We start from the raw sequence: 229,768 nt of genomic DNA on the forward strand, positions 1-229,768 counted from the left end.
CGCCGTGGGCGCGTCCTATCCACACCCTGTGGGCGCCCATCGCTCACCTGGGCCCAACGGACTACGCGCCCGTGGACATCCGTCAACTGGGCTCTGACTCGGCTTGCGTGCCGCGCTCGATGGGTGGGCCATCGACGGCGCAGTAGTAGTGGCGATCCGTCGCGCTCTCCGGGCACGCCGTTTCTCCGGATTCCAGCCGGTTGCGAATCAGAGCGGCGGCGAGGAGTCCGCCCGCGCCCACCATGACGGCGCAGATCACGATCGCGGTCCGGAAACCGTCGGCGAACACCGCGGGGTCCCGATAGCTCGTCCCCGACATGCCCGCCGCGAGCGGGAGCACCGCCACCGCGAGCAGGCCCGCCCCACGGGAGAGGGCGTTGTTCACGGCGGAGGCGATGCCGCTGTGACGCTCGGGAACCCCGGCGAGCACCGTCGCCGTGAGTGGTGCGACGGTCAGCGTCAGACCGACACCGAAGACCACCACCGCGGGCAGCACCGTCGTCAGGTAGGCCGCGTTCGTGTCCAGACGCAGGAAGAGCAGCATGCCGCCCGCCATCACCAGCGGTCCGAGACTCATCGGCAGGCGCGGTCCGATCAACTCGGCGAGGTGTCCGGCCCTGGCGGAGAACACCAGCATCAGACCGGTCACCGGCAGCAGGGCGGCGCCGGCCGCGAGGGCCGAGTACCCCGCGACCTGCTGCAGGTAGAGCACGACCAGGAACATCATCCCGCTCAGCGCCGCGTAGACCGCCAGCGTGACGACGTTCGCCGCCGTGAACTGCCGATTGCGGAAGAGGGACAGCGGAAGCATCGGAAAGCGAATCTTGGCCTGCACCAACACGAACACGCACAGGGCGACGACGCCGGCGACGAGCAGCGACACCTCCCCAACGCCGAACCCGTGCTCGCCCGCACTGATCATCGACCAGGAGAGGCAGCCCAGCCCCGCGGCGACCAACGCCGCTCCGGCGACGTCGAAGCGCGGGGGCGCCTCGGGGTCACGCGTCTCGGGTACGTGCCGAGCCGCCACCGCCACCACGATCACCGCCAGCGGAAGGTTCATGAAGAAGATCCACCGCCACGAGAGGGCGTCGATCAGCCATCCCCCCACCAGGGGCCCCATCGCCGTGGCGATGCCGGACAGGCCCGACCAGGCCCCGATGGCGCGCGCCCGGTCCCGCCGTACGAACGTCGCCTGCAGGATGGCGAGACTCCCCGGGGTCAGGAGCGCGCCGCCGATTCCCTGCAGTCCGCGGGCCGCCGACAGGAACTCCACCGTGGGGGCGATCCCGCACAACAGCGACGCGAGCGCGAACCAGATCACCCCCAGTTGGAACAGGCGGCGCCGCCCGAAGCGGTCCGCGAGCGAGCCACCGAGGGGGATCAGCGCGGCCAGCGTGAGTGTGTAGGCGTTGAGCACCCACTGCAGGCCGGAGATCTCGGCGTTCAGGTCCCGTCCCATGGCGGGAAGCGCGACGTTCACCGTGGAGGCGTCCATGAACGCCAGCCCGGAGCCCGTGACGGTCGCCAGGAGCACCCACCGGGCCCGTGGCGTCCCCCATTCGATCTGCGGATCCGCGCTCTGCGCCGACACGATCTCTCCCCTCCGCAAGGACGTGGTGAGCACCGGTGGCGTCCGGAGCACACACCCCCGGCCTCTCCGGACAGGCGTGCGGCGGCCCCGCTGCACCTTGGAATGCTAGCCCCGCTCCGCCGTTCCACCCCGGAGTAACACGGCCCGCTCGTCGGGCCTGGGCGCGATTGACCGCGTCGAGGCGGATGGGGGCGCACCCCCCACACGTTCGACGCGGCCGAATCCCGATGGGGGTGGAGAAATCATGGTGGGGGAGATCGGGGGTGGGGGAGAGGAGGGCGGCGGGTGGGAATCGCGGTGGGGTGGGCGCGGTTGTGATGAGGAGCGGTGTCGCGGCCCACCGGCGTGACGCCAGGCATGACCCCGTGGAGAAGGAAAGGTCGAGACCGTGACCGTACCCCTGTCGATTCTGGACCTCGCGCACGTCAATGAGGGGATGACCGTGCGGGACAGTCTCGACGCGAGCGTCGCCCTGGCGAGGACGGCGGAAGCGTCGGGGTACCGGCGTGTCTGGTACGCCGAGCACCACAACATGGCGACCATCGCGTCCTCCGCCACCAGTGTGCTGATCGCGCACATCGCCGCCCACACCGAGCGGATCCGGCTGGGCTCCGGCGGCGTCATGCTCCCCAACCACTCGCCGCTCACCATCGCCGAGCAGTTCGGAACCCTGGAGACACTGCACCCCGGACGGATCGACCTGGGGCTGGGGCGCGCGCCTGGCAGCGACCGCAACACGATGCGCGCGCTACGTCGTGACGTGACCTCCGCGGACGCCTTCCCCAACGACGTGGTGGAGCTTCAGGGCTACCTGACCGGCCACTCCAAGATCATCGGTGTGGACGCGATCCCCGGCAAGGACACCAACGTCCCGCTCTACATCCTGGGTTCGTCGTTGTTCGGGGCGCAGCTCGCCGCGAAACTCGGCCTGCCCTACTCGTTCGCGTCGCACTTCGCCCCCGCCGCCCTGGAACAGGCCGTCGCCGTCTATCGGGCGGAGTTCCAGCCCTCCGAGTGGTTGAGCGAGCCCTACGTGATCGCGGGGGTGAACGTCGCGGTCGCCAAGACCTCCGCGGAGGCCCAGGAGCAGCTCCACGTGGCGCGGCGGCGGATGGCCGCCCAGCTCCTCGGACGGGGGCGAACCCTCACCCCGGAGGAGGCAGAGGCCGCGTTGGAGTCTCCCGCGGGACAGCACGTCGCGCAGATGGCGGTCTACACCGGCGCCGGCGCCCCGGAGGAGGTGGTCGAGTACCTCGACTGGTTCGCCGGCCACTCCCGGGCGGACGAGCTGATCGTGGTACACCAGACCGGCACCCTGGAGGCCCGACTCCGTTCGGTCGAGCTCCTCGCGGAGGCGGCCGGACTCCCTCAGTGACGACTACGACCTGACGGCCCGGGCCGACCTCCCGCCAGGGCCACGGCGCCCAGTCTGGCGGGTGGCCGACTGACCAGTAGTTCTCCGGCCGGCGCTGGTGCCGGTGGAGTCCGCCGACACCAGCGCACCGCCCGGTCGGTTCCGTCAGCCCCCCGCGACCGACGGGAGCACCCGCACCTCGGTTCCGTCGGGGACCGGGGTGTCGAGGCCCTGGAGCGCGCGGCACTCGTCGGCGTCGACGAAGACGTTGACGAAGCGACGCAGCGCTCCGCGCTCGTCCCGGATCCGCCGGTCCAAGCGCGGGTGGGCGCGGGCGACCTCGTCCAGTACGGAGCGCAGCGGTACCCGTGGTTCGGAGAACGACACCGCGACGCGCGCCGCGCCGTCGGCGTCGCGCCGCAGTGACTGCGGAAGGATCACGTCGGTTCGCACCTCCTACACCTCCACGGCCCGAACGCACAACACGTCCGGCAGGTGCTGGGCCACCGTCGTCCAGGACGTGTCGCCGTCGACGAGTGAGAACACGTCGCCGGAGCGGGTGCCGAAGTAGAAGCCAGGAGTGGAGGCGCCGTCGGTGCAGGCGGCGTCGCGCAGCACGATGCTGTAGTACGGGTCCGTCGGGAGCCCGTCGGTGATCGCATGCCACGAGGCCCCACCGTCGTCGGTGCGGTGCGCCTGCAGATGGTTGTGCGGCGGGAGGTGTACTCCCTGACTGACGACGGAGAAGTTGAACGCGGTCGCGGGTGTGTGTGGATGGGTGACCATGGCGAACCCGAAGTCGCTGGGCAGCCCGTCCGCGATCGACGTCCACCCGGCCGCCGGGTCGGACGTGCGGTACACCCCATGGTGGTTCTGCAGGTAGAAGTCGCCGGCCGCGTCGACCGCGATCTTGTGGACACACTGGCCGTACTCCGGGTACTGCTGGTCCTCCGGGAAGAACCCCGCGCTGATGCCGGCGTTGGCGGGCTGCCACGAGACGCCGTCGTCGCGGGACTGGTACACGCCGCCGGTGGACATGGCGACGGTCATGCTCCGCGGGTCGGTCCCGGCGGCCGATATCCGACCGGGGATCACCGTGTGCAGGCACGCCCCACCGGCGCCGGGGAACCAGTTCGCGCGGTGGGGGTGGTCCCACAGGCCGCGGACGAGTTGGAAGCTCTCGCCGCCGTCGCTGGAGCGGAACAGCGCGTGCGGCTCCACGCCGGCGTACACGGTGTTCGGGTCGTCACCGAAGGCGAACTGCCAGGTGCGGATCAGGGACGTCGGTGTCCTCCGGGAACGCGATCGGTGCCTGTTCGGGTTCGCGCCACGTGCGGCCGAGATCGTCGCTGGACCACACGCTCGGTCCGAAGTGGCTGCCCTCCGCCCCGACCAGGACGCGCCCGGAGTGCGGATTGACGCCCACCGCGTAGACGGCGGAGACCGACGCCCACCCCTCGTCGTCGATCGTGAGTGGTTCGGACAGCCGCCAGGAGCGCCGGTCCTCGCTCGTCGCGGTGAAGATCCCTTTGCGGGTGCCGATGAGCAGTAAATATGCCATGACTGTTCCTCCCAGTGAGCAGTGACGTACCCACTGTCCTGCACATTGATGACACGGCGTGGGAAGACACAGCACCGGAGGTCCGTGGTCGGGCGATCGGTGGGTGAGGAGGTGGTCACGGAACGAGTGTGGGGGCGACGGCCATGCCGTCGCCCCTGGGCTTGCGATGTCGTGTCGGCGACTCACCCTGAGGCGACGTCCCGCCGGGAGATCCCCCAGAAGCCCACGGCCATGAGCGCGGCGGCGATGCCGCTGAGCCACAGCAGGGGCGCGACGGAGAGGTCGCCGTCCGTCGCGTTGGACACCTGGACGAACGGGGAGACGTCCATCGCCTCCTCGGGCAGGTCGAAGAGGCCCGCGAACATCGCGACGAAGAAGAAGTAGGCGTAGGGCACCCACGCCAGCGCGACGAACCGCGGAAGGACCCCGTGGAGCGCGAAGGTGAGTCCCGCGAGCACCGCGAGGGCGGGGACATAGGCCAGCATCTCCCCGGTCGCGTTGGCGATGTGGGAGCTCTCGTCGGACTGCGCCGCGGCGGCGAGGCCCGTCCCGAAACCGGTCACGACCAGGATGGCGACGCTTCCCACGACCGATACGGCGAGGTGGCTGCCCGCCCACCGCCACCGCGCCACCGCCGCGGCGAGGAGCGGTTCCGCCCGGCCGGCGGTCTCCTCTCCCCGGGCACGAAGTACGGCCTGGATGGTGAACGCGGCGATGATCAGGGATATGAACCCGAGGTAGAACCGCAGTACCTCCTCCGCGGCTCCGGTGCCCGAGCCGAACATCTCCTGGAACACCTCCATGTCGGCGAGCTCCTCACCCTCCTCGACGAGGACCGCGCCGAGTGGCACCGCCGCCGCGAGCACGATGGCGGTCCAGGCGATGGCCGACCCCCGGTGCAGCCGGACCGCGAGCGCGAGCGGGGACCGCAGGAACCGCGACGCGGCCGCACGGCCCCGACGGGGGCGGAGCAGCGCCGCGCCGAAGTCCCGGCGCGCGTTGAGCACGAACGCGATCAGGGCGAGGATGAGGGCGAGCCCCACCAGGGCGAACGCGGGCCACCATTCCTCACCGGCGTAGGGGCGCATGCCCTGGCTCCAGGCGACCGGTGACCACCATCGGAGGTCGCTGTCCTGGATGTCGCCGATCGCGCGGACGAGGAAGGTGAGTCCGAAGACCGCGCCGGCGAGCCCGGCCGCCGTGCGGCCGAACTCCGAGACCTGGGCGCAGACGGCCGCGACTCCCGCGACGACGACGCCCAGCAGGGCGAGGGACGCCCCGAACGCCAGGGACCCCTCCCAAGCGAGATCCATTCCCCCCAACCCAAGCGTGATCAGCGCGCCGGTCAGGAGGTTCGCGGCGACGACCACGATGAACGCGGCGGCGAGGGGCGCCGCTCGGCCGACGACGCCGGAGCGCACCAGCTCCCCACGGCCGCTCTCCTCCTCGGCCCGGGTGTAGCGGACGAGAAGGAACAGGCTCATCAGCGCGAAGAGCACGATCATGGTCGCGCTCAACTCGTTGACGAGGAGCGGGCCGATGTCGTTCGGAGTCGCGTTCTCGACCCCGTAGCCCGGGCTGGTGAACACGACGCCGACCGGATTGCCGGTGACGACGGCGATGCGCAGGTCGATGTCGGTCTGTGTCGGGTACAGGTCGGAGAACGCGGGAGCGGTCCCGGTGACCGTCGCGGTGAGGGCGATGATCCACACCGGGATCCGGACCCGGTCGCGCCGCAGGATCAGACGCACCAGCGACCCGGTGCCGGCGAGAGGGGAGCGTGCGCCGACCGGCGCGTCGGCGCTCCTCGGCGACGTGCGGGTGGCGGCGCTCATCGGGACTCCTCCGGACCACCGGCGGGTGCGGCGGCCTCGTAGTGACGCAGGAAGAGCTGTTCCAGGGTGGGCGGATGGCTGGTGAGCGCGCGGATCCCGAAGCCCATCAGGTGCCGGATCGCCGGGTCGAGGTGTTCCCCGTCGACGTCGAACCGTACGGAGGTCTCGCCGTCCTGTTTCAGGTCGTGCACGCCCTGGAGCTCGCTGGTCCCGGTCACGGGGCGTTCCGTCTCGGCGATGACCGTGGTGCGGGTGAGGTGGCGGAGGTCCCGAAGCGTCCCGGACTCCACGGTGCGACCCGCGCGGATGATGCTCACCCGGTCACACAGGGCCTCCACCTGGGCGAGGATGTGGCTGGACAGGAGGACGGTGCGTCCGTCGCCGCTCTGTTCGCGGATGCACTCCTGGAACTGCTCCTCCATGAGGGGGTCCAGTCCGGAGGTGGGCTCGTCCAGGACGAGGAGATCACCGCGGGAGGCGAGGGCGGCGACGATGGCGACCTTCTGCCGGTTCCCCTTGGAGTAGGTTCGGGCCTTCTTACGGGGGTCGAGTTCGAACCGCTCGAGCAGTTCCTTGCGGCGTTTGGGGTCCGCGCCGCCGTTGAGTCGACTGAGCAGGTCGATGCACTCGCCGCCAGAGAGTCCCGGCCAGAGGGTGACGTCACCGGGGACGTAGGCGAGGCGCCGGTGCAGCGTGACGGCGTCCCGCCACGGGTCACCTCCGAGGAGGGACGCCTGTCCGCTGTCCGCCCGCAGCAGCCCGAGGAGGACGCGGATCGTCGTGGTCTTCCCGGCTCCGTTGGGGCCGAGGAAACCGTGCACTTCCCCTTGCTCGACCGTGAGGTCGAGTCCATCCAGGGCACGGACGTGCCCGTAGCTCTTGGTCAGCCCGCTGACCGAAATCGCAGAGATCATGGGCTCAACATACATGAATTTCACAAATGTGTGAAGTGTAGAAAATCAATGATGACTGTAAATTGGATAGAGTCGTGCGGGAGACATGGAGGTGTCCTTGAGCAGCGATGGCCAGGAGTCGGCGGAGAGCGCGACCAACGCCGCCGACGACGCAGTGCTGCGGGCCGTGGAGCGCTTCGCGATGATGATGGAGGAGATGGGCCTGCAGCGGATGCCGGCCCGCATCTTCGCGTTCGCGCTGATCGACGACTCCGACCGCTACACCGCCGCCGAGTTCGCCGAGGCCCTGCGCGTCAGCCCCGCCGCCGTGTCCGGGGCGGTGCGAACCCTCGTCCTCATGGGGCTCCTCGGCAAGGAGCGCGAACCCGGCTCGCGCAGCGACCAGTACCGGATCTACGACGACGACATCTGGCGCGCCATCACCATGAACATGCTCCCCCTGCTGGACCGGGCGGCCCAGGGTATCGACGAGTCGATGGAGGCACTGGCCGGACACGAGCCCGGCGCCCGGCGCCTGCGGGAGAGCCAGGAGTACTTCCGGTTCATGGCGGCGGAGTTCCCCTCCCTGGTCGACCGGTGGCACGCCCATCGCGAACGGATGTTCGGACCGGACTCCACGACGCCGGGATCCTGAGCCCACGGCGCCACGACGGGTCCGCCGCGTAGGCGGGCGCCCCAGGCACGTCGCGGGAATCCCACCGACGTTGACCGCGTGACCAGGTGGGCCACGGCGCCCGGTCGGCCGGGTCCTCGGGGTCGCCGACGCGTCGTGCGGCCCCGTCGTCGGGTGGGTCACGACGGACAGTAGTCTGTGCCGGGGTGATTCGCACCCTTTGTCGCCGCATGGTCTGTCGGCGTTGTTCGTCCTGGTCTCGTGGTGTCACGACCACCGCATCCCGGGGACCGGTGATCCCCCGTAGGTCGGATTCAGGGGTTCCCCTACATCGAAAGTTCAGGTCCCGGGGTCGTTCTGGGCCCTCCAAAGTTGGCCCGGATTTCGGTCCATAGGGGGGCGCCCGCGACATGTCTCGTTGGAGACCATGAGGAACGCTGCACCGGATTGTGCCGAAAACGTCCACGCGAACAGGAGGAATGGACGGATGACACTCATACCCCGCACCAGAGAGGTGGCACGGTGGAACGGCTAGCGAAGATCAGCCTGGCTAACCGGATGCTGGCCGCGCTCCTGACCGTCGTGGTTGTCGTCTTCGGTGTCATCGCCACCATGGCGATGCGCGTGGAGCTGTTCCCCTCGATGGACGCTCCCGGTGCCGGTGTGATGGTGACCTACCCAGGCGCCTCCCCCGAGGTCATGGAGAGCGAGGTCACCCAGCCGATCGAGGACGCGATCGACGGCCTGGACAGCCTCGAGGACCTCACCTCGGAGTCCAGCAACGGCTTCGCCTTCGTCACCGCCTTCTTCGACCTCAACAGCGACGTCGACGAGGTCGTCGACGAGGTCCGCTCGAGCGTCAACGGGGTCCAGGCCAGCCTGCCCAGCGACGCCGAGGTCGAGGTCATGGACTTCAGCGGGGGCGACGAGGCCAACATGGTCATGGCCCTCTCCGCCGCCTCCAGCGAGGACACCGACACCCTCTCGTCCAACCTCAACGACTACGTCGTCCCCGAGATCGAGGCCCTGTCCGGCGTGGACCGGGTCGAGGTGTTCGGTGAGCGCCAGGAGATCCTGCGGATCGACCCGGACGAGGACGACCTCGAGGACGAAGGCCTGTCGACCGCCGACATCTCGCAGGCGCTACAGGACAGCGGCCTCGTCATCCCCGGCGGCACCCTGACCGAGGGCGACCGCTCGCTGTCCGTCAACGTCGGTTCCGCGTTCTCCTCGCTGGACGACGTCGAGGACCTGTACATGATGCCCCAGGGGGGTGCGGCCCCCGAGATGGAGGCCATGCCGCCCGGCGCCCCCGCGCCCGCGGAGCCCGAAGCGGTGCGCCTCGGCGACGTCGCCGACGTCTCCTGGGGAAGCGCCGACGAGCAGACGATCAGCCGCGGAAACGGTGCCGACGCGCTGGGCATGATGGTCTACAAGGACACCGAGGCGAACATCGTCGAGGTCTCCCACACGGTGCGCGACGCCATGCCCGACCTGGCCGACGAGCTGGGCACCGGCGGCGACCTCTTCGTCACCGTGGACACGGCACCCTTCGTCGAGGACTCCATCGACGGCCTCATCGAGAAGGGCCTGGCCGGCCTCGGCATCGTGATCCTGCTGATCCTGGCCTTCCTGCTCTCGGTGCGCACCACGATCGTGACCGCGGTGTCCATCCCGCTGTCCCTGCTGATCGCGATGATCGCGCTGTGGCAGAGCGGCCACACCCTCAACATGCTCACCCTCGCCGGCCTCACCGTGGCGATCGGCCGGGTGGTGGACGACTCCATTGTCGTCCTGGAGAACATCAAGCGGCACCTGTCCTACGGCGGGGAACGGATCCCGGCGATCCTGACCGCCGTGCGCGAGGTGGCCGGGGCCATCACGTCGGCCACGCTGGCGACCGCGGCGGTCTTCCTGCCGATCGCGTTCCTCGGCGGCATGATCTCGATCTTCTTCCAGCCCTTCGGGCTGACGGTCGCGATCGCGCTGCTGGCGTCCCTCCTGGTCTCGCTCACGATCATCCCGGTGCTCGCGTACTGGTTCGTCCGCAGCAGCGAGGTCCCCGAGGAGGAGCGCGAGCGTCTCCGCCAGAAGGAGGAGGAGAAGGAGCGGCGTTCCTGGCTTCAGCGCTCCTACATCCCCGTCCTGCGCGCCGCCACCAAGCGCGGCGAGAGCGGCTGGAAGACGTGGCGGCGTTGGGCCGTCGTCGGGGCCGGTGTCGTCATCCTCGTCGCGACCTTCGCCATGTCGGGGTCCCTGCGCTTCGTCCTGCTCGAGGACGACGGCCAGGACCAGGTGATGATCAACCAGGAGCTGCCGGCCGGCACCTCCCTGAGCGCCACCGACGACCAGGCCCGCGAGGTCGAGGCACTGCTCGAGGACTTCGACGGTGTCGAGGCCTACGAGACCACCGTGGGCAACGACGGGTTCTCCGGCGGGACGAACACCGCGGCGTACTACGTCACGCTGGACCCGGACCTCGACGTCGACGAGACCCGCGAGGAACTCGAGAACGAGATCGGCGACCTCCCGAGCGACGCCGGTGAACTCACCGTCGGCTCCCTGATGGGCATGGGGGCGGCCGGGGCCGAAGGTGACCCGACGGCGGACGTGCGGCTGCTCTCCGAGGATTCCGCCGCGCTGGAGGAGGCCGCCGACGACGTCTCCGCGGTGTTGGAGGACATCGACGGGGTCACCGAGGTCACCAGTGACCTGACCGAGGAAGAGCCCGGCATCGAGATCACGCCGATCGCCGACGAGGCGGCGGAGCACGGGCTCGACGAGCAGCAGATCGCGATGGCCGCGCAGTCCGCCTTCGACGGGTTGGAGGCCGGCGCGGTCCAGGTGGGCGGCAGTGAGCGCTCAGTCGTCATCGACACCGGGGACGCCCCGGAGACCCTGGACGAGCTGCGGGAGTACGAGATCCCGTCCGCGGCCGGCATGGTCGAGTTGGGCGACGTCGCCGACGTCGAGGAGGTCGAGCGCCCCACCCAGATCGTCCGCAGTGACGGCGAGCGCAGCATCACGGTGAGTGCCACGGTCGCCGGTGACGCCGACCTGCAGGCCGTCAGCATGGAGGTCATGGACGAGGTCGAGGACATGACCCTCCCCACGGGGGTCAGCACCGACCTCGGTGGTGACGCTGACGAGCTCAACGAGGTCATGACGGACATGGGGATCGCTCTCCTGACGTCCATCGCCCTGGTCTTCGTGATCATGGTGGCGACGTTCCGGAGCGTCGCCCAGCCGCTCGTGCTGCTGATCTCGGTGCCGTTCGCCGCGACCGGTGCGCTGGCCGCGCTGCTCCTGACGGACACGCCGATGGGCCTGCCGGCCATGATCGGTCTGCTGATGCTGGTCGGGATCGTGGTCACCAACGCCATCGTCCTCATCGACCTGATCAACCAGTACCGGCGTGAGGGCATGTCCCTGCAGGACGCGGTGATCGAGGGTGGTCGCCAGCGGGTTCGGCCCATCCTGATGACGGCTCTGGCCACCGTCGGCGCGCTGGTGCCGATGGCCCTCGGCCTGGGAACGGGCAGCGTCTTCATCGCCCAGTCCCTCGCCATGGTCGTGATCGGCGGTCTGGTCAGCTCCACGCTGCTCACCCTGCTCATCCTCCCGGCGATGTACATGAGCCTCGAGGAGGGCAAGGAGCGGCGGGCCATGCGCCGCGCCGCGCGCCGGGAACGGCGGGCGGAGAGGCGCGCCACCGCGGGTGGCGACGGCGCCTCGCACGGCGGCTACGGTGAGCCGGGCAGTGACCTGGGTGACAACCGTGGGGGCGACACCGATGGCGGTGGCTCCGACGGGGGCGGCTCCGGCGGGGGAGACCCGCGGGAGGACGGCCCGGAACCGACCGGACCGCGTGCGGATGAGCTGGAGCCTTCCACGAGCGACCGGTAGATAATCCCTGGTCAACAGGGCAGGGGCGACCGCGCAACCTCCTGGCGCGGTCGCCCCGCTTTGTCCGGCATGGTTCACTCGTACCAGAGCTGTCAACACGGTAAGGTCGTGTTCTCTCCCAGTCTCCTCCGCAGCGAAGCGGTGTGTTAGAGAGGCCTTTTCGTGTCAGCGTCGGAACTGCTCCGCATGGTGTGTCCCTTGGCTCGCAAGCACGTCGAGATGTGGGGTGGAGGCCTGCTGCTGGTGGGCGCACTCGTGCTCGCCGTGCTCAATCTCGGCGTCTGGGGCAACCTCGCGGCCCTCGCGGTGGGGATCGGCGGCGCGTTCCTCGTCTGGCACGCCTCCCGGTACAAGGCACCCGTGCTCGAGGTCGACGCGGTCGAGTTCCGCTACCGGCGCGGACGCTACGTGGTGCGGATCCCGTTCCGCGAGGTGGGCTCGTACTACATCGTCGACGGCCGCGCCCCCTCGCTCGGCATCTGTGGGCCGTCGGGCCAACCCCGGATCTTCCCCTCCGTCGAGGGGCGTCGTGCCCGCCGCCCCTACCTTCCGCTGACCGGCTCCACGTCGCGGGCGAAGGTCGAGGAGTTCATGAGCGTGGCCGGGATCCCGGAGCGACAGCAGGCCCTCACCGTCGACTGAGGCGCCCCACCGCGGGCGCACCGCTTTGGCGGCCCGCCTCGGCGGCCCGGCCCCGCACACGACGAAGGGACCGCCCCGGTGTGGGACGGTCCCCGCGTTCACAAGCGATCCTCCGGACGCAGGTGGCCCTGTGGGCGTGCCGGCGTCACCGGAGGGCGGGAGGCGGTCTAGAACTCCAGCCCCTCAGCGTCGTCGCCGAGGGTGCGCTCCAGAACCTCGGGGTTGTCCGCCAGCCACTGGCGGGCGCCCTCCTGCGGGTCGTCCTCGTACTCGTCGAGGGTCATGTACTCGAGGTCGCCGAGCTCTTCGTCGTTGAGCTCGAAGTTGTCGAGCCAGTTACGGAAGTGGGGGAAGTCCTCGCTGAAGCCCTCCCGCGCCACGGGGTCGGTGGTCTCGGCCTCGCCCATCATGCCGCGCGGGTCCTCGAGGTCCTTGAGGTCGTACTGGGCGTAGGCGATGTGCGGCCGCCACAGGGTGACGACGATCGGCTCCTCCGCGGAGTAGGCGGAGTCCAGCTCGGCGAGCATCGCGGCGGTGGAGGACTCGACCTGCTCGTAGTCGTCGAGGCAGTAGCCGGGGATGGCGTGGTCCTCGGTGGTGCGGAAGAGTCCGGAGCCGGCCTCGATCCCGACGATGCGGTTGTCGAACAGCTCGGCGTTCTCGCGGAGGTCATCGATCGTGTTGATGTCCTCCATGTACTCCGGCACCGACAGCGTCAGCCGCGCGTTGTCGTACCACGGGGTGAAGTGCTCCATGTTGTCGCCGTGCTCCTCCCAGTAGTCGCCATGCGTCTGGGGAAGCCACATGTCGACGTAGAGGTCCAGGTCGCCGTTGGCGAGACCCTGGTAGACGGGGGCGATGTCGAGCTCGGTGATCTCCGGCTCGTAGCCCTTCTCCTCGAGGATCACGTACCACATGTTCGTGACCGCGATGGCCTCCTCCCAAGGGACGAGGGCCAGGTTGATCTCCTTCTGGTCCTCACCCTCCGGTTCGACCGGGTCGGTGAACGGCGCGTCGAGGTCACCCGCGTCGGGCGGTGCGACGTCGGTCTCACACTCGCTGGCGGCCGTGTCGTCGTTCTCGCCGCCGTCGTCGGTCAGGTCACCGTCGCCGCCACAGGCCGACAGCATCAGTACGGAACTCAGACCAGCGGCGAAGATGCCAAGGCGTCGATCCAACACGTGCATTCCTCATTTCCTCAATCCCGACCCACCGAAGGGGTGAATCGCGAAGGGCCGCCCCAGGCGTGGGACGGCCCTTCGTGTTACTGCTGTGTCCGCGTCACCTCAGGTACGCGCCGCGGACCGGTCGTGGGACGGTCTAGAACTCCAGGCCGTCCGCGTCGTCGCCGAGGGTGCGGTCCAGGAACTCCTGGTTCTCCGCGAGCCACTGGCGGGCGCCCTCCTGCGGGTCGTCCTCGTACTCGTCGAGGGTCATGTACTCGAGGTCGCCGAGCTCCTCGTCACTCATCTCGAAGTTGTCGAGCCAGTTACGGAAGTGCGGGTAGTCCTCGCTGAAGCCGTCACGCGCGACGGTGTCGATCGTCTCCGCGCCGCCCATCATGCCGCGCGGGTCCTCGAGGTCCTTGAGGTCGTACTGGGCGTAGGCGATGTGCGGCCGCCACAGGGTGACGACGATCGGGTCCTCGGCCTGGTACGCGGTGTCCAGCTCGGCGAGCATCGCCGCGGTCGAGGACTCGACCAGCTCGTAGTCGTCGTCGAGGCAGTAGCCCGGCATGGCGTAGTCCTGCGTGGTGCGGAACAGGCCGGAACCGGACTCGATACCCACGATGCGACCGTCGAACATGTCGGCGTTCTCGCGGAGGTCGTCGATGGAGTTGACGTCCTCGACGTACTCCGGCACCGTCAGCGTGAGGACGGCGTTGTCGTACCAGGGGCCGATGTGCTCCAGGCTGTCGCCGTAGTCCTCCCAGTAGTCCACGTGGGTCTGGGGCAGCCACAGGTCGAAGAACACGTCCAGGTCGCCGTTCTCGAGGCCCTGGAAGACCGGGGCGACGTCGAGGTCGGTGATCTCCGGCTCGTAGCCCTTCTCCTCGAGGATCACGTACCACATGTTCGTGACCGCGATGCCCTCTTCCCACGGGATGAGGCCCATGTTGATGGACGTCTCGTCCTCACCCTCCGGTTCGACCGGGTCGGCGAGGGCCGCCTCGACGTCGCCCGCCTCCGGCGGGTCGACGTTCGGTTCACATTCGCTGGCGGCTTCGTCGTTCTCGCCGCCGTCGTCGGTCAGGTCACCGTCGCCGCCACAGGCGGACAGCATCAGCACGGAGCTCAGCCCCGCGGCGAAGATGCCAAGGCGTCGATCCAGCATGCGCACTTCCTATCTTTGTTTGGGCGAGCACCGTACGGGGCGGTGGCTCGTTCGGTCGTGGTCGCGTCGGAGATGTCGAATCGTCACGCCGCGGCCCCTTCCGCTCGGGCTCGGGGGGACTTCTTGGTCACGGCGGCGGTGAGGCGGTCGAGCAGGATCGCGAGGACGACCACCGCGATACCGGCCTCGAAGCCCAGAGCGCCGTCGTTGCGGGAGATCCCCTGGTACACCTGGCTACCGAGACCGCCCGCGCCCACCATTCCGGCGATGACCACCATCGAGAGGCTGAGCATGATGACCTGGTTCACGCCGGCCATGATGGTCGGCATGGCCAGTGGGAGCTGGATGCCGGTCAGGATCTTGCGCTGCGGGGCACCGAAGGCCTCACCAGCCTCCACCAGTTCCTTGTCGATCTGCCGGATTCCCAGCTCCGTGAGGCGAACCCCGGGCGGCATCGCGAAGACCACGGTGGCCACGACACCGGGGACCGACCCGATGGAGAAGAAGAAGATCGCCGGGATCAGGTAGACGAACTGAGGCATCGTCTGCATCAGGTCGAGGATCGGCTTGACGATCTTGCTGACCATCGGCTTGTACGCCGCGAGGACACCGATCGGGATCGCGATGATGACCGCGATGAGGCTGGCCACCAGGACGAGCGACAGCGAGGCCATCGCGTTGTCCCACTGCTGCACCGCCGCGACGATGAACAGCGCGATCGCGGAGAACACGGCGAGCCCCCAGCCCGCGACCACCAGGGCCAGGGCGCTGAGCAGCAGCAACATCAGCAGCGCGCGCGGGTCGTCGACCAGAATGGGGAAGACCAACCAGCCGAGGATGATGGTGGCGAGCCAGCCACCGGTGATGACCAGGCTGTTGCGCCACTCCCGGGCCCGCAGTTGGCCGCGGTGGAGTACGAGCAGTACCACCGTGGCGATGAGCAGTGCGAACGGGATGACGAAGTACGCCTCCACGTGCGACTGGTTGAACAGGCTCATCGCCCAAAGGAACAGGAACGGCGGCAGACTGTTGATGATCAGGTTGCCGAGTTCGAACAGCGCCTGGCCGAGGTAGAGCACCACGCCCGCGACGATGACGCCGATGGCGGGCCCCCGCCACGTCCGCAGCAGCGGAACCAGCAGGAGCAACACCGCGATCAGGGTGAGCTGGCCAGCCCCCGGGGTCGACGAAGAAGTCCTCCAACGTCGAGACCGACCAGGAGACGCCGGTCCGGACGCCGTCGAAGAACCAGCCGAAGGTGCTACGCAGCCAGTTGTTGAATGCTTCGAATCCCGCACCGATGGGGAACCGGGGCGGAAAGTCGATGAGTGCGCTCGCGCTCATCACTTGTCATCCTCCTCGGTCGTGGTGTGGGTGGCGTCGGCCTTGGCGCCGTCCTCGGCACCGTCGGTCTCGACGGCGACCTCGGTCGCCTCCATCGGGGCGGCCACGAGCGTCGCGGCGTCGGGAGTGGTCTCGACGTCCTCGGGAGTGAGGGCCGCGAGAAGGGTGACGCGCGGGATCACGCCCACGAGCCGCTCGTTCTCGTCCACGACCGCCAGGGGATAGGGGCTCTCGGCGGCCTGGTGGAACAGGTCGGCGACGGCCGTGTCCGGGTGGACACGTTCGACGTCGGTGTGCACCAGGGAGTCGAGGCTGGTGACGCCCTTACGGACGGCCTCACCGATGGCACCCTGCAGGACGACGCCGACCAGCTTGCGGTCGCGCTGCACCACATAGGCGGCGGCTGTCTGGTTCTCCCGCATGGTGCGCAACGCGGCTCGTGGGCCGCTCTTGGGCGCGACCACCGGGATCGGCGGCTCCATGACCGAGGCCGCGGTCAACACCCGGGTCCGGTCGACGTCCTCGACGAAGTTCGCGACGTAGTCGTTCGCGGGGTCGTTGAGGATCTCCTCGGCCGTGCCGATCTGGGCGACCCGCCCGTCGCGCAGCACACAGATCCGGTCGCCCAGCCGCATCGCCTCGTTGAGGTCGTGCGTGATGAAGACGATCGTCTTGCCCAGCGTGTTCTGGAGTTCCAGGAGCTGGGTCTGCATGTCGCGGCGGATGAGCGGGTCAAGCGCGCTGAACGCCTCGTCCATCAGGATGATGTCGGTGTCGGCGGCGAGAGCGCGGGCGAGACCGACGCGCTGCTGCATGCCGCCGGAGAGCTGGTCGGGGTAGTGGTTCTCCCACCCCTCCAGGCCAACCAGGGCGAGCGCCTCAGTGCCCCGCTCCAAGGCCTCAGCCTTGGGCACATCGCGGATCTCGAGGCTGTAGGATGCGTTCTCCACGACAGTGCGGTGGGGGAACAGCGCGAAGTGCTGGAAGACCATGCTGACCTTCTCACTTCGCACCGCACGGAGCTCGCGTGGGGCAAGAGTGGTGATGTCGACACCGTCGATCTCAACGTGGCCGGACGTCTGGTCCAGCAACCCGTTGAGCATGCGGATCAGGGTTGACTTCCCCGACCCGGACAGGCCCATGACGACGAAGATCTCACCCGCCTTGACGTCGAACGAGACGTCGATGACGGCCGCGGTGACGTCAAGATCGCTGATCGTGTCCCGATGTCGCCCGTCGGAAAGGAGTTCAACGGCCTTGTTGGCGCGTTTGCCAAAGACCTTGTATAAGTTCTGAGCACGTACTGCTGGCACGGTCTCCTCTTCGAGTCTGATCCGGAGGGCAGGGGCCGTAGCGCCGCACGTGCCGCTCCACTATCGCTGTTTACGATTGCCGCCGAGGCAGCGTCTCGGCGGATAGTTACTCTGCGTAGGTGCTCCCTGCGCTTCCGTGGGATGGTGCGAATCGAGTAGCAACCATATCGGCGCAGGTGTGAACGTGCCTCTCCAGCGATAACGGCGCCATAACACGGATACCCGTATCTTGATCGCAAGTAACGGTGTGCTCCCGAGAAACGCACCATCCGTCGGCTAATAATGTGATTTGCACCACATGTGTTGACCTATGGGCTGATTCTCATAGTTCGAGCCTGGGAAACACTTGCCAGGTCGCTGACGTTTCTGGGTGCGTCGAGGGGCTCTGACCGGCGCCTTCCGGGGGGTCCCACGATCACCGGATCGGCCTTGTGGGCCTTGGGTAGAGTCAAGACGTGGCAAGTTCTCGACTACGTGCGGTCCTACTGGTCCTTCTGCTGGCCGCCGTCATGTGGGTCGTCCACCTGGTGAACTGGCTGTCCGGCAGTGCGCTCACCATGCGCCATGGCATCTACCCCAGAGCCACCGACGGCCTCACCGGAATCCTGACCGCCCCCTTCCTCCACGGCGACTTCGCCCACCTGATGGCGAACTCGGTTCCGCTACTGGTGCTGGGGGCCCTGGTCGCCTTCAGCGGGTTGGGTCGTTTCCTCGGCGCGTCACTGATCATCATCCTGGTGAGCGGAGCCGGCGTGTGGCTGCTCGGCCCCACCGCGGTACCCACGGTCGGGGCGAGCGGGCTCGTCTTCGGGTACTTCGGCTATCTGGTGCTGCGGGGGCTGGTCGAACGCAAACCCCTCGACCTCGCGATCATGGTCGGCGTCGTCATCCTCTACGGCACACTCATCTTCGGTGTGCTGCCCGGCGACGAGGGCATCTCCTGGCAGGCACACCTGTTCGGCTTCATCGGTGGTCTCGGGGCGGCGTGGGCGCTGCCCAAACGCACCCCCGCCGTCCAGCCGAGTCCCGGCTACGGGAGCTACGGCCGCTACTGAGCCTCGGTGACGGCGGAGCGGCTGAAGTTCAGGTAGGACCGGGACGGTGTCGGGCCCCGCTGGTTCTGGTAGCGCGAACCGTAGCGCGCCGAGCCATAGGGGTGCTCCGTGGGCGAGGACAGGCGGAACAGGCACAGTTGACCCACCCGCATGCCCGGCCACAGTTTGATCGGCAACGTGGCCACGTTGGACAGCTCGAGAGTGACGTGCCCGGAGAACCCGGGGTCGATGAACCCCGCCGTCGAGTGCGTGAGCAGCCCCAGCCGCCCCAGCGAGCTCTTCCCCTCCAACCGGCTCGCGATGTCCACCGGCAGGGTCACGACCTCGAAGGTGGACGCCAGCACGAACTCACCCGGATGCAGGATGAACGGCTCGTCCGGGGCCACCTCGATCATGCGCGTCAGGTCCGGCTGCTCCACCGACGGATCGATGTGTGGGTACTTGTGGTTCTCGAACACCCGGAAGTAGCGGTCCAGCCGCACATCGATGCTGGACGGCTGAACCAGCCCCGCATCGAACGGCGACACCTGCACACGCCCGGCATCGATCTCGGCACGAATGTCACGGTCAGAAAGAAGCACGTCCTGAAACTACCGCGAACTCGGTACCGTCGACTCCCACTCTCCGCTAAGATGGTCCACGCCGAGGGGGTAACGCCCTCTTGACCGCGCGGATGTAGTTCAATGGCAGAACTTCAGCTTCCCAAGCTGATAACGCGGGTTCGATTCCCGTCATCCGCTCCACGCAGTAGAAGGCCAGGCCACCCCGGACATCCCAGAGACCTGGCCCTTGTCGTTTCCGGACCCGTCACACACCCGCGTGTCCGCGGCAACTGATTGACTTCGATCCCGGTTCGTTGAGGTCTCCCTCCCGGAGACGAGACTGAGAGACAGCGAAGTCCCTTGGCCCATGGCGACACGGTCGACGAGGTGTCCCGGTCCCGTGCGGAACTCGCGTGGCATCGGCGAGAGTACGGCGACCTCGACGACGACACCTTGGACAGTTGGGACGCCTTGGTGGGGACCCTTCGCCACCGGCGGTTCGCGGACGCCACCACCGAGTGCCGGACCGTGGTGCGTCTGAGCAGCGCGTTCTGGGGACCACTGGGGACCAGAGCACGCGCAAACACGGGGGCGGCGTTTCGTGTTCGCCGAACTCCTGCGCGCGCGGAGCATGCTCGTCGAGGCGGCGGCAGAGCTCGAGGGGGTGAGGGTCGTTGACTCGCGGCTCCCCGCGCTGGGGCCGGTCGGTGGTGGGCCGTACCGGCGGCGTTGACCCTCGGGCTTGCAAAACTTTAGGCTCAGTAACTGCAATGTTTCGATAAATTATCGAAATTTTCGGAACTGAGTTGGGAGCCCCCCGATGCCCGAGATTCGTTCCGCTTCCTTTCGTAGTGGTGCCGCCGCGCTGGTGGTGCCGTTGACGCTCGCGGTTGTCGCCTGGGCGCCGCATGGGGCGTACGCCTCGGTGGACGAGACCCGGAACCAGCAGGACACGTTGCGCGACGCGGCGCCCGAGGGGTTGGTGATTGGAACCGCCGCCGCTGGTGGTGGGCACCACGCGGACCAGGACTACCCCGATCCCTTCACGCATGACCAGGAGCTGCGCGCCATCATGCCGGTGGAGTTCAGCTCGTTGTCGCCGGAGAACCAGATGAAGTGGGACCACCTGCGGCCCGGTCCCGACAGCTTCGACTTCGAGGCGGCGGACGCGATCGTCGCCTTCGCCGGTGCGGCGAACCAGGACGTACGCGGTCATACGCTGCTGTGGCACAGCCAGAACCCCGACTGGGTGGAGCAGGGCGACCACTCGCCGGACGAACTACGCGAGATCCTGCGGGACCACATCACTGCCGTCGTCTCCCGATACGCGGGGCAGATCGACCAGTGGGACGTCGCCAACGAGATCTTCGACGAGTCCGGCGCCCTGCGCACGCAGGAGAACATCTGGATTCGGGAGCTCGGACCGGGGATCGTCGCCGACGCGTTCCGGTGGGCCCACGAGGCCGACCCGTCGGCGCGGCTGTTCCTCAACGACTACAACGTGGATGGCGTCAACGCGAAGTCCGACGCGTATTACCAGTTGGCACAGGACCTCCTGGCCGACGGAGTTCCTGTGCACGGCTTCGGCACTCAGGCGCACCTGAGTCTGCAGTACGGCTTCCCGAACGACCTTGAGCAGAACCTGCGGCGTTTCGCAGACCTCGGTCTCTCCACGGCGATAACCGAACTCGACGTGCGCATGCCGCTGGCGGACGGTCAGGAGCCAACGGAGGAACAGTTGGCACAACAGGCCGAGTACTACCAGTCGGCGTTGGAGGCCTGCCTCGCCGTCAGCACGTGCGACTCGTTCACGGTGTGGGGCGTCACCGACCAGTACTCGTGGGTCCCCCACACTTTCGAGGGTGAGGGCGCCGCGACCATCATGACCGACGACTACACGCCCAAGCCCGCCTACTACGCACTGCTGGAGACCCTCCGCGACGCCTGACCCACGGAGGTGAGGGCGTGGTTGGGGATGCGCCCCAACCGCGCCCCTCGGCGTTCACGGCTTGCGCGCGACGCCGCCGTGCTCCATGAAGCGTCGGTCCTTGGCGGCGGCGCCGAGGTGCTGGGCGATCGCCGGGTCGACGGGATTGAGCGGGGGTTGGTGCGGGTCGGGGCGCCACTGGCCGATGTCGACGAAGCCTGGGGCGACGGGCTCGAGGCCACGCAGGAAGTGGCGCACCTGGTCGGGGGTGCGCGTCTTCCAGGGCATTCCGCGGTCGGTGGCGAACGCGCTCATTTCCGCGGCGGTCTCCTCGTCTGGTGACGCGATCTGGGTCAGAGCGACGTAACTCCCCGATGGAAGAGCGTCGATGTAGGCGCGGACCATGGCGTCGGCGTCGGCGTCGTCCGGAATCGAATGCGGGACGGACAGGAACAGCACGGCCACCGGTTGGCTGAAGTCGAGGAGGTGCTGGGTGTCCTCGTGGTTGAGAACCGCGTCCGTCGTGGTCATGTCGGCGGCGATGAACGCCGTCGACTTGTCGTCGGCGAGCAGGGCGCGGCCGTGGGCGAGCACGATGGGGTCATTGTCGACGTAGACGACGCGTGCGTCCGGCTGGAACCGCTGGGCGACCTCGTGCACGTTCTGTTGGGCGGGGAGCCCGCTGCCGAGGTCAAGGAACTGACGGATCCCCGCCTCTTGGGCTAGGAAGCGCACCGCACGGTAGAGGAACAGCCGGTTCTCCCGCGCGACGTCGAGGATCTCGGGAAAGTCGTTCAGTCCGGTTCGGGCGAACTCCCGGTCCACCGCGAAGTTGTCCTTTCCGCCCAGTCCGTAGTCATAGACACGGGCGGGGGTGGGCCGGTCGGTGGGGATATCCGGGGGGGGGAGGCGTGGGGTCCAGACATGGGGGGCTCCGGGGGGGGGGCGTTCTCTGGTGCGTCCGTCGGTCACCCTAGACGGGAGGCGGCCAAGATCACCATGCGGAAAGTCCGCTTTGGCGCCGGTTTCGTGCACAGGACAGCCCCTCTCCGGTGCCGCGCGACGATCATCCGAGCCTGTAGGCGCGCTCCAGGAGGGACCGGGTCGCCAGGCCGGTGGGGAGGGTTCCGAAGGTGGCGGGTGGTGCCTCGGCGAGGCGCGACGCGCAGAAGGCGTCGGCGACCACGGTGGGGGCGTGGCGGACCAGGAGGGAACCCTGGAGCACCGTCGCCATGAGGCCCACGACGCGGCGCGCTCGGTACTCGGCGTCCCGTGGGTCGCCCAGTTCGGTGCGTAGCCGGGCGACGGCGGCGTCCAGACGCGGGTCACCACCAGCGGCATGGCCCACCTCGGTGAAGTAGGCGTCCACACACTCCGGTTCGCGGGCCATGGCGCGCAACACGTCCAGTGCCGCGACGTTCCCAGACCCCTCCCAGATCGAGGACAGCGGGGACTCGCGGAACAACCGCGGCATGCCCGACTCCTCCACGTAGCCGTTCCCGCCGAGGCACTCCAGCGCTTCGGCGGTGTGGGCCGGGGCCCGCTTGCACACCCAGTACTTCGACACGGCGAGACCGAGTCGCCGGAAGAGGGCCTCACCCGCGTCCCCGGCCGTCGCCCGGTCCACCGCGCTGGCCAGCCGCAGCCCGACAGTCACGGCCGCCTCCGCCTCGATCGCGAGGTCGGCCAGCACGTTCTCCATCAACGGCTGGTCGACGAGTCGGGTGCCGAAGGCGCTGCGGTGCGTGGCGTGGTGCGCGGCTCGCGACGCCGCCTGGCGCATCGTGGCGGCGGAGCTGAGCAGACAGTCCAGCCGGGTGGCGTTGACCATCTGGATGATCGTGGCCACCCCACGCCCTTCCTCTCCGACCAGCCACCCTCGGGCGCCCTCGTACTCGATCTCGGCGGAGGCGTTGGAACGGTTCCCCAACTTGTCCTTCAGCCGTTGCAGCCGGATCGGGTTGCGGGTGTCGTCGGGGAGGACCCGGGGGAGCAGGAAGCAGGAGAGGCCGCCCGGGGCCTGGGCGAGGGTGAGGAACAGGTCGGACATCGGGGCGGAGGTGAACCACTTGTGGCCGACGAGGGTGTGGGTGCCGTCCCCCGCGGGCGTCGCGGTCGTGGTGTTGGCCCGTACGTCGGACCCGCCCTGTTTCTCGGTCATCGACATCCCGGCGATCAACCCCCGCTTGGTGCTGGGTTCGCGGAGACCGAAGTCGTAGACGTCGGACGTGAGCAGCGGTTCGTAGCGTTCCGCGAGCTCCGGGCTGGTGCGCAGGGCGGGAACCGCCGCGTAGGTCATGGAGATGGGGCACAGGTGACCGGGGTCGGTCTGCGCCCACACGTACAACTTGGCGGCGCGTGCCACGTGGACGCCGGGCCGATCGTCGCGCCACGGCGCCGCGTGCACTCCGGCCCTGACGGCGGTGGTCATGAGGTCGTGCCAGTGCGGGTGGAACTCGACCTCGTCGATCCGGTGACCGTACCGGTCGTGGGTGTGGAGCACGGGTGGTGACTCGTCCACCAGCCGGGACCAACGCTGCACCTCCTCGGTGCCGGCACGCCGGCCCAGCGTTCGCAGCTCGTCCTCGGCCCACCCGGCCCCCGCGCGGCGTAGCCCCTCAACCAGGGGTGGGTCGGCAGCGACGTCGTGGTCGACGAGCGGTGGCGGCTGGTTGGTGATCGCGTGCGTGGTCGACATCGTGTTTCCCTTCACTGTGGAGGGTGTGTCGGCGCGAACCGGGTGGCCGCCCCTCGCGAGAGTGATCCAGTGAGAGGCCGGTGGATGGGGGCGGAGTGGCGTCGCCGCGTCGGCCGTGGAGCGGAAAGGACGGATGATGGCTGACTACGGACGAGAGGTCCAGTTCGGCGTGTTCCCCTCGCCCAAGGCGGACTCGTTCGACCGGATCATGGAGATCGCGTCGATGGCCGACCGGGGGCTTGACCTGATCGGGATCCAAGACCATCCCTACCAACGCCGTTTCCTGGACACGTGGTCGCTCATGGCGACGATACTCGCCCGCACGCACCAGGTACACGTGTTCCCGGACGTGGCGAGCCTGCCGCTACGTCCGCCGGCCGTGATGGCGAAGGCGGCGGCGAGCATGGACGTCATGTCCAACGGTCGGTTCGAGCTCGGCTTGGGGGCGGGTTCGTTCTGGGAGGCCATCGGCGCGATGGGGGGACCCCAACGTTCCGGGGCCGAGGCCGCCTCCGCGCTGGAGGAGGCGGTGCGGGTGATCCGGCTCATGTGGTCGCAGGAGCGGTCGGTGCGTTTCGACGGCACGCACTACCAGTTGAACGGGGTGCGGCCTGGGCCGGCCCCCGTGCATCCCATCGGTATCTGGCTGGGGGTGTTCGGGCCGCGGATGCTGCGCCTGTTGGGGCGCGAGGCCGATGGCTGGGTCCCGTCGTCCAGCTATGTGCCGCCGGCGGTGCTGCCCGACAAGCACGTGCGCATCGACGACGCCGCCGCCGACGCCGGGCGGGACCCGGCCACGATCCGCCGTGTCTACAACGTCATGGGGACCATCACGGAGGGCGCGTCCCGCGGCTTCCTGGAGGGACCCGTGGACCAGTGGGTCGAGGAGTTGACCGAGCTGGTGGTCGAGTACGGCATGGACACGTTCCTCCTCGCCGCCGAGGCCGACGACCCGTTCCAGATCCGCGTGTTCAGTGAGGAGGTGGCTCCTGCGGTCCGGTCAGCCGTCGCGGACGCACGGCGAACCTGACATTGAGTTCACTTGGCTCAACAAATTTGATATCAGGGGTTGCGTGTGGCGGGGCGAGTGCGCATGCTGGCCCCATGGATGACGTGATTCGCGACTACGCGTTGTTGGCCCTACGGGCGGAGCGCGCCGCGCGCGCGGTGGACGGGAGCCAGGTCGCCTTGGTGTACCGAGGGCCGGCGGAGTGGTCGCACCAGGTGCGCGACGAACCGGAGCCCGACGTGCGGCAGCTCCGTGACGCCGCGGAGGACCTCCTCGCCCGGACGCGCGACCTCACCGGACGGCGGGGTGTGTGGCTGCGGGAGCAGGTCGGCGGTCTGTACACCACCGTCCGGTCGTTGGCGGGGGAGCACCTGACCCTGGAGGAGCAGGTGCGGACCGGCCTCGGACTCGAGCCGGAGTGGATCCCCGACGAGCGATTCGAGGAGGCCTACGAGCTGCTCGACGAGGGCCTGCCCCGCGGCGGGGGTTCACTGTTGGACCGCGTGAACGCATGGACCGCGGCACACTCGATCCCCGCGTCGGAGTCACACCGGGTCGTCGGCCTCGTCGAGCGGGCGTGCCAGGAGACGCAGCGGCGTACCCGCCGGTTGATCGACCTTCCGGACGATATCGAAGTGGACTGCCAGTTCCTGCCCGGGCCGTTCCGCGGACTGCACCACGGCGGACCCCGGGGAACGATCTACGTGGACGGAGACCAGCCGTTCAACGTCGCAGACCTGTTCTACACGGTCGCCCACGAGGGCTTCCCCGGCCACATCGCCGAGTTCATGCTCCGCGAGTCCCACCTGCCGGACCGGCCCGAGGCCCACGTCCGGATGATGCCCGCCCCCGCCTTCGTCATCAGTGAGGGCCTCGGTCTCCACGCGCAGAGCCTCGTCTTCCCCGGAGACGAGGCGCAGCGCTGGCTGGTGGACAATGTCGACGAGGTCCGGCCGGACGGCAGTGACCACGCCAAGATCCACCGCGCCCGCACCATCCTCTGGGGCGCGTGGGCGAACGCGTCACTCCTCAAGGCACGTGGCGCCGACGACAGCGAGCTGCGCGACTACCTCGCCACCCACGCCCTCGTTGACGACGCCGCGCTCACCGTCGCCGCCGCCTATCTCGGGCCCTACATCTTCGCCTACTACAACGGCTGGCGTCTCCTGGAGCCCCACGTCGCCGACCCCATGTTCGTGCGACGCCTACTCACCGACCAGGTCACACTGGCGGAGCTGACCGAAGCGGAGGCTGGCGTCCAACAGGAATAACGTCGCGCGGCGCGTTACGTCCAGGCGGGAACCCGCCGGTGGCGACCGGGGACCATCGCGTGGGGCGCACCCGGATGAGTGACTTCCCCTGCCGACGCATCGCGGCACGGTACTCGTCCCAGTCCGGGTGCTCGCCGGAGATACAGCGGAAGTACTCGACGAGCGGCTCCACCGCCTCCTCGCCGTGGAGTACCTCGGCGTCGCCGTCGATCTGGACCCAGGGGCCGTCGAAGTCGTCGGAGAGGACGACGACCGACACCCGGGGGTTCCGCGCCGCGTTCACCGTCTTCGCGCGGTCGGGGTAGGTGGACACGACGACGCGTCCGTCGGTGTCCACGCCGCAGACCACGGGTGAGGCCTGCGGGGTCCCGTCGGACCGGGTGGTGATGAGGACGGCGCGGTGCCGGGTGCGGGCGAACTCCAGGAGAACGTCCAGGTCCACGGCCGTGTTCGTCGCGATTTTCGGAGCCATCCGGCCAGCGTAGCCCGGGTCCGAGTCGGCGACGCGGTCGGCGTTCCACTCTGTCTTCCGGCCGATGTGCCCACGTCACAGCGTGGCTACCGTGTGTTTCCCCCTGGTGCGAAGGAGTGTGTGGATGCGCGGCGTGGTGCTGGGTGTGGCGGGAGGGTTGGCACTGTTGATGGTGCCGGCGACCGCGATGGCCGACGTGGCGGACGAACCGACCGAGGACGTTACGTGGGTGGACTGTGATGACGAATCCGTCCCGGACGTCATGGAGTGCGCGTCCGTCGAGGTGCCGCTCGACTGGTCCGAGCCGGACGGCGAGACTTTGGTGCTGGACGTCTCCCGTGCCCCGGCTACCGGCGAGGCGGAACGCACCGTGTTCTTCCTGCCCGGAGGCCCCGGGGGAAGTGGGCTCGTGCGCCTGAGCGCCAGTATCGATCACATCGCTGACCTGCGGGAGCGAGTGGACGTCGTGACATGGGACCCGCGTGGTTCCGAGGGATCGCGCGGCAACATCCACTGGCCAGACCTGGCGGCCTGCCTCGAGGGCCCGACGATGACCGCCGCGCCACGCGACGAAGACGAGTTCGCCCAGCTCACGGCGGAGAACATCGCCGCGTTCGAAGACTGCCACGCGAGCGCGCCGAAGCTGGTGGAGAACATGGACTCCGTCAGCCACGCGCGTGATCTGGACGCCGTTCGTGAAGCGGTCGGCGCGACGGAGATGAACGCACTGGCGAACTCCTACGGCGGAGTGGTGGCCGTCAGCTACGCCCGCACCTTCCCCGACCGGGTCCGCACCATGTTCCTCGACAGTGCCGTGGACCACGTGTTCTCGTTCGAGGAAGAACAGAACGCCGACTATCCCAACCTGGAACGGCAGTTCGGGGCCTACCAGGACTGGTGCGCCGAGGACGATAGCTGCGCGTTGCACGGTGAGGACGTGGAGGCCCGGTGGCAGGCCCTCGTCGCCGCCGCGGACGAGGAGCCCATTCCCGTCCAGGACGCGCCGGAGGAGAGCATGTCCGGCACCGCGCTCAAGCAGGTCGCGGCGACGTACACCATCAACGAGTTCCTGTGGCCGGAGCTTGGCGAGGCGGTGCTCCGGGCGGAGGAGGGCGACGCTTCGGGGTTCGTCATGGGAGAGGCCAGGCCGGTGATGATGACCGCCCTCGCCGCGACGGAGTGCCCGGACGGTACTGGGTCCCTGGACGACTACTCGAGTTACCGGGCCGCGATGGACCGGGCGCAGGAGCTGTCCCCCAACTTCGCTGGAGTCCGGGAAGCACGCGCCTTGGGATGCCTCGGTTGGCCGTTCCCGGTGTCCAATCCGCCCGCCCCGCTGCCAGGTGACGAGTTGCCGCCACTCCTGGGCGGCGCGCCGTTGTGGGAGCGTCCCGGAATCCGCGCGACCGTCGACCAGGTTCCCGGCTCGCGTCTGGTCACCGTGGAGGAGATGGACGCCCACGGCCTCTACATCAACTACGGCAACAGTTGTGTGATCGGGCACGTGAACCGGTACCTCGTCGACGCGGAACTGCCCGGCGCCGACGTCGAGTGCCCAATGGAGGAACGCCCCGAGGGCGCGTGACCCCTGAGGAGCGCCGGGCGGCGCATCGGAGGTGGGTGTCGTCGACCCCGCTGGAGCGGGTCGACGCGCACCCCGCCGGTTGGATGCGCCGTAATCCCGGTGGGGGGTAGTCATCATCGCCGGCGTGGCGGGGGTCGGCCACGGCACCGTGGAAGTCGAGGTCGGGCTCGTGCCAGAAGTGAGGTGGGGCGAGGGTCGTCGTCGGGGTGGACGAACTCGCCGCCCCACCCCCCAGACTCGCTGGGTCGCCGGCCCCGTCGGGGTTGTAGGGCACCCGTGGGATCCGGGGTCATGGGTTCGATTGTCGCCACGACAGGCGGTGCGCACAATGGGTCACCTTGTGGCTGCGGTAGTCTGGCGTCCTCTCTTTACCTCCTTGTCCAACAGGAATCACCCTTGGGGTGGTTTGTGTCCGTATGCAATGAGTGCGGGGTTCGTGTGGAGCGGGGCGTTCGTCTGCTGGTGTCCATGGGGAGTGTCGCGATCCTCGTGTCGTCCTGCGCGGGAGGTGCGGAGGAGCAGCCCTCTACTCCGTCTCCCGAGGCGGCGGAACAGACCGATCGCGATGTCGAGCCCGAAGAGCTGCTCGCGGAGATGTCGCTGGAGGAGAAGGTCGGCCAACTGTTCGTGCCCTACACCTACGGGGAGAGCGCGACGACCGAGAACGCGGCGGACGTGTCCGCGAACCAGGCGGCCTACGGTGTGGACAACGCGGCGGAGTTGATCGAGACCTACAACGTCGGAGGGATCATCTACTTCGACTGGTCCGGGAACTTCGCGTCCGGCTCTCCGGAACAGGTGGCGTCCCTGTCCAACGGGTTGCAGGACGCCGCGCTCTCCCAGCCGAACGGCATCCCGCTGATCATCTCGGTGGACCAGGAGGGCGGTCCGGTCACGCGGATCGGTGAGCCCGTCACCCAGTTCCCCGACGCCGCCACGCTCGGCGCCACCGAGGACACCGCCCTGGCGGAGGAGGCCGCCGCCGTGGGCGCGCGGGAACTCCGCGCCATGGGCATCAACCAGAACTACGCCCCCGTCGGCGACGTCCAGATCACCGACGACAACCCCGCGATCGACCAACGCTCGTTCGGCGACGACCCCGGCCTCGTCGCCGAGATGACCGCCGCGCAGGTCCGCGGAATCCAGGGCGAGAACGTCGCGGCGTCGGTGAAGCACTTCCCTGGCCACGGCAACACCGACGTCGACAGTCACTTCGGTGTTCCGGTCGTCGACCATGACCGTTCCCAGTGGGAGGAACTGGACGCGCCCCCGTTCACCGCCGCGATCGACGAGGAGGTGGACTCGGTGCTCGTCGGGCATCTCGTCTACCCCGAGCTCGACTCGACGGAGACCCCGGCCACGCTCTCCGAGCCGATCATCAGTGGCATGCTGCGGGACGAGATGGGGTTCGACGGGGTCGTCGTCACCGACGCGCTGGACATGGAGGGGGTCCGTGAGTCCTACTCCGACGACGAGGTGGCGGTCCTCGCCATCCAGGCCGGTGTCGACCAGCTCCTCCAGCCTCCTTCGGGGGAGTTCGTCACCCAGTACGAAGCGGTGCTCGACGCCGTGGCCGAGGGTGAGCTGACCGAGGAACGCGTCGACGAGTCCGTGCTGCGGATCCTCACCCTGAAGAAGGAACTCGGCCTTTTCGAGGACCCCTTCGCCGACGAGGCGGCGGTGTCGGACGTGGTGGGCATTCCCGAACACCAGGATGTCGCCGACCGTGCCGCCGGAACCGGCAACCCGGGCTGACCGCCGAGGGACGGGGCGTCCATGGAAGGGGCACCGCGCGCCCGGGGCGTCGTGCCGGGGCAGGCGGGAGACACGGGAGCCGAGTAACCGGCGTAAAGCCAATGCGCCCCGGTCCGTGCCCTCCGGGTACCAGGGCGATGCGGCGTGGGCCCGCCGGCCCGGGTGGACGAGACAGGGCCTTGCCACACACAGTCAGGGCGTCACTTCCGAAGAACCCTCACCCCGGGAGCGGGTCCGAGCGCGATCCACTCAGCCGAGGTCGGAGTAGGCGACGGCGAGGTGGGCCACGGCTTCGGTGAGGGCGGTGGGGGTGGTGGCGGCGTAGCCGAGGACGAGACCGGGCGGCCCTGGCTCCTGTCGGTGCCACGAGAGCGGCTGCACCTTCACGCCACGACGCAGCGCGGAGGCCGCGAGCTGGGTGTCGTCGATAGCGGCGTCCAGGGTGATGGTGAGGTGCAGACCGGCGGCCGCTCCGTGGACACGGGCGGCGGGCAGGTGGGTGCCCAGTGCCGCCAGTGTCGCGTTGCGACGGCGCCGGTGTTGGGTCCGCAGGAAACGCAGGTGCCGTTCCATGTCGCCGTTGTCCATGAGCTCTGCCAGGACGAGCTGGGGCAGCACCGCGTTGCCGAGGTCGGCGAAGCGTTTGGCGTCGACCAGGGCGGAGTGCAGCCTCGGGGGTGGCACCAGCCAGCCGATACGGAGCGCGGGCGCGAGCAGCTTGGAGACGCTTGCCAGGTAGCAGACCTGATGGGGGGCCAGTGAGCGTAGGGCGGGGACGGGGGCCCGGTCGTAGCGGTGCTCGGCGTCGTAGTCGTCCTCCACGACGAGCCCTCCGGCGTTCGACCACTCCAGGAGTTCGCGTCGTCTCGCGCCGCTGAGCACGACGCCCATCGGGAACTGGTGCGCGGGAGTGACGACGGCCGTGGAGACCGCGCTGTCGCGCAGTTGGTCCACCTGGACCCCGTGCGCGTCCACCGGGATCGGAACGGGACGCATCCCGTGGTGGCGCAGATGTTCCCGCAGGCCCATCGAGCCGGGGTCCTCGACCGCGATCCGCGTGACGTCGGACCGCCGCAGGATCTGGCTCAGGAGGGTGAGGCCCTGTGAGACGCCGCTGACCACGAGTACGTCCGCGGCGGCGACGCGGATTCCGCGGTTGCGTGCGAGCCAGCGCGTGATGGCCTCGCGCAGCCGTGGGGCGCCGCGCGGGTCGCCGTAGCCGAGGTCCCGGGCGGAGAGGGTGTCCAGGATCGACCGCTCGGCGCGCAGCCAGGCGCGGCGGGGGAAGGCCGCGAGCGACGGGACCCCCGGGCTGAGGTCGTATTGTGCCTCCGCGTCGCGGAGGGACTCGATGCTGTGCTCGTCGGCCGGGTGCAGGAACGGGTCCACCGGGACGGTGGCCGAACGCGCGGAGGTGGGTGGCGTCGGCGGGGGTACGGTCATCGCCGGCGCCGCCTGGACGACGGTTCCGTTTCGGCCGTGTCCCGCCACGTGTCCGTCGTCGCTCAGCCGTCGGTAGGCCTCGGTCACCACGCCTCGGGAGACGCCGAGCTCCGCCGCGAGTGTGCGCGACGGAGGGAGCCTGCTTCCCACGCGCAGCGCCCCGTCGGCGACGGCGTCCCGGATCCGGTCCGCGATCCACTGGGCCCGCCGGCCCACCGGGACGTCGGTGAGGTCGAGCTGGAGGAAGTCGGTCCCCCGTCCCGCTTCCGGTTTGGTCCAGTCAATCGACGTGTTCTTGGACCTGTCCATTGGTCCAGAGTAGCGACACCCTGAGGCGTGTGGGGGGTGGAGTGGGTGCTCGCCACACGGGTGACCAGGGGAGAGTCAGAGCCGTGTCCGTAGAGTTCCTCGTGACGTCGTTGATCGTGTGTGTGACGCCCGGGGCGGGGGTCGTTCTCACCCTCGCGTCCGGGCTGGCACGTGGTCCCGGCGCTGGTGTGCTGGCCGCGTTCTCCTGCACGTTGGGGACGCTTCCGCACATGGCCGCCGCGCTCACCGGCCTGGCGGCCCTCCTGCAGGCGAGTCCGGTGGCCTTCCAGGTGCTGCGCTACCTCGGAGTCGCCTATCTGCTGTACATGGCGTGGTCGATGCTGCGCGGCAACAGCACGCTTGCGGTCGGCGCGGACAGCGGGCCCCGCGGCCCTGGCCGGATCATCGTCGCCGGCATCCTGGTCAACCTGCTGAACCCCAAGCTCACCCTGTTCTTCTTCGCCTTCCTGCCCCAGTTCGTGCCCCCGGGGGCCCCGGACACCTTCACGCGAATGGCGGTCCTGAGTGGCGTCTTCGTGGTGATGACGTTCCTGGTGTTCGCGGTGTACGGCGCCTTCGCGGGGGCCGTGCGCGCCTTCGTCCACGCCCGGCCGACGATCCTGGTCTGGATGTCCCGCGTGTTCGGCGTGATGTTCGCGGCCCTGGCGGTCCAGTTGGTGGTCGCCGGATGAATAAATCCTACTAAGCCTGTAGGAATTGTGGTTTAATCGGCGGCATGGATGTCACCCGACGCCCATGGTCCGGCTGGTCACGCCACACCACCAGTGACGAACGGTGTCGCGGCGTCACACACCGCTGACGAGTAGATGTCGAACCGACGCCGTTCCCTGGAGCAGACCATGAGTGAGTCCAATCCTCCCCCGGATCCCACGACCGGCGCGGGATCCTCCACGAATTCCTCCCCACGCGGGGCCAAACGACTGAACGAGGACTGGGTCGCGGCCATCACCGGCCTGACCCTCCTGATCCTCGCGCTGGTCGGCGTGATTCCCGCGGGACTGGTGCCCTGATGGGCGACAACACCGACGCGCGCGCCGCGTCCACCCCCGAGTCCGAGGACCCCGCTCTCGCGGTCCCCGCCGACGAGTCCGCCGACCGCTCCGGGCGTTCCGCGAGTCCCAGGCGTCCCGAGAGCGGACCCCCGCCGGCGGAGGAGCGGGACGAGACGTCCGTGTCCTCGCCGTCGGTGCCGTGGTTGCTGGTTGGCCTGGCCCTGGTCCTCGGCCTGGCCGCCACCACCCGCTTCCTGGAGTCGTTCGTCCCGGAGACGACGGCGGGGACCACCTTCGGCGGGTTCGCCGAGGCCGTCGAGTATCCCGTGTACGCGATCCTGATCGGACTGCTCGCCAACGGGCTGCTGAGCCTCACCGGCCTGCGGGACCGTCTCGCCGGCGCGTTCCGCACCGAGTTCTTCATCAAGACGGGCCTCGTCCTGCTCGGATCCACGGTCCTGTTCGACGTGATCGTCCGTGCGGCCGGACCCGCGGTCCTCCAGGCCCTGCTCCTGGTGACCTCCGTCTTCCTGTTCACGTGGTGGATCGGCGGCAGGTTCGGACTCGACTCCCGACTGCGTGCCCTGCTGTCCTCCGCGGTGTCGATCTGCGGCGTCAGCGCCGCCATCGCGGCCGCGGGCGCGGTCCAGGCCAAGCGGGAACAGCTCGCCTACACCGCCAGCCTCGTGATCGTCTTCGCGGTGCCCTCGATCTTCCTCCTTCCGTGGCTGGTCCAGCTCATCGGCCTGAACACCGCACAGGCCGGGGCCTGGATCGGCGGGAACATCGACACCACCGCCGCGGTCGCCGCCTCCGGGGCGATCGTCGGCGAGGAGGCGCTGCAGATCGCCTCCATCGTCAAGGCGACCCAGAACGTGCTGATGGGCGTGGTCGCGGTCGCCCTCACCGCCTACTTCGCCTACCGGGTCGCACCGGCGGGTGGATCCGCCCGGCCGGGGCTCGGCGCGCTCTGGGAGCGGTTCCCCAAGTTCGTGCTGGGGTTCCTGCTCGCCTCGGTCATCGCGACGGTCTGGGCGAACGTCACCGGGGACTCAGGCGAGGCGGGGCTGGATACCGCGAAGGCGCTCCGCGACTGGTTCCTCATCGCCGCGTTCACCAGCATCGGACTGGAGTTCAAACTGAGCTCCCTGCGTGAGGCCGGTTGGCGGCCGATCGGGGTGTTCGCCCTGGCCACCGTCTTCAACCTGCTCGTGGGACTGGCGCTCGCCGCGATCCTGTTCCGGAACTTCGCATTCTGATGGGCGAGGAAACGGTAGCCATCCCACCGGGACGGATCCTGCTCCGGGACGAGGGGTCGGGGACGGAATGGCCGGTCGAGATCCCCGCCTTCCGGTTGGCGCCCGTCCCTGTGACCCGCGAGTTCTACCGGGCCGTCCTCGGTGCCCGGCCGGCGGACGAGGAGAACGAGGACGACGCCCCCGGCCCGCGTACTCCCGTCACCGAGGTCGGGTGGCGCGACGCCGTGCGGTTCTGCGACCAACTGTCCCGAGAGGCGGGCCTCCAGCCCTGCTACACGCTGGGCCCCGACGCCGAGAATCCGGACAGCCTGGATGTCACCTGCGACTGGTCGGCCGACGGCTACCGTCTGCCGACCGAGGCGGAGTGGGAGTACGCCTGCCGGGCGGGGACCACCGGGGTGCGGTACGGGGAGCTCGACGCGATCGCGTGGTACCGACGCAACTCCGGCGAGACCGTGCGGGAGGTCGGGATCCTGGAGCCGAACGCGTGGGGTCTGCACGACACTCTCGGCAACGTGTGGGAATGGTGCTGGGACCGGTTCGACCCGCGCGTCTACGGGCCGTACCGCGTGTTCCGTGGCGGTGGGTGGAACGACCACCGCCACGGCTGCCGCGCGTCCTGCCGCCGCAAGAGCCACCCCACCCTGCGCACGGACGACCTGGGATTCCGGCTCGCCCGGTCGGCGTGACGGTGGGGGTGTGGGGAGGGATCGTCGTCCGCCGTGGGGCCGGCGGACGACACCCTCACCCGCCGGCCAGCCCCCGCAGGGTGGACGCGAAGCCCTCCCAGCCGGTGCGGAGGTCCCCGGTGTCCTCGTGTGGAGCTCGGAACCACGCCGTGTACTCACACAGCTCGCTGAGGTCCCACCTCAGCCGGTAGAACGCCAGCGCCGACGTGTCCACCTCGGTGTTCGTGGCCTTCACGTAGCGCTCGATGTCCCGTTCCTCCCGCAGCACCGACCACAGGTCGCGTTCGGGCAGGGCGAGTCCCACGGTGTCCCAGTCGATGAGCAGGCGGCGGTCGCCGTCGTGGATCACGTTGCCGGGATGCGGTTCCCCGTGGGTCACGACCTCGGGTGCGCCACGCCGGTCCAGCTCGGCCAGCCGGTGGTCGAACTCGGCGAGCCGTGACCACAGGGCTGTGGAGTGGGAGATGATCGCCTCGCGCGCTGGTTCGGCGAAGGGACCCTCTCGCCACGGCGTCACGACGTCGGTCAGGGCACGCTCCAGGATGTCGCGGTCGGGGAGCCGCCGTTCGGCGCGTGGCGTGTGCAGCGGCGGAGGACACTGGTGAAGCTGGGCCAGCATGTCCAGCATCCGCCCGCGCTCGTGGTCGGGGAAGGGCAGGTCAACCCGCCCCGGCGCTCCCTCCAGGTACGGGAACACGCTCACGGCGTAGCGGGCGCCCAACGGATGTACGGTCTCCCCGGACTCCGCGCGCACCGGTGCCACGACGAAGTCCATGCCAGGAGTCGCCTGGAGCGCCACGGCGGTGTTCATGGCGTGTCGCAGCGCCCGGAAGGTGAGGCGTCGATCCGCGCCGAGGTAGGGCTTGGCGTCGAGATCGCAGACCTTGACGAACCACTTGGCGGCGTCCTCCTCGGCGATCCAATGGTGATCGCCGAACCCCAGCGGGGTGAACCGCAGGGTGGCGGCGTGGATGCCCCACACCTCCAGTGCCGAGTGAAGCTCGCGTTCGTTCAGGTCGCCTGGTTGGTCGCGCACGCGGCAGAAGCTACCAGCGCCCACACCCCGACGCACGGTCTTTCCACCGGACCTTCGGGCGAGGGCCGGGTCACCGTTGTTGTGGCGTCGGCACCAGCAGTACGGGACGGCCCGCGTTACGTTCCAGCTGGTGTGCGACCGAGCCGCGGAGGAGGTGGGTGAGCCATGCCCGGCGGGTCCCCACGATGATCATGAGGGCGTCGCAGCGCTCCGCCGCGTCGTGGAGCGCGACGAAGGGGTCGCGGCCGATCATGTGGTACGCCCATCGCACGTCGGTCTCGTTGAGGTAGTTCTCCGCCATCTCGCGCTGGCGGGCGAGTTCCTGGTCCCCCTGGTGCTCCCAGTAGAGCGAGTCGGGGTCGATCGGGAAGTCCTCCATGGTCATGGCGTGGACCACGTGGATGAAGGCCCCCAGACGGCGAGCGAGCCCGACCGCCGTGGCGAGCGCCGACATGGCCTCCGGCTGGGCGTTGTGTCCGACGACGAGAAACGGTCCCGGATGGTCGGTGCTCCAGGTGTCGGAGATACTTCCGGGCTCTTCGAACTCCATCGCCGCCTCCCCTCCCAGCGACTCGCGCTCCCACGGGTGCGCCGCCGGTGGCGGACGCACCCCCACGGTCTGCCCGTGACGGACGGATTCGCGGGACGGGCCGCGTTGCCGTCGGCCCCGGTATCGGCGCGATCCCGCATCCGGGATTCCCTTCCAGAATACGCTCGGAGTCCGCCGTCACAAGGGGCCACGCGGAGTCTCGCCCAGGACGGTCCGTGACGGCGAACGCGCTGGTCAGGGCCGATGCACCGAGGTCGCCACACCCACGACGAACCCGCCGGCCCGGGTGCCGGGTAGGTGGGGCGACCACGGCCGACCGGGCAGAGCACGACACCCTTCCCAGTTTGGGGCGTAGGGGGTGCGTGACGTGGTGGGCCAGGGGGTGAGGGAATGGTCGTCGCGCGGTTACGATGCGTGTGCGAGAGCCCCTGCGTCGCTCGGTTTCCTCTCCCGCGCCGGGGGGCAGCGTGTGAGGAAGCCAGCGACCATGGTGCGTCTCGGACCGGAACCAGCGTTCGCCACCCCCCACCCCATCGCCCCTCCGTCCCCGTGTTCGAGCCCTAGTGGTCGAGGTGGCCCGTGAGCGCCGGCCAGGTCTGGGCGCTGGTGGGATTGGGACTGTTCCACGGTGTGAATCCGGCGATGGGCTGGATGCTCGCGGTGTCGCGTGGGCTCCAGGAGCGTAGTCGGCGGGCGCTGCTGCTGGCGGTGTCGCCGATCGCGGCGGGGCACGCCGCCTCGGTGGTCCTGTTCGCGCTCGCGATCACGATGACCGGGTCGGTGCTGGCGTCCCGCTGGTTCACGGTCATCCTCGGCGTCGTCGTGGTCGGCGCGGGCGCGTGGTTGCTCATCTCACGGGGGCACCACCAGTGGCACGGTCTGCGTCCGTCCACCTCGCACCTGGCCGGATGGTCGTTCCTCATGGCGTCCATGCATGGTGCCGGCCTCATGATGGTGCCGGTGCTCGCGGGGGACCTGCCCCAGGGCCGGGGCGTGCCCGGCGGAGGCCATGACCACGCCGCCGCCTCGGCGGCACCTCTCGTCGCGGCGCCGGAGACCGGGCCCGACCTGGCCGACGCGACCGTGCTCGGCCTGGTGGCCACGGGGGTCCACACCGCCGCGATGTTCTTCGCCGTCGCCGTGGTCGCGCTCGTCGTCTATGACTTCTTCGGCGTCCACGCCCTGCGTTGGAAGGGTGTGACCATGGACCGGGTGTGGGCGTTCACCCTCGTCGTCAGCGGACTGTTCGTCATCGTGCACTGAAGTGTCGGTCAGGGCAGGGCAATGATCGGTTGGTGGTGTCTTCACTGGTCCGCTGCTTTGGCTTTCTCTGGATCCGGGTATGAGGTCGCGGAATCTGTTTGGGGTCACATCCGGGGGGAGTCAGATATGAGGTTGCGGCCGGGAAGACGTGGCGGTGCTCGGAGTGCGCACCGCCATCGGAACGACCATCGCGGCACACGGTGCCCAGAAGCTGTTCGGCTGGTTCGGTGGAGGCGGGATCGAAGGAACCGGCAAGGGCTTCCACTCCATGGGGTACCGGCCGGGTCAGAACATGGCTCTGGTGGCGGGCGTGAGCGAGACCGTGGGTGGCGCGGCACTGGCGCTCGGCTTCGGCACCCCCGGCGGGGCGGCAGCGGTCGCCGGCGCGATGGGTGTCGCCGCGGAGCAACACAAGCCCAACGGGTTCTTCAACATGAGCGGCGGTTACGAGTACCCGATGCTGATCGGGCTGACCGCGATGTCCCTCATCGTCTCCGGGCCCGGGAAGGTGTCCCTCGACCACGCCACCGGACACGTGCTGGACCGGCCGTGGATGCGGGCCCTGGCGTTCGCGTCGGTCCCGATCGCGGTGGCCACCATGATCACCCGCAAACGCGCCGCCCTCGCCCAGGACGAGGCCGAGGCGGAGGACGACACGGAGTCGGAGGGAGCACAGTGACGCAGGCACACGGCGCCGAGGCCGTCCCAAGCACGCCATGGGTCCTCGACCCCTCAGGCCCCGCCGATCCACCGGCGGACCTCCACAACCACGCCCAAGGACCCGGCATCGACCTCCCCCACCAAGCCGTCACCCTGATGGCCACCCTGGAGACCGCCGCCCCAGACCTCACCCGAGGCGAACGGGCCGTCCTACAGGAACTCCTCGAACGCCTCGCCCGAGGACGCCGGGGGTGATGGAGAGTGTTCCGGCCCCCGGGGGAGCTCACCCCGTCACGCGTTCCTTGAGGCGGTCGAGGAAGGGGCGTTGGCCGGTGACGAGTTTGTCGTGGGCTATGGCGGGTGGGAGCCAGGCGACGCGGTCGAGTTCGGGGAAGTCCTGGTAGGCGCCTGAGTGGGGTGGCCACTCCATGGAGAACGTGCCCGGGACGATGGTGTCGGGGGCGAGATCGCCGTGGAGGGCCCAGATGGTGACGAGTTTGCCGCCGGGCTGGCGGATGTCGCCGAGGGGGAGAAGGTCGCCCGGCGGGACGGGGAGGCCCAGTTCCTCCTCGAACTCGCGGCGGGCCGCGTCGATCGCCGGTTCGTCGCGGGTGTACTCCCCCTTGGGGATGGACCACGCCGCCTTGTCGTGGTTCTCCCAGAAGGGGCCGCCCATGTGGCCGATCAGAACCTCTACACCGTCGCGTTCCCGGAACATCAGGATTCCGGCGCTCCTCTTGACTCGCACTCCTCGATTATGCCGCCTGGATGGCGGCGCGGTCAGTCCGATCGCTCGTCCGTGGGCCTCTGCGTCTGTCCGTGATGTCGTGCGGTGTCCCGGTACAGCCGGAAACCGAACAGCAGCAGATAGGCGCCGTACGCGACCCCAGCCACCAGGAACGGCAGCCGCAACGCCGTCGACTCGTCCCAGTAGGCCTCGGCGACCTGCGCGGCGGCACCACCGAGCAGCATCCCCACAGCGCTGAGGCCCCACTGCAACAGCCGGAACACCGATCCCACCCGGCCGCGGAACTCCTCCGGGGTCGCGTCCTGGCGTAGGGCGAGAACGCCGACGTTGAAGAACGCCACCGCACCCGCCGCCACCGCGAACAGCACGACCGCGAGCCAGTAGTGGCCGGTGAACCCCAGCCCGGCCGTCGACGCGGCGAAGCACACCAGGCAGCCGAGGAGCCCGGGCGCGACGCGGGCGCCGACCAGCACCCGCCCCGCGAGCTGGCTGCCCACGACGGCCCCGCCCGCCGAGACCGTGAGCAGGACCGCCAGCGCGAACGCGTCCGTTCCCAGGACGACCTGCGCGTAGAGCACCTGGATGCCGAGCATGCCGCCGAACAACACGCTGATCAGGACCGACGCCTCGGCGAGGGTGCGCAGGACGCGTTCCCGCCACACCATGCCGAGCCCAGCGGCGAGATCGGCGAGTACGTGGCTGCGTTCCACCGTTCCGGTTCGGTCTGGCCGGTCGGACGGAGCCACGCGGCGGAGGTAGGCGAGGAGACCGGCGATCACCGAGGTGGAGAGAGCCGTCACCGCGAAGGGAACCGCCATCCCGAACCCCAGCAGGGCACCACCGATCGGCCGCCCGGCGAAGTCCCCGGCGACGATCTCGCTGGCCCGCAGATGCCCGTAGCCGGTGGCCAGACCGTCCCGGTGGACGACGGTCGGAAGGTAGGCCTCCGCGCCGGTGTCGAAGAGAACCTCCGTGGCGCCCATGGTGAAGGCAACGACCACCAACACCGGCAGCGTCGCGTGGCCGGTGAGGAGGAGGACCGCGATCAGCGCCCACAGCCCGATCCGGGTGTAGTTGGCCAACTGGAGCACGGTGAGGCGGGAGACCCGGTCCAGCATCACCCCGACGGGCAGGGAGAACACCAGCCAGGGCAGCCGCCCGGCGGCGGCCACGGCCGACACCGCCAGCGGGTCCGGGTAGAGCTGGGAGGTGACCCACGGCAGCGCGATCAGTGCGACACCGTCGCCCAGGTTGGACAGGCTCATGCCCGACCACAGGAACCAGAAGGGTCGACCAAGCCTCCGGGACGGCCCGTTGGACGTGTCGGACTGGTCCGGAGTCTCCGTCAATCGTTCCCCTTTCGCCCGCATCGAGTGTGCCACTGGCGGGTGCGGCGTCCTGGACCCGGGGTGCGCCGCCGAATCCGGCCGCACGGTCGTCGGACGAGGTGGTGTGACCGAAACCGGCAGGGACGGGACGCCGACGGTGTGCGGGTGCTCCACCGCACGCCCGGCCCCCGTTGGGAACCAGAGGACAGTACTGGCGCCCACCAGCGGATACGCACCGACTGTGGTGAACAACTTGACTCTCCGACACTTCGGTGCCCATCGTGATGGGCAGTGCCTTGCGAACTTCCCCCACGTCGACACCTCCGGCGAGAGAGGCAACATGTCCGAAAACGACGTGACTCCGGCCTTCCCGGACGTCGATCCCCAGCGATGGTGGGAGCGTCAACGAGAGACACTCGTGGCGTGGGCGGGTCGTGCCGCCCACGCGAACGGTGTGCAGTGGCTGGACGACGACGGCGAGCCGATGCGGGAACGCGGCGTTCAGACCTGGCTCACGGCGCGCGCCACCCACGTGGGCGCGCTGGCCTGGCGACACGGCACGGTCGGCGCCCGCGCGATCGCGGAGCTCGGCGTGCGCGCCCTGCTCGGCCCGCTGCGCGACGAGACCCACGGCGGGTGGTTCACCGGAGTCGACGAAGCGGGGGTGGAGCGGGAACCCACCAAATCGGCCTACACACACGCGTTCGTGCTTCTCGCCGGGGCGACCGCGGCGAGCGCGGGCGTCAGCGGTGGTCGGGAGCTCTTGGACCGAGCCGCCGCGGTGGTGCTGGAGCGGTTCTGGGATGACGAGGCCGGGCTCGCCCACGAGGACTGGGACAGGGCCTGGGAGGTTCCCGAGCCCTACCGGGGCGCCAACAGCAACATGCACATGGTGGAGGCCTTCCTGGCCACGGCCGCGGCGACGTCCGACCCCACGTGGGCACGACGCGCGGCCCGCATCGCCGACTTCCTGATCGTCCGCCAGGCATCCGCGTTCGGGGACCGGCTCCCCGAGCACTTCTCACCGGAGTGGGAGCCACTCCCGGAGTACAACAGCGACCGCAAGGCCGACCCGTTCCGTCCCTACGGTTGGACGCCGGGCCACTCGCTGGAGTGGGCCAGGCTGCTCCTCCACATCGAGGCGGCGTTGCCGGAGGGGTCCGCGACGTTCGTGGAGCACGCCCGACGGCTGGCCGACACCGCCGTTCGGCACGCGTGGGCGAAGGACGGTAGCGACGGGTTCTGCTACACCTTGGACTGGTCCGACCGTCCGGTGGTCGGTCTGCGGATGCACTGGGTGGCCGCCGAGGCCATCGCCGCGGCCGAGGCGCTCCACCGTCGCACGGGCGAGGACCGGTACCGCGCGTTGGCGGACGACGTCTGGGGACACGTCCGCCGCCACTTCGTGGACTCCGGCAACTGGCACCACGAACTCGACGCCCAGCTCCGCCCCTCGACCACCATCTGGCAGGGCCGCCCCGACATCTACCACGCCTACACCGCCATCGCCGTCTCGGCCGACCTGCCCGTCCCCGGGTTCGCGGTACGCACCCCCGCACACGACGCCGCCCCCAACCACTAACCCCTCCCACCACGCCCGTTTCACCCCATCAGGTTTTCCGCGCCCCCCTCAGGTTTCCTACGCACCGAGCATGTGGGGGTGCACATTGACCCGCTTTAGCGGGGGAAACCATCCCAGGGGCGAGCACGGGTGCGCGTCGGCGGCGTGCGACGAGGTGTGCCCCGCGGACCGGACCGGCCAGACACGCAGGGTTTTCAGCTCCGGGCAGGAGGGCATGCCCTGGAGTGAGGTCCGCTTCCGAAACCCCAAGGGAGGCGCCCATCATGTCCATCGCCCAGTGGCGCACGTCCACCTACAGCCAGGGCAACTCCAACTGCGTCGAGTGCCGCGTCGAGCCCGGTCGAACCCTGATCCGAGACACCTTCCACCGACAGCGGGGTCACCTCACGGTGCCGGCGAACGAGTGGCGTGCCTTCCTCGCCGCGGTTCGGCGCGCCGAGGTTGGCTGACCCGAACTAGCGACGTTCACACCAGTATCGACAGCAGGAGGCTCGCGACCGCGAGCACCAGGTACGTCGCGGGGAACGCGATGTTGTGGAACACACGGGCGCGCACGTGTGCTCCCACCGCGCCGAGGAAGAAGACGGTCAACCCGGCCGCGGCGAGTGTGTCGAGTCGTGGGACACCGGCGAGGCCGAGGAGCAACCCCACGGCTCCGGCGGCCTTCAGGGCGCCCAGGAGCGGCAGCCAGGCCCGGGGGACCCCGACCTCCGCGGAGTTGTTCAGGACGAATCGGGCGGAGGCGAAGTCGGCCGCCGCGATGCCGAGGTTCGCGGCGATCGTCGCGATGACCACCACCGCGTAGGCGACGCTCATCCGGTCGGCCCTCCCTCCGTCGGGGTGACGCGCAGCAGCGCGAGGCGCGAGGGATCCCCGACCACGTCGTAGTGGTGGATGCGACCCCCTTCGACGTGGAACAGCAGGACAGCCTCGGTGCCGACCGCGATCGCGGGACGCCCGTCGACCCTCACCAGGTGGGCGCGTCGGGCGTTGGCCCGAAGGACCCGTGTCTCGGCGACCACGGCGTCGGCGCCGCGTACCCGCTGCGCCGTCCCGGCGGGGAGGGCCTGTGGGTCGGCCGTCCGCACGACGTCGGGGTGGAGCAGGCGGAGCAGCCCGTCGGCGTCCCCCTGCCGTGCCGCACGCAGGAACGCCGCGACCACCCGTCGGGCGTCGGGGTCCGGGTCGGACGCGGGGGTTGGCAGGGCCCGGACCCGTCCCCGGGCGCGGCTGGCGAGCTTCTTGGCCGACCCGGGCGTGGTGTCGAGGATCCGGGCCACCTCGTCGAAGGGTGAGCCGAACACGTCATGCAGTACCAGCGCGACCCGTTGCGGTGGCGTGAGCCGCTCCAGGACCACCGTGAGGGCCTCGGTCAGTTCGCTGGCCAACAGCGCCTGGTCGTCCGGGGCGGCACCGGGTTCCTCGGGGATGTCCGTGGGGTCCCACGGCACCTCACGTCGTTTGCGCAGCAGGTCGAGACACACCCGGGTGGTCACCGTGGTCAGCCACGCGGCGGGGTTGCGGATGTCGCGCGCGTCCACCCGCGCGGCCCTGATCCACGTCTCCTGTAGGGCGTCCTCGGCGTCGGCGTCGCTGCCCGTGACGCGGAAGGCCAGGGACCTGAGCCGGGTGCGTTCCTCGGCATACGCCCCGAGCGGGCCGCCCGCCTCCGGTCCTGGTTCTGGGTCCACGTTCCTCTCCGTCCTCATCGGCCGTACGTCCCCACCTGGTCGACGGGAACGGGTGTCGGGTACCCGCCGACCGCGGCGCCACCGATGACGGTCTGCAGGACACGCGTGGCCTCCAGACCCAACAGTGGGTTCTTCTGGTCGTCCGCCAACTCGATCACCGCGAGGAAGCGGCGGCCGCCTCCGAGGCGCCAGTACTCCAGTCCCACCCCTGTGGGCCGCTCCCGGGCGAGGGCTGTGAACGCCTCGTCCAGGGCGGCCACCACCCGGGCGGCGGCCTCGTCGGTGGCGGTCTCGAACTCGATCGCGCGTCGTGTGGTCATGGTCGTACCCCTCTCAGTGGTCCGCGCTCCGCGTGCTCTGTGCGCACCCCTCCGTCCCCTCGACGTGAGCCGACCGCGGAAGGTGACCCACGTACGGAATATCGCTTTCTGTCGATCACGGGCCTCGGCTACGCTGACGCGGCGCTGCCAGAACGCCGTGTGGGCGGGAAGATGGGGGATCGATGGGACGGGGCGACGTCGGTCCTGACCGCGTCCCGATGACGGCGCCACTGCGCGGTGGGCCGTTCCGGGCGTTGGTCGCGGGCCGCACCCTCATGTATGTCGGGAACGGCCTGGCCACGGTGGCCTTGGCGTTCGCGGTGCTGGACGTCACGGGTTCGGTGGCCCAACTGGGGCTCGTCGTCGGCACGCGAACCCTGGCCAACATCCTCCTCGTCCTCTTCGGTGGGGTCCTGGCCGACCGGTTCTCCCGGGCGTTGATCCTGCGGGGTGGCTGCGCGCTCGCGGCGGCCACACAGCTCGTCCTGGGGGGCGCGCTGCTCCTCGACATCGCCACCCTGCCGTTGATGTTCGTGCTGGCGGCGCTGAACGGGGCCGCGGGCGCCGTGAACGTCCCCGCCGCCGCGGCCCTGGTTCCCCAGTTGGTGGCGGCCGACCAACTACGTCAGGCGAACTCGATCATCCGCGTGGGCCTGGAGACGGGACGGGTGACCGGCATGTCGGTCGGTACCCTCCTCGTCGCCGTGATCGGTCCGGGCTGGGCGATCACGGTGGACGGCCTCGCCTTCGCCGCGGCCGGGGTGTGCTTCGTCCTGCTGCGGCTCCCTCCGACCGAGGCGAAGCCGACGGGCGAGGACAGCGGGAACCCGCTGCGGGAGCTGGTCGCCGGTTGGTCGGAGTTCGTCTCCCGTCGCTGGGTGTGGCTCGTCATCTTTCAGGTGATGCTGGCCAACGTGGTGTGGTCGGGCACGGTGACCGTGCTGGGGCCCGCCGTTGCCGACGAGACCTTCGGGCGGGCCGTGTGGGGGGCGATGCTGACGGTGAACAGCGTCGGCCTTCTGGTCGGTGGGCTGTGGGCCGCCCGGTGGCAGCCCCGACGTGCCCTCCGCTTCGGCGTGGCGCTGACGATGATCGAGGCCATCCCGGTCGTCCTGTTGGGTCTCTCGCCCGGGCTGGTCCCGCTCTTCCTGTTCATGTTCCTCAGCGGGGTCGGGATCCAACACTTCCTGGTGGCCTGGGAGGTGTCGGTCCAGCAGAACATCCCCCCCGACCGGCTCGCCCGCGTCTACTCCTACGACGTGCTGGGGTCGTTTCTCGCGTTGCCGGTCGGGCAGATGACCATCGGCCCTCTCGCCACGCACTTCGGCGCGACGAATGTTCTCATCGGGGGTGGTTGCGTCATCGTGCTCGCGGCCTGCATGGCCCTCACCGACCGCGGGGTGCGCACGCTGGCCCGCCGCTGACACAGGAGACCATCGATGATCACGTTTCGTTCCCTCACCGAGGCGGACTTCTCCCTGCTCCGGGAGTGGCTCGCCCAGCCCCGGGTCGCGCGGTGGTGGAATCACGAGTACACGCCGGAGGCGGTGGCGCGGGACTTCGGGCCCTCGGTGCGTGGCGAGGAAGCGGGGGAGAACCTGGTCGCCGTCGAGGACGGTCGGTCGATCGGGCTCGTGCAACGACACCGGTTGGCGGACTATCCACAGTATGTGGACGAGTTCGCGAGCGTGCTGACCGTCCCGGACGGTGCGGTGTCCATCGACTATCTGCTCGGCCCGCCTGAGCTCCTGGGGATGGGGCTCGGGCCCCGGATGATCCACGCCGTCGTGCTGCGCACCTGGGCCGACATGCCGGACGCGACGTGTGTGCTCGTCCCGGTGGCGGCGGGAAACCGTGCCTCCTGGCGCGCGTTGGAGAAGGCCGGGTTCCACTATGTCGGCAGCGGCCCGATGGAGCCGGACAACCCAGCCGACGACCCGCTACACCACGTGTATCGGGTCGACCGTCCCTGAGCCGCTCGTGGTCCCCGGGCCGAAGCGCTCCGCCGGTGGCGGCGTCCAGCTCGTCGCCGCCGCGTCGGTGTCGGGGGTGAGCCCGAAGTCGGCGGCGGCGTCCAACGTCGCCCGGACGAACGCGCACTCGGAGGGGCGGTCCCCGGTGGCCTGCCGGCGCACCACGAGCACCCGACGGGTCATCGGATCGCGCAGGGGGACGATGTCCACCGCCGCCGGCCGCAGCGACAGCCCCAGGTCCGCGACCAGGGTGACGCCCAGGCCGGCGGCCACCATCGCCATGGCGGTGGCCTGCTCGTCCACCTGGTGCGCGATGTGGGGGACGAAGCCGGCGCGTTGGCACACCATGCGCAGCGCGTGTCCGAACTGGGTGTTGGCCTCGGAGGCCACCCAGGAGAAGTCCGCGAACTCCGCGAGGTCAACCGGCTCGGCGCTGTCCAGGGCGCCGGGCGGGGTCACCAGGCGCAGTTGTTCCACACAGATCGGGGTGGAGACGACGCTCGCGTCCCACGCGGTCGGGGCGTCCGGGTAGTCCAGGACGAACGCGAGGTCCAGCTCTCCCTCCCGGACCGCGGTCTGCATCTGCTCCGGCGGCACCTCCCGCGTCTTCACCCGGATCCCCGGGTGACGCTCGGCGAGCCGGGCGAGGGCGGGTGGCACCAGGGAGCTGGCCAGGGTCGCGAGAACGCCGACGGTGAGCTCGGCCTGCAGCGTCTTCTGTGCCTGCTCGACCGCGATCCGCGCGCGCCGTTCGGCGGCCAGGACCTCACCGGCGTGCGTGGCGAGCACCCGGCCGACCTCGGTGAGGCGCAGCCGTCGTCCCACCTGTTCCAGGAGTTCCAGACCGACCTCGCGCTCCAGAACCGCCAACTGCTGGGACACCGCGGACGGTGTGTAGTGCAGGATCGTCGCCGTCTCGGTGACCGTGCCGCACCGGGAGAACTCGTACAGCATCCGCAGGCGGTGTAAGGAGAGTTCCATCAAGGAGAACTAAAGCATTTCCTCAAGGAGTGTTCAATAGACCTGAAGAGAAGTTGATCTCTACACTGCCGATGAATGGTGATCTCCGCGGGATCTCTTCATACGCCCCTCTGTCCACGGCCTGGTCACTTCGGCGCGAAAAGAGAGCACAATGGGTCTAGAGTCACGCAACGATTTTCCGACGGACGTCGCGCGCCTCGGGGCGTCTGGCGCGCCTAGCTGGCTGACCAGCGAGAATTCCGCAGGTGTGGTGGAAACCGAAGGGCCGTCGTTCGGTAATGACACCTACCGCGCCCGTCAGCGGGATATCCGCGAGCGCATGGCGCGGCTCGGTGTGGACGCGATGCTCGTTTTCCGGCCGTCCAGCGTCGAGTATCTGTGCGGATACCACACGATGGAGACCGCGCCCCAGCCGCTGCTGGTCACCGAGTCCACCAGCTACCTCTATGTCCCCGACCTCGAGGTCGGCCGTGCCCTGGCGACGTCCCGCGTCGACAACATCCGGTACTGCGGCTACGCCGACGGGTTGAGCGGTCTGGACGGCTACCTGAGCCACGCGGTCGGCCTGCTGCCCGCGGGGGCTCGGGTCGGTGTGGAGTTCGGACACGCCTCCACCCCTCCACAGGCTGTGGAGATCCTCCGCGCCCGCGAGATCACCGTCGTCGACGGCGACTACCTCGTGGAGCGGGCCCGACTGGTGCTGTCGGAGGAGGAGATCCGCTGCGTGGAGCAGGCGGGCCTCGTCGCCGACGCCGGCACGAAGGCCGCGGTCGCCGAGGCGGGCCGCGACGGCGCCACGGACTCCTCCGTCTGCGCCGCCATCGCCGAGGCCCTCTACCGCGACGCGGATTCGTCGTCGGTGTGGGGACCGGTCGCCGCGACCGGACCGCGCGGAGGCATCCCGCACGCCACCTGGGTGAACCGGCCCGTCGCCGACGGGACGACCTTCGTGGAGTACGCCGGCACCCACAAGCGCTACCACGCACCCCTGATGCGCACCCTGCTGCGCGGCCCGCTGGACCCGGCGGACGCCGCCCTGGCCCAGTTGTCGCGGGACACGGTGCAGGCGGTGCTGGAGACCGCGAAGCCGGGCGTCCTCGCCTCGGAGGTCGCGGCGCGCGCCACCGAGGCGATCAGCCCTCTGCCCGACGACGTCATGTTCCACTTCATGTTCGGCTACCCGGTCGGGCTCGCCCACAAGCCGCACTGGATGGACGGGGTCCCCTTCTACCTGTCCAAGGACAACCACGAGCCCCTCCAGGCGGGTATGGCGTTCCACATCCCCGGTTCCTTCCGGTCCTTCGGCCGCGCCGGTGTTGGCCTCAGCCAGACCTTCGTGATCGAGGACGGCGGGGCGCGTGTGGTCACCCACGGGGCGGCGGATCTCATCGAGGTCGGGTGACACGTACCCCGGAGGCGTCCCCGGACGACCTCTCCCCCCAGCACATCACGCCCGCCATGCGGCGCCGAGCGGTCACGGCCGCGATGATCGGCAACGCGACGGAGTGGTATGACTACGCCATCTACGGCTACATGGCGGTCGTGCTGGGGGCTGTCTTCTTTCCTCAGGCCGATCCCGTCACGTCGTTGCTCTACTCCTTCGCCACCTTCGCCGTCGCGTTCGTCATTCGCCCGGTCGGCGCACTGGTGTTGGGGCCGCTCAACGACAAGATCGGCCGGAAGCGCACCCTGACCATCACGATCTTCGTGATGGCGGGTGCGACCTTCGCCATCGGTCTCCTGCCGGGCTACGACACCATCGGGGTGTTGGCGCCGATCGCGCTGGTGACGGCCCGCCTCGTCCAAGGGTTCGCGGTGGGTGGAGAGTACAGCGGGGCCTCGACGTTCGCCGTCGAGTACGCGCCCGACGAGCGGAGGGGATTCTGGGCGAGCTGGCTCGAGTTCGGCGCGATCGCCGGGTTCCTGCTGGCGTCGGGAATCACGACGCTGCTCACCTACACGCTGAGCGAGGCCGACCTCCATACCTGGGGATGGCGGATCCCCTTCCTGGTCGCGTTGCCCCTCGGCACGGTCGGCCTGTACCTGCGGTTCCGGCTGATGGACACCCCGAACTTCCGTGCCATCGACGAGAACGAGGCCAAGGCGAGCGCCCCCGTGCGGGAAACCCTGAGCGCCCAGTGGCGCCGGGTGCTGATCTGCGGCGGGATCATGATCTACTCCAGCATCGGCACCTACACGCTCCTCACCTACATGCCGAGCTACTTCTCCGAGGAGCTGCGCCTCCCGGCGGGAACCGCCCACCTGCTCGTGTTCGTCGCCGGCGGCGTGCTCACCTTTGGCATCCCCTTCGCGGGCCGGTTGTCGGACCGTCTCGGCCGTCGGCCCCTGCTCCTGACGGCGGCCGTCGCCTACATCGTGCTCGCCTACCCGGCGTTCCTGCTGATCGGACAGGGCACCTGGCAGTTCGTCCTGGTCGGGATCCTCATCCTCGCCGTGTGCCAGATCCCGATCCTCGGCACCACGACCGCCACGCTTCCCGCCCTCTTCCCGGCCCGGGTCCGGGGGACGGGCGTCGCGATCGGATACAACATCTCCTTCGCGATCTTCGGCGGCACCGCGCCGTTCGTCGTCACCTACATCGTCGACGCGACGGGAAACCTGCAGGTTCCGGCGCTCTATCTGATCGGGGCGGCGCTCGTCGCCCTCGTTCCTGTCATCGCGATGCCGGAGTCCGCGCGTCGCCCGTTGGACTAATCGATTCCCTGGAGGGTTCGTGGTGGAAAGCAGTTCCCGTCCGCAGAAGGTAACCGTGGTCGGTGCCGGTACCGTTGGCCTGTCCGCCGCGTGGTACCTCCAGGAACACGGGGTCGACGTCACCGTCGTCGACTCCACCGGGGTCGCCGCCGGTGCGTCCTGGGGGAACGCCGGGCTGCTGACCACAGCGTTCACCGTTCCCATGCCGTCGCCGGGCCAGTTGAAGGCCGGCCCGCAGGCGTTGCTGGATCCGACGTCGGCGGTGACCATCCCCCTGCGCGCCGACCGTGAGCTGTGGTCCTTCCTCATGGACTTCACCAAGCACAGCATGCCGCGCCGGTGGCGCCGCGCCATGTCGATCTTCCAGGAGGCGAACCGGAGCAGCCTGGAGACCTACGACGAGCTCGTCGACGGCGGCGTGGACCTGCCCATGCAGCAGGGTGTGCCCCTGCTCGCGGCGTGCGGGGACCGCTCCGGTCTGCGGCACCTGGTCGACGAGCTGGAGATGGTGCGAGGGGTCGGCTGTGAGGTCAAGTACGACCTCGTCAGCGGTGAGGAGCTCCGTTCCCTGGAGCCCATGCTGAGCGCGGACGTGCGGATGGGGGCCCTCGTGCACGGGCAGCGCTTCGTGCACCCGCCCAAGCTGGCCCAGACGCTCGCGGACGCGGTGCGCTCGCGCGGTGGCACGGTCACCGAAGGGTTCACCGTCGCCGATGTCCGCGACCACGTGGACGGGGTCGACGTGGTCGCGGACAACGGTGAGGAGCTGCGTTCCGACGCGGTCGTCCTCGCGACCGGGACGTGGCTCCCGAAGCTGGCCAAGCGGTTCGGCGTTCGGGTGCCCATGCGCCCCGGGCGCGGCTACAGCTTCAGCGTGAAGCCGCAGTCCATGCCCACCCACCCCGTCTATCTGCCGGCCGAGCACCTGGCCTGCAACGCGTTGGGGGACCGGTTCCGCGTCACCGGCGCGATGGAGTTCCAGCGCGCCGACGCACCGTTCAACCCCCGCCGCATCCACCGCATGATCAACGCCGCCCGACCGATGTTCTCCGGCATCGACTGGAACGCCCGGTTCGACGAGTGGGTTGGGTCGCGCCCGCTCACCTCCGACGGGCTGCCGCTGGTCGGGCAGACCACGTCCTCGCGGGTCCACGTCTCCGGAGGGCACGGGATGTGGGGCATCGTGTTCGGCCCGCTCACCGGAAAGATGCTCGCCGAGTCCATGGTCACCGGTCGGCGCTCGTCCCTGATGCGTTTCTTCGATCCGCTGCGGTAGCGGAGAGGAACGAGGAGCCCCGGCGCCGTCCGCCGGGGCTCTTTCGCGTCCACCCCGCACACCCGCCGCCGAGTAAGCACTTGCTTACCTTATGGTCAGAGGAAGAACCATCTGATCCATCCGGGAGGAACACACGTGACGACCCGGGAGCGCATTCTCGACGCCGCCGCCCACGTCATGCGGGAGCTCGGCCTCGCCCACGCGACGACGAAGGAGATCGCGCGGCGGGCGGGCTTCTCCGAGGCCACGCTGTACAAGCACTTCCGGGACAAGCACGACATCTTCCTCGGCGTCATCGTGGAGCGGCTCCCACCCCTCGGAGCGGCGCTGATGGACGCGACACGCCACGTAGGACAGCGGACGGTGCGCGAGAACCTCGAAGAGGTCGTCGGCGCGGCGATCGACTTCTACTCGGCGTCGTTCCCGATGGCGGGATCGATGCTCGCCGAGCCGGACCTGATCGCGCGACAGCGCGCGACCAACGCCGAGCACGGCGCCGGTCCGGACCGGCCCGTCCGCGCGGTGGCCGACTACGTCCGTGCCGAACGTGATCTGGGTCGTCTGCGCCCGGAGGCCGATCCCGAGGCGATCGCCGCCCTGTTGCTGGGGGCGTGTTTCCAGCGCGCGTTTCTGGAACAGTTCGTGGACGAGGTCCCGGGCGGGGCGGCGGACAGCCTGGTCGCCTCGCTCCTTGACCCCGTGCTCCCCGAAGGCCGGTGACCGTGCGGCTCTGGCGGCGCCGTCCTCGCCACCCGAGCCACACGGCCGGTCCGATCACTCCGTCGGACGTTGCCCGCGGGTGTAGGCGATTCGGTAGAACCAGGCGCTCATCCCCGGGTCCACCAGGAGCCGGTGGAAGCGGGCGATCTCGTCCGCCGTCGCGCCGGCCCGCTCCATCAGCGGCTGGACCTGGCGGTTGAGGCACAGCGCGAGCGCGGATCGGGGGTCGCCCCCCGTCATCGTCGACCGGGACTCCGTCGCCCGCACGTTCTCCAGACCGGCGTCCATCAGGTGGCGCGGCGCTTCACCAGCCCAGTCCCAGGAGACGCCGAAGGCGTCGGAGACGACGTCGTGCCCGAGGGCGACCATGCGACGGAAGAACTCGGCGTCACCGGGGCTCGGCACCGACAGGACGGGAAGCTCGGAGCCATGGAAGTCGCCGACCACCAGCCAACCGCCGGGCGCGAGTCGCTCCACGAGCTGGGAGACGATCTCCGCGCGGTTGGGGAAGTGCATCAGGAACAGTCGGGCGTGGATGACGTCGAAGGGCCCGTCAACGGGGAGGCCCTGGGTGATGTCATGCCGCAGAACCTCGATCCCCGTGTCGTCGGAGATCTGCTCGGTGTCCTTGTCGAGTGCTATCACTGTGCCGTCGGAGGATCGCTCGGCCATCCAGCGCGCGATCGATCCGGCGCCGGTCCCCAGATCCAGGCAGCGGGCTCCGGCGTTGACCCCGGCGGCGTGCAGAATGTCGATCGACATCGGATCGAAGAGGTGCCGCAGGAGTGACAGGTGTCGCGCACCGAGGTCGGTCGTGCTGTCGAACAGGTACTCGTCCTCGTTGTCGGTCCCCACAGCGACCCCCCATCGCGTGACCGTCATCCAACAGCCCACGTTAGGCAGGAAGCTTCTAATGGGTCAACACAGTCGGATAGCATACAAACATGTGGAGTGAAGTGGCCCCACTCGTGGGGGAGCCGCCGGCCCTGGACTTCGTGAACACCGTTGTCCACTGTCGGAGCGGCAGGGTGGACCTGATCTCCACCCCGGAGGAGCTGCACGCGTGGCTCATACTCGTGGGGGACCGGGTGTCCGACCTGAGCCCCACAGAGATCACGGCCCTGGGCGACGCCGAGCTCGCCACCATCCACGCGACGCGGGATGCCATCTATCCGTTGATCCACGCCGCCCGGGACGGCAAGCGTCCGCCCGACGCGTCCGTGGACCTACTGAACGACCTCATGCGTGCGGTGCCGCGCATCCCGCGACTGGGATGGGACGGCAGCGCCGTCACCTCCGTCGAACTCCGTTCCGGTTCCGCGGTGGAGCGCCTGTGCGCCTCGGTCGCCTCCGCGACGGCCGCCATGATCGCCGACGGTTCGGTCCACCAGGTCCGTGAGTGCGCGGACCCGCGGTGCATCTGGTTGTTCCTGCCCAAGAACTCCCGCCGTCGCTGGTGCGACCCCAGCATCTGCGGCAACCGGGCCCGCGTGGCCCGGTACTACCACCGTCACAAGGCCACGGAACCCGCGATCTAGGTGTACTGACTCGGTGTGCCGACCATCGAGGTCGGCGGCCCCCGCTCCGCCTGACGCGTGCGGGGGCTTCCGGTGTTGGTGTGGCCGTCCGGCGTCCCACCGGCCGGAGGGTCCTCGGCGTCTCACGTGGCCTCCGCCAATGCGGTTCAGGCTGGTCGACTGGTGTTGGCTCGCCGTGTGGGTATGCGGTGGCTAGTCCGTGCACCCGCGCCGTCGCACGCTTCCGCGTCGACCCGGAAGCCGCCGCCGACGGGTGACGCGCTACCGAACCCTGGGTCGTGTCGGCACGGTCGGTTCTGCCGACCGTCCGGTCCACCGACCCTCAGCCGCTACCGTCGCGCCCGCCGCCCACGCCGGGACCGCGCCGTAGGCGGTACGACGCGACGAATACGTCCAGGGGAGGCACGCGACCACGCGAGCCCCCCGAAGCTGATCCACGCCGGGCGCCGCGAACCCCGGCTGGGCGAGGTATCTCTCCACACCGCTCTGGACGACCACGCCCGGCCGTCCTCCACCGAAATCCGGTCCGACGAGAAGACGGAGACCGTCGTCGCCGCCGTCGCCTGCGTGAGGCGGGACCAGACCTGTCCGCGACGGTCGGCGGCACGCGGGAGCGGCTACGGACCGGGCCGCGGCGAGGACTTCAACCGATGCGACCCGTGCGCACGCGCGGTTTCCCCCACAGGTGAGGGCACCGGACGGAACACCCAGGCCCACACCCGATCGGGGTGTGTGCCCCCGTGCCCCGTCCGATCGTGGTGGCCCCTCACGCACCCGTTCCGGTGAGGGCGTGCAGGATTCCGTTCCACGACGCCACGAACACGGCGTTGCCACTCAGCGCTGGCGATGAGGCGAGGTGGTCGCCGAGGTCGGTGGACCACCTCACCGTCCCGTGGAGGCGGTCGAGGAGAACCAGTCGCCCCGCCTCGGTGGCCACGACGACCGTGTCTCCGCCGATCGCGGGAGACGCCGTGATGGGTCCGCCAACGTCAGTGGACCAGAGCACGCCGCCGTCGTTCTGGCGGAGCGCGGTCACCCGGCCGTTGTGGAAGCCGGCGTAGACGACCCCGTCGACGAACGCGGGGGTTGGCGTCGTCGGAGCGGGGACGACGGCCGGCGTAGAGGTGTGCCGCCAGGCGGTCGATCCGTCGGGGGCGACCGCCACGAGCTGGTCGCCCGGGCAGGCGAGCAGCGCGAGCTCTCCCGCGAAGATCGGCATGGAGCGGGTCCAGCCGTCGAAGGCCGTCTCCCAGAGCAACGCGCCGTCCCGTGCGTCCAGCGCCACCAGGTTGGAGTAGGCGGTGGTGAACACGAGCCGGTCGCCGCGCAGAGCGGGGGATCCGTGCGCGATCCAGTTCCGCCCGATCGGCTCCTTGGTCCGCCACAGCTCACGCCCGGTGGCGACGTCGAGCGCGGCGACACCGGCGCCGGCCATGTCCACGAACGCCTGGTACACGGTCTCGTCCCGCACCGCGGGCGAGAAGTACATCCAGTGATGCCCGTCCTTGGGCGGCTGGGGGGTCCAGGACCACCGTCGTTCACCCGTCGTGGCGTCCAGGGCGTGCAGTGGTCCACGCGCCTCCGGCACCAGCACCGTGCCGTCGACGATGGCGGCGGACGCCTCCACCGGCCCGTCGGTGCGTGTGTGCCAACGGCGTTCGCCCGTCCCCATGTCGACCGCGACCACGCCCTGGTGCTCGCCCATGTGCTCGTCGCGCGTGCCGACGACCACCGTTGCGTCGGCGACCACGGGGGAGGCGGTCAGGATCGTTCCGCCACAGTCGTGGCTCCAGGCGCGCCGCAACGGTGGGCGAACCGGGTCGGCCACCGCTCCGGTGCGCTCGGGATCGGCGTGGAACATGGGCCAGGGAGTTCCCGGGCTCACGGCGGGAGCGTCGGTCTCACCACCGGGGGCGGGGCGCCCCTCCGGTCCGCGAACCTGCCCACCGTCCGCGGCCACGAAGGACGTCGAGACCCGCCCTGGCTCGACGTCCACCGTCCGATAGCCGCGCGGGGTGTGGTCCAGCCCGAACGAGACGGAGGTCGTGGCCGCGTGCAGGGCACCGGTGAAGGGCTCTCTCGTGACGTCGTTGGCGTGGATGTGCCCCACCAGGAACAGGCGCGCGTTGTGGTCGGCGAGCAGCTCCAGGTACTCCCGCGCCCGGTCCCAGTTCTTCGTCTGCGGGATGTTCCACGGCACGTGGGCGACGATGATGACGTCCCGTCCGGCCGCCCCCGCCGCCAGGTCGCGCTCCAACCACGTGAACTGGTCCGGGTCGGACAGGCCACGGAAGTTGTCCAGCATGACGAAGTGGGCGCCGCCGTACTGGAACGAGTACCACTCCGGCCCGACGTGCCGCCGGTAGGCGTCGATCGCCTCCGCGAAGGGTGGGCGTCGCACCCGACGCCGCTGTGGCCCGCCGACCGACTGGCCGAGCAGGTCGTGGTTGCCGGCGACGGGCCAGACCGGCACGGGCGAGGCGGCGGCCGCCGCCCGGAACGCCGCGAACTCCTCGGGCGTGGCCCAGTTGGTGAGGTCCCCGCTGAGGACGGTGAAGCGTGGTGACCCGTGGGGTGCGCCGGTCACGGGCGTGGCGGGGTGTTCTGCCGCAACGGCCATGAAGTCGCGGGAAACCCGCTCGGCGGTCTGCGCGGTCGACTCGTCCACGTGGACGTCGGTCAGGTGGCCGAACCGGAACCGGGCGTCGGTGGAGGGGAGGTCGGGCGTCAGCGCGAAGTCGACGTCGCGTGCCCCCTCCGACAGCCGCTGGAAGAAGCGGGGAATCCGTGCGTCGTCCAATGCGGTGCGGTACCCGGACGGAACCGTGATCTGGACCATCGGGGTTCCACGTCGAGTGGGGTCCCAGGGAAGCCGGTACGCGCCCGAGGCGTCCGTGTGGACCACGGTGACCCCGTCCGACACCGCGACGTCGGCGACGCCGGTCCCGGTCTCGGTGTTCCGGACTCTGCCAGCCAGCCGTTTCCTGCCACGCACCATCGTGGTCGTCCGCCCCTCAGTCAGGTGTCACTGTCCGTCCCGGCCTCGGCCACCTCCCGGCAGGGCGAGCGCGGCCGTACCGAGGGCCCGAGCGCCTGCCGACGTCCGCGTCACGTGACTCCGCGCGAGGCCATTCGGCACGCCGGATACGCCACGATGTCAGACGGTCGGGTCGGCGGCCGTAAAGGGGTGTGACACGCCGTCCGGGGACGGTGGCGTCCTCGCTGTCGACTGGTCGGCCAGCTGGGGCGTGGCGGGTCGTGACGGTCCGCCTCACTTCGCTCGGAACGCCTCCAGTATTCGGCGCAGGGCGGCCTGCGTCGCGGGTAGGTCGGCGGGGTCGGTGGAGGTGGCGAGCCAGAGGGCGGCCTCGTTCATGGCGCCGGAGAGGAGGCGGGTCAGGGGGGTGACCGGCTGCTCGGTGATGAGGCCCGCCTCCATCAGTGAGGTCAGGGCTTCCGCGAGATGGCGCGCGGAGGTGGCCTCGTCCAGGGCGCGCCATTCGGCCCAGCCCAGCACGGCCGGACCGTCGACCAGCATGATCCGTTGCACGCCCGGTTCGGAGGTCGCCTCCAGGAAGGCCTGACAGCCCGCCACGAGCTGCTCCCAGGGGTCGGACTGGGCGTCGGCGGTGCTCGCGACCGTGTCACCGACCTCTGTCTGTACCTCGCTAAGGACGGCGCGGAACAGGTCCACCTTGGCGTCGAAGTGGTGGTAGAGGGCGCCCTTGGTCACGCCCGCGGAGCGCACGATCTCGGACAGGCCCACGGCCGCGTATCCGTGTGCGGCGAACAATCGCCGACTGTCGCGGATCAGGACCTGTCGTGTTCGTTCGCGTTGCTCCGCCCGGGTACGGGGTGTCGTGGGTGTCATCCGCGCCTCCATTTGACCGACCGTCGGTATGTCAATACTCTATCTTCACATACCGATGGTAGGTGAAAGGTGATTGGGATGTCCGTGACCAGTATTTATCCGGTGATCTGCACTGACCGGGTGGCGGAGACGCACGCGTTCTACACGACGCACTTCGGCTTCGAGACCGTCTTCGACGCCGACTGGTACGTGAGCCTGTCGCGGCCCGGCCCCCAGAGGTACGAGCTCGCGCTGCTCGACTACACCCATCCGACGCTTCCCGAGCCGTACCGGAAGCCGGTCCAGGGCGTACTGATCAACATCGAGGTGGAGGACGTCGACGCCGAGTGGGACCGCCTCGTGGTGAGAGGCGGGCTCCCCCCGGTGCTGGAGATCCGCAGCGAGGACTTCGGCCAGCGACACTTCATCGTCGCCGACCCCAACGGTGTTCTCGTGGACGTGATCACACCGATCGAGCCCACGGGAGAGTTCGCCGACAACTACGTGGGGTCCTGAGTCGGATCAGTGCGTGGGAATGAGCTTCTCGGCGCTTCGTAGGCCACCGAAATGCCGCCCGAGCTCGCGAACGGCGCTGCGGCCCGCGCGGTTCGCGCCGATGGTGCTGGCCGTGGGTCCGTAGCCGATGAGGTGGATCCTCGGGTCCACAACGACCCGAGTTCCGTCGACCCGGATCCCGCCCCCGGGTTCACGCAGGTTCAGCGGCCCGAGGTGTGCCACGCTCGGCCGGAACCCCGTCGCCCACACGAGGGTGTCGGCGGGAACGAACCGTCCGTCGTCCCACGCCACACCGTCAGGTGTGACGCGATCGAAGGTACGCCCCAGGGTGACTCGGCCGTCGTCGACGGCCTGGTGGAGCTCCGGGGGGAGGTGCAGGCCGGTGGCGCTGACGATGCTGCCCGGAAGCTCGCCGCGCCGTACTCGCTCGGCGATCACCGCGACCGAGGCACGTCCGTGTTCCTGGGTGAAGGGGCCGGTCATGAGATTGAGGGGACGTCGGGTCAGCCAGGTGATCTCGCCCGCCGTGTCCAGCAGGTCCAGCAGCATGTCGGCGGCGGAGCCCCCGCCGCCGACGACCACCACGCGTTCGCCGGCGAACGCGTCCCCGCCCGGGAAGTCGACCGTGTGGAGCTGGCGTCCGAGGAAGGACGATCGGCCCGGGTAGTGCGGCCAGAAGGGGCGTTCCCAGGTCCCAGTCGCGTTGATCAGTCCGCGCGTGGACCAGATGCCGTCGGTGGTGTGGACCAGGAGACGGTCCTCGTCCCCTTCCTCGACCCTGCGTACGCTGACGGGGCGCCGAACGTCGAGGTCGAACGCGTCCTCGTAGGCACGGAAGTACTCGGGAACCACAGTGTTCACCGGCGCCGCGCGCTCCGGGGGAGACCATGGCATCCCCGGAAGGGAGTGCACGCCGTTCACGGTCGCGGTGGTCAGCGAGTCCCACCGGTGCCGCCACGCCCCACCGGGCCCCGAGTTGTGGTCCACGACAACGAAGTCCCGCCCCGCCACCAACCCGGAACGCCGCAGGTAGTAGGCACCGGACAGCCCCGCCTGCCCCGCGCCGACGACCACGACCTCCACCGGCCGTACCGTTCCCTGTGGTGTCACGGCCGTTCCAACAACACCGCCGCATGGGGGATTCCGGCCCGGCCGCGCCCGCCTCAGCTCGGCCGTGGGACCTCCACCCGCCGCCGTGCCCAGGGGGCGCGGAAGACGACCAGGGAGACCAGCAGCGTGACCAGGAGCAGGAGCGCACCGCCGTCGGTCACCACCGTAGGGAGGATTCCCGCGGGGCCGTAGAGGTCGATCGACGCCCGGAAGACCTCCGGAGGCACCGCCACCACGCCGGCCGCCTGTCCCGCGTTCACGGCCACCACCAGCCAGAAGACCCAGGTGTCGCCGCGCAACGCGAGGAGCCCGAGGGCGTTGCCCACGATGAACGCGCACCCCACTACCCGGAATCCGACCAGGAAGCCGGCGGACTCGGCGTCCGCCTCGGCCGCCGAGAGCCCCGCGAGCCGCATGGAGTGGCTCAGCATCTCCGCGTCGACGATGACGAAGTTCTGCAGCGTCGTGCCGATGGTGAGGACGACTGAGCAGGCGACGGTGAGCCACTGGAGCCGTCGGGTCCACACCGTGGCAACGGCGGATTTCGGGTTCGTCATGGGCCACTCTCCCGTTTCTCTATCACCGATAGGGGAACTGTATCACTGATAGATTGTCCTGCCGTGACGGAATCCACGCGGCCACCGGCGAAGCGCCGGGGGCTCGACCGAGAACAGATCACCAACGCCGCGGTGGAGCTGCTCGACGAAGTGGGGCTCGCCGCGCTGAGTACACGCCGGCTCGCCGCGAAGCTGGGAGTCCAGTCCCCCACGCTCTACTGGCACGTGCGCAACAAGACTGAGCTGATGGACCTGGTCGCGGAGGCGATCTGCGCCGACGCCTTCCAGATCGACGAGAGCCAGCCCTGGCGGGACCAGTTGGCCAGCGGCCTGCGCCAGTTCCGCGCTCTCCTGCTCACACACCGCGACGCCGCCACCCTGCTGCGCGAGCGTCCCCCCGTGGGGCCGCGCAGGCTGGAACAGATCGACACCACGGTCCGTATCCTCCTGCGCGCTGGCTTCTCCGAGGACGAGGCGGCCGGCATTTCCCGTGTCCTCTCCGCCCATGTGCTGGCCTCCGTAGAGGACTATCCGCCGCGTCCCACCGACGACTCCGGCGGGGGACCGCCCTCAGCGATGCTCGACGCCCTCGCCGACTTCGAGTCCCTGCGCCGGGTAGGCCCCAGCTTCGCCCGTCTCGACGGTGCGGAGGTCTTCGAGCTCGGGATCCAGATCCTTCTCGACGGCCTGAGCCGGCGCCGGTCCACCTCGTGACCAGCCCGCGCCGCCCCTCACCCGTCCCTCAACCGAGCTCCGTCAGCCGGGTCGCGTGAGGACGGTCGCGCATGGTTGAGGCGGTGCCGGCCGAGCGACGGAGGACCTGAGCGGAGCGACTGTCCGCGTGGCGCGGTCTCGTCTCGCTCGCGCCGGGGTGACCGCCGGCGACGGGCCCGGACATCGGGTGATGTGGAACATGAGGTTTCAAAGGGCGCTCGGGGCGGTGGGCGGCGATGGGGGCAGGGTGACCCGGAACGACGCGCCTCCTGTGGCGGAGTGGGTGGCGTGCACCGAACCGTGGTGGGCCGTGGCGAGGGCCTCGACGATGGCGAGGCCGAGCCCGGCGCCGCTGTTGGTGGAGGAGCGTTGGCCGCCGGAGCGGTAGAAGCGTTCGAACACGCGCGTTCGGTCGGTTTCGGGGAGCCCCGGGCCGTCGTCGCTGACGTCGACGACGATCTCGTCGCCGGTGTGGATCCGCACCGTCGCGCTCGTCCCGGGCGGGGTGTGCCGGGACACGTTGGACAGGAGGTTCCCCAACAGGCGCCGCAGGCGGTCGGCGTCCCCGTCCACCCAGGCCGGCCCCTCGGCACGGATGGTGAAGACGCGTTCGGGGTCGGCGGCGGCCGCGTCGGTGACCGCCTCCTCGGCGAGGGGAACGAGGTCGAGGCGTTCCAGGGCGAGAGGGGCCTCTCGTTCGTCGAGCCGGGCGAGAAGGAGCATCTCCTCGACCAGGGAGCCCATCCGGCGCGCCTCGGACTCGATCCGGGCCATCGCCTTCTCCAGGTCGGCCGGTCGTTCGGCGGCGCCCCGCCGGAAGAGTTCCGCGTAGCCCCGCACCGTCGCGATCGGGGTCCGCAGCTCGTGCGACGCGTCGGACACGAACCGGCGCAGCCGTCGGTCGGACGCGTCCCTCTCGGCGAAGGCCCGCTGCACCTGTTCCACCATCGCGTTGAACGCGGCGCCCAGCCGACCCACCTCGGTGCGCTGCCCCGACACGGGGACACGCTCGGACAGGTCGCCGCCACCGATCGCGTCCGCGGTGGCGGCGACCCGGTTGAGGGGCCGAAGGGCACGGCCCACGGTCGGCCACGCCAGGGCGACCACGAGCGCGATCGCGAGGAACGAACAGATGAGGGCGATCCGGCCGACCCGGCCCAGCATCCGTTCGGTCGCGGCGTCCCGCATGCCCACCACCAGCAGGTCGCCGTCGGCGAGGCGGGACACGCGTACCAGCCACTCCGCGTCGCCCCCGTCGGTTCCGGGCACGCGCGTGAACTCCTCGGCGCCCGTGGTGTCCGGGAGGAGGCCGTCGGGGAGCGTCGCCGCGAGCTCGGGGCCGGACGCCGGGGAACTGGTGCTCAGCACGGCGCCGCGCGCGTCGCGGAGCTGGAAGAAGGACGGGACCTCGACCCGGTCCGCGTGCCCCGGAAAGGGCTCCGCGGGAAGGCCCGGTTCCTCCGAAGGGTCAGCGGCGAGGTCGGCTGCGATGCCCTGACCGGTGACGCGGAGCACGTCGTGGCGCGTGTCCGAGGCCCAGTCCTGGAGGGCGCCGAACATCGCTCCCGTCGGAACCGCGACGCCCACTGCGAGCAGCACCGTCAGGATGACGACCAGGCGGGCGCGCAACGACATCCGACCTTCGCGCGGCGGAGCGCTGACGGTCACTGCTCGTCCCCACCGTCGACCGCGTCGGAGCCGTCCGTCTGGCCGGGGGCCCGCAACACGTACCCGACCCGGGGCAGGGTGTGGATCAGGGGGACACGACCCCGGTCGACCTTGCGCCGCAGGTAACTGATGTAGGTCTGCACGACACCTCCGCTGCCACCGAAGTCGTACTGCCACACGTGATCCAGGATCTGGCGCTGGGAGAGAACCCGTCCCGCGTTCAGCACGAGGTAGCGCAGCAGGGTGAACTCGGTGGGGGTGAGGTCGATGCTGACGGTTCCACGTCGGACGCCGTGCGCGTCCTCGTCGATCTCGAGGTCGGCGACCCGAAGCACGCTACGGGGAGCCGGCGTCCCGGCGCGACGCAGGACGGCCCTGACCCGCGCCACCAGCTCCTCGAGGCTGAACGGCTTCGGCACGTAGTCGTCGCCGCCGGCGGTGAACCCGCTGATCCGGTCCGCCGCGCTGTCCCGCGCGGTCAGGAACACCACCGGGACGTCGCGGCCACCGGCGCGGAGCCGGCGGCACAGGTCGACACCGGATCCATCGGGGAGCATCACGTCCAGCACGATGAGGTCGGGGCGGAACCGCTGGTGTTCGGCCACCGCGTCCGCAGCCGTGCCCGCCGTGCTGGTCACGAAGCCTTCGTAGCGTAGGGCGGTCGCCACCAGGTCGGCGAGGTACTCCTCGTCGTCCACGACGAGGACGCGGGGCGTCTTGGCTGTGGTCACGCGCCCCAGTGTGGTGTAGGGCGGTGACGGATCCCAGGGAGTGGCCCGTTTCCACAGAACTCTCTAAGAAGCGGCGCAGACCGGTCGAAGACCGGATTGGTCGGCTGGGACGTATGGAAAAACTGTCGCGCTTCGTGCTCGCGCACCGCGCCATGGTCGTCATCTTCTCCCTGCTGGCGGTGCTCGCGGGAGGGGCTTCGGCGGCGTTGGTCGCGCCCCAACTGACCAGCGACTTCCCACACCAGGGCGTGGACGCCTGGGAAGCGAACACCACGATCGAGGAGACCTACGGACAGGGCGGTGAGGAGCGCCCGCACGTCGCCGTCGTGGTGCTGCCCGAGGGCACGTCGGTCACGGACGCCGGGACGACCGAGACCGTGGGATCGGCGTTCGCCGCGCTCGCGGATGCCGAGGACGCCCGCACCCACTCCTATGCCGACGACGAGGACCCAGCGCTGCTCGGCGACGACGACCGCACCACGGCCGGACTCGTCTACATGGGGCCGACGTCGGACGGCAGTCCGCCGGGCGGAGGGCTGGGCGAGGTCCCCGACCACTCGCCCGTGATCCAGGAACGCCTCCTCGCGGAGCTGCCCACCGGAACCACCGTGCACGTGACCGGGCTGGACGCCCTGGCTCCCGGTGAGGACGCCGGCGGGCTCAACGTGCCCGTCAAGATCGCGGTCACGTCGCTCGCCGCCATCATCGTCCTCGCGCTCGTGTTTCGGTCGTTGCTCGCCTTCGTGCCGTTCCTGATCGCGACGGTGGCGATCCCGGTGTCCTTCGCCGGCCTGCTCGTCTTCACACTGGTCGGGGACGTGCACACCCAGGCGATGACCCTCCTGCCGATCCTTGGGCTCGGACTCGCCATCGACTACGCCCTCGTTCTGATCACGCGCTGGCGCGAGGAGCTCGCCGGCGGGTACCGCGGCGACGAGGCGGTGCGCCGAACCATGGCCTCCGCCGGTCGTTCCGTGCTGTTCAGCGCCGGAGCGGTGGCGATCGGCCTCGCGGCGATGATGGTCCTGCCGGTGATGTTCCTGCGCAGCCTCGGCGCCGCCGGGCTGCTGATCACCGGAGCGAGCGCCCTCGCCACCCTGACACTGCTTCCCGTGCTCCTGGCCCGGCTGGGACGCGAGGGGGGCCGCGCGGCGAACCGGGCCGCCGCCGGCGACGTGAAGGAGTCCAGCCGTGGCTGGTCCGCGTGGGCACGGCTGATGGTGCGCTTCCGCCACCCCGCGGCGCTGCTGACGGGCGGCGCCCTCGCGGCCCTGTGCGTGCTCGCCGTGAACATCGACATGGGGGTCCCCGAGAGTCAGGACCTCAGCACATCCGGTGCGGCCCACGAGGGGGTCGTCGCGTTGGACGAGGCCGGGATGGACCGGGGGCTCCTCACCCCGATCGAGGTCCTGGTGCCGCCGGAGGAGGACTCCCAGAGCGTCACCGCCGACCTGCGGGCCGAGTCCGGTGTCGAGGCGGTGCTCCCCGCCGAACCGGCACTCACGGGGCACCAGTTGTTGGAGGTCGTCCCCGGCGCGGAAACCGGGACCTCGGAAGGGGAGGAGACTATCGAGCGGTTGGTCGAGCTGGTGCCGGACGGGGTCATGGTCGGCGGGTACGCCGCGCAGAACGCCGAGCTCGTCGCGCAGACCTACGGCGCGTTCCCCTGGGTGCTGCTGATGACCGGCCTGGTCACCTTCGTGCTCCTGGCGCGCGCGTTCCGTTCGCTCCTTCTGCCGTTGAAGGCGATCCTGTGCAACCTGCTGTCCCTAGGCGCGGTACTCGGGGCAATGGTGGTCGTGTGGCAGTGGGGTGTGGGTACGGAGACGCTTCTGGGCCTGGAGTCAACGGGCACCATCGGGCAGTTCGTCCCGATCACCATCTTCGCCTTCCTCTACGGCCTGTCCATGGACTACGAGGTGTTCATCCTGGCGCGGATGCGGGAGAGCTACGACCGGGGCGCGGACACCGCGCGCGCGGTCGTGCACGGGGTTGGCCGCACCGGACGCCTGGTCACCAGCGCGGCCCTCATCCTCTTCTTCTCGTTCGCCGCCATGGCCTCCGGAGGTGAGCTCGACGTCGCGGTGTTCGCCACCGGCATGGGGCTCGGCATCCTCATAGACGCCACCCTGGTGCGCGGCGTCCTGGTTCCGGCGACGGTGGCGATGATGGGCCGTTGGAACTGGTGGCTGCCCGAGTGGGCGGCGCGGGTGCTTCGGGTCCCCGCATCGCCGCTGCGCGAGGACAGGGAGCCTGCCGAGGAGTCGCGGGCCGAGGTGAGCGCGGCCCACCACTGAGGCGCTCCCCGCTCCGTCATCGGTCCGCGACACGGGGGCGTGGGCCGATGACGAGGGTCGGGGGAGGTGCCCCGATATCGTCGCAGCATGAGAGCGATCGTCTTCACCGAACACGGCCCGCCGGAAGTCCTGCACCTGGTCGAGCGGGAACCGCGACAGCCGGGACCTGGGCAGGTGCGGATCCGTGTGTTGGTGTCGGCGGTGAACCCCACCGACTGGAAACAGCGTAAGGGGGTCACCCCGGGAGAGTCGGTGGCCGCCACGGTGCCCAACCAGGACGGCGCGGGCGTCGTGGACGCCGTCGGCCCGGGCGTGCGGGGCGTCGCGGTCGGCGATCACGTCTGGGTCCTGCTCGCCTCCCACTACGCGCCGGACTCGGGTACGGCGCAGCAGTACACCATCCTGCCGGAGGAACGGGTCGTGGTCCTGCCCGAAGGAGTGGACTTCACCACCGGCGCCGCCATCGGCATCCCGGCCGTGACGGCCCACCGTGCCCTTACCGTCGCCGAGGACGGGCCCCGGCGTCTCGTCCCCGGGGCCCTGGAGGGAATGACGGTACTGGTCTCCGGCGGCGCCGGCGCGGTGGGCCACGCGGCCATCCAGTTGGCGCGCTGGGCCGGAGCGACCGTGCTGACCACCGTGAGCAACGAGGAGAAGGCCACGCTGGCGCGGGCCGCCGGAGCCCAGCACGTGTTCCGCTACACCGAGCGGTCACTCGAGGCGTCCATCCGGGAGATCGCGCCGGAGGGAGTCGACATCGTCGTCGAGGTCGCCGCCGGCGCCAACGCCGAACTCAACTGCGCGGTGGTCCGGGAACGGGGAACCGTGGCGATCTACGGCAACGAGCGGGGTGGCGGCACGGTGAGTCTCGACTTCGGCCGCAACCTCTGGCTCAACACCCGCTACCAGTTCCTCGTGCTCTACACCGTGGGTCTGGAGGCGCTGCGCGCGGGCGCCGAGGACGTCACGGCGGCGTTGCGCGACGGCGCGCTGCCCGTCGGAGCGGAACACGGTCTGCCCGTGATCCGCTTCCCGCTCGAGCGGGCGGACAAGGCGCACGCCGCCGTGGAGTCGGGCGTCGTCGGAAAGGTCGTCATCGACGTTCCGCACTGACGCTCGAGCGGCGCTGTCGCACCGCCCGGTTCGTGTCAGGCGGGGACAGGGGCGAGCATGAGGTCCTTGGCCGCCGCGCGGATCTCCTCGCTGAACGGCATCGGTCGCAGCGTCGACGGATCCAGGTTGACGTTCACCCGGTGGCCCTCGGCGTGCACCGTCGCGCGGTCGGCCGACAACACCCGGAACCCGTAGGTCCCGCTGGTGCGGCCCATCCGCGCGAAACCAAAGTGCACGACCACCTCACCCGGCGTCATGATCGGCACGTGGTGCAGCATCTTGGTCTCGCGGACCGCGAAGAACACGTCCGGGAACACTGAGCGCGCGGGGTCGGGGGCCCACCCCTGACGCACCCAGTAGGCCGTGATCGCGCGCTCGACCAGCACGGCGTACTTCGCGTTGTGCAGCATGCCCATGGCGTCCAGGTCGTCGAAGTACACCTGGACGGTTTCGTGGTGTCCGCCGTCGGTCTGTGCGGGCGTATCGGTCACGGTCACTCCTTGGGCAGCAGGGTTGGTTCGGTGGACAGGGCACGCAGGCGCTCCAGCACCGCGCGTCGGGACATGGCGTAGACGTCGAGTCCGGACAGCAGTTGGGTGTGGGTGACCACGATGGCCCCGAGGGCCTCGACCTCGAGCGCGAGCCGACCGGGGTCGACGTCCGTCGGCAGTTCCCCGTCGTCGACAGCGGCGACGACGGTGCGCCGGAGCAGGTCGAACCACGCCTCCAGGGCCTCGGTGATCCGGTCACGGACGGGCCCCGGCCGGTCGTCGAGTTCGGCGTAGACGGCGGTGAAGAAGCATCCACCCGGGAGGACCCGATCGGCGTAGAAACGCAGGCGGGTCTCGTGCAGGGCGAAGAGCCGCCGCACCCCGTTCGGCCGCGCCATGGCGGGACGGACGATGTGGTCGACCCACTGCTGACGCGCCCAGGCGACGGTGTCGAGCTGCAGCTCTTCCTTGTCCTTCCAGTGCGCGAACAGGCCCGACTTGCTGATGCCCGTGGCCGACGCCAGGTGCCCCAGGGACAACCCGTCCAGCCCGTCCACGGAGCCCAACCGAACGGCGTGCTCCAGAACGGCCTCCCGGCTGCGTTGCCCCCGGGCCCGGCGTCGGTCACCTGTCTCTGTCATGCCTCCAGACTATACGACCGACCGGTCGTGTTTCTTATGTGGCCCCCTCGGTCGTGATCACGGGGATGCCGTGGGAAAAGAGTGGCCGGAGTGACGCGGGCACCAAGATCAACGGCGCTGGTCGGTTGGTGGCCGGGTGTCACGCGGTGATAGATCAGGCCTGTGAACCCGGTTCAGCTACCGCGAATCCCGCGTTCCGTCCCCACGAGCCCCCTGCACAAGCGAATGTGAGTCACATTGGACTTTTTCAACGCCAACCCCCTCATCGCCGTCCATGTCCCCATTGATCCGGCGACCCCGATGGGCAAGCCCGCCTATGACGTCGTCGACCACGCCGATCAACTTCTCGCGAAGGCGTTCCAGGATCTGGGCGACGGAGGTGGCGGCGGTCTACTGAGGGACTTCGCTCAGTCCATGACCAACTCCTACAGCTACCTGGTCTTCGACGCACACGAGCAGCTCATGCTGAGCTTGGCCGAAAGCCGGGGACACGGAAAGTCCACGACGACCGTCGCGTGGGCGGCGGGGCAGGCGATCGGCTCCATCACCATGGAACGTTCTCTTTCCGTCAAGAGCTACTGGGCCAACGACGCCTACGGCAATCTCCAGGCGAGAATCGAGAAGCTGCCCGATGATCGCGGTTTCCTGGAAATACTCGCCGATCCCAACGTCGCCGCTGCCGTCTATCTCGTGAAGGACGCGCACGACCACGAGATAGCTCGAATCACCGACTCCAAACAGATGGGCGTGGGCGGGATAGGGATGGTTTCCCACCACATCCTCGAGGTCCGGTATCCGCAGTTGGGTGAACCGCTGTCCACCCTGCTGCGCGTCGCGACCATTGTCATGCACTTCGCCGAGCTCCGCGACTGACCACCTTCCGGTCGGCGTCTAGGCGTCGCTGGGGCCGAACTCCGCCGCGTGCTCCCGCACCCACTCGGCGAGGCTGCGCGCCGGACGGCCCGTCACCTTCTCCACCGTGGGCTGCACCGTGTAACCCGCCTCGGGCGGGTCGGTGCGCATCTGGAGGAAGAACTCGACGTCCTCCTCGGAGAAGCCGGACTCGCGCCACTGCGCTGTCACCTCCTCGGTGCTGAGCTCGACGTAGCGGATGTTGCGTCCCAGGCCGGCGGCGAGGATGTCGACCTTCTCCCGGGTGGTGATCGCCGCCGGGCCGGTGATCCAGTAGGTCTGTCCCGCGTGCCCCTCCTCGGTGAGGGCCGCCCGTGCGACCGCGGCGATGTCGGCGTCGTGCACCATCGCGCTCTTCGCCTCCGGGAACGCCTCGCGCACGACGCCCTCGTCGCGGATGGAGGGGATCCACTCCCGGAGGTTGGACATGAACTCATACGGTCCCAGCCGGGTCCACGGCAGGCCGCCGTCGGCCACCGCCTGGGAGAGCGCACTGCCCTCGACGTCGCCCTCCAGCAGTGCGACCCGCTCCACCCCGGCTTCGCGCGCCAGGGCGACGATCTCCGCGCCGTTGGTGAGTGGCGCGTAGGTGGCGCCGTCGAAGGTGATGAGGAACGCCGCATTCGCGCCGTCGAAGACTCCGGCGAGGCGGGCCGCGTCGGTCAGTTCGCCTTTGACGACCTCCACTTCCGAGGGCAGGTTCGCGTTCGCGGGGTTTCTGGTGAGCGCGCGGACCGTGCGCCCTTCCGCCAGGAGTTGGTGCACGAGGTGCCGGCCGACGTTTCCGGTCGCACCGGTGACAAGGATGGTCATGGTGAGGTCTCCTCTCGGGATGTCCGAACACCGGAACGCTAGGCAGGATCGCGGTCAGGTTCGGTCCGCGATCCGCGAAAGCGCGCGTAGGGAAGGGCAATACGCGCCCACCGGCTGTCTGACCTGTGCGAACCCGTGTGGCGGCGCCGAAGCTCCACCCGCCCCGAGTTCATACCAGGGTGTGGCCAGGGGTGGCCGTCCGCCCGAATGAGGGTCATCCCTGATGTAATGGGTCGCCGCGCGTGTGAGAGTTAGGTCGTAACGACGAGCGCCGCTCCCGCCCGTGCCTGACCAAGGACGAGACGCGCCCCCCAACGGAGGTTTCTCCGTTCACTGACAGCCCTCGGGAGATGGGAAGCTCCGGTGAGCACCAAGGAGTCCTTGGACCTTCGCTACACACGCAACGACCTGACCAAGAACAGGGGCGTCAACATCGCGCTCGTGGTCATCCTGGTCCTCAGCGCGTTCCTGATGGCCACCGGGGCGATGATGATGGAACGCCTGGTCGGATCGGTGGACCAGCTCTTCGAGGACGCGCGACCGCCCCACTTCCTGCAGATGCACACCGGAGACTACGACCCGGACGCGCTGGACCGGTTCGCCGCCGAGCACCCAGAGATCGTCGCCTGGCACGTCGAGCAGATGGTGGGCTACGACGGTGCCGCCATCGCGTGGAACCGCCCCGCGGCCGACGCGTCCGGGGACTTCTCCGAGAGTCTGATCGACAACCTGGTGGTCACGCCGAATCCGGAGTTCGACCTCCTGCTCGACGGCTCCGGTGAGGCGGCACGCCCCTCGTCGGGCGAGGTGTACGTCCCCGTCGCCTACGAGCGGCGGTTCGACCTCCAGGTCGGCGACGAGCTCACTATCGGTACCGCGTCCGGCGGTCATGCGCTCACCATCGCGGGCTTCGTGCGTGACGCGCAGATGGCGTCCTCCATGTCCTCCGCCACCCGGTTCGTGGTCGCGGAGGAGGACTTCGCGGCGCTGGAGAACGCCGGGGGCGGCGCCCCAGAGATCATCGTGGGCTACCGGCTGACCGACCAGTCCCTGGCCGGCGACTTCCAGCGCGCGTACGAGGCCGACGCGGACCTGCCCAAGAACGGGCAGGCGGTGACCTTCCAGATGATCCGCGTCATCAACGCGTTCAGCGACGGCTTGGTCGCCGTGGCCCTCGTCTTCGTGAGCGCCCTCCTTGTCGCGATCGCGCTCCTCAACCTGCGGTTCGTGATCCGGGGCACCCTGGAGGACGAAGTCCGCGAGATCGGCGCGATGAAGGCCATCGGGCTGCCGAACCGCGCGATCACCCGCCTCTACCTGGCCAAGTACCGGATCATGACCCTGCTCGCCTGCGTCGTCGGCGGCGTCCTGGCCATCGGCGCGACGCAGGTGCTGACGCGCGGGATCCAGGTCAACTACGCGGCCGCCCCTCTCGGCGTTACCACCTTCCTAGTGCCGGTGCTGTCCCTGGTCCTCGTCTACCTGTTCGTCATCGGCATGTGCCGCGGCGTCCTTCGTGGAGTTCGCCGGATCGAGGTGGTCGGCGCACTGGTGCACGGCAGCACCCGCACGGAACGCCAGACCGCGCGTCGCGCCCGACGTCAGGCCCGTCGGGTGACGCGCACCAACCTGGCCACGTTCCGGGGTCGGAACCTGTCACGACGCCTGGCGCTCATGGATCTTCGCGCCGAGAAGGGGCAGTGGATCCTGATCCCGCTGGTGTTCTTCCTGGTGACCGTCCTGATGACGCTTCCAATGAACCTGCTGAGCACTTTCGAGAGCCCCCGCTTCGTCACCTACATGGGCGCCGCGGACAGCGACCTGCGTGTGGACCTTCGCTTCTCCGACGACGTCGACTCGGTCCACGACGACGTGCTTTCCACCATGCGGGCCGACGACCGGCTGGAGAACGTTCGGGCCTTCGCCAACGTGCTCTACGCCGTCGAGGGTGACGAGGGCCCGGAGACCCTGCGCGTCGACGTGGGGGACTACTCCAACGACAGCGTCGAGTACCTGCGGGGCGGGCCACCCGAGGCGGGGGAAATCGCGCTGTCACTGCTGAACACCGAGAAACACGACGTCTCCGTCGGTGACGAGCTGACCGTCCTGGATGGTGACGACGCCATCACCATGGCGGTCAGCGGCACCTACCAGGACGTCACCAGCGGCGGGTACACCGCCAGGACGCACGGCGAGGTGACCGCGGGCGCCGCCGGATACGTCATCTACACCGACCTCGCCGAGGGGGCCGACCCAGAGGCCGTCGCCATCGAGTACGGTGAGCGCTTCCCGACCGCGACTGTGACCCCGATGCGGGAGTACGTCGAACAGACCCTCTCCCACATCACCGGCGCCTTCCAGAACGCCGCCCTCGTGGCGTTCGTCTTCGGGGTCGGCGTCGCCCTACTGATCACCACTCTGTTCCTGCGGCTGCGACTGGGCCGGGACCGACAGCGGATGGGGGTCCTCTCCGCACTCGGCTTCTCCACCCGCGAGATCGTCACCCAGTTGCGCGGCAAGACCCTGCTCACGGTGACCGCTGGGACGTCGCTGGGGCTCGTCTTCACCGCGACGGCGGGAGAGTCCCTCGTCGGCCTCGGGGTCGCCGTGGCCGGGTTGGGGATCGGGGACCTCACGTTCATCCCGAACCCGTGGCTGGTCTATGTCGCCTATCCGCTGATCCTGGTCGGTGTCGGCTACCTCGGCGCGGTGGTCACCACGCGCCGACTGGGCCGCGCCGACAAGAGCGCATGGTTGAGAGGATGATGGAACCCATGGCGCGCGACACCGCTGTGACGCTGGAATGCCGGGACCTGACCAAGACGTTCACGTCCACCGATCCGCCGACCCAGGTCATCAAGGGCGTCGACCTGTCGATCCGCACCGGTGAGTTCGTCGTCGTGATGGGGGCCTCCGGATCGGGCAAGTCCACGCTGCTGTACAACGTCAGCGGCATGGACCGCGCGACCAGTGGAGAGGTCCGTCTCGGCGGGCAGGACCTGACCGCCCTCAGCGACGAGGAGATGAGCCGTGTCCGCCTGACCCGGATGGGGTTCGTCTTCCAGCAGGCGTACTTCCTCAACAACCTCAGCGTTCGGGACAACATCCTGCTCCCCGCGCTCAAGGCCGTGCCGAGGCGGGAACGGGAAAGCGCGGTCGCGCGGGTCGACGCCCTGATGGAGCGGTTCGGTATCGCGCACGTGGGGCGGCACGGGATCACCCAGGTCTCCGGTGGGCAGCTCCAGCGCGCCTCCATCTGTCGGGCCCTCGCGGGCGAGCCCACCATCCTGTTCGCGGACGAGCCGACCGGTGCCCTGAACAGCGGTATGACGACGGAGGTAATGGACGCCCTCACCGACGTCCACCGCGAGGGCACCACGGTCGTCATGGTGACGCACGACCCGGCGTGTGCCGCCCGGGCCGACCGGGTCGTCTACCTGCGCGACGGTGCGCTTGTCGACTCCCGGGAGCTGGGCGCGTGGAGCCACGAGGAGGCGACACCACGCGAGGACGACCTCCTCGCGTGGCTGCGCACGCTCGGCTTCTGACCGATGGTCCTCGTTTCCAGAACTGGCCACATGGATGGATCACGATTTCTGCGTGTGATGATGGATGGGATGGTGTCCGCGGCCGGTCCCGTGCACAATGGGGCGCGGGGCCGGCCGACACCTGGCCCGGTCCTCGGGCGTCCAGGGCGTCGCCCCGGCGGCCGTTGGCTATCCGTGGCCACCGTCGGTAGAGGTGTCGCGTAGGAACACCGCGGCCCCGATCGCGACGACCAACAACAGCACCGCGCTGCCCGCGCTCGTCCAGACGAAGCCCTGCGTGAACGCCTCCTGCGCCCGGGCGACCAGATCCGGACCGATGGTCCTCGCCTCCGCCATCGCGCTGTCCAGGCTCTCCGTGGCGTGCCGGGCGGCCTCGGAGGACACATCGGCGGTGTCCACCACCGACATCCGCGCACGGTAGACCGCCGTACCCACACTGCCGATCACCGCGATCCCCATCGCCACACCGAACTCGGCCGCCGTCTCCTCCATCGCCGACGCCGAGCCCGCCTTCTCCTGCGGCGCGGACCCCACCACCAGATCGGCGCCGAGCACCATGGACGGCCCCATGCCCAGGAACGCGAGCGTCACTCCGAGCTGCGTCAACAGGAAACCGGTGGAGCTGGTGTCGGTCGGCTCCGAAGTCGTGACCAGGGCGACGATCCCGAGGCCGACGACCGCGATCGTCAGACTGCCCGCCACCACGATCCCGGGGCGGGCCCACCGCACCATCGTCGGCGCGACCAACGAGCCGACCAACAGTCCGACGGCGGACGGCGCCATCCAGATCCCGGACCACAACGGAGGAAGCTGCGTCACCTGCTGGAGGTAGATCGAGAACAGGAACTGGATGCCCCCGAAGGCGAACAACACCAGCACGATCAGCAGCAGCGCGGTGCTGAACGCCGCGTTGCGGAACATGCGCAGGTCCAGCAGCGGGGCGGCGAGTGTGCGCTGGCGTCGCAGGAACCAGTAGCCGATGGCCAGACCGGCCCCGGCCGCGATCAGCGGAGTGGGGGCCAGGCCCTCCGTCGCCGCGCGCTTGATGCCGTAGATGATCGACAGCACCGCGGCGAGCGACAGCAGCACGCTGAGCAGGTCGATCGAGGCGCGGACCGTGGTGTCCCGGTACTCGGGCAGCAGGAATGGCCCGGCGACGAGCAGCAGGAGCAGGAACGGGACACCGACCAGCAGCGTGGACCCCCACCAGAAGAACTGGAGCATGGCGCCGCTGAGCAGGGGGCCGAGCGCGATGCCCACCGACAGCGAGGTCGCCCAGACCGCGATCGCGGAGGTGCGCTGGCGGGGGTCCTGGAACATGCTCCGGAGCAGGGACAGCGTGGAGGGCATGATGGTCGCGCCGGCGACGCCCATCAGGCCGCGCGTGGCGATCGCGATCTCCGGCGTGGGCGAGAAGGCCGCCAACACCGAGGCGAGGGAGAAGGCCGCGGCTCCCAGCAGCAACAACCGCCGACGCCCGATCCGGTCGCCCAGCGTCCCCATGGTGATCAGGAAGCCGGCGATCAGGAACCCGTAGATGTCGGTGATCCACAGCCGCTGGGCCTCGTTCGCGCCGAGCTCCGAACTCAGCTCCGGTTGCGCGAGGAAGAGCACGGTGGTGTTGATGCCGACCAACAGCGTGGGGAGAGCCAGCACCGCGAGTCCGAGCCATTCGCGTGTGCCGGCCCGCTCCGGAGTGGAAGTAGTACGCATCAGGCCTCTCTGGGTAGAACGGTCGCTCTAGAGATTAGAACGATCGATCTATCTAGTAAAATCGGGTCATGGTCCAGCAGACGGAACACGTCGTCACCCCCACCCGGGACCGGATCCTGCGCGCGACCGTTGATCTGTTGCGCCGCCAGGGCTACGAGGGCACGGGGGTCAAGCAGATCGCCCGCGCCGCCGAGGCCACGCTCGGGTCCCTCTACCACTTCTTCCCCGAGGGTAAGGAACAGTTGGCCACCGAGGCGCTGCGTATGGACGGTGAGCACTACGCTTCACTGCTGCGTCGGGGGATGGAGTCCAGCACCGACCCCGCGGAGGGCATCGTCGCCTTCGCCGACCTGCTCGCCGCGGATCTCCGCGCCGCGAACTGGTGCGACTCCTGCATGGCCTCCGCCGCCGCCCTGGAGCGCATCGGCCACTCCCCAGCCATCCAGGCGGGCTACCAGGCCGCGATGGAAACCTGGCGCGAGATCATCGCCACCCGACTCCGCGCCGCCGGCACGAGCGAGGAGAAGGCCGACGACGCCGCCTGCTTCGCCCTCAGCGCGCTCGAAGGAGCCGAGATCCAAAGCCGCACCACCCAGTCCGACCACCCCCTCCGCACCGCCGGCACCTACCTCGCCGCACTCTTCCGGGGCCTGGCACGTGAGTGAGGAAGCCGTCCCCGTACGGTTCCACGCACCCGCCGCACCCGCGCCGTGACGGGCCACAGGCCGGGACGGTGTTCGAATTCGGGGCCGCGGGGGATCGCGAAATGACAGCGACCCCGCGCTGTCACAGCTCGCGGCGCCGCGGGCCCCGCGCATTCGGGGATAGGGCGTCGAGGGATGTGGGGCCTGTCTTGGGCGTCGTTCACGCGGCTGACCCGCCAGCCTGTTCGAGGCCCGGATATCCGGAACGGGCCACAGTTCGGTCGGGGGGATTGATAGGTTGGCCGCTCTTCTTCGACCGAACCGACTGCCGCTCGGACGCCTGGGTGGTGCCCGTACTGATCGGGCGCCACCCAGGCATCTCCCGCGTTCCAGGGGGTTCCGAGGGGCCGGCCCGACTCTCGAAGGCGTTCCTCGGATCCGCCTGGAAACCGGGTGGGAGTCGAGTCGGGAGAAGAAGGGGTGGAAGCCATGGAGCACGGAAAACGTGCGAAAAGGTCAGGCCAGGAGGTTCCCTGGTGGCGAGTGAGGATCTTGGTCGCTGTGTCACAGACGGCACTGTCCTCACTGCGGACCTTGCTGTGGTGGATACGGAACGGGAGCACGTTTGACTGATCGGGGTGCTCCCCGCGGGGTCCGCTGACGCGGGCCCCGCGCACGTGGGGATGGATCGATCGGCGTGCTGGCGCGCGACGCTTCCGCCACCTGTCCCGTGCGGACCGTGGGGAACGGCGCGTTCGATGGTCCGGCGGCCGAGCCTCATGCCCTGGTGGACAGCCGTGGCTCGTTGGCGAGGAGTGGGCACCGGGCCTCGCTGGCCGCGGCATGTGGCCACCCGCCGGTCTACGGCGTGGTCCCCGATGTCAACGCTCGGGGAAGGGTGCGCGTCGGGTGGCTCGTCAACCGTCCGGATGGCTGCCACCCGCGCTTCACGGAGGCTAGTGCCTCCGCGCTGTGACAGTATGTGCTGTTCTTGATCCGAACCGCAACCCCGATTCGGCGCACCTACTCCTTGGCCTCCTCGATCCACGCCTGGAACTCCTCCAACGGTTGGACGCCGAAGTAGGCCTCGCCGTTGATGAGGAAGGCGGGGGTGCCGGGGACGGACAGGCCGAGGGCGAAGGCGAAGTCGTCGTCCACGGCCTGTTGCAGGTCCGGGTCCTCGAGGTCTTCGGCGAACCGCTCGGTGTCGAGGTCCAGGTCGGCGGCGATGGCGACGAAGGCCTCGGGGTCCGACCCCCAGGTGTCGGGGGAGGCGTAGAGAGCGTCCTGGTAGGGCCAGAAGGCGTCCTGGCGGGCGGCGGCTCGGGCGGCGACGGCGGCGGCGTCGGACTCGTCACCGAGGTAGGGGTAGTCGCGCCAGACCAGCAGGAGATCCCCGGTCTCGACGTAGCGCTCGATGAGGGCCGGCTGGTGTTCCTCGGCGAAGATCGCGCAGTTGGGGCACTGGTAGTCGCCGAACACGACCATCGTGACCGGGGCGTCCTCGGAGCCGAGCATGAGGGCGGGGTCGATCTCCGGTGGGATGGGGCCTTCGAGCTCCGGGGGATCGGTTCCGTGATCGGGCGGGACGGTCTCCGTCGGCGCAGCGTCTGCGGTCTCCTCCGGTGCGGCCTCGTCGGGGTCCTCGCCGGACAACACCAGGGTCACCACCACGAGCGCCAGCAACAAGCTCCCCAGCCCGACCAGGACGCGCGGACGCGTCATGGGGTTGGGTCGCGGGGTGGGGTCGTCGGGCGCCACGGCCTCCTCCTGTTCGACGTGGGGTCCTAGGGGATGCGAGCGGGAAGCCGGGTCAGACCATGCACAGGCAGGTCGCCGACATCATGCTCGCCGTTCCCAGGGCGACGGACACCATCGGGGCCGCGATGACGGCGATGACCGCCACGCCGGTGATCAGACGTCGCCGTGGTCGGGGGCGGGGCGGTGGGGAGAGGAGGCGGCGGACCCGCTGGACCGTGCAGGCGCCGGAGGCGGCCAGCGTGTGGCGTTCGGGGGGTTCGCGGGTCGCGAGGGCACCCAGCGCGTGCACCAGCGGTTCGACTCCCACCTCGCGAGCGGCGGCGTCGTCGGCGCACCACTCGACGAGGACGGGAACGTGCTGTTCCGCGGCCCGCAGCAGCGGGACCCACGGGAAGGCGGCGGCGAGCAGTCGAACCCATCCCACCAGGAGGTGGTGGAAGCCACGCAGGTGCGCGTTCTCGTGTGCGAGTACCGCGTCGACCTCGCGCGCGCCCAGGGCGGACAGAGTGCCCCGACTCACCGTGATCCCGAACGCGGTGCCGGGCAGGCAGTAGGCGTCCCGGTCCGTGGAGTCGAGGAGCCACACCGGGTGTCCGCGCAGCGTGGTGCGCCGTCCCTGGGCGAGTAGGTGGCGCAGGTGGCCGCGTCGCCACCGGGTCTCCCGTAGGATCCGCCGCACCGCCACCCAGCCCAGTCGGAGGGTCAGGAGTACCGCGCAGATCAGGGTGAGTGCCGCCCACCCCTCGGTTCCGGTGCGGTGCAGGCCCTGGATCAGGTTGAGGCAGGCGTTGGCGATGCCCTTCAGGCTGGGCCCCGCCGTGGTGGCGACGATCGCCACGGCCACCGCCAACCAGCCGAGCAGCCAGCCCGCCGTCGACAGCGTCCACAGGGTGAGAGCGCCCCGTGGCCCGAGCCGACGCCCCGCGCCCGCCACGACGTGGTGGCCCAGCACGCTGAGCGCTACGGCGAGGAGCAGGGTGGCGGCGATGGTGGTCATCGGGCCTCGTCCCGAGGGACGTCGGCCAGGAGTCCGCGCAGGACGTCGACATCCTCCGGCGCCATCTCGTCGACGAAGCGGAGCAAGGTGTCGTGCGCGTCGTCGCTGGCGGACAGGGCGCCGTGCATGACCTGGGCGGCGTGTGCGGCGCGGTTGGACATGGCGCGGTAATACCACAGGCGCCCGACCCGCTCTCGCTCCACGCGTTCCTTGCGGCGCAGGTTCTCCAGCACAGTGGCGATGGTGGTGTAGGCCGGCTCCCGGTCGTCGAGCGTGTCCACGACCTGGCGCACGCTCATCGGCGCCGTGGCGTCCCAGAGCACGTCGAGTACGGCGGCCTCCAGTGGCCCCAGTCCGGTTCTCCGTGCCGTCTCAGACATTCCCCACTCCGCGGGTCCGTTTTGTCCCAGCTTAGACATCTCCCTCCGCGGCGTCCGCCGTATCGTCGTCGAGCCGTGTGGGGACGGCCACGAATCGGTCGCCCTCGCCGTCGGAGTCGACGCGGACCAAGGCGGTCCCGTCCGGTGCGGCGGCCGTGGGCGCCGCCCAGTCCCCGGAGCCGAGCTCCTCCCCCGTGGCCAGGTCGAGGACGTGCCGGGTGGCTCCGTCGGAGAGGTACACGGCCTCCCCCGTGACCTGGTCGAGTCGCAGGGACGCGGTGTCCTCGGTGTCCCACACGAGGTCGGTGCCCGCGACCGCCAGCACCACGTCCGTTCCGTCCCGCGTCCCGCTGACCACGGTCGTCGTTCCGTTGGGGGCGCCATGGAGGCGGGGTTCGTGGTCCCCGTCGAGTGTGGCGAGCCGTGTCCCCGTTCGCAGGTCGTGCACGGTGTAGGCGTCCGCGCCCTCCTCACCATCGGTGTCCGATTCGGTGACCTCCCAGCCGAAGACCACGGCCGCGCTGGAGTCCGACACCGGACGTGGGCCGTACACGAGGCGCACCGCGTCGGCGTCCGGGTCGAGGTCGTCGGGCGGTGCCAGGTCGTCGCTCGTCCACAGTTCCTCGTCGCTCGCGGTGTCCTCGACCCGGTAGGCCCCTCCCGCGTGGGTGAGCAGCGCCCCCTCGTGTTCGTGCAGCACGGTGGTGTCCGACGCGCGTTCGTCGGCGACGACACGGCCGTCCACGGCGGACAACGCGACCCGCGGACCGGCGCCGTCGCTCATGACGCTGCCGCCGGTCTCGGCGAAGACGAGCCCCGGCCCGGCGAGTGTTCCGGGAACGTCGACCGGCCCCCACACCTTGGTGCCGTCAACGGGGTCGTAGGCGGCCGCGGTCACCCGTGTGGCGGCCAGGCCCTCCTCCGGTGCGGCGTCGCTGTCGAGAAGTACGACGAGCGCCGTACCGTCCGCCCGGGTCGCGGTGAACGCGGTGCAGCTCGGGTTCCGTGGGGTGGACCAGCGGGTGGTGCCGTCGGCGTCCACCCCAAGGAACCGTAGGTCGGAGTGCTCGTCGTCGGGCATCGCCAGACCGACGAACCCTTCACCGACCGGCTTGGGATCCGCGGAGAACGGTGCCGTCCACAGCGGATCGGCGTCCAACGGTGGCGGGACGGCGTCGGCGGGCACGTCGGCGGGGGAGGCGGGTGGGTCGTCGCGGGGCTCCGCGTCGCCGGGATCCTCCAGCTCTCCCGACGCACAGGCGGACACCAGCGCCAGGCTCGCCACCACCGCCGCGACTCCCCGAATCGGTCCGGTGCCGGACGGGGACCCACGCTCAGGGCGAGGGAACATCGTCCCGCTCCTCGTGACGTCTCGCCCGTGCCCGACGCACCTGGTAGAGGCCGGCACCGAGCAGTCCCACGGCGACCAGCCCGACCAGCAGCAGGTCAACACTCGAACCGATCCGAAGCAGCGGGCCCTGGACCTGGTAGGCGATCTCCTCCAACCACGCCGATCCGGGGAGACCCGTCAACGAGGCCGTCCCGTCGTACACCAGGAAGACGACACCGATCCCGATGAACAGCAGTCCCGACACGATGCTGTTGGTGTGCAGCCGCAGCGGACCCAGGGTGAAGCCTCGGCCGCGCAGCCAGCGGCGCCGCCCGAGGTCGAACCGGTTCCACACCAGGGCGAGCAGGAAGAGGGGGAGCGCCATGCCCAGCGCGTAGCAGGCGAGCAGCACACCACCGCGCACGACACCGCCGGTCGCCGCGACGGTGAGCACCGCACCCAGGATCGGGCCGGAGCAGAACCCCGCGAACCCGTAGACCGCGCCCAGGCCGAAGATCGACGCCACGCCGGCGCGGCCGGCGAATCGGTTCTGTAGTCGCGCCGGTACCGCCCACGCGAACCCCAGCCCCAGGAGCTGCAGCACACCGAGCGCGATGATGACCCACCCGGCGACCAGGATCAACGTGGCGCGGTGCCCGTAGAACAGGGTGCTCACGGCCGCCGATCCGGCGCCCAGCGGGACCAGCGTGACGCACAGTCCGGCGTAGAAGACGGCGGTGCGGGCGAGAAGTTGGGCGGAGCTCTGGAACGCGTAGGCGAAGAAGGACGGCAACAACAGCGCCGCGCAGGGGCTGAACAGCGCGAGCAGGCCCCCCGCGATCGCGGCCACGTATCCGACGTCCATGGGTTACCTGTCCGCCTCGGCGAGCGCTCGGTCCACGCTGGCGGTGAAGACCTCCAGCGGCTGCGCGCCCATCACGGGTTCGCCGTTGATGAGGAAGGCCGGGGTTCCGCTGATCCCCAACTGTTGGCCCTCCGCGAGGTCCTCGTCGACCGCGGCCGCCAGCGCGTCGTCCGCCATGTCCTCGCGGAGCCGCTCCCCGTCCAGGCCGGCTTCGTCCGCGGTGTGTTCGATCTCGTCGAGGAGGTCCCCGCCGGCTTCGCCGAGCTCCTCCAGGTCAGCGAAGACGGCGTGGTGGTACTCCCAGAACTTGTCCTGTTCCGCGGCGGCCGCGGCGCCGAGGGAGAGGACCTGTGAGTCCTCGCCGAGGTAGGGGAACTCCCGCCATTCGATCCGCAGCGTCCCCTCGTCGGCGTACTCCTCGATCAGGGTGGGTTGCGTGTCGTCCACCCAGCGCTTGCAGAAGGGGCACTGGTAGTCGGAGTACGCGATGAGGACGACCGGGGCGTCGACGTCGCCGATCGCCATGGGGTCGTCGGGGTCGCGCCGGGCCAGTCCCTCGCCGGCCTCACGCATTTCGGCGGTCACCCCGGTGGTGGTGTCCTCGTCGGGGGCGGTCTGGGTGTCGCCCTCGTCCTGCGCGCAGGAGGCGGTGAGGGCGACGAGCGCCAGCCACGCGAGGTGACGGTGCCAGCGGCCGCGGGCGGCTCGTGGGAGGAACGACACGGACGGACCCCAATCCCGGGTGATCGGTACCAACATGAGTTCTATGGACCATAGAGGAACCTCTATGCTACATAGAAGAATGACGGGATGGGCTGTGATCGCGACAACAGTCCACGGCACCGGATGAGGGGGAGAGCACGTGCGAACCTGGACCACACGGCAGTGGTGGGCGGCCGTCGCCGGCACCCTCGGATCCCTCGTCGTCCTCGGCGTACCGTCGGTGCTCATTCCCAACGGCCTGTTCGCACGGGAGATCGCCCCCACCTGGTGGTCCTATCCCGTGTGGGTGGTCACCGCGGTGCTCGCCGGCCTGCTGATCGCGACCTACGCCGGGCCGCGTGGCGGGGAGACCTGCCCCACGCGCGCCGACCGCAAGGGGCTCGCCGGCGGACTGCTCGCCTGGTTCGCGATCGCCTGTCCCGTCTGCAACAAGCTGGTGCTGTTGGCCCTGGGCTACTCCGGTGCCCTGGCCTGGTTCGCCCCACTCCAGCCGGTGCTTGCCGTCGTCGGAGTGGGCCTCCTCGTCCTCGCGCTGCGGATCCGACTCCGTCGCGCCACTCCCACACCCGCGGCGTCGGGGCGCGACGCCTCCACAGAGGAACCGGTCGCCTGACCCCCCGGTGTCCCGGGACGGAGTAGGGGGCGGAGCTATTCTGATCATGTTCGGCGCCAACCCGGGAGGCATCCAGCATGACCAGCGGTCCAGGAACCCATCGCACGCGGATCGGCTCCCTGGAAGTGGACCTTCCCCTGGTTCGTGTCAACGACCAGCTCACCATCGCCCTGCTGATGACGATCGACCACGGCGTGTCCTTCATCGAGACCGCGGGCGGGGAGTTGGCCGAGGCCCTGCGCGACCTGCGGCCTGAGGTGGTCGTTTCCGCCGCGACGCTGGGGATCCCCGTCGCGTTGGAGGTGTCACGCGGTCTCGGCCTCGACGACTACGTCATCCTGCAGAAGACCCAGAAGGTACACCTGGGTGACGCCCTGGCCGAACCTGTCGACTCCGTGACCACCGACGCCGCCCAGACCCTGCTCCTGGACCGGGCCCGCGTGGACGCGGTGCGCGGCCGCCGCGCCGTGTTCGTCGACGACGTGCTCTCCACCGGTTCCTCGGCCGCCGCGTCCCTGCGCCTCCTCCGCCGCGCCGGCGCGGCGGTCGTCGGCGCCGGCTTCCTCCTGGAGGAGGGCGACACCGGGCGGGCCGCACTCGCGGAGTACACCGACGTGGTCCGCTCGCTGGGCACCATCCCGGTCTTCACCTCGTGACCTGACGCCGCCCGCGCACCGCGCCCGCCTCACCGGGAAAAGTCGTCGAGAGCCTGTGGGCGAGTGTGTCTCCGTACGAGCGTGGGGTATCGATCCTCTAGATCCCCCACGGGAGGGCCGCGTGACCCATCCTGGTTACTCGACACTGTTGAACCTGGCCCCCGACGACGCCTGGCGGCGCGCACTGGAGGCCGCCCCGCGTCACCTGTTCGTTCCCCGGGTGGCCGCGACCGACCAGTTGCTGGACCGGGACCGCGATCCGGACGCGTGGTGGGCCGCGGTCGCGGGCGACACCGCGATCGTCACGCAGGTGGACGACGGGCGCAGCGATCTCTCCGTGGCCGGGAGTCCGTCGAGTTCCACCACCCTGCCCAGCCTCGTGTTCGAGTTCCTGCGGCTGCTGGACCCCTACGTCGGCGATCGGGTGCTGGAGATCGGGACCGGTACGGGCTGGACGGCGGCGTTGCTGTCGGCCCGGCTCGGGGCGGAGAACGTGACGTCCATCGAGGTGGACCAGGCTGTGGCCGCCCAGGCGAGAGCGAACCTGAATGACGCCGGCCTCGCGCCGACGCTGGTCACGGGGGACGGGTCCGCTGGTCACCCGAGCGGCGCGCCGTACGACCGGGTACACATCACCTGCGCTGTGCGCGAGATCCCCTACGCCTGGGTGGAGCAGAGTCGACCTGGCGGGAGGATGGTGTTGCCCTGGCTGCCCAACCACGTACGGGGACACACGGTGGTGCTGACGGTCGCCGACGGCCGGGCGGTGGGGCGGATTGGTGACGTCACCACCTACATGATGCTGCGTGGCCAGCGCGAGGACTTGGTGCGGCCCTCCGGCACGGCGCGAACCCACACACCTCGCGTCGACCCCCGTCGCATCGCCGCCGCCGGCCCGGGATTCCTGGTGGTGCTGGCCGCTCTCGCGCCGGGCCTGCGGGTCGCCAGGATGGAACCCTCGGGGGAGATCGGGCTGCGGCACGGTCCGAGTGCCTCCTACGCCAACCGTCGCCCGAGCGAGGTGGGGGGAGGCTTCGTCGTCACGGAGCTGGGATCCGCCGCGCTGTGGGAAACGCTGGAAGCCGCCTACCTCGCGTGGCTCGAACTCGACTCCCCTCCCGCGGAGCGGTTCGGTCTCGTCGTCGACAGAGCGGGTGAACACCTCTGGCTCGACCAGCCGGAGAACCGAGCAACGGAGATCCCCCAAGGGGCAAGCATGAGAAAGAAGTGAACCGCGTCGGCTGCGGCGGCAGGAAGACCGTTCCCGAATCTCAGGACGGGAAGGTCATCCAGGTCCCCTGCCCGCTGTGCAACGGAACCGGAAAACAGCCGTAACTGGTGGACATACCCCCAGGGACCTGAGAACCCTCGACGCTGCGTCGTGGAGAAATCGATGGCTGACCCCGGCGGTGTTCGGTAGCCTCCGGCGCTATGGACGACCAGCACTTCCTCACTACCGTCGCGGACGCGCTCCACGGGCTTCCCACGGTGGAGGCCGTCACCCTGGGGGGCTCTCGGGCGCAGGGCACCCATCGGTCGGACAGCGACTGGGACTTCGCCATCTACTACCGGGGTGATTTCCGGCCACAGGACCTGCGGGACCTGGGCTGGGAAGGGGAGGTCTCCGAGGTCGGTGGGTGGAGTAGTGGCGTGTTCAACGGTGGGGCATGGCTGCGTGTCGAGGACCGCCCCGTGGACGTCCACTACCGTGACCTGGACGTCGTCGAAGACCAGGTCGCGAAGGCCACCGCCGGCGAGTTCCAGGTGGAACCGTTGATGTTCCACCTGGCCGGGATCCCGAGCTATCTGGTGGTGGGAGAACTGGCGATCCACCAGGTGCTCCGGGGCGTTCTCCCCAACCCCGACTATCCGCCGGCCCTGCGCCACGCGGCACCGCCGGTGTGGTCCGGCCAAGCCGACTTCACCCTCCTCTACGCCGAACACAACCATGCTCCCCATGGACGCCTCGCCCCAGTGCGCCGGCATGATGGCCGTCGCCGCGTCCCAGTACGCGCACGCCATTCTCGCCAGCCGTGGAGAGTGGGCCACCAACGAGAAGACTCTCCTGGACCGGGCCGGCCTCCGGGGCGTCGACGCCATCATCGCCGGAATGACGCCGGACCCGTCGACACTCGCCGCGGCCGTGGCCCACCTGCGCCGACTCGGGCACGAACGTCTCGACGCCGACTGACCCCGCGCGTCACCTCTGGAATGTCAGCCGTGAGGGGGACAGTAGAGGTATGACAACGCCGCGTCCCGCCCCGAACAGCACCCCACCCGTGGTCCTCGTCCCCGGATACTGGTTGGGCGGGTGGGCGTGGGACGCCGTGGCGGATCGGCTGCGGGACCTCGGGCATCCGGTGCACGCGGAATCCCTGCCGGGACTGGAGTCCGCCTCCACCCCCCGCGCGGGTGTCCGTTTCGCGGACCACCGGGAGGCGGTCGTGGAGACCCTGCGCAGCGAGGACTCTCCCCTCGGTCCTGGTCGCACACAGCGGAGGCGGCGCGGTCGCGACGGCGGCGCTCGACACGACACCGGACTCCGTGCGACGGGTGATCTACGTGGACAGCGGACCGGTGTCCGACGGCCACATCCCACGCCCCGACCTGCCGGCCGACGTGGTCGAGATCGACCTGCCCCCGCTGGACGAGATGGACGCGATGGGCGCGAGCCTCGACGGCCTCGACGACAACGCCCGCCAACGCTTCCAGGACTGGGCGCTGCCCCACCCGGCGGGCACGCTCCGCGAACCGATCCCCCTGCGTGACCCCCGGCGGAACGACACCCCAGCCACGATGATCTGCTGCTCCATCACCAGCGACACCGTGCGCCAACTCGCCGCGGCGGGCTCGGACATGTTCGCCCCAGTGGCCCAGCTCAACCACGTCACCTTCGTCGACCTCCCCACCGGACACTGGCCCATGTGGTCCCGACCGATCGACCTCGCCGACGCGATCTCCGCCGCCGCGCGGGACTGAGGCGCCGACCACCGGCTTGACCTTCCCACCGTGGGAGGCCGCATAGTCGTCGCATGTTCACGATCGGTGCGTTCGCGCGGATGGTGGGGATCTCCGCCAAAACACTGCGCCACTACCACGACCAGGGCCTGCTCGTCCCCGCTTGGATCGACCCCAACACCGGCTACCGCTCCTACACCCTGCGCCAGATGGACGACGCCGCCCGGATCTCGGTGCTGCGGCGCGGAGGGATGCCACTGGCTTTGATCCGGGTCGTGTTGGAGCATCCCGAGCGGGCCGAATCCGTCATCCGGGAGTTCCAGGAGGAGCTGCGCCGGCGTCGACTGGAGGAGGACGAGGCGCTGGAACAGGTGGCGACCGCCGCGACCCGGGAGGACATCGCCGCCCGTACCCGCCGTGTGCCCGCCCGCTCCTACGCCGCCGTCGACGTCCGGGTTGAGGGCGCCACTGACGATGATTCCGACAGGTTGGTCGAGGAGGTCAACGCGCGCGTCGACGCCCGGGCCACCTGGCTGCGGGGTCTCCTCACCTCGGCGGGCGTCGCGCCGGTCGGAGAGTTCTGGACCGTGCTCGGCACCGCGGACGAGGCGCTGGCCGTCACCGTGCACTGGCCCCTGCCCGACTCCGCCACCAGCTCGTACGTGGAGTCCCTCGCCGAGGGAGTTCACTACGGCCGCCTTCCCGCCCGCGTCGAGTCCTTCGTGGAAGTTCCCCGCCCCGACCGGGACGGCGACGCGTCGATCCAGCTCGCGATGTCCGCCGTACTGTCGACCGCGCCCGATGGCGCGGAGGACATGAGAGGGATCCGCCAGACGCTGCACGGCGATCGGGCCACCGTGGAGTACGCCCTCACCCTGGAGGAGGACGAGTGACGCCCCGGGAACCGAGCGCTTCCCCAACCGGGATCCCTCCAGCGGAGACGCCGGTCAAGGCCTTACGGTTCGCCCAGCTCGGCCGGCCCGCTCTGGGCCGGTCGCTCGGGCGGACAGTGCTGGCCTTGGTTTCCCTCGGCGGCCTGACGCTGGTGAGCGCCGCGGTGGTGATCGTCGTGCTGGTGATGACCGGTGTGGGGGAGGTCCTCCTGGCGGACGAGGCGTGGCTAACCGGCCCCGCCGGTGTGGCGCTGGGACTGTTGGCGATGCCGGTCGTCCTGCTGCCCGCCACATGGCTCACCGCCCGTTGGGTGCTGCGTATGCGACTCGGTGAGGTCTGTTCGGTCACGGGACGGTTCCGTTGGTGGCTGTACTGGCGGGGATTCGCCGCCGCCGGGGTCGTCGTTGTCGCCTCCACTGTGTTGTCCCACTGGTTGGGAGGACAGACGGTCGGCACGCTGTCCACCCACTGGCTTGTGGTGGTGGTCATCCTCGTGTGCGGCGTGCCCCTGGCGGCGTTCGTGGAGGAACTCACCTATCGCGGGGTTCTGACCCACATCCTGGGCGCCCGGTGGGCGGCTCCCACCGTGGCGGTCGCGGTCCCCGCCGTCGTCACCTCGGCCCTGTTCTCCCTCGCCCACGGGCCGGCCGGCGCCCTCCCCTTCCTCGCCCACGCGGTCGGCGGGGTGGCCTACGCCGTCCTCTGCGACAGGACCGGCGGTCTGGAGGCCTCAGCCGCGGCCCACACCGCCTGGAACCTCGTCCTGCTCGGTTCGGTGAGCCTGTTCGAGGGGTCGGCGGAGGTCGTCGGCCCGGTCGCACTCGCGGTTCCGCTGCTCCTCACCGACCTGGCGATCGTGGCGGCGTTCCTGCTGACGCTCCGGGGGAGCGGCGTGCGGCGTCTGCGCCCCGTCCAACCCGATGCCGGGACGGTGCTCCAGCCGTGACGTCGGCGCGGTGTCCGGAGCGGGACAGTCGAGGGACTTGAGGCGGACACGGGGATACGCTTCGCCCATGCACCGTGAAGGGCGCGTCCCCGACACCCTCCCCCTGGTCCTGTGGCGGTCCCGGCGCCGGATCGCGTGGTGGCCGGGGGCCCTTATCGGGATGGTGTGGATCGCGACCGTCGGCCTGGTTCTCCGCAACGTCTTGGACTCGCTGCGGATCGACGTCCCCGACGAGGTGCTCTACCCGCTGGCCCTTCCGCTGGGAATCATCGTCGTGGCGATCGCGTCGGTGTCCCACACCCGCACCTACCGACGCGACGCCGCACGCCACGGACCGATGATCGCCGCCGACAGTGAAGGACTGTGGTTCCGGATCGTCGATTCACGTGTCTCCGCCGGGGTATGGCTCGCCTGGCACGAGGTCCTGGACATCGGTGTCACCACCACCGAGGTGCCCAACGAGCCGGAGCGCACCGAACGTTGCCTCTACGTCCACCCCGCGAACTCCGCGCTGGAGTCGTTGGTCGACCCCGAGCTGCGGGACCACGTCCGCGACTCCATGTCCCTCCATCGGGTGCCCTTCGTCCTGCGCGAGAAGGAACTCCCGGACACCGCGGATCGGGTCGTGGACCAGCTCCGTCGGCTCGCCGCAGGCCCTGACGAGGTCGGCCCGTCGAGCGGAGCCTGGCGACCCGTGGAGGAGTAGTGGGCTCGCCGAATGTGGCCAAAGAGCAGATGTGGGCGCGTTTGTCCTGGTGAAGCGCTGGACCAGGCGAAGCGGCGGCGTGGGAGGTAAGAGTGCTCTCCCTCCCCGGGCGCGCCGGACCGATTTGTCGTCGCGACCATGCACACCGCGGACAGGGTGCCAGAGACCTTCCCTACGTCCTCGGAATGAGCGCCAATCAGGCGACGCCGTCATTCCTGGGCTGCCTCTCGAATTTGCTCGTCTTCGGACTGCTTTGGATCGGCGCCGAGTCGGTCGCCCATTCGTTGGGCACCTTCGCACAGATCGTCACATATGTGGTCGCCGTTCTCGTGTTCTTGATCTATTTGACCGCGACGATTCTGTTCGCCTTCTGGGACACGCGCCGCGAAGCCGAGACGAAGGGTGCCCTGGTCGGCGCCGACCGCGAAGGGATATGGCTGCGGATCGTGGACAAGACGTGGGGGGCGCGTCGGAAGAGCGTGGGCCGTTCGCCGCGCCCGCGCGCCGGGGGCTAGGGTCGCGGGCATGGATCGTGGCTCGAGGGTTCCCGACACCCTGACTTTCGTCGTTCACCCCGACGCCCGTCAGGGCAGGTTCCTGCTGCCTACCGGCATCGCCGCTCTGGTGTTCGCGGCGGCACTGGCCCTGGTCAGCGGATACCGGCTTGCCATCGGCGCCGGGGACTTCACCGACATGATGGCGGTCATGTTCGCCTTCGCGATGCTGGTCACGGGAACCGCCGTTCTCTTGGCCCGTAGGACGGTGTTCCGCAACGGTCCGGTGCTCGGCGCCAACCGTAGCGGTCTGTGGCTGGCGGTGGGCGGTCTGCTCTCCCCGGTCGTGCTTCACTTCACGTGGACGGAGGTCACCACCATCGGTGTTCGGTACGTCAACGAGCGTCGTAAGCGCGGCCCCCGCCTGGGGGTGACGCTCACCGACGAGGGGCGCGCGGAACTCGACACGGACCCGCGGCAGAAGGCATCGGCCCGCAAAAGCACCGCGCTGTTCCAGGCGGCCATCACGATCGACGCCCAGACCATGGACCGGCCACTGGAAGAGGTGCTCCGGAGTCTGCGGAAGCAGGCCCCACGCCGGGTCGAGGTGGAGACGCCCACCACAGACTGACCGGCACACCTCCGGAAAGCGCCCAGGCGACCGAGTCGTCAGGTCTTGGGCTGGCGGGTCAACCATCCCCAGAAGCTGCGGTAGCGGTGCCGGGCCTTGATCGTGCCGGACCGCACCTCGCCCTTCACCCGAAGCAGCGGCTTGGTCGGGTCGTGCGGCGCGCGCAGCTTGTTGACCACCGAGCCGCTGGTGGCCCACGCCTGGTCCATGTCCACGCCCCACCCACGCGGCACCACGAGAACGACCGACCCCGACCTGGCCCGCGCCTCGACCTCCACCACGCGGTGCGGGCAGTTCGCCTCGGTGAAGTCCAACTTGACCAGACCGGAGGTGCACTCGGCGTCGATGGTGTCAGGGACGTTCCAGGGGCCGTTGCGCTTCACCGTGCCGCTCTTGGTGCGCAGGTGCAGCGGCTCCGCGGTGACTCCGGGGACGGCGGGAAGGTCGGCCGTCAGGGTGTCGAGCTCTGCTCGGGTCTTGGCGGAGTAGGCGGCGGTCAGGCGATCGTCGAGCTCGGCCAGTTCCAACCGTCCCTCGGCCACGGCGTTACGGAGGAGTTCGGCGATCTCCTCACGGTCTGTGTCTGCGACGCGGAGAGCGGGGGTCTTCTTCTCGTCCGTCATCCATCGGCTCCGTGGCTCTGTACGGTATGGGTGTTTCCTGTCGAGGATAGACGGCGCGAGTGGTCGGGCAACACGGTCACGTGATCATCACGAGGGGTTGCGATCAGGTGACGGGTGCAACCAGGGAGGTCGGCGTCCCGTCGCACCCGTCAACTGGTACCTACCCACGGAGGGAAGGTCATGCGTCGTTCCCACACGCGTGCCTGGCGTCGGGGCCGCCTCGCGGCGGCCGCCGCGGCAGCGCTCCTCCTCGGAATCGCGGGATGCAGCGGTTCCTCAGACAACGCTGAGGAGGGTGCGGCCGACGCGCCGGCACCCCAGGGGCCCGGAGCCCTTCCCCTCACGCAGCCCGACCCGAACATCGACGGCAACTTCACCGACTACGGCGTCAACCCCGAGATCGACACGGCGGAGGACAACAAGTCCACCTTCGCCCTCGACGTGGACACCGGTTCCTACTCCATCGTTCGGAGCCATCTCGACCAGGGGCTCCTCCCCGACGAGGCCGCGGTGCGCACAGAGGAGATGGTCAACTACTTCCCACAGGACTACGACGCGCCGGCCGAGGGACTCCGGGCACACATCGACGGGACCAGCGTGCCGTTCCTCGACGACTCCACACGTCAGGTGCTGCGGGTGGGAGTGCAGGCCGCGGAGGTGGAGCCCGAGGACCGGCAGCCCGCCACGCTCACCTTCGTGATCGACCGTTCCGGGTCGATGGAGGGCCGCAACATGGAGATGGTGCGGTCGGCGCTGCACACCCTGGTCGACGGCCTCGATCCCGAGGACGAGGTGGGGATCGTGACCTACGGGGACGACGCCACACACGAACTGGAGACGACCCCGGCCTCAGAGGAGACCGCGATCCGGTCGGTGATCGACGACCTCCGCCCGGACGGCTCCACCTACACCGAGGCCGGCCTCAGAGCCGGATACGAGGTCGCGGCGGAGAACCAGCGCGACGACGGAATCAACCGCGTCATCCTCCTCTCCGACGGCGTCGCCAACGTGGGCGAGACCGATCCCGAGGTGCTCGCCGACGACATCGTCTCGCCCATGGCGGAGGACGTTCCGCTGCTCACCGTGGGCGTGGGGATGGACGTCTTCAACGACCCCCTGTTGGAGCAGCTCGCCAATCAGGGGGGCGGCTTCTACACCTTCGTCGACAGCGAGCACGAGATCGAACGGCTCTTCGCCGACGACCTCACCGGGACGCTGGAGGCGGTCGCCACCGACGCCCGGGTCCAGGTCACCTTCGACCCCGACGAGGTGGAGAGCTTCCGACTTCTGGGGTACGAGAACCGGCAGATGGAGGACGAGGAGTTCCTCGAGGAGGACGCCGACGGGGGACACCTGGGGGCCGGACACTCGGCCACCGCCCTGTACGAGGTGGCCATGCCCAACGTGCGGGAGAGCGCGGACGCCGCGGAGGTGGCGCAGGTCGAGGTGCTGTGGACCGATCCGGACTCCGGCGAAACCCTGCAGGACGTCACCACCCTGCAGCACAAGGATCTCGCGGAGGCCTTCAACGAGGCGCCCGACGCCCTCCAGGAGACGATCCTCGTGGGCGCGTTCGCGGAAGGGCTGCGCGGAGCACCGTGGGGTGAGGAGATCGCGATGGGAACCGTGGCGACGAACGCGCGCCGTCTCGCTGACGACCAGCCGAGCGACCGCCCGTTCGGCGAGTTCGCGGACCTCGTGGAGACCGCCACCGAGCTCTGACCGTCGTTTCGGCGCCGTGGTCCGGACGGGCCGTGAGGTCCGGGACGACGAAGAGCCGCGGAGGGCCCAGGCCCTCCGCGGCTGGTTTCCCCCTAGTGACGGTCAGTCTGACCAGGGGAGGAACCGGCGCTTACGCGCCCACCACACGGCCGCCGTGCCGCCTCCCATCAGGAGCAGGCCCACAGACGTCAAGCCGATCAGCGCACCACCGGTGACCGGCAGTCCGCCACCCGGCTCCTCCTCCCCGGGCCCCGGCGTGGGCTCGGGCGTGGGGCTCGGAGTCGGGCTGGGTTCCGGTTCGGTGTCGCTGTTGGTGATGGAACAGGTGACGTCGTCCCCGGGCCCAATCTCGATCTCCGCCCCCTCGGACGTCTCCTCCTCGTCGTCCCAGCGGCAGGTCCAGTCCGAGGCGACGTAGCCCTCAGGTCCGTCGGCCTCGGAGAGGACGTAGGCACCTTCCTCGACCTCGACGTTGGTGACCTGCTCGGACCCACTCACACCAGAGATCGGGGTCGGACCGTCCGCGACGAGTGTCCAGTCCTCGGGCTCGGCCTCGCCACCGTGGGTGTTCTCCACGTTCTTCTCCAGGGTCAGCCGCGCCTCCTTCGCACACGTGACCGTGTTGGTGACGGTGGCGTGGGTGCCGCCCTTCTCGACCGTGACGTCGTGCGGGAGGTCGACGGCCGCGAGCTCCCCGTTGATCTCGGTGACCTGGGTGAGGTCGACGGTGCAGCGGTCGGGCACGTCGACGGTCTCGTCGATCGTGGCCTCTTCGCCGACCTTGTAGCCCTCGCGTGGGACGCCCCAGTCCTGGTCGGAGGCGCCTTCGTCGCCTGGTCCGGTCAGGGTGAGCTGGGCGTCGAACCCGTCGGGCTGGTCACCTTCCTCGTAGGTCTCGCCGTTGATCTCCCACGTCTTGTCCACGGTCAGGCCCTGCTTGGGCTTCTTACAGGTGACCGCGTTGGTGACGGTGGCGTGGGTTCCGTCCTTCTCGACGGTGACCTCCGCGGGGAGGTCCTCGGTGACCGCGTCGCCGTTGATCTCGGTGACCTGGGTGAGGTCGACGGTGCAGCGGTCGGGCACGGTGACGGATCCGTCGATCGTGGCCTCTTCACCGACTTCGTAGCCCTCGCGCCCGACGCCCCTGTCCTGGTCGGAGGCGTCTTCGTCGCCGGGCCCGGTCAGGGTGAGCTGGGCGTCGAAGCCGTCGGGCTGGTCACCCTCCTCGTAGGTTTCGCCGTTGATCTCCCACCGCTTGTCGACGACGAGGTCCTGGTCGGGCAGAGGCCGGTTGTAGATCGTGCAGGTCACCACGTCATCGGCGGGCATGTCGATCGTGAAGCCCGGGTTGGCCGGATCGGAATCGTCGTTCTCGACCGGGATCGGGTCACCCTGGAAGTCCCGACACACGGCGTTCTGGCCGTCCTGGGTGACCAGCGTGTAGCCATCCCGCTGTGTCTCGTGGACGGCGACTTCGGCGCTGTCGGCGCTGCCATCGAAGGTCAGTGGGAAGGTGACGGTGCCGGTCCCGTCGCCGGTGGTGCTCTGGGTGTCGGGCAGCCCGCCGACGTCGCCGTTGGGCGCGTCACCGGAGATGTTCAACCCGGACCCCATAGGTATCGCGCCGGAGATGTCGTCGCCGGTGTTCTCCTGGGGCACGACCTTGTTGACCACATTCAGCGAGTTGCCGCACATCTCCAGCATGAGATCGCGCAGCGCGGGCCCGACCGCGTCCAAGTCGTCCGCGTCCACGGCGCAGACGCCCCCGTCTGGGTCGACCGGATCGCTGGCGTCGGCGGCGAAGAGGCCGATGCCAGCGCCCTCCAGCGGCGTCGCACCGTTGACGTTCCCGTCGATCGTGGCCCGGTCGGCCCCCGGGGCCACCGAGATGACGGACTCGTCATCGGCCGGGGCCGGGACGTACTGGGCCTCGGTCTCCGGTTGTGCCAGAGCCGGTCCCGCGGTGAGAACACCGGCCGTCATCACGGTGCCGAGTGTCGTCGCGGCAGCCACCGCTCCGACCGCCCAGGAACACCACCCAGGTATGCCCGCACCTAATATGCCTCTTCGCGCCATTGTCTACCTCGCTCGCCAAATAACTCCAGTCGATCACTAACGGTAGTTTTATATAGCTCTTAGTAGTCGCTGTGGATATTCGTCGGCGTGCCCCCGAAAACCCCTGGTGATAGGTGAAATGTCGGAAATGTGCATCAGGCACACTGGTCCTCGACATCCATTCCGCCCGGAGAGCCCGTGCACACAGTTACGACAATCCAGCAGATAGCCTCGCCCACGCTGGACGCGGTGTTTCTCGCGATCACATTCCTGGGAAACGCCGAGGCCTACATCGCGCTGCTCGCGGTGATCTACCTTGCCGTCAACGCGCGACTGGGGCGTCAGGCCGGTGTCTATCTCTTACTGAGCGCGTTTCTGAACGCGCACCTCAAGGAGATCGCGCACACCGCGCGCCCGTTCGAGGTGAATCCGGGGGTCGTGCGCGGTGACCTCGCCCTCGACACCGCCGGCGGCGCCAGCTTCCCGAGCGGGCACGCCCAGATGAGCGCCACGTTCTGGGGATACCTGGCCGTTCGTGTTCATCGGGGCTGGTTCTGGGGTGTCTCGATCGCCCTCGTGGCGCTGATCTCGTTCAGCCGGCTCTACCTGGGCGTGCACTGGCCGGTCGACATCTGGGGCGGCCTGGGCATCGCCGTGCTCGTCATCCTGCTCGCCCTGGCGACCGATCGCTACGTCGTTCCCCGACTGCGGATGTGGCCGCGACCGCTTCTGTTCACCCTGGGCCTGCTGGTCCCGTTCGCGCTCCACCTGGTCCTGGGGACGAACGACTCCGACCTGCTCCTCGGCGCCATGGCGGGCTTCCTCACCGCGCCGATGGTGGTGACGCACCGGGTGCCACGGGGGTTCTGGCGTCGCGTGGCACTCGCGACCGGTGGACTCGTGGTGATCGCGGCCCTGATTCTGGGCTCCAGCGCGCTGCTCCCCGACGTCGTCAAGGACAGCGCGCTGGGTGGCTTCCTGCGCTACCTCGCGGTGGCGTACGTGGGTCTGGCCCTTATCCCGTGGCTGGCGCGGCGCGTCGGCCTGGCACCGGACGAGGGGCAGGAGCCGACTACAGCCGGGCCCGTTTGAAGTTGATCTCGGCGTTGGCGCCGGTGTCCGGGCTGACGATCACTTCCTGGGCGGCGGCGATGTCGTCCACGACGAACTCGGCGTCGACGTCCACGTTCCGCTTGACCAGGCCCAGGGCGATGGGGCCCAACTCGTGGTGACGCGCGGACGTCCCGACGAAGCCGACGGTCTTGTCCCCGAGCATGACCGGTGATCCGCGCTCCGGCAGGCGCTCGGCGCTGCCGTCCAGGTGCAGCAGCACCAGACGGCGTGGTGGCCGCCCCACGTTGTGGATCTTGGCGATGGTCTCCTGGCCCGGGTAGCAGCCCTTGTTAAGGTGTACGGCCGTCTCCGACCAGCCGGTCTCGTGCGCGATCGTGCGGTCGTCGGTGTCCAGGCCGTGGCGTGGGTGGTGCGACGCGATCCGCCAGGCCTCGTAGGCCCACATACCGGCGGTGGCCGCTCCCGCCTCGCCGAGCCGCTCAGCACTGGCGACGAGGTCGGTGCGGGGGAGGAGCAGGTCGATCGCCGCCGGTCCGCGCAGAGCGATGGCGGAGTCGAGTCCGGCGGCTTTCACGACCGCGTCGCGCTCGGGGCCCACCACGGAGATCACCGCGAAGTCGGGGGAGAGGTCCTCGACCTCCACCTGGTAGAGGAACCGCATCTTGTCGAGGAACTCCACCACGGAGGCGCCGGCGCCGGGCTCCACGTGTGCCCACACCGCCGAACCGTCGTCCACCAGGTAAAGGTGGTCGTGCACCCGCCCGTTGGCGTCCAGCCGCAGCGCCTCGGTGGCCGTCCCCGGTTCCAGCTTCTCCAGGTGTTGGCTGGTCAGGGTGTGCAACCACGACAGCCGGTCCGGTCCGGAGACGCGCACCACGTCACGGTTGCTCCGGTCCACCCAGGCGGCGGAACGCTCCATGGCGCGTTGTTCGGTCACGGGGTCGGAGTAGTGCGCGGCGACACCTTCGTCGGGGGCGCCGGCGGCGACCGCTCCGGGACGGTTGAGGAACGGGGAAGTCATATTCCGAAGAACCCTACTGGTCGGTGCTGCATTCCCGGCACCGGCCGAAAACGGTGAGGTGTCGGGCGTCGGCGTCGAACGCGTGGCTGTCCCTCAGCTCGGCCACCATCGAGGAGGCGACGCTGAGGGGGATGTCGGACACGGCCCCGCAGCCGCGACACACCAGGTGCAGATGGTCGGCGTGCTCGGCGAGGTGATACGCCGTCCCCTGTCCGAGGTGGGTGTGGGTGACCAGTCCAGAGCGTTCCAACGCGTCGAGCGTGCGGTAGATGGTCGAGAGGTCGATCCCCTGTCCGGTGTGCTCGCGGATCGCGTCCGGCGTCGCATGATCCAGATCACGCACCGCGTCCAGGATGAGGCGTCGTTGCGGCGTCACCCGGAAGCCACGGGATCGCAGCTCCTCAGCCCAGGTCTGTGCCATGGCCGCAGTCTACCGATGCTTCTCCGCGTGGCCTGGTCTCTCCGCGCTCAGCCGGGATCCGGCATGTGGCTTGCGGGTGTCCTGGGACGGCGCCCGCGGAAGCCGACGCAGGCCGGAAGGGCCCACCCTCGGCGATCGGCGGTGCGACAGCAAACCCACCCCCGTGACGGGTGGACGCCCTCCCCCGTGGGGGAGACGACGAAAAAAGCGCTTGCTTGCCTGGAAGCGACCGCATAACGTCATGTCCACGCAAGAAAGGAGGTGGTCCAAGAGTGATGAAGCATTGGACTTGCGAGGTGTCCGCCCGCTAGGGGCGCGACCCGTACGTCGTTATGGATCGCGTCAGCGAATCCACTGTGGACACCCGGAGCCCCCGGACGGTCGGTCAGTCCAGCCGACCCCGCCGACATCGGCGGAGTACGTCCGGGGGCTCCGCCATGTCCAGCGCGCGTGAACCGTCGGCTCCGCGTCGGCGCCGAGGCGTCAGGCGCGTTTGAGCTGGGCGGACATCTGTCGTTTGCCCTCGCCGCCGTGCAGGTCCCACGCGTAGCCGAGCGCGGCGCGGTCCGCGCCGATCAGGCCGTACAGACGGTGGCCACCGGCCACCTCTCCGGCCGTGTCGCTGCGCAGCACCGCGTCGGTCACCAGCTCGATCCGGTTGGCGAACACCGTCCCGTAGTAGAGCTCGGTGAAGCCCTCAGGGTGTACGAAGAGGGCCTCCACGTGTGGAGCCGGCTCGCCGTCGTTCTCCTCCGCCGCGCGTTCCGCGTCGGGGCGGGCCCGCCAGTATCCCGACTCCGAGGTCAGGGTCGTCGCCGGCGTGCCGTCGGCGTTGAGCCGCCACGCCGTGGCCCGGTACTCCAGGTAGGAATCCGTACGCCGGATGAACTCGACCTCCTGCCCGAACTGCTGTTCCTCACCGTCCGGGAAGTCCGTGACTCCCACGCCCTCCCAACGACCAACGAGGAAGGACAGTCGGTCCAGGCCCGTGCGCGATTCATCCCCCATGGTGCAGAGACTATCGGGAGCGTCGAGGTCCCCGTTCCCGCCGGCCTCACCATCTAGGGTTGACCTATGCTGCACAGGCTGGTGATCGAGGTCACCGCGGGGGCGGAGTCGCCGGAGCGGGTCAACCAGGCGTTCACTGTCGCGGCGTCCGCCGCGGCCAGTGGGGTGGAGGTGTCGCTGTGGCTCACGGGTGACGCCGCCTGGTTCGCGGTTCCGGGACGTGCCGAGACCTTCGACCTCACCTACGCGCCGCCGCTCGCCGACCTCATCGGCGGGATCCTGGCCGCCGGAAGCATCACGGTGGGCACCCAGTGCGCGGCGCGGCGGGGCCTGTCGGAGAACGACCTCATCCCCGACATCGTGGTGCGCGGCGTCCCCTCCTTCGTCGAGGAGATCACGCGGGACGGAACCCAGGCACTCGTGTATTGACGTGGGTGCGTCAGCCCCGCCTCAGCGGGTGCGGGTGCACACCCACATGGTGGGGGAGGGAAAGTACTGACGGGGCGGAGAAAACCTGATGGAGGGTGCCCCGGGGTGGGTCAGACCTCCACGATGACGGTGAACGGGCCCTCGTTGACGAGCTCGACCGACATCTGCGCGCCGAACTCCCCGGTCTCCACGTGCGCCCCGAGCTCACGAAGTTCCTTGACCACGGCGTCGACCCGCGTCTGCGCGACCTCGCCGGGGGCCGCCGCCTGCCAGGTCGGCCGGCGCCCCTTGCGCGCGTCGCCGTAGAGCGTGAACTGGCTGACGACGAGGAGCCCGCCGTCGACATCGGAACAGGAACGCTCGCCCTCGAGAACGCGCAGCGTCCACAGCTTCTTCGCCATGCGCTTCGCCTCGGCCTCGGTGTCGGTGTGGGTGACGCCGAGGAGCACCATCAACCCTGGATCACGCACCGAGCCGACGACCTCGCCGTCGACCGAGACCGCGGCGCGACTCACACGTTGCACCACCGCACGCATTCCGCCTCCTGTTCTTCCGCGGCGCCCTAGCGAACGCCCGCAGTCGTGCGGACGGAGGGGCGGGTGTTGGAGATGACCCCGGACATGGTGCGGGTCAACGTCATGATGGAGTCGGTGAAGTCCTCCAGTCGCCACTCCGCCGGCGCGTGGTACCAGGGGAGGTCGTTGTAGTCGAGCTCCTCTCCCGCGGCGGCGAGGATCCCCGCCCACTTCTCCACCTGACCGAAGATGATCGCGTAGGGAAGGTAGCGGGAGAACAGGTCGACCCGGTCGTCCGTCGGAACCGACTGGGTGTGCGCGTCGGCCTGACCCAGCGCGGAACGGAACGCCAGGGTGTGGGCGAGTACGGTGCTGCCGCGCGCCGTCTTCGCCGGCATGTACTGGGCCCCCACCGTGACCGCCGAACCCGTGATGATCAGGGCGAGTCCGATGAAGGCCTGGTTGGTCAACGCGGCCAGGAGCGCGGTGACGAGGACGCCCCCGACGGTGACGGCGACTCCCGTCGTGGTCCACCGGTTGCGAACGACGTTGGGGCGCCGCGCGAACCAGCGCAGCCGCACCATGTCCTTGTACATCTCCTGGCGGATCTCCGGCAGCACCGTCGCGAGGTCGTCGCCGAGCTCCGACAGCCGCACGTGCGTCCGGTCGTCGAAGAGGGCGTCCAGCAGGATCTGCTCGTACCTGCGGAGGGGGTCGGCGTCGGCGGGCGGCGGGTAGCGGCGGAGTGTCCAGTCGGCCGCGGCGAACCGGCCGTGCGCCTCCTCGGTGATGTCCAGGTAGCCGCGGACCGCGAGGTCGATCACGGTGGCGGTGATGTCGACGATGTCGGCCTGCTCGTCGATCAGGGTGCCGATCTGGCCCGGATGGACGTCCTCGGGTGGCCGGAATCGGCCGGAGCCGCTCGACAGCCCCGGAAACGTGGACGTACCCTTGGCCAGCTCCCGCCGCAGCGCGCGTTCGTCCCGGCCCCGGGCCCAGATGAGCGCGACCAGGCCCCCGATGAGGGTGGCGGTGATCACGGCGAAGACACCGAAGCTGAACGGGGTGACCTGGAAGGCGGAGGCGAACGAGAAGTTGCGCTTCAGCTCGAGCTGCTCCGCCGCGGATCCCGGTGGGTAGTTGACGGCGACGCGCAGCGTCTCCCCGGGCGAGAGGTTGGCCTGCGTGAACCGCGCCATCGACGCGTCGGTGCCGCCCATGTCGGAGGACGTGCAGTAGATCGAGCTGCGCGGGTCGCCGGCGGCGCAGGACACGGCGAGGGGTTGCACCTCGGCGTCGACGGTCACGAGCGTCTCCGCGACCGGCATGGTGTACCCGCCCACCGCGTACCAGGAGAACTCGGTGGTGTCGCCCATGTCGGTGGTGGTTCCGGTGACCTCGTAGGTGAGGGTGACCGACACGGGCTCCGTCTCGTCCGACACGTCCTTCGCCTGGTCGAGGTCGATGGTCGCGGTGGCGAGCTGGTCCTGTTCGGTCAGCTCGAAGTCCAGCCGGTCCCCCTCGGAGTCCACGGCCTGCAGCTTCGAGATCTCGTACACCCGGTCGTGGTCACTGTCGTAGTGTTCACCGGTGACGAAGTCGCGTTGGAACGTGTCCGGCACGGACTCCGTGAACAGGATGTCCTCGCGGGCCTGCACGGTGCCGTCGCTGCGCAGGTAGAGGTTGATGGTGTTGGTGACGTCGGGCTCCGGTGACTGCCCCGGCGGAGCGGAGGCGGCCGCGCCGGGCGCGAGGACCCCGAGCGTGAGCCCGAACAGCACGAGCGAGGTCGCCACGGGGGCAACCCAACGCCTCGATCCACACCAGCCTCGCATTGCCCTGAGCTTATCCCGTCGGCCACCCGCGGCTCCGGTCCGCGCTTGGTGGAACCCGAACCGGTGTGACCTGGCCGGATCCACGACGTGGGATTGGCCTCCTCAAGGTCAACTCGGCAGGGTGCCCGGTTGGGCGGCATAATCGGTGTGGCCTTTGAGTGATTTGTACGCAGCCGTGCGGAGGAAGGAGTTCCGGCTCCATGGCGAACGGTGCGCTGCGCGAGATGGCCGAACGAGAGGCCCAGGCTCTGCGTGCCAGCGCGCCGCGCCCAGCGTTCGGCGTCGGGCTCCTCTCCGTCGTGACGACCGGGCTCGCCGCCGCGGGTATCGCGGGATTCGCCGTGGTCGCGACGTTCATGGGGGACGACGGCGCGGACATCCAGCGTGTGTCCGTGGCCTCCTCAGACACCTCGAGTCCCACTCCCGTGGACGACATCGACCGGGAGGCGGCCGCTGACCTCGTGGAGGCGAACCCGCTCTACGGCAGCGGACAGATGGAGCCGGGCGACTGCGACCGGCCGGATCTGGACACCGATGACCCCGAGTCGATGGCGGCCTTCCTACACGGTCTCACCGACTGCATGGATGAGACCTGGGAGGACCAGTTCGAGGACGGTGACAGTTCCTTCCACCCGCCCGTTCGCCACTTCTGGACGGTGAACGGGCAGAGCCCCTGCGGGCGATTCCCGTCGGCGGACCGCGCCGCGTTCTACTGCGAGATGAACCAGGGCCTGTACCTCGGCGTCGAGGACATCGTGCAGAGCTCACACGACTCGGAGGACTGGGAGTCCTACGCGATGCTCTTGAGCCACGAGTACGCCCACCACGTGCAGAGCGAGGCCGGGATCATCAGCGGCTACCGCGCGCTTCGGGCCAGGGAGGGAGACTCCGCCCGGGGGGAGAGCTGGACGCGGCGCAACGAGCTGCAGGCCAACTGCTTCGGCGGCGCGTTCCTCGGCACCCTGGAGGACAGTCTTCCCATTGACGACGAATCGCGCGAAGAGCTTATTTCCGACGCGCGGGCGCGAGGTGACTCCGATGCCGCGGATCGCCGCACACACGGGACTCCTGACAACGGTGAGCTATGGGCGAATCACGGGTTCGACCGCATGGACCCGGCCGCATGTAACACTTGGGATGCAAGGGACGAATTGGTTGAGTAGCTGCGAGGCGCCGAAGACGTGGAGTCCCACCGGGCTGGGCGCGCCTTCCGGGGGCGGAGGGCGTGGCTGAGTTACTGCGGCATCGTGATCGCCACGGTCGCGATGGCGACGCTGGTGTGGTCCGCTGTCGCCTCGCCCGCACCCGTGCGATCCCAGGGCGGACTCGAGGAGCCGCCCATCCCCGACGCCGCCGCCGACGTGAGCCTCGAGACCGGTTGGGTGGAACGGCAGGACCTTCCGCCGCTCGACGACACCGACGACGACGCCTCAGCGGAATCCGACGAGTCGTCGGATTCCGACGAGGACGACGATGACCAGCCCTCCGGATGGGCCGCCCTCACCAGCAATCCGCTGTACGAGACCGACCGGCTCGCGCCGCGTCCCTGCCCCGTCCCCGACCTCGACATCGATGACCCCGAGTCGATGGAGGAGTTCCTCCACACCCTGACCGACTGTCTCGACGAGAGTTGGCAGACCCAGTTCGACCGTGCCGGACTGGAATTCGAACATCCGGAACGGGTGTTTTGGACCGAGCCGGGAACCAGTCCCTGCCGTGACTACCCCTCGCCCGCCGGGGCGTTCTACTGCCGGTCCAGCTCGGGGATCTACATGGGGCTCGAGGACGTCGTCGACAAGTGGAACAGGGAGACGAACGGGGTCGTCTACGCCTCACTCCTCGCGCACGAATACGCCCACCACGTGCAGGGCGAGGCCGGCATCCTGGAGTACTACCACGAGCGGCGCAGCGACGAGGAGGAGCTGAGCGACCGCAACGAGTGGACGCGTCGGAGCGAACTCCAAGCGAATTGTCTCGCCGGTGTCTTCCTAGGCGCCATCGAGGTTAGTTACCCTCTGTCAGAGGAAGACCGCGAAGTGTTTCTTGATGACGCTGAGGCGACGGCGGACCGGGACGGTGCGGACGACGAACGCACCCACGGCGCGCCGGAGAACAGTGTCCTGTGGAGCGAGCGGGGTCTGACAGAACAAACACCCGGTGCCTGCGACACCTGGAGCGCGGAGCAGTCCCTGGTCGAGTAGCGCACATCCCGAGCGGGAACGGTAGGGCGCCGTGGAAGGTCGCGACGAAGCGGTCGAGCTGCGAATCCACGGGATCGGGGGTGGTGGGGCGACCACCTTGCTCGATGCCGGGCCCGGGGAGCGTTTCGGCGGTGACGGACTCGCCGGCTTCTTCCGATCCCGCCCCACCAGCCACACCCGGACCCTGCCACGGACCGAGCGCGAGGTCTTCGTGTGGGGGAACCTCAACTCCGGTGAGGTGACACGGGCCTTCTGGCTGCTGCTCCTGCCGATAATGCTGGTCAACCTGGCCTACTGGATGCGCCCACGGAGGCTCGGCGGCACACCGTCCCGGGGCCACTGGATGGCCAACCGTGGGTACGACATCGTGGTCCGGGCACACGCCCTCGGGCTCACGATCCTCCTCACCCTCGCCGCCGCCGGAATCGGGATGGACCTCGTGGGCTGGCAGTGCGTCGCCCAAGGCGCGACCTGTGCGGACCTGCGCCCCTGGCTCGGGTTCCTCGCGTCCCCCGGATCCCCGTTGTCCAGCACGGGAACCGGGCTCGTCGTGGGCGCCGTCGTCCCGGTGCTGCTGGTCGTCGTGCTGTGGCGTCTGTCCCGACGCAGCGGCGACCGCTACGAGGCCGCCGTCCCCGACCGGCCGCGCCAGACAGCCGGCGACGACGAGCCCATCTCGCGGCGCACCGCCCCGCTGTCACACCCACTCTTCTGGGCCGGCCGTGGCCTGTTCGGCCGCCTGCGCTCCGCCCACATCGGATCGGCGATGACCACCATCGCCGTCGTCATGCTGCTCCCGCCACTGCGCTTCGACCACGGTGTCCTCGCGGTCATCGGGTGGGTGCTCATGGGGGTCGTCCTGCTGACCGGGCTGCTGTGCGTGCTCGCGGCCTGTCGCGCCGACCCCGGACCGATCGGGGAACGCCGAGCGGCCCGGATCGCGGCACGGGTCCGACTGTTCGCGGTGCTGCTGCTCTTCCTCGCCTGCGCGTACACCGTCTGGCCGCGACCCGGGTGGCAGGGGACGGGGGAACTGCCGGGGTTCGCGGCGGTACTTCACTGGGTGCTCATCGCGCTGATCCTGCTCTGCGTGGTGCTGTTCGTGCTTGCCTTCCTGCTGCACCGCGGCAACGAGGAGCGGTCCCACGTCGCGATGCTCGGCCTCGGCGGGCCGACCACGGTGGTTCTCGGCGTCCTGCTCGGTGGGGTGTTCACCGCCGCCCTGGGGTCCCAGGCCGCGCAGTGGCTGTCGGGGTGCCCCTCCTCCGGCGCGCTGTCGCGGGACTGTCTCTCCTTCGGCGTTCCGGCCGCCTACTCCTGGTTCCAACTCGCGTTCACCATCGTCGTCGCCATGTCGCTCGTCGGGGTGGGGGCGCTGTGGGTGGTCTCGCGACGCCGTGCCCGCCGGGCCCGTCGCGACGTCGCCGCGGAGTACGGTTACGCGACACGTCGGTGGCCGGCGCGGGACGAGAGCATCGCCCGCGCCCGGGCCCTCGCCTCGGTGACCGAGCTCGCCCCCTGGGTCGTACTCTCGCTGATGGTGCCCCTCTTCGTCCTCGGCGCGATGGGCAGCGCCGCGGCGCTGCGCTCCGAACACTTCGGGGCGGGCCTGCACGGCACCGCCGCCCGACTCGTGGACCTGGTGCTCACCGTGGGATCCGTCCTCGGAGCCCTGTTCCTCGCCGTCCTCGTGTGGTTGGGGCGCAGCGCCCTCCGGGACCGCCCCACCCGCGAGGTGGTGGGGATGCTGTGGGACATCGGCTCCTTCTGGCCCCGCGCCGCGCACCCGCTGGCCCCGCCCTGCTACTCCGAGCGGGCCGTACCCCAGCTCGTCAGTCGCACCATGTCCCTGACCGACCTCGGCTTGGGCGTCGTGCTCTCCGGCCACTCGCAAGGGTCGGTCCTCGCGGCCGCCACCGTGTGGCAACTACCGGAACGATGCCTGGAACGGGTCGCTCTACTCACCCACGGATCGCCGATCTTCCGGCTCTACGCTCGGTATTTCCCCGCCTACTTCGGGCCGCGGGCGCTGCGGGAGCTCCATGGCCGGGCCGCCATGTGGCGCAACCTGTGGCGCACGACCGACCCCATCGCCGGGCCCGTCCACCTGGACGCCTGTCCCAACGGAGCCACCGTGCTCCCGGAACGTCCGTTGCCCGACCCGCGCTACTACCACCGGCGACCGGGCGAGGCCGTGGCCGACCCGATCCAGACCCACTTCTGGTACACCCGCGACGAGGCCTATCCGCGCACCCTGCGCGAGACGGTCGGCGCGGTGCGCGACGCGGACGGCCCGGCGGCCTACCAGGGTCCGTAGGGGCCCTGACCGCCGCGTCCACCCTCGACGGCGCGCACCGCGGGGCGGACGTCGACGATGAAGATGATCGCGACCACCAGCGCGGCGAGGGTCAGGAAGCGGAACGGCAGCAGATTGAACACCGACAGGGCCGACACCACGGACGCGACGGACAGCAGGATGGTCCACAACTGCTTGGTCTGCTTGTTCGCCGCGTCGAACGCGTCGGGACGGGTGCGGATACACACGAACAGGGCGTAGAGGGAGGTGAACATGGTGGCGACGAACACCAACCAGAAGACGAAGTTGAAGAACTCTGCAACCTGCATCGACTCACGCCCCAGGATCGGGTAACCGGCCGCGGTCACGGCCCCTTCTCACCCTAGACAACGACGCTGGGTGCCACGAAGTGCCCACACACCGGAAACGGCGCGGTGCGATCAGTACGGCATGTGCCACAGGGCGAACGTGAGAACCTGCACCGCCACGGCGAGGACGGCGATGCTTGCCGTCGCGGAGGCGGGGAGTTGCGCGGTGGGCTCCAGCAGGCGGGAGACCCGGGTCACGATCTCCGACTCCGACTCCGAGCGCGCCGCCGCGAGAGCCCCGTTGGGCGTGCCCGAGTGGGGGGAGGAACCGAACCGGATCAGCGCCGTGGCCAGCTCCCGGGGGGAGCGCTGCCGGCGCGCGTGCTCATCGGCGCACAGCTCCACGAGGAGCGCGACCGCGCTGTAGCAGGAGACCACGAAGGTGGACCGGGGGAAGGCGCGCTTGAGGGAGGAGAAGGGGAGCAGTACGAGGTCGTGCCGCTGGCGTAGGTGTCCGTGTTCGTGCGCGAGGACCGCGGCGAGTTCGTCGCGGTCCAGGATCTCCAGCGCTCCGGCGCTGATCACGACGTGGGATCGGATGACGCCCGGCAGGCAGTACGCCGCCGCCGCGGGGTGGTCCAACACCCGGGCGCCAGGGACGACCGGGTCCTCCCGTGCCACCAGGTGCAGCAGGTCACGGTGGCGCCGGCGCGTGTGCAGGATGTGCAGACACGAGAACAGCAGCGCGCACAACAGGAGGACGAAGAGCCCCACCCCGGCGACGAACGCCGCCGCGTGCCACGGAGTGACGCCGCTGGGAATCCCCGCACGAAGCTCCAGCAGTCCGTGGAAGACACCGGCCTCGAAGGGGGAGAGGGCGTAGGAGAGCAGCGCCCCGATCGTCGCGAAACCCCATGTGAGACCCACGGCCTGCCAGGCGAGTACACCCGCGTGGGGGCCCCGGATCGTCCACGTAGCCGCACGCAGTCTTACAGCGATGAATACGCAGCCGACAGCGATGGCGGCGAGCAGTGCGGCGCTGAGCATGAGGTCACGTCGATTCTGTCGGGTCCTCTGACTCCTCCAGTGCTCGACGCAGAGCCTCGGCTTCGGGGCCGCTCATGGAGTGCACGAACGCAGCGAGCGCGGCATCGCGATCCCTGGTCTGCCCCAGCGCGTCGAACATAAGTTCAGAAACGTAGTTCTCCTTGCTGGTGACGGGCTGGTAGCGCCATGGGCGTCCCTGTCCCGTCCGCTCCACGATACCCTTCTTCACCAATCGGTCGAGGACAGTCATCACCGTCGTGTGGGCAAGATCCCGATTCGTCAGCTCACGGCCTACTTCGCGGACCGTGAGCGGCTCGGACCGTTGCCACAGCACATCCATCACCGCACGTTCAAGCTCACCGAGCCGATTCATAGTCGTAAGTCTACTTTCGGTCGTACGACAGCCTGTAGGGGGTCGGGAAACGCGGCGGATCCCCTCAGTGATGGGCGTTTTGTGACGTTTCTGCCCCGCGTGGCGCTCCGCACACCACCCCCTGATCTCCAGTCCCGAGTCGTCGCTCTCCGTTCCGCGTCCCCGCGTCCGAGTTCGACGCAGGGGAGCGCACCCACGACGGAGCGAGACGACGCGGTCGGCCCGACGCCGCGCGTCGGGGCGACCGGATCGTCCGGTGTGTGGCGCGGGGGACGCTACCCCGGTTGTCCGGTACCCGGCGTCATGGGGTCGCTTGAGCCGTATCCGGCCATCGGGATGAAACGCGTCGCATGCTACGATCCCGTGCTCGCAGGTCATGGGGCACCCCACCACGTCCCCCCGGATGACGGAGCGCGCATACCCCGACGTCACGCGGGAGTCGGAGTGGTGGCGATCGAGGAGCCCACACCTGGCCGTGGACTCTCGGCGCGGTGGGACCCAGGCGAGCGGCGGCGCGCGGGAACACCTCCGGGGCGCGCGCTGTTGGTCTGTGGATGAGTCGGGAGTGCTCGTTCGTCGCTGAAATCGGATGTGCAGGAAGCGGGGACAACAGTGGTGTGGGAGACACCTGACGTCGACGGTGACGCTCCGGGAGCCGGGGCGCGCGCGACGTTCGAATCCGTCGCCCAGGACGTGAACGGATCGGCGCCACCAATCCGACGCATCGCCGCGATCAGCATGCACACCTCGCCCCTGGAACAGCCCGGAACGGGTGACGCTGGGGGACTCAACGTCTACGTCGTCGAGGTCGCCCGGCGCCTCGCCGAACGAGGGATCGCCGTGGACGTGTTCACCCGGGCCACGCGGGTCGACCAGGAGCCACGGGTGGAGATCGCCCCCGGGCTGACGGTCCGGCACGTCCCGGCAGGCCCCTTCGGCCCGCTCGACAAGCAGAGCCTGGCGCGCTACGTCTGCCCCTTCATCTTCGGAGTGCTGCGCGCCGAGGCGCACAACGAACCGGGGTACTACGACCTGGTGCACGGGCACTACTGGCTCTCCGGGCGGGCCGGTCTCTCGGTGGCACACCGGTGGGGAGTGCCCCTCGTCCAGTCCATGCACACGCTGGCCAAGGTGAAGAACGCCGCCCTGGGCGAGGGCGACGTCGCGGAACCGGAGGCTCGAGTACGGGGCGAGGAACACCTAGTCCGATACGCCGACCGGCTCGTCGCCAACACCGACACCGAGGCGGGGCAGCTCATGCGCCACTACGGCGCCGAGGCCAACCGAGTCGCCACCGTCGCCCCCGGCGTGGACCTCGCGGCCTTCACCCCTGGCTCCCGCGCGGAGGCGTTACACCGGATCGGCTATGCCCCGGACTCCCAGGTGCTGCTCTTCGTGGGACGCGTGCAGCCCCACAAGGCGCCCGACCTCGTCCTCCACGCCGCCAGCCAATTACTCGACCGCCGTCCGGAGCTGCGGTCCACTCTGCGCGTCATGGTGGTGGGCGGTGACTCTGGGCAGGCCACGGCGGTGGAACAACTCCGTGCCCTCGCCACGTCACTCGGTATCAGCGACATCGTCCGCATCGACCCACCGCAGGACCGCGCCACCCTGGCCTACTACTACCGTGCCGCCGCCGTGACCGTGATGCCGTCGCGCTCCGAGTCCTTCGGGCTGGTCGCCGCCGAGTCCCAGGCCTGCGGCACACCGGTGGTCGCCGCCGACGTCGGCGGTCTTCCCTACGTCGTGCGCGACGGTGAGACCGGCGTACTCGTGGACGGGCACGCCCCGGAGGACTATGCCACGGCGTTGCGGCGCCTGCTCACCGAACCCCGCCTCCGCGATGCCATGGGCAGCGCCGGCGTGCGGCACACGGCACGACTGGGATGGTCGGCGACGGTGGAGGGCCTCCTCTCCACCTACCATGCGGTGAGTGGAACCCGGTCGCTGGCGGCCGCCGTCAACCTCTGACGTCCTCTCCTCCGGCGGAGCGCTCCCCTCCTGGAGGTGGAGGGATGAGCGCGATTGGTCGGACCGCCACAGCCGAACAATCGAACTCACGTACGACAGAGTACAGGAAAGCGGACCATGTGCAAGCCACACACCGAGTTCCTCCCCAGCCCGGCCGCAGTGGCCTCCCGCCGGAGGAACCAGTGACCGACGCCCCCGTTCCCGACAGGAGGCACGAGATCAGCGACGACGCCATCGCGGCGGTGGAGAGGGCGCTCCGCGCCGCGGACGTGCCCTACGAGACGCCGGAGCCCGGGGCGTTCCTGGTGACGATGCCGGGCGAACGCAAGCACTCGACACTGGCCTGGCTACGCGTCGGCCGCCACAGCCTTCTCCTGCACACGTTCTTCTGCCGTCGCCCCGACGAGAACCCGGCCGAGTTCTACCTCTGGCTCCTCCGCCGCAACCGTGAGATGTACGGGGTGCACTTCGCCAGCGACGACGTCGGCGACGTCTACCTCCTGGGCCGCGTCGCCCTGCACAGCATCACCGACACGGAGATCGACCGCCTCCTCGGCTGCGTCCTCGCCTACTCCGACGAGAACTTCAACACCGCGCTGGAGCTCGGCTTCGCCTCCGCCATTCGCCGCGAATGGGCCTGGCGGGAGTCCCGTGGCGCCAGCCTGCGCAACCTCTCCGCCTTCAAGCACCTCATCGACGCCGACCTCAGCGGCGGCTGACGACCAGACCCGCTGCCTCCCGGACGACGTCCGTCGTCGACGTCCCACGCCTCCGGCGACCCGTCCCGGGCTCCCAGAACACCAGCCTCGGAGTGATCCACCGAGCCGACGGCAGGTCCATCCGGAGATCCACGGGGTCGGGGTGTGCGGCGTGCCCTGGGGGCTTGGGCGGCCAGCGAGCAGCTCCCGCGTGCACCCGAAACCGCGTTCACGGGGATGGCCTAAGCTGGCGCATGTCGACTCTGGTTCTGCTGCGTCACGGTGAGAGCGTCTGGAACGCTGAAGGCCTGTTCACGGGGTGGGTGGACGTTGACCTGTCCGCCGCGGGGGAGGACGAGGCGCGTCGGGGCGGACAGCTCCTGCGCGACGCCGACGTTCGTCCCGACGTCGTCCACACCTCCCTGCTGACCCGTGCCATGCGCACCGCGAACCTCGCCCTGGAGAACGCGGACCTCCTCTGGCTGCCGGTGCGCCGATCCTGGCGGCTGAACGAGCGTCACTACGGGGCGCTCCAGGGGAAGGACAAGGCGCAGACGCGCGCCGAGTACGGGGACGAGCAGTTCATGGTGTGGCGTCGGTCGTACGACACCCCGCCCCCGCCGATCCCCGACGACGACACCTACTCCCAGGTCGGCGACCGGCGCTACGCGGCACTGCCGCCCGAGCTGATGCCGCGCACCGAGTGCCTGGCCGACGTCGTGGACCGGTTGCTGCCGTACTGGTACGACTCGATCGTCCCGGACCTGGGCGCCGGACGTACGGTGCTCGTCGTCGCGCACGGCAACTCGCTGCGGGCGCTGGTGAAGCACCTGGACGGTATCGACGACGCGTCCATCGCGCAGCTCAACATTCCCACGGGGGTGCCGCTGCTCTACGACCTGGACGAGACCTTCACACCCCGCAAGGCGGGCGGGGAGTACCTCGACCCGGATGCGGCCCGCGAGGCCATCGAGGCCGTGAAGAACCAGGGGCGCTGACGCCGTCGCCTGATTCGCGTTCGTTGACGCCGTCCGGGGATCGCCCCGGGCGGCGTCGCTCGTCGGGGCCGCCCGGGGGACGAGGGGCCCTTACTCCTCGGCGTTCTCGGTCTCGTACTCTTCCGGCTTCTTTCCGGTGACCATGTAGACCAGGTTGTCCGCGACGTGGACCGCGTGGTCGCCGAACCTCTCATAGAAGCGCCCGGCGAGCGTCACGTCCATGGTGGCTTCCACGCCGTACTGCCAAGTGGGCTCGAGGATGCGTCGTAGGAGCTTGCGGCGGAGTTGATCCATGCGGTCATCGTCGGCGTCGAGTTCCAGCGCCGTCTCCACGTCGTGCGAGACCAGGACCTCGCCGGCCTTCACCACGAGGGACTCGGCCTGGTGGCCCATCTCGAGCACTATGGTGCGTACCTCGCGTGGCACGGCGGCGTCCGGGTGGCGGCGGCGGGCGATCTTGGCGAGGTGGACGGCGTGATCGCCCATGCGTTCGAGGTCGCCGGCCATGTGCAACGAGGTGATGATCGTGCGCAGGTCCTTGGCGACGGGCTGCTGGCGCGCCATCAGGTCGAAGGCGCTGGTGTCGATCTCGTCGTGCAGTTGGTTGATCGCGCGGTCCCCGGAGATAACCTCCTCGGCCGCACTGAGGTCGGCGTCGAGGAGCGCCGTCGTCGCCCGCGCGATCGCGTGCCGGGCGAGGCGGGTCATCTCGACGAGCCGTTCACTCAACGCGTCGAGGTCTTCGTGATAGGTGTCGCGCATACTCCCAATCCTCCCAGTAGTCACCTTAACCCGTGTGGTCCTACGGGTGAACTTTGCGCGAAGAAGTCGCGTTTTTCGTGGTCAAGGGGGGTTTGGATCTGGACTCCCCGTCTACCATCGAGAGCGTGTACGGAGAGCTGCTCGCGTTCATCTCGATGGTGGTCGCTTTCGTGGTCGGGGTCCTGATCGGGCTCACGATCCGAACGCGGCGTTCCGACAGACTCGCAGGTGACGGCTCAGCGGGGGGCGGTTTCCAGACCCCCGCCGGGCTTCCCCCGGGCGTCGCGGAGGTCCTCGCCGCCCTTCCCTCCTCGGCCGTGGTGCTCGACCCGGCGGACCGCGTGCTGCGAGCCAGTTCCGCGGCCCGCGCGTTTGGCATCGTCCGCGGCGAGGAACTCCGGATCTCGGAACTCCTCGCGCTCGCGCGGCAGGTGCGGCGCGACGGGGTGATCCGGGAGACGGAGGTGGAGGTGAGTGTCGCGCGGTTCGGGCCCGACGTCACGAACTTCGCCGTACGTGTGGCGCCGCTGGGCGGTACCGGACTGGTCCTGGTCCTCGCCGAGGACCAGACGGAACGCCAGCGGGTGGAGGCGGTGCGCCGGGATTTCGTCGCCAACATCAGTCACGAGCTCAAGACACCCGTGGGTGCGCTCTCCCTGCTCGCCGAGGCGGTCTCCGAGGCGAGCGAGGATCCCGAGGCGGTCCGGCGGTTCACGAACCGGATGCGCTACGAGGCCGACCGGCTCACCAGCGTCATCCAGGACCTCATCACCCTCTCGCGGATCCAGGGCGCGGAACCGGTGCCCGAACCGGTCGACGTCCCCCTGAAAGTGGTGGTCGCCGAGGCCATGGCCGGGGTGGAGCTCGCGGCGGAGGCCAAACGGATGGAGTTCGCGCGTGGCGACATGGAGGGGATCACGGTCCTCGGCGACGAGTCGCTCATGGTCACCGCGGTGCGCAACCTCATGGCCAACGCCGTCGCCTACAGCCCGGAGGGAACCCGAATCTCCGTCTCGGCGAGCCAGACCGACCAGGCAGTGGAGGTGAAGGTCGCGGACCAGGGAATCGGGATCCCGCGACAGGACTTGGAGCGTGTGTTCGAGCGCTTCTATCGGGTGGACACGGCGCGAAGCCGCGCGACTGGAGGTACCGGTCTCGGCCTCGCGATCGTGAAGCACATCATGACCCATCATCGGGGGGACGTGGTGGTGTGGAGCAAGGAAGGCCACGGATCCACGTTCACGCTTCGCTTCCCCACCGGACGACAGGCTCCGACGGGACGGCAGAGTCCCACGGGGCAGCGGAGTCCGACGGAGGGGCGGAGCCCGGGCACGACAGACGGCCCCCAGGCGCGACAGGGTTCCGGTGGGCAGGACAGCCCACCGGGACAGGCCCCGGAGTATCCGACGGTGGTTCACAACAGTGAGGGGAAGGAAACCCAGTGACCCGAGTACTCGTCGTGGAGGACGAAGAGTCCTACAGCGATGCTCTGTCGTACATGCTGCGGAAGGAGGGATTCGAGGTCGCCGTCGCGGAGAGCGGGCCGGTGGCCTTGGAGACCTTCGAGCGGACCGGTGCGGATCTCGTCCTCCTCGACCTGATGCTCCCCGGCCTCTCCGGTACCGAGGTGTGTCGAGAGTTGCGGCAGCAGTCGAACGTTCCCGTGATCATGCTGACCGCCAAGGACAGTGAGATCGACAAGGTGGTCGGTCTCGAGTTGGGGGCGGACGACTATGTGACCAAGCCCTTCTCCTCCCGGGAGCTGGTGGCTCGGATTCGTGCCGTCCTGCGCCGGCGAGGCGACGAGGAGGGGGTGGTGGACCCCGGTGCTCTGGAGGCGGGGCCGGTGCGCATGGACGTCGAGCGGCACGTCGTGTCGGTTCGGGGGGACAGCGTTCAGTTGCCGCTCAAGGAGTTCGAACTCCTCGAGGTGCTGCTGCGAAACGCCGGGCGCGTCCTCACCCGGGTCCAGCTCATCGACCGGGTGTGGGGCGCGGACTACGTGGGGGACACCAAGACGCTGGACGTTCACGTGAAACGGTTGCGGGCCAAGATCGAGAAGGACCCCGGGACTCCCCGCTCGATCGTCACCGTTCGTGGGCTCGGCTACAAGTTCGACCCGGATGGTTCCTAGTCAGGGGCTATCCGGCGGTGCTTCTGTGGTAAGGAACGCATCCCCGAAGTGAGCCCCGGTGGTCACCCCGCGTCGATGCCCACGGTGCCGAAGAAGCAGGGCCCAGGGGGTTTGTCAACCCCCAAAACTGCCCTCTGACCTGCATGATCTCAATGCGGGCAGGTACGCTAAGTCACTGGCGCGTGGTACCCTTGTGTTAGTGGAAGGGGTACTTGTCACATGGCTTTCAAGGTCGGCGACACCGTTGTTTACCCCCATCATGGGGCTGCTCGTATTGAGGCGATCGAGACTCGCGCCATTAAGGGCGAGGACAGAACCTACCTCGTTTTGAAGGTCGACAAAGGCGATCTGACGGTCCGTGTGCCGGCCGAGAACGCTCAGGAAGTCGGCGTCCGCGATGTGGTGGGCGAGGAAGGTCTGGAGCGCGTATTCGAGGTCCTGCGCGCACCGCACACCGAAGAGCCGACGAATTGGTCGCGGCGTTACAAGGCCAACTTGGAGAAGCTCGCGTCGGGCGACGTCAACAAGGTAGCGGAGGTAGTTCGCGACCTGTGGCGGCGTGATCGGGAACGCGGGCTTTCCGCCGGCGAAAAGCGGATGCTGGCGAAGGCACGGCAAATTCTGGTGAGTGAGCTCGCTCTGGCCGAACAGACCAATGAGGATAAGGCCGAAGCATTGCTCGACGAGGTTCTCACTAAGTAGTCAACGTGCTATCGAGAATTCCTCGGGTGGGCGTCGGAACGGACGTCCACCCGATTCAACACGGTCGGCCACTATTCCTGGCCGGATTGGAATGGCCCGGCGAAGACGGCGTGAGTGGCCATTCCGACGGTGATGTCGCCGCTCATGCGGCCTGTGACGCCCTCTTCTCCGCGTGTGGGCTGGGCGACCTCGGGTCCCAGTTCGGTACGGCGGCCCCCGAATGGCACGGGGCCGCCGGTGTCGCCCTCCTCACCGAGGCCGCGGCGCGGGTGCGTGCCGCGGGTTTCGAGATCGGCAACGTCGCGATCCAGATCATCGGGAACCGTCCCCGATTCTCGGCCCGCCGTCAGGAGGCCGAACAGGTTCTGAGCGCCGCCGTGAAAGCCGGGGTCTCCGTCTCCGCCACCACCACCGACGGCTTGGGCCTCACCGGCCGGGGCGAGGGCATCGCCGCCGTCGCGACAGCCCTGTGTCTCGCACCTCCGATCGACCCCACCTGACCTGAGCGCTCGACTGGACCCGCCTGCATCTCCTGACCACCGGTGGCTGAAGGAGCGGACGGCGCGTCCCAGGAGATGAACACGGGCGGCCGACGTCTCCATCGTCAACCCGCTGCTACGGGGGGTCACGGACTGGGGCACTCGTTTCTCCACCGGCGGCGCGTGCCTGTACGCGGCTGTCGCACCGCGACCCGCCCGCGCTCCCGCTGTAGTGGTTCACGGGAGGCGGGACTCTCCAAATCCCTGAGGGGATCGTCGGCGACGGCGCGGTGCAAGGGCACGCCCACCAGCGGTGTCGCCCTCGGACTTCAGCCCACCCCTGAACCGCCGCTCTCCGTCCGCGACAGGTGAGAGCGGTTCGGTGGGATCTGTTGGGGACGGAGTCGAATGGGTGGAGAGACTGACAAGAAGGCGCGGCCAGGAACTGGGTGTGGTGGCGTCCGGAGTCTCCAGACGCGGCGCGGAGGGCGACGCGGGAACTCACGGCCGGGTCCCCGCCCCCAAGTCGGTCCGTTCTCGCCTGCTCGATCTCTCGGGTGGCGCCAATTGTGGGTGGTCGACGTGGGCGCTGGGGAGTGGCTGCCGGACTCTCCCGATCCGTGGCGCTGTGGACGGCGGAGTCGGGGAGCGGCGGGCTCACCTAGGCGACGCGCGGGCCACTTTCGGGAAGGTGTGCGTGGGTATCCGTCGGTCGTCGCACACACGCCGAAGGGAAGACCAGGGACGTACCGTGCGTCAGTCGTGTGGATGGCCAAGGTCGGTGTGAGTTGGTCACTGTCCGGCGCGCGCGGGTGTCCACACCTCGCGTGCCGCGGGAGTGACGCCGAGCTGGGCGCCGCGTTGCCGGCGCACGACGGATCCATCGTGCCCCGAGGTACTGGTGACCGTGCGCGGCACGGTCACCTCATGGCGGAGTGGGGCCGCTGCGTACCTGGCCCGAGGGCGGCTGCGCCGGCGGGAAATCGGCGACGTTGCCGCGTCTGGGGCGGCGGACGAGCGGGCGGGAGGGCAGTTCGACCGACGACGATTCCTCCGAGTCCGTAGGGCTGTCGTCGGTCGGCGCCGGGGCGTCTGGTTCCTCGTCGGCGCCGGTGGGCGAACTCGTCGCTGGTGGCGGGACGTCGTCGACGGGCACCATGGCGTTGTTCTCGCCCACCGTGCCCTCGTCGGTGGTGGGGTCGTCATAAGGAGGATCGGGGACGAAGCCTTCCTCCGGTGGGTCCACCAGGGCCAGCAGACCCTGGGTGACGTCGTCGACCGATTCGCCCCGGGAGGGGGCCGGAGCGACGGCGTTCTCGGCGCTCGACCTCTCCGCGGTGCTGGCCTCGGGGGCGGGGACGGGTGAGAGGCGGCGGGGCTGGTGCGCCGTCTCACCGGGGGTCCGACGGGGGAGCGGCGGCAGGGCGCCCGCCTGGGCGGCGGATTCTCCCGTCTCTCCGTCGGAGTCGTCCGTCGGGGTCTGGGGGCGGGTGGCCGTCGGCCCGCTGTCCTGCGTGGGCCCCGCCGTGTCGTCCGGCGCGTTCGCGACCTCTTCGGCCAACCGTCGTGCGGCCTGCTCCTTCGCGCGCCGTTTCGCCGCGGCTGCCTCGTCCTCCGCGGGGTCGTCCCGTGGAGGCTCCGTGGTGGGCACGGCTCCCCCGGACTCCGCCTTCGACGTGGAGTCGACCCCGTCGTCGTCCTCGGTGCGTTTCCCCGTCGCCTCGACGGCCGTAGTCGCCGCTTCGGCCTCCTGGCGGGAGCCGGCGTCGGGCTCGGAGTCGGCCGCGTCAGACGTGGACTCGTCGCGGGCCGGAGCGGTCTCCAGCGGCTCGGTGGGCGGCTCGGTGCCCACCGGCGCCATCGGCGTCGTCGTGGCCGTCGCGCGGTCGTCGTCGCCGTCGGCCGCGACGGGCTCCTCCGGCGTATCGTCCGTGCGCTTCTTGGTCTTCGTCCGTCCACGCGTGCGGACGGCGCCGTTTCGGCGCGTGCGCGGCGTCTCACGCGTCACCGACGATGCGGGAGCGGACTCGGTGTTCCCCTTCGTCGCGGCGGGGGATGCCTCCAGGGGTTCCGTCGGCGCCTGAGCGTCCGGCTGCGCCGCGTCCTCGTCCGTGCCGTTGCCCGGGCGCATCTTGTTGGTCAGCCAGCCGATGTCGCTGTCGGACGTCCCGTTCCGCGAGGCGTCATGCGTGGCGTCGGGCCCCGATTCCTCACTGCGCTCCACGGACGGGGCGGGCTGGGCGGTCGCCGGGACGGTGGCGGGAGTTGGCGTCGGCTCGGCGGCACGGCGCACCCGGAGCTCGATGTCGATCCAGCGAGCGATCATCGCCCCCAGCAGCAGCCCCACCCATGGGACGGCGGCGAAGAGGATGTCTTCGGTCCGGGCGTCCATCGTGACCGGGAGCATGTCCTCGACCACGGCCAGCAGGCCGGTCGCGATGAGGAGCACGATGAGGAGCTCGACGCTGACGCGGTGCAGGCGTTTGCCGCGGCGCAGGATGTAGCTGGCCATGAAGGCCAGCAGGAGCAGCAGCGCGAACTCACCCAGATAGAGGTAGGTGAAGGGGTCCTCCACGCCGGCCTCGACGGTGCGGTCGTAGAACGCGAAGTACGACAGTGCCATCGCGCTGGCACCGATCAGGAGCACGCCCAGTGCGGCCAGGAGGTTGACGAAGACGCGCCAGACCCCTTTCCGATCACCGGAGGGAGCAGAGGTGGAGTGATCGCTCATCGTGGGGCAGATTAGCCCAGTGGCGGGCGAAGTTACGAGTGTCCGCTGTGATCCGTGAATTCCGCAGGCCGAAGGGAAGCCGCCCACGCAGCACGTGCCAGGCACTACTCTGGTCAATGTGAGTTTGCGCCTTCACGACACCAGCACCCGCACAGTCCGCGATTTCGTTCCGCTGCGCCCGGGCGAGGTCTCGCTGTACCTGTGTGGGGCTACTGTCCAGGCGCAACCACACATCGGCCACATCCGGTCAGGCGTGAACTTCGACATCCTGCGGCGTTGGTTCCTGCACAACGACTATCGGGTCGTTTTCTGCCGCAACGTGACCGACATCGACGACAAGATCATCAATGTCGCGCGGGGCGAGGGAATCGAGTGGTGGGAGGTCAGTGAACGCAACCAACGGGCGTTCACGCATGCCTACGACTCCCTCGGCTGCCTGCCGCCGACGGTGGAGCCCCGGGCGACGGGCCACGTGCCGGAGATGATCGAGCTGATGCGCCGCCTCATCGACCGTGGGCACGCCTACGCCCCGGGCGACGGCTCGGGCGACGTCTACTTCGACGTGCGGTCCTTCGCCGAGTACGGCGCCCTGTCCAACCAGCGCCTGGACCACATGCGCGCGGCCGGGGACACCGACGTGGAGCAGGAACGGGAGAAGCGCGACCCCAGGGACTTCGCCCTGTGGAAGGGAGCGCGCCCCGGGGAGCCGTGCTGGGACACGCCGTGGGGCGCGGGCCGCCCTGGGTGGCACCTGGAGTGCTCCGCCATGGCGACGAAGTACCTCGGCGGGACGTTCGACATCCACGGCGGCGGCGTCGACCTCGTCTTCCCGCACCACGAGAACGAGATCGCGCAGTCCAAGGCCGCGGGGGACGGTTTCGCCCGTTACTGGTTGCACAACGGGCTGCTGTCGGTCGGCGGCGAGAAGATGAGCAAGTCGATCGGCAACTCGTTGCTGATCCCGGAGATGGTGCGCCGGATCCGTCCGGTGGAGCTCCGCTACTACCTCGGCCAGCCGCACTACCGTTCCGTCATTGACTACTCTGAGGAGGCGTTGACCGAGGCGGCCGCCGCCTACCAACGGCTCGAGGGGTTCGTGCAACGCGCGAGCGAGGTCTGCGGCCCGACGCCGCCGACGTCGTACGTGCCGCGGGCGTTCTCCGAGGCTCTCGACGACGACCTGGGAACTCCGGCCGCCTTCGCCGTCGTGCACTCGGCGGTGCGGGACGGGAACGCCGCCCTGGCCGATGGAGCCAAGGAGCGCGCCGCGACGACCCTCGCCGAGGTGCGGGCCATGCTCGGCGTGCTCGGCCTTGACCCGCTGTCGAGCCAATGGGCGTCGGGGGAGGGCACCGGCCTGCGGGAGGTCGTGGACGCGCTGGTGGCGGTCGCGCTGGAGCAGCGCCAGGCCGCACGCGCGCGCAAGGACTTCCCGGCGGCGGACGCCATCCGGGACCAGCTCACCGAGGCCGGGGTCACGGTGGAGGACACCCCGCAGGGCGCCCGTTGGGAGCTCAAGCGCGGCTGAGTCCAAGCCGCGGGGGGAACGCCAGCGTCATCGGCACGCTGGTTCGAATAGACGCAGTCTCGTGGAAGGTTCGTTGCGCCATGCCGGCGAAGAAGAGCAAGAAGGGCCCGACCAAGGGCAGCGGCGGCAAGGGGCGACGCTCGCTTGAGGGCAAGGGGTCCACGCTGCCCAAGGAGGAGCGGCACTGGTACGCCGACCATCGTCGGCGCAAGACCCCCAACGCCGAAGCGGGGGCGACGGATCGTCCCGCGAGTGGCGCCGGTGGCGGGGGTGGACGCTCCGCCCAGCGGGGAGCTCCCGCCGCCACGGTGCTGGTCGGACGGAACGCGGTCGTCGAGGCACTGCGCGCCGGGATTCCCGCCCACACCCTCTACATGTCGAACAGTCTCGACGCCGACGACCGGGTGACCGAGGCGGCGCGGCTGGCTGGCGACGCCGGGGTCGAGGTCCGGGAGGTGACCCGTCCGGAGCTGGACCGGCGCTGCGAGCAGGCCGGCAGCCCGGGGATCGCGCACCAGGGCCTGGTGCTGCGGGTCAAGCCCTACGTCTACGCCGAGGCGGGCGACCTGTCGGCGGCCGCTCGTGACGCCGATGCCCTGCCGTTGATCGTGGCCTTGGACGGTGTCACCGACCCGCACAACCTCGGCGCCGTGGTGCGGTCCGCGGCGGCCTTCGGGGCGCACGGGGTCGTCGTGCCCCAACGTCGCGCGGCCGGGGTCACCGCCGCCGCGTGGAAGACCTCCGCCGGGGCGCTCGCCCGCGTCCCGGTCGCCCAGGTCGCCAACCTCGTCCGTGCGATCGAGGCCTACCAGCAAGAAGGCCTCTTCGTGGTGGGTCTGGACGCGGACGCGGACGAGCCACTGGACGCCGTTCGAGTCACTGACGGCCCGCTGGTCGTGGTCGTCGGCGCGGAGGGGCGCGGCCTTTCGCGGTTGGTGCGCGAGAAGTGTGACGTCGTCGCCAGCATCCCCATCGCGGGCATGGAGTCCCTCAACGCCTCCGTGGCGGCCGGGGTGGCCCTGTACGAGGCGGTGCGCCAACGCCGTTCCTGACGGCGCCCCGACCGCCCTCGTGGCGCCGCACCGTGGCCGGAAAGCCGGTACCATGCGTGTGGACGCCATCCGCCGGCCTAGCTCAATTGGCAGAGCAGCCGCCTTGTAAGCGGCAGGTTAGGGGTTCGAGTCCCCTGGTCGGCTCCACCAGTCTCTCACCTGGGAAGACGCGGGAACGACGCACGGATTCCGTCGGCCACACCGCTCCCACACCAGCCGCTCAACGGATGCCCCCGTGGCCGGCAGCCGCGACCGCGTCTCCGAGTGGATCCTTCGCCCACGGAACGCGGATACTCCGACTCCTGTGGTCGGCTCGCACCATCCCATCGGGAGAGTGGGGGAGCGGCGTACCGCTCGCGTGTCCGCGTACACGGAGCGACACCCTTCCAGGCGAGGCCGCCTTCTTGCCTCATAAGTGATTAACCAATAACTTGGACGCATGGTGCGGATGAGTGCGGAGGAGCGACGGGAGAGCGTCATTCGCGCCGCCGTCGCGGAGTTCGCCCGCGGGGGATACGAGGGGACGACCACTGAGGCGATCGCCCGCCGGGTGGGCGTCTCACAGCCCTACCTGTACCGCCTGTTCCGGGACAAGCGGACGATCTTCCTCGCGGCCGCGGTGCGTTGCGTCGAGCGCACGAGCCAGGTGCTGGCCGAGGCCGCCGAGGACGCGGCGCCCGAGGACGCGCACATGGCCATGGCCGCCGCCTATCAGTCCCTCGTCGCCGAGCCCGACATGTTACTGATGCAGATGCAGATATACGTCGCGGTCGCCTCCGCCGAGGCCGCCGGGGACCACGAGTTCGGGGCCCCGATCCGTGCCGCCTGGCGGGAGTGGTGGTCGAGCATGGAGGCGGCGCTCGGGGACGACGTCCAGGAAACCACGGGCTTCGCGGCGTTCGGGATGCTCATCAACACGTTGGTGTCGCTGGGGTTCCCGACGGACGATCGGGTCTGGGCGGGCTTCGACGCCGAGCTGTGGGAGGGCTTCCGCTCCCGGGGAGACTGACAGGTCATCTCTCCGAGGGGAGAGCCACGAGAGGCATCAAGATCAAGGGAGAATGCGTGAGCCCAAAAGTTATTGATCAATCACTAATAACCCGGGGAACGCTGGTGCTCATCGCGCTCGCCGCCGCGATGTGCGTGGCCATCATCGTGGTGGGGGTGCGGTTCCTGGTCGTGCCGGAGTCCGGGGCCGCGGACTACGGCATCGCGGCCGCCGCCACCGGGGAGGCCGGGCCCTACCTGGCGGTCAAGGGCTTGCGGGACCTGAGCTTCGGAGTGATCGGCCTGACCCTCCTGGTAGTGCGACAGTTCCGGGCCGCCGGGTGGGTGATGATCGCCGTGTCGCTGGTGCCGTTCGGCGACGCCGCGATCGTCGTCGCCAACGGGGGTTCGCCGGCGCTCGCCTACGGCATGCACGGCGGAACGGGTGTGGCCCTCGTGCTCGTCGGTGCCCTGCTGCTGCGTGACCGGCGTGCCGTTCCCGCGACAGAACCGCGACGCGCGGGACCGCGAATCGTTGACCAGTGAGGATGGCCGCCTGCGGTCGGTGAGCTTCCATGGCTTCGTGTGGTCGGAGGTGGCGATCGGGGAAGGACCCGCGGTGGAGCGGGAAGGCGTCATGGCGAGGCGCGCCCGCGTCCCGCCCGCCCACAGCGGAGGATGATCGACATGCGTGGCATTCCTGGTACACGGCGCGCTTGGGGAGTCCGAGCCCTCGCCGCCACCACCCTCGCCGTTCCCATGGCGGTCGGGTTCAGCGCCCCCGCGGCCGCCGACACCGAGGCCGCGGAGGAAGCGATCCCCTGGTGCGCTGTGGACGACCTGAAGATCATGGAGAACGACCGAGGCGCCGCCGGGAACGACCTACATCGAGCTGGCGTTCCTGAAGATCTCCGACGGTGCGTCGTGTCAGATGGCGGGGTACGCCAACATGCACTGGGTGGACGGACCGGACGGCGAGATGGTCGGCGACTGGGCGTCGCACGAGGGCGGATCGAGTGAACCGTTCGTGCTCGACCCCGGCGACTGGGCACAGGCCACCGTCGCCCAGCCGCACGCGGAGAACTTCCCACCGGAGGAGTGTGATCCACGGGAGGTTCCCGGGATGTCGGTCATCGTCGACGACGACGCCGAGGGTGAGCGCGCCTACGTTCCCACCGGCGGCCGGGACGTCGCCTGCGCCAATCCCGAGGTGGGTCAGCCGCGCCTCACGAACGTGACTCCGGGCGGCGCGTGACCGCCGGTACCTGACGGCCGGCGACGCCTCAGGGCCGGGGCGCGTTGGTGACCTGCGCGCGGAGGCCGTCGATGATCAGGGAGAGGCCGTGCTCGAACCCCGCGGGATTGGGCGCCTCCGGGCCGGTGCGGACATCGTCCTCGGTGTCGGTCGACGAGTTTCCGTGTCCGAGCGCGGCCTGCTCCTCCGCCGCGTAGCCCACCGTGAAGCAGTACACGGCCTGGAGCGCGGCGGCGGCCGTCTCGGTGGTGAACCCCACCGCTGTCAGGACGTGGTGGCTCCACTGAGCGCGTCCGGTCGCGGCGGCCGAGGGAGGCATGCCGGGCACCATCCGCGCGCCGTCGCGATAGCGCATCAGGCCGGCGCGTAGCCGGATCCCGCACTCGCGGACGAACTCCTCCCAGGACATCCCGGTATGGGCCTGGGGGTCGCCTTGGGTCGCGTCCATGAGCACGGTGGTGGCCATCGCGTCCAGCAGGTCGCGCTTCCCCGAGAAATGCCAGTACAGCGCTGGTGCTTGGACACCCAGCTCGGCCGCGAGTCGGTGCAGGGTGAGCTTGTCCAGCCCCACCTCGTCCAACAGGCGCAAGCCCGTGCGAACGACGTCTTCCCGTTCCAGTGTCACATCCACGCCTGTCTGGTCCACCAGCATGAACGCCCGGAAGATTAGCACGGGGGCGTCGCGCGGTCCGGTGGTTCGACGATTCCGAGGGCGGAAGGGCGAGAGGTCGGTCCCGGGGGCCGTCGCCGGTTACGTGGCGTCGAGGTCGTGGCCGTGTAGCGTGCGCCCGTCGCTCTGGGCGATCTCCTCCAGCGTGCGGCCCGTCTCGACGGACCTCGGCTCGGTCACGACCGGGTGGCGGCGCGCGTCGGCGTCCTTGTCCCGTTCCTTGACCAGCAGCCACGCCTCCTCGTCGTCGTCGGTGCGCATACGGTTGAGGGCGTAGCGTCCGGAGAGTTTCTGGCCGTGCAGCCGTACGGACACGTGTCCGTGCTCCAGCCCCTCGGCCATGCTCAACTCCGTTCCCGACTTCCGCGTGGTGTTCTTGTAGTGCCCCGTGTCCCAGAGCTGGACGGTTCCGCCTCCGTACTCACCGGCCGGGATCGTGCCCTCGAACTCGGCGTACTCCAGTGGGTGGTCCTCGGTCGGGATGGCGAGCCGTTTGACCCGGGGGTCGGTTGACGGCCCCCGGGGCACGGCCCAGGACTTCAGAACGCCGTCGACCTCGAGCCGGAAGTCGAAGTGTTCGGCGCGGGCTATGTGGTGCTGGATCACGAAGATCGGACGCGGGTCCGCGCGCTCTGTCGCGTCCGTCCCCTGTGGCTCCTCGGTTCGACGAAAGTCTCGTCGCTCTCGATAGCGTGCGAGGTCTTCTTTGTCCATTGGCGTGTCCCCCCGTATCTGGGTGTTCCCGCTGGTGGCGGTGTGGACTCGGACACCCTCTCCCGATCGATTGACGAACATCGATGGTTGCGGGGGTGTGGGGTGTTCGTTAGGGTCCCAGTTGATCGATGCTCATCGATATTTCTGTTCGGTGCGTCCGGCGGGCGTCGTCGGGGAGACGGGAAACGAGGGAGACGTATGGGTGAGGACTACCCGGTCATCGTCATCGGGGGGACCCACGGGCCTGGCGGCCGCCGCGGAGCTCCACGAGCGCGGACTTACCGCGCTCGTGGTCGAAGAGGGGGCGAGTGTGGGCGCCGCCGTACGGGAATGGGGGCACGTCCGCCTGTTCTCGATGTGGCGTGACCTCGTGGCGCCTGCGGCCGCGCGCCTCCTCGCCGCGGGCGGATGGGAGTCTCCCGCCCCCGAGGCGCATCCACTCGGGCGTGAATGGGTCGAGACCTACCTCGTCCCGCTCGCGGCGGCACTCGACCGGGCCGCCCCTGGAACACTCCGCCTGGACACACGGGTCACCGGCGTGGCGCGTCGAGGGCGCGACCGGGTAGTCGACGCCGGCCGGGAGGGGCAGCCGTTCGTGGTGCACACGCGCGCGGTGGACGGAACCCAGGAGCGGCTGTTGGGCCGCGCGGTGATCGACGCGTCGGGGACGTGGACTCGTCCCGGCCCGCTTGGTGGTGACGGGCTTCCCGCGCTGGGCGAGGAGACGCTTCGCGATCGCGTCTCCTACCGGGTGCCGGACGTCACGACGGCCACGGCCCGGACACGGTACGCGAGCCGACACACGGCGGTCGTCGGGCGTGGACACTCCGCCCTGACGGCGTTGGTCGCCCTGTCCGGTCTCGTGGAGTCGGCGCCGGATACGCGGATCACGTGGGTGCTGCGGCGAAACGAGATCGGGGACGCCTTCGGCGGTGGGGCCGCGGACCAGCTCGCGGCCCGTGGAGCCCTCGGTGCGCGAGTCCGGGACCTCGTGCGCTCCGGACGCGTCGCGGTCGTCTCCGGGTTCCGTACGGCGGGGATCAACCAGGTCGAGACCGGGCTCGTCCTCGTCGACGACACCGGACGCGCCCTCGACCCCGTCGACGAGGTTCTCGGCCTCACGGGGTTCCGGCCCGATCTCGACTTCCTGTCCGAGATCCGCCTCGACCTGGACCCGGTTCTGCGGGCCCCGACCCGCCTGGCCCCCCTGATCGACCCGAACGTCCACTCGTGTGGCACCGTCTATCCCCACGGCGCCACCGAGCTGGCCCACCCCGAGCCTGGCTTCTACCTCGCGGGCATGAAGTCCTACGGCCGCGCCCCCACGTTCCTCGCCCTCACCGGATTCGAGCAGGTGCGCAGTATCGTCGCCCTTCTCGCGGGGACACCACGGGCGCGGAACGCGTCGAGCTGTCCCTGCCGGAGACCGGCCTCTGTGGTGGTTCCGGCCTGTTCGACGCCGAGCCCGAGGCCGACGGCGAGGGCTGTTGCGCCACCACTCCCGACACCGCGTCCCCCGCCGGGGCCTCGGCGCCCAGGCCGTAACAGCACCGCACCGACCAGCGCGTTTGCGGTGCGGCCGACGAGGCGATATCCCGGCGGGTATGGGACGGAGTCGGCCGGTGTGGCGACGGGTGGGCCGCCTGGTCGCCATCATGCTGGGAGTGGCCCTCGTGCTGACCGCGGTGCTGTGGGGGATCCAACGGCAGTTCATCTACTTTCCGGACTCGCGTTCAGTTCCGGCCGCCGGCGACGTGATCGACGGTGCGCAGGACGTCACCCTGCGCACCGCGGACGGGCTCGACCTGGGGGCGTGGTTCGTCCCACCGACGGGGCCGGACCGAGAGGTCGCCGTTCTGCTCGCCAACGGCAACGCCGGCGACCGGGAGTCCCGCGCGGCCACGGCGACGGCGCTGGCGGACGTGGGGTTCTCGGTGCTGCTGTTCGACTACCGCGGCTACGGGGGGAACCCCGGGAAGCCGAGTGAGGAGGGCCTGGTCGCCGACGCCGAGGCCGCACTCGGCGCGCTCACCGGGGAATACGGGTTCCCCCACGACCGGGTCCTGTACTTCGGCGAGAGCATCGGTACCGGCGTCGTCTCGGGACTGGCCACCGACCACCCGCCAGCGGGCATCCTGCTTCGTTCCCCCTTCACCGACCTCCCCAGCGCCGGCGCGGCCCACTACCCCTTCCTGCCGCTCGGCCTGCTCCTCCGTGACCGCTACCCCATCGAGGACCAGATCCGAGCGCTCGAGGTGCCCACCACGGTGGTCTACGGCGACGCCGACAGCGTGATCCTCCCCGAGGAAAGTCGCAGGGTCGCCGCAGCGGTTCCCAACCTCGTGGAAGAGGTCGTATTCGAGGGAACCGACCACAACGACCCCGAGATGTTCCACAGCCCGCGCCTCGTCGAGGCGGTCGAGCACCTCGCCACCACCGCCGTCGGAGACACGCGCTAGGGACGAGGGTCCTGCCCCTCCCCCTCGCCGGGGGTGGATCCCGCCGACATCCGCTGGGCGTCACCTCCATCACCTAGAGTGCTGCCATGGTGATGGGAACCGTTCGCCCCGCTGACGTGCCCGTGGACACCCTGACGGCGCTGCGTCGGGGGCGGGACCTGATGGATCGGCGGTTCAGCGAGGCGCTGGACATGGAGACGGTCGCGGCGGCCGCCGGGTACTCGCGTTACCACTTCGTGCGGAGCTTCCGTGGGGTCTACGGCGAGACGCCGGGGCGGTACCTGAGTCGGCGGCGGATCGAGCGGGCGCAGGAGTTGCTGCGGTCGGTGAACCTCACTGTCACCGAGGTGTGCCACATGGTCGGGTTCTCGAGCCTCGGCTCCTTCAGTTCGCGGTTCACCGAGCTGACCGGGATGTCGCCGTCGGAGTACCAGCGCGGATTCCGGTCCGGGCCCCCGGCGATCCCCGCGTGCTTCGTGCTGATGCGCGGGTCGCCGGTTCGGCGGACGGAGTCGTGAGGGAGAGCAACCACGGAGAAGCCAGGGCGACAGGGCGCCCTCTAGGGTCGAAGCGTTGTTCGAATCGACCTTCGAATCGAGGGAGTTACTATGATCACTGGTTTCGGGATTTCCAGCGTGTTCGTGCGTGACTACGAGGAGGCCAAGGAGTTCTTCGTCGAGAAGCTCGGCTTCGAGCCGCGGTTCGACACCGAGATCGGCGAGGGGTTCCGCTGGGTGACCGTCGGCCCCGCCGCCGCTCCCAACTTCCAGCTCAACCTGGTGGTGCCGCAGCCTCCCAACTACAGCGAGGAGGACTCGGCGGCGATCCTCGGTCTGCTCGCCAAGGGAACGCTGAGCGGAGGCGCGTGGCACACCGACGACTGCCGCGCGACACACCGCGAGTACTCGGCCCGCGGCGTCGAGTTCCTCCAGGAGCCGCAGGAGCGCCCCTACGGTGTGGAGGCCGTCTTCCGGGACCCCTCCGGCAACTGGTACAGCCTCACCCAGCAGTCCGCCGACGCGATGGACCCGCAGGCGATGGAGAAGAAGTTCGCCGGATAGACCGGTGGTGCACGGCCGCGGGGCCCCGCCGTGTCGTCCCCGTGTCGGCCGCCCCCGTCGGGTAGGGATGGGGGAACGGCAGAGGGGGACACGGATGGACAAGTACCTGCTGAGCATCTACCAGCCGGCCGGAGAGCCACCGCCCGCGGAGACGTTGGAACCGATCATGCACGCGCTCGACGCCGTCAACGCCGAGATCCGGGCCGCTGGGGCCTGGGTGTTCGGGGCTGGCCTCTTCCCGCCGTCGAGCGCGGCGGTCGTCCGCGTCACCTCTGACCCATCTGGGAGCGAGACCGAGGAGTTCGCGTCCGGGCCCTACCTCTCCGGCGACGACCACCACGTGGGCGGATTCACGATCATCCAGGCGCCAGGGATGCAAGCCGCCCTCGAGTGGGGCCGCAAGGTCGCCCGCGCGACGACACTGCCGATCGAGGTGCGTCCACTGCGGTTCGGCAGCGCCGACTGACCCCGCGGAGGCGCGCCACCTCGCGGTTCGCCATTCGACGGGACTTGGGGCGATGGGCCCCACCCGGTGCCGCCGCCCGCACCATCGGTGCGAGGATGGGCCCAGTGACCAGCAAGGGACCGCACCGCTCCGTTCGCGCCGGGGTCTTCGCCTCGGTGAGCGTCGGCGTGTCCGCCGCCGGCCACTCCCTGGCCTCCCAACAGTCACTGCCGCCGGTGGCGCTCCTCGTCGGTCTCGCCGCCCTCTTCGCCTGCGGGTGGGGATTCGCCGGCAAGGAGCGTGGACTGGGCGCCATCTGTGGCTGGATGGTGTGGGGCCAGCTCGCGCTGCACATCATGTTCAGCCTGGCGCAGTCCGCGTCGACACACGTCCACGGGGCGCCGCCGTCCGACGTCGGAGGTGGCCAGACCGGCGTGGACATGATGGTGGTGCACGTGGTCGCCGCGCTGGTCAGCGGTTGGTGGCTCCGCCGAGGTGAGGCGGGCCTCTTCCACCTCCTCCACCTGCTTGGCGCCGCGCTTCTCTCCGTCCTTGCGCTGTTCGGGCTCCTCGGTCCGGTGGAGGTCCATCGGACCCCCGGTCGGGTTGTCGTCCCGCCCGACCCGTGCCGTCCCGCACCCAGCCGAGTTCTGCGCTACGCCCTCATCCTTCGGGGACCACCTCTGACGCTGGCCGCCTGACCCGCCGCCGCACCCGCCCGGGTGTGGTGAGCGACGCGTCCGCGCCTCACGCCAGGCGCTCCGGAGCGGCCTCGTACACGGTCAACCAGCGCGCGGTTCGGCACAACGGCCCGATCACCGCGCGGTCATCCCGCGCGTCCCCGCAGGGCGCGCCGGCGACGCCCACGTTCAGCGCCCCCGCCTCGGCATTTCCCCAGGTCGGGAGCTGACGCGACGCGTCGCCCCGGTCCCGGAGGAAGAGTCCCTTGTCCGCGTCATCCCGACGATCCGCGAACCTGACCCTGGTCGCCCACCGCGCTCGCGGCGGGTCCAGCGACGCCGTGGAACACCTGGTCGCCGCGACCCGCGACGACGTCCGCAGATTCATCGCCACCCTGACCGACCCCGGACACAGCGAGGAGCTCACCCAGGAGACGTTCGTCCGTGCGCTACGGGGCCTCCCCCGCTACGCCGGCCAGTCATCCGTCCTGAGCTGGCTGTTCGCGATCGCCAGGCACACTGTCGTCGACCGCTACCGTTCCACCGCGGCCCGCCCCACCGAGGTCGCGGTGACCGACTGGGAGTCGGTCCCCCGCACCCCCGCCGCGTGCGGACGCTTCGACGAGCTCCTCGCGCTCACCGACCTGGTTCGCCACCTGGCCCCCGACCGCCGGGACGCCTTCGTCGCCACACAGGTTCAGGGCTACACCTACGCCGAGGTCGCCCAAGCGACCGGTCTCCCCATCGGCACCGTCCGATCCCGCGTCGCCCGAGCCCGCGCCGAACTCGCCGCCTCCGTTCGTGCGGCGGAGGAAGCCGCGTAAGCCCGCCAGCGCCCACCCCCCGACCGCTCGCCCGATCATGATCTCTCCACCCCCACCGGGATTTCTCCGCATCCAACCGGTGGGGGTGCACCCCCACCCGCTAGGTGTGGTGTTCGGGGAGGTTGTTGAGCCTGGTGAAGGGTGTGTGGCCGATGGCTGTGTGGATGCGGTGGTGATTGTAGTAGTGGAGCCAGGTTGGGAGTGCTGCTGGGCTGGCCGTCCCTGGCGTGGGCCGGGTTGCCCCCCGCGCCGCCCGGCGGCCAGGTGGAATCTCCTGGCCGCGCTGTCTCATCCTCGCGGCGGCGGAGCACGACCCCTGCGATGCGCTGGCCGGTATCACCGGGTGGGACGTGCGGGCGGAAGAAGGGCACACGTGGGGCGCGTCACGCGTCGAACAGAGTTTGGCCGACGAATCCGCCGTCGGGGCATCCGGGTGGGACGGCGAACACGGCGGATCCGATCGGGGTGATCCATTCGTTGAGGAGGTCGAGTTCGTCGAGGCGGCGTTGGATGGGGACGAACTGCCGGTCGACGTCGGACTGGTAGGACACGAAGAGCAGCCCGGAGTCGCCGTCGGGTTCCTGGTAGTTGTAGGCGCGGCGGAAGATCCGTTCCGCCGCGTTGGGGGTGCGGGCGCGGCGGATGTGGGCGTACTCGGCGATGCGGGGGAAGCCCAGCGGTGTCGTGGCGTCGAAGTCGGGCTCGTCGTGCTCGTCGTCGCCGGTGAGTGGGGCACCGTCGCTGAGGCGGCGGCCGACGGAGTCCTCGCGGCCGGGGCGGTCCAGTCGGTCCCACCCGTCCAGGTCCATGGCGATCCGGCGGATCACCACGCCCGTTCCGCCGGCGAGCCAGTCGGGGTTGTCCTGCTGGTCCCACACGACGGTTTCGAACTCGGCGGAGTCGGGAGCCGCGTTCACCGTGCCGTCGATCTGACCGAACAGGTTGCGCATCGTGGTTCCCGCCGGCTGGGCGCCGTGGCTGCGGCGGAAGCCGTCCTGGGCCCAGCGCACCGTTCCGAACGCGCGGACGTCCTTGGTGAGCATGCGGGAGGCGTGGGCCACGGTGAGGGGGTCGTCGGCGCAGACCTGAAGGAGGAGATCGCCGCCCGTCCACTCGTCGTGCAGGTCGTCGGTGTCGAAGTCGGGAAGTGGCCGCAGCCAGCTCGGCACCACGTCCGGATCCACCCGGCGCACGAGCTCCTCACCGAAGCCGAACGTCACCGTGAGCGCCGCGGGCACGAGCGCGAGCTCCGGTTCGGAGTCGGCGAGTGCCCCCTGGCCCGCCGTGAGTTTGGCCGCGTCGTCGGACAGGAGGCCGAGCATTCGGCGGATCCCGTCGGCGTCGACGTCGTCATTCAGGTCGATCCCCAGGAAGCGGGCGTGTGCCTGGGGTGGAGTGGCCACCCCGGCCTGGTGCTCTCCGTGGAAGTCGACCACGCGCGAACCGTGGGGAGGCGGCGGGCCGCTCTCGTCGGAGTTGGAGGAGGTCCAGCGGCGGGCGACCGCGTCCGCGCCGACCAAGGCGGCCGCGCCGGCGCCGGCGGCCGCGCCCGCGAACAGCAGGCGTCGCCGCGACACCCCTGGGCGCCCGATGGGTGAGGAGCCCGGGGAGGGGGCGGCGTCGGACCCCTGAGCCTCGCCTGTCGGTTCGTCCGTGCCGTGCTCACTGGTGGACGACATCAGTGATGGTCCTCGTCCTCGTCATCGGCGTCCTCGTCATCGGCGTCCTCGTCGTGGTCGTCGTGGTCGTCGTGGTGATCGTGGTGATCGTGGTCGGAGTCGTACTCCTCGTTCGCGCCCTCGAAGTCCTTGACGGGGGCCGTGACCTCGGCCGTGGAGCCGTCCTCGAACTCCAGAACCACGGTGACCTCCATGCCGGGTTCCAGGTCCTCGGTGAGGTCCATGAGCATGACGTGGTCCGCGCCGGGCTCCAGCGGACGCTCGTCGCCGGCCTCGACGGGGAACCCGTCCTCGATCTCCCGCATGGAGGAGTTTCCGTCCTCGCCCTCGGTGACCTCGTGCAGCTCCACCGTGTCCGCGATCTCGGTGCTGGCCGCCACGACGCGCACCTCCGCGTCGCCCTCGTTGGTGAGGTCTCCGAACAGGGCCGTCATTCCGTCGTCGGCCGTCGCGGCCTTGATCCACGGGTCGGTGACCGAAACGGAGTCGGCCTGGGCCGACTCCTCCGTGTCCCCGGCCGGGGCCGCGTCCGGGTCCGCCGGATCGGCGTCGGTGGTCGAGCATCCCGCGGCCAGCAGCGTGGCGAGGGCGAGGGCGCTCAGGGTGATCGTACGGGGATCAGTGGACATGGGTCTCCTTCAGTGGTGCCGAGATCGGGTGGGTGGTCAGGACTGCTTCTTGCGCCGGGCCACGAACCGGGCGACGGCGAACACGGCGAGCCCCAGGGCCGCGCCGACGACGACCAGCAGCAGGACCCGCGACATTCCCGAGTCGGAGGCCTCCGCCGCGTCGTCGGCGTCGGTGTCCTGGGTCGCGGCCTCGTCGGCTTCGTCGCTGGTCTCGGTGTCTTCCTCCGCCTCGGCGGGTTCGCCCGCCTGGTCCGCCTCCTCCGGGTCACCGACTTCGGAGGGGTCGGGTGGCGGAGGGCCGTCGGAGCCGTTGCTGAAGGTGAAGGCGCCGCTGATGGGGTGGCCGTCGCTGGAGACGACCCGCCACAGCACCGCGTATCCGCCGGGCTCGAGCTCGTCGTCGAGCGGGAGGATGGCGTCGGTGCCCTCGATGACGACTTCGCTGGCGGGAACCTGCACGTGGTCGGAGTCCACCACCGTCACGGCCGCGCCGACGTCCATGATCTCCGCGTTGTAGGTCAGGGTGATCTCTTCGGGGGAGGAGTCCAGGACTTCCTCGTCGGCGGGATCGGAGGAGATGAGTGTGTCGTGCGCCAACGCCGGTGACGCCCACCCGAACGCCAGCGCCGCCGCACCCGCGGCGACCGTCCACCGAACTCCTGATCCCCTGGTGCGTCGTGCGACCATGGCGTACTCCCTGACCTCGTCCTTCGCTCGCCCGGTGCGAGCGCCTCAGGACAGGAGTCGGATGTCAGGCCGGAAGAGTTCCCGCGGTTCCCGTCATTTCCTCCAGCGCGGCCGTGCGTCGCGTCACCACGTCGTACACGGGCGAGGTCGGGGTCACTCCTCGAGCGCCGCCGAGATCGCGGCGGCGGCGTGGAGTCGGGTGGTGGGAAAGACCGGAATCGGGCTGTCCTGGGGACGGATCAGGAGTTCGATCTCGGTGCAGCCGAGGATCACGCCCTCCGCGCCGCGTGCGGCGAGCCCGTCGATCACACGTTGGTAGGCGGCGCGGGACTCCTCCCGGATGACGCCGAGGCACAACTCCTCGTAGATCACTCGGTGGACCAGGCTCCGGTGGTCCTGATCGGGGACGAGGACCTCGAGCCCGTGGCCCGCCAGCCTCCCACGGTAGAAGTCCTGCTCCATGGTGAAGGCGGTCCCCAACAGGCCGACCGTGGCCAGACCCGCCGCGGTCACGGCCTGGGCCGTGGCGTCGGCCAGGTGCAGGAGTGGAACGGAGACCGCGGCGGCCACCTCGTCGGCGACCTTGTGCATGGTGTTGGTACAGATCAGGACCAGGTCCGCCCCGGCCGCCTCCACCGATCGCGCCGCGTCGGCCAGGATCCGGGCGGCCTCCGCCCAGCGCCCCTCGACCTGCAGGCGTTCGATCTCCGCGAAGTCGACGGAGTAGAGGACGCACTTGGCCGAGTGCAGTCCGCCTCTGTGTTCACGGGTGAGTTCGTTGAGGAGACGGTAGTACTCCGCGCTCGACTCCCAGCTCATTCCGCCGATCAGTCCGATGGTCCGCATCCGCACACCATCGCACAGGGCGGGGCGCGCGGACCAACGGTCGGTCGACGGTCGGGCGGCCGTGCTCGCGGCCCGCGTCGATGGCAGGCTTGATCGTGGACCGGAACGCGGTGGTGGGGACAGGGGTGTGAGACGTGCTGGGTGCGCAGTGGCAGGCCTTCTTCGTGGCCGCCGTGGTGATGGCGGTGACGCCGGGGGCCAACCAGTTGTTGTCGTTGCGTAACGCCCTGCGGCAGGGGTTCTGGGACGCTGTCGTGGCCCTGTCCGGACGGTTCGCCGCGTTCCTGATCCTGGTGGCCGCGACGGCGGCGGGACTCGGCGCTCTGCTGCTGGCCTCTGAGGCCGCGTTCACCGCCGTCAAGTGGTGTGGCGTGGGCTACCTGCTCTTCCTCGGTGGGCGCATGATCTACGACTCGTTCCCCTCCGTGGAGGGGAACGAGCGGGAGGCCCGGCCGAATCCCCCCGCACTGCCGACGCGTCAGAGCCGCTGGCACCTGACGCGCCAGGAGTTCCTGGTGGCGATGACCAACCCGAAGGCACTCCTGCTGTTCGCCGCGTTCCTTCCCCAGTTCGCCGACTACGGTGCCGGCGCCGTGCCCCTCCAGCTCGCGGCGTTGGGCGTCGCCTACATCGCGGTGGAGTTCGTGGCCGCGTTGGCCTACGCGGCGGTGGGCGGACGCGTGGGTGCCGTCTCGCTGACGGACCGGGCGCACCGGCTGTTCGACCGCGCGACCGGCGGCACCATGATCGCCATCGCGGGCTGGTTGGCCGTGGAACGACGCTGATCGCCTGGTGAACCGGTGACGCCGCCGTCAGCCGCCGTGGGGTGGGACGGTCTAGGTGTCGACCGCCGCCCCGGGGGGTGTGAACCGTTGCGCGCGAGGTTGGTCGCGCGTGCCCAGGGGGGACATCGTGGGCGGCGTCGGGACGTTCTCCATGACGTCGAGGCCGAGGCGGGCGCGGCGGACCCGTTCCCGGGCGGAGGGGAGGACCGTGCCGTCGAGTTGTTCGCCCGCGGGGTAGACATCGGTGGCGTTGCGCAGGCCGAACTTCACGTAGACGGGGGCGGCGACCCGAACGATCTCGGTGATCTCGTGATGGCGGACGAACCCGCCGATGTTGTCCGGCGCCTCGACGTAGAAGTCCAGCGTGACCGGGCTCGTCGCGCGGAGTTCGGCGAGCTGGTGCAGGGTGAGGTCGGAGGGCACGTTCACCGTGTCGGCGCCCAGGTACTCCTGCACCCGCAGTGCGGCCGGGTTGGCCGGTCCCGCCATGACCGACACCTTGAGTTGCAGCTCCGCCGGCAGGTCGCCGTTGGCCCGCAACTGGTGGAGGACCCACAGCAGCCCCTCGTCGGCGACGAGCAGGCTGCGTACTCCCAGTCGAACCGCCCGTTCGGCCTCGGCGACGCCGGCCGCGAGTTGCGCGTTGCCGCGGCTGCGGGTCGACACCGAGCCGGCGGGGGTGAAGTGCGCGGCGCCGATGTCCCAGTTGGCGCCGGGACGCACGAACAGGCACAGCTCGATGTCGGCGTCGGCGGTGGCGTGGACCATCTCCGTGATCTCGGCGTCGGTGAGCATTCCGACGCCGGACCCCTGTGACACACGGTGCACGGGAACGTCCCAGGACGCCGCGGCCTGGAGAACCTCGGCCAGTGCGCGGGGTCCCTCCACGCTGGGGATCTCCAGTCGCCACGCACCACCGTCGGGGAAGTGTCGTGTGGAGGTGGGCGGGTCGGCGGCGATGTCGTTGATGCCGACGGCGGCGAGTCCGGCGCGTCCAGCCACGTACGGGGAAGAGGGAGACGTCATATCCATCCTGTCCGAGATATCGAACAATGTGCTCTATTTCGAATGTGATCGTACGTTCCCACCACCTCCCAGGCAACGGTGCGTCGGGGGCGTCGCGAGCGGTGAGTCCTTGACCCGGCTCGCGTCATCGATCTAGGCTCTGCCCGAAATAGCAGACATGGTCCGAAATTTAGGACACACGGGGCACGCCCTCAGCGCTCCGAGGTCCAGGTCAACACCCTCCGGTGCCGCACCCGACCGGGAGCGGGTCCCCTCTCACCAGACAGGCCTCACATGCCCGACACGGCTAATCTCTCCGTGGGATGGCTGATCGCGATCGCGGCCATCGCCATCGCGATCCTCCTCTTCCTCATCATCTGGGTCCGACTCCACGCGATCCTCGCGCTCATCGTCGTCAGCGCCGGCACGGCCGTCGCCACAGGAACGTCGGCGGAGGACATCGTCGACACACTGACGGACGGATTAGGCGGAACCCTCGGCACCGTCGCCCTACTCATCGGTTTCGGGGCCATGCTGGGGCGGCTCATCGAGGTCTCCGGTGGGGCGAGAGTCCTGTCGGACGGGCTCATCCGCCTCTTCGGTGAGAAACGCGCCCCCCTGGCCCTGAGCGTCGCGTCGCTGCTCTTCGGTTTCCCCATATTCCTGGACGCGGCGTTCGTCGTGATGGTGCCGATCATCTTCTCGGTCGCCCGACGCCTCGGCGGATCCCTCCTGCTCTACGCGCTCCCCGCGACGGGCGCGTTCGTGATGATGCACGCCCTGCTTCCGCCGCACCCGGGTCCGGTGGCCGCGGCCGACGCCATCGGCGCGCACATGGGCATCGTGGTCGTCGTGGCCCTGCTCGTGGGCCTTCCCACCTGGTGGTTCACCGGTTACCTGCTCGGGAAGTGGATGGGTCAGCGGGTCGACATCCCGGTCCCCGACATCCTTGGCGGGGGATCGCCGCAGGACGACGAGGACCACCTCGGCCCGCCGCCGCCCCTCCCCCTCTTGATCATGCTCCTGGTCCTGCCCGTCGCCCTGATCTTCATGGAGACCGGGCTGGCCACGCTCTCGACCGCGGGAGTCGTGGACGGCGACGCGACCTGGGTGCACGTTCTCCAGGCCATCGGCAAGACGCCCTCCGCCCTGCTGATCACGGTCTTGGTCGCGCTGTGGCTCCTGGGATGGCGCCGCCGGCACGACGGCAAGGTACTCGAACGAGTCATCGACCGCGCGCTCGCTCCCGTGTGCTCCATCATCCTGCTCACCGGTGCCGGCGGTATGTTCGGTGCCGTCCTCCAGCAGAGCGGGATCGGCGACGCCGTCGCCGACAGCCTGGACGCCATGGGCCTGCCCCTGATCGTCGCGGCCTTCCTCGTCGCGGCCAGCATCCGGGTCGCGCAGGGGTCCGCGACGGTCGCGGCCACCACGGCGGGTGGGCTCATCGCCCCCGCCATTCACGCCACGGGCGGATTCTCCCAGTTCGAACTCTCGCTCCTGGTCCTGGCCGTCGCCGCCGGTTCCATCGTCCTCTCTCACGTGAACGACTCCGGCTTCTGGCTGGTGCGCGGCTTCCTCGGCATGGACACCAAGACGACGCTGAAGACCTGGACGCTCCAGGGCACGGCGGTGGGCCTGATGACCTTCGCCATCGTGACCGTGCTGTTCCTCGTGGTGTAACCGCGGTCAGGGCCGCGGGCGGGCCCCCAGCGCGGTGGAGAACCGGCGCGCGCCCGCGGCCACCAACGGCTCGAGCTCCGCGCGCAGCGCCTCGGACCACCGGTGTTCCGGCACGGAGACACTGACCCCGGCGACCACCCGGTCATGGCGGTCCCACACGGGCGCCCCGACGCAACAGACGTCGGGGTTCGACTCGCACCGCTCCACGGCGACCCCGTGCGACCGGACCTCGCGCAGTTCGGTGAGGAGGCTGGGGACGTCCGTGACGCTGCGCGGGGTCATCGGCGCCAGCGGGCCCGGGCCCAGACGCTCGCGGACGTCCTCCTCCGGCAGTGCCGACAGCATCGCCTTGCCCAGGGCCGTGCAGTGGGCGGGCACCCGTGCGCCGACGGCCGAGACCATGCGCACCGTGTGGGAACTGTCGACCTTGGCGACATAGACGACGTGTGCGCCGTCCAGCACGGCCACGTGCGCGGTCTCGTTGCAGGCGGCGACCAGCTCCCGGGCGATCCCCTGTCCGGTGCGTGCGGTGTCGAGCCGCTCGGCGTAGGCGCTGCCAAGACGGAACAACTGCAACCCCAGCCGGAACCGCCCCGGGACGTCGGGGTCGGCGTGGAGATAGCCGCGATCGGTGAGCGTGTGCAGCAGCTCGTGCACGGTCGTCCGGGGAAGCTGGAGCTCCTCCACCACGTCGGGGGCGCTGAGGGTCTCCCGTCCGTCGGTGAACAGCTCCAGTATGTCCAGACCCCGCAACAGCGCGGGCGTACGGCGGGCCATACCAGCGATCTCCTCCCCGGGCAGGTCGCTGGCAACAATACCCTTCGGAAGATCACGCGCCCCCACCTGTCGCCGGACAAGGCTCCCCGGACAGACCAGGAGCCGTTCGCAGCGTCGCGTTCAACCCGCGTGGGGTGACACGTCCGGAAGAGGAGCCGCACCGCCTGCTGGCGGCGTTCGTGGCACGGTCGCGTGGTCGGGAGCGCGGTTCCGCTTCGGCGGGCGACCCATGGGTCGCCATCAGCGGCTCGAGTATCGGGGTGTCGCCCCGTTTGCCCAGGTGGTGGTGACGAGCGGGGGATGGCGGGAGCCGGCGAGCGGGTGGATCTCCGAAGGCGGCCACCTCGGAAGCGGTCACGTGCCTCGGATCCGTCCCGTTCGTCCCGGACCGCGACCTTTCACGCAACAGAACCCAGGGCGGCGCCGAAGAGTCCAGCCCCGGGGCCACGCCGCGCTCGCACGTTCGACGCGTCCCATCCGCCGCCCTCGGTCCGAGAAGGCGACGCCTGAGGGAGTGTTCTGTGAGGGTTTTCGGGTGAGAGAGGGGCCGTCGTCCCTATTGCGGTCGCTGCGCGGATGGTGCCCCAGCGGGGGCCCGGGCTTCGACTCGCACGACGATCCGTGAGGGGCGTCCTGGTCGGCTGTTCGAAAGGATCGACACCGGCGAACGTCGTCCTGGCGGTCGCGAGCCCCCAGCACCCCCAACAGCGCCCCAAGAGGCACAGCGGCGCAAAGAACACGGCCTTGGTCTTCGACGGTGCCGAACTGGGTTGCCCGCCTCGCCTGCGGGGTGGGCCCGCCCGGACGTCCCCAGCCCGAGAAGGGGCGCCGTTGAGCTCCGGTGTCGAGCACCGAACGGGGTCTGGTCATCATGCCCGGACATCGCGTTCCCCGAACTGCCGCACCCGCGCGTGCGTGTGCTCGGGGGCGTTCGAGCGCTCCCGCCCGGGTGCGGTCGTACGGGCGACGGAGGGCGCCGACCGGGGCGTAGGGGGCGATGGTGGTGACGGTCCCGGCCCGCGTGGCTCCACGTCTGGGGTCGTCGCGTACCCCATCCCCGGGTCGAGGGCCAGGAGGCCCCTGGGGCGCCTCGCATCCCAACGCGAGCCTCGCCCGCTAGGGCGCAGGCGGTGAAGGGAGTGAGCCGTCCTGGATACGGCTTCGAGGAGGCGACTAGGACCGTCCGCGTGGCGACCGTGATGTTCTCAGCCGCCTCACGTCTCTCGTATCGCTCCGGCCCCCTCTACCCCTGGAGTGCGGGCGTGTTCGAGCGCTCCTGAACGCGTGTCGTAGGACGGGCGACGGAGGAGTCCGGGGCCGTTGCGCTGTCCCCAAGGGGGCGGGAACCGGGAAATCCCCCGGCCCCTCGCACGGGCCCGTGAGCCGTGGGGTCCCATGCCGGCACGAAGTGGCCGTCCCCCGGCGCCACCGGCGGACGGCTCCGTGGGGGGCCACGGCGGCGCCGGGGAAGGTCGCGGGCGATCCTTCCCCGGCGTGCTCTTATCCTCGGTGTGGTCGACGGGAACCGGGTCAGTGCGATTCGCGTGGCACGTCGTGGCCGCTGGAACCGACGAGGAAGTCCAGGTCGGCGCCCTGGTGGGCCTGGGTCACGTGTTCGTAGTACAAGCGGGTCCAGCCGCGGTCGGAGTGGGGCTGTGGTGGGGTCCACTCGCCGCGGCGGCGGGCGAGTTCGGCGTCGTCCACCTCGAGGCGCAGGGTTCGGTTCGGCACGTCGAGGGTGATCTCGTCACCGTCGCGAACCAGCGCGAGCGGGCCGCCCACGGCCGCCTCCGGGGCGGTGTGGAGTACCACGGTGCCGTAGGCGGTGCCGGACATCCGGCCGTCGCAGATCCGCACCATGTCGGTGACACCCTGCTCCAGGAGCTTGGTGGGCAGCGCCACGTTGCTGACCTCGGGCATGCCGGGATAGCCCGCCGGCCCGCAGTACCTCAGGACGAGGACCGTGTCGGCGTCGACGTCCAGATCGGGGTCGTCGGCGACCGCGTAGTACTCCTCGGGGGAGTCGAACACCCGCGCGCGGCCGCGGTGGGTCAGCAGGTCGGGGCTGGCCGCGGACTGCTTGATGACGGCGCCGTCGGGCGCGAGGTTGCCCCGCAGCACCGCCGTCCCGGTGCCCGCCGGCTGGAACGGGTCGTCGAACTCACGGATCACCTCGCGGTTGTGGCACTCCGCGGTGCTGGCGGCGGCTCCGAGCGGTTCGCCCGTGACGGTGGGCGCGTCCAGGTGCAGCAGGGAGGCGATCTCCGCGACGACGGCGGGCAGACCGCCGGCGTAGCAGAAGTCCTCCATCAGGAACCGGCCACTGGGCATCAGGTCCAACAGTGTGGGCACGTCCCGCGCCAGAGCGTCGAAGTCGTCCAGCTTCAGGTCCACGCCCAGCCGGCCCGCGATCGCGAGCAGGTGGATCACCGCGTTGGTCGAGCCGCCGATCGCCGCGTTGATCCGGATCGCGTTCTCGAACGCCTCCCGCGTCATGATGCTGGAGGGCCGGACGTCGTCCTCCACCATCTGGACGATCCGTTGCCCCGAGCGCTGGGCCGCCGCGTAGCGGCGGGCGTCCACCCCGGGCCACGTCGCGGCGTAGGCCGGTTGCATGCCCAACGCCTCGGCCATGCAGGCCATGGTGGAGGCGGTTCCCATGGTCATACAGTGACCGTTGGAGCGGGACATGCACGATTCGGCGAACGCGCAGTCCTCCTCGGTCATCCGACCCGCGCGCACCTCCTCCTCGAACTTCCACACGTGCGTGCCCGACCCGATGTCCTCGCCACGGAACTTGCCGTTCAGCATCGGCCCGCCCGTGATCATCAGCGAGGGGAGGTCGGTGCTGGCGGCCGCCATCAGCAGGCCGGGGGTGGTTTTGTCACATCCGGACAACAGAACCACGCCGTCCAGCGGGTTGGCCCGGATGAGCTCCTCCGCCTCCATGGCGAGGAGGTTGCGGTAGAACATCGCGGTCGGGCGCAGCACGGTCTCGCCCAGCGCCATGACGGGGAACTCCAGCGGGAAGCCGCCCGCCTGCCAGACTCCCCGCTTCACGGACTCGGCGATCCGGGTCAGGTGCGCGTTGCACGGGGCGAGTTCGGACCCCGACACCGCGATCCCGATCACCGGGCGGCCGTCGAACGCGTCGTCGCTGAACCCCTGGTTCCGCATCCAGGACCGGTACAGCATGCCGGACCGTCCGCCCGCGCCGAACCAGTGGCTGCTCCGTCGGCCTTCGTTGTGTGTGGTCATGACAAACTCCTTCGGGATCGTGAACCGAACCGGTGAATGACGGCGCTTACCGCGTGGGGAGACGCAACCCCTGCATGCCGCCGTCCACGTGGATTCCCGTGCCCGTCGTCGCGGTGGAGGCCGGGCTGGCCAGGTAGGCGATGGTGGTGGCCACCTCCTCGGCGCGCACGAGTCGCCCGGTGGGCTGGCGCGCGCTGAGGGCGGCGCGTTCGGCGTCGGGGTCCTCGGCCGCGTCGAGCAGCCGCTGCACCCAGGGCGTGTCCACGGTCCCGGGCAGCACGCAGTTCACTCGGACGCCCTCGCCGACGTGGTCGGCGGCCATGGCCTGGGTCAGGGCGAGCACCGCCCCCTTGCTCGCGGAGTAGAGCGCGCGGCGGGGCAGCCCCTGCGTCGCCGCGATGGAACAGGTGTTCACGATCGCCGCGTGCGCCGACCGCCGGAGGTGGGGCAACGCCGCACGGCTCACCCGCGCCATCCCGACCACGTTGAGGTCCAGCACGCGGTGCCACTCGGCGTCGTCGTTGTCCTCGACCGTCCCGGCGGCGCCGACGCCGGCGTTGTTGACCACGATGTCGATGCCGCCGAACCGTTCGGCCGCCTGGGAGACCGCCGCGTCCACCGAGGCGGTGTTGGTGACGTCGCCCGGGAAGGCCGTGACCCCTTCGGGGGGCGACGATCCGGGGAGGTCCAACGAACCCACCGTGGCCCCGCGCTCCAGGAGGACCTGGGCGGTGGCGCGGCCGATTCCCGAGGCACCGCCGGTCACTAGGGCGGCGAGACCGGAGAACTCTCCGGTGCTCATCGGACCGCCTGCCGCAGCGTCTGGCGCTGCCGCCCGAGGTGGTCGATCTCCAGTTCCACCACGTCGTCGGGGGCGAGGTAGGGGTAGCGTCCGGAGAGCGCGACGCCGGCCGGGGTGCCGGTCAGCAGCAGGTCGCCGGGATCCAGGGTCATGTACTGGCTGAGCTGGTAGATGATCTCGTGCACGCCGAAGACCATGTCGGAGGTGGTGGAGCCCTGCCGTGGGTCGCCATTCACCCAGGACCGCAGTCCCAGAGCCTGGGGCCCGTCGGGGAGTTCGGACGCCGGGACCAGCGCCGGGCCGGTGGGGCAGAACGTCTCACAGCACTTGCCCTTGGACCACTGTCCGCCGGACACCTCCAACTGGTAGGCGCGCTCGGAGACGTCGTTGGCGATGGTGTACCCGGCGATGTGCTCGGGGGCCCGCGCGGCCGACTCCAGGTAGCGGGCGCGGCGCCCGATCACGACGGCGAGTTCCACCTCCCAGTCCACGCGTTGGGCACCGGGCGGGATGAGCACGTCGTCGTTCGGCCCCACCACGGTGTTGGGGTGCTTGAAGAAGATCGTGGGGTGTGTCGGCGGCTCGGCTCCGGACTCGGCGGCGTGCGCGGCGTAGTTCATGCCCACGCACACGACCGCGCCGGGGCGCGGAACGGGCGGCCCGACCCGTAGGTCCCCCGCGCCTGCCAGCGGGGTGAGACGGTCGGCCGCGAGCGCGGTCCGGACAGTGCCGACCGGGTCGTTCGCGAGGAACTCCGCGTCGAGGTCATCGGTGATCGGCCGCAGATCACGTACGACCCCCTCGTCGTCGATCACGGCCGGGATCTCGTGTCCGACCTCGCCCAGGCGTTGAAACCGCACCTACTGTTCCTCCCAATCGGTCAGTCCTGCTTGCGTCGCTGGCTTGTTGACGTGGTGGCCCACGGGGTCGGGGCGCGACGTTGGGTTCACTCCCTGGCCGCGTCCTGGATCCGGGTGTAGATCTCGCCCCACTCGGGGTGCATCTCCGGCAGCCGCTCGCGGGCGGCCTCGGCGAACGCCTCGGTGTCCACGTCGTCGACGATCTCCGCGTCGGCGTTCTCCCGCCACTCCTCGAGCATCTCCTCCTCCTGCTCCTCGATGCAGACGCGGACCTGCTGGGCGGCGTCCATCGTGGCGTCGTCGAGTTCCGCTTGGAGGTCGGGGGACAGGTCCTCGTACACCGCGTCGGCGATGACGGGCATGACGCCCTGCACGATGTGCGCGGTGAGCGAGATGTGTGTCTGCACCTCGTCGAAGCGCATGGTGCGCATGGTGGGGATGGGGTTCTCCTGGGCGTCGATCACGCCCTGCTGGAGGCCCAGGTAGACCTCGCCCAGCGCCATGGGGGTCGCGGTGCCGCCCATGATCTCCATGTTCGACAGGTAGACGGGCGCGGTGGGTACCCGGACCTTCTGGCCGGTCAGGTCCCCGGGCTGCTGGACCGGCTGGTTCGCCGAGGTGTGTCGGCTGCCGTAGTACCAGGACCCCAGCACACGCAGCCCGGTCTCCTCGTTGAGCTCGGCCCACACCTCGTCGCCGATCGGCCCGTTGGTCACCGCGTCGAAGTGGTCCACGTCCTCGAAGGCGTACGCGGCGTCGAACACCTCGGCGGGGGAGTACCAAGTGCCCAGGAACGCTGGGCCCGCGACCGTCATCTCCAGGTTGCCGGTGTGGAGCAGTTGGAGCGCCTGTTCCTCGGTGCCGAGCTGTGCGCTGGGGAAGATCTGGAGGTCGACGCCGACGTCGGCGAGCCGGTCCCGCAGGGGTTCCGCGCCACAGGTGTGCGCGGGGTGCGCGACGTCGTAGGCGTGGGACAGGCGCAGGGTGACCTCGGCGTCGGCGTCACCGGCCGGGCGCAGGTCGTCGGGGTCCACGTCGGGTGCGTGACCGACGCATCCGGTGGCCAGGAGCGCCAGCGCGGTCGCGGTCACGGTGAGACCCGTGCGGGTGTGTCCCATCACGGCTCCTTTCGGAGTGCGGGTCGACGGTGGGGAGCCGTTGCGTGATGGACGCGGCATCGCCAGTTGTTCAGTATTTTGAACTGAGAATCATGACCTGAATGGGGAGCGGTGTGAGCGTGGAACGCGATCGTTCGTTGGCGCCGGCGGTGACGCGGGCCGCGGCGATACTCGAGGTGCTCACCACGGAGCGCGGACGCCCGATGGGACTCGCGGAACTGTCGCGACGCCTGGAGCTCGCCAAGTCCTCGGTGTCCAACATCTGCAACGCGCTGGTGGACTCCGGGCTGCTGCGCCGGACCTCGGAGGGGTTCGGGTTGGGGCAGCGCCTGGTGGGCTATGCCGCCGCCTACCTGGAGGGGGTCGACATCGTCCAGGAGTTCCAGGACGTCTGCCGGACCCGGGCCGGTGCGAGCGAGGAGACGATTCAGCTCGCGGTCCTGGGCGAGACGGGACTCGAGGTGGTCTACCTGGCGCGACGGGACGGCCGCCATCCGGTCGTGCTCGCGTCGCAGATCGGCCGACCGCTGCCGGCGACCACCACCGCGACCGGGAAGAGCATGTTGGCCGAGCTGTCCCCGGCCGACCTCTCCGCACGCCTGGACGGGCTGGACACCCTGGCGCGCCTGACCGACTCCTCCATCACCGACCCGACACGGTTCCGTCGGGACCTGGAGGGCGTACGCGACCGGGGGTACGCCCTGGACGAGGGAGAGACCGCCGAGGGGCTGCTGTGCCTGGCCGCCACCGTGCCCGGCACCATGACGCGGGGCCAGCCAGCGGCGGTGAGCTTCACCGGTCTGGCCACCGCGTCGTCGGCGCGTCGTGTCGAGGAACGGGCCGAGGAGCTGCGGGGTCTCGCCCGGGAACTCGGCTCGCGGCTCGGGGCCCAGTAGGACGGCACCTGACCCGGACCCGCCGCTCGTCGTGGTCATGAGTACCCCAGGAGTCCCGGCAGCCACATGCTCAGTGCCGGCACGAAGGTGACCAGCACCAGGGAGACCATCAGCGGCAGCAGCACCATGATCATGCCGCGCGCCACCCGTGGCACGGGGATTCGGGTGACCGAGCTCAGCACGAAGATGACGAGCCCGATCGGGGGCGTCAGCAACCCGATCATGAAGTTCAGGATCATGAACACGCCGAGGTGAAGCGGGTCGATCCCGAAGGCCGACGCCACGGGGAGTAGCACCGGCGCCATGACCAGGATCGCCGCGGTCGGCTCCAGCACCATGCCGACGATCAGCATCACGATGTTGACGAGGATCAGGAACACCAGCGGGTTGTCGGTGACCGTGATCAGCGACGCCGCGACCTGCTGTGGCACCTCCTCGCGGGTCAGTACCCAGCCGAAGAGCGACGCGGCGCCGACGATGAGCATGATCGCGGCCGTGGTCTCCGCCGTGGACAGCATCATCCGGTAGAGGCGGTTCACGGTGAGGCGACGGTAGAGGGCCGCGAGCAGCAGCACGTAGATGACGGCCACCCCCGCGGCCTCGGTGGGGGTGAAGATCCCACCGAGGATCCCGCCGAGGATGATGACCGGCGCCCCCATCGGCAGCACCGCGGCGCGTAGGGCGCGCAGCTTCTCCGCGGTCGAGACCCGGTCGGTGGGAACATCGGGTTCCCGGCGGACCTGGATGAAGACGGTCGCGCACAGCACACCGAAAATGAGGAGCGCCGGGATGATGCCGGCGACGAACAGCGCCCCCACGGACACCCCGGCCGTGGTCGCGAAGATGATGGCGGGGATGCTGGGCGGCATGATGCCGCCGATGAGCGCGGAGGCGCCCGTGAGGCCGACGGAGAACCGTTCGCTGTAGCCCCGCTTCACCATCGCCGACACCTGGATCCGGCCCAGGGCGGACACGTCGGCGATCGCCGCGCCGCTCATCCACGAGAACACCAGACTCGAGGAGACGTTGGCGTAGCCGAGGTTGCCACGGATCCGGTCCAGCGTCTTCTCCGCCGCGGTGAAGAGCCGGTCGGTGATCCCCGCCGACATCGCCGCCGCGCCGGTGAAGATGAACAGGGGCACGGCCAGCAGCGGGAAGATGTCGATACCCGCCGTCATGCGTTGGAGCGCCGCCCCCACGGTGACGCCGGGGGAGAACACCAGGTAGACCATGCTGGGCGCCGCCAGGGCGAAGGCGACCGGAACCCGTGCCAACATCAGCGCGAGAACTCCGACGACCACGAGAAGAACGCTCACCTCAGGCTCCTTCCGCGATCGCGTCGTCGTCGCGCAGCGTCTCGGGGTGGCGCCAGGCGATCACCGAGTTCACGATCGTGTGGAAGCACACGAGCGCGAACCCCGGCACGCTGACCCCGTAGATCCAGGCCATCGAGATCCCGGCCGCGGGGGTGTTCACCGTGGCCAGCGACGTCGCGAACTGCCAGCCCACGTACACCAGGACCGCGCTGGTCACCACGACGACCGCGTTGGCCGTGATCTCCAGGGCCGCGGTCGCGCGCGGGCTGAGGAAACGACTGAACACGCGGGCCGTGATGTGGCGCCGCCGCGCCGCGACCAGTCCGATGGTGAGCAGGGTGAGCCAGATGAGCGCGTAGCGGGCGACCTCCTCGGTCCACACGAACGGTGTGGCCAGGACGTATCGACTGAGGATCTGCAGCAGGACGAGACCGAGCAGCAGCCCGAGCAGGACGACCGCGACGACGCGTTCCACCCGCATCAGGGCGCGCATCCACGGGAACCGGCGTTCCGCCAGATCCAGCGGTTCCGACTCGTCACCCGAGGGAGGCTCGGCATCGGGTGGTGACGACTTCATCAGGGGGCAACCCGACCGTTCTGTTCATTGTTCAGAATGTTGAACGCTAAGCAGCATGTTGAAGGGGCTGATTGGACGGTAGGCCCCAAATGTGATCTGGGTCAAGTTTCTCGTTCTTGTCGATGTACGCGTTGGGTGTCCGAATGATACGTTCAGCATCATGGTCAGTGTTCGAAATGCTGGACGCAACAGTGAGTCGGACGACACGAAGGACACCGACAGCGGTGTCTCCAGCGGTGGTGGAGTGAACCGTTCGGCCGGGGTGTCCCCACCCGGAGGCGGCGCTCTCGGTGGCTCGGACGGAACGGAGTCCGTTGGCGGAGCCGAGGACGCGGCCGCCGTCGAGACGCGAGAGCGCGGCGAGGCGGTCGGTCGCCGGGCGATGCCCCGTGAGGTCGCCCTGTTCGTGACCTGCGTGGGGGACTTCGCCGCGTCCGGTCCCGCGCGCGCCGCCGTGACCGTGCTCGAACGGATGGGGGTGCGCGTCACCGTGCCCAAGGCGCAGAGCTGCTGTGGTCAGCCCGCGCTGAACTCGGGGTTTCCCGTCGAGGCGGCTGCCCTGGCCCGCCACTGGGTCGAGGTCTTCGAACCCCATCCCGCGGTGGTCGCGATCGCGGGATCCTGCGCCGGGATGACCGTGCACCACTACCCACGAATCCTGGACGGGCCGTGGCGCGCCCGCGCCGAGGCGATCCTCGACCGAATGTGGGAGTTCACGCGCTTCGTCGCGGACCACGGCGAGAACCTCGCGCTCCGAACGGCGGCCGAGCGAACGGTCACCTACCACGACTCCTGCCACATGCTGCGCAACCTGCGGGAACGCGACGCCCCCCGCGAGGTTCTGGGGCGGGTCGAGGGCCTGGAGCTGCGGGAGATGCGCGATCCCGACATCTGCTGCGGCTTTGGAGGGACCTTCGCCGTGAAGTTCCCCGAAGTGTCGACCGCGATGGCCGACCGAAAGCTACGCCAGGTCCACGACACCGGTGCGACGGAACTGGTCTCGGCCGACTCCGGATGTCTGCTGCACCTGGACGGTCGGCGGGACGCCTCTGGGGAGACCACGCCCCGCGCGTGTCACGTCGCCGAGATCCTGCGCGACGCACTACCCCGGGAGCCGCGATGACCACGCCCACCAGTCCTCGGCCCGCCGGTCGGTCCAGCGCCCTGACGGGGCGGGACCGGCTCACCCCCGACCGCCCGGAGTGGGCCGCGCCCGGCTACCCGCCCGGAGCGATCCCCCTCCCGCTGCTCACCGTGGACGCCCTGGGCTCCCCCAGCGCCGGACCCACCGCCGACCGCCTCACCGAACTCGACCGCAAGTGGAACGGGGACGGCTGGTCCCCGGAGATGGCCGCGGCGCGTGAGAGAGCGGCGGTGATACGTCGGGAGACACTGGGTGACCTCGAGGGCTATCTCGCCCAGCTCACCGAACGGGTCGAGGCCAACGGCGGGACCGTGCACCGTGCCGCCACCCCCGCCGACGGACGGGAGATCGTGGCCCGCATCGCTCGCGAGAACGACGTGGCGCTCGCGGTGAAGTCCAAGTCCATGGCCACCGAGGAGATGCACCTCAACCAGCACCTCGAACAGGCCGGCGTGGAGGTGGTCGAGACCGACCTGGGCGAGTACATCATCCAACTGGCCGACGAGCGGCCCAGCCACATCATCGCCCCCGCCGCCCACAAGGCCCAGGGCGACGTGACGACACTCTTTCGGCAGGTCTCCGGCGAGGACGTCGAGGACGACCCGAAGCGCCTCACCAAGTTCGCGCGGGAACGCCTGCGCGAGAACTTCCGGACGGCGGACATGGGCATCTCGGGCGTCAACTTCGCCGCGGCGGACCGGGAACCCTCGCGATCACCACCAACGAGGGCAACGGCCGCATGGTCACCTCACAGCCCCGGATCCACGTGGCAGTGATGACGGTCGAGAAGGTCATCCCCCGGTTGACCGACCTGGCGACCCTGTTCCCCCTCCTGGCGAACGCGGCCACCAACCAGCACCTGACGGTGTACCAGACCATGGTGACCGGCCCCCGACGCCCGGAGGAGCGCGACGGCCCGGAACAACTCCATCTGGTCATCCTGGACAATGGCCGAACCCGGATTCCCGGCACCCGCTACGAGGACATGCTCGCCTGCATCCGGTGCGGTGCGTGCCAGGCGGCCTGCCCCGTCTACCGCACGATGGGCGGCGGCCACGGGTACGGCGCCACCTACGGCGGCCCGGTCGGCGCGGTCCTGAGCCCCCTGCTGGAGGACGGCGCCGAGCACCGACAGCTCCCTTTCCTCTCGTCACTGTGCGGCAAGTGCTACGACGTCTGCCCGGTGAAGATCCCCCTCCCGGACATGCTGGTGGACCTCCGCGCCGACTACGAGAACGGGGAGCGTGGATCGTCCGCCCGCCGCGTCGCCTGGAAGGGGTGGTCCCGGGCCTGGCGCGTCCCCCTTCTCTACCGCGCCTCGCTGGGTGCCGCGCGGTTGGTGGGCCGGCTGGTGCCCGCACGGATCCTCGGGCGACTCCCGGGACCCCAGAGGGCCTGGGCCTCCGGGCGGTCCCTGCCGGCACTCCGGAACGCGGGCGGGCTCCGTCGATGGATGAGGAAGGCGCGATGACGAACGAACCGGTGTCCGAATCGGACCGGCCGGACCTGGTCCAGGAACTGGCGCGCACCCTCGCCGCGGTCGAGGTCGACGTCCACCCGTGTCAGAGCGAGGAAGGCGCGTACGAGACCCTGCGGAAACTGGTGGGGGACACCACCGTCACCGTCGACGGCTGGGTCGCCGCCTCCGGAGTCCTCGACTCGGCGCGTCGGGTCGACGACCCGTGGCAAGCGGGGATCGGGGTCACCGGTGTCCTCGCCGCGTCCGCCGCGACCGGAACTTTGGCCCTCGTCGCCTCCCCGGAGACGCCCCGCAGCACGTCCCTGGTGCCGCCGGTGCACGTCGCCCTCGTCCCACACAGCCGGGTACTCCCCGACCTCGAGGCACTGTTCGCCACTCTGGCTCGGCAGGACCCCATCCCCTCCAACATGCAACTCATCTCCGGACCGAGCCGCACCGGCGACATCGAGATGAAACTCGTCCGCGGCGTACACGGCCCAGAGACCGTACACGTCGTCCTCTACCCGGACACCGCACCGGCATGACCGCCCCACCCACCCCCCGTCCCGCCCCCTCATCAGGATTTCCCAACTCCCATCAGGAATCCCGCTCATTCATCGAGTGGGAGCGCACACTCACCTGCTATGGCGGGGCCAGCTACCCATTCGTTGAAAGGCGGGCGGCGATCCACTCCTCGACGGTCTGGATGTGGGCCGTGGCCGCGGTGAACGCGGCGAGGCTGTCGCGGCGCGTGAGCGCGGCGTGGATGGCGAGGTGTTGCTGATGGGTCTGCTCGGTGACGTGTTCGGCCACCATCGCCCGCCACACACGGGCGCGGTCGGTGCGGCGGGCCACCGATGTGGACAGGGCCGCCAGGGTGGGGTTCCCGGACGCGGCCGCGATCTCGGCGTGGAACCGGAGATCGGCCTCCACCAGCTCGGTGGGGTCGGTCATCTCCCGCATGGTGTCGATCTGTTCGCGAAGCGAGGCGAGGAGCTCCGGTTCGATGCGCGGCGCGGCCAGGGCGGTCGCTCCCGGCTCGATGACGCGGCGGCACTCCATCAACTCGAGGTAGCCGCCGTCGCCGGCGAGTTCGAGGAAACGTCCGATCGCGTCCACCATGCGGTCCGGCCGCAGGTCGGTGACGAAGGTGCCGGCGCCGTGCCGCACCTCGAGCACCCCCGCCACCACCAACGCCCGGACCGCCTCGCGCAGCGACAGCCGCGAGACGCCCAGCGTGGCACTGAGCTCGGCCTCCGCCGGAAGCCGTTGTCCCGGGGGAAACTCGCCCGATCCGATGCGGTCCTTCAGGCGGTTGATCGCGTCCTCGGCGACGCCGACCGGGCGGCCCGCGGTCCGCGAGCCGCCCGCACCGGCGGTGTCCTCTGGCATGGGCACCAGCTTCTCACCTCGTCGGTGGGCCGAGCGCGTGCGCGCCCGCTACCGCGACCACACTGGGCCGTCCGGGAAGGAGTGCTCCCGCAGGGAGTCGCGTTTGATCTCCGCGCTGTACCCCGGGTTCTCCGGCAGACGGTAACGCGGGCCCTGCATCCGGACCGGGTCGACGAAGTGCTCGTGCAGGTGGTCCACGTACTCCACCATCCGGTTCTCCAGGGAACCGCTGACGGCGATGTAGTCGAAGATCGAGAGGTGCTGGACCAGTTCGCACAGGCCGACTCCGCCGGCGTGCGGGCAGACGGGAACACCGTGCGCCGCGGCCAGCAGCAGGGTCGCGATGTTCTCGTTGACCCCGGCCACCCGACAGGCGTCGATCTGGCAGATCCCGATCGCGTCGGCCTGCAGCAACTGCTTGAACATGACCACGTTGTGGGCGTGCTCCCCGGTCGCGACGTGGGTCGGGGAGATCTCCCGCTGGATCGCGGCGTGGCCGAGGATGTCGTCCGGGCTGGTGGGCTCCTCGAACCACCAGATGTCGAACTCGGCGAGCCCCTTGTGCCAGGCGATGGCCTCCTGCACGCCCAACACCTGGTTGGCGTCGATCATCAGTCGCCGGTCCGGGCCTATGATCTCGCGCGCGATGCGGCACCGCCGCCGGTCGTCCTCCAGGTCCTTGCCGACCTTCAGCTTCACCGAGTCCCACCCAGCGTCCACCGCCTCGCGGCAGAGGCGGGCGAGTTTCTCGTCGTCGTAGCCGAGCCAGCCCGCGCTCGTGGTGTAGGCGGGGTACCCGTGTTCACGCAGGTGGGCCTCGCGTTCCGCCCGACCGTCCCACCGCGAGCGCAGCAGCTCCAGCGCCTGCTCCCGAGTCAACGCGTCCTCGAGGTAACGCCAGTCCACGAGGTCGACGATCTGTTCCGGCGTCATGTCGGCCAGGAGCTTCCACACCGGTTTACCGGCGCGACGCGCCGCCAGGTCCCAGCAGGCGTTGACCACGGCCGCGGTCCCGAGGTGGATGACGCCCTTGTCCGGGCCGAGCCAGCGGAGGTGGCTGTCGCCGGTCAGGTCGCGCCACAGGGCACCCAGGTCGCCCACGATCTCGTCGACGCTGCGCCCGCGCAGCCGCTCGCCGACCACGGCCGCCGCCTGGACGGCGAGCTCGGTGCCCCGACCGATCGTGAACGTGAAGCCGTGGCCCTCCGGAAACTCCGGGTCGTCGGTGTGGAGCACCACGTAGGCCGCGGAGTAGTCGGGAGCCTCCTGCATGGCGTCCGACCCGTCCAGATGACGGGACGTGGGGAAGCGGACGTCGATGGTCTCGATCTCGGTGATGCGTGCGGTCATGGGCGTCCTCCGAAGTTCTCGGATGTACCTGATCGATGGCGAGCCTAAGAGACATCAGATCTCTATGGAAGAGTTCTGCCGAAAATGACCACTCTGAAGCGAAAAACGACAGAGACATCAGATCTCTAGGAGGAACTGTGGCAACTGGTGGGATCATGCGGTTCGTCGGGTCCGACGGCGCGACCCGGGTCGGCCTCCGCGCCCCCGACAGCGGAGACCTACGATCGCTCCCCGGCGTGACCGGAGTCGCCCAACTGCTCCGGCTGACCCGCGACGACCTGCGTCTCCGGTTGGAGGAAGCCGCCCGCGCCACCCCCGACCACCAGATCGACGACGTCACGGTGCTCCCACCGATCGACGGCGACACCGAGGTCTGGGCGAGCGGCGTCACCTACGAACGTTCGCGGCAGGCGCGGGGCGAGGAGAGCGACAGCGCGGACCTGTACGACCGGGTCTACGACGCCGACCGCCCCGAGCTGTTCTTCAAGTCGGTGCCCTGGCGGGTCGTCACCGACGGCGAACCCATCGGGGTCCGCGACGACTCGGGGTTCGACGTGCCGGAGCCGGAACTGGCGCTCGTGGTCAACGCGCACGCCGAGATCGTCGGCTACACCGTCTGCGACGACGTCAGTTCCCGGTCCATCGAGGGCGAGAACGCCCTGTACCTCCCCCAGGCGAAGGTCTACGCCGGCTCGTGCGCCCTCGCCAGCCGGATCGTCCCCGCGTGGGAGGTCGGTGACGTCCGTGAGCAACGGGTGAGGATGCGCATCGTCCGCGCCGGAGCGGACGCCTTCACCGGCGAGATCCCCCTGACGGCGCTGCGTCGGAACCTGGAGGGCCTGGTTTCCTGGCTGTTCCGCTCCTATCCCTTCCCCGACGGCGCCGTCCTGGCCACCGGGACGGGAATCGTGCCCGGGATGGACTTCACACTGCGCGACGGCGACGTCGTGGAGATCGAGATCAGTGGGGTGGGGACGCTGAGCAATCCGGTGGCGAAGGGCACCGATCCCTTCGCCTGGCTCCTCGCCGCGCGCGACGCCCCCCGGGCCCGGTCCACCACCTCTCGTTGATCGTGTAGCGGTCGTCACCACACGCGCCCGAAGTGCCGCCGGCAGCACGATCGACGGGGTCAGCGGTGCGCCAGGTGAGCCTCGGTGAGCAGGGCGCGTGCCGCCTCCGGGTCCCGCAGGAGGGAGTTGTAGACCCAGGGCCGGTCATAGCTCTGGACCCACCAGTCGGCCACCGCCTTGCTGGAGCCGGCGGCGGCCACCAGTGACCGAACGTGCTCCTGGGGGGCATGCTCCCACCACTGGGAGATGGTGCGGGTGAACTCCGACGCCGTCCTCCCGTCGGTGCCGTAGTAGTGGTCGAAGACGGCGTGCAGGGCGTCGCGGTCGAAGGGGCGGTGTCCGTGCGCCCGGATCGCCTCCACGTAGCGTTCCGCGCACATCGTCTCCTCCGCGGCGACCCGCGCCGTGACCGGATCGGAGGTGCACAGCACGTCGCCGACGCCCAGGACGAGACCACCGCCGGGGAGGACGGCGACCGGGACGCGCACGGTCGGCGTGATGCGCTGGACGGTGACGGCCGGCCCGAACATCGGTTCCGCGTGGACGACGCGGTCGGCCACCGAGGGGAAGTACTCGCGCACCCGGGTCCGGAAGACCTCCAGGATCCGGGCCGACCGGCGGGACTCCTCGGAGCAGTCCAGCGGCCCGCCCGGACGACTGGCGACGAACACGGCACGCACCGTCCCCTGCTCGGTGAGCATCGGGGACTCGAAGTAGACACCGAGGCGGGAGGTGACGCTCACCGCCCGCCTCGGCGGGGCGCTAACCCCCTCCTCCTCGAAGAGGACCTGCGTCACCACGCGTGACCGCGTCACCGGCATCCGATGCGGGTCGGGATCGAACAGCGTGCCCAGCTCGCCGTCGCCCACCGCGACGATCACCTGGTCGTACATGCGGGAGAAGTAGTCGAGGTCGCCCAGGGTGATGCCGTGGATGACGACGTTCCCGCCGCGCGACTCGAACGCCTCCAACCAGTCGGCGCACTTGACGCGACGGTCGACCGCGGTCGCCGCCCCGTCGGCGAATTCCCCGGAGAAGGACGTCAGGGGGCCACGGGGGTCGGGGCCGATCGACAGTGTCAGCCCGTCGAGGCGCGGCGCCCGGTCGGACCAGAAGTGCAGGGACCGTGCGCGTTCCAGGGCCAGCACACGCGGGACGGTGACTCCGATCAACGGGGGCTTTCGGCGCCGGATCTCGTCGGAGGTCTGACTCGTGATCAGGGTGACGTCGTAATCGTGGTCCAGTAGCGCGTGGGCGAGATGGAGCCCTGCCTGGCTCGCGCCGACTATGAGGAATCTTCGCACCGTGATCCCGTCGTCATGAGGGTGACGTCCACCGTCCGCCGCGGGGCGACTGGCGCGCCTCGCCTCGGGGACCGACGTGTCGCCGACGCCGCACCGACCGGAGACGAGACGAGGAACTGACAGTGCCGTGGCGTTGGAAGACGTCCGCAACGTTCGACAGAACCGTACAGGTGTCGTCACAGGGAGTGCTGGCGATTCCCAAGATCCTTGCGGGCTGGTGACCCGGTCACCAGCCCGCACGCGCCCGGACGGGCCGTCCGCGGGCGCGGGGTGTCGAGGCGTCCGGAGTTCCCTCCGGGGGCGTGGCTAGTCCCCCGTGGCGCCGGTGTCCTCCAGTGGTGCGGTGCTGTGCCGGACCACCAGGTCGGTCGCGAGGTCGAGGCGGATATTGCCGGGGTGTTCGCCGCGGCTGAGGTTGAGGGCCAGGCGGGTCGCCTCCTCCGCCATCTCCGTCAGGGGTTGACGCACAGTGGTCAGTGGGGGTCCCAGCCAGCGCGCCATCGGCAGGTCGTCGAAGCCGACCACGCTGAGGTCCTCCGGAATCCGTACCCCCTTCTCCCGGGCCGCCTCGTATAGTCCGATGGCCTGGAGGTCGTTGCCCGTGAAGATCGCCGTCGGGGGCCGCGCCAGACTCAACAGCTCCAGGCCGGCGGTGCGCCCTCCCTCGACGTGGAAGTCTCCCGTCCGCAGCAGTTCCGCGGGCATGGAGACGCCTGCGGCCTCCAACGCCGAACGGTAGCCGTCGATCCGGGCCCGACTGGAGAGCATCCGCTTGGGCCCCTCGATCGCCCCGATGCGCCGGTGTCCCAGGGACAGCAGGTGCCGGGCGGCCGTGAGACCCCCGTTCCAGTACGTCGCGCCGATGGACGGGATCTCGTCGTTGGGGTCGCCGGTCGGATCGACGACGACGCAGGGGATGCCGCGGGAGGAGAGGCGTTCGCGCTGGGCGGGGGTCGGGTCGGACAGCACCAGGATCGCGGCGGTCGACTTCCGGGCCAGGACGGAGTCGACCCATCCGTCCTCCGGTGTCTGTTCACCCCCGGACTCGGTGAGCACGACACTGAGTCCTTCCGCGCGCGCGACCCGCTGCACGCCCCGGATGACCTCGACGGCCCACGGACTCTCCAGTTCGTGGAACACGAGGTCGACGGTTGAGGAACGTCCGGCCGGCCCGCGTCGTCGCCGGTAGCCGTGTCGGTTGATGACGTCCTCGACCCGCTGCCGGGTGTCGGGGGCGACGTCGGCGCGTCCGTTCAACACTTTCGAGACCGTCGGAACCGAGACACCCGCCGCCGCCGCGATTGTCGAAATCGTTACCGGCTCATTTCGGGGGGCGTGTCCCGACGTCGAGGCCCTGTTCGCAGTCACACCGACGAATAGTAGTCGCTCCTCCGGGCGACGGCGGTGCGCCGGGGTGGTGAGTACGTATTGACCTCCGAGTCTCCCCAATCGTACATTCGGCCCAAGGTTGCGATAGCAGAACCGATAGTTTCGAGTCGTAGCAGGGTTCAGGATTCCCCCGATCGACGACTACCCCCGACGAACCGAAAGGGCCACGTCCACTCACAAAAGAAAGCGCTTTCTATCCCGTCGGGTCAGGCCGGATCCTGCACTGAACGGAGCGGAGAACACTTGAGAAGCCAGCGCGAACCCGTGAGCCAGGACCCGCCCCTACGAACCGCGATCGTCGGAACCGGAACGATCGCCCGTATCCACGGCGACGCGATGCGTACGATCCCCACCCTGGGGCGGCTCGTGGCCGCGACCGACATCGACGCTGACCAGCGAGCCGCGTTCGCGGACGACTACGACGTCCGCCCCTACGCCGACCTGGCGAGCCTGCTGCGCGCCGAGGAACCGGACCTCGTGCACATCTGCACCCCGCCCGGCGCTCACCACTCCCAGGCCCTGGACGGTCTCCGCGCCGGCAGCAGCGTTCTCGTGGAGAAGCCCCCCACGTTGACCATGGCCGAACTCGACGACCTACACGACGCCCAGGGTGAGCAGGGCCCGTGGTTCGCGACCGTGTTCCAGCACCGTTTCGGGTCCGGTGCCCGCCGCGCCCGAGCCCTGATCGACTCCGGGGTGTTGGGCCGCCCGCACGTCGCGGTGTGCCATACGACCTGGTACCGGCCTCAGTCCTACTTCGACGTGCCGTGGCGCGGCCGGTGGGACACCGAAGGCGGGGGGCCGACGATGGGACACGGCATTCACCAGATCGACCTGCTCACCGCGTTGTTGGGGGAGTGGACCGAGGTCACGGCCACCGCGCGGCGCCAGGCACGGTCGGTCGACACCGAGGACCTCTCCCTCGCGCACGTGGCCTTCGCCAACGGCGCGGTCGCCAGTGTCGTGAACAGTGTGCTCTCCCCGCGGGAGGAGAGCTACATCCGGATCGACCTCGACCACGCCACCCTGGAGCTCACCCACCTCTACGGGTACGGCGACGCCAACTGGCGGATCACCCCCGCGCCGGGACACGAGGAACGCGTTAACGCCGCCTGGGAGGACGGCGAGTGGGGAACCAGGAGCGGGCACGCCGCCCAACTGGCCGCGGTGCTCACCGCGCTCCACGCCAAGGAGGCGCCACCCGTGACCGCCACCGAGGCCCGACGCACCCTGCACCTGGTCGCCGGCATCTACGCCTCGGCCTTCCAGCGGCGCTCCGTGACTCCCGCCGACGTCGGACCGGGGTCCGCCTTCCACACGGCGATGCGGGGGGACGGGCCGCCGTGGTGACGCCGCCCCCAGGCGGGGTGCTCCCCGCTCCGCGCCGTCTGTGTCGCGCGGGTGGTGCGGCCGACGAAGGGAGGTCGCCGTGGGCGCACTGATCCTGCGACGCCTCTCCTACATGGTGCCGACGGTGTTCGCGATCTCCTTCGTCGCCTTCCTGATCATCCAACTGCCGCCGGGAAACTTCCTCACCACCTACATCGCCGAGATCCAGTCCCGAGGCGACACGATCGACAGTGCCCAGGTCCGGGCCCTGGAGGAACGGTACGGGCTCAACGATCCCTTCCTCGTGCAGTACTGGAAGTGGATCTCCGGCATCGTTCTCTCCGGGGACTTCGGCCAGTCGTTCCAGTACCAGCGCGCGGTGTCGGACCTGATCTGGGACCGCGTGGGGGTGAGCGTCGCGTTGGCGCTGTCCGCGATGCTGGTGAGCTGGGTCATCGCGTTCCCGGTCGGTGTCTACTCGGCGGTCCGGCAGCGCTCCGTCGGCGACTACTCCTTCACCTTCCTGGCGTTCGTGGGCCTCGCGACCCCCAACTTCCTAGTGGCCCTGCTGTTCGTGTGGGTGTCCTTCCGATACCTGGGACAGAGCGTCGGCGGCATCATCTCCCCCGAGTACGCGGGCGCGGCGTGGAACCTCGGCAAGGTGTTGGACGTGGTGTCCAACGTCTGGATCCCCGTCCTGATCATCGGGACGGCCGGCACCGCGGTCCTCATCCGGGTCCTGCGCGCCAACCTCCTCGACGAACTGCGCAAGCCTTACGTCACGACCGCCCGTGCCAAGGGTCTGCCGGAGTGGCGCATCATCCTCAAGTACCCGGTGCGCATGGCACTGAGCCCCTTCATATCCACCATCGGCTGGATCCTGCCAGCCCTCATCGGGGGTGAGGTGATGGTGTCCATCGTGCTGAGTCTGGACACGACCGGCCCCCTCCTCCTGGACGCGCTGCAGAGCCAGGACATGTACCTCGCCGGCGGCCTGGTTCTCGTGCTGGGGGTGCTCACCGTCATCGGCACCCTGCTGTCCGACCTGCTGCTCGCCTGGTGGGACCCCCGGATCCGCCACGCACAGATCGAGAGGGTGTGAGACGCGTGGGTCTGTTCCCGCGAGGCCGCGCACGGAACGACGCCGCGGCGCCGACCGGTGACCCGCCGAGCGTCGCACGGCCACCAGAGAGCACGCCGGCAAAGAAGGACGAGCGCGACCTGGGCGGAGTCCCTCAGTGGCGCCTGGTGCTGCGGCGGTTCGGCCGGCACCGCCTCGCGCTCGTCAGCGCGTTCGTTCTCGGGGTGTTCGCGCTGGTCGCGGTCTTCGCGGAGTTCCTCGCCCCCTCCACCCCCTACGCCTACGACAGCGAGTACACCCACGCGCCACCGCAACGTCTGCACGTCGTGGACACCAGCGACGGGTTCGACGTCGGCCTGTACGTCAACGGCTACTCCGTCACCCAGGACGAGGAGACGCTCGGTCGGGAGTACGTCGTCGACGAGTCCCAGAAGATCCCGGTGAGCTTCTTCGTCCGGGGAGAGCCCTACGAGATGTGGGGAGTGATCCCCACCGACCGGCACCTCATCGGACCGGTCGACGCCGACCAACCGATGTACCTCGCCGGCGCCGACCGCAACGGTCGCGACATGCTCTCCCGCATGATCTACGGCGCGCGGGTGTCGCTGTCGATCGGGCTGGTCGGGGTCACGTTCTCCTTCGTGTTGGGCGTGGTCCTCGGAGGGATCTCCGGATACTTCAGCGGTCGCACCGACACCGCGATCCAACGTGTGATCGAGGTGGTCATGTCGATCCCCACGATTCCCCTGTGGATGGGGCTCTCCGCGGCGGTCCCACGGGAGTGGGGGCCGTTACAGACCTACTTCGCGATCACGGTGATCCTGTCGCTCATCGGCTGGACCGACCTGGCCCGGGTGATCCGCGGCCGGTTCCTCTCCTTACGTCAGGAGGACTTCGTGCGCGCGGCTCTGCTGGACGGGTGTCGTCCCGGACGGATCATCGGCCGCCACATGCTGCCCTCCTTCACCAGCCACATCGTCGCGTCGTTGACGCTCGCCATCCCGCTGATGATCCTCGCCGAGACCGCGCTGTCGTTCCTGGGGCTCGGCCTGCAGCCCCCCGTCGTGAGCTGGGGCGTACTGCTCCAGGAGGGCCAGAACATCCACTCCATCGCCAACGCGCCGTGGGTGCTGCTGCCGGGACTCGCCGTCACGGTGACGGTCCTCGCGCTCAACTTCGTCGGCGACGGCATCCGCGACTCCGCGGACCCCTACTCCTGAGGAGGTGACGGATGAGCACCACAACACCCGATGTTGGCTCGGCACCGGGGAACTCCGCGATCGCGGACGACGTCCTGCTGGACGTGCGCGGGCTGCGCACCAGCTTCTCCACCGACGACGGCGAGATCCGCGCCGTCGACGGCGTCGACCTGACCATCCGCAGGGGCCGCACGTTGTGCGTCGTGGGCGAGAGCGGGTGCGGAAAGAGCATGACGGCGCGGTCCATCCTGCAACTGGTGGAGCCCCCCGGCCGCGTTGTCGACGGCGAGATCCTGCTCCGGGATCCGGCCCCGAACGCCCGGCAACCGGTGGTGGACCTCGCACGGCTCCCGCCCGGCGGGCGGGAGATTCGCGCCGTGCGCGGCAAGACGATCTCGATGATCTTCCAGGAGCCCATGGCCTCCCTGTCGCTGGTGCACCGGGTGGGGAGCCAGATCGCGGAGTCGCTGCGGGTCCACCTGCCGTTGACGCGCCGCGCGGCGCGGGACCGTGCCATCGACCTCCTAGGCCAGGTGGGTATCCCCAGCCCGAGACGAGTCGTGGACACCTACCCGTTCCAGCTCTCGGGCGGGATGCGGCAGCGGGTCATGATCGCGATGGCACTGAGCTGTGAGCCGCACCTGCTCATCGCCGACGAACCCACAACCGCGCTGGACGTGACCACGCAGGCGCAGATCATGGACCTCCTGGTCGACCTCCAGGCCTCCCGGGACATGGCGATCATGTTCATCACCCACGACATGGGGGTGGTCGCGGAGCTCGCCGACGACGTCGCCGTCATGTACCTCGGGACGGTCGTGGAGAAGGGACCGGTGGACGCCATCTTCCACGATCCCCAACATCCCTACACCCGGGCCCTACTGGAGACCGTGCCCCGGATCGGCGTCACCACCGGCGGCCGGCTGCGCACCATCACCGGCACGGTTCCGGACGCGCGATCTCGCGGCCCGGGTTGTGTGTTCCGGGACCGGTGCGACGCGGCGATGCCCGGGGTCTGCGACGCGGTACGCCCACCCCCGATCGAGATCGCGACCGACCGGCAGGTCCGCTGTCTGCTCCACGGCGGTGCCGAGGACGTCGGCCACCCCGAAAACGAGGGGAGCGCCGATGTCGCCTGAACCGGAGTCACTCATGGTCCCGTCCCACCAGAGCGGTCCCGAGGAGGGCGTGGACCCGCCGGTTCTGGAGCTGGAGGACGTCCGGGTCCACTTCCCCATCCGCGGCGGGTTCCCGCGGCGCGTCACCGACCACGTGCGGGCCGTCGACGGTGTGAGCCTGGGCGTGCGGAGTGGGGAGACGCTCGGTCTGGTCGGTGAGTCGGGGTGCGGCAAGACCACTCTGGGCACCAGCGCGCTGTGGGCGCGGCCCGAGATGAGCGGTCGGGTGCGCTACCACCCGGAGGAGGGCCGGCCGCTCGAGGTGTCGGCGCTGACCCGCGAGGAGATGGTGACCTACCGCCGTGAGGTCCGGATGGTGTTCCAGGACCCGTTCGCGGCACTGAACCCCCGCCTCACCCTGCTCGAGATCGTAGGCGAGCCGCTGCGGGTGCTGCTCGGCCTGACCGGGTCGGAACTGGAGGAACGGGTGGCCGACATGCTGTCCCGTGTTGGCCTGCGGCCCGAGCACCTCCGCCGGTACCCCCACGCCTTCTCCGGTGGGGAGCGGCAGCGGGTGAGCATCGCGCGCACGCTCGCGCCGGGGCCACGCCTGGTCGTCGCGGACGAGGCCGTCAGCGCGTTGGACGTGTCCGTGCGGTCCCAGATCCTCAACCTGCTGCGTGACCAGCAAGAAGACCTCGGACTCACCTACGTGTTCATCTCGCACGACCTCTCCGTCGTGCGTCACCTGTGCGACCGGGTCGCCGTGATGTACCTGGGCCGCATCGTCGAACTCGGTGACACCGCCCTCCTCTACGCCGCACCCCGGCACCCCTACACCGAGGCCCTGATCTCCGCCGTGCCCGTCCCCGACCCCCGTCTACGCGGCACGGGGCGCCGGATCAGACTCTCCGGTGACATCCCCGACCCCGCCAGCCCCCCGGCGGGCTGCCCGTTTCACACCCGTTGCCGGCACGCGACCGAGCGCTGCGAGGTCGAACGGCCGGAGCTTCGCGAGGTCGCCTCGGGCCGGCACGTGGCCTGTCACCACGCGGAGTCGTTGACCCTCCACGGTGTGGACACCCCGTCGGCGAAACCCCCGCAATCCCCCCAATGAGAACGGAGAGCCGCATGAGCCTCTCACGCCACCACAGACAGCGGCGGGCGACCGCACTGCCCGCCGCGGTCGTCGCCGTCGCCCTGACCACGGGGTGCGGATTCTTCTCCCTGGACCCCGACAGCGAGGACGCGAGCGCGGGGATCGACGCCACGGGAGAGGCGCCGCGACTCGCGGAACTGGTCGAGTCCGGGGACCTCCCGCCGCTGGAAGAACGACTGCCCGAGAACCCACTGGTCGTCGAGCCGCACGACCGGGTCGGCTCCTACGGCGGCGAGTGGTCGTCGGCCGTCATGGGCGTCGGCGACTGGCCGTGGCTCGGGAGGACGGTGGGGTACGAGGAGTTCACCCGCTGGGATCCCGAGTGGGAGGAACTCGTCCCCAACCTCGCCGAGGACTGGGAGTACAACGACGACGCCACCGAACTCACCTTCCACCTCCGCCCGGGGGTGCGCTGGTCGGACGGCGAGCCGTTCACCGCGGACGACGTGGTCTTCGCCTTCAACGACGTCTTCAACAACGAGGAGCTGTCGACGGTCGCCGCCACCGAGCCGGGGACGGCGGAGGCCGACGGCGACCACACCGTCACGATCACCTTCACCGAACCCAGTGGCCTGTGGGCCGGGCGGGACCTGCTCCAGTACCAGGTGGTGCAGAAGCCGAAGCACTACCTCGAGGAGTTCCACCCCGAGTACAACCCCGACGCGGAGGAGAACGCGGAGGAGGAGGGGTACGACGACTGGGTCGAACTGTTCGAGGAGAAGGCCGGCGTCACCAACAGCGCCCTGTACTGGCAGAACCCCGACATACCGACGCTCAACCCGTGGATGGTGGTGGACCCACTCGCCGACTCCGGCCGGATGGTCCTGGAGCGCAACCCCTACTACTGGAAAGTGGACACCGAGGGCAACCAGCTTCCCTACATCGACCGTGTCACCTTCGACATCCTCCAGGACGAGGAAGTCATGCTCGTGCAGGCGATGAACGGCGAGATCAACATGCACTCGCGCCACTTCAACACTCTGGAGAACCGGCCCACCATCGCCGAGAACCGGGAGTCGGGCGGCTACGACTTCTTCGAGCTCGAGCCCGGCGAGATGAACACCGGGGTGATCGCCCTCAACCTCACGACGGAGGACGACACGCTGCGGGAGATCTTCAACGACTTGGACTTCCGGATCGCCCTGTCCCACGCCATCGACCGCCAGGACATCATCGACGTCGTCTACCAGGGGCAGGGCGAACCCTGGCAGGCCGCGCCGCGCGAGGAGGGGCCCTTCTACGACGAGGAGTTCGCCACCCAGTACACCGAGTTCGACCCGGACCTGGCGAACGAGATCCTCGACGACGCCGGCTATGACGAGCGGGGCAGCGGTGACCTGCGGCTCGGTCCGGACGGGGAGCCGATCCGGTTCACGCTCTCCATACCCGGTGACTTCCGCGCCGACATCGTGGACTCCATGGAGATGGTCGGACAGTTCTGGGACGCGCTCGACATCGACGTGGACCTCGACGTCGAGAACCGGACCCTGTGGCAGGAACGCAGCGAGAACAACGAACACGAGGCCAGCGTGTGGTCCGGGGACAACGGCCTGATGGACGCCATGTACGACCCTCGCTGGTTCGCGCCGACCCAGTCCGGGGAGTCGAACTTCGCCATCCCGTGGGCGCAGTGGTACGTCAGCGACGGAAACGACACCCGCGGCGAGGAGCCGCCCGCGGACGTCCGGGCACAGCTCGAGATCTACGACGAGGTGCAGGGGGAAGCCGACGAGGAGGCCCAGATCGAACTGATGCGGGAGTTCATGGAGGAGGCCAAGGAGCAGTTCTACGCCATCGGGATCAGCCTGACGCCCAACGGCTACGGCATCGTCGCCAACGACTTCCACAACGTTCCCGACTCCATGCCCACGTCGTCGATCTACAACGACCCCGGCCCGACGAACCCGGAGCAGTACTTCATCGAGTGATGTCCGTCGAGAGTCAACGCCGGGACGGGCACCCGTGACGGGGAGCCGTAAGGAGAGGCTGGACATGACCAACGAGGAAAGACCGGACGAGGACCGAGAACAGCTCGACCGACGTGACTCCGCGGGAGCGGAGCCGGATCCGCGTGGGCTCGGGGTGGCGCACGAACACGGCCGTTCGCTCGCGGTCACCCACGACGGACGGAGGCTGTTGCGATACGTGCACCATCCGTGGGATCGACAACTGGAGTCACCGCGCCCCTACTTCCACCCGATGCGCACACTCGGCGGCGAGCTCGTCAGCCTCTACCGGCCACACGACCACGTGTGGCACAAGGGCATCGCCTGGTCGCTGCCCAACGTCGGCCCGGCGAACTTCTGGGGAGGAGTCACCTACCGGCGCGACGTCGGATACACCCAACTGGACAACGACGGGGCGATGACCCACCAGGGTTTCGAACGGATCGACGTCGGCCCCGACTCCGTCGAGGTGGCCGAGCGCCTCGACTGGGTGACGGCCCAGGGCGAGACCTGGTTCCGCGAACGACGCGGGTTCGGGGTCACGGTGGACACCGAACACGACGCGTGGCTGCTCACGTTCCGGACCACGTTCACCAACGTGACCGACGAGGCGATCCCGATCGGCAGCCCCACCACCGAGGGGCGACCCAACGCCGGGTACGGGGGGCTGTTTTGGCGCGGGCCCCGGTCCTTCTCCGGTGGGCGTGTGTACACCCAGGACGCCGTGGGCGGCGATGACATGATGGGGACCCGCGCCCCGTGGCTGGGATTCGCCGGACGGCACGACGAACACGACCGCTCATCCACGCTGGTGTTCGTGGACGCGCCCGACAACACGAACCACCCGACCCAGTGGTTCGTCCGCACCGGAATGTTCGCGTGCGTGTGTCCGGCGCCGTTCTTCGACACCGTCGTGGGCGCGGAGCCTGGCGTGCCGCTGACCTACCGCTACGGCGTGGTGATCGCCGACGGTGACCGGGAGGCGGACGGGAGCGGGCGACTGGCCGCCTGGGGCCGGAGGGTCCTGGAGGGCTGGTCCACGCGCCGGGACGTCGCGTCGGCCGAACCAGCGGGGGTGACCGTGCCGTGAGCGGAGACAGAGGAACCGGCTTCCCCGGAGGGACGGGCGTCTCTCGTCTGCGCGTGTACGACTGGCTCGCCGAGGACGGCAAGGCCGGCGGTTCGCCCCACCTTCACACCGTGTCCAGCGAGGGCTACGTCGTCGTCCGCGGAACGGGGACGCTGGAGACCCTCAGCGGGAACGGGTACCGCGAGGTGCCCCTCGCCGCCGGGACACTGCTGTGGTTCACGCCCGGAACGGTGCATCGGCTCGTGAACCACAGCGGAGACCTGGAACTCGTCGTCGTCATGCAGAACGCCGGGCTCCCGGAGTCCGGCGACGCGATCCTGACCTTCCCGCCCGAGGTTTTGGACGATGAAGATGCCTATCTACAATCGACCGTAATTCCGGCAGCGACCGAGTTCCCCGACGCGGGTTCCGCGCAGCGAGGGCGGGAGGAGGCCGCCCGCGTCCGTCGGGATCTCGCCGTCCGCGGGTACCTGCGCCTGCGGGACGACGTCCTGAAGGTGGGGCCCTCCGCGCTCGCTCCGCTCCACACGGCGGCCGCCCGCCTCGTTCGGGAGAGCGCCGGCGGCTGGCTCCACCACTGGGAACGCGGTCCCCACCACCAGGCCGAGACCACCCGTCACCACGTGGCGGACCTGACGGCGGGGCGGGCACCGCACCTGGCGGACTCCGCCGTGTACCTCGCCGACCCCGTCCCCGGGGTGCGGCACGGGATGTGTGGGCTACTGGACGTGTGGGACCTCGACGGTGCCCACGTGACCTGACCCACCTGGACACCACGGGTGGCGCGTCCCGGAAAGTCGGCACGACGCGAGCGGCCCCGAGGCCCCGCTCATCGGTATGAGCGGGGCCTCGGGTATGCCCGTGCCCGCGCCGCGCCGACAACGCTCCAACGCGCCCGAGCAGCGCGCGGCCTGCGGAAACGTCCGGGGGCCGCCCAGAGTGACTGGAGCGTCGTGGGGTCGGTGTGAAGAGTGGGGAAGTGACTCCGTCGGGTGAGCGGCGCATTCGCGCACGGAAATGCGAATAGATAATTCAGCTGAACTGAGGTTATCAGATGTCCGCGTCAATCGTCCGACGATTGACGCGGACAATGCATTGTCGCCAACGCGTCAGAAATTCGAAGGCTTCGCCGACAAAATCAGCAAACGTTGCGCGGATCGGATGGCCGCGACTCAGAGTGTTGATCTGATGGGGTTTCGCGCTCGTTTCGCGACAACCGGTAACCGCGAGTAGTCGGATCGCTTGTGCGTAATGACCTGGAATGCCCCGATTCGGGGTGGAGCGTTCTGACCACTACCGCAAACCCAGGGTAGTCAGACTTTGACAGCTTCCGGTGAACCCCGTTGGCTGACTTCGTGGGGTAGATAAACATTTGGGAACGACGTGCGTTCGTGGATGTTTTTCGCGGGGAAGATCATTGACAGCGGAATATCGCGAATACTAGTCTCCGCATCTATGTCGGGCGCCGACGCGACTTGTTCGCGATCTGACGCCCGACGAGTTCGGTCGGGGGATTGGGGGTCTGGGTACCAGTCGGCGCGGGAAGGCGCGCCAATAATGATGCATCAACCCGGGAGCACGGATGCTCGACAACCTGGCCATACGGCTTGGTCTTCGCACCAACCCAACGATCTTCTTTACTTCCAGTGGGCTCGCGTTCCTATTCGTGATCCTCACTATCGCGTTCACCGAAGAGGTGAACTCCGCCTTCACCTGGGCGACGGAGAACATCATTCTGTCGTCCCTGAGCTGGTTCTACATCCTCGGCGTCACGGTCTTTCTCATCTTCCTGATCTGGATCGCGGCCAGCCGCTTCGGCTCCGTCCGGCTCGGAGGCCCTGACTCGCGTCCCGAGTTCAGCAACTGGTCCTGGTTCGCCATGCTGTTCGCGGCGGGGATCGGCACCATCCTCATGTTCTGGGGAGTCGCGGAGCCGATCAACCACTACGCGACCCCGCCACGGTGGCCAGAAGGATTTACCCAGGAGGAGTTCGCCCAAACGCCGGCCGCGGCGGAACAGGCGATCACCTTCACCAATTACCACTTCACGCTGCACACGTGGGCGATCTTCACGGTTCCGGCGCTCGCCTTCGCCTACTTCATTTACCGGCGTGGGCTGCCGATGCGGGTCAGCTCGATCTTCTACCCGTTCCTCGGGGAGCGGATCCACGGCCCGATCGGCCGGACCGTCGACGTCACCGCGATCGTGGGCACGCTGTTCGGTCTCGCCGTCTCGATCGGCCTGGGCTCCGCCCAGATCCAGAGTGGTCTCGCCAACCTGTTCGTGGGCCTGCCCACGGAGCGGGACAATCCCACGTCGCTGGTCATCCAGCTCGCGATCATCGGTGTGATCACCACGATCGCCACCATCTCGGTGGCGCTGGGGTTGGACAAGGGCATCAAGCGACTGTCCAACATCAACATCCTGATGGCGGTCGCGCTCCTGGTCTTCGTCTTCTTCGCCGGATCGACCCTGTTCCTGATCAAGGGAGCCGTCGAGCAGGCGGGGCACTATCTCTCCAACGTGGTCGAGCTCGCGTTCTGGAACGACACCTACGAGGACACGGGCTGGCAGGACGGTTGGACCGTCTTCTACTGGGCGTGGACCATCACCTGGGCGCCGTTCGTGGGCATCTTCGTCGCCCGCATCTCCCGTGGCCGTACGATCCGCCAGTTCGTGGCGGGCGTGCTGGGCCTGCCCACCCTGTTCAGCCTGATCTGGTTCAGCATCTTCGGGCTCGCCGCGTTCGACATCGAGCGGCTGAACCCGGGGGTTCTGGTCGAACCGGTCGTGAACCAGGGCGACGTGCCGGGCGCGCTGTTCGTCTTCCTGCAGAACTTCCCCGTGGACGCCACCCTCGCGACCATCATCGCGACCATCGCCGTCGTCATCGTGGCGATCTTCTTCATCACCTCGGCCGACTCCGCGTCGCTGGTGATCGACATGATGTGTAACGGCGACGAGAAGGCGACCCCGCCGACCCGGCAGCGCGTCTACTGGGCCGTTCTCGCGGGGTTGGTCGCCTTCGCCTTGGTGGGCGGTACCGGTGCCGCGGCGATCATGGCCGGCACCGAGGTCTCCGCGGTTCAGGCGTTGGAGAAGGTCATCACCGTGGTCGGTCTGCCCTTCTTCATCATGTCGTTCCTGATGATGGCGGCCTTGGTGAAGGACCTGAACGAGGATCCCAACATTCCTGGCAACGAGGTGGCGCGACCCCCCGTCCCCAAGGCCAGGGACGCCGATGAGATGGAACTGACGGAGGAATCCGCCGACGCCCCGGCTGAGGTTGCCGAGGCTTCGGACCCGAAGCCGAGCGCGTAACCCCTGGCGTCGACTCCGTCGACCCGAGTACGTGGAGGCCCCACGGTCACTGGACCGTGGGGCCTCCATCGTCGTTCGGGCGGGTGACGTTCAGCGGCACGTCGGCGGCGTGTCACTGCCCCGTCGCTGTGACCAGCGAATATATGATCGCGTTGACTCCGCGAGGACGGGCTGGGTCAACGCGCGCACAACGAGACACCTGAAGTCGTCGAGGCTCCAAGGAGTTGCGATGCGGTTCCCGTCTATGGACAAGTCCGTGCTGGTCACCGGAGTCAGTCTGTCGTTCCTGCTGCCGATGGGGCTGGCCGTCGCCCCGGTGTCGGCCGCGAGCCCCACCGTGGACCTCCGGGTCGCCACCTACAACACCTGCGGTCACGGCTGCATGCCGACGCCCGCCGAATGCGACGTCACCTTGGGGCGGGACTGCCCGACCAAACTCGCGCCCTGGACCGACGAGCGCGCCGCGTCCGCCGCCGACGACGTCGTCGACAGCGAACTCGACATCGTGGCCACCCAGGAGATCGGGAACAACCCCGTCCCGCAGGTGCCCGACGTCGACATCGAGACCTTCCGAGTGCCCTTCACCGAGGCCATGGAGGAGCGGGGCTACGCCGAGGCGCCGGCCGAGTACGAGGACGCGCGGCACCCGCGGCACGATTACCCGCTGCGGTCGGGCGCGGGGCGCTACACCTACTACGACGCGGAACGTTTCTCCCATCTTGACACCGAGGGTAAGGAACTTCCCCACGACCTGTTCTGGTTGCCCGACTCCACCGAGGACTACGGCAAGACGGTGAACTGGAACATCCTGCGTGAGTTGGAGACCGATACTCGGGTGGTCGTGGTGAACATGCACCTGGAGTACCGCTCGGGCGACGCCGAGGACCCCAACGGCTGGGCCCGGGACTGGGACACGGTGCGATTCGACGACGCGCGACGGACCGCTTCGCACATCACGCAGCAGAACCCGGCGACCCGCAACCTGCCGGTCATCTTCGCCGGCGACATGAACTCCTCCAGCACCGAGGCGGGCACCAGCCCCTACGCCGCGTTCCGCGATCTCGGGTTCGACAACGCCCGCGACCTCGCCCCGGAGGACGAACGGTCCGGTGAGCACCTCGCCTCGTACAACGGCGGGAAGATCCCCCTCCCCGAGGGGGACCAGATCGACTACGTCTTCGTCGAGGAGGGCACGACAGTCCTCGACTGGGCCCTCGTCCCCCAGACCGAGGCCACATCGGGCGAGCAGAGCGAACTCCTGCGCTCGGACCACAACATGGTCTACGCGACGCTGAGCCTCGACAGCACCGGCGCGGCGAGGTCCTGACTCCTAGGCCGGAACGGCGCCACGGTCAATCGAGTCGCGGACTGCTGGATCAGTCCCGGGCGGAGTTTCTCGACCCGTCGTGAGGCGCTGCTATTCGATGGCGTACGAGAGTCCGGCCACGCCGCACTGTGGCGTGGCCGGACCGGGGTGGCGCTAGGACGAGACGCGGGGCTGGGGGGCCGGACTGCCGTCGTCCGTGGGCGACGCGTCGGCGGCGCGCCCGCCCGGGTCGTCGGTCCCGCTCGCTTCGGTGAGCTCGGCCTCCGCGGCGTCGCGGGCGGCGAGGACGCGGGCGTAGGGGAGGGCGAGCCACAGGGCGAGGAGGATACCGATGACGCCGCCGGCGAGCTTGCCGATGATGAACGCGCCCACCATGTTCGGCTGGAAGTTGGCCGCGAACGCGAGGTGGTCGCCGAAGGCGAACGCCGCGCACACGCCGAAGGCGATGGTCAGCACCTTGTCCCGGGCCGGCATCAGGTGGACGACCCGGAAGAGGGCGAGGATGTTCGCGGCGCCGGCGAGGAGGCCGGCAGCGCCCTGCTCGCTGAAGCCCAGGCGGCCGCCCACGATCCGCAGGGGCGTGGCCAGCCAGGTCCGGATCGCGTAGACCATCGGGAACGCTCCGGCGAGCATGACGCCGATGTAGCCCGCGACCTCCAGGGCGCGGAACTGGTCCTCCTCGTCGGCGATGAACGGCGCCAGCGGCCAGGCGCCGAAGACGTCGAAGACGCCGGTGAAGTACTGCACGACCGCCAGGGCCAACGCGATCTTGATGGCCGCGTCCAGGACCCGTCCGAAGACGATGAACGCCTTCACCATGAAGCCGGTGAGGAACCGCAGGCCCAGGGCGAGCAGGACGACGAAGATCGTGATTGGGACCAGGTTGGTCAGGATCTCCGTCATCGGCATGTCGAAGGGCCGGGTGGAGTCCGCCGTCGTCGAGATGTCCTCCCGTAGCGGCGTTCCCGTCGTCTGCAGCAGTAGCGCCATGATGAACACGGCGAACGGGATGGCGAGGAGACCCGCCATGACCCCCAGCGCCATGTACTTGTGGTCGCGTTCGCGCAGCATCGCGAGGCCGACCGGGATCGAGAAGATGATCGTCGATCCGGCGGTGAAACTCACGGCGAACGCCAGGATCCAGGCGCTGTGGCTGCCGGCGGTCTCGTAGGCCAACTGGAAGCCGCCCATGTCGCCGGCGATCAGCGTGGTCGCGGCCAGCGCGGGGTCGCTGTGGATCCAGGCGTAGACCGGGGCGACGTAGGTCGAGATGAGGTCGCTGAGGATCGGGATCAGGCACATGATGCCCGCGACCGGGAGGAAGATCGGGCCGATCGAGTAGATGCCTTCCTTGAACTCCTTTCCGATCCCGCTCTGGTCGTTGATCAGGGACATGACGGCGCCGGCTAAGAGGAACGCCATCATGACGTAGATGATGATCTGTCCGAAGGTTTCCATGAGGGGTCCGTTCCGAGGGGAGCCGCCTCAGGCGACGAGGGCGCGGGTGTGGTCGTTCAGGAACACACCGTTGGGGTCGAACTCCCGGCGGACGGCGACGAACTGGTCGAAGTCCGGGTAGAGCTCGGCGACACGGTCCCGGGTCAGGAAGTGGATCTTGCCCCAGTGCGCGCGTGCCTTGTACTCCCGCAGCAGGTTGTCCACATCGAGCAGGTAGGGCCAGTAGTTGGCGCCCGGCGCGCCGGAGACCGAGAGCACCGTGGTGTCGCGGTCCTGGAACGGGGACAGCAGTCCCTCGTCCCGCTTCACCCACCGAACCTCCAGCGGGTACTCCTGCTCGGGGTGCCGGGTGCGCATCAGGTCCTGCATCGCCTCGACGGCCTCCAGCGCGTGCCGCGAGTCCACGTAGTACTCGAGCTCGTGGAAGGGGATGCCGAAACCACCCGGGTAGATCCGATACGCGCGGTCCCGGCGCGCGCCCTTGGCCGTGGAGACCTCGGCGCCCTCGTCGGTCACGTCGACCTCGTTGTAGCGCTTGGTGTAGCTCCGGTTCACCATGGACTCCCCGGGCGGGGTGGGGAGTTCGTACAGCGCTCCGGAGTCCGGGTGGGGACACCAGAGGAATGAGTAGTGGCGGTTCTCCGCGATGTCGGTGGCCCAGTTGGCCCGGGTCTCCTCGAACGTGGGATAAGTGATCTTCTCCTGGAGGTAGTACCGCGGCACGACCTCGAGTTCGACCTCCAACAGGATCCCGAGCGTTCCGAGGGCCACCTGCGCGGCCCGAAGCTCCCGGACGTCCTTCTCCGTGACCTCGACGACCTCGCCGTGCCCGTTGAGGATCCGCGCCCAGCGCAGAGTGGAGGAGAAGCTACCGAAGTGGATCCCGGAGCCGTGGGTACCCGTCGACAGGGCGCCGGCGATCGACTGGTGGTCCACGTCACCCTGGTTGGCGAGGGACAGGCCGGCCTCCCACAGGGGCGGTCCGAACTCGCGGATCGCCGTCCCCCCGAGGGCGCGGACGCGTCGCTTCGCGGGGTCCGTCCCGGTCACGGCGCTCACGTGCGCCATGTCGATGAGTACGCCGCCGGTCTGCACGACAGGGGTGAAGGAGTGGCCGGCTCCCAACGCCCGGACGGGGTAGCCCTCGCGGATCGCGAAGCGGACGGTGTCGATCACCTCCTGCTCGGTGCGCGGGCGGACGGTGTAGGCCGGCGTCGCCGACTGGTTACCACCCCAGTTGGTCCACTGCTGGTGCAGTGTGTGGTCGATCGCGGAGAGAGAGCTGCTTCCCTTGGGGGACGGGTTGCTGGGCTCCGAAGACATGAAAGAGAACTCCGTTCGACGGGAATCTGTTCGGGGCCGTCGCGTGCCCGTGGGCACGTGCGCGGCCCGACTCGTCCTACGGGCGCGTGTAGTGGGGACGTGGCCCACGCCTCGTCAGCGAGCGCGCGGACGCCGGGTGCGATCGCCTGGTCGGGGACGTCGGAGACGCGGCGACACTGCCGCGGACCGATCACGTCCACCTGGACAGGAGCCCACACCGAGGTCTCGGCCGTCGGGTCGACTCCGGGTCCCGAACCGCGCGTCTCGACAACGATCCGCGGATCCGGTCCGCCAATCGGTGGGCGCGGACACGACCGGGAGAAGGCCCTCCCGGCACGGTCGACGCACCGACTGGGGCGTGGTCATCTGCTTTCCGTTCCGTCCATGGTGCGAGTCGGCGAGGCGCTGGCGCCGCGTTCCCAATGGCCCGTGCGTAAATCAGTTGCAATTTAAGATTTAGTCTTAGTATGTTTTTGTTGTATTACGAGAATGTCACTGTTTGGATACGCAAAGCGCAACGCGTTGCGTGGAAATGGCGACAACGCAGGTCACAGTTCCGGAGTTGTGGGCGCCGTCTGTGAATGGATCACGAAAACGCGTTGGGCGCATGGCCGTGCCGGATCGGTGACGCGGCGTCCCGCGGCGATACCTGTCAGCCGGCGGCGAGAAGTCCCACCCGCCACGGCAGACGGCGTGGCTCCGCCGACGGCACCGCGACGAACCGGGTGCGGGTCGCGACCGGGACGGGAAGCAACGAGCCCGCGAAGTGCCGAGCGCTCGTGGAGGCGACCACCCGCCCGTGCTCGTTGACCAGGACGGCCGCGGGTGCGTGCGGCCCGAGGGCACCACGGAACACGCTCTCGAGTTGGTCTAGTCGGAGGTCCGCGGCGACGACACAGGTGCCCCGGCGCGTGACGGTGGGAACCCCGATGGTGACGATGTTGCGGTCGGTCCCGCCGCTGTCGAGATACGGGCCCACCGAGGTGGTGGAACCGCGCGAGGCGGGGACCGCGAACCACGGCATCGCCGTGTAGTCGTAGTACCGGACCGACCCGGGGTCGAACACGTGGCGCGCGAACTCGAGCTCACCCGACCCGCCGACCCGCCACCACTGCAGCCACGTGTACGCGTCACGCAGGGCGCCCAGCGCGAAGGCCACCCCCGCCCCGTCGATCGTTCCGGCCTGTCGACGAACCAGGTCCATGAGGGCGACATCCAGCGACGCGAGGTCACCGCGCCCCACCGACGCCGACTCCAACACCGCGCTGAGAACCGGAGCGACGGCCTGGAGGTCGTCGAACACCCGGTCCAGACGCGTCGCAACGCGTTCGGCCGTCACCTGAGCCCGCCGGGCTGGTTCAGCAGCGGGCATGGTCGCTCCAGCGGTCGTCGGTGAGTGCCAGGAAGTGCTCGATGACCTCCTGGGACTCCCGTTCGTAGTGCAGGCCGCAGAGCCGACCCGCCGTGTCCGGGTCCTGCCGGGAGATCGCCTCGAGGATGGCGAAGTGTTCCTCGGCGGACTTCCGGGCGCTGTGGGGGACGTCGTCGTCGCCGAGCCACATGACCTCGGCCAGCTCACCGTGGATCTGAAGCGTCGCGTTGGTCAGTCGCTCGGAGTGGCAGGCCACGCTCACGGCGATGTGGAACCGACCGTCCAGGCGGCGAAGGCCCTCGGCGTCCGGTGCGTCGCGGAACTCCTCGGCGATGATCCGGGCACGCCGCAGGTCGTCGGCGTCGGCACGCGTCGCCGCCCGCCGACCCACACCCTCGGCGATGGTCGCGGCGAGGTCCCCCAGCTCGCGCAGCTCCTGGCTCGTGCGGCGCGCGAGCTGGTCGAGCAGGTGGGCGCGAGCGACGGGTGGCCGGCGCTGGACGTAGCTACCGCCGCCACGTCCCCGCTTGGTCGCGATGAACCCCCGCGCCCGCAGTTCGGCCAGCGACTGACGCAGCGTGATGGAGGAGACGCCGAGGCGTTCCGCGAGCAGGCTCTCGGTGGGGAGCTTGTCGCCCTGGTTGAGCACGCCGACGGCGATCGCGCGCTCGAGCTGCCGGGTGATCCGGTCCGCCCTGCTCGGAGCGGCCGGTTCACCACCCAACATCTGCGCGATCATACCGACCGTCGCCATGGAGACCGCCGGGTCGCGCCACGACGACTCGTCCTTATTTCCCACGAAGCAAGGGTAACAGGGCGTTTTGGTCGGCTTTCTTGGTCAGGCGTCGACTGAGTTAACGCGGATAAACGCGGCGACTTTTGGTTGGTTCTGCTGGGAATTGAATGTCGGATGTTTTGGTTCTATGCCGAGGAATCGTTCGGGGAGTCGGTGTCGCTCGTCAGCTCGGCGCGGATCTCGTCCGCGTCCTGCCGGACCCGCGGATCCTCGGGGGCGTCCCCCAGCGCACGCTGGATCGCGTCCTCGGCGTCGGTGGGACGCCCGAGTCCACGGGACAAGATTCGGGCGGCCATGAGTTCGCTGTGCGCCGCCGGAAGGTTGGCGTCGAGTTCGCGAAAGCGCTTCGCCGCTTCGTGGGAGTACTCGGTTGCCGCCTCGAGTTCTCCGAGGTTGGCGTAAATCGTGGCGGCCGTCCGTAGCCGTTGGGCCGTGAGTTCTGTACTGGTCCGCGACTCGTCGTCGCTCTCGGTGGGAAGGGAGTCGGTCATCTCCCGCGCCTGGTCCAGCACAGTGAGGGCGGTGTCGTTGTCCCCGGAGTAATGCGACGCGGAGGCTCGCTGGATGAGACACGGAATCGCCTGGTCCGCCAAGTCCGCCGTGGTGTAGGCGTCCGCCGCCAACTGGAACCTCTCCGCCGCTGGGGCGTCGGCGTCCGCGCGGTAGAGAATCCGGGCCGCCATGGTCTGGATCACGCCGGTCCGGGCAGGGGCATGCGGGATCTCCAACATCTCGTCGAGTCGGCGGAGCGCGTCGGCTGGCCTGCCCAGCGCCTCGTGGGCTGTGGCGAGCAACCAGCGGCCCGCGAGGCGGTTCTCGACCTCACCATCCGTTCGGTCGGCCGCGACGACGACCTCCTCCGCGGTCTCCGCCGTCTCCAACCACCGCCCCGTCCGCGCGTAGGCGTCCGCCAGCAGTCGTCGGTTCGCCTCGGCCATGGGACTACCTAGGGCGGTGAACATCGCGACGCCTTCCACGAGTTCGGGAATCGCCTCGTCGAACTGGCCGGTCGAGAGCAGGAGTTCGCCGCGGAGGGATCGGGCGGTGGCCGCGAGTCGGGTTCCCGGACCGGCGAGGGTCGCCGCCTGGAGGAGGTCGTCCAGCCCTCGCTCCATGTCGCCGGCCTGATGCCGGAACTGGCCGAGGCGGAAGAGAGCGTCGGCCTCTACCAAGGGGGCGCCCAGACGCCTCGCCCGCTCGTGGGTGCGTTCGACGAGGTCCAGCCCCGCGGTGAGATCGCCGGCTCGGACGGTCAGCGACGCACGGTCGCCCAACGCGAGTACCTGGAGCACGTCGGTGCGCGCGGCGTCGTCGCCCCGTGTGAGCGCCTTCTCCGCCTGGTTCACGGCGTCCAAGGCCGCCTCGAACTCCCCATCGGTCTCGCGGTAGTCGGCGAGGGTGAGCAGGGCGCGCGCCTCGTCATAGGGGGCGTCCGAGGCTCGGAGGAACTCCAGGGTGTCCTCCAGTATCGCTCGCCCCGCCTCGCGGTGCTCCTCGACGCCCAACATGGCGCTCGCCAGGGAGACGCGACAGGCGCGAGCCCGACGCTGTTCCCCCAGTCGGTCGAGGGTCTCGACCGCCCCTTGAAGGAGCTCGATCCGGCTCACCGTGTCCCTGTCACTCGCGCACCGGACCACGTCGCGCCGCGCCGCGAAGAGTTCATCGGTTTCGGGCTGGAGAGCGTCGAGGTGCGCCAGGAGGAGGGGGAGACGGGAGAAGTCGTAGAGCTGGGCCGCACGCTCCGCCTCGGCCAGCGTCTCCTCCGCCGACTCCGGGAGGGAGGGCGGCTGGGACTCATCCGGACGAGCGGACTCCTCCTCACGGATTCGGCGTGTGCGCAGCGCGACGCTGTTGAGTGGGAGTGAGTCGAGCAGCGGCTGGGCGTCCAGGCGGGCCCGCGTCCACTCGGTCGTGGCGGTGATCCCGTTGAGCTCGTCCACGTCGCGGGCGAACCGGAGACTGTCGGCGACGTAGTGCGCGTGGAGCTCGGTGAAGGTCCAGCTTCCCGTCTCTCGGTGCTCTGGGTCCGGGTTCAGGCTGAACGTCTCCTCACCGCGCCCGAGGTCGACCATGCGCCGGCACACCAGGGCCATGGCGCACGCCATGCGGAGCTCGTCGTAGTTGGCGCTCGGAAGTCCGTCCTCGATGAGCCGGCCCATGATCTGCAGACCGCGTTCGTCATTGCCCGTCAAGACGCAGAACTCCATGTTGCGCGCCATGTCGGGCTCGATGCCGTTGCTCTGCCAGGACTGGCGGTGGATCTCCACCGCCTCCTCCAGGCGACCCAGCCGCACGAGTGGCAGCAGCAGGCAGGCCAGTCGACCGCGGGGGTCAACCTCGCCGTCCCCCGAGCGGATCGGGACCTGTCCGCTCAGAAGCGGTTCGGCCGCGTCGACGGCGTCCTGGTCCCTCTCGAGTTCGGCCAGGTAGACCACCATGTCCAGGACCGTGGCGCTGTGGTTCACGTAGGGCGGCGGGTCGAGGGGCCTCAGCCGGCCGAGCGCGGCGTCGGCCGCGACCGTGTCGCCGGCCCGGGACTCCAGTTGCAGGCGGACCAGTTCGATGGTGTGGAGATCGTCGCGGTCGGGCCGCGCGCGGGTCTCCATGTCGTCGAGGATTCCCCGGAGCCGATCCATGGGGAAGGTGGGGGCGTCCTTCATCGCGATGCCGACCAGGCCCAGGCCGGCCCAGAAGTCGTCCAGGCGCTCGTTCGTGAACAGCTCCGGACGCTGGTCGTAGATGGTGAGACACCGCGCGAACGCCGTGATCACCTCGTCCACCGACTCCTTGCGGGCGATGGGGACACCCAGGGTGTAGACGAGTTCGAGCCGGATGTCGAGAAGTGGTTCCACGAGCTCCGCGGACTCGGCCTCCTCGGCGAGTTCCCGGATCGTCGCGGCGCGGACGGTTCCCGGAGGAAGCCGCCGGGCGTCGGCCAGCCGTTGGTACAGCTCGGCTTGGGTCGTGTGCATGGGGGAAGCCCTTCGGGGTTGGGGAGTGGCGACGACTCCGGTGAGCCGAGTTCGGAAGAAGGCGGGCGCACGGAGGCGTCCGGGGACCTGGGAGGGCGCCGGACGACCGCGACGCGGACTGTGACTGGACCCGTCAGCGGTGCAGCGCGTAGTCCAGTAGGGACAGGAAGGAGCGGTTCGTCGACGCGGTGTCCGCCGGCGTCATGGGGTGGCGCCCCGCCAACAGGGCCTGGCTGTACAACGCCTCCGCGCCCGCCTCGGCGAGTTCGGCGTCGTCGATCGTCACCAGCCGGCGAACTGTCGGGTTGCGGTAGTTGAACACCAGCACCGGTCGGGCCTCCGCCGGGGCAGCGTCCATGGAGCCGAGGAGGTCCGCCCACGCGCCCTTGGCCTCCCGCGCCGCGACGGTCCGGTCGGTGTGCGCCCGCCACGCGTCGCTCTTCAGGTAGAGGGAGGGAAGGCTCGGCGGATCGAACGCACGCACGTCGGGCACGCACCCGAGAGCTTCCAGTGCCGGACCCGCCGCCGCGCAGAAGCGGGACACCGCGGCGTCGCTCGCTGGGTCCACGGGGTCGAACCGGGTGGCCAGCACCGTCGGGTCCAGCTGTTCGACCCGCAGGGACGGATCCAAGCGAGGGAGGCGTTCCAGTAGTTCGCTGACGAGGCTGTACCCGCCGTTGACCAGCCCGACCCCCTGAGCGGCGGCGACCGCGGAGAACCGGCGGAACTCGTCCACCGTGGTGGTGTGGACGATGCGGCCATGGCGACGACGAAACTCCGTCATCGTCATCCAACCGTCACTGGTCTCCTGCTCCAGCCACTGGTCGACGAGGCGCAGCATGTCGTCGTCGTGCAGGGCGAGGGACTGCACGCCACGCCCGTGGACCCGGAGGAACTCCGAGAGCCGCGTCGGCGACGTGGTCGCCAGCCCGGTCATCCAGTCCTTGAGCTGTGTCCCCAGCGCCTCCCGGGCGCTCTCCAGGAGTTCGTCGTCGTAGAGCTGTTCCCGGCTCGCGGTAGGACGAAGCTCCTCGGTGTTGACGACACCGCGGGCGAAGAACGCCCACTCCGGCAGGAGCCGCTCCACCCGGTCGCCGATCAGCATGCGCTTGAGGTAGACGCGGTGGCTCGGCCGCTCGGTGGGGTGCGTCGGCGTGGGCAGCACGAAGGCCACACCCGAGAGCCCCGCCTCGGGGACGTTGAGGTCGATGACGTCGAACGGGGCGGTACCGAGGATCCGCTGGCCGTACCGCAGGAGCCGTTCACGGCGCGCCGGTTCGGTGGAGTCCCGGGCCCACGGGGTGTCCGCCGCGTTCACCCGCTCGTGCCCGACCCAGACGTCGAAGGGAAGCAGGCCGCCGTAGTGCTCGGCGAGTTCCCGCACCGTCGCCGGGGCGAACCAGTGTGACGCCCCGGCACGTGGTGACAGGGTCACCGTCGTGCCGGGCTCCGAACGCGGGCTGGTCGTCTCCACGACGTAGTGGCCACCCGCGTTACCCCGCCACACCACGGTGTCGCTGTCCGGTTCGGCGGAGCGGGTGACCACTTCGATGTCGTCGGCGACCATGAAGCAGGACAGCAGCCCGATGCCGAACTGCCCGAGGAAGTCGTGCCGAGCGAAGCCGAGGTCGTCTCGTTTGGAGGAACGCCCGATCGTGGCGAGGAACTCGTGCACCTGGGGTTCGGTGAGTCCGACCCCCGTGTCGTGGATGCGGAGAGTCCCGTCCCCGGTGACGTTCGGAGCCTCGATGAGGATTCGTCCCCGCGCGGCACTGTCGATGGACTGGCGCTGGGTGATTGCGTCGACCGAGTTCTGGAGGACCTCACGCATGAAGACCCGGGGACTCGTGTACAGATTATGGCTCAGCAGGTCGACGATTCCCCGAAGGTCGACATGAAACGTGTGCCGCATTTCCGGGACATTACCAAAGGCACGAGCGTCCTCTTCAGGGCTTTTCCGCCGGAACGGTGGCCGCTTCGGGCCGTTGTGTGCGTGGTGCGCGCCCGAGGAGCGCGACCAACAGTCCCGCCAGGGCCAGCACGGTCGCCGTCCCCAGCGCGGCGGTGGCGCCGAAGCCGTCGACCGCGACTCCACCCGTCGTCGCGCCCAGGGCGATGCTGAGGTTGAAGACCCCGACCCCCAGGGACGACACCGTTTCGCGTGCGCCGGGGGCCGACGCCATCATCCAGGCCTGCACAGTGACCGAGGCCCCGCCGTAGGCCAGGCCCCACAGCACCAGCACCGCGCCCGCGCTCGTGGCGGTCGAGGCCAGGAACGGCATGAGGAGCGTGGACGTTCCCAAAGCCACGAGGATCACGCTGACCGTCGCGCGGGGCGCCCGCACGGCGCGTGGCCCGGCGACGAAGTTCCCGACAGCGCCGGCGATCCCGTACACGAGCAGGAGTGTGCCGATGAGGCTGGGGCCGGCATCCGCGTAGAGCTCCAGCGCGGGCCGCACATAGGTGTACGCGGCGAAGTGACCACCCACCAGGAGCACGATGATCGACAGGCCCGTGATCACCCGTGGGTTCCGCAGCAACCGCGACATTCCGGTCAGCCCGCCGTTCTGTTCGACCGGAAGCCGTGGGAGCGAGACGAGCAGTGCGATGGCGACGAGCAGCCCGACCGCTCCGATGACCAGGAAAGCGGTGCGCCACCCGGCCTGCGCCCCGAGGAAGGTGCCCAGCGGAACGCCGAGTACGGAGGCGAAGGCGACGCCGCTGAAGATCGTGGCCGTCGCGGAGCCGATCGACCGGCCGGCGACCAGACGCGGGGCCAGCCCCGCCGCGATCGCCCAGACGCCGCCCATCGCGACGCCGAGCAGGACGCGGGCGACGACGACCACGCTGAACGTTGGGGCCCAGGCGGTAATGGCGTTGGCCACGAACAGCAGGACCATCAGGGCGGCGAGGAGGTTCCTGCGGTCAACGGATCGGGCGAGCAGCGGAACGCCGGGCGCGGAGACCGCCGCGACGACGCCGGTGATGGTGAGAGTTTGTCCGATGGTGCCTTCGGTGGTCTCCAGGGAGGACGCCATGGGGGTGAGCAGCCCGACCGGCATCATCTCCGAGGTCACGACGAGGAAGGTGCCCACAGACACCACGATGATGGCGAGCCACGCGCGTGCGGGCGACAGGACGGTGGGCGACGACAGGGTCGCGTGTTGCTTGGCGGAGTTCATGGGAGCCACTCAACGTGTGCCGACACGACGGAACAACGGCGAAGTGCTTATGCGTCGATGAGGTAGGCTCATCGACGCAGGTCACAGGGCTTTCGTTTCGGGTTGAGTCACGGTTGTGACGAAAGGAGCCGGTATGCGGGGGCTGGAGATTCGGGAGTTGGAGTGCTTCCTCGTTCTCGCCGAGGAACTGCACTTCGGCCGAGCGGGGGTGCGTCTGCGCGTCTCCCAGGGGCGTGTGAGTCAGATGCTGGGCCAGTTGGAACGACGGATGGGCGTGCGACTCATCGACAGAACGAGCCGACGCGTTCGCCTCACCCCGTTCGGTGGGGAGTTCCTCGCCTCTCTCCGCCCCGCGTACGACCACTTGGACGCGGTGGTCACCGATGCCCAGAGTGCGGCGCGCGGTGTCCGGTCCCGCCTTCGCCTGGGGTTCCAGGGGGCGATTCTCGAGCCCGTGACCAGTGCGATGGAGAAGTTCCGGCGTACCAGTCCCGAGTGCCAGGTGGAGATCGTCGAACTGCCCTACTCGGACCCCTTCGGAGCGCTGCGACGCCGGGAGGTGGACGCGGCCGTCGTCCTGCTTCCGGTCCAGGAGGACGACCTCACGGTGGGGGTCTCCTTCTCCGAACAGCCGCAGACCCTGGCGGTATCCACACGTCACCCCTTCGCCCGTCTCGCCGAGGTGTCCGCCGAGGACCTCACCCGTACCAGCCTGGTGGAGATCGCGGGACCCGCGCCCCGTTACTGGACCCGGGTGCAGGCCCCCCACCAGACGCCGTCCGGCCGGGCCATCCCGCACGGCGACACCGCGCGCACGTTCCAGGAGGCGCTGAGCCTGATCGCCGCCGACCGAGGAGCGATGCTCATGTGCGCCAGCACCGCGGCCCTCCACTCTCGCCCCGACATCGTGAACGTCCCCGTCACCGGCCTCGATCCCTCGATCCTGGGCCTGGCCTGGCCCGAGGGCAACACCACGTCCCCGGTCCGGGAGTTCGCCGCCGCGCTCGCCACGTGTGCCCGACGGGCGACCCCGGGCGACGACGATCGCGTCGCCCCACGCGCCCCTGTGGCCTCCTGACGACGGGGCCGAGGAACCAAGTCCGGTTTGCGTGGTTCAGGGCACGGGCACGGGTTGGGCCTAGGGTGACGCCGCGTCACATGGAGGTACCCATGGCTACGTGTGAAGTCTGCGGAAACGAGTACCTGCGCGCGTTCGAGGTACACATGGCGGGAAGGGTCCACACCTTCGACAGTTTCGAGTGCGCGATCCAGAAGCTCGCACCGACCTGCGGGAACTGTGGCTGTCGGGTGATCGGACACGGTATCGAAGCCGGAATGGACGTCTTCTGCTGTGCCCACTGCGCCGGTGTCGCCGGCCACGCGGACGCGCGGGATCACCTCACCGTCTGAGGTGAGGCTCCGCTCTCCACTGCTGACAGGGATCTCTGTCAGCCAGGTGAGGTTGGCCGACCCCCGAACCGACCAAGACCACAGTGGAGGTGCGAACCATGTCTGCCACGCCTGAACCACCGGCCCTCGTCCCGGTGGCGACATTCTGTGGAAAGTGCGACTGCGGCTGCCCACAACTGTGGATCGACCCAGCCGCCGAACCGGAGAAACGTGTCGTCCTCACCGACGACTTCGGCCAACGAATCCAAATGAGCGCCGACCAACTGGCCGACCTCGTCGAACAAGCCCGAACCGGAGCCTTTGAGGGGGTCGCCGGCCGGTGACCAGGCCCGGGGGCTCAACGCTCGTCAGCGACGGTTCGCCCGCGTGAGGTCGATGTCCACAGGGAACGGCGTGGTCAGCAGCAGTCGCTGATGATGGATCCCGGTCAGGTGGTAGGAGCGGGTCGAGGGGTCCAGTTCGTAGGTGAACACGGCAGGGCCGTCGTCGCCCTGCTCGACCCGCCAGAAGTGGGGGATCCCCGCCTCCGCGTAGAGGTGCGGCTTCCGCTTGCGGTCCCGCTCTTCGGATTCCGGGGAGACCACCTCGGCCACCAGACGTACAACATGTGGTGGGTAGGAGGTCTCCGACCCGGTGGGGTCGGTCTCGAAAGAGGCCTCGACCACAAGGATGTCGGGCTCGGGGCGTTGCTTGGGCCCCAGAGTCACGGTCATCCCTCGCCGCACACGTAGGTCCTCAGGGGCTGCGACGTTCAAGCCATGCTCCAGCACGTACAAGGTCAGTGAGTGCGCGAGCCTCTGTGGCCCCACCAGGACGAGGGTGCCGTCGATCAGTTCGCTGTGGGGAGGAAGCCCGGGAAGACGGTCAAGATCATCGGAGGTGGAGCCGTCGGTCGGAGGCATCGGCCACCGGTACTCCTCGTCGAACAGCGGGGATCGCGCACACATCGTCCACGTCCTGGGGGCAGTAGGGGCGGTGCCGAGTGTCGGTGCGATCGACACCCTAGCGTCATGGCTCAGCCGCCGTGCTCGGGCGGAATCCCTTGCACCGGGAGTGCTGCTGAGGTACAAAAGTTGCCATGAGTGACTGGAAAGGCGGCCCTGCCGCTGCCCGATGACGGGCCCGCGCGGGGCGGAGATCCCGCGTACTGATTTGAGTCCCCAAAGCCCCCAGCAGGCTGCCCAGGAGATCCGCGACGAGTGGGTGCGGTGGGCGCTGTGCACCGAACCGGCCGATCGGGTGACGGCCAAAGCCGCGATCGAGGCGATCTACGCCTCCGTAGGTGCGAAACCACCCCGAATTCACTGGGTCGACTCCCCGCGTGGACTGTTACACCTCGATGTGGACATTCCCGCACCCCCACCCTTGCGGTACGCGCCGGAACGGATGTGTGGGAGCGACTGGGCGACGCCGAACCGCGTCGCCGACCGGATGTTCGCGCTACGCCACCGGCTGGACGCGAGAACCGGGCAGTCCCTCGTGCCCGCCTGGGGGCGTCGTCAAGGCGGGCCTCGGTCCGCGACGGAGTCCGCCGCGGAGGCGGCGGCCCGCTCGGTCCAACGGGTGGTCCACGACGCGGTGAAGGCGCCGTTGCGCACCGCGTTCACCACCCTGGTCGGGGCGGGCGAGGGCGTGAGCTTCGCGGGACAGCACGAGGCGCCGTGGCTCGCCCGGATCGACCTCTGGCGTCGGCTCGGACTGCTCACCCTCAACCGCGCGGACGCCGAGGAACTCGCCCCGTGGATCGCCCTCGCGCGCTCCTGCGGCTGGTGGTGGCCCCGGGAGAACTTCTGTGTGGTGGCGGAACGACCAACGGCGATCCGCCACGAGGTCGTGCCGCCCGCCGAGCAGGGGGACATCCGGCTGCACGACACTGACCATCCGGCGGTCGAGTACCGGGACGGGTGGGGGATCCACGTCGTGCACGGCACACTCGTGCCCGCCTGGGTGCTCCAAGAGCCCACGGTCGAGCGGATCGCGGCCGAACGCAACGTGGAGGTGCGGCGGACCGCGATCGAGCGTGTCGGCTGGCCCACGTATATCAGTCAGGCGGGGCTGTGTCGTGTCGCGGTGGCGCCCGATCCCGGAAACCCCGGGGCGGAGCTCCAGCTCTACGACGTCCCCCCAGACGCCCGCTTCCCACCGTCGCGCCTGCTGCTGGTCCGCAACGGTTCCCTCGAACGTGACGGGCGGCGTCGGAACTATGGAATCAGTGTCCCGGACGGGATCGACGACCCCCTGGCCGCGGCCGGCTGGACCTACGGACTGACCGGCTCCCAGTACGCGCGGCTCGTCCGCCGCACCTGAACATCCCCGATCCCGCGCTCGGGGTGAACACTTCCCCCTCACCCATCCTCACGACGACATCCCACGGTGATGCGCATGAGCAAGACACTGTCCGACCTCACCCGACTGAGCGGTGTACAGGTCCTGGACCACCTGGAACAAGAGGTGGCCGTCCCTGTCATCGCCGACCTCCAAGCTCAGGGGGACCTGATCGTGATTCCCCACGACCTCGTGCGCGACGACGTCGTGCTCCCCCCGGACCACGGCTGGCGCGACGTTCCACCCGAGGGGCTGGACCTGCTGCGCAGCGCCGCGGGCGGGAACCCGCACTGTTTGGTCGCCGAGCCAGGCACGTGCCGCTGGGTCACCCACATCCGCGACGGCTCTGGTCTCTCCCTCGGCGCGCTCACGACGACGCGCCCCGCCTACCTCATCCACCCAGAGCACGGCGGTAGCGGACTCGCTCCTGGCACCTATGTCGTGCGTCGACAGCGGGAGGGGACCGGCGACGTCCGACTCCCGCGCAGCTTCAACCGTCGTCGCCTCGGGGCGCGCCTCGTCGCGGACTGAGCGGACTGACCGGCGGATCCGTGGGGGCGCGGAGCTTCTCGGTGTGGTTCTCCGACGGCAGCGCGCGAACTGGTGCACGGGGGCCGGCGGTGTCCCAGGTTCACGTTCCGTGGACCGGACGGGGGGTCGCCCGAAGCTCTCTCAAGGAGAGAGCTTCGGGCGATCCAGCGGGCAGTACAAGGCGGCGAACGACGACGGAAGCAACGAAACCGAAGGCGGCGGTGTGGGGCCGGCTCAGGCGCCGGCTCCCTTCCGCGTCATGGAGGCGCACCACCACGCCGGGGTACGTTCGGCCACGTTCGCGTGCCACGTCCTTGGCTCCCGTGTGGTCATGCCTGGGAGGATCGCCCCAGGTACCGATCAGAGTGAACAACGACCGACGGAGCCACCGAACGCCAGGCGTCCCCATGGCTGGCGACCGCGTCATGCGCGAGAAAGCCTCACCTGGGGATGGTCCGCCCACGAGTCTCGTTGACGATGCCGGTACGCGCCACGTCCGGGACCGTGGACACACCGCGCCCCCCGCGCCGCGGGTCGGGCCGCCGCCGAATCATCCATGGACACGCCCACTGTTTGCCCACCTCAGAGCCGTTTCTCCCCCGAGAATGGGGCCACACAGGATTGAGGGGGAACCATGGGTGTGACGCTGGCGCAGGCACGTCGGATCATTGACGCGGGGGAGACCAAGGCACGCGACATCGGCCAGCCGATGAACGTCGCGGTGGTCGACGCGGGAGGCAACCTGGTCGCGCACGCGCGAATGGACGGCGCGTGGATCGGCAGCATCGACATCTCCATCAACAAGGCGTTCACCTCGCGGGCGTTCGACATCGCGACCAAGGACCTCGCCGAGCACTCGCAGAGCGGCGGCCAGTTCTTCGGGATCCACGCGTCGAACCACGGTCGGGTGATGATCTTCGCGGGTGGGGTGCCGCTGCGGGACGGTTCCGGCGCGGTCGTCGGCGCTGTCGGGGTGAGTGGAGGCACCGGGGAACAGGACCAGGCCGTGGCGGATGCCGCCGCGCGCGTCTTCACCGGCTGACGTGGGATGACACGGAACCCCGGCTTGCTGTGATTATGTCGTCACGCTGAGTTGTTTTCCCCTACGGTGGGACTGATGAGTACATCAGACGAGGACGCCAACGAGCCCGGCAACAGGGGTGTCCCAGACGCAGACACGACGGAGTCCGACGCCGCCACCGGAGACGCGCGGTCGGGCGGCACGCCAACCGGCGAGAACGGCGACGTGGACGGCACCGCTGAGGACGCCGGAGTCGGCGCCGACACCGACTCCGACACCGACTCCGGGGCCGGGGTCGGCGCGGCCGCGCTGCCGCCTCCGGGGCGGTCCACCCTCGCCGAGGCCTGCACCGCCATCGGGCTGCTCCTGCTCGCCGCGCTGTTTTTCGGCGCGCAGCCCATACAACTGCTGGCGGAGCTGGTGGGACAGCAGGGCGGGTCGCAGCTCGCGGTGGTGAACAACCTGGTGCTGGGCAACGGGCTGCTGGCGGCGCTCGCGGCGGTGTTCGGCGTGGTCGCTCTGGCGACCCGTAGGGCGACCACGGCCCCCTGGGTGTCCTGGGCCGCGACCGCGCTTGTGGTGGTCGGAGTGTTGTTCCTGGTGGTGTCGTTCGTCAGCTTCCCGCTCGTGCCGACCGAGCAGGCTCCGGTGGTTCCCCCGATCCAGCAGTAGGTGTGGCGGGGCCCGGCCGGGCCACTACTCTCGCAGGAGCACAGCGGGCGACTGACGGAGAGATGCGGCGATGACGGACGGGTTCTTCACCGACCTGGGGGAGGGATGGTTTAGCGCGAGCGACCACACGTCCGGACCGTGGACGCCGGGGCACCAGCACCTGGGGCCCCCGTCGGCGTTGATGACCCGAGCCCTCGAACGTGTGGACGGGGTAGCCGGAACGACACTCGCCCGGATCACCGTCGAGATCCTCGGGCCGGTTCCGGTCGGGGACCTGTACGTCTCCACCCAGGTGGAACGCCCGGGCCGCTCGGTCGAGCTGCTGTCCGCCACGCTGTCGACGTCGGACCGTGCCGTCGCCGTGGCGCGGGCCTGGCGCATGACCACCAGTGACTCCGCCGCCGAGGCCGCGGGGGAGTCACCACCGCTGGCCCCGGCGCACACCGGGACGGAGTTCGACCGCCCCCCGGGGTGGCTTCCGGGCTACATCGACGCGATGGAGTGGCGTAGCCTGCGCGGGTCCCTCGGCGAGGAGGGCCCCGCGACCGTGTGGGCGCGCCAGCGCGTCCCCCTGGTCACGGGTGAGGACCCCACGCCCCTGCAACGCCTGATGGCCGCGGCGGACTCCGGGAGCGGCGTCTCCAACCGGCTCGATCCCCGGAACTGGCTCTTCATCAACACCGAGGTCACGGTCCACCTCCACCGCCAGCCCTCGGGCGCGTGGACCGGACTCGACGCCAACACCGTCATCGGAACCGACGGAGTGGGCACCGCCCTCACCGCGCTGCACGACGAGCACGGGCACGTGGGATCCTGTGCCCAAGCGCTCCTCGTCCGCCGGCGCTAGGTGGGGTTCTTTGCACCGCTGTGCCTGTTGGGAGCGCTTTGGGCTCGCGACCGTCGGGGCGGCGTTCGCTGTGTCGATCCTTTCGAACAGCCAACCAGGGTGCCCAGCACGGATCGTCGTGCGAGTCGAAGGAAGCCCGGCCCCCGCAGGGGCACCATCCGCGCAGCGACCCCAGTAGGGACGAGGGCCCCTCCCTCACCAGAAAACCCGTTGCGAACACTCCCCACGTCTTCGCGGATGCTGGACGTCCCGCCGCCCGAAGGCCCTGAGTCCGCACGCCAGCCCAGACCCGCGCCCGGTGGCCCGCTGGCCCGGTGGCTGAAGGGTTGGCCTGGCCGCTGCCGGATCTGTGCAGAGCCGTGATGGTCGACGCCTCCAGCCCTCCGGCCCGTTCTCCTGAGGGCCCCAGTCCCGCTTCGTCCCGGCCGGCATCACCGTGGGACGGGTCCATCGGCCACATCAGCACCGGAACCAATCCACGCCGCGATCCAAACCCACCCGCCCTCCGCGCCGCGAACGTCACAGGGCACATCGCCGAGACAACGAGGTGGACGCCCCCCGGTGGAGTCAGGGCGGTGGCGGGGCAGAGGGGCTCCGTTGGGAGGACTCTCACCGAACAGTGGGTGGGGCGTGTGATGATCCTCAGTGGGCGCCGAGGTAAGGCACCCCCCTGTTCTCCCAGCCTCGACATGGTGAGCCCCGCGGGCGCCCACCCGATCACCGAAGGGCGACCAGGATGTGGTCGTCGCCCGCCTGCCAGATGGGGCCCGCTGAGCGGTAACCGGCGCTGAGCAGTCGGTCGACGTGTGCCTGGGCGCTGAGTTCGTTGGTGCCGTGGTGGTGTTCGGCCCCGGCGGCCTCGTGCTGGTCCTTGTCCGGACGGCCGGCGGTGGTGTTCCACGCGGCGAGGGTCTCGTCGGCGAGAACGGCCGTCCACCAGTCCTTCCAGCCCTCACGTTCGCCGGTCTCGGTGCGTACCTGTCGTCCGACGGCCACCGCGTCGGCGATGGCGCTGAGCCGCTCGTCCGGGAGGGGGAGGTGGTCGGCGTTGGCGAAGATCCCGCCGGGCGCGGTGCGCGCCGCCAGCGTTTCGTACACCGAGGACAGGGCATCCCCGTCCATCCAGTGCAAGGCGGTCGACGAGACCGCGGCGTGGATGGTTTCGGGCAGGGTCTCCTCCCAGCCGGGCTGGCCCAGGTCGGCGTGTACCCAGGTCGCGATCTCCCCGTAGTGCGCACGGGCCAGCGCCAGGAGCAGCCCGTTGGCGTCGATCCCGATGAACGTCGCCCTCGGTAGCCGCTGCGCGAGACGCGCGGTGAGAGACCCGGGCCCGCAGCCGAGGTCAACGATGACCGGGTTGTCCACGCCGGCCACGGCCTGGGCGACCGCGTCGGCCTGGACGGCGAACCGTTCCTCGCGGTCGGGGATGTAGCCCTCCTGTTGAGCGTCCCAACGCTCGATCCAGGTCGCCGCCAGTTCCGCGGGGATGTCAGCCGGGGTCTGTGGTTCCGCCATCACGCAGCTCCGTCACTGTCCATGTAAAGTTCGACAGTGACGAAATTACGTGGATGAGAGGTGACTGGTCAAGTGGATTTTGACAGTCATTTGAGTGACGTCGTGGGGGTGACCGTACACGTCGTCAACCTCCTGACGCCCGGCCATCGCCGAGGTCAGGAGTACCCCGGCGACGCGACGCCGGCCGGCGTGGCCGCGGCGTTCGCCGCCGAGGGCCGGTTCTCCTACCGGATGCCGAGCGACGCCGAAGTCGTGGAGATGCGTGGGTACACCGACCGTCTCCACTCGGTCTTCGCGGCCGTGGACGTCGGCGACCTCGACACCGCGTGCCTGACCGTGAACGCCCTGATGGCCGACACGCACGCCATGCCGGTCCTGTCCCGGCACGGTGGGGAACCCTGGCACCTGCACTTCCACGCGGCCGAGGCCGGGTGGGCCATCGGGTCCGGCGCCTCCATGGCGACGTCGCTCGCCGTGGTGCTGGGCGGCCCGACCGCGGACCGGCTCGGTATCTGCTCGGCCTCAGCATGTGACCGCGTGTTCGCCGACACCTCCCGCAACGGGACCCGTCGGTTCTGTTCCGTGGCGTGTCAGAACCGACGCAAGGCCGCCGCCTTCCGCTCCAGGCGACGACTCCACGGGGGCGGCGGGGAGTAGCCGAGGTCAGCGAACGACGCCGTCCGACAAAGCGGTTGCGCGGCGGGCCGCGCGGCCCAATACTCAACGCTCATGGACCATGTGGTGATTCGCCCGGCGACGGCCGACGACGCGGAGTTCCTGGCGGACATGCTCGTGCACGCGGCGAACACGCCCAGCCACCCCGACCGTAGCCGGGACGACACCCTCGCCGATCCGGCGATCGCGCACTACGTCACGGGGTGGCCCCGGGCCACCGACATCGGAGTGGTGGCGGTCGAGGCCGGGCGCGGGAGCATCGGCGCGGCCTGGCTCCGGTTCTTCACCTCCGCGCGGCCCTCGCACGGATTCGTCGCCCCCGACATCCCCGAGCTGGCGGTCGGCGTCGTTCCGGACCGACGCGGGCACGGTGTCGGCCGGGCCCTGGTGCGCGCGGCGGCCGACGCCGCCCGGGAGGGCGGGTTGACCCACATCAGCCTCAGCGTCGAACGCGCCAATCCCGCCGCCGCGCTCTATTCGGCGGAGGGCTATGAGGTGGTGGAGCGCCGCGAGCACGCGGACACGATGGTTCTCGCGTTGGCCCCGGCGCCCGTGTCGTCCGACGCGTCCACCGGGATCTCCTGAGCCATCGGCACTATCGGCCCTCTCGGACGTCAGGTCACGGGTGTCCGCCCAGCGGGGGGACCGTACGTCAACCGGCGCAACAACCAGTCGGCCGGCCCCGCGCGGACCACCGGGTTCGACGCGTGCTCCGCGAGTCCGGTCGCGACCACCGTCACCAACCAGGTCCCCACCGCGAACAGTGCCATCGTCGCGATGGTCATGTGCTCCCCGAGCCCCAACCCCCACCCGGCGAGGATCGGCGCCATGACCAGCGAGTGCGCGAGGTAGCAGGACAGGGAGCGCCTCCCGACCGATCCCACCGCGACCGTCACCATCCCCTGGCGTTCTCGGCGCGCCACGCGCACCGCGACCAGCGCGAAGACCGCCACGTAGCCGAGCCCCCCGGCGAGTCCGGTGGGCCAGCTCATGGCGAGTCCGATCGGGCCCTCAAGACCGCCGGTCTCGGGGGGTTCGACGACGCCGACGGTGAACAGGGCGGTGGGGAGCGCGCCGATCAGGCCGAGGCTCACGCCGCCCACCGCCACGCGGCGAAGGAGGGGGAGATGCCGCCCGGGTTCCTCGAGGATCCGGCGTCGTGCCGCCCAGAAGCCCAGCAGCATGGCGATTGGGGCGGTCACGCCGAGCGTGGTCAGGGACGTGACGCCGAACCACGTCGCGAGTCGCGGCACGACCGAGACCGCGTAGCTGGAGGTCTCCGCCGCCGTGAACGGGTTGGGCAGCTCATCGCCCGACTGGCTCGCGCCCGCCAAGTAGTCGAGCGCTCCGCTCCACAACAGGGCGAGGCCGGTGATCCCGACCGCGAACAGCAGGGTGAGCAGGGAGACCCCGGTCCAGATCCATCGGCGCAGCGCCCGTTCACGTGAGCTGAGCAGCAGTGCCCCCAGGACCAGACCGATCACGCCGTAGGCGCCGAGTACGTCCGTGGGCAGCAGCAGGGCGGCGTGGAGGAAGCCGAGGACCACGAGCCACACACCGCGGCGGCGCAGAAGCCGGACGGTGTCCGACTCCGTGGCGCCCGCGGCGGTCTGCCGCAGGAAGACGTGCATCATTCCGTAGCCGAAGAGGAACGCGAACAGCGGATAGACCCGCACGTCCACGAGCGTCACCATCAGGAACTGGACGACGCGGTCCGCGTTCCCCGCTGCCACGGGTTGTCCGGAGGGGTCCAGTTGGACTCCCCAGAGGAAAAGCGTGGTGTTGGACAGCACGATGAGCAGCAGCATCACGCCCCGCGCGAGATCGGGGGCGAGCGCGCGTTCCTTGGGTCGGGTCGGTCCGCGAGTGGGGAGCTCCCGCATGGCCATGCCTCCTGGAGGGTGGAGGGCGAGCTTAACTATACGTTCTTGTATATACATCGACGTATAGTTAAGCAATTCGTGGCCGCGCGATCGGCCCCCTCACGCCGCTCGGACCCCGTAGAGACACCTGTGGCGCCCACCCCGACTGAGGTGGAGCGCCACGTCGCTGACGCCCACGGGCACCGCCGCCGGGGCGGGCTGACCCTCCCGTCTCCGGCGGCGTGACCTGGTCACGGCGGACGGACCAACGGGTTAGAGCGCCCCGTCCAGCTCCGCGAGCAGCTTGCGCTTGGGGCGGGCGCCGACGAGCCGATGGGAGAGCTCGCCGTCGCGGAAGAGCAACAGCGTCGGGAATGCCATCACGCCGTACCGCGCCACGATGTCGGGATGGTCGTCGCCGTTGATGGTCGCGACGGCCAGGCGGTCCCCGCGTTCACGTTCGATCTGTTCCAGGATCGGTGGGAGCATCGCGCACGGTGGGCACCAGTCCGCCCAGAAGTCCACCAGGACCGGCTTGGTGGAGTTGACGACCTGGTCGTCGAAGGTCTCGCTGGTCAACGTGATCATTCAGGTCCTCCTGGGTGAAGGCGCAGCCCGGACAGGCGTGTGCGAGTCGGTCCGCCACCGCCGCTCGGCGTCGCATCAGCGCGCGAATCTCGGCGTCGATCTCGGCGAGCTTGCGACGGGAGGCGGCCACGGAGTCGGGGCAGGCGCTCGCCACCGGGCTTCCCGACCGAAGACAGTCCAGGAACGGTCTGGCGTCGTCCAACGTGAATCCCAGAGCGAGCAGGGTGCGGATCTCGACCACGAGTTGGACGTGGTGCTCGTCGTACTCCCGGTAGCCGTTCGCCGTACGCGCGGAGGACAGTACTCCCTGCTCCTCGTAATAACGCAGCGCGCGGGTACTCACCCCCACGCGTTCGGCCAACTCCCCGATTCGCATCCGCCCTCCCCGACCCCGTGGCGCGAGTGACGCTACGCCTTCACGTCGACGTCAACGCCAGCCACGACCCGCGTACTCCCGGGGTCGGGTTTCGGCAACGACATAACAAGAGGCGATGTGTTCGCTACTTTTCGTGATTGTCCTCACGGGTACCTCCGCGAACGAGGCCGCGGATACCGGCCATTCCCCTGTTTGGAAAGGCGAGGACGTGACGGAGTACGACAAGGGCGGCATCAAGATCACCCCCGACGACTGGCGTTACGCCACCCTCAGGCGAGGCTTCAACCCCCGATGGAGCTCTGAGCCCGACTACATTCGGCTCGTGCGCAATCCCGGCGAGGTCGTCTACGCGCTGCGTGCCGCGCTGCGGGAGCCGCAGGACTGGACGCGGTCGCGGATCACGGTGCGTTCGGGCGGGCACTGTTACGAGGACTTCGTCTGTTCACCCGACGTCCGGGTGATCCTCGACGTCGGGCTGATGAACGGGATCTACTACGACCCCGACATGGAGGCCGTCTGCATCGAGTCCGGGGCGAGCAACTGGGACGTCACCGAGAAACTCGTCAAGAAGCTCGGCCTGCTGCTCCCCGGAGGATCCTGCAACACCGTCGGCGCAGGGGGGCACATCACCGGCGGGGGATTCGGCCTCTTCTCGCGGCAACATGGCCTCACCGTCGACTACCTGTACGGCGTGGAGGTCGCCGTGGTCACCGGTAGGGGCGAGGTGCGCCTGGTCACGGCCACCGCCGACGACGAGGGCGACCTCGGCGACCTGTTCTGGGCGCACACCGGTGGCGGCGGCGGGAATTTCGGCGTGGTCACCCGGTTCTGGTTCCGCGGCCTGCCCAAGGCGCCGTCCGGATACATCCGGGTCGAGGCGGGGTGGCGTTGGGCGGACTTCCTCCCCGACGGCTACGACGACTTCAAGCGTGTCGTGACCCGGTTCGGCGAGTTCTTCCGGGACCACCAGGACGAGGACGACGAGTACGCGGCCCTGTTCGGCATCCTGCAGCTCACTCCGTCGAACAACGAGAAGATCGGACTGTTGGCACAGATGGACGCCGACATTCCCGGCGCCGAGGACAGGGTCTGGGAGTTCGTCCGGTCCCTCGACGACGAGATCGGCCCCTTCCTGGTCGACCGCACCGAGGTCACCGGGGAGCACCCGGTGCTCACCGCGAGTCGGGAGCCAGTGCACGTCGACTGGGAGAAACTCTCCCAGGTGCCCATCCTCAGCAACAACGAGGCCGGCAAGTACAAGTCCGCCTACCTCCGTCGCCCGTTGCCCGAGCGTCAGATCCAGGCACTGTGGAACGGCCTGACCAACCCGCCCGACGGGGTGACCAAGGCGGTCATGCAGATCGACTCCTACGGCTCGGCGATCAACCGGTCGGAGGTGGAGACGGCCATGGCCCAACGTGATTCGATCATGAAGATGCAGCACCAGGTCTACTGGCCGTCCGACACCGACGGAACGACCCACATCGCGTGGATCCGGGACCTGTACGCCCGGATGTACGGGAGCGCCGCCAACCCGGTCGTTCCCGGTGTCCCCGTCCCCGACGACGACACCGACGGCTGCTACATCAACTACCCGGACGTCGACCTGAGCGACCCCGCGTGGAACCGGTCGGACTACACCTGGGCGGAGCTCTACTACAAGGAGCACTACCCCCGCCTCCAGCGGGCGAAGGCGCGCTGGGACCCGATGAACGTCTTCAACCACCAGCAATCGATCGACCTGCCCACCGACGACTAGCGAGACCTCGGAGCCGTGCTGCCGCCTCGTGACAGTGGCGGCGGCACGACACCGCGCGCTCCGCCAGTCGTGATTTGCTCGGAACGCATGCATGGAAAAGCGTGCACGGATTTCCATGCGTGCTATGGTCGGTGGCATGACCTCGGATCAGTCCCCTGATCATCTGAACGGCCAGGCGCCGACCACGGCTGACCTGAACACGCTCAAAGCGTTGGCCAACCCACTGCGCCAGCGGATTCTCCGCCATCTCCAGGAACGGGGACCGGCGACGTCCACGACGCTCGCGAAGGACCTGGGCGTCACCAGCGGCGGGACGAGCTACAACCTCCGCATCCTCGCCGACAGCGGGCTGGTCGAGGAGGTGCCGGAGCGCGCGCACGGCCGGGAGCGGTGGTGGCGCTATCGTTCCGCTGACCTGCGTCTTCCCCGTGGCGGCGACACGGAGACCGAGGCGGCCGTGGGCGAGCTGCTGGGACAGTGGTTCGAGGCGGACGCCCAGGACCTGGAACGGTTCGCCGCGGCGCAGGCCTCCATGGGGGAGTGGGGCGACGCGCTGCAGTACTCGCGCGGGGCGATCACCGTCACCCGCGCCGAACTGGAGAACTTCTTCAGCGACTACCTCGCCCTGCTGCGCCGCTACCAGCACGCGGCCGCGTCGACCGACGACGCCCGGCTCGTACACACTCGACTGCTGGCACTCCCATCCCCGGACGCACCCGACGCCGCCGATGCCCGTTCGGACGCGACAGGGATGGACGGTGAGGGGCACGGATGAACTGACCTCACCCACGGACCGACAGCACCGTCCGATACTCCCCGGCAGCCACCGCTGTGCCTGGGTCGCCGAGCTGCAACTCGACGACCCAGAGGTGGAGGCCGTCCCACCACGCGACTTCGCGTGGCCTCTTCAGGTACGCACCTCCACCAGCAAGGAGAGCACCATTGTCGTGCGCCCGCAAACAGCTCCGCCCCACCGCCGTCGTGCTCCTCACCGCCCTCTGTCTGGCGCTGGCCTGGAGCGTCCTCCCCGCGAGGGCGGACGCCACCCCGTCGGACCTCGCGCCTTCCGAGTTGGTGACCGAGGAGGTCACCGTCCCCTCCGACGGAGCGGCCCTCGACGGGACCCTGGTCATCCCACAGGACCACGCCGTCGACCTGCCGGGGCTGGTGATGATCACCGGGGCCGGTGGGATGCGTCAGGACTACACGGCTGAGGCCGAGGAGCTCGCGCGGTCCGGGATCGCCGTCCTCCTCTACGACAAGCGCCCGACACAGCGACCCGCGATGTCGTTCGACGTGCTCGCGGCCGACGCTCTCGCAGCCGTCGACCTGTTGAGCGACCACGAGGCCACGGACCCCGACCGGATCGGGGTCTGGGGGCACAGTGAGGGAGCGTGGGTCGCCCCGCTCGCCGCCTCGGAATCCGACGAGGTCGCGTTCGTGGTCGCCGTGGCGGGCAGCGCCTACTCCCCGGACCGGAGTCAACTGTGGAGCAACCGCGTCCACCTGACGCACGCCGGCGTCCGGGAGTCGCTGCTGGCACCGCTCGGCGAGCGGCTGAGTCGGATGTTGGTCGACCTCGACGCCTACGGCGACGTCGACCACGACCCGCTGGCCACCATGGGCGCGGTGACCCAACCGATCCTCATCGTCGCCGCGGAACACGATCGCTCCGTGCCGGCGGGCGAGAGCGTGGGGCTGCTGCGTGACGCCTTGGCGGAGCATCCACACCACACGATCCGCGTCGTCGCGGACGCCGACCACGGGATGCGCCACAGCGAGGACGGATTCGACGTCGACCGGTCGGCGCCGTTCGCGGCGGGCTACCCGGATCTGGTGACCGAGTGGATCCACCCCTTGGACCCCGCCGAACCCGTCGCCTCGGTGGACGAGGCTCCGGAACAGGACACCTCGACCGAGCCCGTGGCGGCCCTCTCCTGGTTCGAAACGTCCGGCGCGCACGCGACGGCGGTCCTGCTGATGCTCGTCTGCTTCGCGTCCATGCCGGTCACGATGCTGGTGCGCCGGATCCGCCGTCGACCTCGAGACCCTTCCCGCTGGTGGTTGCTGTCGGGCAGTGCCGCCGGTATCGGCGTCGCATTGGGGACCCCGGTCTACCTCTTCACGATCGTGATGTCCGGCGCCAGCACGGTTACCACCACGGTGCTGGGGCGGCCCCTGCCGTGGCTGGTGCTGCAGCTCCTCGCGAGCTTCCTTGTGGTCGCCGCTCTCGTCGTCGCGACCAGCCGCGTCCGCGCGGCCCGAGCCAATCGCGCCGGCAGTGGGAGCACCGCCGTTCCCATCACCTGGGGCCTGTCGCTACCCACGCTAGGCGCCGCCCTATTCGTACCCTGGGCGACCCTTTGGGGACTGTTCACGATCTGACACCCATGTCGCCATGGCGCGGTGAGAGGAGACGCCACGCGCGGTGGGTTTCCTTCTACGGCCGGCTCCTCAACGGCGCCGAGGCCTTGGAAAGGTCGCGCTGCGCGCGGCTCATTTTCGTGGCGACTTCGGTGCTGCGGGCAAGTGGTTGGTGGCCTGGTGCCCCGGGCTTGCTCCCCACTTGGCCCTTCACTCCGCGGGCGCGTAACCGGAGTGGCCGCTGGGGAGTGAGCCACGCGAAGCGTGCCCGATGTTTTTAGGTGGGTTTGAGGAGGCGGCTGGTGTAGCCGGCGTTGATGAGGGATTGGTAGGCGTGGAGGACGGGTTGGGGGATGTCTTGTTGGATGGCGAATCCGCGTTCGGGGTACTCGATGATGCGGTTGAGGTCGCCGATGAGCATGTCGACCACGAACTGTTCGTTGTCCATGGTCTTGAGGTAGTCGTCGAAGTCCAGGGGTGCGGAGGTGCAGGTGATGTCGACTTCGGGCCACTCCTTGCGGGCGGTGGCGTAGGCGCGGCGTTCCATGTAGGGCATGGACACCAACAGGACTGACTTCACCTCGGCGCCGACCTGGGTGAGTGCCTCGCGGGAGAAGCGGATGTTCTCGCCTGTGTTGCGGGCACGAGGCTCGACCACGATCGCCTCAGCGGGCACACCCAGAGCCTGAGCGTGCTCGGAGAAGTGCACCGCCTCCCCACGCGGGAAACGCCCCGGCTTCGTCGGATTCGGCCCTCCGGTGAACACCAGGGTCGAGAACAGTCCCGCCTGGTACAGCCGGGCACATCCGCCAACCACCGCGACCCACCCGACACAACCAACTCCCCGATGATCACTCACGGAAGCACCTGCACAACAGCCTGCTTCCGGATGGCCTCCACACTCTGAAGCTGATGTCGCAAGCCAACCCTGAGCACGGCGCCGCCGCAAGAACTCAGAAATCAGAGCTCGCCAGTGCGCGCGGCGTGGAGGAAGGCTGACCACTCAGTGGTCGTGAAGGACAGGGGGCCCAGGTCGGGGTGTTTCGAGTCCCGGACCGCTGCCCCGGCTGGGAGTTCGGCGACCTCCACGCAGTTGTTGCCCGAGCCGCTGTAGCTGGACTTGTGCCAGGTGGGGTGGGGGGTTTGTGGCATGGGTTCCTCCCGGCTGGGTGGGGGTGGCCGTGGAGTTCACCGTAGCCCGGCGGGGTTCTCCGTACGGCGGGGATGACGAAGGCCCCGGCGCTTGCCAGGGGCCTCGGACGACTGGGGTGCTTAAAGTTCGCCGGTGCGGGTGGCGTGAAGGAAGGCGGACCACTCAGGGACGGGGATGGTGAGATGGCCAAGGTGGCGATGCTGGGTGTCGCGGATGAGTACCTGGCCAGTGTCAGTGCGGCACTCGACACAGGCGTTAGAGCTTCCACCGCTGTAGCTTGACTTGTGCCACTGGTCATTCATGGCGCGAAATCCTCTCTGATCTTCTTGATCATCTTGCCAGACTCGGTGAGGGAGAGCGCCTCGGCTTGCAGTGCCCCGAAGAGCGTCTCACAGCGGTTGATTTGCTCAGCGTTTTCGACCACCTCCTCACCCAAGAGGTGTTCTACCAAGACCACAGAGGTTCTACCGGTGAATCTCAACACACGAAAATTGCCGTTCATCCCAGGATGATGGGGTGCGTACTCCGGGATGATCTGTAGTTTCAGCGACGAGGCGTCCATCAGGGTGATGATGTGGGTCAGTTGGTCGTGTATGAGCTCACGACTCCCGACCACCCGCTTCAACGCGACCTCGTCGACCACGTACCACAGCAGCGGGTTCAGGTTGAGCTCACCTCGGCGCTTCACTCGTGCTCGCACGTCTTGATCAATCTCCATGGGGGTCGCCCAGGGCCGCGCATCCGTCATAAACGTGCGTGCGTACTCCTCGGTCTGGAGAAGCCCGGGAATGAAGGTGGTCGTGTACTCCCTGATCTCGACGGCCTCTCGTTCCAGGAGACCGATGTCCCGCCACCAGGCGGGGACGTCCACGTTGTTGTTGATGTCGAGCCAAAGCCGGGTCAGCTTTCCATCTGTGGAGAGCGCGGTGTCCATTGCCTCCGCATGTGACCGTTTTGGCTCTCGTGTCCCATTCTCGATTGCGGAGATCATGGAGCCGGACATGTTCACGGCAGCACCCAGCGTGACCTGCGTGATCCCTTCCTTTGTTCGGTAGTGCCGCAGTTCGTTGCTGAATTCGTGCCACTGGTTTTCCGCTTCAGAGGTCATAGCACATTTCTATGCGGAAGCTCTACGAGGCTCCACTCGTTCAACGGAATTCGCCATTCCTGTGGAAAACCTAGCGGATGGTTACCGCGTGACCCCACTGTGGAGACTCCGACCAGCCAATAGACCCCCGCGACCGACAAAAGCGGTCCGGGGGCGTGGCCCAACTGGGAGGTTCCAGATGGACAGGTTTGACCCTAACGCTCGTGGTGTGGACTGGTGTCGGCGCGGTGGTGCGGCTCGGGTGCGGCCGTACCTCTTTCGTCGCCATGCGTATGTGTGGTGTCGAGGGTGCGGCACTGCGCTGGACCACCCCTCTACGGTGACCTCGGTGTTGTCGACGGGGCCGATGCCGGTTGTGGAGGTCGTGTCATGACCGGCCGCAGGTTCGCGGGTGTTCCTGGAAGTGTCGCTTTGGTGCGGGCGTGGACTCGGAACGAGCTCCATCAGCGTGGTACCGATCTCGGCGCGGTGGAGGAGGCCGCGCTTGTCGTGAGCGAGTTGGCGACGAACGCGATCCGTCACTCCCGGAGCGGTCACCCCGGCGGCTCGTTCCTGGTGGAACTCGACATCCGACCCTCAATGGTGCGGATCAGTGTTGTTGATCAGGGCACGGATGGGAAGTCGGTTCCGATGTGGGGGAAGAAGACCGATCCCCTCACCGAGCACGGCCACGGGTTGAACCTTGTGGCGAGTTTGGTGGAGCGGTGGACCACCATCACCAACAACGGCCACTGCACCGTCACCACCGACCTCCCCACCCTCGTCCCCACCGCGGGAGGCCGACGGTGAACACCAACCCCGTCACCACCCTGCTCCACCTCTTAACCCCGCACGGCGCCGTGTTCTACCGCACCACCGGAAACCCCACACAAGGCCGAACCCACGTCTCCCTCTCCATCAAACGGGACAACGGCCAAATGATCCACGCAACGTTGACCAACGACATGTGGCACGTCGCTGGCCGCACCTACCCCACCGGCGCCGAACACCACGTCGCCACCCACCTCCTCACCCACAAACACCACACCTAGACCACAACCCCGCCCCGCACCCCTCCCGCAGGGCGGCCCCCAAGTGGTGGGGATCCAGGCCAACCCGACCCGGATCCCCACCACCACCCCCACACGCCAACTGGAACGTCCTGACCCACGTAGGCCTGCGGGCATCATGGGGGGCGCCCCCCGCGACAACACGTCCGCACCACTACGCCAGTCACGGAGAACTATGCAGCCCTCCGAGCACGTACCCGAACTGATGTCTCTCCTCGTGGAGGGGTTCGCCAACGCACAGGTCGAGGTCGAACTGCTGCCGCCGACCACATTGCGGATCCAGGTCCCCGGGCACGACCCGGTCGAGGCGGACTACGAGTCCACCGTGGCGGAGGCGCGTGCGTTCGAGGCGGAGGACTATCCCGAGATCGCGGCCCAGGTGGTGCGCGCGCTGCTGCGGCGGTACCGGGAGAACGGGATCCGGCTGGGCACGCACTACCCGCCCCACTACGACGACCACGGGCGCCACGCCCTGGTCACGGCACTGGCCGAGCGGGACCTGCCCTCCTTCTTTGAGGACCCGCGCACGCTGAGCCTCCCCCTGTCCAGTGGCGACCGCGTCATCAGCGACGTGAGCAGCTACATCGACACCGTCGAGGGTGTGTCGGCGGAACAGGCCGAGGAGGCGGCGAACCGCTTCGCGGACCTGCTGGCCCAGCAGCTCGCGCAGATCGTCCCGCAGCGGTCGGCACCGGACAGCCAGATCCGCGTCCGGCTCTACCCGGAGTCGGCCTTCTCCGAGGAGGTCCTGGCGGGCCTGCTCTGTCGCCCCTTCGGCCCCGGACTCTGGCAGGTCGCGGCGCTGGACAGCCCCGACACCGTCCAGCCGATGGGGCGGCAACAGCACGAGGAGACGGGCCGCCCCGACGACGAGGTCTTCGCGGCCGGGGTCGCCAACGCCCTGCGGGAGCCGGTCGAGGTGTCGCGGCACGAGATCGGCGGCGTGACCATCGTCCACGTCGGGGGCCAGCACCCCTACGTCGCGGCGCAGTTGCACAACCTCGGCGAACACATTGGTCCGGCGCCCCACGGCGCCCTGGTCGCGGTGCCGGTCCCGCAGGTGGTGATGGCGCACGTCCTGGGGGATGGGCATCCGATCGCCGCACTGGAGACCCTCCAGAACGTCGCCCAACGGTTCGTGGACGACAGCGAGCGCCCGATCACGCCGCACCTGTACTGGTGGCGCCCCGCCGGCCCGGCCGATGACGTCTCCGCGGTGCCGGAACTGCACCTGGCGCGGATCGAGATCGAAGAGGAGGACGACCGCGTGGCCCTGTACTCAAGCTCCGACGACTTCCAGCCGATGATGGAGTCCGTGCTCGAGAGCCAGCGCGCCGCCTCCGACGAATCCTGAGGCGCGGCCGGTGAGCTGACCGGCGTAGCCGGGCGGAGTCACGAAGTCCGCGGGGTGGGTGGGTACTCGAGTACCCACCCACCCCGCGGACTTTCCCGTCCCGGAACCGCCCGAAGGTGGCCACGCACTCGGTGCCGGCCGGACCTGGCGCGCGCTGACCTGCGAGGACAATTCATCGGGGGAAATCACTACACAATAGTGTGTGCCACACAGTACTGTGTGAGTCGTGTCATCAGAAGAGCTGATTCACGCGCAGGCCCAAGAGCTTCGTCGGGGAACTGTCGTGTTGGCGTGCCTGTGTCTCCTGGACGAGGCCCAGTACGGTTACGCGCTCCTGGAGAGGCTCAACGACGCTGGCGTCGCGGTCGACGGAAACACGCTGTATCCCCTGCTCCGTCGGCTGGAGAAGCAGGGGCTCCTCACCAGCGAGTGGAACACCGAGGAGTCCCGACCACGCAAGTTCTACCGCACCAGCCCAGAGGGATCCCGCGTGCGCGCCGGCCTGGTGCGCGAATGGGACGACCTGGTCTCCTCCATTGCACAGCTCACCAGGGAGAACTCATGACCAACCCGCCTCTCACCGAGCGCTACGTCCAGGAAGTCGTGCGACGGATCCCCTCCGGGCAGCGTGACGACGTCGCCAACGAGCTCCGCGCCACCATCGCCGACACGATGGACGCCCAGAACCCGGAGGTCCCCGACGATGCGGAACGGGCCGTACTCACGGAGATGGGCGATCCGATCCGACTGGCCGCCCGGTACGCCGACCGGCCACTCGGCCTGATCGGGCCCAACAGTTATCCGACCTACGTGCGCTTACTCTCCGTCCTGCTGGGTGCGGTGCTGCCCGTGGTCGTCGTCGCCCTCATGGTGCTCGCGGTCGTGGACGGCGAGGACCTGGCGGAGGTCCTGCTCACGGGGATCGGCGCGACGGTCACCATCGGCGCGCAGATGATCGCGTGGCCGACGCTGGTGTTCGCCCTGGTGGAGCGAAGCAATCACCGGGCCGAACGCACCCGGAGCGCGTGGTCGCCCGACGAGCTCCCCGAGGCCGGCAAGCCCGGCCGTAGCGCGGTCGCGTCCTGCGTCTCGGCCGTGGGCAACGCGCTGCTGCTGGGGCTGATCGTGTGGCAGCAGACCGCCCGCCCCTACACGGCGGACGACGAAAGCCTGGAGATCCTCAACCCGGAGCTCTGGTCGGGCTGGATGTGGCCCGTCCTCGCCGGACTCGCGGGGATCATCGTCCTCAACCTTGTCCACGCCGTCACCCCGACCTGGACCGTCACCATGGCGGGCGGCTATGCCCTCAGCGAGGCGCTGTTCGCCCTCCCGATGGCGTGGATCTTGTACCAGCAGGAGTTCTTCAACCCGCCCTTTCTGACCCACTTCAACCAGGGGTGGACGACACCCGACGAGTTCTACGTGGTGCTCGCCCTGGGCATTCTTCTCATCGCCGCCAGCAGCGTGTATGGCCGGGTCCGTGAGGCGCTCCGCTGAGACCGAGCGGACCAGCGACGCGAAGCCCCCACTCGTGCCGGCCACGGTGGGGGCCGCGGTGTGTCTCAGCCGGCCGCCCGGGAGAGGCAGGCGAGATAGTTCTTCATGCTGTGGTCGCGCACGGCATCGGTGCCGGGGGAGAACACGTCCGCCGTGTGGCCCTTCAGCGAGTCGCCGACCCGCCCGAACAACGTGGCCTGTTCCTCCAGATTGCCGTCGGCGTCGATGTACTTCTCCACCGCGACGTGCCGGTAGACGGGCTCCGGGGGCACGCGCGGCACGACGTCGTTGTTGTTGACGAACCGGAACATGCGCCCCGCGAACGCCTCGTCGTAGGCGTCGGCCAGGGCTTGGTCACAGGTCCGGGGCTGGCCGTAGGTGTACACACCGTCGGGGACAGCGCGGGGTCCTCGAAGTGCAGCCGGGCGGCGGCCAACATCGCGAGCGCGCCGCCGAGGCTGTGCCCGGTCAGCCACAGTGACTGGTCCCGGTCCCGCAGCGTCGTGACGGCGTCCCGGGTCTCCTCGTAGACGGCCTCCAGGGCCGTGTGGAATCCCCAGTGGGCCCGCCCGTCCTTGACCGAGGTACCGACCAGGGGCGCGTTCGCGTCGGAGAGCCAGTCGCGGATCTCCGCGGGTTCCGTCCCCCGGAAGGCGAGGATGATCATGTCGTCGTTGGCCATGGCGTAGGCCTGGGTGTCCTCGAGGGGGAACGGTTTCCGGTGTTCCACCCGGAAATGGCGAAAATCATCGAATCCCCACGTGCCGGCCTGGGTTTCGATTTCCGGTTCGTCCTTGTAGGCGAGGCTGGCCGCGTGTGCCAGTCGGAGCGCGTTCCCGAGGTCGTACCCAGGGTGCATGGCGGCGAACGAAACAGTCGTCATTGGATTGTTTCCCGGTGGCGATCGGTGCCCGAAGGTTGACGTGCGCGAAGTTAGCACGAGCATTGATTGGCGTCGCCGCATATTTCCCTCGGCAATTCCGTTGGGGTCCGGATTGCCCTTTTCTCGGGGGTGTTTCGGGCGAGGAAGGGGAATTCCCGCTTCCCCGATCGTGCCGCCGTCGCGTGGCGCCAGGCGTCGACCCCGACGGCCCGGCCCGGGCGCCACCGCGTGAGATTCGCCCCACTTTGATCTAGGATGCGGCGTTGTGTCGAGAGGGCATCGGTTCGCGGGCGGTGTGCCTCTCCGGCCCCCCTGTCCTCCCGCGGCGGCGTCCGCCGAGGGAGCGAAGGGATTTCGCGTTGAGCATGCGAGCGGAGAGCGAGGGGCGCCCCCAAGGCGGCGCTCCTCGATTCAAGGTCCTGGCCGCGAGTCTCACAGGGAGCACAATCGAGTGGTTCGATTTCTTCCTCTACGGTACGGCCGCCGCGCTTGTCTTCAACAAGTTGTTCTTTCCCACGGACGACCCGTTCGTGTCATTGATGCTGTCTTATCTGACATTCGCGTTGACGTTCTTCATTCGCCCACTCGGTGGCGTGATCTTCTCCCACATCGGTGACCGCATCGGGCGGAAACGCACCCTGGTCATCACGCTGTCCCTGATGGGCACGGCCACCATGCTGATCGGGATGCTGCCCACCTACGAGACGTGGGGGCTGCTCGCGCCCGTGCTCCTGATCCTGCTGCGCATCGTCCAGGGGTTGGGCATCGGAGGGGAGTGGGGTGGGGCGCTGCTGCTCGCCTACGAGTACGCCCCGGCGAACCGTCGCGGCCTGTTCGGCAGTGTCCCGCAGATGGGTGTCACCGCGGGCATGCTCCTCGCCAGTCTCGCCCTCACGGGGATGACCCTCCTGCCGCAGGACCAGTTCGAGGCGTGGGGGTGGCGGGTCCCCTTCATCGCCAGCATCGTGCTGGTGGCGCTGGGCCTGTGGATCCGCGCCGGTCTGGACGAGACACCGGCGTTCCGGAAGGCCAAGGCGGAGGGCAACGTCGCGCGGTTGCCGATCGCCGACACACTGCGTTTCCACTGGCGGGCGGTCCTGGTGGCGATCGGCGCCAAGGTCGTCGAGACCGCCCCTTTCTACATCTTCGGCACCTTCGTGGTGAGCTACGCGACCGGGACCTTGAACTTCGGCGACACCACGGTCCTGAACTCCGTGACCACGGGAGCCATCGTGGCGACCGTGCTCATCCCGGTGATGGGCCGGCTGTCGGACACGTTCGGGCGCCGCCGCGTCTATCTCACCGGCGCCGTCCTGCTGGGCGCGTTCTCGGCGCCGTACTTCATGCTCCTCGACGCCGGAACCGTCCCGCTGCTGTTCGTCGCGACGGTCCTCGGGCTGGGAATCCTGTGGGCGCCGGTGACCGCGACCCTCGGCACCCTCTGCTCGGAGATCTTCTCCACCCGGATCCGATACACCGGCATCACCCTCGGCTACCAGGTCGGGGCCGCGCTCGCGGGCGGGACGGCGCCCCTCATCGCCACGTGGCTGCTGTCCCGGTTCGACGAGTCCTGGACCCCCATCGCCGTCTACCTCACCGTCACCGCGCTGTTGTCCATCGTGGCCGTCGCCCTCGCCGGACGGGCGGCGCGCTCGGAGGTCCACGACGACGCGGTCGCGGAGACCCCGGTGTCGCCCAACCGGGACTAACGGCCGCCGCTGGCGTCGTCGGGGCCGTCCACGGATACCGACGGCACCACCTGCCGTACTATTTGACCGAACGAACGTATTTGGTCAATGCGTCGGAGGGTGTCGTGCGGCGAGAGATCGAACGGTCAGGGGCACGGATTCGCTACTGGGTGGACGGCCCGGAGGACGGTCCGCTCGTCGTGCTCACGCACGGCGCCAGCATGGACCACCGGATGTTCGACGCACAGCTCCCGGTGCTCCACGAGACCGGGTATCGCACCCTCACCTGGGACCTTCGTGGACACGGCGCGTCGAAGCCGATCGGGGACGGGTCCCTGACCGTGCGCACCATGAGCGATGACCTCCTCGCCGTCCTGGACGCGGTTGGGCACTGCGCGCCGGTGTGCCTGGTGGGCCAGTCCCTGGGCGGCTACGTCGCCCAGGAGATGGAGTTCGCGCACCGGGACCGGGTTTCGGTCCTGGTGATCATCGGCTCGACCTGCGTCACTCTCCCTGTCCGGCGCTGGGAGGAGTGGGCGCTGCGCTCCTCGCCCTGGTGGTTCCGGGTGTGGCCGTACGAGAACCTCCGACGCGTCATCTCCCGCGCCACGGCCGTCACTCCGGCCGTGCGGGCCTACGCGTACGAGGCCACCGGTGCGCTGACCAAGACGGAGTTCGTCGCGGTGTGGCGGGCCGTCGCGACCTCCCTTCACCCCGATCCCCAGTACACGGTCACCATTCCGTTGCTCCTCACTCACGGGGACGGCGACGGCACCGGGAACATCGCCGCGTCCACGCCCCAGTGGGCGGCCCGGGACACCCACGCCCGTTACGAGGTCATCCCGAACGCGGGCCACAATGCCAACCAGGACAATCCCGAGGCCTTCAACGAGCTGTTGGTGGACTTCCTCACCGAGCACTACCCCGTGGGACAGACACATGAGTGACCGCGCCATCCGCATCCTGACGGCCGCCGCCGCGCTGTTCGTTCGCTACGGCGTCGCCAAGACCACCGTGGACGACATCGCCACCGAGGCGGGCGTGTCCAAGGGAGCCGTCTACCTGGAGTTCTCCGGAAAGGACGCGCTGGTCGAAGCGTTGGTCCGCCACGAGTTCCGTACCTACCTGGAGGCCGCGGCGGCGCGCGTGGACAGTGATCCCCGAGGCGGCCATCTCTCGCGCGTCTACTACCACTCACTCGAGGAATTGGCACGGCGCCCCATGCTGCGGGCCCTATACACCCGCGACAGCGACGTACTGGGCACCCTGGTTCGACGCGGCGGCGCCGCCCGGCACGCGCCGCGCCTGCTGCTGGGGAGGGACTTCGTCGAACGCATGCAGGCCGCCGGGCTGGTGCGGGCCGAACTGGACCCGGCCGTCCTCAGCCACAGCATGGGCGTGCTCTCGGTCGGGTTCCTGATGGCACAGCCCGTCCTGGCCGACGGCACGGAACCCCCGCTGCCCGAGACGGTGGGCATGCTCGCCGACATGATCACGAGCCTGGCGGAGCCCAGCGACACCACCACCGAAGGCGACACTCCCTCGAGTGAGGCGGGCAAGGCCGCGTTCGCCGACCTGTGCCGACAGCTCGTCACCGCGATCGAGAGGTGACCCCGGACCGGCGCGGTCGGTTGGGGCGTCGCCTCCCCAACACGGCGCACGGTCGCGATACTGGGGTGGCCACTGTGGGTGTCTGCGCTGAGGGAGTGCGTCCGTGACTGACGAGCGGGAGAACCTGACCTACGAACGCTTCGGATCCGCCGTCCGAGATCTAGCGCAGATGGTCGCCGCGGACGGGTTCGAACCGGACATCATCCTGTCCGTCGCCCGCGGCGGCCTCTTCGTGGCGGGTGGGCTGGGCTACGCGCTGGACGTCAAGAACCTGCACGTCGTGAGCGTCGAGTTCTACACGGGGGTAGGCACCACCCTGGACATGCCGGTGATGCTACCCCCGGTCCCCAACGCGGTGGACCTCACCCGTAAGCGGGTCCTCGTCGCCGACGACGTCGCCGACACCGGCAAGACGCTGAAACTCGTCTACGACTTCTGCCACGAGCACGTCGCCGAGGTCCGCAGCGCCGTGATCTACGAGAAGTCCACCTCACTGGTCCGGTGCGACTACGTCTGGCGCCGCACCGACCAGTGGATCAACTTCCCCTGGAGCGTCCTCCCGCCCGTCGTCCAACGCGCCGGACAGGTGCACGACTCCTAGGGCCGGATCGTGTCGACGACGACTTCGGTGGCCTGGGCGATGAGGGCGTCATTGGGCTCGGCGTCCTCCTGGTCGCGGCTCGACATCACCGCGATCAGGATGGGCTCCTCGTCCGGCGGCCACATGATGCCGATGTCGTTGCGGGAGCCGTAGCCACCGCCACCGGTCTTGTCGCCGACCTCCCAGTCGTCGGGGACGCCGGCGCGGATGAGGTCGTCGCCGGTGGTGTTCTCCCGGAGCATCTGTTCCAGGACGTCGCGTTTCTCCGGCTCCAGCGTGTCGCCGAAGACGAACTCCTGGAGGTTCACGGCGAACTGCTCGGGGGTGGTCGTGTCGCGCGGGTCACCGGGAGCGGCCTCGTTCAGTGCCACCTCGATCCGGTCCACCTGCGTGGTCTCGTCACCGGTGGCGCGCAGTGCCTCCTGCAGTCCCTCCGGCCCGTCGAGTTCGCGGAAGAGGAGGTTGGCGGCGGTGTTGTCGCTGTAGCGGATGGTGGCGTCGCACGCCTCCATCAGTGAGATCCCCGTGTCGACGTGCTCCTCGGTGATCGGGGAGTGTGGCACGAGGTCCTCGGCGTCGAAGGTGACCACCTCGTCCATGTCGTCAAGGGACCGTGTCTCCATCACGGCGCCGCAGACGAACGGCTTGAAGGTGGAGGCGTAGGCGAAGCGGTCGTCGGCGTTGTAGGAGACCTCCTCGCCGGTCGCGGTGTCGAGCGCGTAGACACCCAGCCGGGCGTCGAACTCCTCGGCCAACCGGTCGAACTCCTCCGCGTACTCGGGCGAGGAGTCCTGCCCCTCTCCGTCAGCGGCCTGCGGCTCCGCCACGGCCTCGGTGGAGGAGCATCCGGCGAGGAGCGACAGCGCGACGGCCGCCGCGCCCCCGTAGGTCACTCGACGCGCAGAACTGTGCGGCATGTATTCCATCCTTCCGTAGGTCTCGGAAGGGCCCCGGGAACCCATGCCGTTGAGTCTCACCCACGAACACGATGCTGTCGAAGACAGAATCGGTGGAATTCATGCGAATGCGGCATAATCAGTGTTCATGGATCTCGTTGGTGCCTGCACCGCGTTCGTTCACGTGAGCGAGCAACGCAGCTTCACGCTGGGCGCCGCCGCCGCGCGCGTCCCCCAGCCGGTGGCGAGCCGCAGGGTCGCCGCGCTGGAGCGCCACTTGGGCGCGCGCCTCTTCGATCGTTCGACCCGGCGCGGTGAACTCACGCCGTTCGGGCGGGCCATGCTGCCGACCGCGCGTCGCCTCGTCCAGCTCGCCGAGGCCCTCGAGGACGCGGCGGAGCACGCCCTGCGTACGCCGCTGCGGGTGGCCGTGCCCGAGACGTGCTCGATGCTGCGCCTGGCCCGGCTGCAGCTCGAGGCCAAGGACCACGGGGTCGTTCTCGAAGCCCACCCCGCGCCACCGGCGACCCGGATCGAGCTGCTGCAGACCCAGGAGATCCGTGCCGCGCTCGTCGCCGCGCCCGCCGACGAGGCGACCTGGCACATCCCCCTGGGGCTCGCCTCCGCGACCGACCCCGGAGTGGACAGCCTCTTCCTCCAGACGCTGCGCCCCGGACGTGGCGGCGCGTCGGGCCCCCCGCGGCACGTCTGGCTGCAACCGGAGGATGACGTCCCCCACGTCAGGGATCGCGTGTACCGGGTACGGGACATGGTCGGCCTGCGGAGCGGTCAGGTGCGTGTCGCCCACTCCGTCCCCGCGGCGACGGCCGCGGTGCTGGGCTCCGGGGACTACCTGCTGGCCCCTCCCGACCAGGCGCGGGAGCTCGGCCTGTACTGGACGCCCCTCGGCGAGCTCGACCTCGCGCGTGGCCTCGCGGTCGCCACCACGGGCGGAGAGGATCCCGACCTCCTGCGTTCGAAGGTCTGGACGAGTGTCGCGCGCTGTGTCGGCGCCGTCGAGGACGGAGCACCGGAGTGAGGGCACATTCGCTGTTGCGTGGGTTGCGCGAACAGCTCGACGATGGCGGGCTGCGCGGATCCTTCCTGGTCCGCGATCTGCGTACGGGCGAGGAGATCGGGATCGAACCCGACCTGGAGTTCGCCTCCGCCTCGCTGGTGAAGGTTCCCCTCGCGATCGTCACACTGGACCGCATCCGTCGGGGGGAACTGGACGGCGCCGAGGAACTGCTGGTGCGTCCGGGCGTTGACGCGGTGCGCGGACCGACCGGGCTGGGACTCTTCCGCCACCCGGCCCGCGTCGCTATCGACGACCTCGTCTACCTCAGCGTGGTCATCAGCGACAACATCGCCGCCGACCTGCTGTTCGCCCGAACACCACCCGCCGAAGTCGCCGCGGCGCTGAAGGCCTTCGGGATCCACGGGATCAGCGTTCGCCACACGCTGGGCGACCTGATGGAGACCCCGCAGGAACAGCTCGCGCCCGACGACGCCCACCTCGCCCACACTCTGGCCATTCAGGCGGGCACGGCGGGGAGGGGACACAGCGTGCCGCAGTTGGATGTGACGCGCGCGAACGCGGGGAGCGCCCGGGCCTATGTGGACCTCCTCCAGGCACTGTGGCTACCGTCAGCCATCCCGGCGGAGGTCGCGGCGCGGGTGAGGGAGCTGATGGGAGTCAACATCCACCGGCAGCGGCTGACACCGGACTTCAACTCCGACGCCTCGCCCTGGGCGTCCAAGACTGGCTCGGTCCTCAACCTCCGCCACGAGATCGGCGTCGTCGCCCACTCCGACGGCGACCTGTTCGCCGTCGCCGCCCTCACGGAGTCCCGCGTGCCGGCGCTGGTGCAGCCCGAGGCGGAGGCACTCATGGGTCAGGTCGCGCGGCGTCTCCGCGACCACCTCAGGGCCCGCGCCTGACGGGCCGGCGACCAACCGGTGCCACGGCGGGCACCGGTTCACGTCAGGTCAAGGCCCTCCTGCAGGGCGGCCAACGTGCGGTCGAGGAGCTCCGGGAGGGGTTCGGTGCCGCCCTCGGCGTGCCACACCCGGACGGCGGACAGCACGGCGCCCAGCAGCGCCCCGGTGGTGACCTGGACCCGAAAGTCCGTCGCGGCGGCCCCACCACGCGCCGCGAGGCGTGCCGACAGCGTGTCGACGGCCTCGGCGGCGCGGCTCACGGCGGCGGCCTTGATCGCCGGTTCGGTCAGCAACAGGTGGAGGCGCCGGCGCTCAGGTCCCTCACTCCAGTCGTCGTCGCTGGCGAAGTAGTTGGTGAGGGCTCGCCGAACCGCCTCCAACAACGGCCGGCCGTCATCCGACTCCAGGAAGAGACTGACGAGCGCGGAGTCCCGGTTCGGGTTCCACAGCACGATGCCTTCCTTGGTCTGGAAGTAGCGATAGATCGAGCTGGGTGAGACCTCCGCCGCGTCGGCCACGCGCTCGACGGTGACGGCGTCGAAGCCGTGCTCCTCGAAGAGGTCGAACGCCACGTCACGGATGTGGCGCATCGTCTTGTGCCTCTTGCGTTCGCGCAGTCCGCCCCGTTCGACCATGCCTCCACGCTAACAGTGACTCCGAATTGACAGTGACAAGCAATAGGGAGTGACTGTACGTTGAGGATGGTCGCCGGGCGGCGCCGGCCGCCCGGCAGGACGATCGCGGAGGAGCGAGCCATGACCCAGGTCGAGAACGGGACGCTGTTCGTCACAGGTGGAGCGCAGGGCATCGGGCTCGGGATCGCGCGGACCTTCGCCCACGCCGGCGCCAAGGTCGCCGTCGCGGACATCGCCCGCGACGAGCTCGACGCGGCCGTCGCGGGTCTCGCCGAGACCACGGAGGCCGCCGGATTCGAGTTGGACGTGCGCGACCGGGCGGCGTTCGCGCGCGTGGTGGACGAGGCGGAGGAGCGGCTCGGCCCCATCACCCTGCTGGTCAACAACGCCGGCGTGACCCGACTGCTTCCGTTCCCAGAGATGACCTATGGCGTGTGGGACCACATCATGGACATCAACCTGGGCGGTGTGGTCAACGGTCTCCAGACCGTGTTGCCCCGGATGATCGAACGCGGTGGTCCGGGGCACGTGGTGAACGTCGCGTCCGGAGCGGGGCTGGTCGCCGGACCGGACTACGCCTACAGCATGACGAAGTTCGGAGTGGTGGGCCTGACCGAGTCGCTCGCGTGGGAGGCGTCGCTCCGTGCGGCCGAGATCGGTGTCACCGTCCTGTGCCCGAGCTTCGTGCGCACCAAGATCGCGGGGAACAGCGCCGCGCACCAGATCGACGGCACGACCGACCCCAACGAGGAACGAACGCACCGGATGACGAAGTTCTTCGACCGCTATGGTCTGCCGCCGGAGACGGTGGGCGAGATGGTCCTCGACGCGGTACGCGAGAACCGGCTGCACGTCATCACCGACCGCCTGTTGGAGCGGGGACTTGAGGCACGGGCCACCGGCCTGCGCGACGCCCTTCCGCCGGAGACCGAACTCGACCGGGAGACGGGGGCGGCGGTGGCGGAGCTCCTTTCGATGGAGCGGGGCTGACGCGACAGTCCCGCTCCACCCCGCTCAGCGATCGGCGCGGGCGCGCAGTCGGCGCAGCATTCGGGCGTCCCGGAAACCGACGGCCCGGGCGGCTGCCTCCGCGGTCGCCCCGGTGTCGATCATGTGCTGGGCGTGTTCCAGCCGAAGCCGTTGTTGGTAGCGCAACGGGGTGCTTCCGGTGGCGGCGACGAACGCCCGCGTCAGCGTACGGTCGCTGACCCCCACGGCGGCGGCGAGCTCCACGAGTGGGAGGGGAGACGCGAAACGGCGGTCGATCACGTCCTGCGCTCGATGCACGACGTCGGTGTTGTGGGCGCGATGGCGCAACATCGCGCTCACCTGCGGCTCGTCGCCGTTGCGTCGCGCGTAGACCACCATCTCCCGGGCGACGTGGGCGGCCACGGCCGGCCCGTGCCAGGTCGCCACCTGGTGGAGCGCGAGGTCGATGCCGCTGGCGATTCCGGCCGAGGTCAACACGGTCCCGTCCGCGACGTAGAGCACGTCGGGAACGACCTTGGCCCGCGGACAGGCGCGGGCCAGGTGACCCTGAAGGGCATGGTGGGTCGTGCAGCGGCGTCCGTCCAGCAGGCCGGCCTCCCCCAGGGCGAAGGCACCGGAACACACGCTCGCCACGGTGCCGCCCCGCGCGTGGTGGGCGGCCAACGCCTCCACCTGGCCCGGGGTGAGCACCGGCCGGAGGGGTTCGGAACCCACGCGCTGCCCCGGGACGACGACCACGTCCCGGGGCGTGAGGGTGGGCCAGGTCGTGTCACAACGCAGCGGCAGCCCCTGGGCGGTCGTGACCTCGGCGTCGCCGGACACGTAGCGGATCTCGTACCCCAGACCCATGTCGGCGGCGGTCGAGAAGACCTGTGCCGGACCGGCGAGGTCCAGGAGATGGATCCGCGGCGTCACTAGGAACACGATGAGGGTCACGATCCGGTCAGTGTACGGTGCCGCCTGCTCACGCTCGCGAGAGAAGGTCCTCGAGCGTGCACACGTCCGCGAATCGGCCCGCGAGGGCGTAGGCGGTCCGTTGGACCACCTCGTCGGTGCCGAGCGTCAGCGGATCGGCGAGAATCTCGTCGAGGGAACGGCCGGTCGGGGAGCCGGGGGCCTCGATGGGCTCGGTCGCGGTGGCGTCGATCGGGAAGGTCACGCGGTACCCCAGGTCCGAGGCGATCCGCGCGGTGGTCTCACAGCACTGCTCGGTGCGGATCCCACAGACCGTCACCTCGGAGACCTCCCACCGACCGAGCTGGTCGTGCAGTGTCGTTCCGGTGAACGGGTTGTGGACGGTCTTGGTGAGCACAGGTTCGTCGCCTCCGGCGGAGAGGCCGGCCAGCGGTTGGACGAACCCACGGTCGGGGTCGAAGACGGTCCCCGATCCGGGTTCGGTGTGGAGCACCCATACGACGTGGTCGCCGCGGGCGCGGAAGTGGTCCACCAGCGAAGCGATGTCGTCGGCGACGTCGGGATTGGATGAGGCGCGCCACAGTTCCCGTCGCGGGAAGGACTGTTGGGCGTCGACCACGAGGAGCGCTCTTGTCATGCCTCGAGCGTCGCAGCGGCGTCCGGTCCGGGGGAGGACACGATCATGTCGTCCCCCGGACCGATCCGGTCAGCCGACGGGCCGCTCTTCCCCGGCCTCGGGTCCCGCCGTGTCGGCGACGGGGGCGTCGGCGAGCCCCTTGTCGGCGGCCCCCGCCGGCGCGTCGGGAATCTCGCCCTCGGTCGCGGTGTGTTCCGTGACCTCGGCGGCGGGCTCGGCGGACCGGCGGACGAAGAAGGTCGCGACGAATCCGGCCGTGGCGACGCACGCGCCGAGCACGAACGCGATGTGGATCCCACCCGCGTCCGCCGCGACCTCGGTCGCGCCGTCGGCCAACCGGCCGGCGGCCACGCTGGTCATGACCGCGATGAACGTGGCGGTGCCGGCGGCGCCCGCGACCTGTTGCACGGTGCCGACGACGGCGCTGCCGTGCGAGTACAGGCGCTGCGGCAGCGAACCGAGCGCTCCGGTGAGCAGGGGTGTGAACATGAAGCCCAAGCCGAGGCTGAGCACGATGTGCGCCGCCACGACGAACCCGATGGGCGTCTCGGTCCCGAACAACGTCATGCCCCACAGGACGAGCCCCACCAGCCCCGCACCGGGGGTGACCAGCGGGCGCGGACCGTAGGCGTCGAACAGGCGGCCGACCAGGGGAGCGATCAGGCCCATCACCAGTCCGCCGGGTAGCAGCACCAGGCCGGTGACCAGCGTGTCGTACCCGAGGATGTTCTGGATGTAGAGAGGCAGCAGGATGATCGTGCCGAACAAGGCCATGAAGCTGACGCCCACGAGCACGATGGACAACGAGAACTGGGTGGATCCGAAGACCCGGAGGTCCAGCAGGGCTCGGTCGTCGCGCTGCAGTTGGATCTGCCGCCAGACGAACACCACGAGCGACACCGCGCCGAGGGCGATGGCGGCCCACGGCGACACGGCCGGATCGGGTGCCTCGTGCCCGCCCTCACCGCCGAGCGCCGAGAAGCCGTAGACCAGCCCGCCGAAGGCCAGCGCGGACACGACCACGGAGAAGACGTCGATCGCGGCCGGACGGGGCTCGGTGACGTTGCGGATGAACGCGATGCCCAGTGCGAGTCCGAGCAGGGCGATCGGGAGCACCAGCCCGAACATCCACCGCCAGTCCAGCGCCTGCAGGATGAATCCGGAGATCGTCGGTCCGACCGCCGGTGCCACGGCCATGACGATCGAGATGGTGCCCATGGTGCGCCCGCGTCGATCCGCCGGCACCATGTTCAACACTGTAGTGATCAGCAGTGGCATCATGATCGCCGTGCCGCCGGCCTGCACGATCCGCCCCAGCAGCAGCACGGTGAAGCCCGGTGCCAGGAAGCAGATCAGGGTCCCGATCGAGAACAACGTCATCGCGGCGACGAAGACCTGTCGGAGGTGGAACCGCTGCAGCAGGAATCCGGTGACGGGGATGACCACGGCCATCACGAGCATGAACGCGGATGTCAGCCACTGTCCGGTGGAGACCGCGATGCCGAGGTCCCGGTTCAGTACCGGGAGGGCGACACTCATGATCGTCTCGTTGAGGATCACGACGAACGCCGACACCAGTAGCAACGGGATCACCAGTCGGTCACTCCGTCGGTTTTCGGGAGTCTTCTCCGTCGTGTCGAAGGTGGATAGCCCGGTCACATATCTCCCTTATTCGCCGTAGAGATGGACACAGAGTCACGAGTTGTGGCCGCGCACGCGAAAACGCCGCCGAACGGCGCGCTAACCGCCGGAGAGCCCCCCTCGCCAACGACAGAGGAACCACGCAAACCCCCCGCGTATTCCGGTTCCGGGCGTGTCGCGGAGCACCCGCGCGCATCCCGAGATCGTGGCCGGCGATGTCCGCGCAGCTCGTCGGTGGGGGCATGGGGGATACCCGGCGCGGCACCACGACGGGTGGGACGTGAGTTCTGCCACCAGCAGAACCCGTGCCGTGCGCGCCTGAGGGGGTCACGGGCATCGGGGGCGGGTTCCGATCCGCGGGGGTACGGCGGCGCCGCACGGTGTCCAGCGGCGCCTTGGCGCCGGTCCCCCCGATCGGGCGGTGTCACACCGTCCGCCAACAGCGGTTTGCATATTCATGCATTGATGTGAATATAATTCAAGCGTGTCTAAGGTACTCGCCTCCCTGCCCAGCGGTGAACGCATCGGAATCGCCTTCTCTGGAGGCCTCGACACCTCTGTCGCGGTCGCCTGGATGCGCGAGAAGGGTGCCATCCCGTGCACCTACACCGCCGACATCGGTCAGTACGACGAGTCGGATATCGCCTCCGTCCCGGGTCGCGCCACCGCCTACGGCGCGGAGATCACCCGCCTGGTCGACGGCCGGGCGGCGTTGGTCGAGGAGGGCCTCGCAGCGCTCGCCTGCGGTGCGTTCCACATCCGCTCCGGCGGACGCGCCTACTTCAACACCACACCCCTGGGGCGCGCCGTGACCGGCACGCTGCTGGTGCGGGCGATGCTCGAGGACAACGTGCAGATCTGGGGTGACGGATCCACGTACAAGGGCAACGACATCGAGCGCTTCTACCGCTACGGACTGCTCGCCAACCCGGCCCTGCGCATCTACAAGCCGTGGCTGGACGCCGAGTTCGTTCGCGAGCTCGGCGGGCGCACCGAGATGTCGCAGTGGCTGCAGGAGCGGGGTCTGCCCTACCGCGACAGTGTGGAGAAGGCCTACTCCACCGACGCCAACATCTGGGGCGCCACCCACGAGGCGAAGTCCCTGGAGCACCTCGACACCGGGATCGAGATCGTCGACCCGATCATGGGGGTCCGCTTCTGGGACGCCTCCGTCGAGATCACCCCCGAGGACGTCACGGTCGGCTTCGAACAGGGCCGGCCGGTGACCATCAACGGCAAGGAGTTCAGCTCCGCCGTCGACCTGGTGCTCGAGGCGAACGCGATCGGCGGCCGGCACGGCTTGGGCATGTCGGACCAGATCGAGAACCGGATCATCGAGGCCAAGAGCCGCGGCATCTACGAGGCCCCGGGGATGGCGCTGCTGCACGCCGCCTACGAGCGGCTCGTCAACGCCATCCACAACGAGGACACCCTCGCCAGCTACCACAACGAGGGACGGCGCCTGGGCCGACTCATGTACGAGGGCCGGTGGCTGGACCCGCAGGCCCTCATGCTGCGCGAGTCGCTGCAACGCTGGGTCGGCATGGCCGTGACCGGTGAGGTCACCCTGCGCCTCCGCCGGGGCGAGGACTACTCGATCCTCAACACCACGGGCTCCGCGTTCAGCTACCACCCCGAGAAGCTGTCCATGGAGCGTACCGAGGACTCCGCGTTCGGTCCCTCCGACCGGATCGGTCAGTTGACCATGCGCAACCTCGACATCGCCGACTCCCGCGCCAAGCTGGAGCAGTACGCGGGGCTGGGCATGGTCGGCGTCCAGGACCGGCGCCCGATCGGCGCGGCGCAGGCCGCGTCCACCGGACTCATCAAGTCGGTCCCGGCGGGCGGCGCCGACGCGATCGCGTCCCGCGGCGAGGCCTCGTCGGAGGACGACACCCTCCTCGACCAGGCCGCCATCGAGGCCGGCAACGACTAGAACGACGGGACGGTCCCGGGCCGTGTCGGGTGGAACCCACCCGGCACGGCCCGGGACCCGCGCTCAGCCGGACGGCACGTGGTCCGCGACGAGCGTGGCCCAATGGCCGTAGCCGGTGCCCGAGGGATGGAACCGGTCCCGCGCGAAGAACTCCGGCCCCACCGGGACCGCGTCCACGGAGCTGACCCACGTGACAGCGGGATGCGCTCCGCAGACGCGACGGGATTCCGCGTCCAGCGCGGCGGCCCGCTCGGCGAGATACCACCCCAGGGGTTTCGGGACCCCCGGGAAGGCGGCGAACGGCGGGATCCCCGCGACGACCACGAACCTCGCGCGTCGGGCGAGGTCGTCCACGATGGCGGAGAGATCCGTCGCCCACTCTTCGGGCGCGCGACGTCCAAGCGTGTCGTTCACCCCGGAGAGCAGTACCGCGACGTCGAGATCATCGGAGAGCCGCGCCAGGAGGCGGTGGCGTATCCGGCGCGCCGTCGCCCCGTCATGCCCCACCACCTCCCACGCGACTTCACCTCCGGTGCGTTCGGCGAGGATCCGGGCGAGACGCCCGGGAAAACCCTCCGCGTGGGTGGCCACACCGCACCCGGCGGCGGTGGACTCGCCGACCACACCCAGCCGCAGCGACCGCTCGGCGACCGGCCCGACGGAACCCCGGGTATCGCCGGACGCCGGTGGGAGGCGCTCGGTCCGGGCCCGCACCCAGAGGCCCTGCGCGGCGGCCAACGGCAGGAGAACCGGGTTCATGAGGTCTCTCCCTCGACCTTGAGGGCGCGTACCGCGGCCCGGCTGCCGTGGCTCAGGTCCGCGCCCAGGGACTGCAGCATCATCACCAGCGCACCGTCGGCGAGGAACGACGCGGCCTCCTCGGGAGGGGCCCCGCTCAACCGTTCGGCTTCGCGCAGGGAGTCGGCGACGACGGCACGACACCGTGCCGCGACCTCCGCGTCACCCCGGGCGAGGGCGCACGCCTGAAGCCAGAGCCCGGTGACGGCGCCGTCCGCGACCAGTTCACGGAAGCCGTCCCCCATCGCCCGTAACGGATCACCGGGCTCGTGCTCCGCGGCGCCGCGAAACACGACCCGCACCCGCGTCTCCAGTTCGTCCACACACGCGAGGAAGAACGCCTTCTTGCTGCCGAACAGTCGGAACACGTAGGAGGAGGACACGCCAACCTCACCGGCGATCCGCTCCATCGCCGCCGTGGTCACCCCCAAATCCGCGAACGCGCGTATCCCGCTCGCCACGGCCTGCGCCCGACGTCGCTCGGAGGAACTCCGTATGGTCGCCATGCCAGGAGTCTAATGAAGTAATCACTTACTTCCAATAGATCGTCTCTCCCCTCCTCTTGGGCGAGGGGCCGGGGTGGCCAGAGGTTCGGCCGGGTATGCGTGGCGGGGAATGGGCAGGCCTTCCACGCGCGGGGGCGGAGCGCGTTAGTGTCAGAACAGATCGATCACCATCGGGTGACGAGTTTCGCGGCGTCCCGTTGAGAGGAACGGGTGGGGGAACGCGGCGGATATGACACGGGATGGAGCTCGTCATGTCAGTGCTTGGCATTCCCCGCGTCGCGGCCGCCGCGGCGACCGGAGCACAGGGTCTGGTCTCCCTGGCCGAGGTCAGGCTGGCCAGGGAGAAGCGTGCGGCCTTCCCCGACCTCCCCAGCGACATCCACGGGATCACGGTGCCGACGTCGGTCGCGCCCGCCCGCGCCGTCGTCTACCGTCCCGCCGCCTCGGTGCGTAACCCACCGGTCCACGTGAACTTTCACGGCGGGGGGTTCATCCTCCCCGGAATCTGGCTCGACGACCCGCTGTGCAGGCTGCTGGCCGCTGAGGCGGGTGTCGTGGTCGTCAACGTCGACTACGTGCTCGCCCCCCGCCACCCGTTCCCGAGCCCGCCGCGCCAGGCCTTCGAGGTGGTTCGGTGGGTGGCCGAGCACGGCGCGGAACACGGGTGGGACGGCACCCGGTTGACGATCGGCGGTCAGAGCGCCGGGGGAGGGATCGCGGCGGCCGTGGCCCGGCAGGCACTCGAGCGGGGCGGGCCCGAGATCACGCTCCAGGCACTGCTGTATCCGGTGCTGGACCTCACCCTCCCCATGAGCGAGAAACCGTCGGCCATCGACCGGCCGATGCTGCGCCCGTGGATGGGGGAGGTCTTCGACAACTCCTACGTCCCCGATCCGGCCGTCCGCGCCGACCGACTGGCCTCGCCGGCCGGCCCGGCGGACACCGAGGACCTCACGGGGATCGCGCCCGCGTTCCTCATCACCCCGGAGTACGACCTCCTGCGTGCCGAGGGGCAGCGATACGCGCGGCGCCTACGCGACGTCGGCGCCCTGGCGGAGCACTGCGACGTTCCCGGCGCGGACCACGGGTTCGACGTGCGCGACCTGGAGCTGGCCCGCGCCATCTACGCACTGATCGCCGACCACCTGACCCAGGCCGACGCGCCGCGTGCGACGTCGGCCGGCCGGGGCTAGCACCCCGGCCGGTTCGTCACTGATGCACTGGCCCGTGCCGTGCGCTCAGCGGTTGATTGGCGTTCCGAGCCACGAGAACTCCCGGTCGTAGAGGAAACGAAGTTCCGGATCGGGCTCCAGGACGAGATCCACCCCATCGCCGGAAAGCGTCACCCGATCGTCGGCGTCCTTGGACCACTCCAGGGAGATCGTCTCCTGGGTCTCCCGGTTGAGGGGGGCGGTCGCCGTCCATGATGGGGTAGAGACTCACCTCGACGGTGTCGTCATCGGCCGTCTCGTAGAACCCTTCGTGGAGGTCGCCGTTGGCGTATCGGAGGGTGAACTGCCAGGTGCCACCGTTCATGGACTCGTACTGTCCGAAGGCGACCTCCTGCCACCGCGTGTCATCGGCCAGTTGGTCAGCGGGTTCCCGCGTGTCCTCCACTACCCGGTAGACACCCGCGAGGCCCGGGTCGGACTCCTGAGGTACATAGGTGGTCACGAACGCGATCGGGCCGACGACGATCGCCACCCCGATGGTCCCGAACACCCAGCGCGTCACCCGATGCACGGCGGGCCAGGGGATGGGGCGAGGGATCACCGGCTCCCCCGGGTCCCGCCCCAGCACGAAACGCGTGAGGCGGCGCATCTCCGGAGCGAGGACCAGCAGGGCGACGACGGCCAGCAGCAGGGCGAGCAGCTTCACGGGGACGTCGTAGAAGAGGTTCAGCAGGAACACGAACCCCATGGCGCCGGCGCCGAGGAGGCCGCCCAGCCAGACCGTCCGTCGCCAGATCAACAGGACTCCGGCGATAACCTCGACCAGTCCGGAGAGAAACTGGAACGCCGGCGAATAGGCGGTGAAAGTCCAGAGGAGGCCCATCGGACTTTTTTCGCCAATGGTGTAGAGCGCCTCGGCGTAATCCAGGAACCCCATTTGTATGAACAGGAGTTTGGACCAGCCGTACACCATCAAATGAACGAACAGATAGCCGCGCAGTAGCGCATGGACCAGCCACAGGGCAGTCGTCCACCAGGGTCTCGTCGGGGGAGTGCTCATGGTCAACAATTGTTCCATGGCGGCGTATTGGTGCTGAAAACGGGTCGGTGGTGTTGAGTCGACATGATTTGCGTTCCCCTGATCATTTGGTGTAGGGATTGACGAAAGAATCGTGGTCCCAATGGTGAGTCGCGTCACGCACACGCACCGCCTGTCGGGGGTGGGCGAGAGTCGGTGAAATCCGGCGCGCCGACCCAGCGTGGGGCGCGAACCCAAGGAGGGGCTACGTGGCGGACGCGGTGGTTGTGGGGGCCGGACCCAACGGCCTCGCGGGCGCCCTCACCCTGGCCCAGGCCGGGCTACGGGTCACCGTGCTGGAAGCCCAGGCCACGATCGGCGGCGGCGCGCGCTCGTCCACGTCGGTACTCCCCGACCTGGTGGTGGACCACTGCGCCGCGATCCATCCGCTCGCCGTGCGATCCCCCTTCATGCGGCGGGCCGGACTGGAACGGTACGGGCTTCGCTGGCGCTGGCCGGAGATCGACGCCTCCCACCCGCTTGACGGAGGATTAGGTGTGGACCTCCACACGTCGGTGCACCGCACGGCCCACGGCCTCGGGCCGGACTCGCTGCGGTGGCTGTGGGCGCACCGCGGTCCCGCCGCGGACTTCGACGACCTCCAGTCCGACGTGATGCGTCCCCTGTCCTGGCCGCCCAGCCAGCCACTGCGGATGGCGCGGTTCGGGCTGCCCGCCCTCAGTCCCGCCACGGTCTACGGTCGGCTGTTCGCGACACCGCGGGCGAGAGCGCTCTTCGCCGGGGTGGCCGCACACGCCATGCGACCGCTGGAGCACCCCCTCAGCGCGTCGGTGGGCTTGGGCCTGTTGACGGCCGCCCACAGCAACGGCTGGCCCGTGGTGGAAGGCGGCACGGGGCGGCTCGTCGCGGCGATGGCCGCCGCACTCACCGAGCTCGGTGGGCGGATCGAGACGGCGACGCCCGTCGAGCGGTGGTCCGACCTGCCGTCGGCCGACATCGTCCTGCTGGACCTGACCCCCGACACGGCGGCCCGGATCCTGCGCGGCCGCCTCCACCCACGAGTCCAACGGGCCTACGAGCGGCAGCGACGCGGCCCCGGCGTCCACAAGGTCGACTTCGCGGTCGAGGAGGGCGTGCCCTGGGCGTACGAACCGGCGCGACGCGCGGGAACCGTCCACCTCGGCGGAAGCGCGGAGGAGATCGCCACCACCGAGCGCGCCGTGGCCGCCGGCCGAATGCCGGAACGTCCCTTCGTCCTCGTCGGGCAGCAGTACCTCGCCGACCCGGGACGCTCCGCCGGGAACGTGCACCCCGTCTACGCCTACGCGCACGTCCCCCACGCGTACCCCGGCGACGCCACCTCGGCGGTGATGGCCCAGATCGAACGCTTCGCCCCCGGCTTCCGCGCTCGAGTGGTCGCCTCGGTGAGTACTCCACCGGAGACGTTCCACAGCCGCAACGCCAACTTCACCGGGGGCGACATCCTCAGCGGGGCGGAAACCCCGGCCCGCCTGATCTTCGGGCCCCGCCCCGCCCTCAACCCCTACGCCACCGGTATCCCCGGCGTCTACCTCTGTTCCGCGACCACACCCCCCGGCCCCGGAGCCCATGGCATGTGTGGCCACCACGCGGCCCGATCGGCACTGCGCGCACTGGACCGCCGCACGACGCCTCACGGTAGGTAACGGCTCCGAGCCGGCGCGCCGACTCGGGCAGCGATCACCGGGCGGCGATCTCCTCGGCGCGGGCGGTGATCTCCTGTCGGTCCACCTCGGTGAGGGCGATGCCGAACACGGTGCGGAGCGTCTCGGGCACCTCCGGGACGGGCGGCGTGGTGGCGCCGTGTTCGTCGGCGACGACGGCACGGTCTCCCCACGGACGGGGCGTCTGTGGGGAGACCACGCCCGAACCGCGCTGTCCGCGTGCGCACGTCCGGGTCCCGGGCCCGGATCTCGTGGCGTGGGTGGACGAGGTCTCTGGTCAGGGGCTGGTGGTGCGGGGCGTCGGCGCGAATCGGGCGAGGGGGTGGGGGTGGACGCGGTCTGGGGGGAGGGTGTGGTGGGCGAGGTCGACGAGGTGTCCGTGGTGGGTGAAGACCACGATCTGGAACCGTTCGGCCATGGAGTCCAGGATCCGCAGCGCGGCGGCGCTGCGTTCATCGTCGAAGGTCATGAAGACGTCGTCGACGACGAACGGCATGGTCTGGCCCGCGTCGGCGTAGCGCTCGAGGGACGCGAGACGCAGCGCCAGGTAGAGCTGGTCGCGGGTGCCCTCGCTGAGGGCGGGGACCTCGGCGGTGTCCCCCGTCTCCCGCGTCACGCGCAGAATCTTGCCACCCCTGTCGTCGGTGTCCGGAACGAGGCGGGTGAACCGGCCCAACGTCAGTCCCGCGAAGATCTCCGCGGCTCGACCGAGGATCGGATCCTGGTTCCTACGCCGGTAGTCCTCCATCTGCTGGTGCAACAGGTCGTGCGCGAAGGCGAGCCGGAGGTACTGCTCCGTCTGCTCCACCAGCTCGGCCTCGAGTGACGTCAACTCGTCGGCGATCCGGGCGGCCTCCGCCGTGGAGTCGACCTGGCTGAAGGCGATCCGAGCCTCCGTCTGGGCGTTCTGGGCGGCGTCGCGCGCCTCCGTCACCCGCTCCAGCTCCGCGGCGGCCTCGACGGACCGTTCACCGATCTCGTCCTGGGTCAGGTCACCGACCTGTGCCGCGATCGCGTCGACGTCGCCCCACTGCGCGAGCTTCTCCTCGGCGTCCACGAGCCGGGCGCGCTCGTGGGTGACGCGCTCCGACCGGGCGATCGCCTCGCGCAGTTCCTCGACGCCGGTCACCCCCACCTCGGCACACAGCGCGGCGAGACGTTCCTCGGCCCGGGCGCGTGCGGAGTCGGCCTCGCCCAGTTCCGCTTCACCGTCGGCGATCCGGGTCCGGAGCTCCTCACGCCGGCGGTCCTGTTCCGCGTTGTCCCGCACCCGTTGTGCGAGCGACTCCAACGCGAGGGAGCGCTCCGCCCGGTCCTCCGGGAGCTCCGTCGCACACGTGAGGAACACGGCGCGCAGGTCCTGGTCGAAGCGGGCGGTCTCGGCGTGTTCCCGCTCGGCCCTCTCCTCGGCCTCGGTCGCGCGTTCCACCAGGTCGGCCGCTTCGGAGAGGCGGTCGAGGTCAGCCCGTACCGCGTCCACCGGGCTGTCCGGCGGGAATCCGATCGGCGCCGTGGCCTCGTTCCAGCGACGGGTCCAGTCCGCGAGCTCGGTGTCCGCCTCGACCTTGGCGTCCTGGGCACGTTCCAGCGCCTCGTGGGCGCTGGCGACCTGTCGGACGGCCTCGGCGCGTTCCTCGGCGGCGGCGTCACGACGGGTGAGTTCATCGTGCGCGTACTGGGTGAGCTGGCGGAGTTGTACGGCCAGTCCGGCCGGGGTGGCCCGCTCCTCGAGTGGTTCGGTGTTGACGCCGCAGTCACCGAGGTGTTCTCGCAGTTGGTGGGCGAGGCCACGCGCCACGTCCTGGGTCCAGGCCAGTGCCTGGTCACGCTCGTGGCGCTCCTGATTCAGCGCGCGCAGTTCGCGGATCCGTTCGAGGACGTCCTCGGCCGCGTCCAGCGCCGGTGCGGTGACGGGCTCGGCCGGCCAGAGCTCCGTCCACGCCCGTTCCAGCTCCTCTCCGGTCTGTTCCAGCGCCGCGATGTCGCCCTCGAGCGAGTGGATCTCCTGGTCCAGGGTGTGCACCCGACGTTCCAGCGTGGTGCGCCGCGCGACGGTGTCGGCCTCGCGCAGTAGCCGGTCGGCCAGGTCGTCGGCGGCCCGCACCGCCGTCTCGAAGGAAGCGCTGTCGTCGTCCTGTGGTTCCGGGGCGGTGCGGATTCGCCGCCACAGGGAGTCGCGGTGGCCCCGCGCGGTGGCGAGGTCGTCGGGGCTGGGTGGGGCGCTCCGGGAGAGGAGGTCGTCCAGTTCGGCCTGGACCCGGGAGCGATCCGAGGTGAGTTTGCGAAGTTCCCTGCGTCGCCCTTTGAGGTCGCCGCGGTGTTCGGTGACCCGTTCGCGGTGCGCGACGACCTCGGCCCGGGTGGGCACGGTGGCGGCCAGCACCTCGTCGACGGCGTGCTCCGTCCACCCGGCAGCGGCCACGACGGCCTCCTGGCTGGCCACGGTGGTGGCGAGAGCGTCGTACTCGCGGCTCAGGGCGTCCGGCAGTTCGGCGGGAACACTCGTGAGCACGGTGGACAGCGCACGCGGGTCGGGGACCTCGGGCAGTGCGTCCCGCGCGGCCTCGGCCCGCTCGACCGTCCGCTCCGCGGTAGCGACCTGGTGTTCGGTGCTCCGCCGGGTGGCGCCCAGCTCCGCGTACTCGGCGGTGAGGAGGGCCACGCGTTCCCGCGCCGAGGGGTCAACCCGCGGCACCGCGCCGGCCACGGGTTCGTCGCGCGGCCGGTTGCCGTGGGGATCGTGGTGCAGGCCGTCGAGTAGCCGGTCGGCCGCCGCCCGGTACTCCGCCGCCTGGCGTTCCAGCTCGTCCGCCGTGCTCGCGGCCTTCTCGACCCCGGCGACCGCCTGTGTCAGCGCCGTCACGTTCTCCTGGACCAGGACCAGCCGGGAGTCGACCTCGATCTCCGCCAGGGCGTCGCGGGCCGTGGCCAGGGCTTGGGCGGTCCGGTCCCGGTCCTCGCGGCTGCGCTCCAGCGCGCGGTCGAGGTCCAGGCGTCGGTGCTCGGCGTCGGCCGGAGCGACCGGACCGGTCGCCTCCAGCCGTTCCACTTCCGCCGTGGCGCTGTGCCGCGCCCGCAGCAGGGGCAACGCCAGCCGCAGGCGTTCCAGGCGTTCGTGGTGCGTCGCGGCCTCCCGGTGCTGGGCGTCGACCTCCGCGAAGCGCGCCTCGGCCCGCTCCTTCTCCCGCCGCAGCCGCACGTAGGTGTCGGTGTCGGTGGTGGTGTCACGCAGGGCGTTGGTGAGGTCGCGATGGCGACGGAGCCCTTGGTTGAGTGGGGGCTTGCTGCCGCTGGGCAGGTACAGCTCCCGTTGCCGGGCGTCCAACTCGCACAGCACGGCCGTCAGGTCCTGGCTGGACTGTGCGGAGAAGAGCGCGCGCCCGAGGTCACCCTCCCCGCGGAGCAGGGCGTCGCCACCGTTCTTCAACTCCGCCAAGGTGAGGGCGAAGGTGCTCGTGAACACCTCGGCGGAGATTCCGTTGAGGAGGGGCGCCAGGGCGTCCTCACCGATCGGCGTCCCGTCGGCGTCGGTGAGCGGGTTCTTGTTCCGTTTGTGCCGCACCAGCTCGAGCGTGGTCCCCGCGCCGTCGTCGATGCGCGCGCCCAGCCGTAGGTCACGTTTGGCGTGCACGAAGTCGTGCGTCGTCCGGTTCGGGATGCCGTACAGCAACGCGCCCAGCGCCGCGAGCGCGGAGCTCTTGCCGGCCTCGTTGGGGCCGTGGACCACGTGAAGGCCGGGGGCGCTCAGGTCGAGCGAGAGGTCGGTGAACGGCCCGAAGGCGGTCAGGTCCAACCGTGCGATCCTCAACGCCGGCCCTCCACCATCGCGGTCAGCAGGTCCGTGGCCTCGCGGGTGAGGCGGTCGGTTCGCTCGGCGTCCTCGAACAGGCTCCGCAACTCCGCGGGGAGACGGCTGGGAAGCCGGGTGCGCGCGAGGAGCTCGTGGACCCGCTCGGGGTCGGAGCGCAGCGCCGCGGCCTCCTCGTGGAGACCAGCGACCACGCTGGTCACCCGTTCCGGAGCGACGCGGGACTCCTGCGGCGTCGTCCGCACGTGGACCTTCTCGATCCATACCCCCGCACGCATCTGCGCCAGACTGCGGATCCCGTTCACGAACTCGTCCCGACGGCCCACCAGAGCCGAGTGGGCGGCGCTGCGCCCGGTGGCGACGACGCGCACGGCGTTGGACCGGTCCGGAGGCGAGGGGGTGACCACCTCGTTGACCAGCCGATCCTCCACCCGGTCGCAGGCGTCGTCGAGGTCCTTGGCGTCGGAGACGTCGACCCGGATCTCGTGCCAGCGCGCGGAGGTGTCGAGGTCACGGTGCTCAGGCTCGCCGACGACGCGGAGGTTGTCCACCGTCACCAGGGTGCAGCCCTTGGCGCCGGTCTCGCCCGCGTCGCGCCCCTGGGTGTTTCCCGGGAACACGACGTGCGCGCCGTCACTGTGCTCGATCGCCCGCTTGTGCACGTGGCCCAGCGCCCAGTACTCGTAGCCGTGGTGGGCGAGCTGGTCGACGGAGCACGGCGCGTAGTGGTCATGGCCGGGGCGCCCCGTCAGTGATGTGTGCAGGATCCCGACGTTGAACAGGTCGGAGCGTGGTGCGGGATAGTCCCTGGCCAGGTCGTCCTTCACGCTGCCCGTGGCGAAGCTCTGCCCGTGCACCGCCAGGCCCAGGTCCTCGCGCAGCGCGGTCCGCGCCTTCGCGCTGTCGAACCGGTACACGTTGTCCGGTAGCGGTAGCTCGCGCGTCATCTTGTTCTCGGCGTCGTGGTTGCCGGAGATCATGAAGACCGGAACGTCGGCGGCGCGTAGCCGGGCCATCTGGTTGGTGAAGAACAGTCCGGTGCTGAAATCCCGCCACGAGCCGTCGTAGATGTCTCCGGCCAGCAGTACCGCCGTGACCTCCTCCGCCAGCGCCAGGTCGACGAGGTTCTCCACCGCGGTACGGGTCGCTCCCCGCATCTGTTCGACCGGGGCTCCGTCGTAGCGGACGAGTCCACGCATTGGGCTGTCGATGTGGAGGTCGGCTGCATGGAGGAGTTTCACGAGGGACACCGTTTTCGAAGCGGAGGCTGCGACGCCAGGGGGCCACACGCGCCACCGGAGGAGACTGGCCACCCTGGGTTCCCAGGCTATGCGTCACCATCGATGTGCGTATGTTTTATCCACAGCCCTGTGGATCGCGCCAGTGTGGACGGTCGGCCTGGGACGCCCACGCGCCCACCAGGCCGGACCCCTCGTCCCCGAACACCACGGCTAGGGAGTGTCCTTCCCTGGTCGTTCCGGGTTCCGGGCCGCGGCCCCGTAGATCTCCGCGGCCCCGACGAAGTAGGAGCGCAGGCCATCCACCTGGTCCTCGGAGAGTGCCGCGACAAGCTCCCCGATCTGTCGACGGATGGGGCCGAGCAGGCTGGCCAGCTCCTCCGGCAACTCACCGGTGTGCTCGATCATCACACGGCGACGGTCCGCTGGATCCACGACGCGGCGCGCGAGCCCGAAGTCGATGAGTCGGTCCACGACCCGTGTCGTCGCCCCGGCGGAGAGGCCCAGTCGCGCGGCCAGTTGACCGTTGGTCATCCGTTTGTCCAGGTCCAGCAGGCTGCTGGCCTGGTAGTCGGTCAGGCCGAGCCCGGACCGTTCCGCCGCGGCGAAGTGGAACAGGATCACTGAGGCCAGGTAGTTGCGGTACGGCTCCCTGAGGTCGCGTGCCGTCGTCATGGCCCACCTCACATTTCGTTGCTTGGACAAAACTATTGTGTCTGTGCAAATATTACTTCAGTTCAACCAACGGGCACACCCCAAGGAGAGCACATGTCCGAGACCACGATCCAGCCAACGACCCAGACGCCGACGGAACCCCGAGCGCGCGGGCGAAGCCGCCGCGGCCGGATCGCGCGGATCACCGCCCTCGTCGCCACGGGCGTCGTCGCCGCCGGACTCGGTGGTGGTTACCTCTGGTTGTCGGCCACCTCCGAGCCACTGCAGACGGGGCAGGCGGAGTGCGAGGAGGCGCCCGTGTCGCTCCCCGAGACCATGGCCGACGCCTCGGTCGAGGACGACGTCCGCGCCGTTTGCGACACCATCGGGTCACTCACCGAGGCCTGGGCGGTACACGACGCCGACGCCTACGGCGAGGCCTTCACCGAGCAGGGCACCTACACGACGTTCATGGGAACCCACTACGCCGGGCGCGAGGACATCGTGGAGAGTCACCGCGAGCTCTTCGACGGGCCACTGGAGGGCACCCAGCTCGCGGACTCCTTCCTGTCGATCAACTTCGTGCACGAGGACGTCGCGGTCGTCACCACCCGGGGCGACACATACGAAGGAGACGTCCCCGAGCGACTCGCCAAGGTCCAGACCTACAACGTGACGCGGACCGAGGGGGACGAGTGGCGGATCAGCTCCTTCCACAACACCAAGCGCGACGGTGCCATGGAGCGGCTCCAGTTCCTGATGATGCCCGACTCGCGCCCGGCCGCCGAGCGCTGACGCGGGACCGAACGGCACGTCGGCCACACACACCCGGCGCGTGTGGCCAACGCCCGATCTGGGGGGCCGTCGGTGCCCGGACGGCCCCCCACGAAGCCGAACAGGTGACCGAGCGAGTCCGTCCCTCGCTCCGGTGGCGCACCTATCCGGGCTGTGCCACGGGCGCCGGCTCCGGCTCCGTGGCGGACCGTAGGACCTCGACGGTGCCAGCGACACCGTTCACCCGAACCCTGTCCCCGGTGGTCAGGCGGGTGGTGGCGTCGCCGCACCCCACGACGGCGGGGATGCCGAGCTCGCGGGCGACGATCGCGGCGTGGGACAGCGGAGCGCCGACGTCGGTGACCACCGCGGCCAAGCGCGGGAACAACGGGGTCCAGCCGACGTTGGTGATCGTCGTTACCAGGATCTCCCCGGGCAGGACCGACTCGCTCTCGGCCATGGAGCCGATGACCCGCACCGTCCCCTCGACGACCCCCCGCGACCCCGGCGCGCCGCTGATCTCCGCCGCGGGCGGTGGTGCGTCACGGTGCTCGTCGAATATGTCCCCGCGCCGGTTCGGGTCCGCGGCCCAGCGGTCCGGGGCGAACCGACCCCGGATGAACAGCGGGTAGGTCGGCAGCGAACGGTAGTGATCGTAGGCCGCCCGCCGCGACGGAACATGGTTCAGGGGCCTCTCGTCACCCCGGAGCACGTCCACGAGCTCATCGACGTCCAGGAAGAACAGATCGTCGCCGTGCCCGGTGAGCTCCCCAGCACGCAGCACGAACTCACGCTGGACCCACCCCATGCGCACCCACTCCGATCGCCCCGCCTCCCGAGAACGGGTGCCCACGGCCGAGGCGGCCATCCGCCGGCGCAGGGCCCCCACCTTCGTCGGGTGCCGCTGCGCGAACCGGGCCACGGCCTGCTCCCGTTCCTCACGCTGGCGCTTCAGGAGGTCGGTGACCTGGGTGACGGAATCACCCATCGCCGCGAGCTGAGCGTCCAGCCAGTCGGGGGCCTCCACGGGACGCGGCTCAGACAGTTCGAGCTCGTCGGGGCAGCGATGCCCCCACCGGTCGACGAACGTCCGCTGGTCGATCTCGCCACGGGACAGTTGGGCGAGACCGATGAGCGGACCGAGGCTCGCCATCGGCGCGTCGTCGGAGTCATCGCCGCCTCCGGAGGCCAGCGCGTTGACGTCCTCCTCGTCTACGCCGATCTTGCCGAGCCAGCGGCGCAGCGTGAACTGGCTGAGCGTCTTGGCGTTCGTTCCCCAGAACGTACGCGTCACGAACGTGAAGCAGGGGTCCAGCTCGAGGTCCCACAGCCGCGCCAGGTCCGCCGGGGTACGTGCCGCGCGGATGGCCGTGCGGGCGGCGGACATCCGCGCGTGCGACGCGGCGAGCCGCTCGGACGTGCGGCGGAGGAACGGCAGGAGCGAGGGCATCGTCCGGAGGATCGGTGGCGCGATGCGGGTGGCGACCTGTCGCCGTGGCATCGCGGGCGGAATCGTCAGGTTCGATGGAAGGGGGCCGGTGATTTGTTCTCCGATGGTGTCCTCGCCCGCGCCCATGCTCGCCATCATCGAGACGTTCATGTACAGCCGCCCGCCGATGTTGCCGAACATCGGCACTCCGGGAACCAGGTTCTGCGGCTTGATCAGCCCGATGTAGCGCGTGAAGAACGTCCACGTCATCGGGGTCATCACGCTGGGCACGGCCTCGCCCACGTTGGCGCTGGTCCACAGGAAGTCACCGAGAGCGCTGTCGTTCCACTCCTCACGTTCGACCGCGTCACCCGCGTCGACGACGGTGGTGATCGGACGCGCCTGCAGGATGTACAGGTCGTTGTCGTGCCGGGCCCACTCGACGTCCATCGGGGTCCCGTACAGCTCCTCCACCCGCGTACACAGTGCGGCGAGTTCGCGTGCCTCGGCCGAGTCCAGGACGTCGACGGAGCGCCGGTTCTTCGGCACGGGCGCCTCGTGCGTTCCCGTGGTGTCGCGCACCGTCATCACGGACTTGTCGGCGGTGCGCCGGTCCGTGATGTTCCAGGTCGCCCGGTCGACGACCACTGTGTCGGCGTTCACCGCGCCGCTGACGACGGCCTCGCCCAGGCCCCAGGCGGCGTTGATGGTGATGCCGCCGCGAGTTCCGGTGACCGGGTCGGCGGTGAACGCGACCCCCGCGGCGTCGGCGGGCACCAGCGTCTGGACGACCACGGCGAGGCTGACGCTCTCCGGGGTGATGCCGGCCCGGGCGCGGTAGCCGATCGCTCGGGCGGTCCACAGCGACGCCCAGCAGTCACGTACCGCCCGGAGCAGTGCGTCGTCACCGCTGATGTTGAGGAACGTGTCCTGCTGTCCGGCGAAGGAGTGTTCGGGCAGGTCCTCGGCCGTGGCGGAGGACCGCACCGCGACGGACCCGCCGCCGAGTCCCGCGTAGGCGGCACGGATGTCGTCGGCGATCGCGTCGGGGATCGACGCCGTTCGGAACAGGTGCGCGATCCGCTCCTGGGCCGAGGCCATGGTCTCCGGAGCCTCCAGGTCGACCGTCGAGACGGCCGCAAGGATCGGTTCCCGCAGCTCGGCACCGTCCACGAAGCGGGCGTAGGCGTCGGTCGTGACGCAGAAGCCGTCAGGTACGGGAACGCCCGCCCGGACCAGTCGTGCCAGGGACGCCCCCTTGCCGCCGACGCGCTCCAGCTCGGCCTTCGGGTCGTCCAGCGGCAGCACGGTGACGTGCTGGTGGTTGTCGCTCATCGCGTGGACTCCTCGTCTCGCGGTCGGCTACCGAGCCTCGGCTCTTGGGGTTGCCTACCGCCATCCGTCAGTTGCCAACCCTTCACGTGTAATAATGACCAAGTTAATATAATTGGTCAATAGTCAAAAATCTGGGTCGGGTCGGAGGCGCTCCGTCCGGCGAGAGGAGGCGGGGCATGACGGACCTCGCGGACGAGCGGCGAATGGCGCGGCTTCGGCCCGTCCTCGCCGCGATCCTGATGGCCATGGCGATGGCCACGCTGACGAGCTCCATCGTCGGCCCCGCGATGCCGACCATCGTGGGTGACCTCGGGCGGATCGACCTCCTGCCCTGGGTGGCCAGTGCGACCCTCCTCGCCCTGACCGTGTCCACCCCCGTCTGGGCGGCCCTGTCGGACCGGTTCGGGCGCAAACGTCCCTTCCAGGTCGCGATGGTGCTGTTCGTCGTCGCGGCCCTGGTGGCCGGCCTCGCGCAGGACATGGTGACGCTGATCGTCGCCCGGTTCCTCCAAGGAGTCGGGGCGGGAGGACTCGTCGTGCTGGCCCAGGTGTTGCTCGCGGACATCCTTCCGCCGAGACAGCGAGGACGCTACAACGGCCTGATCGGCGCGGCCCTGTTGCTACCCATGGTCGGTGGCCCCGTCCTCGGCGGAGTGCTCGTGGGGCTCGGCGACGCCGGGTGGCGCTGGTGTTTCCTGATCAACGTCCCGGTGGGTCTGCTCACCCTGGTGTTCAACCAACGTTTCCTGCCCGCGGACGCCGCGACCGGTCGGGCACGGCCGCTGGACTGGCGGGGGACGGTCGCGGTCACCGGCGCCGCATCCTGCGGAATGCTGCTGCTCACGCTGGGTGGAGCCGAATTCGCCTGGACCTCGGGATGGAGCTGGGGCCTGGGCGGCGCCGCGCTCGCGCTGACCGCACTCGCGATCCACACCCAGCGGCGCGCGTCCGCGCCGATCCTCCC

At 69.6% G+C, this 229,768-nt stretch carries 211 protein-coding genes, 2 tRNA genes and 7 pseudogenes (1 of these 220 only partly in view); 119 read left to right on the forward strand and 101 right to left on the reverse strand.

The window, feature by feature from the left end; all coding sequences use genetic code 11:
- Nucleotides 1–82: 82 nt before the first annotated feature.
- Nucleotides 83–1,594, reverse strand: a complete 1,512-nt coding sequence (locus J4H86_RS17755; protein ID WP_236538919.1) for an MFS transporter — start codon at nt 1,592–1,594, stop codon at nt 83–85.
- Nucleotides 1,595–1,982: 388 nt separating this feature from the next.
- Here J4H86_RS17755 and J4H86_RS17760 point away from each other — a divergent pair, with 388 nt between their 5' ends.
- A complete protein-coding gene (locus tag J4H86_RS17760; protein WP_269134480.1) occupies nt 1,983–2,969 on the forward strand; it encodes an LLM class flavin-dependent oxidoreductase in 987 nt (328 codons plus the stop codon).
- 144 nt (nt 2,970–3,113) lie between these two features.
- Here J4H86_RS17760 and J4H86_RS17765 read toward each other — a convergent pair whose 3' ends face one another.
- The 4 genes and pseudogenes from J4H86_RS17765 to J4H86_RS17780 all read right to left on the reverse strand — a co-directional run bounded on the left by J4H86_RS17765 (nt 3,114) and on the right by J4H86_RS17780 (nt 7,258).
- Complete coding sequence (locus J4H86_RS17765) at nt 3,114–3,401, reverse strand: MoaD/ThiS family protein (protein ID WP_236538920.1); 288 nt, start codon at nt 3,399–3,401, stop codon at nt 3,114–3,116.
- Nucleotides 3,402–3,404: 3 nt separating this feature from the next.
- Nucleotides 3,405–4,509 (reverse strand): annotated as a pseudogene (locus tag J4H86_RS17770) (WD40/YVTN/BNR-like repeat-containing protein).
- A gap of 182 nt (nt 4,510–4,691) precedes the next feature.
- Complete coding sequence (locus J4H86_RS17775; RefSeq protein WP_236538921.1) at nt 4,692–6,344, reverse strand: ABC transporter permease; 1,653 nt, start codon at nt 6,342–6,344, stop codon at nt 4,692–4,694.
- On the reverse strand, nt 6,341–7,258 hold the full coding sequence (locus tag J4H86_RS17780) for an ABC transporter ATP-binding protein (protein ID WP_236538922.1): 918 nt from the start codon (nt 7,256–7,258) through the stop codon (nt 6,341–6,343). The genes J4H86_RS17775 and J4H86_RS17780 overlap by 4 nt, the downstream gene beginning before the upstream one ends.
- Nucleotides 7,259–7,355: 97 nt before the next feature.
- On the opposite strand from J4H86_RS17780, the gene J4H86_RS17785 reads away from it, so the two are divergent.
- From J4H86_RS17785 to J4H86_RS17795, 3 genes are all read left to right on the forward strand, one after another.
- Entirely contained in the window at nt 7,356–7,892 is a 537-nt protein-coding gene (locus tag J4H86_RS17785) for a GbsR/MarR family transcriptional regulator (RefSeq protein WP_236538923.1), read from the forward strand.
- 501 nt (nt 7,893–8,393) lie between these two features.
- Nucleotides 8,394–11,777: an efflux RND transporter permease subunit gene (locus J4H86_RS17790; RefSeq protein WP_236538924.1), complete on the forward strand. Its 3,384-nt coding sequence runs from the start codon at nt 8,394–8,396 to the stop codon at nt 11,775–11,777.
- Between the two features lie 189 nt (nt 11,778–11,966).
- A complete protein-coding gene (locus J4H86_RS17795) occupies nt 11,967–12,419 on the forward strand; it encodes a hypothetical protein (protein WP_330932536.1) in 453 nt (150 codons plus the stop codon).
- 167 nt (nt 12,420–12,586) lie between these two features.
- Here J4H86_RS17795 and J4H86_RS17800 read toward each other — a convergent pair whose 3' ends face one another.
- The 4 genes and pseudogenes from J4H86_RS17800 to J4H86_RS17815 all read right to left on the reverse strand — a co-directional run bounded on the left by J4H86_RS17800 (nt 12,587) and on the right by J4H86_RS17815 (nt 17,410).
- The gene (locus J4H86_RS17800; protein ID WP_236538925.1) at nt 12,587–13,606 is read right to left on the reverse strand and encodes a glycine betaine ABC transporter substrate-binding protein; all 1,020 of its coding nucleotides are present in this window, start codon (nt 13,604–13,606) and stop codon (nt 12,587–12,589) included.
- 133 nt (nt 13,607–13,739) lie between these two features.
- Nucleotides 13,740–14,753 carry a glycine betaine ABC transporter substrate-binding protein gene (locus J4H86_RS17805; RefSeq protein ID WP_236538926.1) on the reverse strand — a complete coding sequence of 338 codons (1,014 nt, stop codon included), beginning with the start codon at nt 14,751–14,753 and terminating at the stop codon, nt 13,740–13,742.
- Between the two features lie 83 nt (nt 14,754–14,836).
- Nucleotides 14,837–16,097 (reverse strand): annotated as a pseudogene (locus J4H86_RS17810) (ABC transporter permease).
- Nucleotides 16,097–17,410: a quaternary amine ABC transporter ATP-binding protein gene (locus J4H86_RS17815; RefSeq protein ID WP_236538927.1), complete on the reverse strand. Its 1,314-nt coding sequence runs from the start codon at nt 17,408–17,410 to the stop codon at nt 16,097–16,099. Before J4H86_RS17815 ends, J4H86_RS17810 begins: the two are co-directional and overlap by 1 nt.
- Nucleotides 17,411–17,865: 455 nt before the next feature.
- Here J4H86_RS17815 and J4H86_RS17820 point away from each other — a divergent pair, with 455 nt between their 5' ends.
- The gene (locus tag J4H86_RS17820) at nt 17,866–18,465 is read left to right on the forward strand and encodes a rhomboid family intramembrane serine protease (RefSeq protein WP_236538929.1); all 600 of its coding nucleotides are present in this window, start codon (nt 17,866–17,868) and stop codon (nt 18,463–18,465) included.
- On the opposite strand, the gene dcd is transcribed toward J4H86_RS17820, so the two are convergent.
- Nucleotides 18,459–19,046, reverse strand: a complete 588-nt coding sequence (dcd, locus tag J4H86_RS17825; RefSeq protein WP_236538931.1) for a dCTP deaminase — start codon at nt 19,044–19,046, stop codon at nt 18,459–18,461. The genes J4H86_RS17820 and dcd overlap by 7 nt on opposite strands.
- Nucleotides 19,047–19,134: 88 nt before the next feature.
- On the opposite strand from dcd, the gene J4H86_RS17830 reads away from it, so the two are divergent.
- Both J4H86_RS17830 and J4H86_RS17835 read left to right on the forward strand, forming a co-directional pair.
- A tRNA-Gly gene (locus J4H86_RS17830) sits at nt 19,135–19,208 on the forward strand.
- Nucleotides 19,209–19,827: 619 nt separating this feature from the next.
- On the forward strand, nt 19,828–20,955 hold the full coding sequence (locus J4H86_RS17835; protein ID WP_236538933.1) for an endo-1,4-beta-xylanase: 1,128 nt from the start codon (nt 19,828–19,830) through the stop codon (nt 20,953–20,955).
- A gap of 54 nt (nt 20,956–21,009) precedes the next feature.
- On the opposite strand, the gene J4H86_RS17840 is transcribed toward J4H86_RS17835, so the two are convergent.
- Together J4H86_RS17840 and J4H86_RS17845 are read right to left on the reverse strand one after the other, a co-directional pair.
- Nucleotides 21,010–21,828, reverse strand: coding sequence for an SAM-dependent methyltransferase (locus J4H86_RS17840; protein WP_236544082.1), 819 nt, complete (start codon nt 21,826–21,828; stop codon nt 21,010–21,012).
- A 172-nt stretch (nt 21,829–22,000) separates the two neighbouring features.
- Nucleotides 22,001–23,632 carry an acyl-CoA dehydrogenase family protein gene (locus J4H86_RS17845; RefSeq protein ID WP_236538935.1) on the reverse strand — a complete coding sequence of 544 codons (1,632 nt, stop codon included), beginning with the start codon at nt 23,630–23,632 and terminating at the stop codon, nt 22,001–22,003.
- A gap of 136 nt (nt 23,633–23,768) precedes the next feature.
- Between J4H86_RS17845 and J4H86_RS17850 the strand changes: the two genes are divergently transcribed.
- Nucleotides 23,769–24,662 carry an LLM class flavin-dependent oxidoreductase gene (locus J4H86_RS17850; protein ID WP_330932431.1) on the forward strand — a complete coding sequence of 298 codons (894 nt, stop codon included), beginning with the start codon at nt 23,769–23,771 and terminating at the stop codon, nt 24,660–24,662.
- 74 nt (nt 24,663–24,736) lie between these two features.
- On the forward strand, nt 24,737–25,912 hold the full coding sequence (locus J4H86_RS17855; protein WP_236538937.1) for a hypothetical protein: 1,176 nt from the start codon (nt 24,737–24,739) through the stop codon (nt 25,910–25,912).
- On the opposite strand, the gene J4H86_RS17860 is transcribed toward J4H86_RS17855, so the two are convergent.
- A complete protein-coding gene (locus J4H86_RS17860; protein WP_236538938.1) occupies nt 25,863–26,384 on the reverse strand; it encodes a PPOX class F420-dependent oxidoreductase in 522 nt (173 codons plus the stop codon). The genes J4H86_RS17855 and J4H86_RS17860 overlap by 50 nt on opposite strands.
- A gap of 124 nt (nt 26,385–26,508) precedes the next feature.
- Between J4H86_RS17860 and J4H86_RS17865 the strand changes: the two genes are divergently transcribed.
- Both J4H86_RS17865 and J4H86_RS17870 read left to right on the forward strand, forming a co-directional pair.
- On the forward strand, nt 26,509–27,969 hold the full coding sequence (locus J4H86_RS17865) for an alpha/beta fold hydrolase (RefSeq protein WP_236538939.1): 1,461 nt from the start codon (nt 26,509–26,511) through the stop codon (nt 27,967–27,969).
- A gap of 438 nt (nt 27,970–28,407) precedes the next feature.
- Complete coding sequence (locus tag J4H86_RS17870; RefSeq protein WP_236538940.1) at nt 28,408–29,724, forward strand: glycoside hydrolase family 3 protein; 1,317 nt, start codon at nt 28,408–28,410, stop codon at nt 29,722–29,724.
- Nucleotides 29,725–29,973: 249 nt separating this feature from the next.
- Here the strand turns inward: J4H86_RS17870 and pdxR are convergent, their stop codons facing one another.
- The gene (gene pdxR / locus J4H86_RS17875; RefSeq protein WP_236538941.1) at nt 29,974–31,476 is read right to left on the reverse strand and encodes a MocR-like pyridoxine biosynthesis transcription factor PdxR; all 1,503 of its coding nucleotides are present in this window, start codon (nt 31,474–31,476) and stop codon (nt 29,974–29,976) included.
- Between the two features lie 83 nt (nt 31,477–31,559).
- Here pdxR and J4H86_RS17880 point away from each other — a divergent pair, with 83 nt between their 5' ends.
- The 4 genes from J4H86_RS17880 (at nt 31,560) to J4H86_RS17895 (ending at nt 34,437) form a co-directional block, all read left to right on the forward strand.
- Complete coding sequence (locus J4H86_RS17880) at nt 31,560–32,168, forward strand: LysE family translocator (protein WP_236538942.1); 609 nt, start codon at nt 31,560–31,562, stop codon at nt 32,166–32,168.
- A gap of 168 nt (nt 32,169–32,336) precedes the next feature.
- A complete protein-coding gene (locus J4H86_RS17885; RefSeq protein WP_236538943.1) occupies nt 32,337–32,507 on the forward strand; it encodes a hypothetical protein in 171 nt (56 codons plus the stop codon).
- Nucleotides 32,507–33,748 carry a YeiH family protein gene (locus J4H86_RS17890; RefSeq protein ID WP_236538944.1) on the forward strand — a complete coding sequence of 414 codons (1,242 nt, stop codon included), beginning with the start codon at nt 32,507–32,509 and terminating at the stop codon, nt 33,746–33,748. Before J4H86_RS17885 ends, J4H86_RS17890 begins: the two co-directional genes overlap by 1 nt.
- On the forward strand, nt 33,748–34,437 hold the full coding sequence (locus J4H86_RS17895; RefSeq protein ID WP_236538946.1) for a formylglycine-generating enzyme family protein: 690 nt from the start codon (nt 33,748–33,750) through the stop codon (nt 34,435–34,437). The genes J4H86_RS17890 and J4H86_RS17895 overlap by 1 nt, the downstream gene beginning before the upstream one ends.
- Nucleotides 34,438–34,492: 55 nt before the next feature.
- Here J4H86_RS17895 and J4H86_RS17900 read toward each other — a convergent pair whose 3' ends face one another.
- A complete protein-coding gene (locus J4H86_RS17900; protein WP_236538947.1) occupies nt 34,493–35,473 on the reverse strand; it encodes a phosphotransferase in 981 nt (326 codons plus the stop codon).
- 70 nt (nt 35,474–35,543) lie between these two features.
- Complete coding sequence (locus J4H86_RS17905; RefSeq protein WP_236538948.1) at nt 35,544–36,023, reverse strand: universal stress protein; 480 nt, start codon at nt 36,021–36,023, stop codon at nt 35,544–35,546.
- A 579-nt stretch (nt 36,024–36,602) separates the two neighbouring features.
- Between J4H86_RS17905 and J4H86_RS17910 the strand changes: the two genes are divergently transcribed.
- From J4H86_RS17910 to J4H86_RS17920, 3 genes are all read left to right on the forward strand, one after another.
- Entirely contained in the window at nt 36,603–37,286 is a 684-nt protein-coding gene (locus J4H86_RS17910; RefSeq protein WP_236538949.1) for a cell wall anchor protein, read from the forward strand.
- 163 nt (nt 37,287–37,449) lie between these two features.
- Complete coding sequence (locus J4H86_RS17915; protein ID WP_236538950.1) at nt 37,450–37,965, forward strand: DoxX family protein; 516 nt, start codon at nt 37,450–37,452, stop codon at nt 37,963–37,965.
- The gene (locus J4H86_RS17920; RefSeq protein WP_236538951.1) at nt 37,962–38,201 is read left to right on the forward strand and encodes a hypothetical protein; all 240 of its coding nucleotides are present in this window, start codon (nt 37,962–37,964) and stop codon (nt 38,199–38,201) included. Before J4H86_RS17915 ends, J4H86_RS17920 begins: the two co-directional genes overlap by 4 nt.
- A gap of 28 nt (nt 38,202–38,229) precedes the next feature.
- On the opposite strand, the gene J4H86_RS17925 is transcribed toward J4H86_RS17920, so the two are convergent.
- Both J4H86_RS17925 and J4H86_RS17930 read right to left on the reverse strand, forming a co-directional pair.
- Nucleotides 38,230–38,694, reverse strand: coding sequence for an NUDIX domain-containing protein (locus J4H86_RS17925; RefSeq protein ID WP_236538952.1), 465 nt, complete (start codon nt 38,692–38,694; stop codon nt 38,230–38,232).
- 32 nt (nt 38,695–38,726) lie between these two features.
- Nucleotides 38,727–40,043 carry an MFS transporter gene (locus J4H86_RS17930; RefSeq protein WP_236538953.1) on the reverse strand — a complete coding sequence of 439 codons (1,317 nt, stop codon included), beginning with the start codon at nt 40,041–40,043 and terminating at the stop codon, nt 38,727–38,729.
- A gap of 319 nt (nt 40,044–40,362) precedes the next feature.
- Between J4H86_RS17930 and J4H86_RS17935 the strand changes: the two genes are divergently transcribed.
- Both J4H86_RS17935 and J4H86_RS17940 read left to right on the forward strand, forming a co-directional pair.
- Complete coding sequence (locus J4H86_RS17935) at nt 40,363–41,604, forward strand: AGE family epimerase/isomerase (protein ID WP_236538954.1); 1,242 nt, start codon at nt 40,363–40,365, stop codon at nt 41,602–41,604.
- Nucleotides 41,605–41,867: 263 nt separating this feature from the next.
- Complete coding sequence (locus tag J4H86_RS17940) at nt 41,868–42,053, forward strand: DUF397 domain-containing protein (RefSeq protein WP_236538955.1); 186 nt, start codon at nt 41,868–41,870, stop codon at nt 42,051–42,053.
- A gap of 16 nt (nt 42,054–42,069) precedes the next feature.
- On the opposite strand, the gene J4H86_RS17945 is transcribed toward J4H86_RS17940, so the two are convergent.
- From J4H86_RS17945 to J4H86_RS17955, 3 genes are read right to left on the reverse strand one after another with little or no spacing between them, the layout of a single operon-like run.
- Entirely contained in the window at nt 42,070–42,420 is a 351-nt protein-coding gene (locus tag J4H86_RS17945; RefSeq protein WP_236538957.1) for a DoxX family protein, read from the reverse strand.
- Nucleotides 42,417–43,295 carry a sigma-70 family RNA polymerase sigma factor gene (locus J4H86_RS17950; RefSeq protein ID WP_236538958.1) on the reverse strand — a complete coding sequence of 293 codons (879 nt, stop codon included), beginning with the start codon at nt 43,293–43,295 and terminating at the stop codon, nt 42,417–42,419. The genes J4H86_RS17945 and J4H86_RS17950 overlap by 4 nt, the downstream gene beginning before the upstream one ends.
- A gap of 14 nt (nt 43,296–43,309) precedes the next feature.
- The gene (locus tag J4H86_RS17955) at nt 43,310–43,615 is read right to left on the reverse strand and encodes a hypothetical protein (RefSeq protein WP_236538959.1); all 306 of its coding nucleotides are present in this window, start codon (nt 43,613–43,615) and stop codon (nt 43,310–43,312) included.
- A gap of 182 nt (nt 43,616–43,797) precedes the next feature.
- Here J4H86_RS17955 and J4H86_RS17960 point away from each other — a divergent pair, with 182 nt between their 5' ends.
- Both J4H86_RS17960 and J4H86_RS17965 read left to right on the forward strand, forming a co-directional pair.
- Nucleotides 43,798–45,039, forward strand: a complete 1,242-nt coding sequence (locus J4H86_RS17960; RefSeq protein ID WP_236538960.1) for an MFS transporter — start codon at nt 43,798–43,800, stop codon at nt 45,037–45,039.
- A gap of 15 nt (nt 45,040–45,054) precedes the next feature.
- Nucleotides 45,055–45,588: a GNAT family N-acetyltransferase gene (locus J4H86_RS17965; protein ID WP_236538961.1), complete on the forward strand. Its 534-nt coding sequence runs from the start codon at nt 45,055–45,057 to the stop codon at nt 45,586–45,588.
- On the opposite strand, the gene J4H86_RS17970 is transcribed toward J4H86_RS17965, so the two are convergent.
- Nucleotides 45,556–46,569: a LysR family transcriptional regulator gene (locus tag J4H86_RS17970; RefSeq protein ID WP_236538962.1), complete on the reverse strand. Its 1,014-nt coding sequence runs from the start codon at nt 46,567–46,569 to the stop codon at nt 45,556–45,558. The two genes, J4H86_RS17965 and J4H86_RS17970, sit on opposite strands and share 33 nt — an antisense overlap.
- 247 nt (nt 46,570–46,816) lie before the next feature.
- On the opposite strand from J4H86_RS17970, the gene J4H86_RS17975 reads away from it, so the two are divergent.
- The 4 genes from J4H86_RS17975 (at nt 46,817) to J4H86_RS17990 (ending at nt 51,280) form a co-directional block, all read left to right on the forward strand.
- A complete protein-coding gene (locus tag J4H86_RS17975) occupies nt 46,817–47,971 on the forward strand; it encodes a M24 family metallopeptidase (RefSeq protein ID WP_236538963.1) in 1,155 nt (384 codons plus the stop codon).
- Nucleotides 47,968–49,284, forward strand: a complete 1,317-nt coding sequence (locus J4H86_RS17980; protein ID WP_236538964.1) for an MFS transporter — start codon at nt 47,968–47,970, stop codon at nt 49,282–49,284. Before J4H86_RS17975 ends, J4H86_RS17980 begins: the two co-directional genes overlap by 4 nt.
- Nucleotides 49,285–49,303: 19 nt before the next feature.
- On the forward strand, nt 49,304–50,560 hold the full coding sequence (locus J4H86_RS17985) for an NAD(P)/FAD-dependent oxidoreductase (protein WP_236538966.1): 1,257 nt from the start codon (nt 49,304–49,306) through the stop codon (nt 50,558–50,560).
- A gap of 135 nt (nt 50,561–50,695) precedes the next feature.
- Nucleotides 50,696–51,280 carry a TetR/AcrR family transcriptional regulator gene (locus tag J4H86_RS17990; protein WP_236538968.1) on the forward strand — a complete coding sequence of 195 codons (585 nt, stop codon included), beginning with the start codon at nt 50,696–50,698 and terminating at the stop codon, nt 51,278–51,280.
- Between the two features lie 54 nt (nt 51,281–51,334).
- Here the strand turns inward: J4H86_RS17990 and J4H86_RS17995 are convergent, their stop codons facing one another.
- Nucleotides 51,335–52,162 carry a class I SAM-dependent methyltransferase gene (locus J4H86_RS17995; protein ID WP_236538970.1) on the reverse strand — a complete coding sequence of 276 codons (828 nt, stop codon included), beginning with the start codon at nt 52,160–52,162 and terminating at the stop codon, nt 51,335–51,337.
- Nucleotides 52,163–52,224: 62 nt separating this feature from the next.
- On the opposite strand from J4H86_RS17995, the gene J4H86_RS18000 reads away from it, so the two are divergent.
- Nucleotides 52,225–52,818, forward strand: a complete 594-nt coding sequence (locus J4H86_RS18000) for a CGNR zinc finger domain-containing protein (RefSeq protein WP_236538972.1) — start codon at nt 52,225–52,227, stop codon at nt 52,816–52,818.
- A 766-nt stretch (nt 52,819–53,584) separates the two neighbouring features.
- On the opposite strand, the gene J4H86_RS18005 is transcribed toward J4H86_RS18000, so the two are convergent.
- The gene (locus tag J4H86_RS18005) at nt 53,585–55,816 is read right to left on the reverse strand and encodes an outer membrane protein assembly factor BamB family protein (RefSeq protein WP_236538973.1); all 2,232 of its coding nucleotides are present in this window, start codon (nt 55,814–55,816) and stop codon (nt 53,585–53,587) included.
- A gap of 273 nt (nt 55,817–56,089) precedes the next feature.
- On the reverse strand, nt 56,090–56,689 hold the full coding sequence (locus J4H86_RS18010) for a TetR/AcrR family transcriptional regulator (protein ID WP_236538974.1): 600 nt from the start codon (nt 56,687–56,689) through the stop codon (nt 56,090–56,092).
- 78 nt (nt 56,690–56,767) lie between these two features.
- Here J4H86_RS18010 and J4H86_RS18015 point away from each other — a divergent pair, with 78 nt between their 5' ends.
- Entirely contained in the window at nt 56,768–57,184 is a 417-nt protein-coding gene (locus tag J4H86_RS18015) for a VOC family protein (protein WP_236538975.1), read from the forward strand.
- A gap of 6 nt (nt 57,185–57,190) precedes the next feature.
- Here J4H86_RS18015 and J4H86_RS18020 read toward each other — a convergent pair whose 3' ends face one another.
- Both J4H86_RS18020 and J4H86_RS18025 read right to left on the reverse strand, forming a co-directional pair.
- Entirely contained in the window at nt 57,191–58,294 is a 1,104-nt protein-coding gene (locus J4H86_RS18020) for an NAD(P)-binding domain-containing protein (RefSeq protein ID WP_236538976.1), read from the reverse strand.
- A gap of 53 nt (nt 58,295–58,347) precedes the next feature.
- Nucleotides 58,348–58,851 carry a hypothetical protein gene (locus J4H86_RS18025; RefSeq protein ID WP_236538978.1) on the reverse strand — a complete coding sequence of 168 codons (504 nt, stop codon included), beginning with the start codon at nt 58,849–58,851 and terminating at the stop codon, nt 58,348–58,350.
- A 63-nt stretch (nt 58,852–58,914) separates the two neighbouring features.
- On the opposite strand from J4H86_RS18025, the gene J4H86_RS18030 reads away from it, so the two are divergent.
- Nucleotides 58,915–59,565: a TetR/AcrR family transcriptional regulator C-terminal domain-containing protein gene (locus J4H86_RS18030; protein ID WP_236538979.1), complete on the forward strand. Its 651-nt coding sequence runs from the start codon at nt 58,915–58,917 to the stop codon at nt 59,563–59,565.
- 207 nt (nt 59,566–59,772) lie between these two features.
- Here J4H86_RS18030 and J4H86_RS18035 read toward each other — a convergent pair whose 3' ends face one another.
- Together J4H86_RS18035 and J4H86_RS18040 are read right to left on the reverse strand one after the other, a co-directional pair.
- Nucleotides 59,773–61,233, reverse strand: coding sequence for a sensor histidine kinase (locus J4H86_RS18035; RefSeq protein WP_236538980.1), 1,461 nt, complete (start codon nt 61,231–61,233; stop codon nt 59,773–59,775).
- Nucleotides 61,230–61,964 carry a response regulator transcription factor gene (locus J4H86_RS18040; protein WP_236538981.1) on the reverse strand — a complete coding sequence of 245 codons (735 nt, stop codon included), beginning with the start codon at nt 61,962–61,964 and terminating at the stop codon, nt 61,230–61,232. The genes J4H86_RS18035 and J4H86_RS18040 overlap by 4 nt, the downstream gene beginning before the upstream one ends.
- A gap of 113 nt (nt 61,965–62,077) precedes the next feature.
- Here J4H86_RS18040 and J4H86_RS18045 point away from each other — a divergent pair, with 113 nt between their 5' ends.
- Together J4H86_RS18045 and J4H86_RS18050 are read left to right on the forward strand one after the other, a co-directional pair.
- Entirely contained in the window at nt 62,078–64,261 is a 2,184-nt protein-coding gene (locus J4H86_RS18045; protein ID WP_236538982.1) for an MMPL family transporter, read from the forward strand.
- Nucleotides 64,262–64,348: 87 nt separating this feature from the next.
- Entirely contained in the window at nt 64,349–65,374 is a 1,026-nt protein-coding gene (locus J4H86_RS18050) for an NADPH:quinone reductase (RefSeq protein WP_236538983.1), read from the forward strand.
- Nucleotides 65,375–65,409: 35 nt separating this feature from the next.
- Here the strand turns inward: J4H86_RS18050 and J4H86_RS18055 are convergent, their stop codons facing one another.
- Entirely contained in the window at nt 65,410–65,865 is a 456-nt protein-coding gene (locus J4H86_RS18055; RefSeq protein WP_236538984.1) for an acyl-CoA thioesterase, read from the reverse strand.
- Between the two features lie 2 nt (nt 65,866–65,867).
- Entirely contained in the window at nt 65,868–66,506 is a 639-nt protein-coding gene (locus J4H86_RS18060) for a TetR/AcrR family transcriptional regulator (protein ID WP_236538985.1), read from the reverse strand.
- Nucleotides 66,507–66,743: 237 nt separating this feature from the next.
- Between J4H86_RS18060 and J4H86_RS18065 the strand changes: the two genes are divergently transcribed.
- Nucleotides 66,744–67,379, forward strand: a complete 636-nt coding sequence (locus J4H86_RS18065) for a hypothetical protein (RefSeq protein ID WP_236538986.1) — start codon at nt 66,744–66,746, stop codon at nt 67,377–67,379.
- Between the two features lie 18 nt (nt 67,380–67,397).
- Here J4H86_RS18065 and J4H86_RS18070 read toward each other — a convergent pair whose 3' ends face one another.
- The gene (locus J4H86_RS18070; protein ID WP_236538988.1) at nt 67,398–68,231 is read right to left on the reverse strand and encodes an NmrA family NAD(P)-binding protein; all 834 of its coding nucleotides are present in this window, start codon (nt 68,229–68,231) and stop codon (nt 67,398–67,400) included.
- Nucleotides 68,232–68,594: 363 nt separating this feature from the next.
- On the opposite strand from J4H86_RS18070, the gene J4H86_RS18075 reads away from it, so the two are divergent.
- Together J4H86_RS18075 and J4H86_RS18080 are read left to right on the forward strand one after the other, a co-directional pair.
- Nucleotides 68,595–70,997 (forward strand): ABC transporter permease, encoded by a 2,403-nt coding sequence (locus tag J4H86_RS18075; RefSeq protein WP_236538990.1) that lies wholly within the window; start codon nt 68,595–68,597, stop codon nt 70,995–70,997.
- 8 nt (nt 70,998–71,005) lie between these two features.
- Nucleotides 71,006–71,779 (forward strand): ABC transporter ATP-binding protein, encoded by a 774-nt coding sequence (locus J4H86_RS18080; RefSeq protein ID WP_236538992.1) that lies wholly within the window; start codon nt 71,006–71,008, stop codon nt 71,777–71,779.
- A 168-nt stretch (nt 71,780–71,947) separates the two neighbouring features.
- Here J4H86_RS18080 and J4H86_RS18085 read toward each other — a convergent pair whose 3' ends face one another.
- Nucleotides 71,948–73,492, reverse strand: a complete 1,545-nt coding sequence (locus tag J4H86_RS18085) for an MFS transporter (RefSeq protein ID WP_236538993.1) — start codon at nt 73,490–73,492, stop codon at nt 71,948–71,950.
- Between the two features lie 68 nt (nt 73,493–73,560).
- Here J4H86_RS18085 and J4H86_RS18090 point away from each other — a divergent pair, with 68 nt between their 5' ends.
- The gene (locus J4H86_RS18090) at nt 73,561–74,157 is read left to right on the forward strand and encodes a TetR/AcrR family transcriptional regulator (RefSeq protein WP_236538994.1); all 597 of its coding nucleotides are present in this window, start codon (nt 73,561–73,563) and stop codon (nt 74,155–74,157) included.
- Nucleotides 74,158–75,159: 1,002 nt separating this feature from the next.
- Here the strand turns inward: J4H86_RS18090 and J4H86_RS18095 are convergent.
- Genes J4H86_RS18095 through J4H86_RS18120 form a run of 6 tightly spaced genes read right to left on the reverse strand, consistent with a single transcriptional unit; the run spans nt 75,160 to nt 80,192 of the window.
- The gene (locus tag J4H86_RS18095; RefSeq protein WP_236538995.1) at nt 75,160–75,897 is read right to left on the reverse strand and encodes a DsbA family protein; all 738 of its coding nucleotides are present in this window, start codon (nt 75,895–75,897) and stop codon (nt 75,160–75,162) included.
- Nucleotides 75,898–75,949: 52 nt separating this feature from the next.
- Complete coding sequence (locus J4H86_RS18100) at nt 75,950–76,894, reverse strand: M56 family metallopeptidase (RefSeq protein ID WP_236538996.1); 945 nt, start codon at nt 76,892–76,894, stop codon at nt 75,950–75,952.
- On the reverse strand, nt 76,891–77,274 hold the full coding sequence (locus J4H86_RS18105) for a BlaI/MecI/CopY family transcriptional regulator (protein WP_236538997.1): 384 nt from the start codon (nt 77,272–77,274) through the stop codon (nt 76,891–76,893). The genes J4H86_RS18100 and J4H86_RS18105 overlap by 4 nt, the downstream gene beginning before the upstream one ends.
- Before the next feature lie 31 nt (nt 77,275–77,305).
- Complete coding sequence (locus J4H86_RS18110; RefSeq protein ID WP_236538998.1) at nt 77,306–78,625, reverse strand: hypothetical protein; 1,320 nt, start codon at nt 78,623–78,625, stop codon at nt 77,306–77,308.
- Nucleotides 78,609–79,469 carry a cytochrome c biogenesis CcdA family protein gene (locus tag J4H86_RS18115; RefSeq protein ID WP_236538999.1) on the reverse strand — a complete coding sequence of 287 codons (861 nt, stop codon included), beginning with the start codon at nt 79,467–79,469 and terminating at the stop codon, nt 78,609–78,611. Before J4H86_RS18115 ends, J4H86_RS18110 begins: the two co-directional genes overlap by 17 nt.
- Nucleotides 79,470–79,472: 3 nt before the next feature.
- Complete coding sequence (locus J4H86_RS18120; RefSeq protein WP_236539000.1) at nt 79,473–80,192, reverse strand: DsbA family protein; 720 nt, start codon at nt 80,190–80,192, stop codon at nt 79,473–79,475.
- A gap of 139 nt (nt 80,193–80,331) precedes the next feature.
- Here J4H86_RS18120 and J4H86_RS18125 point away from each other — a divergent pair, with 139 nt between their 5' ends.
- The 10 genes and pseudogenes from J4H86_RS18125 (at nt 80,332) to J4H86_RS18170 (ending at nt 88,090) form a co-directional block, all read left to right on the forward strand.
- Nucleotides 80,332–80,805: a hypothetical protein gene (locus J4H86_RS18125; RefSeq protein WP_236539002.1), complete on the forward strand. Its 474-nt coding sequence runs from the start codon at nt 80,332–80,334 to the stop codon at nt 80,803–80,805.
- A 77-nt stretch (nt 80,806–80,882) separates the two neighbouring features.
- Nucleotides 80,883–81,461: a phosphoribosyltransferase family protein gene (locus tag J4H86_RS18130; protein WP_236539003.1), complete on the forward strand. Its 579-nt coding sequence runs from the start codon at nt 80,883–80,885 to the stop codon at nt 81,459–81,461.
- A gap of 121 nt (nt 81,462–81,582) precedes the next feature.
- Nucleotides 81,583–82,692, forward strand: a complete 1,110-nt coding sequence (locus J4H86_RS18135; protein WP_236539005.1) for a methyltransferase domain-containing protein — start codon at nt 81,583–81,585, stop codon at nt 82,690–82,692.
- 200 nt (nt 82,693–82,892) lie between these two features.
- Nucleotides 82,893–83,652: pseudogene (locus tag J4H86_RS18140) on the forward strand (nucleotidyltransferase domain-containing protein).
- A gap of 221 nt (nt 83,653–83,873) precedes the next feature.
- Nucleotides 83,874–84,440 (forward strand): alpha/beta fold hydrolase, encoded by a 567-nt coding sequence (locus tag J4H86_RS18145; RefSeq protein ID WP_330932432.1) that lies wholly within the window; start codon nt 83,874–83,876, stop codon nt 84,438–84,440.
- A gap of 53 nt (nt 84,441–84,493) precedes the next feature.
- Nucleotides 84,494–85,312: a MerR family transcriptional regulator gene (locus J4H86_RS18150; protein ID WP_236539006.1), complete on the forward strand. Its 819-nt coding sequence runs from the start codon at nt 84,494–84,496 to the stop codon at nt 85,310–85,312.
- The gene (locus J4H86_RS18155; protein WP_236539007.1) at nt 85,309–86,259 is read left to right on the forward strand and encodes a CPBP family intramembrane glutamic endopeptidase; all 951 of its coding nucleotides are present in this window, start codon (nt 85,309–85,311) and stop codon (nt 86,257–86,259) included. Before J4H86_RS18150 ends, J4H86_RS18155 begins: the two co-directional genes overlap by 4 nt.
- Nucleotides 86,260–86,326: 67 nt before the next feature.
- Nucleotides 86,327–86,965: a hypothetical protein gene (locus tag J4H86_RS18160; protein WP_236539008.1), complete on the forward strand. Its 639-nt coding sequence runs from the start codon at nt 86,327–86,329 to the stop codon at nt 86,963–86,965.
- A gap of 185 nt (nt 86,966–87,150) precedes the next feature.
- The gene (locus tag J4H86_RS18165) at nt 87,151–87,480 is read left to right on the forward strand and encodes a hypothetical protein (RefSeq protein ID WP_236539009.1); all 330 of its coding nucleotides are present in this window, start codon (nt 87,151–87,153) and stop codon (nt 87,478–87,480) included.
- Between the two features lie 10 nt (nt 87,481–87,490).
- Complete coding sequence (locus J4H86_RS18170) at nt 87,491–88,090, forward strand: hypothetical protein (protein WP_236539010.1); 600 nt, start codon at nt 87,491–87,493, stop codon at nt 88,088–88,090.
- Nucleotides 88,091–88,128: 38 nt separating this feature from the next.
- Here the strand turns inward: J4H86_RS18170 and J4H86_RS18175 are convergent, their stop codons facing one another.
- Complete coding sequence (locus J4H86_RS18175) at nt 88,129–88,713, reverse strand: DUF1707 SHOCT-like domain-containing protein (RefSeq protein WP_236539011.1); 585 nt, start codon at nt 88,711–88,713, stop codon at nt 88,129–88,131.
- A gap of 180 nt (nt 88,714–88,893) precedes the next feature.
- Here J4H86_RS18175 and J4H86_RS18180 point away from each other — a divergent pair, with 180 nt between their 5' ends.
- On the forward strand, nt 88,894–90,435 hold the full coding sequence (locus J4H86_RS18180) for a vWA domain-containing protein (protein WP_236539012.1): 1,542 nt from the start codon (nt 88,894–88,896) through the stop codon (nt 90,433–90,435).
- 102 nt (nt 90,436–90,537) lie between these two features.
- Here J4H86_RS18180 and J4H86_RS18185 read toward each other — a convergent pair whose 3' ends face one another.
- Nucleotides 90,538–92,448, reverse strand: coding sequence for a hypothetical protein (locus tag J4H86_RS18185; RefSeq protein WP_236539013.1), 1,911 nt, complete (start codon nt 92,446–92,448; stop codon nt 90,538–90,540).
- A gap of 240 nt (nt 92,449–92,688) precedes the next feature.
- On the opposite strand from J4H86_RS18185, the gene J4H86_RS18190 reads away from it, so the two are divergent.
- Nucleotides 92,689–93,582, forward strand: a complete 894-nt coding sequence (locus J4H86_RS18190; RefSeq protein ID WP_236539014.1) for a phosphatase PAP2 family protein — start codon at nt 92,689–92,691, stop codon at nt 93,580–93,582.
- Here J4H86_RS18190 and ygfZ read toward each other — a convergent pair.
- From ygfZ to J4H86_RS18205, 3 genes are all read right to left on the reverse strand, one after another.
- On the reverse strand, nt 93,563–94,585 hold the full coding sequence (gene ygfZ / locus J4H86_RS18195; protein WP_236539015.1) for a CAF17-like 4Fe-4S cluster assembly/insertion protein YgfZ: 1,023 nt from the start codon (nt 94,583–94,585) through the stop codon (nt 93,563–93,565). The genes J4H86_RS18190 and ygfZ overlap by 20 nt on opposite strands.
- A gap of 13 nt (nt 94,586–94,598) precedes the next feature.
- Complete coding sequence (locus J4H86_RS18200) at nt 94,599–95,006, reverse strand: Fur family transcriptional regulator (protein ID WP_236539016.1); 408 nt, start codon at nt 95,004–95,006, stop codon at nt 94,599–94,601.
- Nucleotides 95,007–95,489: 483 nt separating this feature from the next.
- Complete coding sequence (locus J4H86_RS18205) at nt 95,490–96,014, reverse strand: nitrobindin family protein (RefSeq protein WP_236539017.1); 525 nt, start codon at nt 96,012–96,014, stop codon at nt 95,490–95,492.
- 66 nt (nt 96,015–96,080) lie between these two features.
- Between J4H86_RS18205 and J4H86_RS18210 the strand changes: the two genes are divergently transcribed.
- Nucleotides 96,081–96,443 (forward strand): DsrE family protein, encoded by a 363-nt coding sequence (locus J4H86_RS18210; RefSeq protein WP_236539018.1) that lies wholly within the window; start codon nt 96,081–96,083, stop codon nt 96,441–96,443.
- 110 nt (nt 96,444–96,553) lie between these two features.
- On the opposite strand, the gene dtd is transcribed toward J4H86_RS18210, so the two are convergent.
- Together dtd and J4H86_RS18220 are read right to left on the reverse strand one after the other, a co-directional pair.
- The gene (gene dtd / locus J4H86_RS18215) at nt 96,554–96,979 is read right to left on the reverse strand and encodes a D-aminoacyl-tRNA deacylase (RefSeq protein ID WP_236539019.1); all 426 of its coding nucleotides are present in this window, start codon (nt 96,977–96,979) and stop codon (nt 96,554–96,556) included.
- Nucleotides 96,980–97,005: 26 nt separating this feature from the next.
- Nucleotides 97,006–98,754: a DUF2207 domain-containing protein gene (locus J4H86_RS18220; RefSeq protein WP_236539020.1), complete on the reverse strand. Its 1,749-nt coding sequence runs from the start codon at nt 98,752–98,754 to the stop codon at nt 97,006–97,008.
- 239 nt (nt 98,755–98,993) lie between these two features.
- On the opposite strand from J4H86_RS18220, the gene J4H86_RS18225 reads away from it, so the two are divergent.
- The 3 genes from J4H86_RS18225 (at nt 98,994) to J4H86_RS18235 (ending at nt 103,311) form a co-directional block, all read left to right on the forward strand.
- Nucleotides 98,994–99,956 (forward strand): neutral zinc metallopeptidase, encoded by a 963-nt coding sequence (locus J4H86_RS18225; RefSeq protein WP_236539021.1) that lies wholly within the window; start codon nt 98,994–98,996, stop codon nt 99,954–99,956.
- Between the two features lie 84 nt (nt 99,957–100,040).
- The gene (locus J4H86_RS18230) at nt 100,041–100,994 is read left to right on the forward strand and encodes a neutral zinc metallopeptidase (protein WP_236539022.1); all 954 of its coding nucleotides are present in this window, start codon (nt 100,041–100,043) and stop codon (nt 100,992–100,994) included.
- A 31-nt stretch (nt 100,995–101,025) separates the two neighbouring features.
- Nucleotides 101,026–103,311, forward strand: coding sequence for a hypothetical protein (locus J4H86_RS18235; protein ID WP_236539023.1), 2,286 nt, complete (start codon nt 101,026–101,028; stop codon nt 103,309–103,311).
- Here J4H86_RS18235 and J4H86_RS18240 read toward each other — a convergent pair.
- The 3 genes from J4H86_RS18240 to J4H86_RS18250 all read right to left on the reverse strand — a co-directional run bounded on the left by J4H86_RS18240 (nt 103,296) and on the right by J4H86_RS18250 (nt 105,018).
- Nucleotides 103,296–103,658 carry a DUF2516 family protein gene (locus J4H86_RS18240; RefSeq protein ID WP_236539024.1) on the reverse strand — a complete coding sequence of 121 codons (363 nt, stop codon included), beginning with the start codon at nt 103,656–103,658 and terminating at the stop codon, nt 103,296–103,298. The genes J4H86_RS18235 and J4H86_RS18240 overlap by 16 nt on opposite strands.
- Before the next feature lie 72 nt (nt 103,659–103,730).
- Nucleotides 103,731–104,645 carry a M56 family metallopeptidase gene (locus J4H86_RS18245; protein WP_236539025.1) on the reverse strand — a complete coding sequence of 305 codons (915 nt, stop codon included), beginning with the start codon at nt 104,643–104,645 and terminating at the stop codon, nt 103,731–103,733.
- Nucleotides 104,646–104,649: 4 nt separating this feature from the next.
- Nucleotides 104,650–105,018, reverse strand: a complete 369-nt coding sequence (locus tag J4H86_RS18250; RefSeq protein ID WP_236539026.1) for a BlaI/MecI/CopY family transcriptional regulator — start codon at nt 105,016–105,018, stop codon at nt 104,650–104,652.
- A 693-nt stretch (nt 105,019–105,711) separates the two neighbouring features.
- Here J4H86_RS18250 and mshA point away from each other — a divergent pair.
- From mshA to J4H86_RS18265, 3 genes are all read left to right on the forward strand, one after another.
- On the forward strand, nt 105,712–106,989 hold the full coding sequence (mshA, locus tag J4H86_RS18255; RefSeq protein WP_269134589.1) for a D-inositol-3-phosphate glycosyltransferase: 1,278 nt from the start codon (nt 105,712–105,714) through the stop codon (nt 106,987–106,989).
- Between the two features lie 182 nt (nt 106,990–107,171).
- Complete coding sequence (locus J4H86_RS18260; protein WP_236539027.1) at nt 107,172–107,708, forward strand: type III secretion system chaperone family protein; 537 nt, start codon at nt 107,172–107,174, stop codon at nt 107,706–107,708.
- Between the two features lie 233 nt (nt 107,709–107,941).
- Complete coding sequence (locus J4H86_RS18265) at nt 107,942–108,685, forward strand: phosphoglyceromutase (protein WP_236539028.1); 744 nt, start codon at nt 107,942–107,944, stop codon at nt 108,683–108,685.
- 90 nt (nt 108,686–108,775) lie between these two features.
- Here the strand turns inward: J4H86_RS18265 and phoU are convergent, their stop codons facing one another.
- Complete coding sequence (phoU, locus tag J4H86_RS18270) at nt 108,776–109,447, reverse strand: phosphate signaling complex protein PhoU (protein WP_236539029.1); 672 nt, start codon at nt 109,445–109,447, stop codon at nt 108,776–108,778.
- A 155-nt stretch (nt 109,448–109,602) separates the two neighbouring features.
- Here phoU and J4H86_RS18275 point away from each other — a divergent pair, with 155 nt between their 5' ends.
- The 4 genes from J4H86_RS18275 to ispF all read left to right on the forward strand — a co-directional run bounded on the left by J4H86_RS18275 (nt 109,603) and on the right by ispF (nt 112,783).
- Nucleotides 109,603–110,892 (forward strand): sensor histidine kinase, encoded by a 1,290-nt coding sequence (locus J4H86_RS18275; RefSeq protein WP_394356525.1) that lies wholly within the window; start codon nt 109,603–109,605, stop codon nt 110,890–110,892.
- Nucleotides 110,889–111,581, forward strand: a complete 693-nt coding sequence (locus J4H86_RS18280) for a response regulator transcription factor (protein WP_236539031.1) — start codon at nt 110,889–110,891, stop codon at nt 111,579–111,581. The genes J4H86_RS18275 and J4H86_RS18280 overlap by 4 nt, the downstream gene beginning before the upstream one ends.
- Nucleotides 111,582–111,800: 219 nt before the next feature.
- On the forward strand, nt 111,801–112,283 hold the full coding sequence (locus J4H86_RS18285; RefSeq protein WP_236539032.1) for a CarD family transcriptional regulator: 483 nt from the start codon (nt 111,801–111,803) through the stop codon (nt 112,281–112,283).
- A 26-nt stretch (nt 112,284–112,309) separates the two neighbouring features.
- Nucleotides 112,310–112,783, forward strand: a complete 474-nt coding sequence (ispF, locus tag J4H86_RS18290) for a 2-C-methyl-D-erythritol 2,4-cyclodiphosphate synthase (RefSeq protein ID WP_236539033.1) — start codon at nt 112,310–112,312, stop codon at nt 112,781–112,783.
- 904 nt (nt 112,784–113,687) lie between these two features.
- Here ispF and J4H86_RS18295 read toward each other — a convergent pair.
- Complete coding sequence (locus J4H86_RS18295; RefSeq protein ID WP_236539034.1) at nt 113,688–115,493, reverse strand: hypothetical protein; 1,806 nt, start codon at nt 115,491–115,493, stop codon at nt 113,688–113,690.
- 118 nt (nt 115,494–115,611) lie between these two features.
- Between J4H86_RS18295 and cysS the strand changes: the two genes are divergently transcribed.
- From cysS to J4H86_RS18325, 6 genes and pseudogenes are all read left to right on the forward strand, one after another.
- Nucleotides 115,612–117,021, forward strand: coding sequence for a cysteine--tRNA ligase (gene cysS / locus J4H86_RS18300; RefSeq protein WP_236539037.1), 1,410 nt, complete (start codon nt 115,612–115,614; stop codon nt 117,019–117,021).
- An 80-nt stretch (nt 117,022–117,101) separates the two neighbouring features.
- Complete coding sequence (rlmB, locus tag J4H86_RS18305) at nt 117,102–118,073, forward strand: 23S rRNA (guanosine(2251)-2'-O)-methyltransferase RlmB (RefSeq protein ID WP_236539039.1); 972 nt, start codon at nt 117,102–117,104, stop codon at nt 118,071–118,073.
- Nucleotides 118,074–118,144: 71 nt separating this feature from the next.
- A tRNA-Thr gene (locus J4H86_RS18310) sits at nt 118,145–118,220 on the forward strand.
- Between the two features lie 292 nt (nt 118,221–118,512).
- Nucleotides 118,513–119,082: a TetR/AcrR family transcriptional regulator gene (locus J4H86_RS18315; RefSeq protein WP_236539041.1), complete on the forward strand. Its 570-nt coding sequence runs from the start codon at nt 118,513–118,515 to the stop codon at nt 119,080–119,082.
- 104 nt (nt 119,083–119,186) lie between these two features.
- Nucleotides 119,187–119,606, forward strand: a complete 420-nt coding sequence (locus J4H86_RS18320) for a DUF4267 domain-containing protein (protein WP_236539043.1) — start codon at nt 119,187–119,189, stop codon at nt 119,604–119,606.
- Between the two features lie 337 nt (nt 119,607–119,943).
- Nucleotides 119,944–120,315: pseudogene (locus tag J4H86_RS18325) on the forward strand (DUF4232 domain-containing protein); the annotation flags it as partial.
- 28 nt (nt 120,316–120,343) lie between these two features.
- Here the strand turns inward: J4H86_RS18325 and J4H86_RS18330 are convergent.
- Entirely contained in the window at nt 120,344–120,946 is a 603-nt protein-coding gene (locus J4H86_RS18330; protein ID WP_236539044.1) for a TetR/AcrR family transcriptional regulator C-terminal domain-containing protein, read from the reverse strand.
- 120 nt (nt 120,947–121,066) lie between these two features.
- Nucleotides 121,067–121,699 carry a DNA polymerase ligase N-terminal domain-containing protein gene (locus tag J4H86_RS18335; protein WP_236539046.1) on the reverse strand — a complete coding sequence of 211 codons (633 nt, stop codon included), beginning with the start codon at nt 121,697–121,699 and terminating at the stop codon, nt 121,067–121,069.
- Nucleotides 121,700–121,897: 198 nt separating this feature from the next.
- Here J4H86_RS18335 and J4H86_RS18340 point away from each other — a divergent pair.
- The 7 genes and pseudogenes from J4H86_RS18340 (at nt 121,898) to J4H86_RS18370 (ending at nt 127,168) form a co-directional block, all read left to right on the forward strand.
- Nucleotides 121,898–123,244 (forward strand): annotated as a pseudogene (locus J4H86_RS18340) (FAD-dependent oxidoreductase).
- Nucleotides 123,245–123,303: 59 nt separating this feature from the next.
- Nucleotides 123,304–124,158 (forward strand): alpha/beta hydrolase, encoded by an 855-nt coding sequence (locus tag J4H86_RS18345; protein WP_236539047.1) that lies wholly within the window; start codon nt 123,304–123,306, stop codon nt 124,156–124,158.
- 86 nt (nt 124,159–124,244) lie between these two features.
- The gene (locus J4H86_RS18350) at nt 124,245–124,676 is read left to right on the forward strand and encodes a helix-turn-helix transcriptional regulator (protein ID WP_236539049.1); all 432 of its coding nucleotides are present in this window, start codon (nt 124,245–124,247) and stop codon (nt 124,674–124,676) included.
- A 90-nt stretch (nt 124,677–124,766) separates the two neighbouring features.
- Complete coding sequence (locus J4H86_RS18355) at nt 124,767–125,219, forward strand: VOC family protein (protein WP_236539050.1); 453 nt, start codon at nt 124,767–124,769, stop codon at nt 125,217–125,219.
- A gap of 94 nt (nt 125,220–125,313) precedes the next feature.
- A complete protein-coding gene (locus J4H86_RS18360) occupies nt 125,314–125,685 on the forward strand; it encodes a YciI family protein (protein WP_236539051.1) in 372 nt (123 codons plus the stop codon).
- Nucleotides 125,686–125,789: 104 nt separating this feature from the next.
- A complete protein-coding gene (locus J4H86_RS18365; RefSeq protein WP_236539052.1) occupies nt 125,790–126,365 on the forward strand; it encodes a hypothetical protein in 576 nt (191 codons plus the stop codon).
- 245 nt (nt 126,366–126,610) lie between these two features.
- The gene (locus J4H86_RS18370; protein ID WP_236539053.1) at nt 126,611–127,168 is read left to right on the forward strand and encodes a sigma-70 family RNA polymerase sigma factor; all 558 of its coding nucleotides are present in this window, start codon (nt 126,611–126,613) and stop codon (nt 127,166–127,168) included.
- A 100-nt stretch (nt 127,169–127,268) separates the two neighbouring features.
- On the opposite strand, the pseudogene J4H86_RS18375 reads toward J4H86_RS18370, so the two are convergent.
- From J4H86_RS18375 to J4H86_RS18395, 5 genes and pseudogenes are all read right to left on the reverse strand, one after another.
- Nucleotides 127,269–127,373, reverse strand: a pseudogene (locus tag J4H86_RS18375) (IS481 family transposase); the annotation flags it as partial.
- Nucleotides 127,374–127,551: 178 nt separating this feature from the next.
- Complete coding sequence (locus J4H86_RS18380; protein WP_236539054.1) at nt 127,552–128,847, reverse strand: Dyp-type peroxidase; 1,296 nt, start codon at nt 128,845–128,847, stop codon at nt 127,552–127,554.
- Nucleotides 128,847–129,476, reverse strand: a complete 630-nt coding sequence (locus J4H86_RS18385) for a copper chaperone PCu(A)C (RefSeq protein ID WP_236539055.1) — start codon at nt 129,474–129,476, stop codon at nt 128,847–128,849. The genes J4H86_RS18380 and J4H86_RS18385 overlap by 1 nt, the downstream gene beginning before the upstream one ends.
- Before the next feature lie 36 nt (nt 129,477–129,512).
- Nucleotides 129,513–130,163, reverse strand: a complete 651-nt coding sequence (locus J4H86_RS18390; protein ID WP_236539056.1) for a copper resistance CopC family protein — start codon at nt 130,161–130,163, stop codon at nt 129,513–129,515.
- Between the two features lie 153 nt (nt 130,164–130,316).
- Nucleotides 130,317–131,009: an aspartate/glutamate racemase family protein gene (locus tag J4H86_RS18395; RefSeq protein ID WP_236539057.1), complete on the reverse strand. Its 693-nt coding sequence runs from the start codon at nt 131,007–131,009 to the stop codon at nt 130,317–130,319.
- A gap of 134 nt (nt 131,010–131,143) precedes the next feature.
- On the opposite strand from J4H86_RS18395, the gene J4H86_RS18400 reads away from it, so the two are divergent.
- On the forward strand, nt 131,144–131,794 hold the full coding sequence (locus J4H86_RS18400) for a LysE family translocator (RefSeq protein ID WP_236539058.1): 651 nt from the start codon (nt 131,144–131,146) through the stop codon (nt 131,792–131,794).
- 51 nt (nt 131,795–131,845) lie between these two features.
- On the opposite strand, the gene J4H86_RS18405 is transcribed toward J4H86_RS18400, so the two are convergent.
- On the reverse strand, nt 131,846–132,820 hold the full coding sequence (locus J4H86_RS18405; protein WP_236539059.1) for a U32 family peptidase: 975 nt from the start codon (nt 132,818–132,820) through the stop codon (nt 131,846–131,848).
- Between the two features lie 273 nt (nt 132,821–133,093).
- Here J4H86_RS18405 and J4H86_RS18410 point away from each other — a divergent pair, with 273 nt between their 5' ends.
- Nucleotides 133,094–134,482 (forward strand): GntP family permease, encoded by a 1,389-nt coding sequence (locus J4H86_RS18410; protein ID WP_236539061.1) that lies wholly within the window; start codon nt 133,094–133,096, stop codon nt 134,480–134,482.
- Nucleotides 134,483–134,488: 6 nt separating this feature from the next.
- On the opposite strand, the gene J4H86_RS18415 is transcribed toward J4H86_RS18410, so the two are convergent.
- The 5 genes from J4H86_RS18415 to J4H86_RS18435 form a co-directional block, all read right to left on the reverse strand.
- Nucleotides 134,489–135,259, reverse strand: a complete 771-nt coding sequence (locus tag J4H86_RS18415; RefSeq protein ID WP_236539062.1) for an IclR family transcriptional regulator — start codon at nt 135,257–135,259, stop codon at nt 134,489–134,491.
- Nucleotides 135,260–136,789: 1,530 nt separating this feature from the next.
- Nucleotides 136,790–138,517, reverse strand: coding sequence for an IlvD/Edd family dehydratase (locus J4H86_RS18420; RefSeq protein ID WP_236539064.1), 1,728 nt, complete (start codon nt 138,515–138,517; stop codon nt 136,790–136,792).
- A gap of 46 nt (nt 138,518–138,563) precedes the next feature.
- Nucleotides 138,564–139,319: an SDR family NAD(P)-dependent oxidoreductase gene (locus tag J4H86_RS18425; RefSeq protein WP_236539065.1), complete on the reverse strand. Its 756-nt coding sequence runs from the start codon at nt 139,317–139,319 to the stop codon at nt 138,564–138,566.
- Nucleotides 139,316–140,179 carry a fumarylacetoacetate hydrolase family protein gene (locus tag J4H86_RS18430; RefSeq protein ID WP_236539066.1) on the reverse strand — a complete coding sequence of 288 codons (864 nt, stop codon included), beginning with the start codon at nt 140,177–140,179 and terminating at the stop codon, nt 139,316–139,318. The genes J4H86_RS18425 and J4H86_RS18430 overlap by 4 nt, the downstream gene beginning before the upstream one ends.
- Nucleotides 140,180–140,265: 86 nt before the next feature.
- Complete coding sequence (locus J4H86_RS18435) at nt 140,266–141,297, reverse strand: DctP family TRAP transporter solute-binding subunit (protein WP_236539067.1); 1,032 nt, start codon at nt 141,295–141,297, stop codon at nt 140,266–140,268.
- Nucleotides 141,298–141,410: 113 nt separating this feature from the next.
- On the opposite strand from J4H86_RS18435, the gene J4H86_RS18440 reads away from it, so the two are divergent.
- Nucleotides 141,411–142,193 (forward strand): IclR family transcriptional regulator, encoded by a 783-nt coding sequence (locus tag J4H86_RS18440; RefSeq protein ID WP_236539068.1) that lies wholly within the window; start codon nt 141,411–141,413, stop codon nt 142,191–142,193.
- A 35-nt stretch (nt 142,194–142,228) separates the two neighbouring features.
- Here J4H86_RS18440 and J4H86_RS18445 read toward each other — a convergent pair whose 3' ends face one another.
- Together J4H86_RS18445 and J4H86_RS18450 are read right to left on the reverse strand one after the other, a co-directional pair.
- Nucleotides 142,229–143,509 carry a TRAP transporter large permease gene (locus J4H86_RS18445; protein WP_236539069.1) on the reverse strand — a complete coding sequence of 427 codons (1,281 nt, stop codon included), beginning with the start codon at nt 143,507–143,509 and terminating at the stop codon, nt 142,229–142,231.
- Between the two features lies 1 nt (nt 143,510).
- A complete protein-coding gene (locus J4H86_RS18450) occupies nt 143,511–144,086 on the reverse strand; it encodes a TRAP transporter small permease (RefSeq protein ID WP_236539070.1) in 576 nt (191 codons plus the stop codon).
- A gap of 160 nt (nt 144,087–144,246) precedes the next feature.
- Between J4H86_RS18450 and J4H86_RS18455 the strand changes: the two genes are divergently transcribed.
- Genes J4H86_RS18455 through J4H86_RS18470 form a run of 4 tightly spaced genes read left to right on the forward strand, consistent with a single transcriptional unit; the run spans nt 144,247 to nt 147,234 of the window.
- Nucleotides 144,247–145,209 carry a (Fe-S)-binding protein gene (locus J4H86_RS18455; protein WP_236539071.1) on the forward strand — a complete coding sequence of 321 codons (963 nt, stop codon included), beginning with the start codon at nt 144,247–144,249 and terminating at the stop codon, nt 145,207–145,209.
- Complete coding sequence (locus J4H86_RS27280; RefSeq protein WP_269134481.1) at nt 145,206–146,006, forward strand: LUD domain-containing protein; 801 nt, start codon at nt 145,206–145,208, stop codon at nt 146,004–146,006. Before J4H86_RS18455 ends, J4H86_RS27280 begins: the two co-directional genes overlap by 4 nt.
- Nucleotides 145,970–146,701, forward strand: a complete 732-nt coding sequence (locus J4H86_RS27285) for a 4Fe-4S dicluster domain-containing protein (RefSeq protein ID WP_269134482.1) — start codon at nt 145,970–145,972, stop codon at nt 146,699–146,701. The genes J4H86_RS27280 and J4H86_RS27285 overlap by 37 nt, the downstream gene beginning before the upstream one ends.
- Entirely contained in the window at nt 146,698–147,234 is a 537-nt protein-coding gene (locus J4H86_RS18470; RefSeq protein WP_236539072.1) for a LutC/YkgG family protein, read from the forward strand. Before J4H86_RS27285 ends, J4H86_RS18470 begins: the two co-directional genes overlap by 4 nt.
- 112 nt (nt 147,235–147,346) lie before the next feature.
- Here the strand turns inward: J4H86_RS18470 and J4H86_RS18475 are convergent, their stop codons facing one another.
- Both J4H86_RS18475 and J4H86_RS18480 read right to left on the reverse strand, forming a co-directional pair.
- Nucleotides 147,347–148,081, reverse strand: a complete 735-nt coding sequence (locus J4H86_RS18475) for a FadR/GntR family transcriptional regulator (protein ID WP_236539073.1) — start codon at nt 148,079–148,081, stop codon at nt 147,347–147,349.
- A 48-nt stretch (nt 148,082–148,129) separates the two neighbouring features.
- Complete coding sequence (locus J4H86_RS18480; protein ID WP_236539074.1) at nt 148,130–149,431, reverse strand: enolase C-terminal domain-like protein; 1,302 nt, start codon at nt 149,429–149,431, stop codon at nt 148,130–148,132.
- Between the two features lie 137 nt (nt 149,432–149,568).
- On the opposite strand from J4H86_RS18480, the gene J4H86_RS18485 reads away from it, so the two are divergent.
- Nucleotides 149,569–150,501, forward strand: a complete 933-nt coding sequence (locus J4H86_RS18485) for a fumarylacetoacetate hydrolase family protein (protein WP_236539075.1) — start codon at nt 149,569–149,571, stop codon at nt 150,499–150,501.
- A gap of 59 nt (nt 150,502–150,560) precedes the next feature.
- Here J4H86_RS18485 and J4H86_RS18490 read toward each other — a convergent pair whose 3' ends face one another.
- A complete protein-coding gene (locus J4H86_RS18490) occupies nt 150,561–151,805 on the reverse strand; it encodes a styrene monooxygenase/indole monooxygenase family protein (RefSeq protein ID WP_236539076.1) in 1,245 nt (414 codons plus the stop codon).
- Between the two features lie 306 nt (nt 151,806–152,111).
- Nucleotides 152,112–153,107, reverse strand: coding sequence for a LacI family DNA-binding transcriptional regulator (locus J4H86_RS18495; protein WP_269134590.1), 996 nt, complete (start codon nt 153,105–153,107; stop codon nt 152,112–152,114).
- Between the two features lie 330 nt (nt 153,108–153,437).
- Here J4H86_RS18495 and J4H86_RS18500 point away from each other — a divergent pair, with 330 nt between their 5' ends.
- The 10 genes from J4H86_RS18500 to J4H86_RS18545 all read left to right on the forward strand — a co-directional run bounded on the left by J4H86_RS18500 (nt 153,438) and on the right by J4H86_RS18545 (nt 166,765).
- Nucleotides 153,438–154,544, forward strand: a complete 1,107-nt coding sequence (locus J4H86_RS18500) for a Gfo/Idh/MocA family protein (RefSeq protein WP_236539078.1) — start codon at nt 153,438–153,440, stop codon at nt 154,542–154,544.
- Between the two features lie 79 nt (nt 154,545–154,623).
- Nucleotides 154,624–155,625 (forward strand): ABC transporter permease, encoded by a 1,002-nt coding sequence (locus J4H86_RS18505; protein WP_236539079.1) that lies wholly within the window; start codon nt 154,624–154,626, stop codon nt 155,623–155,625.
- 5 nt (nt 155,626–155,630) lie between these two features.
- Nucleotides 155,631–156,824: an ABC transporter permease gene (locus J4H86_RS18510; RefSeq protein ID WP_236539080.1), complete on the forward strand. Its 1,194-nt coding sequence runs from the start codon at nt 155,631–155,633 to the stop codon at nt 156,822–156,824.
- Nucleotides 156,825–156,835: 11 nt separating this feature from the next.
- Entirely contained in the window at nt 156,836–157,942 is a 1,107-nt protein-coding gene (locus tag J4H86_RS18515; RefSeq protein ID WP_236539081.1) for an ABC transporter ATP-binding protein, read from the forward strand.
- Between the two features lie 13 nt (nt 157,943–157,955).
- A complete protein-coding gene (locus J4H86_RS18520) occupies nt 157,956–159,038 on the forward strand; it encodes an ABC transporter ATP-binding protein (protein WP_236544087.1) in 1,083 nt (360 codons plus the stop codon).
- Between the two features lie 14 nt (nt 159,039–159,052).
- Nucleotides 159,053–161,008: an ABC transporter substrate-binding protein gene (locus J4H86_RS18525; protein WP_236539083.1), complete on the forward strand. Its 1,956-nt coding sequence runs from the start codon at nt 159,053–159,055 to the stop codon at nt 161,006–161,008.
- Nucleotides 161,009–161,072: 64 nt separating this feature from the next.
- Nucleotides 161,073–162,116, forward strand: coding sequence for a DUF6807 domain-containing protein (locus tag J4H86_RS18530; protein WP_236539085.1), 1,044 nt, complete (start codon nt 161,073–161,075; stop codon nt 162,114–162,116).
- Nucleotides 162,113–162,877, forward strand: a complete 765-nt coding sequence (locus tag J4H86_RS18535; protein ID WP_236539087.1) for a cupin domain-containing protein — start codon at nt 162,113–162,115, stop codon at nt 162,875–162,877. The genes J4H86_RS18530 and J4H86_RS18535 overlap by 4 nt, the downstream gene beginning before the upstream one ends.
- 821 nt (nt 162,878–163,698) lie before the next feature.
- Nucleotides 163,699–165,438, forward strand: coding sequence for a BCCT family transporter (locus J4H86_RS18540; RefSeq protein ID WP_236539088.1), 1,740 nt, complete (start codon nt 163,699–163,701; stop codon nt 165,436–165,438).
- 229 nt (nt 165,439–165,667) lie between these two features.
- A complete protein-coding gene (locus tag J4H86_RS18545) occupies nt 165,668–166,765 on the forward strand; it encodes an exonuclease/endonuclease/phosphatase family protein (protein ID WP_236539090.1) in 1,098 nt (365 codons plus the stop codon).
- Nucleotides 166,766–166,918: 153 nt separating this feature from the next.
- Here J4H86_RS18545 and J4H86_RS18550 read toward each other — a convergent pair whose 3' ends face one another.
- The 7 genes from J4H86_RS18550 to J4H86_RS18580 form a co-directional block, all read right to left on the reverse strand.
- A complete protein-coding gene (locus tag J4H86_RS18550; protein ID WP_236539092.1) occupies nt 166,919–168,223 on the reverse strand; it encodes an ethanolamine utilization protein EutH in 1,305 nt (434 codons plus the stop codon).
- Between the two features lie 27 nt (nt 168,224–168,250).
- Entirely contained in the window at nt 168,251–169,546 is a 1,296-nt protein-coding gene (locus J4H86_RS18555) for a D-arabinono-1,4-lactone oxidase (protein WP_236539093.1), read from the reverse strand.
- A gap of 652 nt (nt 169,547–170,198) precedes the next feature.
- The gene (locus tag J4H86_RS18560; RefSeq protein ID WP_236539095.1) at nt 170,199–170,918 is read right to left on the reverse strand and encodes a cache domain-containing protein; all 720 of its coding nucleotides are present in this window, start codon (nt 170,916–170,918) and stop codon (nt 170,199–170,201) included.
- Nucleotides 170,905–171,717 carry a FadR/GntR family transcriptional regulator gene (locus J4H86_RS18565; protein ID WP_236539096.1) on the reverse strand — a complete coding sequence of 271 codons (813 nt, stop codon included), beginning with the start codon at nt 171,715–171,717 and terminating at the stop codon, nt 170,905–170,907. Before J4H86_RS18565 ends, J4H86_RS18560 begins: the two co-directional genes overlap by 14 nt.
- Nucleotides 171,718–171,839: 122 nt before the next feature.
- A complete protein-coding gene (locus J4H86_RS18570; RefSeq protein ID WP_236539098.1) occupies nt 171,840–174,686 on the reverse strand; it encodes a hypothetical protein in 2,847 nt (948 codons plus the stop codon).
- 133 nt (nt 174,687–174,819) lie between these two features.
- Complete coding sequence (locus J4H86_RS18575; RefSeq protein ID WP_236539100.1) at nt 174,820–176,598, reverse strand: HSP90 family protein; 1,779 nt, start codon at nt 176,596–176,598, stop codon at nt 174,820–174,822.
- Between the two features lie 34 nt (nt 176,599–176,632).
- Entirely contained in the window at nt 176,633–177,868 is a 1,236-nt protein-coding gene (locus J4H86_RS18580) for an MFS transporter (protein WP_236539101.1), read from the reverse strand.
- A gap of 133 nt (nt 177,869–178,001) precedes the next feature.
- Between J4H86_RS18580 and J4H86_RS18585 the strand changes: the two genes are divergently transcribed.
- The 3 genes from J4H86_RS18585 (at nt 178,002) to J4H86_RS18595 (ending at nt 179,601) form a co-directional block, all read left to right on the forward strand.
- Complete coding sequence (locus J4H86_RS18585) at nt 178,002–178,946, forward strand: LysR family transcriptional regulator (RefSeq protein ID WP_236539103.1); 945 nt, start codon at nt 178,002–178,004, stop codon at nt 178,944–178,946.
- 92 nt (nt 178,947–179,038) lie between these two features.
- Complete coding sequence (locus tag J4H86_RS18590; protein WP_236539105.1) at nt 179,039–179,278, forward strand: hypothetical protein; 240 nt, start codon at nt 179,039–179,041, stop codon at nt 179,276–179,278.
- Between the two features lie 98 nt (nt 179,279–179,376).
- Nucleotides 179,377–179,601, forward strand: a complete 225-nt coding sequence (locus tag J4H86_RS18595; protein WP_236539107.1) for a hypothetical protein — start codon at nt 179,377–179,379, stop codon at nt 179,599–179,601.
- A gap of 24 nt (nt 179,602–179,625) precedes the next feature.
- On the opposite strand, the gene J4H86_RS18600 is transcribed toward J4H86_RS18595, so the two are convergent.
- Nucleotides 179,626–180,225, reverse strand: a complete 600-nt coding sequence (locus tag J4H86_RS18600) for a Uma2 family endonuclease (RefSeq protein ID WP_236539109.1) — start codon at nt 180,223–180,225, stop codon at nt 179,626–179,628.
- Between the two features lie 205 nt (nt 180,226–180,430).
- On the opposite strand from J4H86_RS18600, the gene J4H86_RS18605 reads away from it, so the two are divergent.
- From J4H86_RS18605 to J4H86_RS18625, 5 genes are all read left to right on the forward strand, one after another.
- Entirely contained in the window at nt 180,431–181,585 is a 1,155-nt protein-coding gene (locus J4H86_RS18605) for a DUF6745 domain-containing protein (RefSeq protein ID WP_236539110.1), read from the forward strand.
- 75 nt (nt 181,586–181,660) lie between these two features.
- Nucleotides 181,661–182,134 carry a hypothetical protein gene (locus J4H86_RS18610; protein ID WP_236539113.1) on the forward strand — a complete coding sequence of 158 codons (474 nt, stop codon included), beginning with the start codon at nt 181,661–181,663 and terminating at the stop codon, nt 182,132–182,134.
- Nucleotides 182,135–182,768: 634 nt separating this feature from the next.
- Nucleotides 182,769–183,176: a GlcG/HbpS family heme-binding protein gene (locus J4H86_RS18615; RefSeq protein ID WP_236539114.1), complete on the forward strand. Its 408-nt coding sequence runs from the start codon at nt 182,769–182,771 to the stop codon at nt 183,174–183,176.
- A 75-nt stretch (nt 183,177–183,251) separates the two neighbouring features.
- Nucleotides 183,252–183,827: a hypothetical protein gene (locus J4H86_RS18620; protein WP_236539115.1), complete on the forward strand. Its 576-nt coding sequence runs from the start codon at nt 183,252–183,254 to the stop codon at nt 183,825–183,827.
- Between the two features lie 70 nt (nt 183,828–183,897).
- Entirely contained in the window at nt 183,898–184,674 is a 777-nt protein-coding gene (locus J4H86_RS18625) for a thioesterase family protein (protein ID WP_236539116.1), read from the forward strand.
- A gap of 717 nt (nt 184,675–185,391) precedes the next feature.
- Here J4H86_RS18625 and J4H86_RS18630 read toward each other — a convergent pair.
- A complete protein-coding gene (locus J4H86_RS18630; protein ID WP_236539117.1) occupies nt 185,392–186,189 on the reverse strand; it encodes a class I SAM-dependent methyltransferase in 798 nt (265 codons plus the stop codon).
- A gap of 72 nt (nt 186,190–186,261) precedes the next feature.
- Here J4H86_RS18630 and J4H86_RS18635 point away from each other — a divergent pair, with 72 nt between their 5' ends.
- Together J4H86_RS18635 and J4H86_RS18640 are read left to right on the forward strand one after the other, a co-directional pair.
- Entirely contained in the window at nt 186,262–186,846 is a 585-nt protein-coding gene (locus J4H86_RS18635) for a CGNR zinc finger domain-containing protein (RefSeq protein WP_236539118.1), read from the forward strand.
- A 72-nt stretch (nt 186,847–186,918) separates the two neighbouring features.
- Nucleotides 186,919–187,449, forward strand: a complete 531-nt coding sequence (locus J4H86_RS18640) for a GNAT family N-acetyltransferase (protein WP_236539119.1) — start codon at nt 186,919–186,921, stop codon at nt 187,447–187,449.
- Between the two features lie 29 nt (nt 187,450–187,478).
- On the opposite strand, the gene J4H86_RS18645 is transcribed toward J4H86_RS18640, so the two are convergent.
- The 3 genes from J4H86_RS18645 to J4H86_RS18655 all read right to left on the reverse strand — a co-directional run bounded on the left by J4H86_RS18645 (nt 187,479) and on the right by J4H86_RS18655 (nt 189,690).
- Nucleotides 187,479–188,753 carry a DUF418 domain-containing protein gene (locus tag J4H86_RS18645; RefSeq protein ID WP_236539120.1) on the reverse strand — a complete coding sequence of 425 codons (1,275 nt, stop codon included), beginning with the start codon at nt 188,751–188,753 and terminating at the stop codon, nt 187,479–187,481.
- 246 nt (nt 188,754–188,999) lie between these two features.
- Nucleotides 189,000–189,251, reverse strand: coding sequence for a thioredoxin family protein (locus J4H86_RS18650; RefSeq protein ID WP_236539121.1), 252 nt, complete (start codon nt 189,249–189,251; stop codon nt 189,000–189,002).
- Complete coding sequence (locus J4H86_RS18655; RefSeq protein WP_236539123.1) at nt 189,181–189,690, reverse strand: MerR family transcriptional regulator; 510 nt, start codon at nt 189,688–189,690, stop codon at nt 189,181–189,183. Before J4H86_RS18655 ends, J4H86_RS18650 begins: the two co-directional genes overlap by 71 nt.
- A 208-nt stretch (nt 189,691–189,898) precedes the next feature.
- Between J4H86_RS18655 and J4H86_RS18660 the strand changes: the two genes are divergently transcribed.
- The 3 genes from J4H86_RS18660 (at nt 189,899) to J4H86_RS18670 (ending at nt 193,834) form a co-directional block, all read left to right on the forward strand.
- Nucleotides 189,899–191,449 (forward strand): FAD-dependent oxidoreductase, encoded by a 1,551-nt coding sequence (locus tag J4H86_RS18660; RefSeq protein WP_236539124.1) that lies wholly within the window; start codon nt 189,899–189,901, stop codon nt 191,447–191,449.
- Between the two features lie 136 nt (nt 191,450–191,585).
- Nucleotides 191,586–192,224, forward strand: a complete 639-nt coding sequence (locus J4H86_RS18665) for an ArsR/SmtB family transcription factor (RefSeq protein WP_236539125.1) — start codon at nt 191,586–191,588, stop codon at nt 192,222–192,224.
- A 167-nt stretch (nt 192,225–192,391) separates the two neighbouring features.
- A complete protein-coding gene (locus J4H86_RS18670; protein ID WP_236539126.1) occupies nt 192,392–193,834 on the forward strand; it encodes an alpha/beta hydrolase family protein in 1,443 nt (480 codons plus the stop codon).
- Between the two features lie 256 nt (nt 193,835–194,090).
- Here the strand turns inward: J4H86_RS18670 and J4H86_RS18675 are convergent, their stop codons facing one another.
- The 4 genes from J4H86_RS18675 to J4H86_RS18690 form a co-directional block, all read right to left on the reverse strand.
- On the reverse strand, nt 194,091–194,672 hold the full coding sequence (locus J4H86_RS18675) for a YdcF family protein (RefSeq protein ID WP_236539127.1): 582 nt from the start codon (nt 194,670–194,672) through the stop codon (nt 194,091–194,093).
- 101 nt (nt 194,673–194,773) lie between these two features.
- Entirely contained in the window at nt 194,774–194,965 is a 192-nt protein-coding gene (locus J4H86_RS18680) for a DUF397 domain-containing protein (RefSeq protein WP_236539128.1), read from the reverse strand.
- A 120-nt stretch (nt 194,966–195,085) separates the two neighbouring features.
- The gene (locus tag J4H86_RS18685) at nt 195,086–195,268 is read right to left on the reverse strand and encodes a DUF397 domain-containing protein (protein WP_236539129.1); all 183 of its coding nucleotides are present in this window, start codon (nt 195,266–195,268) and stop codon (nt 195,086–195,088) included.
- Nucleotides 195,265–196,074, reverse strand: coding sequence for a helix-turn-helix domain-containing protein (locus J4H86_RS18690; protein ID WP_236539130.1), 810 nt, complete (start codon nt 196,072–196,074; stop codon nt 195,265–195,267). The genes J4H86_RS18685 and J4H86_RS18690 overlap by 4 nt, the downstream gene beginning before the upstream one ends.
- Before the next feature lie 369 nt (nt 196,075–196,443).
- Here J4H86_RS18690 and J4H86_RS18695 point away from each other — a divergent pair, with 369 nt between their 5' ends.
- From J4H86_RS18695 to J4H86_RS18715, 5 genes are all read left to right on the forward strand, one after another.
- The gene (locus tag J4H86_RS18695) at nt 196,444–196,863 is read left to right on the forward strand and encodes an ATP-binding protein (protein ID WP_236539131.1); all 420 of its coding nucleotides are present in this window, start codon (nt 196,444–196,446) and stop codon (nt 196,861–196,863) included.
- Nucleotides 196,860–197,105 (forward strand): hypothetical protein, encoded by a 246-nt coding sequence (locus J4H86_RS18700; RefSeq protein ID WP_236539132.1) that lies wholly within the window; start codon nt 196,860–196,862, stop codon nt 197,103–197,105. The genes J4H86_RS18695 and J4H86_RS18700 overlap by 4 nt, the downstream gene beginning before the upstream one ends.
- Nucleotides 197,106–197,298: 193 nt before the next feature.
- Nucleotides 197,299–198,477 (forward strand): hypothetical protein, encoded by a 1,179-nt coding sequence (locus J4H86_RS18705; RefSeq protein WP_236539133.1) that lies wholly within the window; start codon nt 197,299–197,301, stop codon nt 198,475–198,477.
- A gap of 226 nt (nt 198,478–198,703) precedes the next feature.
- Nucleotides 198,704–199,042 (forward strand): PadR family transcriptional regulator, encoded by a 339-nt coding sequence (locus J4H86_RS18710; RefSeq protein WP_236539134.1) that lies wholly within the window; start codon nt 198,704–198,706, stop codon nt 199,040–199,042.
- Nucleotides 199,039–199,974 carry an HAAS signaling domain-containing protein gene (locus J4H86_RS18715; protein ID WP_236539135.1) on the forward strand — a complete coding sequence of 312 codons (936 nt, stop codon included), beginning with the start codon at nt 199,039–199,041 and terminating at the stop codon, nt 199,972–199,974. Before J4H86_RS18710 ends, J4H86_RS18715 begins: the two co-directional genes overlap by 4 nt.
- A 65-nt stretch (nt 199,975–200,039) precedes the next feature.
- Here J4H86_RS18715 and J4H86_RS27290 read toward each other — a convergent pair whose 3' ends face one another.
- Nucleotides 200,040–200,360, reverse strand: coding sequence for a lipase family protein (locus J4H86_RS27290; protein ID WP_269134483.1), 321 nt, complete (start codon nt 200,358–200,360; stop codon nt 200,040–200,042).
- Between the two features lie 68 nt (nt 200,361–200,428).
- Nucleotides 200,429–200,938 (reverse strand): annotated as a pseudogene (locus J4H86_RS27475) (lipase family protein); the annotation flags it as partial.
- Nucleotides 200,939–201,222: 284 nt separating this feature from the next.
- Between J4H86_RS27475 and J4H86_RS18725 the strand changes: the two are divergent.
- The 4 genes from J4H86_RS18725 (at nt 201,223) to J4H86_RS18740 (ending at nt 204,757) form a co-directional block, all read left to right on the forward strand.
- Nucleotides 201,223–202,566: an MFS transporter gene (locus J4H86_RS18725; RefSeq protein ID WP_236544088.1), complete on the forward strand. Its 1,344-nt coding sequence runs from the start codon at nt 201,223–201,225 to the stop codon at nt 202,564–202,566.
- A gap of 104 nt (nt 202,567–202,670) precedes the next feature.
- The gene (locus J4H86_RS18730; RefSeq protein WP_236539137.1) at nt 202,671–203,492 is read left to right on the forward strand and encodes an alpha/beta fold hydrolase; all 822 of its coding nucleotides are present in this window, start codon (nt 202,671–202,673) and stop codon (nt 203,490–203,492) included.
- Nucleotides 203,485–204,156, forward strand: coding sequence for a TetR/AcrR family transcriptional regulator (locus tag J4H86_RS18735; protein ID WP_236539138.1), 672 nt, complete (start codon nt 203,485–203,487; stop codon nt 204,154–204,156). Before J4H86_RS18730 ends, J4H86_RS18735 begins: the two co-directional genes overlap by 8 nt.
- A gap of 103 nt (nt 204,157–204,259) precedes the next feature.
- Nucleotides 204,260–204,757: a phosphoribosyltransferase gene (locus J4H86_RS18740; protein WP_236539139.1), complete on the forward strand. Its 498-nt coding sequence runs from the start codon at nt 204,260–204,262 to the stop codon at nt 204,755–204,757.
- Here J4H86_RS18740 and bla read toward each other — a convergent pair.
- Nucleotides 204,754–205,674: a class A beta-lactamase gene (gene bla, locus J4H86_RS18745; protein ID WP_236539140.1), complete on the reverse strand. Its 921-nt coding sequence runs from the start codon at nt 205,672–205,674 to the stop codon at nt 204,754–204,756. The genes J4H86_RS18740 and bla overlap by 4 nt on opposite strands.
- 127 nt (nt 205,675–205,801) lie before the next feature.
- On the opposite strand from bla, the gene J4H86_RS18750 reads away from it, so the two are divergent.
- A complete protein-coding gene (locus tag J4H86_RS18750) occupies nt 205,802–206,692 on the forward strand; it encodes a LysR family transcriptional regulator (RefSeq protein ID WP_236539141.1) in 891 nt (296 codons plus the stop codon).
- Entirely contained in the window at nt 206,689–207,594 is a 906-nt protein-coding gene (locus tag J4H86_RS18755; RefSeq protein ID WP_236539142.1) for a serine hydrolase, read from the forward strand. The genes J4H86_RS18750 and J4H86_RS18755 overlap by 4 nt, the downstream gene beginning before the upstream one ends.
- A 38-nt stretch (nt 207,595–207,632) precedes the next feature.
- Here the strand turns inward: J4H86_RS18755 and J4H86_RS18760 are convergent, their stop codons facing one another.
- The gene (locus tag J4H86_RS18760) at nt 207,633–208,229 is read right to left on the reverse strand and encodes an acyl-CoA-like ligand-binding transcription factor (protein ID WP_236539143.1); all 597 of its coding nucleotides are present in this window, start codon (nt 208,227–208,229) and stop codon (nt 207,633–207,635) included.
- Between the two features lie 120 nt (nt 208,230–208,349).
- On the opposite strand from J4H86_RS18760, the gene J4H86_RS18765 reads away from it, so the two are divergent.
- Entirely contained in the window at nt 208,350–209,219 is an 870-nt protein-coding gene (locus J4H86_RS18765; RefSeq protein ID WP_236539144.1) for an SDR family oxidoreductase, read from the forward strand.
- Between the two features lie 24 nt (nt 209,220–209,243).
- Here the strand turns inward: J4H86_RS18765 and J4H86_RS18770 are convergent, their stop codons facing one another.
- The 3 genes from J4H86_RS18770 to J4H86_RS18780 form a co-directional block, all read right to left on the reverse strand.
- Nucleotides 209,244–210,155 (reverse strand): GlxA family transcriptional regulator, encoded by a 912-nt coding sequence (locus tag J4H86_RS18770; RefSeq protein WP_236539145.1) that lies wholly within the window; start codon nt 210,153–210,155, stop codon nt 209,244–209,246.
- A 28-nt stretch (nt 210,156–210,183) separates the two neighbouring features.
- Nucleotides 210,184–210,771, reverse strand: a complete 588-nt coding sequence (locus tag J4H86_RS18775; protein ID WP_236539146.1) for an isochorismatase family protein — start codon at nt 210,769–210,771, stop codon at nt 210,184–210,186.
- Between the two features lie 69 nt (nt 210,772–210,840).
- Nucleotides 210,841–212,430, reverse strand: a complete 1,590-nt coding sequence (locus tag J4H86_RS18780) for an MDR family MFS transporter (protein ID WP_236539147.1) — start codon at nt 212,428–212,430, stop codon at nt 210,841–210,843.
- Nucleotides 212,431–212,896: 466 nt separating this feature from the next.
- Here J4H86_RS18780 and argG point away from each other — a divergent pair, with 466 nt between their 5' ends.
- The gene (argG, locus tag J4H86_RS18785) at nt 212,897–214,348 is read left to right on the forward strand and encodes an argininosuccinate synthase (RefSeq protein ID WP_236539148.1); all 1,452 of its coding nucleotides are present in this window, start codon (nt 212,897–212,899) and stop codon (nt 214,346–214,348) included.
- Nucleotides 214,349–214,411: 63 nt separating this feature from the next.
- Here the strand turns inward: argG and J4H86_RS18790 are convergent, their stop codons facing one another.
- Together J4H86_RS18790 and J4H86_RS18795 are read right to left on the reverse strand one after the other, a co-directional pair.
- Entirely contained in the window at nt 214,412–215,107 is a 696-nt protein-coding gene (locus J4H86_RS18790) for an SGNH/GDSL hydrolase family protein (protein ID WP_236539149.1), read from the reverse strand.
- Entirely contained in the window at nt 215,104–215,652 is a 549-nt protein-coding gene (locus tag J4H86_RS18795; RefSeq protein ID WP_236539150.1) for a TetR/AcrR family transcriptional regulator, read from the reverse strand. Before J4H86_RS18795 ends, J4H86_RS18790 begins: the two co-directional genes overlap by 4 nt.
- A gap of 251 nt (nt 215,653–215,903) precedes the next feature.
- On the opposite strand from J4H86_RS18795, the gene J4H86_RS18800 reads away from it, so the two are divergent.
- A complete protein-coding gene (locus tag J4H86_RS18800) occupies nt 215,904–216,845 on the forward strand; it encodes an alpha/beta hydrolase fold domain-containing protein (protein WP_236539151.1) in 942 nt (313 codons plus the stop codon).
- 16 nt (nt 216,846–216,861) lie between these two features.
- Here J4H86_RS18800 and J4H86_RS18805 read toward each other — a convergent pair whose 3' ends face one another.
- The gene (locus tag J4H86_RS18805) at nt 216,862–217,884 is read right to left on the reverse strand and encodes a hypothetical protein (RefSeq protein ID WP_236539152.1); all 1,023 of its coding nucleotides are present in this window, start codon (nt 217,882–217,884) and stop codon (nt 216,862–216,864) included.
- A 227-nt stretch (nt 217,885–218,111) separates the two neighbouring features.
- Between J4H86_RS18805 and J4H86_RS18810 the strand changes: the two genes are divergently transcribed.
- On the forward strand, nt 218,112–219,548 hold the full coding sequence (locus tag J4H86_RS18810) for a phytoene desaturase family protein (protein WP_236539153.1): 1,437 nt from the start codon (nt 218,112–218,114) through the stop codon (nt 219,546–219,548).
- 34 nt (nt 219,549–219,582) lie between these two features.
- Here J4H86_RS18810 and J4H86_RS18815 read toward each other — a convergent pair whose 3' ends face one another.
- The 4 genes from J4H86_RS18815 to J4H86_RS18830 form a co-directional block, all read right to left on the reverse strand.
- The gene (locus J4H86_RS18815; protein ID WP_236539154.1) at nt 219,583–219,765 is read right to left on the reverse strand and encodes a hypothetical protein; all 183 of its coding nucleotides are present in this window, start codon (nt 219,763–219,765) and stop codon (nt 219,583–219,585) included.
- Nucleotides 219,766–219,843: 78 nt separating this feature from the next.
- On the reverse strand, nt 219,844–223,374 hold the full coding sequence (locus J4H86_RS18820) for a YhaN family protein (protein ID WP_236539155.1): 3,531 nt from the start codon (nt 223,372–223,374) through the stop codon (nt 219,844–219,846).
- Nucleotides 223,371–224,663, reverse strand: a complete 1,293-nt coding sequence (locus J4H86_RS18825; RefSeq protein WP_330932537.1) for a metallophosphoesterase family protein — start codon at nt 224,661–224,663, stop codon at nt 223,371–223,373. Before J4H86_RS18825 ends, J4H86_RS18820 begins: the two co-directional genes overlap by 4 nt.
- Before the next feature lie 162 nt (nt 224,664–224,825).
- Nucleotides 224,826–225,287 (reverse strand): MarR family winged helix-turn-helix transcriptional regulator, encoded by a 462-nt coding sequence (locus J4H86_RS18830; protein ID WP_236539157.1) that lies wholly within the window; start codon nt 225,285–225,287, stop codon nt 224,826–224,828.
- 93 nt (nt 225,288–225,380) lie between these two features.
- Between J4H86_RS18830 and J4H86_RS18835 the strand changes: the two genes are divergently transcribed.
- On the forward strand, nt 225,381–226,061 hold the full coding sequence (locus J4H86_RS18835; RefSeq protein ID WP_236539158.1) for an SgcJ/EcaC family oxidoreductase: 681 nt from the start codon (nt 225,381–225,383) through the stop codon (nt 226,059–226,061).
- Nucleotides 226,062–226,203: 142 nt separating this feature from the next.
- Here the strand turns inward: J4H86_RS18835 and J4H86_RS18840 are convergent, their stop codons facing one another.
- Nucleotides 226,204–228,804 (reverse strand): PEP/pyruvate-binding domain-containing protein, encoded by a 2,601-nt coding sequence (locus J4H86_RS18840; RefSeq protein WP_236539159.1) that lies wholly within the window; start codon nt 228,802–228,804, stop codon nt 226,204–226,206.
- A gap of 176 nt (nt 228,805–228,980) precedes the next feature.
- Here J4H86_RS18840 and J4H86_RS18845 point away from each other — a divergent pair, with 176 nt between their 5' ends.
- Nucleotides 228,981–229,768, forward strand: partial view of an MFS transporter gene (locus J4H86_RS18845; RefSeq protein WP_236539160.1) — the 5' portion only. 739 nt of this gene lie beyond the right edge of the window; 788 of the gene's 1,527 nt are visible here — the first part of the coding sequence; it begins with the start codon at nt 228,981–228,983; the stop codon falls past the right edge of the window.

The sequence above is a fragment of the Spiractinospora alimapuensis genome (assembly GCF_018437505.1).
Taxonomy (GTDB): Bacteria; Actinomycetota; Actinomycetes; order Streptosporangiales; family Streptosporangiaceae; genus Spiractinospora; species Spiractinospora alimapuensis.

Coding starts and splice junctions, on each gene's coding strand:
- J4H86_RS17775 (WP_236538921.1), bottom strand. CDS start 6,344: ATGAGCGCCGCCACCCGCACGTCGCCGAGGAGCGCCGACGCGCCGGTC.
- J4H86_RS17780 (WP_236538922.1), bottom strand. CDS start 7,258: ATGATCTCTGCGATTTCGGTCAGCGGGCTGACCAAGAGCTACGGGCAC.
- J4H86_RS17800 (WP_236538925.1), bottom strand. CDS start 13,606: ATGCACGTGTTGGATCGACGCCTTGGCATCTTCGCCGCTGGTCTGAGT.
- J4H86_RS17805 (WP_236538926.1), bottom strand. CDS start 14,753: ATGCTGGATCGACGCCTTGGCATCTTCGCCGCGGGGCTGAGCTCCGTG.
- J4H86_RS17835 (WP_236538933.1), top strand. CDS start 19,828: ATGCCCGAGATTCGTTCCGCTTCCTTTCGTAGTGGTGCCGCCGCGCTG.
- J4H86_RS17845 (WP_236538935.1), bottom strand. CDS start 23,632: ATGTCGACCACGCACGCGATCACCAACCAGCCGCCACCGCTCGTCGAC.
- J4H86_RS17850 (WP_330932431.1), top strand. CDS start 23,769: ATGGCTGACTACGGACGAGAGGTCCAGTTCGGCGTGTTCCCCTCGCCC.
- J4H86_RS17855 (WP_236538937.1), top strand. CDS start 24,737: ATGGATGACGTGATTCGCGACTACGCGTTGTTGGCCCTACGGGCGGAG.
- J4H86_RS17860 (WP_236538938.1), bottom strand. CDS start 26,384: ATGGCTCCGAAAATCGCGACGAACACGGCCGTGGACCTGGACGTTCTC.
- J4H86_RS17865 (WP_236538939.1), top strand. CDS start 26,509: ATGCGCGGCGTGGTGCTGGGTGTGGCGGGAGGGTTGGCACTGTTGATG.
- pdxR (WP_236538941.1), bottom strand. CDS start 31,476: ATGGACAGGTCCAAGAACACGTCGATTGACTGGACCAAACCGGAAGCG.
- J4H86_RS17885 (WP_236538943.1), top strand. CDS start 32,337: ATGAGTGAGTCCAATCCTCCCCCGGATCCCACGACCGGCGCGGGATCC.
- J4H86_RS17890 (WP_236538944.1), top strand. CDS start 32,507: ATGGGCGACAACACCGACGCGCGCGCCGCGTCCACCCCCGAGTCCGAG.
- J4H86_RS17895 (WP_236538946.1), top strand. CDS start 33,748: ATGGGCGAGGAAACGGTAGCCATCCCACCGGGACGGATCCTGCTCCGG.
- J4H86_RS17905 (WP_236538948.1), bottom strand. CDS start 36,023: ATGGAGTTCGAAGAGCCCGGAAGTATCTCCGACACCTGGAGCACCGAC.
- J4H86_RS17935 (WP_236538954.1), top strand. CDS start 40,363: ATGTCCGAAAACGACGTGACTCCGGCCTTCCCGGACGTCGATCCCCAG.
- J4H86_RS17940 (WP_236538955.1), top strand. CDS start 41,868: ATGTCCATCGCCCAGTGGCGCACGTCCACCTACAGCCAGGGCAACTCC.
- J4H86_RS17945 (WP_236538957.1), bottom strand. CDS start 42,420: ATGAGCGTCGCCTACGCGGTGGTGGTCATCGCGACGATCGCCGCGAAC.
- J4H86_RS17955 (WP_236538959.1), bottom strand. CDS start 43,615: ATGACCACACGACGCGCGATCGAGTTCGAGACCGCCACCGACGAGGCC.
- J4H86_RS17960 (WP_236538960.1), top strand. CDS start 43,798: ATGGGACGGGGCGACGTCGGTCCTGACCGCGTCCCGATGACGGCGCCA.
- J4H86_RS17965 (WP_236538961.1), top strand. CDS start 45,055: ATGATCACGTTTCGTTCCCTCACCGAGGCGGACTTCTCCCTGCTCCGG.
- J4H86_RS17970 (WP_236538962.1), bottom strand. CDS start 46,569: ATGGAACTCTCCTTACACCGCCTGCGGATGCTGTACGAGTTCTCCCGG.
- J4H86_RS17995 (WP_236538970.1), bottom strand. CDS start 52,162: ATGACGGTCACGCGATGGGGGGTCGCTGTGGGGACCGACAACGAGGAC.
- J4H86_RS18000 (WP_236538972.1), top strand. CDS start 52,225: ATGTGGAGTGAAGTGGCCCCACTCGTGGGGGAGCCGCCGGCCCTGGAC.
- J4H86_RS18005 (WP_236538973.1), bottom strand. CDS start 55,816: ATGGTGCGTGGCAGGAAACGGCTGGCTGGCAGAGTCCGGAACACCGAG.
- J4H86_RS18010 (WP_236538974.1), bottom strand. CDS start 56,689: ATGACACCCACGACACCCCGTACCCGGGCGGAGCAACGCGAACGAACA.
- J4H86_RS18015 (WP_236538975.1), top strand. CDS start 56,768: ATGTCCGTGACCAGTATTTATCCGGTGATCTGCACTGACCGGGTGGCG.
- J4H86_RS18025 (WP_236538978.1), bottom strand. CDS start 58,851: ATGACGAACCCGAAATCCGCCGTTGCCACGGTGTGGACCCGACGGCTC.
- J4H86_RS18045 (WP_236538982.1), top strand. CDS start 62,078: ATGGAAAAACTGTCGCGCTTCGTGCTCGCGCACCGCGCCATGGTCGTC.
- J4H86_RS18050 (WP_236538983.1), top strand. CDS start 64,349: ATGAGAGCGATCGTCTTCACCGAACACGGCCCGCCGGAAGTCCTGCAC.
- J4H86_RS18060 (WP_236538985.1), bottom strand. CDS start 66,506: ATGACAGAGACAGGTGACCGACGCCGGGCCCGGGGGCAACGCAGCCGG.
- J4H86_RS18070 (WP_236538988.1), bottom strand. CDS start 68,231: ATGACCATCCTTGTCACCGGTGCGACCGGAAACGTCGGCCGGCACCTC.
- J4H86_RS18080 (WP_236538992.1), top strand. CDS start 71,006: ATGGCGCGCGACACCGCTGTGACGCTGGAATGCCGGGACCTGACCAAG.
- J4H86_RS18085 (WP_236538993.1), bottom strand. CDS start 73,492: ATGCGTACTACTTCCACTCCGGAGCGGGCCGGCACACGCGAATGGCTC.
- J4H86_RS18090 (WP_236538994.1), top strand. CDS start 73,561: ATGGTCCAGCAGACGGAACACGTCGTCACCCCCACCCGGGACCGGATC.
- J4H86_RS18100 (WP_236538996.1), bottom strand. CDS start 76,894: ATGACCACCATCGCCGCCACCCTGCTCCTCGCCGTAGCGCTCAGCGTG.
- J4H86_RS18105 (WP_236538997.1), bottom strand. CDS start 77,274: ATGTCTGAGACGGCACGGAGAACCGGACTGGGGCCACTGGAGGCCGCC.
- J4H86_RS18110 (WP_236538998.1), bottom strand. CDS start 78,625: ATGTTCCCTCGCCCTGAGCGTGGGTCCCCGTCCGGCACCGGACCGATT.
- J4H86_RS18115 (WP_236538999.1), bottom strand. CDS start 79,469: ATGGACGTCGGATACGTGGCCGCGATCGCGGGGGGCCTGCTCGCGCTG.
- J4H86_RS18130 (WP_236539003.1), top strand. CDS start 80,883: ATGACCAGCGGTCCAGGAACCCATCGCACGCGGATCGGCTCCCTGGAA.
- J4H86_RS18150 (WP_236539006.1), top strand. CDS start 84,494: ATGTTCACGATCGGTGCGTTCGCGCGGATGGTGGGGATCTCCGCCAAA.
- J4H86_RS18160 (WP_236539008.1), top strand. CDS start 86,327: ATGCACCGTGAAGGGCGCGTCCCCGACACCCTCCCCCTGGTCCTGTGG.
- J4H86_RS18165 (WP_236539009.1), top strand. CDS start 87,151: ATGAGCGCCAATCAGGCGACGCCGTCATTCCTGGGCTGCCTCTCGAAT.
- J4H86_RS18170 (WP_236539010.1), top strand. CDS start 87,491: ATGGATCGTGGCTCGAGGGTTCCCGACACCCTGACTTTCGTCGTTCAC.
- J4H86_RS18175 (WP_236539011.1), bottom strand. CDS start 88,713: ATGACGGACGAGAAGAAGACCCCCGCTCTCCGCGTCGCAGACACAGAC.
- J4H86_RS18180 (WP_236539012.1), top strand. CDS start 88,894: ATGCGTCGTTCCCACACGCGTGCCTGGCGTCGGGGCCGCCTCGCGGCG.
- ygfZ (WP_236539015.1), bottom strand. CDS start 94,585: ATGACTTCCCCGTTCCTCAACCGTCCCGGAGCGGTCGCCGCCGGCGCC.
- J4H86_RS18200 (WP_236539016.1), bottom strand. CDS start 95,006: ATGGCACAGACCTGGGCTGAGGAGCTGCGATCCCGTGGCTTCCGGGTG.
- J4H86_RS18205 (WP_236539017.1), bottom strand. CDS start 96,014: ATGGGGGATGAATCGCGCACGGGCCTGGACCGACTGTCCTTCCTCGTT.
- J4H86_RS18210 (WP_236539018.1), top strand. CDS start 96,081: ATGCTGCACAGGCTGGTGATCGAGGTCACCGCGGGGGCGGAGTCGCCG.
- dtd (WP_236539019.1), bottom strand. CDS start 96,979: ATGCGTGCGGTGGTGCAACGTGTGAGTCGCGCCGCGGTCTCGGTCGAC.
- J4H86_RS18225 (WP_236539021.1), top strand. CDS start 98,994: ATGGCGAACGGTGCGCTGCGCGAGATGGCCGAACGAGAGGCCCAGGCT.
- J4H86_RS18245 (WP_236539025.1), bottom strand. CDS start 104,645: ATGCTCAGCGCCGCACTGCTCGCCGCCATCGCTGTCGGCTGCGTATTC.
- J4H86_RS18250 (WP_236539026.1), bottom strand. CDS start 105,018: ATGAATCGGCTCGGTGAGCTTGAACGTGCGGTGATGGATGTGCTGTGG.
- J4H86_RS18265 (WP_236539028.1), top strand. CDS start 107,942: ATGTCGACTCTGGTTCTGCTGCGTCACGGTGAGAGCGTCTGGAACGCT.
- phoU (WP_236539029.1), bottom strand. CDS start 109,447: ATGCGCGACACCTATCACGAAGACCTCGACGCGTTGAGTGAACGGCTC.
- J4H86_RS18275 (WP_394356525.1), top strand. CDS start 109,603: ATGGTGGTCGCTTTCGTGGTCGGGGTCCTGATCGGGCTCACGATCCGA.
- J4H86_RS18285 (WP_236539032.1), top strand. CDS start 111,801: ATGGCTTTCAAGGTCGGCGACACCGTTGTTTACCCCCATCATGGGGCT.
- J4H86_RS18295 (WP_236539034.1), bottom strand. CDS start 115,493: ATGAGCGATCACTCCACCTCTGCTCCCTCCGGTGATCGGAAAGGGGTC.
- rlmB (WP_236539039.1), top strand. CDS start 117,102: ATGCCGGCGAAGAAGAGCAAGAAGGGCCCGACCAAGGGCAGCGGCGGC.
- J4H86_RS18315 (WP_236539041.1), top strand. CDS start 118,513: ATGGTGCGGATGAGTGCGGAGGAGCGACGGGAGAGCGTCATTCGCGCC.
- J4H86_RS18335 (WP_236539046.1), bottom strand. CDS start 121,699: ATGGACAAAGAAGACCTCGCACGCTATCGAGAGCGACGAGACTTTCGT.
- J4H86_RS18345 (WP_236539047.1), top strand. CDS start 123,304: ATGGGACGGAGTCGGCCGGTGTGGCGACGGGTGGGCCGCCTGGTCGCC.
- J4H86_RS18350 (WP_236539049.1), top strand. CDS start 124,245: ATGGTGATGGGAACCGTTCGCCCCGCTGACGTGCCCGTGGACACCCTG.
- J4H86_RS18355 (WP_236539050.1), top strand. CDS start 124,767: ATGATCACTGGTTTCGGGATTTCCAGCGTGTTCGTGCGTGACTACGAG.
- J4H86_RS18360 (WP_236539051.1), top strand. CDS start 125,314: ATGGACAAGTACCTGCTGAGCATCTACCAGCCGGCCGGAGAGCCACCG.
- J4H86_RS18380 (WP_236539054.1), bottom strand. CDS start 128,847: ATGTCGTCCACCAGTGAGCACGGCACGGACGAACCGACAGGCGAGGCT.
- J4H86_RS18385 (WP_236539055.1), bottom strand. CDS start 129,476: ATGTCCACTGATCCCCGTACGATCACCCTGAGCGCCCTCGCCCTCGCC.
- J4H86_RS18390 (WP_236539056.1), bottom strand. CDS start 130,163: ATGGTCGCACGACGCACCAGGGGATCAGGAGTTCGGTGGACGGTCGCC.
- J4H86_RS18395 (WP_236539057.1), bottom strand. CDS start 131,009: ATGCGGACCATCGGACTGATCGGCGGAATGAGCTGGGAGTCGAGCGCG.
- J4H86_RS18405 (WP_236539059.1), bottom strand. CDS start 132,820: ATGACGTCTCCCTCTTCCCCGTACGTGGCTGGACGCGCCGGACTCGCC.
- J4H86_RS18410 (WP_236539061.1), top strand. CDS start 133,094: ATGCCCGACACGGCTAATCTCTCCGTGGGATGGCTGATCGCGATCGCG.
- J4H86_RS18415 (WP_236539062.1), bottom strand. CDS start 135,259: ATGGCCCGCCGTACGCCCGCGCTGTTGCGGGGTCTGGACATACTGGAG.
- J4H86_RS18420 (WP_236539064.1), bottom strand. CDS start 138,517: ATGACCACACACAACGAAGGCCGACGGAGCAGCCACTGGTTCGGCGCG.
- J4H86_RS18425 (WP_236539065.1), bottom strand. CDS start 139,319: ATGAGCACCGGAGAGTTCTCCGGTCTCGCCGCCCTAGTGACCGGCGGT.
- J4H86_RS18435 (WP_236539067.1), bottom strand. CDS start 141,297: ATGGGACACACCCGCACGGGTCTCACCGTGACCGCGACCGCGCTGGCG.
- J4H86_RS18450 (WP_236539070.1), bottom strand. CDS start 144,086: ATGAAGTCGTCACCACCCGATGCCGAGCCTCCCTCGGGTGACGAGTCG.
- J4H86_RS18455 (WP_236539071.1), top strand. CDS start 144,247: ATGGTCAGTGTTCGAAATGCTGGACGCAACAGTGAGTCGGACGACACG.
- J4H86_RS27280 (WP_269134481.1), top strand. CDS start 145,206: ATGACCACGCCCACCAGTCCTCGGCCCGCCGGTCGGTCCAGCGCCCTG.
- J4H86_RS27285 (WP_269134482.1), top strand. CDS start 145,970: ATGGTCACCTCACAGCCCCGGATCCACGTGGCAGTGATGACGGTCGAG.
- J4H86_RS18470 (WP_236539072.1), top strand. CDS start 146,698: ATGACGAACGAACCGGTGTCCGAATCGGACCGGCCGGACCTGGTCCAG.
- J4H86_RS18475 (WP_236539073.1), bottom strand. CDS start 148,081: ATGCCAGAGGACACCGCCGGTGCGGGCGGCTCGCGGACCGCGGGCCGC.
- J4H86_RS18480 (WP_236539074.1), bottom strand. CDS start 149,431: ATGACCGCACGCATCACCGAGATCGAGACCATCGACGTCCGCTTCCCC.
- J4H86_RS18515 (WP_236539081.1), top strand. CDS start 156,836: ATGAGCACCACAACACCCGATGTTGGCTCGGCACCGGGGAACTCCGCG.
- J4H86_RS18520 (WP_236544087.1), top strand. CDS start 157,956: ATGGTCCCGTCCCACCAGAGCGGTCCCGAGGAGGGCGTGGACCCGCCG.
- J4H86_RS18525 (WP_236539083.1), top strand. CDS start 159,053: ATGAGCCTCTCACGCCACCACAGACAGCGGCGGGCGACCGCACTGCCC.
- J4H86_RS18530 (WP_236539085.1), top strand. CDS start 161,073: ATGACCAACGAGGAAAGACCGGACGAGGACCGAGAACAGCTCGACCGA.
- J4H86_RS18540 (WP_236539088.1), top strand. CDS start 163,699: ATGCTCGACAACCTGGCCATACGGCTTGGTCTTCGCACCAACCCAACG.
- J4H86_RS18545 (WP_236539090.1), top strand. CDS start 165,668: ATGCGGTTCCCGTCTATGGACAAGTCCGTGCTGGTCACCGGAGTCAGT.
- J4H86_RS18550 (WP_236539092.1), bottom strand. CDS start 168,223: ATGGAAACCTTCGGACAGATCATCATCTACGTCATGATGGCGTTCCTC.
- J4H86_RS18555 (WP_236539093.1), bottom strand. CDS start 169,546: ATGTCTTCGGAGCCCAGCAACCCGTCCCCCAAGGGAAGCAGCTCTCTC.
- J4H86_RS18560 (WP_236539095.1), bottom strand. CDS start 170,918: ATGCCCGCTGCTGAACCAGCCCGGCGGGCTCAGGTGACGGCCGAACGC.
- J4H86_RS18570 (WP_236539098.1), bottom strand. CDS start 174,686: ATGCACACGACCCAAGCCGAGCTGTACCAACGGCTGGCCGACGCCCGG.
- J4H86_RS18575 (WP_236539100.1), bottom strand. CDS start 176,598: ATGCGGCACACGTTTCATGTCGACCTTCGGGGAATCGTCGACCTGCTG.
- J4H86_RS18580 (WP_236539101.1), bottom strand. CDS start 177,868: ATGAACTCCGCCAAGCAACACGCGACCCTGTCGTCGCCCACCGTCCTG.
- J4H86_RS18585 (WP_236539103.1), top strand. CDS start 178,002: ATGCGGGGGCTGGAGATTCGGGAGTTGGAGTGCTTCCTCGTTCTCGCC.
- J4H86_RS18590 (WP_236539105.1), top strand. CDS start 179,039: ATGGCTACGTGTGAAGTCTGCGGAAACGAGTACCTGCGCGCGTTCGAG.
- J4H86_RS18595 (WP_236539107.1), top strand. CDS start 179,377: ATGTCTGCCACGCCTGAACCACCGGCCCTCGTCCCGGTGGCGACATTC.
- J4H86_RS18600 (WP_236539109.1), bottom strand. CDS start 180,225: ATGTGTGCGCGATCCCCGCTGTTCGACGAGGAGTACCGGTGGCCGATG.
- J4H86_RS18610 (WP_236539113.1), top strand. CDS start 181,661: ATGAGCAAGACACTGTCCGACCTCACCCGACTGAGCGGTGTACAGGTC.
- J4H86_RS18615 (WP_236539114.1), top strand. CDS start 182,769: ATGGGTGTGACGCTGGCGCAGGCACGTCGGATCATTGACGCGGGGGAG.
- J4H86_RS18620 (WP_236539115.1), top strand. CDS start 183,252: ATGAGTACATCAGACGAGGACGCCAACGAGCCCGGCAACAGGGGTGTC.
- J4H86_RS18625 (WP_236539116.1), top strand. CDS start 183,898: ATGACGGACGGGTTCTTCACCGACCTGGGGGAGGGATGGTTTAGCGCG.
- J4H86_RS18630 (WP_236539117.1), bottom strand. CDS start 186,189: ATGGCGGAACCACAGACCCCGGCTGACATCCCCGCGGAACTGGCGGCG.
- J4H86_RS18640 (WP_236539119.1), top strand. CDS start 186,919: ATGGACCATGTGGTGATTCGCCCGGCGACGGCCGACGACGCGGAGTTC.
- J4H86_RS18645 (WP_236539120.1), bottom strand. CDS start 188,753: ATGGCCATGCGGGAGCTCCCCACTCGCGGACCGACCCGACCCAAGGAA.
- J4H86_RS18655 (WP_236539123.1), bottom strand. CDS start 189,690: ATGCGAATCGGGGAGTTGGCCGAACGCGTGGGGGTGAGTACCCGCGCG.
- J4H86_RS18665 (WP_236539125.1), top strand. CDS start 191,586: ATGACCTCGGATCAGTCCCCTGATCATCTGAACGGCCAGGCGCCGACC.
- J4H86_RS18680 (WP_236539128.1), bottom strand. CDS start 194,965: ATGCCACAAACCCCCCACCCCACCTGGCACAAGTCCAGCTACAGCGGC.
- J4H86_RS18685 (WP_236539129.1), bottom strand. CDS start 195,268: ATGAATGACCAGTGGCACAAGTCAAGCTACAGCGGTGGAAGCTCTAAC.
- J4H86_RS18690 (WP_236539130.1), bottom strand. CDS start 196,074: ATGACCTCTGAAGCGGAAAACCAGTGGCACGAATTCAGCAACGAACTG.
- J4H86_RS18695 (WP_236539131.1), top strand. CDS start 196,444: ATGACCGGCCGCAGGTTCGCGGGTGTTCCTGGAAGTGTCGCTTTGGTG.
- J4H86_RS18705 (WP_236539133.1), top strand. CDS start 197,299: ATGCAGCCCTCCGAGCACGTACCCGAACTGATGTCTCTCCTCGTGGAG.
- J4H86_RS18715 (WP_236539135.1), top strand. CDS start 199,039: ATGACCAACCCGCCTCTCACCGAGCGCTACGTCCAGGAAGTCGTGCGA.
- J4H86_RS18725 (WP_236544088.1), top strand. CDS start 201,223: ATGCGAGCGGAGAGCGAGGGGCGCCCCCAAGGCGGCGCTCCTCGATTC.
- J4H86_RS18735 (WP_236539138.1), top strand. CDS start 203,485: ATGAGTGACCGCGCCATCCGCATCCTGACGGCCGCCGCCGCGCTGTTC.
- bla (WP_236539140.1), bottom strand. CDS start 205,674: ATGCCGCACAGTTCTGCGCGTCGAGTGACCTACGGGGGCGCGGCGGCC.
- J4H86_RS18750 (WP_236539141.1), top strand. CDS start 205,802: ATGGATCTCGTTGGTGCCTGCACCGCGTTCGTTCACGTGAGCGAGCAA.
- J4H86_RS18760 (WP_236539143.1), bottom strand. CDS start 208,229: ATGGTCGAACGGGGCGGACTGCGCGAACGCAAGAGGCACAAGACGATG.
- J4H86_RS18765 (WP_236539144.1), top strand. CDS start 208,350: ATGACCCAGGTCGAGAACGGGACGCTGTTCGTCACAGGTGGAGCGCAG.
- J4H86_RS18775 (WP_236539146.1), bottom strand. CDS start 210,771: ATGACAAGAGCGCTCCTCGTGGTCGACGCCCAACAGTCCTTCCCGCGA.
- J4H86_RS18790 (WP_236539149.1), bottom strand. CDS start 215,107: ATGAACCCGGTTCTCCTGCCGTTGGCCGCCGCGCAGGGCCTCTGGGTG.
- J4H86_RS18795 (WP_236539150.1), bottom strand. CDS start 215,652: ATGGCGACCATACGGAGTTCCTCCGAGCGACGTCGGGCGCAGGCCGTG.
- J4H86_RS18800 (WP_236539151.1), top strand. CDS start 215,904: ATGTCAGTGCTTGGCATTCCCCGCGTCGCGGCCGCCGCGGCGACCGGA.
- J4H86_RS18805 (WP_236539152.1), bottom strand. CDS start 217,884: ATGAGCACTCCCCCGACGAGACCCTGGTGGACGACTGCCCTGTGGCTG.
- J4H86_RS18830 (WP_236539157.1), bottom strand. CDS start 225,287: ATGACGACGGCACGCGACCTCAGGGAGCCGTACCGCAACTACCTGGCC.
- J4H86_RS18835 (WP_236539158.1), top strand. CDS start 225,381: ATGTCCGAGACCACGATCCAGCCAACGACCCAGACGCCGACGGAACCC.
- J4H86_RS18840 (WP_236539159.1), bottom strand. CDS start 228,804: ATGAGCGACAACCACCAGCACGTCACCGTGCTGCCGCTGGACGACCCG.